The following is a 230,686-nucleotide window of genomic DNA, read 5'->3' as shown; positions in this document are numbered from 1 at the left end:
GGCGGTGTAATGAATGAGCTGCCATACATCATGTCAGTCGAAAAGCTGGCTGGAATCACTATTCCACCGCGCGCTGAAACCATCCGCGTGATGATGAGCGAGTTCTTCCGTATTACCAATAACTTACTATTCGTTGGTACGTTCATTCAGGATGCGGGCGGTATGACCCCTGTATTCTATATGTTTACCGATCGCCAAAAAGCCTATGACGTGATCGAAGCTGTGACTGGCTATCGTATGCATCCAGCTTGGTTCCGTATCGGCGGTACGGCTGCTGATCTACCACGTGGTTGGCAGCGCTTGGTGCGTGAGTTCTTAGATTGGATGCCAAAACGCTTGGACGAATATGTCAAAGCGGCATTACAAAATAGCGTACTCAAAGGCCGTACCCAAGGTGTTGCTCAGTATAATGCCAAGCAAGCACTTGCTTGGGGCGTCACGGGTGCAGGTCTGCGTGCGACAGGCGTTGACTTTGATTTGCGTAAAGCACGTCCATACATGGGCTATGAGAATTACGACTTTGAAGTGCCAGTCGGTTACAACGGTGATGCTTATGATCGCTGTATGGTAAAAGTCGAAGAGATGCGTCAGTCATTGCGTATTATTCGCCAGTGTATGGATAACATGCCACAAGGCCCTTATAAAGCCGATCATCCACTAGCGGTACCACCGCCGAAAGACCGTACATTAAATGATATTGAAACGCTGATTAACCACTTTATCTCAGTATCTTGGGGTCCTGTGATGCCAGCGGGCGAGTGTACGACGATTGTAGAAGCGACCAAAGGTTTGAACAGCTATTACATCACTTCAGATAAGGCGACGATGAGCTATCGTACCCGTATCCGTACGCCGACATTTGCGCATTTGCAACAGATGCCATCGGTGATTAATGGCTCGCTCGTCTCTGATGCCATTATGTATCTGGCATCGATTGATATTGTGATGGCGGATTGTGATCGTTAAAGCCGCTGCTTCAAAAGTATTTGTTCATCAATATATTATTGCCTGATGGCACACCAAAATGCTGTTACTCGTCAATATACCCACAGTTTTAATCAGACTAATATTGGCTTGTGATAGAGCAGGATGAGTGAGGAAAGACAGAAGATTATGAAAATTGTTTCCGACAAAATGCCAAAAGTAGATGTGGAAAGCATTCTCACCAGTGATGAAATCGCTGCCATTCATGAGTTTATGCACCATTACCCACAGGCGCGTGCCGCCTCGCTAGATGCACTAAAAATCGTGCAAAAGCGTAACGGCTGGGTTGATGATGCGCAAGCAAATGCCATTGCCAACATTCTAGATATCCCGATGTCAGATATGGATGGGGTTGCGACTTTCTTTAACCGTATTTATCGCCAACCTGTCGGTCGCCATGTGATTCTCATATGTGACTCTGTGGCGTGTTATTTGACAGGTTATGAAGCGCTGTCAGCTGAGATTAGATCGCAGCTGGGTATTGAGTACGGTCAAACTACTGCTGATGGTCGTTTTACCCTATTGCCAATTTGCTGCTTGGGCAACTGCGATAAGGGACCAGCGGTACTGATTGATGAAGACACTTACGGCCCTGTCCAGCCATCTGAGGTCGCGCAATTATTGGAGCTATACGCATGAGTTTAACGATTTCAGAGCAAATTGCTCGTCGCGGTCAAGGCCAAGCGCCAAGCCAGCTAAATGCACAGCGTGTTCCAATCTATGGTGATAAAGCGACAGCCACTAGCGAAACTAAGCCTTTGACTTGGCGTTTGGCGCATCACGATGCGGTGCTTGATTTAGCTACTTATGAATCTCTAAAAGGCTTTACGGGTCTAAAAGAAGCGCTATCCAAATCGCCTAAAGACGTCGGCAATATGATTAAAGCTGCCAATGTTCGAGGTCGCGGTGGTGCAGGTTTTAATGCTGGTCTTAAATGGTCATTTATGTCACCGCCGGATGGTTTGCCGCGTTATCTCATCTGTAATGCGGATGAAATGGAGCCAGGCACGTTTAAAGACCGTTTGCTCATGGAGCGTCTACCGTTTCAGCTGATCGAAGGTATGCTAATTACCGCTCATGCGATTGGTGCCACTGACGGTTATATCTTTATCCGTGGTGAGTATATCTTGGCCGCTGAGCGTTTGGTCGCTGCTATCGAAGAGTGCTTGGCTAACAATCTAATGGGCGACAATATTTTAGGCTCAGATTTTAGTTTTAATCTGCATGTGCATACGGGCGCTGGACGTTATATCTGCGGTGAAGAAACAGCGTTAATTAACTGTCTAGAAGGTCGCCGTGCTAACCCACGTACTAAGCCGCCGTTTCCACAAATCTCTGGTGCATGGGGTCGTCCAACGGTTGTCAACAACGTTGAAACTCTGTGTAACATGCCAGCGATTTTGAATCATGGCGTTGAGTGGTATCAGTCGTTATCTGAAATCAAAGGCAAAAGTAAAACGCCAGGCACCAAACTATTTGGTTGCTCAGGTTTAGTTAATGATCCAGGCCTTTGGGAATTACCGTTTGGTTATACAGCTCGCGAAATCATTGAAGATTTAGCGGGTGGTATGAAAGATGGTAAAACGCTGAAAGCTTGGCTGCCAGGCGGCGCCTCGACTGACTTTTTGACCGCGGAACATTTAGATGTAGTGGTAGATTTTGACACCATTCAAAATGCTGGTAGCCGTATGGGTACAGGTCTCATTATGGTCGTCGATGAATCACAAGACATGGTGCCATTACTGCGCAACCTTGAGATTTTCTTTCAGCGCGAGTCATGCGGTTGGTGTACACCATGCCGTGATGGTCTACCATGGGGTGTTAAATTGCTTACCGCCATCAATGATGGTGAAGGGCAAGTGGGCGATGTCGAAAAACTAGAAGGCCTGACACGTGACTTATGGATTGGTAAAACATTCTGTGCGCATGCCCCAGGGGCGATGGAACCACTAATGAGTGCGATTAAATATTTCCGTCCAGAGTTTGATCAAAAAATCGCGCAGGCGGTTGGTGTCGATGTTATTGATGCTGCAGCCAACCAACAGCCAGTAGTGAAATAAGGAGAGCGGCATGGCAGTCATACATATTGATGGAACCACTGTCGAAGTAGATAGCGCAGATAACTTGCTACAAGCCTGCTTATCACTCGGCATTGATGTGCCGTATTTTTGTTATCATCCAGCCCTTGGCTCAGTAGGCTCGTGCCGTCAGTGCGCAGTCAAGCAATTCCAAAATAAAGAAGATATGGAAGCGGGTCGCGGTCGCCTTGTGATGTCTTGTATGGTCGCTCCTGGCGATGATATGTACATCTCTGTGACTGACGATGAAGCCAAAGCATTCCGCAAGTCGATGGTTGAGCTACTCATGACCAACCATCCACATGACTGTCCAACTTGTGAAGAGGGTGGACATTGTCATTTGCAGGACATGACCTATATGTCAGGTCATAGCCGTCGTCGCTATCGCTTTACCAAACGCACGCATCATAACCAAGAGCTTGGGCCATTCATCGCGCATGAGATGAACCGTTGTATCGCTTGCTATCGTTGTGTACGTTTTTATAAAGACTACGCGGGCGGCGAAGATTTGGGTGTTTATGGCTCAAACAATCGCGTTTACTTTGGCCGTGATAAAGATGGTCAGTTTGAAAGCGAATTTTCAGGTAACTTGACTGAAGTTTGTCCAACAGGTGTGTTTACTGATAAAACCCATTCTGAGCGCTACAACCGTAAATGGGATATGCAGTATGCGCCAAGCATCTGTCATGGTTGCTCGGCTGGTTGTAATATTTCACCGGGCGAGCGTTATGGTGAATTGCGCCGTATCGAAAACCGTTATAACGGCGAAGTAAACCGCTATTTCTTATGTGACCGTGGCCGCTTTGGTTATGGCTATGTCAATCGTGATGATCGTCCAACCCAAGCGCTTGAACGTATCAATGATAAGCATGTCAAAATCAATATTGACTATGCATTAGATGAAACCATCAAACGTATCAAAGATAAAAAAGTCATCGGGATTGGCTCACCACGCGCCAGTTTAGAGACTAACTTTGCGCTAAAAAATCTGGTCGGCTTTGATAACTTTTCAACAGGTCTGAATCATCAGCAGCAAGCACTGGTCAATAAATGTATCGAAGTGCTCAGCACTGAAGGCATTTATAACCCTAGCATGACTGATATCGAAACGCATGATGCGGTATTGGTATTGGGTGAAGACATCACGCAAACTTCATCACGTGTCGCACTGTCAGTACGTCAAGCGGCAAAAAATGAAGGCCTAAAAATGGCGGCGGCGCTGCAAACACAACCTTGGCTTGCTGAACCAGTTAAGCGTATCGCTCAAGATGCGTTAAGCCCGGTCTATGTCATCGATGTAACGCAAACTAAGCTAGAAGATATCAGTAAAGTGAGCGTAGTGGCGACCCCTGAAGACATCACTAAACTTGGCTTCAAGGTTGCTGATGAAATCGCTAATTTCGCTGATGATTTAGCAGACATAACAGATCCGCAAGCAGCTGATGCAAGTACTGAAACTGACGGTATGCAAGCACTGGCACAGCAAATCGCTTATGACTTGATTCAAGCTGATAAGCCTTTAGTTGTCTCGGGTAGTAGCTTGTCTTCTACCGCATTGATAGAAGCAGCAGCACAGATTACTCAAGCGTTGACCCAAAAACGCGCGGCAATCAAAGCGACTGAGCAGCAGCAGGTTGAGGCACATAATGCCAAAGTACAGGCAGCGCAAGCAAAAGCGGCTAATGACCAGCCTGAAGAAGACCAAGATTTATCTGCCAAGCCAAACAAACCTGAAACAGGCGTCAATACAGAAGCTCAAGATGATGTCGAACGTGAGCCTGCTGAAAACCTTGAGTTAAAAGAAATTAATGATAAGTATCAGGCACAAGCAGGTATCTATCTAACGGTTCCTGATGCCAATAGCATGGGCGTTTGTATGCTTGGTGGTCAGTCAGTTGAAGAACTGCTAGCGACTGATTACGATGTGGTTGTGGTTGCAGAAAACCAGCTAACAGATGCGATTGATGCCAATAAATTGACGCAGCTATTGACTGATAAAACAGTCATCGCATTAGATCATCAGCTCCTTGATTGGCATAAAGACGTCGATATTGTATTGCCAGCGGCTAGCTTTGCAGAAGCAGATGGTACATTGATATCGGCTGAAGGCCGTGCGCAGCGTTTCTTCCAAGTTTACGATAATGAATACTACCATCCGATGAGCAGTATTAAAGAAGGTTGGCGTTGGATACATGCTGTACATAGCAGCATTGAAGGTCGTGATGTCGATTGGACGCAGCTAGATGATGTAATCAATGCATTGATTGCCACCCATCCTAAACTTGCGGGTATTAAAGGCGCTGCGCCTGATGCTGATTACCGTATAACGGGTCTGAAAATCGCGCGTCAACCGCGTCGTTATTCAGGTCGTACTGCTATGCGTGCGCCAATCTCAGTGCACGAGCCAATGCAGCCAAAAGATTTGGATACTGGTCTAACTTTCTCAATGGAAGGTTATAGCGGTAAAGAAACGCCAAGCTCGATGATTCCTTTTGCCAATGCAGCAGGTTGGAACTCACCGCAAGCGTGGAACAAATACCAAGACAAAGTCGGCGGTCATTTGAAAAATGGTGATCCAGGTGTGCGTTTGTTCGATCAGCTAGCACGTTTGGAAACACGCCAATATGTGGCGCCAGAAGCGATGTCTTCGAATACAACTGACTTGCAGCAAGGCCAAGCCAAACTGGTGCCGATTCATAATATCTATGCCAGCTCAATGATGGCATCACGCAGCCCAATCGTCGCAGAGCAACTACCTGTTGCAACATGGCGTATCGGTATAGATGATGCCAAAGACTGGAATATTGTGGCTGGTGATTACTTGGCGATTGAAATTGACAAGCAACAAATGACCTTACCAGTACAGCTGGTCGGTTATTTGGCAGAAGGCTGTATCGGTTACCCAGTTGGGCAGGTGAGTATCATTCATCCATCAATGCCAGCGTCGGTGCGTAAAGTAGATGCACCAGTGACGATGATGGGTAGCATGGCTAACGATATGATGAACAATAACGATACAGCGCAAATTAACGCAGCGCCGACCACCACACAGGAGGTGTAATATGCAAGTTACCCGTATTATCCCTGATGTGCCAAGCTTTTTGGCCAATAGCATGAGCTTTGATACTTGGTCTATTCTGTTTTTGGTGGCTCAATCACTAGTCATCTTTTTAGTCGTGGTATTGGTTGCCGCGATGATGATTATTTATGAGCGCCGTATGTTGGCCTTATGGCAAGATCGTTATGGTCCAAACCGTGTTGGGCCTTTTGGTTCGTTGCAGCTAGTCGCCGATATGCTAAAAATCTTCTTTAAAGAAGATTGGACACCAAACTTTACCGATAAGTTTATGTTCACCTTGGCACCTGCGGTCGCGATGTTTACTGCCTTGGCTTCATTTGCCATTATTCCTATCTCGCCAACGCTTGGCGTGGTTGATTGGGATATTGGTATTCTGTTTTTCTTTGCCATGGCTGGTATTGCTGTTTACGCAGTGATGTTTGGTGGTTGGGCATCTGCCAACAAATTCTCGCTACTCGGTGGTTTGCGCTCAGCTGCACAGACAATCAGTTACGAAGTGTTTTTGGGTTTGTCGTTGATGGGCGTTGTTGCGCTAACAGGCTCATTTAACTTACGTGCTATTGTCGAAGCGCAAGTAGACGGCTGGTATATCATTCCGCAGTTTTTCGGATTCTTAACCTTTGTGGTGGCTGGTGTTGCCGTCACACATAGACATCCATTTGACCAACCAGAAGCAGAGCAAGAACTGGCTGAAGGTTATCATGTCGAATATTCTGGCATGAAGTTTGGTATGTTCTTCATTGGTGAGTATGTCAACGTTGTCTTGATTTCTGCTTTGATGACTTGCTTGTTCTTTGGCGGTTGGCTTGCGCCGTTCAATTTAGATATTCCATTTATTCCACCAGCTTTTTGGTTCATGATTAAAACGCTGTTCTTTATGACCATGTTTGTTTTGGCTCGAGGCTCACTCATGCGTCCGCGTTATGATCAGGTGATGAACTTTGGCTGGAAAGTATGTCTGCCCGTAACCTTGATCAATCTGTTGATTACTGCTGCGGTCATTTTGATCTTTTCCCCAACGTTATAGTCATTACTAGCCATCACTGATGAACTAGGGTAAAGCTGATAAGGATAATAATCCCATGTTTACTACCATAAAAAAGACCGTCATTGGTATATTTACCATTGTCCGCAGCATGTGGATGGTCAATAGTCATGCGCTCAGACCGCGTGATACCATCCTTTATCCTGAAGAGCCGGTACCTGTACCGCCGCGTTTTCGTGGACGTATTGTCCTAACGCGTGATCCTGATGGAGACGAGCGCTGTGTCGCTTGTAACTTGTGTGCGGTGGCATGTCCGGTAGGGTGTATCTCATTACAAAAAGCCGAGCGTGAAGATGGACGCTGGTATCCAGAGTTTTTCCGTATTAACTTCTCACGCTGTATCTTTTGTGGATTGTGTGAGGAAGCCTGTCCAACGACAGCGATTCAAATGACCCCAGATTTTGAGCTGGGTGAATATAAGCGCCAAGATTTGGTCTATGAAAAAGAGCACTTGCTCATTTCAGGACCAGGTAAATACCCTGATTATAACTATTATCGTGTGACAGGTATGGCGGTAGCAGATAAACCAAAAGGCGCAGCACAAAATGAGTCTGCCCCGATTGATCTAAGGAGCTTGCTACCATGATGAATATTTTGAACCATCCTGAACTGGCTGGGTTTTATTCGCTTGCAGCAGTGGCGATATTTGCCAGTTTGCGCGTAGTGACTCAGGCCAATCCAGTGCATGCTATCTTATCGATGATTGTGTCGTTATTGGCAATTGCTGGGATATTTTTTGTATTAGGTGCGCCGTTTGCAGGAGCATTAGAGATTGTTGTCTATGCTGGTGCCATTATGGTGCTATTTGTCTTCGTCATTATGATGCTTAATTTGGGCATGAGCAATGATGAGCGCGAAGAGCGTTGGCTCGATGCAGGTACTTGGGCGATTCCAACAGGATTGACGATAATCATTGCCGTTGTGCTCTATGCGATGATTGGTCTTAATCACGATGAAGCTGTCATGATGGGTGGCACGACTATCTCTGCCAAAGCAGTCGGTACGGTGCTATTTACCAAATACATTATGCTGGTTGAAGTAGCAGCATTGCTATTATTAGCAGCCTTGGTCGCCGCTTATCATTTAGGTAAAGAGACAGTCGACGATGAGGTCATCGGTAATGATAGCCAAAACTTCAAGCCAAGCGTAGGTAGTATCAAACAATACGACAATGATAGTACGCTTACACAGCATGATGGCGTAGAAATGGCTAAGCCTTACGAATATAAAGATGTTGACCCGCATGACTATGTTGGTATGAAGGTAGGCATGAGGGCAGGTAGTCAAGTAGGTGCGAATAAAGTTACGCGCAAGGAGTCAGACTAATGGTACTAGCAGCAAGCGTGGCACAAGATGTGTCAAACGTGCCGTTTGCCCACGAGGTGGCAGGCTTAGTACAGCCAGTTGCTGAGGCGCAAAATGTGCTGGGCATGATACCCATGAGCCATGGACTGATTTTGGCAGGTATTTTATTTGCTATCGGTCTGTGCGGCGTCATGGTACGACGTAACTTCCTGTTTATGCTAATGAGTCTTGAGATCATGATGAATGCGGCAGCATTGGCATTTGTAGTAGCAGGTAGTCGCTGGGTCGATCCAGACGGACAGATTATGTTTATCTTTATTTTGACCTTGGCTGCGGCTGAAGCGTCAATTGGTCTGGCAATATTATTGCGTTTTTATCATCAGCGTGGGCATCTAGATGTCGATAGCGCCAATGAGATGAAAGGATGATGTCATGAGTTTATTACCATTAACCTTTATATTCCCGCTCATTGGCTTTTTGATTTTAGCCTTTATGCGCGACAAATTATCAGAGACGGTCGCAGCGATTGTTGGCGTGGGTAGCATGCTGTTATCAGCACTATGCACGCTAGTGGTTAGCTATACCTTTTTGACCACCAATCCAGCTGGAACGGTAGTAGAAGTTCCGCTATGGACATGGTTCCAAGTTGGCGATTTTGCCCCACATTTCGGTTTGAGCTTTGATGGTCTTGCATTGACCATGACAGGTGTTATCACTGGGATTGGCTTTTTGATTCATCTGTTTGCTTCTTGGTATATGAAAGGCGACACTGGCTTTGCTCGTTTCTTTAGCTATATGAACTTGTTTGTGGCTAGTATGTTATTACTGGTGCTAGCAGATGATTTGTTCTTGCTATATCTCGGTTGGGAAGGCGTGGGTATCTGTTCTTACCTATTGATTGGTTATTATTACCATGACAGAGCCAACGGACGCGCGGCGATGAAAGCCTTTACCGTTACTCGTGTCGGTGATGTGTTCTTAGCCTTTGGTTTGTTTTTATTATTCCGCGAATTCGGTACGCTTAATATTCAAGAAATTATTACGCGCGCGCCAGAAGTATTCGATGTTAATAACCCAACGATGATGCTAACGACTATGATGTTGGTCGGCGGCGCGATGGGTAAATCAGCCCAGTTGCCACTACATACATGGCTTGCTGATGCGATGGCAGGTCCAACACCAGTATCGGCATTGATTCACGCCGCAACAATGGTGACGGCAGGGGTTTATTTGATCGCCCGTCTACATCCATTGTTTGAGCTGACCCCAGGTATCTTATTGTATTGGGTGGGCGGCGTAGGGGCATTGACATTGGTCGTTGCTGGATTCTGTGCACTCGCGCAAACAGATATCAAACGTATTCTTGCTTATTCGACCATGAGTCAAATTGGCTATATGTTCTTAGCACTTGGCGTGGGCGCATGGCAAGGCGCAATCTTCCATCTAATGACCCATGCTTTCTTTAAAGCATTGCTGTTCTTATCATCAGGTGCGGTCATCCTTGCGGTACATCATGAGCAAGACATCTTTAAGATGGGCGGTCTGCGCAAAAAGATCCCATTGGTATTTTGGTGTTATATCATCGGTGGCGGCGCACTCGCTGCGATACCTTGGGTTACCGTTGGTTTTTATTCTAAAGAAGCAATTCTTTGGGAGACGTATGCCACAGGTCACTTAGTACTATTCTATATGGGTGTATTCGGTGCATTCTTAACCGCGATTTATACGTTCCGTATGATTTGGATCATATTTTTTGGCGAAGAAAAAACCCATGCCCATAAGCTATCAGGGGTGTCGTATTGGTTACCTTTAACCGTATTGCTAGTGTTATCTACCGCCGTTGGTGCATGGATTACGCCACCATTAGATGGTGTATTGCCAGAGAGCGTTGGTCATCTATTAGAAGTTGCTGGTCAAGCGCATGCTAAGCACACCGCAGAGTATATCGCGATGGGTGCCATGGCAGCAGGTTTGATATTGGCCGCACTGTTGTATGTCGTCAATAAAGGTCGCATGCTTACTAGCTTTAAGCGCTCACGTATTGGTGGGGCACTATATCACTGGTGCTACCATGGCCTAGGCTTCGACGCGCTATATGATGTAATTTTTGTAAAACCCTTTTTATTCATCGGCCGCTTATTAAAAGCCGACCCTATCGATAAAACGTGGTTGCTGTTACCTAAGCTGGCCTCAGCTGGTAATAAAGTATTGTCTGCGACACAAACAGGGTCTCTTCGAGGTTATGCCACAAGCTTTGGCTTGGGTATGGCTGTATTGCTAGTGCTGGTAATGATGACGGTGGTGTAAAGATGATTGAGTTACAACAAACGTGGATGCTACCAGCATTAATCGCAATTCCTTTTATTGCAGGATTGCTATGCTGGGTGGTAGAGCGATTTAATAAACGTCTGCCGCGCTGGATTGCCTTGATCGGTATGATGTTGACCTTTGCTTTGTCATTGGTGCTTTGGCAGCAAGGTAATTTTAGCGGTATGAGTCAGCAGGTCATTGCGCCAGATGCTACCGTGCCTTGGGTCGCGGAGTTCAGTGTGCCGTGGATACCGAGCTTTGGTATTAGCTTTCACTTAGCGCTAGATGGTTTGTCACTGATGATGGTGGCCCTAACAGGGTTGCTTGGTGTGGCAGCCGTTGCTTGTTCATGGAATGAGATTCAGCGCCGCGTTGGCTTTTTCCATCTGAACTTGCTATGGAGTTTGGGCGGCGTCATCGGTGTTTTCTTAGCGATTGACCTATTCTTATTCTTCTTCTTTTGGGAGATGATGCTGGTTCCTATCTACTTCTTGATCGCGATTTGGGGTCATGATGTGGTTGGCAAAACCAAAGAATACGCGGCCACCAAGTTCTTTATCTATACCCAAGCGTCTGGGCTTATCATGCTCATCGGTATTTTGGTATTGGTCATTATCAGCTACGCCCAAAAAGGGGTAGTGAGCTTTAACTATAATGACTTGCTCGGTACGTCACTTGGCGGCTGGGAATATCCAATCATGCTGTGCTTCTTCATTGGCTTTGCGGTGAAGTTGCCAATCATTCCTTTCCACGGCTGGTTGCCAGATGCGCATGCGCAGGCACCAACAGCAGGTTCGGTGGATTTGGCAGGGGTGCTCATTAAAACTGCTGCATATGGTTTGATTCGTTTTGTGTTGCCGCTATTTCCAGCAGCCTCACAAGAGTTTGCGCCGATAGCGATTACCCTAGGTACGATTGGTATCTTCTATGGTGCTTGGCTTGCGTTTATGCAGACCGATATGAAGCGTTTGCTGGCGTATACCAGTATCTCGCACATGGGTTTTGTGGTACTAGCAATCTATGCGGGAACATTACTCAGCTTACAAGGTCTGATGATTCAGATGCTTGCTCATGGTTTGAGTTCAGCCGCATTGTTCATTATGGCAGGACAGCTATATGAGCGTCTGCATACACGCGATTTGACCTTGATGGGTGGTATGTGGGGACAGTTCCGCTACTACGCACCGATACTGATGTTCTTCTGTGCCGCGCTGCTCGGTATTCCTGGTACGGGTAACTTCATTGGCGAGTTTATGATTTTATTTGGCTCATTTGCTCAGTATCCAGTATTCGTGGTTTTTGCGACATTCAGTTTGGTATTAGCAGGTCTTTACTCATTGATTTTGATTCACCGCGCACTATTTGGTGAAAACAACATCGCCGCATTGGCAGAGCGAGAGACTAAGTCACATGGCTTACCTGCACGTAAATTAAAAGATTTGGGCAAGCGCGAGCTGTCATTACTACTGATGTTAGCCGCTGGTTTGGTATGGCTCGGACTGTACCCACAGCCGTTCCTTGATACCTCAAGTCACGCTATGCAGTGGATCAATAACGCATATATATACAGTCAAGTGACACAGGTAGATGCGTCGCAGCTGCTTGATGTAATGGAGGCACGTTAAGTCATGAATGATATTACGATGAATGATTTGATAGGATTGTTGCCTTACGCGCCGATTATCGCCGTAGTGATTACGGTACTGACGGTTATGATCGCGATTACCTTTAAACGCTCGCATATGGTCACTGGTACGATTACGGTGGCAGGCTTAAACATTGGTCTATTTACCCTTATCGGGCAGATGATCGGTGTGATTGACAGCGGATCTATCGCGCCAAATGCTGAGCAGTTATTTGTCATAGATAACTTTGCTCAGTTTAATATGGTGGTGATTTTTATCTGTGCCTTGGCTTGTTGTACGCTATCTTATGCGTATCTGGCCAACCTCAAAGATAACAAAGAAGAGCTGTACTTGCTCATGCTGCTATCGACCATTGGTGCACTGCTTATGGTAAGCGCGCAGCATATGGCGTCATTCTTTATGAGCCTAGAGATGCTGTCAGTACCACTATATGGTTTGCTTGCTTATACTTACATGCGCAACCAGTCACTTGAGTCGGGATTGAAGTATTTAGTATTGTCAGCGACTGCATCAGCGACGTTGCTGATGGGTATGGCCTTTATCTATGCAGAAGTAGGCTCACTAGCATTTAAGCCAATCAGCATGGAGCTAGGCAATATCTTTGAGTCGCCATTACTGATATTAGGTGCGGCAATGATGATGTTTGGTATCGCCTTTAAACTCTCGGCTGCTCCTTTCCATATATGGACGCCAGATGTTTACGAAGGTGCACCAGCGCCTATCGCTACCTTTTTAGCATCAGTATCAAAAGTGGCGATGATGGCACTAGCCGTGCGTTTCTTAATCGATACTGCTTTGCTGGCATTGCCATCAGTGCAAATGCTATTGATGGTCATGGCAACGTTATCTATCTTGGTAGGTAACTTGTTGGCAGTACGTCAAACTAGCCTCAAGCGTCTACTCGGTTACTCATCTATTGCCCATATGGGTTATGTGATGATCGTGATTGTTAGCATTGGCTCGGCCGCTGATAGTATCTCTAGTATGTATATGGCAGTCTATGCCTTTACCTCTATCGGTGCCTTTGGGGTAGTGACGTTGATGTCGAGTCCGTATCGCTTATCTGGTGAAGCCGATGAACTGACGCATTATCAAGGACTATTCTGGCGTCGTCCAGTATTGACCGCTGTGATGACCATCATGATGTTGTCATTGGCTGGTATTCCGTTGACGGCAGGCTTTATCACTAAGCTATTTGCTATCTTAGCAGCTGTACAAGGCACCAACTGGTTCTTGGCAGCGATGATTATCTTAGGCAGTGCGATTGGTCTATTCTATTACTTACGTGTGTTACTCACGCTGTTCAAACGTCCTAAGCAGTTCATCGAGTTTGACGTGTCTGGGCAATGGGGTATTCGTACCGGTGGTATCATGGTCATTGCTGTGACGGCGATTATTCTATTCTTTGGTATCTTGCCAAATAGTATGATTGAGTGGGCAAGTTTGGCTCGCATTTGGTAATGTCGCTGAGTCAATACAACAGATAAGTCGCTGCGATCTATCTGTTGTTACGGTTAAAAAACCAAGATGCGCCAGCTTTATGATAAGCTTGGCGCATCTTTTTTTATGCTTATCTTTTTGGCATTTATCTTCTTTTGCCTATCAAAGATATCTTATAAAAATACAGTTTAATAAAGTATAAGTGACGAATAATTATGAGTGATAATATTCAAACCGTAACGGTGCTCAGCAAAACCACATGGACGCCAAACTTATTTAGCTTTACCGTCAGCCGTCCCGATAGTTTTAAGTTTACAGCGGGGCAGTTTGTACGTTTAGGAGTCAATCCTAGTCAATTAAAGTATTATCAACAGACTGATGCAAGTGATGAAACTGCTGATGCCGCATTGAGTGAAGATGTTTTTCGCGCGTATTCGATTGTCTCTTCACCCTTTGATGAGGTGATAGAATTCTTTTCTATCGTAATTCCTGACGGTGCATTTACCTCGCAATTGCAGCACCTACAAGTGGGCGATGAGCTACTGCTTAATACCATGCCATTTGGGTTTTTGACATTAGCACGTTACCAAAAACCATTGCCAAAAGACTTATGGCTGCTAGCAACAGGCACTGGCTTAGCACCGTTCTTATCGATGCTACAAGATTTAAAAACATGGGAAGATTACGAGCACATTGTATTGGCTTATAGCGCACGCTCGCTCGATGAACTTGCTTACGTCGAGAAAATAGAGAGTTTACAAGAAGATTTTGGCGCGCTGGTTGATAATCCAGCAAAGCTCATCTTTATCCCAATCGTCACTCGTGAGCCTGTTGAAGGTGCATTGTCAGAGCGTCTGCCGAAGCTATTACTAGAAGGCACATTAGAGAAGCAGGCGGGTATTGCGTTGGATATCGATACTACCCATGTCATGCTATGTGGTAACCCAGATATGGTAGAAGATACCAAAGAGGCATTAAAGACATTAGGACTGGTGATGAATCGCCGCGGTGAAGGTAATATTGCCGTAGAGAACTACTGGTAGTTGACGACTTCAATAAAAAACGCTGCATCTATAAGGCCAAGAACCTCTAAGATGCAGCGTTTTTTTATGGGATAAAACATTGTCTTATGGGATGAAACATTAGCGACTTACTCTTGGCTTGGCTCAGTCGCATCATCTACAGGGTTGATAGGACCTTGCATCAATTCAGGATCGTCATCATCACCGATGATATCTTCGTTACTGCTGGCCGCCAGTAAATCACGATAGTTGATTTGAGCCTTCAAGATCATTTGCTCTTCTTCTAGCTCGCCATAATTTATCTGCACCTTATGCAAAGTACTCATGATTTTTTTGTTGTTTTTTAACCAACGATGGATATCGAGATAAATCACTTCGTCTTTTGCGCGAGCAATATTGACGTATGACAGAATAAATCCTAAAGGGTCTTTTTTGAGGACGCTATGATAAAACCAAATCGCCAGTTTGACACCTTGGCGTTTCACGAAAGATTCGCAGCGCAGATTTAAGATATCGGTATAAGTTTGCTGACCAAATACAAAGCGTTGTACATTGCGATCGAGCTGAACGTGAACTAAGCTAAAGTTACTTGCTACCTCGGCATAGATGCCGCCTGCATTGACAGTGCAGTACAAACGAAACCAATCATCATGCATCTCGACGCGTAGCTCTAAAATGGCTTTTACATTGTCGGTGACGAATGTTTGTAATGCATCATTAACGTAAGTCTGTGCCACTGGCAATGACAACTCATCTTCGAACTTGTCCGTCGTCTTATTATAGATATCTTTAACCGATTGGGCGATACGCTCCCAACCACTGCCGAATGACTCGTCAAAACGATAGCCAATACTCTCGAAGAACTCATCAAAATTGTCTGAATTATTCACGTTATCAAAGTCACTCAAACTTATTATCCTTATAGGGCGCGTCATTCAATCGGTGACGTAAAAATGGCTAAACAAACTTTGCAGGCTATCGTTAATTTAAACGAATGCTAATTATCTATAATTTCTGAATATCTACGACTATTAGTAATTTTTATACTGATAGGTAGCAAAAGCGAAAAACTGACCTCTGATACTAGTGCACAGTAAATCTGCACTTATTGTGCTGCTTGATCATCTGCCGTGCCTAATCAAGACGATGCACAGTTCTGGTTGTTGCAAAGTATCGTGCTACTAATTCTATTGTGCTAAAGCAGTATATAACAAATATAGTGGCTTCAAAATGAACACATGCGTTTTATAGCAATTCATTTGGTATAGACAGTGTTTCGTCTGCCTTATATATTCTCAAGCGCGCGTTTTTCAATCAGCGGATAAGGTTACCAATACTGTATGGCAGATGTCAAAATGCCGTCTCAGTGCTTATACTGGCGACATAATTCTATGTCATGTTATGATAGCGCCAGTATAAATCATGCCGATCGTTACAACACTTATTAAATAGTGCTTTGTACTGATTTGCTCACAAGCTGAGATTCATTGTGGCCTATATAAAAGACTCACAGAGCTATCATTTTTCCGCGCAAGCGCCCAAGCGCGATATAAGTTTGCCTGTCGCTATTGTTATTGCGGTGGCTGTTCACGTGCTGATTATTTTCGGGATTAGCTTCTCTATGGGAAAAGACCCAGCTGCTATGATGCAAGATGTAGCAAAAGCGCTGACCGATAACATGCAGCCCAATGAAGATGCACACTTTATTGCCAATGCTTCGCAAGAGGGCGGCGGTACAATAGAAGAGCAGCTAAGACAAGAGAACAATCAGTTAAGTGCAATGTCTGCTGAGCAAATGAGTGAGACTCAAGACATCGTTAACTTACAGCGTAAAGTGCGTCAGCAGCGTTATCAAGAGAGTTATCTGCGTACGACGTTGAGTTGGCGTCAGGCCACTGTAGAGTCGGATAATGACAGCGAGCAAGCGCAAGATGACGCGATGGCGCAAGAAGAGCGGCTACGTAAGCAGATTGCTACCTTAGAAGCTCAGCTATCCCAGCGTCAGCAGGTCTACGCGACCAAATCCAAAGTCGTGACGATGGATAGCAACTCGACCACACGGGGTGCGGCAGCCGATTATATCAATACATTCCGCGAGCATGTCGAGCGAGTGGGCAACTTGCATTATCCTGTGCAAGCGCGTGCTCAAGGCATTACGGGTGAAGTACGGCTAATGGTTATCATCAGTAACGACGGCAATATCAAAGCCATTCGTTTGCTTGAAAGCTCGAACTCTACGATATTGGATGAAGCAGCCAAACAGTCGGTACGACAAGCAGCACCCTTTGGTAAGTTCACCGAAGACATGAGCGATATCGTCGAGCTGCGCTTGATACGTACTTACCGCTATAGTGATACAGTCGAAGTAACGTATTAAGGTTAACGTATTCATGCACTAAGAAACAAGCTACTGAAAAAAATGTCACTGAAAACACAACTGCTAAGAATAAAGTTTAACGCACTATTTTTTATAATCACAGATATCCAAGTTCATAACACACAGCTATAGAATAAAGAGTCAGTATGGAATTTTTAGGTTTTACCATCGATGTTGCTACCTTAACGAGCAACGCCCTAGAGCTGGTCATCAAAGTCGCTTTAGCAATACTTATATTTATCGTTGGACGTTGGCTTGCCAAAAAGGCAGTCGCTTTTTCCGATCGCCTAATGACGCGTAGCCATCTGGATGAGACAGTTGCTAGTTTTTTAAGTCGTCTATTGTATGGCGTGCTACTGGTCGTGGTGATTTTAGCTGCACTTAGCAAAGTCGGTGTACAGACTACGTCTGTCGTTGCGATCTTAGGTGGTGCTGCTGTTGCCGTTGGTTTGTCACTAAAAGACCAGCTATCAAATTTTGCCGCTGGTATTATGATTGTGACATTTCGCCCGTTTGTGCGCGGTGATTATGTACAGATTAGTAGTTACACAGGTACGGTGACTGAGATTACCTTGGTTAATACCCATCTGACGACCATTAACAATCACGATATCATCATTCCTAATAGCGATATCACGACTTCACCTGTGGTCAATTATACAGCGCTACCCAATCGCCGCGTCGATATCACCGTCGGTATTGGCTACGATGCTGATATCAAAACGGCTAAAGACGTGATGTTAAGTCTGGCAAGAAATAACCCATTGGCTTTTACTGATCCTGAGCCTATCGTGCGAGTGACCAATCTAGGCGACAACTCAGTAGATCTTACCCTAAATGTCTGGACAACCAATGCCGACTGGTGGTCAATGCAATGCGAGCTACTAGAGCAATTCAAGCAAGCTCTAGATGATGAGAAGATTGAGATTCCATTCCCGCAGCGCAGTGTCCATGTTAAAGGCTTAGATCATATGATCAACCAAATGGGTCAAGCGCAAAAGCTACCATTAACTAAAGATTAATGAGTAGCTGCCTAACAGTTAGAAGACTGTTTAATAAAGCAGTGCTAGTTTAGATATAGGGGTTTGGTAGGTTTAGGCCTGCCAAAATCTCAATTTCAAAGTACTCCATCTCATCTTGTTCAGCTTGTCCGAGCTCATGATCAAAACCCAGTAGGTGTAGCACGCCATGCACTAGCAAATGGCTAATGTGCTGCGCCACGGTTTTGTCCTGTTCAGACGCTTCACGTACCATCACTTCATGACAGATAATTAGCTCACCAAGAGGCAATGTTGGCATCAGCTCAATGACGGCCGCAGGTAATTCGCTTGGATAAGACAAAATATTGGTCGCATAGTCTTTACCACGTGCTTCTAGATTTAAAGCACGGCCTTCAACGTCATCAGTGATATATATATCTAGTGTTTTAGACTTTTCCTGCCAAAGCTCAGGATCAATATTTGCAAAATAGGGTAGAGTCAGACCATTATTAATACGACCATCTATATAATCTAAAGTCGCCATCATGACTGACAGTAAATGCTCACGATTATAAAAAGTATCTAATATTTTATCATCAATACTGTCGGTCGCACTGATATCAAGTGCTGCTAAGCTGGCATGGTTGCTAGCAATCTTGTCGTCAAAATTAGTATTGTCAGGTTGGCTCATATTGTTGTCCTTTTTATTATAAATAAATGCGTTTTTAAGGCTGCATCGTCTAGGTTGTTTATTTGTCAGTTTTTTACCATAAAAGTAGTTCAATCACTGTTTATCTTATCGCTAAATTTTTGGCCAATAAATAGAGGCCTGTTTATAAGATATATAGAGGCTACTATAGCTAAGTTGCTGGTAGGCGACTAGTAGTGAATATGCTAAATTCAATAAACTGTCGGTAAGAAAAAACCGGACTACTTTTAGTAATCCGGTTTTCTTATGCAAGATAAATGCTTATAGCAAATGACTGTAATTCAGTGATTAGCTTGATTACTAAAGCTTGGCTGCTGCATTAGCGACGGCTTGTCTACGCTCTTGTTCTTTAATACGTTCAAACTTACGTTTTTCTTCTAAAGCCATTTGCTCTTCATCAAATACGTCATAGGCTTCAACAATTTGCTGTACCAATTGATGTCGTACGACGTCTTTTGAATCAAACTTTGTGATATGAATCTCTTCGATATCCTTTAGAATATCCATTGCTTGTGCCAAGCCTGATTTGTGACCACGTGGCAAATCCACCTGAGTAATGTCACCAGTGATGACAGCACGTGAGCCAAAGCCCAAACGGGTCAAGAACATTTTCATCTGTTCAGGCGTGGTATTTTGCGCTTCATCTAGAATGACAAACGAGTTATTCAAAGTACGACCACGCATATAGGCAAGCGGTGCCACTTCGATAATCTGACGCTCAATCATTTTACCGACTTTCTCAAAGCCTATCATCTCATAGAGTGCGTCATATAATGGGCGTAAGTACGGATCGATCTTTTGGGTCAAATCACCTGGTAAGAAACCCAGTTTTTCGCCAGCTTCTACTGCTGGACGCACTAGCAAAATACGCTCAATCTCATTACGCTCAAGCATATCGACAGCACAAGCCACCGCTAGATATGTTTTACCCGTACCAGCTGGCCCAATACCAAATGACACATCAGAGCTCAGGACGTTTTTTACGTAGCGCTGTTGGTTGCCACCGCGCGGAACGATGCGGCCTTTACGTGTACGTAAACTGATGGGCGTAAACTCGCTAGCCTCATCCAAGTCTTCATCATATTCCATATCATCATGGTCTTGCTCGTCTTCTTCGATGTCTTCATCACGAGAGAGGCTAGATTGGATGATAAGGTGCAGCTCTTCTGCACTGATGTCTTTGGTGTTCTGTGCTTCATCTACCATTTTATAGATAATACGTTCACCGCGTTCGACATTGGTCACATCGCCACTCAGGCAAAAATCGCCTTGGCGCTGCATGATTTTAATATCGAGGCGTTCTTGGATATATTTCATGTGATTGTTGTATTCACCAAGCACGGTTTTTAGCTGTGCTGGGGTCAATGATTCAAACTTTATACGGCGGCTCATGGAATCAGTCAAGCGATTATCCTTTTATTGTGTACCCGACGCTATGATTTGGTTTTAATTGCGTGACGGGTTGCAGAGATAAAATAGTTAGTGGCGTTACAGTGTTTAGGTGATACAAAGATTGTAGATGATAAAAATGACGGCGATATTATTGTTGTTTTTGTGGAAGGTAGTAAATAAAAGTAATGAAAGTAATGAAAAGTCTTGCCTTCATTATGGTAGAGAATTTTTAAATTTCAAGCCATACATCAGATAGATAACGCTGTTTTTGTATGCTGATTGCAACTCTACAGCGATTTTCTATAGATTGATTCGATGTTGCTATCAGTTCTATATAATTCATCGCTACCCATCGTATGATAGTGCTTTAATAAGATTAAGATATTTGAGTTTTATAAATATAAACCTCGTTTATGATGAGAGTAAAGAAACGATTTGTCTACGGTTAAGACCACGGCATAATAGACAATTTGTGGTAATCTATGGGCGATACCATAGGTTATTGCAACCCATCTAATAACAGCAGCGACATGATAAAAATTATAAAATAAAATCAGTGACGAGCGGCTATCTATCATTAATAAATTGCTTGTCCAAAAATTATAATAGGAAAATAACGATGCAAGATATTGATTCACATTTATCCAATGCTGACAGCATACCTAAAAAGTTCGACAGCATCTCTAAAAACAAAGAAGCGATAACTGACCAGCAAGTGCTTATCGCAGGTGGTGGTCATGTTGGTTTGTCTTTTGCATTGCTATTGGCCCATCACGGTATTGCGAGTACCTTATTAGAAAAAAACAGTTATCCAACCATCAGTCCAACGGATGACAGTACTCGCAGCCATTATTTGGACAGTCGCAATACGGCGTTATCACGGCGCACGGTACAGATATATCAAGAGATTGGGCTGTGGGATGAATTACAGAGCCATGCCTGCCGTATCGACACCGTACAGATTAGTGAGCAAGGCAGTTTTGGGCGTGCGCAGCTGAATAAAGCAGAAGAACGCGTTGAGTCATTTGGGCAAGTTATCGAAAACGCTTGGCTGGGTCGTAAGCTTTTATTAGCCGCACAGCAAGCGCCATTGATTACCTTGATAGATAATGCCAATGTGACGACTGTCCAGCAGCAGGCCGATAGTGTGACACTTAGCTTTAATTACAATGATGAAGCCGAAAACGAGCAGCAGCTGCAAGCTAGCGTATTAGTCGCTTGTGATGGGCGCGATTCTACAGTACGCCAACTGCTAGATATCAGTACAACGACGTATAATTATCAGCAAACGGCGATCGTTGGCGTAGTAGAGACAGATACACCACACGAGCATGCAGCGATTGAGCGTTTTAGTCCAGCTGGCCCGCTTGCCGTGCTCCCACTGACTGACCCAGAGGGCGATGGCAATGATGAGTATCAACACGGCTACAGACGCTCTGTCGTATGGGTATGCCCAACAGGTGAAGAAACCAGATACTTAGAAGACGACGCACATTTCTTGCAGACCCTACAACAAGCTTTCGGTCAACGCGCTGGCAAGTTTACCACTGCTGGTCGTCGCGGCGCCTATCCATTGACCCGCGTACTAGCGGATAAGCAGGTAGAAGGGCGCTGCGTCATTATGGGCAATGCTGCTCACACCTTACATCCTGTCGCTGGCCAAGGCTTTAATCTCTGTATGCGAGATGCACATGTGCTGGCGCAAATGCTAAGTGCACAAGTGCTCAAAGGCGCAGATATCGGTGATGCACAGTTATTAAAACGTTATGAAAAAGCACGTCAAACCGACCAGAAGCGAGTTATTCGTTTTTGTGATGCGGTAGTACATGGCTTCACGCATCCTAACCCCGCGATTAAGCTAGCGCGAAATATGGCGCTATTGGCCTTTGATAAATTGCCAAATATCAAGCCACTAGTCGCCACTTATGCGATGGGTCTAAAATCATAGCGCTATAGTTAAATCCTCTTTAAAAGAATGACAGCGTTAACCTCGCTTGAAGTACTGCCTATACATCTGCACTCGGTTGCCTTATCTCTCTTTTAAACTGAATCAACTAACTGTAATCAAGATTGATAATAAGCATTCTAATATTGAGCAATATTGAGAGACACCTTATGAAAAATAATCATACGCTGATTATCGGTAGCGGTATCGTTGGGGCGACGCTTGCTCTAAAGTTGGCGCAAGACAAAATGCCAGTGACGTTGATTGATGCCCGCCCTGAGCGTGATGAATCAGCTTGGCAAAACGTACTTAGCAAACGTGATGCACGTGTCTATGCACTCAGTATGGCTAGTATTAATTTGCTTAAAGATATTGGCGCGTGGCAAAAGATTGCTAGCTCTGAGCGTAAGGCTGATTACTCGCAAATGCAGGTATGGCAGCTAAATGGGATGGGTGAGCTATTATTTGGCGAAAGTGAAGACAGCGGCGCCGAAGGTAATAGTAGTAAAAATCATGAGCCTACATTATTAGGTAGTATGGTTGAGCCTGCTGTTATCGAGTATGCGCTATGGCAACGCTTGCATGAAGAGGATGTCAGCGACTATCTGACCCTTATCGCTGGTCATAAAGTTGTCAATATGGATTGGCTAGGGGCGCAGCAAGGCTACCGTGTAACTCTGGACAATGGCGAAGCGATTGATACACGTCTATTAGTTGGCGCTGATGGGCGCGGTTCATTTGTCCGTCAGCAAGCAGGGATTGGCGTAGATACACTTGATTATAATCAAACCGCGATTTGCTGTGCGATTCAGACTGAGAAACCGCATCAGGCAACTGCACGCCAAGCTATGCTACCGACGGGTACACTGGCACTATTGCCGCTAGCTGATATAACCGATGTTGATAAGACAAGCCCGCAGCATTGGCAGTCGATAGTATGGACATTGCCGCGCAATCAAGCATTGGCATTGATAGAGGAAGAAGAACGATTTATTGCTGATAAGTTAGCAGCTGCCAGCAATTACGAGTTAGGTGCGATTAATCAAATTGAGTCTATCGCTAGTTTTCCATTAGCAGCGCAACAAGCGAAAAGCTACGTCGCTGATAACTTGGTACTTATTGGCGATGCAGCTCATGGCGTACATCCGCTGGCAGGTCAAGGACTGAACCTTGGTATGCTGGACGTGCAAGTATTATGTGAGCAGCTAAAGCATGACTTTACCCGTAGTGGCGGTACGCTTTGGGGAAGTAATCAAACGCTACGTCATTATGAGCGTTCGCGCCGTCCGCATAATATTCTAATGATGCATAGCTTTTCTGCGCTTAACTGGTTATTTGCAGGGTCGCTTGCCCAATTGCGTCCTGTGCAGCAAATCCGTAATGAAGGTATGTACCGAGTCAGCAAAATCAAGCCATTGATGCGCTTATTTGCTAAGCAGGCGAGTGGGGTTTAGTTTCTATACTTAAGGATGAGTAGACCATGATTATTAAATTATCGATAATGATGATGGGTATGCTAGGCGTATTGACACTGACAGGTTGTCAGATACCATTGAAAAGCACGGCGCTCAATCAAAGTATTGAAGAGCCGCCTATTACGTTAGTACCAGATACTCCGGATTCAGATGGGGATGGCGTACTTGATGATATAGATGAATGTCCTGCTACACCTTGGAAAGTGATAATAGATGAAGCAGGTTGTCCTTTTTCGGGCATTGGAGTAGGTCTAAAAATGGAGTATCGTGCTTTTTTTGCTAAGGGTAGTAGTGAGTTGTCAAAAGAGTACCAGTTTGATCTTGATAAAGTAGCAGAGCAGATGAGTAAGTACGATACTGCTACTATGAAAATTGAAGCTCATATTTCGGAAGATGAAATGGGGCAGGCGTTAAGTGCTTTACCCAAAAATAGAGCTATGATGGTCAAAAATTACCTTACTTTAAAACACGACATCGAGCCTAGTCGTTTGAGTACTTTTGACTGTGGTATCAGAGCGCCTATTGCATCAGCTGACACCGCAGAGGGAAAATCCATGAATCGTCGAGTCTATGGACTAGCGACAGAGCCTGAAGACGGAGTGGTTCATCATAATCAAAATGACTCGAAATCAGATATATGTACTGAGTTTTAAATCATAATCAGTCACCAAAAGCTATCCCTACCCAAGCGCCGAAAAGAAGACCATCAGCACTGGCGAGACAATGTTAATTAGGAAGCCAAAGCTAATCGCTAGTGGCACGACTTTTAGACCACCTGACTGCTGAATGATAGGCAAGGTAAAGTCTAAACTGGTCGCGCCGCCAAGCCCAACCGCGGCGGAAGGGTATTTGCGCATAAATACTGGAATAAAGATTAACGCAAAGAACTCACGTACTAAGTCATTAAACAACGCGACACTACCCCAAACCGCGCCATAAGCATCGGTCATGACAATCGCTGATAGCGAGTACCAACCAAATCCTGACGATAGTGCTAAGCCTTTCGTCCATGACACATCCGTAAATAGTAGCGCGAAAATAAGCCCGCCTGCCAATACCGCTAGCGTAAAGATGACACTCATTTCTACGCCGCGTTTATTCAGTAATACTTCTTTTAAGGTGATGCCCGATCCTTTTAAGCCTATACCGACCAGTAATATCAAAATCATCAGCATGACAGTCATAGAGTTTTCGGGCGGCATATAATCAGCAGGCAAGAAATAGCCAATCACCATTCCAATCACCACACAAACGACCTGTGCTAAGCTGCCTCGAATACTGACACGATGCTCTTTAGATTTTACACTTGGTTTTTTGGCATGCCACGGACGCAGATGGTCAAACAGCATAAGCGCAAACAATCCCATGCCAATTGTCAGTATTGATAATACAGTGACATACAGCGCAATTTCACCCAGCTGGTTACCCAGCCCTTCTACCTGAGACAGCTCAATACCGATCAACGCTAGGATGATAAATACCAAGTATGATAGACCTTTGTCGGCCAATTTTGTCATGGTAGGGTTAGACGGAATGGCAAAGCCAATAAACATTGGCATTAATACCAGAACAAGGGTGACTAGGCTTTGCATGATGTCGGGCTCGCAGCATTTTTAATAAGGCGTTTTTAAGAAGCTGAAGATTGTACCATATAAGGTTAGCAGTATTGATATGAGCCACTGAGATTCATTGCAAATCATTGGTCGTTGTAGACTAAAATGGAAAAATTAGACGATTATAATGATGTTAATAAATATCTTTTTAAAAATGTTTGAACGTTTTTGAGCGCTTTGTAATTCTTTACCTTACAAACTTTTGTTGCTACATTAAAGTACTGGAAATATTTGGCTAGACTCATGTCGCTATATCAGCTCAAAACTCAGTTTCAAAATCAGCTACGCCCGATAAGCAATACGCTGGTTGAGCAAAATATTACCGCTAACCAAGTGACAGTATCCGCTGTTTTATTAAGTATCGGTACTGCCTATATCATTGCCAAACCAGCAGCTGAACAGCAGCGGCTGTGGCTTTTATTACCATCATCATTGTTTGTACGTATGGCACTCAATGCCATCGATGGCATGATGGCGCGTGAGCATGGGCAGGCTTCAAGGCTAGGAGCCGTGTTAAACGAGGTAGGTGATATGGTTGCCGATACGGCGCTATTAGCGAGCCTGACCCCTCATATTCTGACCAATCATATCAATGATAAAGAACAGCAAACGTTAATAGCCAACTTGCCAACGAATATATCAACTTCTCAGCATCATATCACTGCTCTGATCGCGCTTAGTATTGGCACCGAGCTGTTGGGCGTTACTAGTAATACCATGTTAGGTGTTCGTGCTAACCAAGGGCCTTTGGGCAAAAGCGATCGTGCCTTCTTATTAGGTATGCTTGGTGCGTTTATGGGCATTAGAGCCAAAGCGCCAGTAAGTATTAAAGGGCAGGTGGCTTTACCTGCTATCAAAATGAGTCAATTATTTATATTAACAGAGGTGATGTTATTAAAGACCTGTCTCAATCGACTACGTTATATGACAGAGTTATACTTAATGCGTAACCCACCTGAGCTGCGATCCGTTCTGGGTGAGTCAACAAACACCTCACTATCTCTTACTGTTGTTTTGCCAAATACTTCTACTGATAACGCTCGCCCATTGGAGTTCAAAGAAATGCCAACCACAACCATTGATAGTCAAAAATTCGAAGAACAGGCCAGTGTTGGTTTTGATTTGCCTGCATCTAAAATCATCAATGGTGAGAGCTGTTATAACGCTTACGATGGCACCGCTATTTATTATCGCTATTGGCTAACGAAGCCTTTAGAAGATATTAAGCAAGCCAACCAACCGTTGCGCCAAGTTATCTTATTGCACCGAGGGCATGAGCATTCGGGACGATTGGCAGAGTTGGGAGAGCAGTTTGCAACAGCTGGCTATCAAGTATTTGCTTGGGATGCGCGCGGTAATGGGCGCTCAGGGGGTATCAAAGATCATGCTGAGAGCGTTACCGAGCTTGAGCGAGATTTAGAAGGTTTTGTACAACTGGTGATTGGGCAAACAGGCATTGCTATTGAAGATACATTGATTGTCGCTAGTAGTATCGGCGCGGTATTGGCAGCAGCATGGGTACATGATTATGCGCCCAATATTCGCGGCATGATACTTGGCACGCCTGCGCTCAGTATTCGTCTGTATCTGCCCTTTGCCATACCATCACTGAAGGTAGCACGTACGCTAGGTCTGATGTCACGTGTCAGCAGCTATGTTAAAGCACAAGTACTGACCCATGATAAAGACGCGCAGCAAGCCTACAATGCTGATCCGTTAATCTCCAACAGTATCTCGACCGACTTACTCATCGACACTCATGCAACGGGTCAGCGTTTACTTGATGATGCAGGTGCCATTACCGTACCGACGTTCGTCTTGTGTGCGGGCAAGGATTATGTGGTCGATAAGCAGGCTGAGCGCACGTTTTATGAAGCGATTAACGCATCGATCAAACGCTGGCAGTTGTATCCAGACAGCTACCATGCAATCTTTCATGAGACCAATAAAGCCGATGTATTCGTCGACTGTATTGAGTTTGCCGAGCAGGTATTTAGCACACCAATCCAAGCCCCTGATCTAAGTACCGCTCACTTAAACAGTGCCAGTAAGGATAAAGTAGATCGTTTGGCGATTAAACCATTCAATCCAAACTTTGCAATTACCCGTTTTGCGATGCAGAAGTTTGGTCATGTCAGCGATGCAATTGCGACAGGGCTTGAGCATGGATTTGATTCTGGTCATTCGCTAGATCATGTCTATTACAATAAGCCCAGCGGTCAGAATAAGTTTGGACAGGCAGTCGATAAGTTTTATTTAAATAATATCGGCTGGCAAGGTATTCGTATTCGTCGTGAGCATATATTGGAGTTGGCACGTTTAGCACTTGCAGATATCGAAGATAAAAATCAAAGTAGCAATAAATCATACCAATCAAAACTGTTAGATATCGCTAGTGGACATGGTTTTTATGCATTTGATCTGCTGACAGAGTTTACAGATTTGTATGCTGAGCTGCGTGATTATGAGATGCATAATATCCAAGCATTGCAAGCAAAGGCGGAGCGTTTGGCCATGAGCAGTCGAGTCGTGACCAGTCAAAGGGACGCCTTTGATTCTGCCAGTTATATCGATGCAGATACGAATGATACTAGTACCGATACTGAAAAAGCAGATCTTGCTATTGCCTCTGGGTTGTTTGAGTTGTTCTCTGATAATGCGCTACCAGCGACAGCTTTGGCAGGTATTTATGACAGTTTAAAATCGGGCGGTTATCTGGTTTATACCAACCAACCATGGCACCCTGAACAGGAATTTATCAGTAAAACATTAAACAATCACCGGGGCAGTAGTTGGGTGATGCGCTGCCGTTCGCAGGCAGAGATGGATCAACTGGTTGAGCGGGCAGGCTTTAGGAAAATCACGATGCGTATCGATCGCTTTGGGATATTTACTGTTTCGTTAGCGATTAAAACTGTACCAGCTGATAACGAGTAATAGATGAAAAATGAGCAGGTTAAACCTTATGAGCGTGTTCAGCTGTTTTCAGGCGGCGGTTCACGTTTTGGTTATTATTTGGGCAGTTATGCAGCACTAGCAGCGCATGATTTGACGCCAGATATTATCGTTGGTACTTGCGGTGGGAGTTTATCTGCTTATTTAGTACAACTTGCGCCTGATTCTAAAGATTTGCAAGCGTTGATGTGCAGCCGTGAGTTATATCGCGTCATCACTGCCATCAGACATGTCGCGCCAGATGAAGCCAATAAACGTCTAAAACTGCGTTATATGACCCATGCACTCAAACGTTGGCGGTTATCAAAGCAAAGGGATAATGGACAAGGACAACGGCAAGCAGACAGCTACGAGCGACTGTTAAATGAGCTACAGCAGTTGGCGATGTTTCGTATCGATAACGAGCAGTACTGGCTAGATGAATTGTCGCGGTTCGCTCCTAGTAATAATGATAGTGGCAATACTGATAAAGCAACGCCAGAGATAGCAATCATTGCTAGCCGCCTGTATCAAGCACCTGCTAATGGTTTGTATAATGAAAAACTCACACTACAAGAGTTGTTATTTGCGCCGCCGCGCTTAGCAAATTTGCCAAAATCAGTATCAAGTCTGGCTGACGAGCAAATAACATCACCAGCGCACACATTTGCAAACGGACGCATACACCAGTCTGTAAAGGTTCAAACACAATGGGATTTTGCCCCAGTGATCCGTGCTTCTATGGCTGATATGTACTATCTACCGCCCACACATATCACAGAGCTTGGCTGGTGTTTAGGAGGTGTGATTAATCTTACACCGATTGAGCTAGCCTGTCAGTCGGGTGATAGCGTATTTGCAGAGACTAAGGCAGGTTATGACCCATGGCTGGCTGCTCCCGCGATTCAGCGTGTTTTTGGTTTTGATCCCAACGAGCGCTTGGCACAGGTGCATGATTACCAACCAATCAGCGTGTCGCCTCGCACTGACACCACTAATAAAAACCATCAGCTACATTGGTTACCTTTTGCAGATAACGAGCAGCAGTTAGCAGGTCAAAATGTGCAAAAGCGTTTTAACCTAAAGCAAATGACCGTTGAGCTAATACATAGCGACTATGACAGTTTTGTGCAGCAAATGCAGGCGCAATGGCAATATGGCTATCAGCGTACGGTCGACTATATACAGCAGCATAAATTATGAAAAACCTCGCAAAAGACACCACTGGAAACTATACGCCGCATATTATTATCGTTGGTGGTACAAGTGGCATTGGCTTGGCATTGGCGTTGCATCATCAGATGTTTGGCTGGCAAGTAAGCGTTGTTGGAAGTAGCACAGAAAAAATAGCTGATATCAACCGCCAGCATCCTGCTATCGTGACTTATGTGTGTGATTTAACTGAACCAAATCAAACGCAAACATTATTAGACAGTTTGTCAGATATTAGTTTTCAAAGGCTGATCTATAGTGCGGGTAGCTATACTAATGAGCGTATCCATCACCTAAATAAAGCCGATAGCGACCAAATGCTAGCGATCAACTTACAAGCGTTTGAGCAAGTTTTTAGATGGGCAAGCAGTCAGTTAAAGCAGCAGTTAAAACAATCACATCAAGCGTTAGATGTGACTAAAGGTGATAGACCTAGCCTTATCTGTATTGCCTCTATCGCAGGCACGATAGATTATCCTTATGCCAGCCTTTATGCAAAAAGCAAACGCGCAATGATTGCTACGGCTAGTGCTTATCGGGCAGCACTTGTACCTTATGATATCCAAGTGAACTGTATTGCTTCAGGCTATATCAATACTCAAGCATTACGTGATTTAAACGATGGCGATGCTAGCCATAAGCCATTTATCATGAGCACGCAAGCAGCGGTTGATCATATTATGCAAGCGATTGACGATGATGTAGAACTGGCGATATTTCCACGCTCGATGCGCTATATCACTGCCTTAAATCATTTACCTAAGCCTGTGCTCAATTGGATATTGCGCAGTAAACTGGATAAAGCCAGATAGTATGGCTATCAATATTTTGACTAGGTTTAACCAAATAACCAGTACAGTAGGGTAAATGCTGGTACTCCAATCAGCAAACTGTCTATCCGATCTAATACCCCACCATGACCAGCGAGCATCGTTCCGGTGTCTTTTACCCCGTGCTGGCGCTTAAAGGCTGATTCTAATAAGTCTCCAAATATACCGCTCACAGCCAAGCCATAGGCAGCTAATAAACAGACCCCCCAATCAAAAGGGGTGAGCCAAAGACCCAATAATGCTGCCAATATCGCTGCAAAAAAACTCCCAAAGACAGCTCCTTCAATACTTTTATTGGGGCTAACCGTTGGAGCAAGACCTCGTTGAAACAGTTTACGTCCAAGCAGTCGCCCACATAGATATTGGGCAATATCATTAAACTGACTGGCGAATAACACGAAGAGTAAAACGCCATATTGTTCGCGTTGCCAAGTCAATTGCTGTAAGGCTATAAGGCTAATGATGAGTGAGAGGAAAGTAACACTCAGTAGCAGGTCTAAGGAGTTGAGCCGCGTATAGTGTTGAGTCAGATTGATAGAGGTTTTCGCTAGCATGGGAGTACTTGGCTGTAAGCCTTGCGCTTGGAGTTTATGAATGAGTACGGCTTTACTGCGTAAACACCATAGGCGTTTAATCTCGTAGCTACCGCGTAAACCAATTAATATAAAAAATAAAATGAGCAGCCATTGATAGGGATATACTTGCAAATGAGAACCTTGCGTATCGTTCGTTATTTTTGCAATCACATAGCAAGTGCAGAGGGCGGCTAACATCAACCACCACGAGCGGGCTATCAGGTAGATTTTTGGCAAGCGTTTGCGCAGACGATGTACGGCAAGTACACTCCAAGCCAAGCTGACGATTATCATCAGGGCAATCACAAACACAATATCAGAAGCCATACCATGGACACTCAAATAGAAGAGGATATTTAGAGCCTATCCATAATGATAGCTTAAATGCTTCTTTAACTATAGTGTTAGATATCGTCCTTGATGGGTTTGGCTATTATCTGTCGTAGGCTTAAATATGGTCAGTAATAGGTATCGGATAACGCTCGTCTTCTATAATGTGAGAAAAGGAGCTAAGCGTAGCGTCTCTCCGTGGCAGAATGATACTGGTTAAAGGCGTTTCAGCTAAGTTAGGATAATCCTCACGGTAATGCCCACCGCGACTCTCAAAACGCTGATAAGCCGATTGAACAATCATCGTTGCTAACGCTAATTGCCTCACCAATTGAAAAATGACAAGCTCACTGTTAGTAGTAGGAGTTCTACTGCTCGTATCAGATAGCATGATCTCAGTATGTTCGATTGACTCTTGCCACTGCTCAATTTGTCGCAATGCTTGCTCTAATTGTTTGGTACTACGTGTAATGCCCATATTGGCTGTCAAAAGAGCTTTCAACGCTATAGTTATCTCTGCACTATCTACGTCAGAATGAAGCGCTTTATCGGCATTATAAGTTGGATGCGATGACTGCTTAGAAGAGGGTAAGATGACAAATTGCGTGTTTTCTAGTGTCGGGGATTGCCAAATATCGGCAGCTAACTGATGCAGTTCATAATAGGCAGTCGTATGTGGCTGCGCCATTTTTTCTAAAGCTTCAGCCGTTTTCTCTAAAGCTTCTAAGTTCTTTAAGCGTTCCAATTTTGTTAAGTAAGAAGGCAGATTAGCGGCGATGTTGCGACCAACCACCACACACTCCAACAATGAATTGCTTGCTAAGCGGTTGGCTCCATGTAGCCCTGTATAAGCAACTTCACCTGCTGCATACAGCCCTGCAATATCGGTCAATCCATTGGCATCAGTCACCACTCCGCCACAACTATAGTGGGCAGTCGGAGCGACCGGAATAGGGTCTGTGGTCATATCGATGCCGAGTGCTAGCAGCGTCTGGTAAATCTGCGGGAAATGCGCTTGTATAAATGCAGCTGGCAAGTGACTGACATCAAGGTGCACATAGCCAAGTCCGTTACTACTAATCTGATTGGCTATTGCTCGAGCGACGATATCGCGTGGCGCCAACTCAGCGCGCTCATCAACGTCTAGCATAAAGCGCACACCAGTCTGCGGACAATACAGTCGTCCACCTTCACCGCGTAACGCTTCAGATATCAAGAAGCTGCTGTCATCTAATGCTAAGCCCGTTGGGTGAAATTGAATAAATTCTAAATTTGCCAAGCGGCAGCCTGCTTGCCATGCCATCATGACGCCATCACCGACACAAACATTGGGCGCGCTGGCACGCTTAAATAGTTGGCCCAAGCCACCACTAGCCAGTACAACAGCCGCACTATGAATGGTGAGTTGGCGCTCATTGACATGATCAAAGATTAGCGCCCCTCGGCAATGTTTAATCTCTCTATCGTTCATGCTAAAAGAGGAGCTGCTAATCATAGGTGAAGTTAGTAATTCCAATGCTTCATGATAAGGCAAGATAGTGATATGGGCCGCAGTCTGTACTTTGGTGGTTAAGGCATCCATCACGTGTCGACCCGTTGCATCATCCGCATGGGCCACACGTCTACAGCCATGACCGCCTTCTTTGGTCAAGTGTAAGTCACTGGTTTTTAAGACTGAAAAATCAGGTGTATTATCATTTTCTTTAGTTAAAGTAGTTTGAGTAAATGGCACACCTTGTTCGCATAGCCACTGCACCGCTTGCTGTCCAGCACCCAAGATACGAGCAGTATTGTCCGTCGCACACAATCCTGCACCAGCGATTAAGGTGTCAGCGACATGATCAGTCACAGAGTCCGCCGTGTCTAAGCTGGCTGCGATACCACCTTGAGCGTAGTGACTTGAGCAAACCTCAAGTGCCGCTTTGCTTAAAACAGTGATATTCAGCGATTTTGGCAGAGATAGCGCGGTGCTCAAGCCTGCCAGACCAGCCCCAATGATAAGAACATCAGTTTTTATAATATTACTCATATCACTGCTGCTCCTGTTATTTATATAGCTAGTGGTGCTGGAACGATCAACTGAATGCGACTGACTCATGCTAGGCTGCACCAACGTTAGCGAACAGCGTACGGTCTTTTACTATGTCGCCACTGGCGGCCACGCGTTGCTTTTGTGCTTCAGCAAAATCGAGCATCCGTTGTAATGGTTTCTTAGCTGCTATTGCTAGCTCAGGTGTCATTAGCACTTCACCGCTTTGATTGGTTAAGCACTGTTCAATCCCTTTTAAGCCGTTCATGGCCATCCAAGGACAAAACGCGCAGCTCTTACAGCTTGCACTCTCACCAGCAGTTGGTGCGGCCAAGAATCGCTTGTTTGGTGAGCGTTTTTGCATCTCGTGCAATATGCCCAAATCAGTAGCGACGATAAAGGTATCAGCATCCATCTCATACGTTGATTGCAAAAGCTTGCTAGTCGAGCCGACCACATCGGCTAGTTCAACCACGCTATCAGGTGACTCAGGATGTACCAAGACTTTGGCCTCTGGGTGTTCCTCTTTTAATTGCATTAGTTCGGTGGCTTTAAATTCGTTATGCACGAGGCAAGACCCTTGCCACAGCAGCATATCTGCGCCAGTCTCACGAGCGATGTATTTGCCTAAATGACGGTCAGGGCCCCAAATAATCGGCTCACCTTGTGCATGTAAGTGACGAACGATGTCGATACCGACAGATGAGGTGACTACCCAATCAGCTCTCGCTTTTACTGCAGCGCTGGTATTGGCGTAGACGACCACAGTACGTTCAGGATGGGCATCACAAAATGCTGAAAACTCATCAGCAGGGCAGCCCAAATCAAGCGAACATTCGGCTTCCAAATCTGGCATGAGGATGGTCTTTTCCATGCTTAATATTTTTGCTGATTCACCCATGAATCGCACACCAGCGACGACCAAAGTCTGAGCGCTATGAGCTTGTCCAAACCGAGCCATTTCAAGTGAGTCACCGACGCAGCCACCGGTTGCTAAGGCCAAGTCTTGGATAAAAGGGTCGACATAATAGTGTGCTACCAGTACGGCATTGTTCTCTTTCAGTAGCTTCTTAATATTTTCTTCGACCACGATGCGTTCAGCGCGAGGCAAGTCTGCTGGCATTTTAGCCTTGGCATATTCAATGTTCATCTGAGTGGCGATGCGATTGTCCGTACTCATGATAGGTGCGTCGTAAGGATATTTTTTCATAATGGCAGCCTTTGTTGGTGCAATAACGATAAATGTATGAGCTAAAAAATAGATAGTCGAACACAATAAATTTATAAGTTGTCTTAATTATGCTCATTTTGAGCATAATTACAAGTGGTTTTTTATACTCAATAAGTCAAAATATTAAGCTTTAGTGCTCAAAGTAATGTGCAATTAAGCCGTGCTGAGCTTAAAAATAATGCTAATCCATGCCCCTTATAACTATTTATCGTTATTGATTTTTCATACTTACAACCACAGACTATGATAGTTTTAAATTCGAGCTATACTAAGCCATACCATAGCTATTAACCCTGATAGCCTTCTACATTTCAGAGAAAAAGGATAATTCCCAAAGCCATGACGTTGTCTTATTCACATGCGCACCAGCAAGGTAGCGGCACGACAGAAGTGGTCGCCGTATTGGTCGCTATCACCGATCATATCGCGCGCGTTCTAACCGTTGACCAAGGCAAGCTGTTGCCAAATGGGCCACTTATGCCGCTACATCGCTCGCTACAAGCGGGAGTACGTCAGTGGGTAGAGGAGCAAACGCAGCAACCGCTTGGATATTTAGAGCAGTTATATACCTTTGTCGATACCAATAGACGTAACATCGACGGTCATGCGTTGGTGTATGTGAGTTATTTGGGTTTGGTGCAAGAAACGCAAACGCAGGCACTCCAAAGCAAAGCACTCTGGCGAGATTGGTATGATTATTTCCCGTGGGAAAATCATCTGGACGGTATGCCCAGTATTATTATGGACTTTATCGTGCCTGCGCTACTCGAATGGGCCAATACTGCCAACGACCCGATTGTCCAACAGCGCAGGCATCAGCGCATTGGCTTATGTTGGGGGCTGGACGAAGCGTTTTTGGCAAGTGGTAAACTCACTGACAGTCAACCCGTCAACGAACACGATAATGAAAGTAGAGAATGGATTGCAGAGCATGTATTACTACGTTATGAAATGCTTTATGAAGCAGGTCTGATACCCGAAGCCCCTAATTATCCGCCCAATTATCAAGCTGTTGCCTTGCCAGAAGACTGGTCACAACGCATAGGCGTCCCCATGTATTACGATCACCGTCGCGTGATTGCTACTGCTATCTCGAGACTGCGCGCGAAGATTGAATATAGACCGCTTATTTTTGGTCTGATGCCAGACGTCTTTACCTTATCGCAGTTGCAGCAGAGTGTTGAGGCATTATCAGGAGTGCGCTTGCACAAGCAAAACTTCCGTCGCTTGCTTGATTCGCAAAATCTAGTAATGGATACAGGAGAGAGTAGCACTGCTCAGCGCGGTCGTCCCGCCAAGCTATATCGCTTCCGTCATGATATTGAATTACAGAGTTTATTGATGGATAGTAAACTTCCCAAGCGCAAATAATCGTTTCAAGCCAGTCCGTTTTATCTCTAAATCGGTTTGTAAAACGAAAAATTTGTCACCTTTCCTTGCAGGGCCGCTAACTTTGCGCTATATTTATGCTCATTTTGAGTTTAAATAACAAGCAGTTTCTATCAATATCATGCCTAGATAAGGGTCAAAGATGACAATTGAACAAGAGCCAGCATTGGATGACGTATTGCTTAAACCATTGGTTGAGAATGCACTAACTGAAGATTTGGGTAGGCGTGGTGATGTAACCTCACAAGCTACTATCCCAGCCGATATGCAAGCGCAGCTACAGATAAAGGCACGCCAAGCAGGCGTGATATGCGGTATCGACTTGGCTCGTTTGTCTTTTGCCTTAGTCGATACACAAATTGAGTTTATTGCACAAGTACAGGATGGCGAAACAGTAGAGGCTGGTGCAGTGTTAGCGACCGTAAAAGGTAACGCGCGTCATTTATTGACTGCAGAACGCACGGCACTGAACTTTATGACCCATCTCAGTGGTATTGCGACAGCGACACGTCAAATTGTCGATAGCGTGGCGCAATATCCTGCACAAATTACTTGTACACGCAAGACCATTCCAGGCTTACGTATCGTACAAAAATACGCCGTACGCTGCGGCGGCGGACGCAATCATCGCTTGGGGTTGGATGATGCGATTTTAATTAAAGACAATCATATCGCCATTGCTGGTGATATAAAAACAGCCACTCAGCAAGCACAGAAATTTGCTGGGCATCTGATTCCTATTGAGGTCGAAGTCGATACGCTAGAGCAATTAGAGCAAGCGCTCGATGCAGGTGTGAGTTTAGTGCTATTAGACAACATGTCGCCTGAAACATTGTCGCAAGCGGTTACTATGTGTAAGGGTCGCGCAAAGACTGAAGCCTCAGGTGGTATTACGCCTGAAATGGTACAAGCGGCGGCAAGTACAGGGGTTGATTTTATCGCGATGGGTTATTTGACGCATAGTACGACAGCCTTAGATATTGGGCTAGATTTTAGTGCATAAGGGCAGACGTAATACAGGCTAATAGCACTACATGCGCTCGATTTTATGACAAGGGCTATCACTGAGTTAATTGATCGGTAATTTATACTGATAGCTTGTACTGATAATCTGTTAAATGCTTGTTTTTACACTGAAGCTTTACTAAGGTGACATGTAGGCGTAACGTCGCAAAGTTAATGATTTTATTAGCTTATCTGCCTATGCTACAATGCTATTTTTAGTTGCCTATTGGGTCATCGTTGCACTCGCACGATGACCTTATCTTTTTGCACAAGCGGTATCAATAGACAAGCGAGCGCTCAGTGAATACTGAAATTATCAAGATAATCCTAGCCTTTATGGTATTGATCAATCCATTTAGCGCATTGACGTTATTTTTAGATTTGACTCGCGGCTATTCGATGAACAATCGACGTAAGGTCGCGCGCGTTGCTTGTCTGACCATTTTTATCACCATCAGCTTTTTTACGATTGCAGGTGAGACGTTACTAAAAACCCTTGGTATTTCTATCGGCTCATTCCAATTAGCAGGCGGTATATTGGTGTTTTTAATTGCGCTAAATATGATGAATGGAGAGGGTAACCCGGTTAAACCTGATCAAGAGAACTTCGATGTTGATCATGTGAAAGATGCACCAGTCTCGATGGCGGCTGCCGTGGTTCCCCTCGCGATTCCGATGATGATTGGGCCTGGTGGTATCTCCACGGTTATCATTTATTCTTCACAAGTATCAGGTATTTTGCAGGTATCTGCCATTTTAATTGCTGGCTTATTTATCAGTCTGTTTTGCTATTTGGCATTGATGGCGGCAGGTCGAATCAGTCGCTTACTAGGCGATACTGGTTTGAACATCATGAGTCGAATCATGGGTATGCTATTGGCCGCCGTTTCTATCGAGATTATCGTTAATGGACTGCGTACGCTCTTTCCTAGCTTGATGTAAATGATCAGTACAATACTACCGCTAACCACATAATTTATACAGCGGTTAGCGGATATCGATGTGATTTAGTTTATCCAACACGTTGTTTACTTAATATTCATTTTATTCAACACTCAGCTTATCTATCATTTCCTAGTTATATTTCTATCAACTTTGATACAAATGCCAAGCCAGATACAGCATTAACAACCCTACCAAAGCATCCAGTATGTTCCATGCCTTAGGCTTCTCAAATAGAGGCCTGAGTAATCGCGCACCATACCCAAGCGCAAAGAAGAAAAAAAACGAGGCGCTAATTGCGCCTGCGGCAAACGTCAATTTACTGCTTGCACCTGTAGAAACCATACCGACGAGTACCAATGTGTCTAGATAGACGTGCGGGTTTAGCCAAGTAAAACCAAAGCATAGTAACAAGGCTTTTTTTAAGCTAGTCACGACCTGTCCTTCGACAGTCAAAGCATGTGACACGCGTACGCTGGCATACAAACTCTGTAAGCCATATCCTAATAAAAATATAACGCCTGCTATTTTTGCGATATCTATAACGTGAGGATAGCGGGCCGTAACTGCACCAAAACCACCAATACCTGCTGAGATTAAAAATGCATCGCTCACCGCACAAAACAAACAAACAAAAAATATGTGCTCACGTTTGAGACCTTGTTTGAGTACAAAGGCGTTTTGAGAGCCAATAGCAATGATGAGAGATAACCCAAGTAGGAAACCAGAGATATAATCGGGAGCATTCATAATACGGTGCTTAACGGTTGGCGTGTAGGAATGGTGACATTTTGCTTACTGGCAGGCCAGCAAAAACCTGCTAAGATACGCTATTGAATGAATGTATGCAATATACGCGCAATGTGAGTGTAATAGACGAGGGGCAGAGCAAGTCATGGTAGTCAGTTTGACAAGAATGCTACAGTCATTTGGGCAAGCTCAAGATGACCTACCGACATTGGCAGCAAAGAATGCTCAGGAGATGAGCGTCAATCATGAACAGGATGCTGCTGCCGATAATGATAGCAATCACGCAGTACAAGAGCGTTCTACATTGACTCCGCCTGAACGTGTAAACCGCATATGTGATGCGTTGGCACAAGTGAGTGATAGCCAATCGTCCACGCCTTTGACCGATCGCTATCTGAGCAATCGTGCTCAAATGCGCCCAACCAATAGACCGCCTTTTGACCCAGATACCTTGTGGTATCTCAAACATGGACGTTGTCCGATTATGACTGAGCTTGTTGATGTGGTCGATGAGGCCACCCTAAATGCCATGCCTATTGAAGCCGTTGCGATATTAGATCGTATCAACGGTAAGCTAAAGCGTTACCGTGAGTGGAGTAGTGAGCTGAACGAACAGCAACAGCAGCAACATAATGAGCGTCAGTTCGTCATCGATAAATTAGTATCCGAAAGTATTCCTGAAGCATTACATCATTATGAGCAGCTACAACGCTTTAGTCCGCATCGCACCAAAAATAATATGGTGCAGGGCAAGATGACAGCCGGTGATATGCTGACAGACTTGTTCTTAGAGATTGACTACGAGCTTGACGAATTATTGGATGAATTGCATCAGACAGTCTTAAACCGCCTTGCCTCAACCCACCGTTATGTGAAGAGCCGTACGCAAAGTTAAATTTTCGCTGATGACACTTTCTCTCGTACATTTGCAAAGGTTAAGTATTATCAAAAAACACAATCGACCTAGTGCATAACAATATAGGGCTTTAACAGAGCCTTATTTTTTTGTTTAATAATAACAACCATAAGAAATCAGCCACGACATTCTGATAAGTAATAAGGACAATATAATGACCCAAATGACTGCGATGTTCGTAATGTTTGTTTTGTATGGGCTGTTGCCAGCGGCTGGGTTATATCTAGGTTATCGTGGCATTAAAAAAGTCACAGCACCCAAAATGCTCGAATATAAGGCGATGCCGCAACTGGGTTATATACCTGAAAAAAGCCTACCCGTCGACGTTAAGACTGCTCTTGATCAAATTAATACAAAGGGTGAAAAGTTGCGTGTCATGTATGGCGATACCAATAACGATGGTAAGATTGATGATAAGGATACCGTCAACGAAACTTATATTATGATTCAAAACTTAATGGATAGGCATGTGCCACAAGCCGTCGCTGACTATCGCCGCTTACATGATTTAGATGTGACGGATAGTGCACTTGCTGATACTACCAAAATTAAGCATTCTAATGTCACGGGCAAAGAAGCCTTGTTAGACGTGCTTAAGACAATTAACACACAGTTCGATGACCTGCTCAACGCGTCATATCATCAAGACGGTCAAAAGCTACTCGCAACCAATCGCTATCTCCAAAAACGTTTTGACAATCCTGCTAATAACACAGAGTTTCAAAAGCCCGATAGCAATGTCAGTAGTAATGCTAGCAGTGATGTAAATATCCAAGCGATTGAAAGCCCGACTGGTGAAGATGTGAGTGCTAAAGACATTAAGCTATAAATACAAAGTTGAATGGTGAAAGGGTAAAGAGCAAGCGTATATGAGTATCTTAATAGGCATTGGTATTGTAACGACCGTCACTACCTTCTATCTAGGTAAAAAAGGCTGGCAGGCTTTTCATAAAGCCGTCGGTATCTCACCTGGCGTACTCACTTATCAGGATTACAATGCGCCCTTGTCATTAGCCACATTAAGCTTGCAGCAGCTAACGTTAGATAAACAGCACTTAAAAACATTGTCAGAGCAGCAACTACGCCAGTTAAAACGTATCGATGAAAAAGTAAGCAGCTATCACGTTTATCAAGCAGCCCTACAAACTCAACATAAGACACCAGCGATAACAGAAGCACAGTTTGTATTAAATAAAATGTTGCAAACACGGTTACCCGAAATGCTGGCTACTCACTATCAATTAACAAATATAAACGTCACTAATGAGAATAGCGAAAAGAGGTTAGAGGCTAGTGAATTATTGCAGAGTGTTTTAGATAATATTGAGCAGCGTTTGGGTAGATTACTGGCGCAAATGGACGAGGAGCAGCTACAAGAACTGCGAGTCATGAAGCACTATATTAATAGCCATGATAGCTGAGCCGCTATATCTATACTGAGCAACTGTGACGCCTGTAAACTTTGAAGCCTATAAAAAGACACAAAAAAAGCGGTCAATGACTATTTATCATTGACCGCTTTTTTACGTTTATCCCAAATCTATTTAAGACTTAGAATAATGTTAAACCAATTTAACTAGCGCTTATCATTGCGATCACGGGTGTTGCGTGTACCGCGGCTGGCAGGGCTAGCGCTACTTTTAGGTTTCGCGCTGCTATTGCGGTTATCGCTACGAGTGTCAGTGCGACGCGCTTTAAGCGGCTTGTTTCTGATACGTTCTTGCTTTTCTTTGGCTGCGCCATGTAGACCCGTGCCATAACGTGGACGCAAGCTGACCAAATCCGTCAACGTGTTGATTTCTTTTTTATCAAGCTCTAAGAAACGGCCAGTACGTAGCTCTTTTGGTAGAACAATCGTGCCATAGCGTGTACGTAGTAGACGACTAACTTTTAAACCTTGTGACTCAAACAAACGACGTACTTCACGGTTACGGCCTTCTTTTAGCTGGACGTGATACCACTTGTTGACGCCTTCGCCGCCGCCTTCTTTAATGTCTTCAAATTTGGCAAGGCCATCTTCTAGCATGACGCCAGCGGTCAATGCACGGGCGATATCAGGCGTTACTTCACCCAATACACGCACGGCATATTCACGAGTGACTTCACCAGATGGATGCATCAAGCGATGCGCCATTTCGCCATCGTTAGTAAATAACAATAGGCCAGTTGAGTTAATATCCAAACGTCCAACCATTACCCAGCGATCATGCGTCAGCTTTGGCAAACGTTCAAAAACAGTTGGGCGGCCTTCTGGATCTTTAGCCGAGCAAACTTCGCCTTCAGGCTTGTAGTAAGCGATAACACGGCGACGCTTCTCATTTTCAGAAGTGTATTTTATTTGACGGCCATCAACGCGAATCTCATCACCTTGCGAGACGCGATCACCGATGGTCGCAGGACCATTGTTAACCGTTACGCGGCCAGATTTGATGACTTCTTCCATTTGACGGCGTGAACCAAGTCCCATACGGGCGAGTGCTTTCTGTAATTTTTCATCTTTCATCATAATATCCTTGAGTCGGTGGGTTTACATTTCTCAATGTAAAAAATTGGATTGACTATTCTACGCTATTTTAACAAATTTAGCACGTAAACCAATACCTTACTGATTATTAATGCATAAACAAACATGGTGCTAATCAATAAAAGTTTATTAGTCGTATACGAATATAGACTCGAAGACTCTCAGTGACTAACTATATAAGTTAATACATAGATACAAACACTTACACTATTTCGGCATTAAAAGGATAGTTCCAATCATAAATGCAATCGAAACAAGCCCTTATTAAGCTGAATTTCTTCAGATTAAAAATAAAAAATTTATTTATTATGGAGCTGTTTTCACTTCCGTTTTTTTATCGCTCAACAATCTAAAAGTTAATAACAATTTTCATAATTAGCCGCAAATAAAGGGCTTGATGAGAAATTTCAAAATAGTCACTTAATTATTTTATGACAGATTATATGTATTGCACTGAATATAGTTTAGGTGTATATTTATTAAATATATTCTTTTTTACGAATATAAATATTGTGGTGAGGTTTACTGGTTTGATTCACAAATATAAATATGAGTAACTGTTATGGTTAATAAATATTTCATTTTTGTACACAAACGCTTCTTGGTAATGAGCATATTTTGCTTATTTCTGATGGGGTTGTTTAGTGGCTGTACGATTAACTCAGGACTTCAGTCAGGAAATCTTCCTGAATCTGGCACCTTTACCGCAGAAAACGGTCTTCAATTTCATATTCAGCCTTTAAGTCTGGCAACTTTACCGCGTACAGCGCCGCCTACTGTTACTCAAGATCTCTCTCATTTGATCAAAACCTCTGGACGAGTCAATTATGGCATTGCGAAAGGGGATGTGCTGAATATCATCCTTACCAATTATCCAGATATTAATGCGTCAACTGCTAGCTTAACGGTAGATCAACAAGGGTATATACAGTTTCCATTGATAGGCAGAGTTCAAGCCAGTGGGCTGAGCGTGCCGCAGTTCACCGCTACGTTGCAAAGCAAATTACAGCGATATCTCAAGTATTCAGATCCTCAAGTCAAAATCATCAATTACCGTGGTAGCAAGTTTTTTGTAGATGGTGCGGTGAAGCAGTCTGGCGAGTTTGCTATAGCTGATGTGCCAGTGTCGGTATATGGGGCTATCTCTATGGCAGGTGGTACCACTGAGACTGGCGATTCAAATAACATTGTGCTAAATCGTCAGGGCAATAGCTATCGCTTAGGAGTGCAGTCACTACAAAGAATGGGGCTGTCTGCCAATCAAATCTATCTGCGGGATGGTGACTCTATCCACGTCAATAGCCAAAGCCGCAATAAGGTCTACGTATTGGGTGAATTTGGCAAAATTGAGCCAGTTGCGATTCCAGAACAAGGGCTGAGCTTAGCGCATGTATTGGGCGAGTCAAATGGCCTAAATTCCAATACGGCTAATGCAGCCAAAGTATATATCGTACGCGATAACCCTCAGTACCAGTACACAAATATCTATTACGTCGACATGCAGAGCATCACAAGCTTGGCACTAGCCAGTCGCTTTGACATGCAAGCCAATGACATTCTTTATGTGGATCCAACAGGCTTGGCCCGCTGGAATCGTGTGATTAGCGCGATATTACCGTCAACCTCTGCCATAAACGTGATATCAGGGTTATAAATGATAGCTAGTGAAAATACTGGATGTGCTTTGAATTTCAATATTGAGATTAAGTGAGATAAGAATAGAAAGTAGAGTAATAGGTTTCATAAGGTGCGATAAGGCAGGGAGCAATCTAACTGCAGTCAAGGGCAGTTAGGGACTTGAAGCTAAGCGGAAGCTATTAAGCGATTAACATTGAATAATGGGTATATGGTTATGAATAATATAGATTCAAAAGACCTATCGACACCTAAGGGTGACAACGACAATGACAACATCGACTTAACGGCGCTGGTTTTGGTTTTGTTGCGTGGCTGGAAAGTCATAGCCCTTATGGCAGCAGTCGGACTCTTAATAGGATTTTTCTATACACGTTATATTAATCCGACCTTCAAGTCTGATGCGCTGATTCAAATTGAAGAAAACTCCCAAGGAGTCGATGCGCTTGGTGCAAACATCTCAGAGTTGGTCGGAGAAGAAGTGAGCAAGGCTGAGGCAGAAGCCGAGCTCATACGGTCTCGGATGATACTAGAGCCAGTCGTCGATATGCTACATCTAGACATCAAACTGACCGATCCTAATATTGGCTATCTCGATAAAATAACAAACGACCGCATTAACACTCAGTTGAACACAAATGATGGAGTGTCTTTGAGCACAAAAAACGGGATCGTACAAATCAATCAGTTCGATGTGTCACCAGCGTATTTAAACCAATCTTTTACGCTGTCACAGTCTGACACAGGATTTGTCCTGAGCAATGGACTAGATGATTTCAAAGGACAATTGGGTCAGCCGCACCAGTTCAATGGGGTAAACGGTGAGATTAATATTACGGTAACTGAGCTACCTACAGACGGTTATCCTATTGGCATCACTAAGCAGACCTTAAAGACCACGACAGATGCGATTAACAGCGCATTGTCTGTGGAAGAAAAAGGCGATAAAACCAATATTATTCAGCTGTCGATGACAGGCACAAACCAACAGCAAATCACGACCACACTTGATCAGATAGTCCAGTCTTATATTGATCAAAACCAATCTCGTGGTACGGAAGAAACGACCAAAACATTGGCTTTTATGGAAACGCAGATTCCAGCATTAAAAGAAAAATTAGACGCCTCTGAAGCTCAGTTCAATGAGTTTCGTAAAAAGCACGGCACCATCGATGTAGGTAAAGAGGCTGAGCTATTACTAAATGAAAAATCTCGAATCGATGAGCAGCTCAATGATCTCAAATTAAAGAGAGCAGATCTAACGACTTACTATACCAATGAGCACCCACTCGTTATCCAGATAAATGAGCAACTAAAAGTCCTCAACAGTCGAATAGGAGCAATAGGTAGCACCGTTGCAGGACTGCCTGAAATACAGCGAGAGTTCTTAAAGCTATCAGAAGATACAGCCATTAATAGAGAGATTTACCTCACACTGCTCAAAAACTATGAACAATTAAAAATCGTTAGAGCTGGTCAGGTTGGTTATGCCCGTATTCTAGATAGACCGACCAGTACCTTCGATGCCATTGCACCAAACAAATTCCAAATTATGCTGCTGGCGCTACTCGTAGGTACTGTACTTGGGGTAATGCTGGTTCTAATCAGAAACTTAATTAGAAATGTCGTAAAAGACCCAGAACATCTAGAGTCTAAAACGGGAATTCCTGTTATTGCAACGATTCCACGTTCGACCTCGATATCTAAGCTAGGTAGGAACAAGAAAAATACTGGTCGGATGCTTGCTCACGTTGATCACAATGGCTTGAGTTATGAAGCAATTAAAAATTTACGGACAAACCTTTTATTTGGTAAGACGACGAAGACAGCAGATGAGAAATCCGCTCAGACCATATTAATCACCGGAGAAAGTCCAGGTGTCGGTAAGTCTTTTATTACGGCCAATTTATCCGAGGTATTTGCACAGCTTGGTAAAAAGGTACTGATTATCGATGGAGATATGCGTTTAGGGGAGCTGCACAAAATGTTTGGTATGAATTCAGACAGTGGTCTCACAGATTACTTACTGCAAGATAAAGATAGCTCTCTATCAGATAATGAGCCTCGGTTAGATATTGACATGGCTAAGTTAAACCTTGAAAGCTTTATTCAGCCAACTGGTATGGAGCATATCGACCTTATATCGCGGGGACGACCGTCGCATAATCCGACTTCGTTATTGATAGGAGAGAGGTTCAATCATTTGATGGCAGCGCTCAAAACGAAGTACGACTATATCGTTATTGATGCGCCTCCTATATTAGCTGCATCAGACGCCATGGTGTTAGCACAGCACGCAGACAAAGTACTTATCGTCACCAAATTTGATCATTCAGTAGAGGGCCAGTTGGTCTATGCCATCAAACAGATGAGTAAAGCAAACATACAAGTCGATGGCATCATATTAAATGACATACAGCAAAGTATCTTGAACAGGTACAGCTATCACTACCATTATGCTTATGGACACAATTCGTAGTTAGTTACTGTTCATTGTCCATGGCAAACGAGCGACATAACTTAAGTAGGTGGATCTTATGTTTATAAAAACAGAGTCTAACAATGCTTATCACACGCCAAGCGATCTCAATCGATGGTCGAAGCGTATGACGCTGTTTTTATTAGCCTTACCACGCTTTGCGAAATGCTCTATCTTATTTGGCATCGACTTTTCGGTTGCTGTCCTTTGCTTGGTAGCGGCATTGGCATTGCGTCAAGGTTATGTCGATGATCAAATCGGCCTTACGGTATTAGCTTTTTATGCATTGATACCGGTCGTCAGCTTATATCTGATTGGCTTTTATAGAGGCGCCTCTAGAGGGTTTTTTGATGCGGCGATGGGTCGGGTATTACAGTTATTTTTATTACTTATTATCGTTTATCAGTTCATCATTTATGTGAACCCAGTATCAATGATGCCGCGCTCAGCGCCAATTATATTCCTATTCTTATTCTTTATTTGGTTGTGGAACAGTCGGCTAATGATTCGTGGGTTGCTGAATCGACTACAGAAACCAGACAATCAAGGTCGCCTAGATAGTTGCTGCGATAACGTGATTATTTATGGCGCAGGATCGGCTGGTAGAGAGCTATTAGAGAGCTTGAGACATTCTCATAAATACAATGTAGTGGCATATATCGATGATGATCCGCAGCTGATAGGGGCTTATCTACATGGTAAAAAAATATATGCTGCTCATGCGTTACCTTGGTTAATAGAAAAATTAAATGTTGCGCAAGTGATTTTGGCAATGCCTTCTATGAGCCGTGGTCGTAAAAAACAGATTATGGATAGCCTGTCAGGTGTTTCTGTCAAATTAAAAGATTTACCGAGCTTACGAGAGCTTGCTGATGAGATCGTAACAGTCAGCCATATACGTCCGGTTGATATACTAGATGTGCTTGAAAGAGAGACTGTAGAGCCAGTTGCTGAGCTCCTCCAAAAAAACATTACGGGTAAAAACGTACTCGTAACAGGGGCAGGGGGTTCTATTGGGAGTGAGCTGTGTAGACAAATCATGAAAAATAAACCTGCATGTTTGGTGTTATACGAGCAGTCTGAATACGCTTTGTACACAATCGATCAGGAACTTAGAAGCCTTGTCGCTAATAACGTCGCTAGTAATGTCATTAGTAATATTGAATATCAAGATACTGAGATTGTTAGCATCATTGGAAGCGTGGGTAACGAAAAAAAATTAATCAATATATTCGAAAAATACCATATAAAAACGATTTATCACGCTGCAGCGTATAAACATGTACCGATTGTCGAGTCCAATCCATTTGAAGGCACGATTAACAATACCAAAGGCACCTACCATTGTGCCTGTGCTGCGATAAAGGCTCACGTTGATACGTTTGTACTGATCTCTACTGACAAAGCAGTGCGGCCGACCAACGTGATGGGAGCTTCCAAACGCTTAGCTGAACTCGTCTGCCAAGGACTGAGCCAAAGCAACAGTCATACATGTTTTAGTATGGTGCGTTTCGGCAACGTTTTGGGTTCATCAGGCTCTGTGGTACCACTATTCACCAAACAAATTGAACAAGGTGGTCCGATTACCATCACTCATCCAGACATCACGCGCTACTTTATGACCATACCAGAAGCGGCCAGTTTGGTTATCCAAGCAGGGGCCATGGCGTTCGGTGGTGAAGTATTTGTACTTGATATGGGTGCACCCGTCAAAATCGTGGATCTCGCCAAACGTATGATTCGTCTAACAGGATGCGAGCTAAAAGATGCGAGCAATCCTAATGGTGATATCGAAATTGTGTTTACTGGATTGAGGCCAGGTGAAAAGCTCTATGAAGAGCTAATCATTGGTGCTGACAATATAGAGACCACGTTTCATCCACTCATTATGCAAGCAATGGAACATAGTTTTCCATTGGAAGATATCGAAGCTATCTTGTTTGAGTTTATCGAAAGATCAAAGCGGCACGATACTGAATGGTTGAAAGCACAGTTTAGGACCTTCGTTGAAGGCTACCGAGAAAGCGATGACGCTGATGTCACAAAGACAGATGTAGAGCAGTTAGAGGTGGTCGGTTAAGGAGTAGTAGTGATACTAAGTAAGGGTATTAAATAGCGGTGATAGGGTTGATATTGAAAAGATGATGAAATCACTTATTGGTAAGATTGTTTAGGATATGGTGATTTATATAAATGCTGTGACATACCAAATTGGATGATGAGTAATGGCCTCTGAAGTGTTTTTATCGATACAGAGCGTAATCAGTCGATTGAAAACCAGTCACTTTGTACGAGATGTGGCCATGGTTGGAGGCGGTATTGCTGCTGGTCAGGCAATCGCTATGGTCTTTATGCCGTTTCTCACCAGATTATATAGTCCTGAAGATTTTGGTATCGCTGCCGCATTTGCCGCAGTCATCAGTATTATTACTCCGATTGCGACCATGGGTTATGCCAATGCCATTGTGATGCCTGATAGTGACGAGGATGCCGCTGCCATTATTAGATTATCTGTATTACTCAGTTTGTTTATAGCGGCTATAGCGTTGATCGCTGTCTATTTCGGAGATGTTTATTTGGCACGATGGACGGGTATGGAAAGTGCACCATATATGTTGTATCTCATACCGTTGACGCTATTGGCTGGCGCGTTTCTATCTGTTGCTGATCAGTCTGCTATCAGAGTAGGTTTGTTCAAAGCCAAGGCTCGTGCTTATGTAGAGAGCAAGCTTGTGACAGATACCAGTAAGTTGATAGGTGGTGTATTGGCACCTTCTGGTATGTTGCTTATTTTATTAACGATAGCAGGACAGCTCACGAATTTTATGATGCAGATGCTTCGGGTACCTAGGATTGGTGTATTAAATGTCCGAAACTGGTTTGGCACGGTTGGTATTCGTAATGCTGCTATATCGCAGCGTGACTTTGCCATATATCGTATGCCGCAAAGTATGCTTAATGCTGCTTCAGTAGGGCTGCCAACTATCTTGTTAGCATCACTATTTAGTGCTTCTTCTGCTGGGCAGTATTCGTTGGCTGTTCTGGTACTTGGTGCACCAGCGATGTTGTTAGGGCAAGCTGTTGGAGAGGTTTTTTACCCTAAGATTACGCGTGCGATCACAGCAAAGTCACCAGAAGCTTATCAATTTTTATTAAAAGTGACGGTAATTCTATTGGTGGTTGGTATTGTTCCATTCGGTACAGTGTTCGTTTTTGGCGATTATCTTTTTTCTTTAGTGTTTGGCACAGAGTGGGCATTAGCAGGGAATTATTCGCAGTGGCTTTCTATTTGGCTTTTGATCAGCTTGGTATCAGGTGCGAGTACTGCGGCATTGCCAGCATTACGTTTGCAGCGCTTTCTTTTGATTAGAGAGATTTTTGCAGTGATATTTCGTGCTGCAGCGCTGTATATAGGTTTTTACGTTTTTGAGTCAGATATGGTAGCTATTGCCCTGTTCTCATTTGTTGGGGTATTGCTTAGTTTATCTATCGTTTATGTCGCTTTTCGGCGTCTTGTTCATATTCATGAAGTGCCGCAGTAGGTAAATGTTTTGACTGCGTTAGATGGCACAAAGGATATGCATTAGAAGTCTCAACTTAAGAGGCTCACTATGATTTCAGTTATTATCGCCGCATTTAATGCCGCCGCTACTATTGATCGTTGTATTGGTAGTATTGACGTTGCGAAAAAAAGCCATGAGATTGAATTGATAGTTATTGACGATGGTTCTGATGATGAAACTGCTAGGTTATTGCACAGGTGGGAAAGTGATAGGGCATGGGTTACAGTGAAATATCAAAAAAATGGAGGCGTGGCAGATGCTCGTAATACTGGACTTGATATCGCAACTGGCGACTATATCGTTTTTATAGATGCGGACGACACTATCGATGATTGGTATTTTGACTTTGTGATTGCACAAACGGTTAATCAGGATATCGAGATGTTGGCGTTTGGTCATAAGCGCATAATGTTAGATGGCGATGTGCTCGAGCGCCGTAACATTACAGCAGAATATTCACGGCAAGACATTAAAACGCTACAGCTGAGAGTGACAGAGAATAGAAATATATATTGGTATGTAACTACCAAGGTTTATAGCAAAAGCCTGATAGCGGATTTGCGGTTTAATTGTGACATAAAACTTGGTGAAGACGGTATTTTTAATATTGAGTGCTTGGGGAAAGCGAACCATTTGTCTGTCGTACCCGACTGTCCCTATAACTACTATGAAAATGTTACTTCGATGACGAGTTTGCAATATAAGCCAGGGCTACTAGAGTCTATTGAAGCAGACTATAACGCTAGAGTCAGGATACATGACTGGTCTATCAGTGCTACTGAGAGGCAAGTGCTGCTATCAGATTTCGCACGTAGTTATATCGAGCATATGCTGCCATATCTGCTCAATAACTTGGCTCATATTCAGATGAAAAAACGCCATGCAGAGTTGATAAAGATACGCCAGTCTGTCGTTTATCAAAACTGCTTGCCACATTATCATCAACGACATCCAGCACGCGGTATTCGTATCTTGATTTCATGTTTTTCACGACGTTGGTATGTGATGACATTGGCTTTTTTGCAGCTGTCTTGGTCCAAAGCAAAGGTAAAAAGACATGTTTAATATTAATTTGTTTCCTCAGGCTTTAAAAAGTGACGAACATGGACAGACTCGTTCTTGTTTGCTGCAACAAACAACCATGGGTGAAAGTGTCACTGAGCAAGAGTTGTGGTTTTTGTATCCTATCAATCTACCAATGCCGGAAGATGACGATTGCGACTCTTATTTGTTAGCCACATTGTTGCCTGCGATGCAACTGCGTGCGGCTATTCGAGTTCATGGCAGTGTGTCCCATGAGCTATTAGCCAATCTGACAGAACTACAGTATGTCTGGAATAAATGGTTACCAGAGCGTTATTTTGTGATTGATATACAAGTTGATTGTATTAGAACGCGCGACGTACAAGTAGATGGTGCGATTGCTGCATTTTCTGGTGGCGTGGATGCTCAATTTACCGCTTATCGTCATGCGACAGGCAGAGCAGGGTATGCCACACGAGATATTAAAGCAGGGATTTTTGTGCATGGCTTTGATATACCCTTAGACGATACAGAAGGTTTTGATAGTGCTGTGGAGGTAGCGACCGAAGTACTTTCTGATATTAATGTTGATCTACTACCCGTTAAGACGAATGTTCGGGCACTGTGGTCTATCGATTGGGAAGAATATCATGCGGCTGCCATTGCTTCCGTTCTATCTGGATTGAAACGATATGCAGGAATTGGACTCATCGGTAGTGGCGATTCTTATGATGTATTACTTACTCCATGGGGTTCACATCCCATAACAGATCCATTATTGAGCTGTAGCAATTTTAGAATTATTCATGATGGTGCAGGGTTTCGTCGATCTGAGAAGTTAATCATTCTTTCAAATTGGTCTATAGGCATACGAAATTTACGTGTTTGCTGGGCTGGTAATAAGCATGATAGAAACTGCGGTCACTGTGAAAAATGTGTACGAACTCGACTGAATCTCTTACTTGCAGGTGTTGATAATCCTGCTTGTTTTGACACCCCGATAGATTCGTCACTTTTCAGGTTCATGGTTCTGAAAAGTGACGCTGTACGCATAGACTGGTCTCTAATTCGTCAAGAAATGATTGAAACGAGCAGGGGTCTTGAGTGGCTTCCGTACATTGAAAAAGTGCTCAAACGTAAATCATCTCCAAAATTGAGTGGGTTATTTCCTTTTGGGTCAAAGCGTCGCATGTGGGTAAAAAAGATGTTAATGAGAAATAAATAAGGGAGTGTCAAAAATGAATACTACCGCCATAAAAAAGCTCATACCAATTAAACTAAAAAAACACTTAGTTACTTATATGGGCGCGCGAGATTTGCCTTTGCCTAGCAGTAATCGATGCTTTATTTTTCTGGCGGCTGACTACGGCAATATTGGTGATATCGCTATCTCTTATGCACAAAAGCAATACTTGCAACATGTGATGACTGATTATGAAGTTGTTAGTGTTCCTATTAGTCAAACCAGATTGGTGCTTAATTCGATTAAACAACAAATACAACAGAGGGATATTGTCACTATTATTGGGGGAGGCAATATGGGTAGCTCGTATCCTGATATTGAGGAGCTGCGCCAATTAGTTATCAATACGTTTCCTATGAATCGCGTTGTGTGTTTTCCCCAGACCTTGGATTGGAGTGATTCTGCTAAGTCTAAGCGAACCTTGCATCGTATCGTAAACGTCTACGCCAAGCACCCAGATATACACATTTTCGCTAGAGAGTCGATGACAGCGGCCAAACTTATCAAGCTTTTTGCCGAGTATAGTAATGTCCATATTGGTCTTGTGCCAGATATCGTTATGAGTGCAAACGCAGCAGTACTTGGAACGAAAAATGACGTAGAGTCGTCAACTATTCTGCGATGCTTACGAGATGACAAAGAAGCTGCGCTATCCACTGAACAATACGGTTTTATAGATAAAGCCTTAGCAGATACTGGCTATCATATTGAAAAGACAGATACTCATGCTGGCGGCTCTCAATTGGACGAAGCACATTGCAAAAAATTATTGACTGACAAGCTTAGCCAGTTTCGTGCTGCAAAATTGGTCGTGACAGACCGCCTACATGGCATGATTTTATGTTTGCTATCGGGTACACCTTGCTTGGTATTGCCGAACTCCAATCATAAGATAAGACAAACGCAGTTAGACTGGTTACGTAATCATCCAAGGCTTGTTTTTTTAGAACTAGATGAGGTTGCTGAGATTTCGAAACATATCGACAAACTGCTATTTTTGTCTCACGGCACCATGACTGAGTCACCCGTTCATATCAATGAATACCATGATTTAGAAAAGTCGGTGGTTATTATATGACTAGCGTAGCAGAGCCATTGGTGAGCATTATCATGCCAGTATATAACGTCGCGTTATATATCGACGCGTGCTTAGAATCTATCAAGCAGCAAACCTATAAGAATATTGAAATTATTGTCGTTGAAGATTGCTCTACTGATAATTCAAAACAAGCGCTTGCCTTACATCTCACAGATAAGCGTATCAGAGTCATTCAACATAATAAAAACAGTGGTCTTTCTGCTGCTCGCAATACTGGTATTAAATCTGCAGTAGGCGATTATATGATGTTCGTTGACTCTGATGACATTGTAGATACTCGCTTAGTAGCAGCTTGTGTAGATTGTGCTCTCACTACGAATGCAGAAGTAGTGACATATGGTTTTGCACCGTTCAAAGAGAGAGCGGCAGAGAATAAACTACCGTATCCAGCTGCTAGCTTGGCATACGAGACAACTAAGATAGACGATTCGTATTTTAGCTTACCGCATTTTGCATGGCTAAAATTTATTAAATCCAGTGTCGTGCAAACGGCTTTTCTAAGTTTTCCAGTGGGTTTGTATTACGAGGATTGGCCTTTCCATTGGCATCTTGGCTTATCTACTAAGGTTAGATATCAGTTGCCTATTAATTTTTACCTGTATAGACAGCGAGGTACGTCGATTACGGGTTCAACAGATAAAAAGCTATTAGACCTATTTATTATTCATTCAGAAGTCATGAACCTAGTAGAAGACTATCAAGCGGATGAAGTTAAAAAAATACTTGCCGATAAAATCAGACAGAGTCATTGGAGCATTCTCACCCGTATAGATAATGAGTATTTAGCAAGAGCATTAGCACAAGCTAAAAAAGCAGATAAAGCGCTACGATTAAAAGGTTATCAGAACAATTTGACGTTAAGAAATATAGTAATCAGCAATATAGTACGTATGCCAAGCCAAATCGCGCTGCCTATAATGCAGGTGCTTCGTCAAGCATTAAAGAAAGAAACAAGGTTAAAAGGAAGCAAATTGGAAATAGTTACGAGAAGCAAAGTTGGCTTTATGTTTCTTAAAAGGTAAATGATATGACTATCCGAAGAGTACTGCACATAGTGGGAAAAATGGATCGTGCTGGAGCAGAGACCATGCTTATGAATTTATATCGTCATATAGATCATAGCCAGATTCAGTTTGATTTTATCACTTTTACCGACGAGATCGGCGACTATGATGTTGAGATAACAGCGTTGGGCGGTAGGGTTATACCGATTTTAGCTGGTCATTCATTAACACGTATGCTCAAACTTAAAAAATTCCTTAAACAGCAGCCTGATTATCAAATCGTTCATGCTCATATGCTATTAAACAATGCTTTTCATCTGTTGGCTGCTAAAGGTGCTGGCGTGCCGCATCGCATTTCGCACTCTCATAGTACCAGTAATGGTAAAACTAACATCGTCAAAAAAATATATGAGCAATGGGCATTAATTACCAATCGTACATTAGCCACTAAGAGAATTAGCTGCGGTGACCATGCTGCAAATTACCTATTCGGTACTACAAAAGATGTGTGGCTACTTCCCAATGCCGTTGATATACAAAAGATGATGACAGTCGCTAACCAATCACGACATTATATCGATCAGGAGTTTGGTGCTAAAGGATTTGGAGATAAAGGGTTAAAAATTATTCAAGTCGGTCGTCTCAATGAGGTTAAAAACCATCAATTTTCTTTAGAAATCGCTGAGCAACTGAAAAAACGTCAGATTGATTTTACCTTATATATTGTCGGGCAAGGTCCATTGGCTGCGATGCTAAAGCAGCAAGTGCAAGACAAATCACTGTGCAGCAACGTCAAATTTTTGGGGTTGCGTACGGATATCACAGAACTGATGGCCAGCGCAAATTATATGATCATGCCTTCTTTGCATGAAGGGTTTCCGGTTGTATTGGTAGAGAGTCAAACCGTTGGGTTAATAGCGTTGGTCTCTGATCAAGTATCACCTGAAGTAGATTTAGGGCTCGGATTGGTGCAGTTTTTACCTATTCATTCGGCCAAGGAGTGGGTCGATTGTTTATTGAAACCTAAAGACATACGGCCTAATGAAAAAGAAATAACAGAAGCACTAACTCTATATGGATTCAGTGCTGCGATAAACGCGGAAAAGTTAACGCAAATGTATTTGAATATGAAATGACAGCTTTTACTGTTCATTTAAGTTTGATCCAACGTGATTTGAGTACAAGGAAAGAGAGTAAAAGTACTACACATAATAGGCTGAGCGAGCCTGATACCGTATCTGACTTATATAGAATTGACTATATCCACCTTATCGAGGGTTAAATGCTTCCATACCTGCTGGTTCTTAGCCTTGTTATCTTTTGGATCGTACTGGAGAACAAATCTCTCAACCGTACGTCTTCTTGGTTGCCGTTAATTATTCTGACTTTATTTGCAGGCGCTCGGAGTTATCGTGTCGGTACAGATACAGGGAACTATACAAGAAATTTTAATAATAAATTGAGCCCTGAGTCCTTTAGATTCAATGAAGATGTTGAGTACGGTTACCAGCTATTTGAGTATTCATTACTGCATGTGACAAATAACTATTTTTGGCTACTGATTATCACCAGCTTGGTTATCGTCTATTGCTATTTAAAAGTCATTAAAAGATACAGTGTGAACTACTGGCTCTCTGTATTTCTGTTTATTACGCTAGGCGTCTATACCTTTTCATTTAATGGATTGCGTCAAGGAATCGCAATGGCTTTGTTTACTTTGGCCATTCCTTATCTGCTAGAGAAACGGCTTTTTCCTTATCTATTAATATGTGCTATTGCATCATTTTTTCATATCACGGCTTTATTTATCATTCCATTTTATTTCATTGTTAATTTGAGAGTGAAGCCAGCTTATAAAATACTTGCGACGTTTTTTGGGTCGTTATTCGTCAGTAGGTTACTCGTATCTTATATTTCATCTACTAATGATCGATATGAAGATTATGCAAAAGTCTCTGAAGAGTCAGGCGGATTTTTGACACTTGGGTTTTACACAGTGCTCATGCTTCTCATCATTATTGCGAGCTATGTATATAAAATCAGAGACAAGAGCTTTCAACAGCTATTGATGTTTTATGCATCAGGCGTGGTTTTTGTCATACCACTAGCGCTGTTAGGTACTAGTGCTTCAGGCCCGCAAAGAATCATTTCGTATTTTACATGGACTTTGGTTTTGTTACTGCCTGTGGTTTTGAAAAAGATAAATAACATTTATGTCTATATCATCAGTGTATTTATCTTCCTTGCGTATTTCATCTTGACGACATCAAAGTTCAGCGACCTGAGTCCTTATATTATCAATCCTATGTTTGAGGTGTTCTGATGAAAAGTCATGCTTATATCTCAATTGGCATTCCTATCTATAACGCTGAAGCCTATTTGGCGACAGCTATAAAGTCGATATGGGCGCAGACACACGAGCTGTGGGAGCTTATTTTGATAGATGATGGTTCTACAGACAACTCGCTAGCAATAGCCAAACAATTTGAAAAGGTTGATAGCAGAATAAGAGTGATATCTGATGGTTACAACAAGAAACTGCCTGCTCGTCTGAACCAGCTTATTGATGAATCAAAATATGATTACATTGCTCGTATGGATGCTGACGATCTCATTCATCCAGATAGATTAGCTATACAAATAAACTTTCTAGAGAATAATCCCAGTTATGACTTGGTGTCGACTGGCGTAGTATCTATTGATGCTCAAAACAAGGTGTATGGCTGTCGTCATGTAGACGATTTATATGCAGGATTTGAGAGTGTGGAGACTGCATATCCTATTGTCCATGCTTCTATTTTGGCAAAAAAAAGTTGGTATGAGCGTAATAGATACAATGAGAATTATCCAAGGTCTGAAGATTATGACCTGTGGTGTAGAGCCATATCCAAACAGGATTTGCGCTTAGCCGTGCTCCCAGACTTGCTCTATTACTATAGAGAAGAGGGCAATCTGTCATTAGCAAAAATCGTTCGATCTTACAAAGATAGTCTTACGACATATAGTGAATATAAAAAAACCAATATCGTCGACAGTGCTAAGTTAGAAGCAAAAATCGGTGCGGTAAGGTTATTAGACTCGCTAGGGCTCTTGCAAAAGATAGCCAATAAGAGAAACAAAATAACGATGTCCGAGGAACTCAAAGACAGCCATCAAGCGGTTGTTGATGGTTTGGTTGCTGAATAAATTTATCAATGAAGTAATAATGAGGTGCTTAAATGAAACCAAAAATATGCTTTATTATGACGGACGCCGTTTCTTTTAATGTGTTGTATCGCAATCAGCTTGAATATATTAGAGACTCTTCAAACTTTGAGATTACGGTAATCTGTGGTGGCAGTAGGGAGCAGCTAGATCTTTTACGAGCTCGTAATCTAGGAGAGGTGGTTGATTTGAATTTTCAGCGCAAGCCTTCTGTACTACAAGATGCCAAATCATTAGTGCTATTGACTCGTTACCTGTTTACTAGACGATTTGATATTGTGATTTATTTAACACCAAAGGCTTTATTGTTAGGAAGCATAGCCAGCACACTCACTATGCAAAAGAGAAGGGTTGCCTTTAGTGTGGGACGAGCCTACGAGAACTTTTCAGGCCTAAAGAAGCGCGCTTTTCAGGGTCTTGATCAACTTAGCTTTGGTCTTTCTCATGAGGTTCTATTCGTTTCTGATTCTTTAGTAAATGTGTGCTTGTCAGAGAACCTACTTCAAGAACATAAGGCGCGTGTCGTCGATAATGGTTCATTTAACGGTATTGATATTGATGTGCTCAGACCGGTAGAGCAAATGGAAAAACAAAGACTAAGACGACAGTATGGAGTGCCTGTAGACGCTTTTGTAATTTGTGTTGTCGGTAGAATTTGTGAAGATAAAGGCCTAAAAGATATTGGTGAGATATCTGAAAGCCTTAAATCAGAGAATATTCACTTTATGTTCATCGGAGATTTCGAAGATGACATCGGCAAGGCGGTCGTGGATAGAATAGTGAAAGAGGGTAAGGGCGTATATATACCAGCCAATCCAAAAGTAGAAGAGGTGATTCAATGTGCTGATTTGCATCTATTTTTAAGCTACCGAGAGGGTTTTGGGAATGTTGCTATCGAAGCAGCTAGTTGCGGTGTGCCAACGTTTGCCTATGATGTGGTTGGTGTAAAAGATAGTGTAAAACAAAACATCAGCGGTCAAAAATTCCGGTTAAGAGACACTGTGACCGTGACAAAAGCCATCAAGCAAGCAATCACTGACACCAGTTTTAAAGATAAGTATCCTAAAGCAAGAGCTTGGGCGGTTAAGCACTTCGAACAAAAAGAACTATGGCAAAGTTATTTGGATTTTTATCTACACCAGACAAATAAGGCCTAACAGATGATAAAACGACTATTTGACATTGTAGGTGCAACGACAGCGTTAGTAGTGCTGTCTCCTGTCTATGCTGTAACTGCCTACAAGGTGAGTAAAAATCTTGGTGCGCCTGTTCTATTTCGTCAGATTCGTCCAGGTCTGTATGGCAAGCCATTTGAGATGATAAAGTTTCGTTCCATGAAGGATGATATAGACGCAGATGGCAATCCTCTAGAAGATGGCGCGCGATTGACATCGTTTGGTAAAGCGCTGCGTAACACCAGCCTTGATGAGTTGCCTGAGCTTTGGAATGTCATAAAAGGTGATATGAGTCTAGTGGGCCCGCGACCATTATTGATGGAGTATCTGCCCTTATATAATGATGAACAAGCGCGCCGACACGATGTCCGCCCAGGTATTACAGGGTATGCTCAAGTTAATGGTCGCAATGCTATTGGATGGAATGAGAGGTTTGCATTGGACACATGGTATGTTGACAATCAGTCGCTGTGGCTGGATATCAAGATTTTATTTAAAACGGTAAAAAAAGTTATTGTTAAAGATGGCATCAGTGCTGAGGGCGAAGCAACTATGAGTAAATTCATGGGCAATAGTATTAATGAAGAAATGTTTTAAAAGTACTCTTTGCTGATAACAATACAGCTAATTAAAAGACATTAGGTTTTAAAAAAGTCGTGAGAGATAAAAAGGTTAATAACATAGTGAGCAGTTTATTGTAGAGCTGACACAACATTATTAGACATAAGTACCATAGAGGAACATATGCTAAATACCCCTTTTTCACCTTGGCCAAAATTTACGCAACATGAGGCTGATGCTGTCAGTCGAGTGCTACTATCTAATAAAGTCAATTATTGGACAGGCGAAGAATGTCGTCAGTTTGAGCGAGAGTTTGCTGACTGGACAGGTAGTAAATACGCAATAGCGTTGGGTAATGGCACCTTGGCATTGGATGTCGCATTACAAGCACTCGATATAGGTGCAGGTGATGAGGTCATTGTCACACCGCGTACCTTTATTGCCAGTATTTCATCAATCGTCAATGCAGGTGCGACGCCCATATTTGCAGATGTCGATAAAGCAACTGGCAATATCACTGCTGAGACCATCACAGCTGTACTGAGTGATAAAACCAAAGGTATCGTATGCGTCCATCTGGCTGGCTGGCCATGTGATATGGACAGTATTATGACACTGGCAGATGAGTATGACTTATATGTTATTGAAGATTGTGCGCAAGCTCATGGTGCACGATATAAAGGGCGAAGCGTGGGCAGTATCGGTCATGTTGGGGCATGGAGTTTTTGCCAAGATAAGATTATGACTACAGGAGGTGAGGGTGGTATGGTCACTACTGATAGCGAGCTACTATGGCGAAAAATGTGGGCGTATAAGGATCATGGTAAGAGCTATGCGGCAGTCTATGAAACGGAGCAATCACCTGGCTACAATTGGCTGCATGAAAGCTTTGGTACCAATTGGCGTATGACTGAGATGCAAGGCGTTTTGGGGCGTATTCAATTAGAAAAAATGAGTGAGTGGACAGCCAAACGGACTACTAATGCGCAAGCCATACTAGAGGCATGTAGCAAATGGGAGTCCAAAGGTTATCTTCTCGTGCCGAGACTAGAGCATTTAGCGCAGTTCTCCAATACGAACCATGCTTACTATAAATTATATGTCTATGTGCAGTCCGATAATCTACCTACTGGTTGGACACGTGACCGTATTATTGAAGCAATTAACAATCAAGGTGTGCCTTGCTTCTCTGGATCTGCGTCAGAAGTCTATTTGGAGAAGGCCTTTGATAATACAGGGTTGCGTCCAAGTGTTAGATTGCCAATGGCAAAGCAGCTAGGTGAGAGTAGTCTGATGTTTCTAGTGCATCCTACGCTTACGGCGGCTGAAATTGAACTGACAATACAGGCGATCGATAGTGTGTTTGGTTCGATGATCAAATAAGACGATAATTAATTAATGATTATTTTTAGAAATCTACTTTGAATTTGACGCTATTTTTACTGAAAGCACAAGATACATTTGCCTACACATACGTAATACTGTTTAATTCACTTATTATAAAAAATTATCAGTGTGTAGGCTTTATCTTACGCTAGGATTTTGTAGCGTACACAGGTACAATATTACTCTTAGTCACAGATTGACGAAGCAAAGGACAGGCATGCAAAGTATTTGCGCGCGCTGTCTTTATTTTTTTATATCGTACCCTCTATTGGAGTTACTATGTCTACTGCCCAAGAATCCGCCACCGTTTTGGACGGCAAAGCACTTGCCAAACAAATAGAACAGGATCTGCGCACGCGCGTAGATACGATTAAGGAAAAGACTGGCCGCACCCCAAGCTTAGCGACGATATTGGTTGGTGACGATCCAGCCTCTGCCACTTATGTTCGTATGAAAGGCAACGCCTGTAAGCGTGTTGGCATGGACTCTATACGCGTTGAGATGCCAAGTGCTACGACCACTGAGCAGCTCATGGCAAAGATAGATGAGTTAAATAGCAATCCAGATGTACACGGCATTTTGCTACAGCATCCGGTTCCTGAGCATATTGATGAGCGTGCTTGTTTTGAGCAGATTGACTTAGCAAAAGACGTCGATGGTGTGACTTGTCTTGGTTTTGGTCGTATGGCGATGCAGCAGTCAGCTTATGGCTCATGCACACCGCAGGGCATCATGCATTTGTTAGAGCATCATAATATCGAGCTATCAGGTAAAGAAGCAGTAGTCGTAGGGCGTAGTGCTATCTTAGGTAAGCCAATGGCGATGATGTTATTGAATGCTAACTGTACAGTGACTATCTGCCATTCAAGAACTCAAGATTTGGCAGCGCATATTAAGCGTGCAGATATCGTAGTTGGTGCAGTAGGCGTACCTAAGCTGATTAAAGCGGAGTGGATTAAATCAGGAGCGGTTGTCGTTGATGCAGGTTTCCATCCGACAGATGATGGCGGTGTTGGTGATATTGAAATGAAAGGTATGGAAAACATTGCTAGCGCTTATACACCAGTACCAGGCGGCGTTGGCCCGATGACTATCAACACGCTTATTCGCCAAACGGTCGATGCTGCTGAAAAATCAGCGGGTTTGAATAAAGGCTAAAAAGATAGTCATACGAATACTGATTGCCGATATATAAGGGGCCTGAGGTAACATAAACTCAGGCTAAATCAACCACATTTCAGTTGATAGGACCTAAACATGGCTAAAAAAAACGTAGGTGTTCATGAGCGACTACAAAGTATTGGTAGAGAGTTTGTCGATGTCTGTCATTACGTTATTTTATTTCTAATCAGTGTGGTTGTCGTTTGGACCGCAGGAAAAGAGTTTATTTATATTGTCCAAAAGGGTTCAGCGGATCTAAAAGACATATTGATGTTATTTATTTACCTTGAGCTACTGGCCATGATAGGTATCTACTTTAAAACCCACCGACTGCCAGTACAGTTTTTGATATTTATTGCCATAACGGCCTTGTCACGACATTTGGTGGTTGATGTGCAGGCTGTTTCAGACTATTTCCATTTATGGCTACTAGCGACAATTTCCGTGGCCATCATGCTACTGAGCGGCTCTATTGTAATCCTGACTTGGACGGCCAAAACATTTGGTCGCCCAGAAGACAATCTTGATAAGCAGCATGCAAATCTAACAGTTAAGGCGCTATTGCCTGATAATGCTCAAGCGCCCGATAGCCATACCAAGCATCGCCGTGAATAATTAGATAGCAATATAAAAAGATAGCAACACAAAAAAAGAGCGACCAGTGGTTGCTCTTTTTTTATGCCTAGCGTTTGGTATTACAACCATTTCAATCTTTTAAAATTGTAGTACAGGTAGCTACATAAGGCGATAATAATGGCCATGATGACAAGGTAAGAATACTTCCAATGCAGCTCAGGCATAAAGTCAAAGTTCATGCCATAGATACCAGCGATAGCTGTCGGCACTGCTAGAATACCTGCCCATGCCGCGAGCTTACGCACGACTTCATTCTGACCCATATTGACCATCGCCATATAGGTATTCATCACCACACTCAGCATTTCATTGAGACCATTAATAGCATCTAGTGAGTGCAATAGGTGATCGTTGACATCGCGAAAATACGGCTTAGCGGCTTGAGAAAACCCAGAGACAATCTCACTTTTTTTATGATTGATAAAAAAGCTACAGATGTCTTGCACAGGTAAGATAATGGCACGCATATGTACCAGTTGTGACTTGAGCTCGTAGAGGTTTTTTAGGGTGCCTTTATCAAACTCAGAAGTAAATACATAGCGCTCCTGCTCGCGCAAGTAACGACCCAGTCGATCGGTAATCGGCATATAGTTATCAACGATAAAATCGAGGATAGCATGCAGTACAAAGATAGGGCCCATGCGTAGCTTTTCGGGGCGACGATGGCAATGCTCACGTACTGGCGCATAAGAGTTTGACGGACCATTGCGAATTGTAATCAGGTAGTTTTTACCCATAAATATCGCAGTAGTACCATAACGAATGACATTGTCTTCGAGTTTGGCCGTACGTAGCACCACAAAGACCATGTCATTATCGTAGTTTTCGACCTTGGCACGTTGATGATCAGCAAAGGCATCTTCAATCGCTAGCTCATGTAGGTCAAAGGCTTCTTTTACTTTGACCATGGTTTCTAAACTTGGATCATATAGCCCAAGCCAAATAAATTGACCGTTGTTCCCTAGCGTACGACTCACATCATTGAGCGCCACTCTATTCAGATTTTCACCTGTTTTACGTGAGTAAGCGTAGCAATTGACCACTTCGCCTGCGCTTGATGAATCAATGTCTTCATAGCGTTCAGAGTCAGGATCGTAGACCGTCATGGTCTCGATAGTGTCTTCAGTAGTGGCGTCCACATCACCATAGATATAACTATCATCATCGTCCAAATAGAGATGCTTGTCATTCATATTGGCATAGATATGATTCATATTGGAATCAGGCGCAATATGAGCCGTTTTTTTAATCAACTGATTATTATCATTTTCCATATACTTTCCTGTCATATAATAAAAAACTTCAATAATCCAAATATATTGTGAACGCTGCTACGGTTTTATCGTGTGCCAATACTATTTATAGGGCATAGATTTCTATAGGGCATAGCTTTTTAGCGTATCGATATCTACCAATGCCAATAGGCTCTCGTGACACGCTTCTAGTTTGATTTGCGGTGCGATATCGAAGTCCAATGCTTCAACCCAACGTAGCGCGCAGATACACCAGTAGTCACCAGGTTTGAGACCAGGAAAATTGTATTCAGGTAGTGGGGTAATCAGGTCGTTACCGCGACTGGCAGAGAAGTTTAAAAACTCGCTGGTCATCTTGGCGCAGACGGTATGTTGACCAACATCATGGTTGCCAGTATGACAAAAACCATTGCGATAATAGCCAGTGATGGGATCGAAACAACAGCTGGCAAGTGCGGTGCCTAAGACATTGGTTTGGTTGATGGCAGGGTTTGGGTGGTAATCAGATGACATAAGGCTTCCGAGATAAAAATATGTGTTAGTGTATCATGAGTCTGTGTTGATGACGCTGCCGTAATCGCGCTCATTATCTTATGGTTAACAAAAAATAAACCTCTCGGCTATTCGCCCAATATTGAGCCAAACACATCAATGATGACTGTTACATCTGCTGAGCTAATAAGTGGCAATTGAACTGTAATTAGATAGTGATTGTGGCTAATTGTCACTAGGCGAACCTTGAGTGCTATGCTAAACTAAAGCATAAAGTGCCTTGATTATTTGTCGCAATTTTTTAGCGCATAAAGATACTCGTCTTATCATTCTAAATTATACTTATTATTCACCCTTTTGCGGTTACCTGGTTTGTTTATAAATAATTGGGTCAATGATGTTGCGCGTTAAAAATAAACACACACAGCGGCAATACCCGGCAAATCACCCTTTAAGTACCGCATCAGTACCGCGTTTTTGGTAAGCGATACGCCAAACAAGGATTTATTGTGTCTGTTAGTTCTGATTCTGCAAAACCTGCCCAGCCAAATTCTACCAACGAAACAGTGTCTCAGCCTGCTGAAAATAATGCTGCACCCAATCGCATGCCATATTTGAGTAACTTTGGCAGTGATGTTGCCAATAGTTGGCTATTGCCTGATGGGGTGGTTGATGTACTGTTTGAAGATGCGCATAAGCAAGAAGTGCTTAGACATCAGTTAATCGAGCAGCTTATTACTCATGGTTATCAGCTGGTTTGTCCACCAATGATCGAGTTTACTGAGTCTTTGCTAAGTGATGCGTCAGAAGATCTGAAACGTCAAACCTTTAAAATTATCGATCAGTTGACCGGTCGCCTAATGGGCGTACGCGCTGACATTACCCCGCAGATTTTGCGTATAGATGCGCATCATGGCGGTACGGGTATTGCGCGTTATTGTTACGTTGGTGATGTGATTCATACCTTGCCATCAGGTCTGTTTGGCTCACGTACGCCGCTACAGTTGGGTGCTGAGATATTTGGCTGTGCGTCATTAGCGGCAGATATTGAGCTGATAGATGTGCTGTTTACGATGGTAAATAAACTCAATATGAGTGCAGCGCTTCATATCGATTTGGGTCATGTAGCGATATTCAAACGTTTGGCTGAATTGGCTGAATTGTCAGACAGTGATACTGAGCAATTGATGTACTTATATGCCAATAAAAACCTACCAGAGCTTAAGCGTGTTTGCCGCGCTTTGCCAATGGGTGATGATTTTTATGTATTGGCACGCTTTGGCCACGATATCGCAAACCTATTAGCCAAATTGTCAGATACGGCGCAGCAAGACAGCCAAATCGCAACGGCAATTGATGAGCTACAGCGTTTGAAAAACTATCTACAAGACCAATGGCAGTGCCCAGTCAGTATTGATGTGACTGAGCTATCAGGTTATCACTATCATACTGGCATCGTCTTCAATGGTTATATCAATAGCGAAACGCAGCCATTAGTACGTGGTGGCCGTTTTGATGGTATGCAAAGCCAGACCCAAGCGTTACGTGCGGCTACGGGGTTTAGTATGGATGTCAGCCGATTGCTGGCTCATACACAGTTAGATGCGCCAACCGTTGTCTTGGTTGATTTTGCCGCTTTGTCTAATGCAAATACAGATGAGATGCAGACGCTACTGCAACAAGTAGAGAGTCTACGTCAGCAAGGCTATCGCGTCACTATGCCGTTAGATGCACAGGACAGTCCAGATGATGTGACGCATCGTTTGAGCATGGCTGATGACAGCCAATGGCAGCTACAAACTGTTTAACTGTTTAACTGTTTAACTGTTTAACTGTTTAACTGTTTGACAGTAGGCTATTGAATGGCTTACGCAGCCAAAAGTGTTCAGTACAAATTATGAGAACGCAAAATTATTCGTTAGATATCTCAGTGTTTCTATTTCATAAATCACTGAGATAAAAAGATATAGCTAAGAAAATCATTTTAATTTTCAGCTTTTATTGCACACACCTCAATACATAAAGGTAAGGATTGATCATGGGTAAGAATGTTGTAGTTTTGGGTAGCCAATGGGGCGACGAAGGTAAGGGTAAGATCGTTGATTTACTTACCGAAAAAGCCTCAGCAGTAGCCCGCTTCCAAGGCGGTCATAATGCTGGTCACACGTTGGTTGTCGATGGCAAAACCACTGTCTTGCATTTGATTCCATCAGGTATCTTGCGTGAAGGCGTCACTTGCTTTATCGGTAATGGCGTGGTGTTAGCGCCTGACGCACTATTAAAAGAGATGAAAGAGCTAGAAGACAACAACGTACCAGTACGTGAGCGTCTACGTATCTCTCCTAATTGCCCACTTATCATGCCTTATCACGTGGCACTTGATCAAGCTCGTGAAGCCAAGCGTGGTTCTGGTAAAATCGGTACAACAGGTCGCGGCATTGGTCCTGCATACGAAGACAAAGTAGCACGCCGTGCGATTAAACTTGCTGATTTGTTCCGTGAAGATCTAGAAGAAAAACTACGTAACCTAATCGAATATCACAACTTCCAACTGACTGAGTATTATAAAGTTGAAGCGATTGATTTTGATGAGACACTTAAGCTTTGTAAAGAGTGGAAAGAAGAGATTAAAGGTATGGTTACTGATGTAACTGAAGACCTAAATCAATTACGTCTAGCTGGCAAAAACCTAATGTTTGAAGGTGCTCAAGGTACGCTACTTGATATCGACCATGGTACTTATCCGTTTGTAACCAGCTCAAGTGTAACTGCTGGCGGTGTATCAACGGGTACAGGTATCGGTCCATTGTATTTAGACTATGTACTTGGTATCACTAAAGCCTACACTACGCGCGTTGGTAGTGGTCCGTTCCCAACTGAATTGTTCGATGATGTTGGTGCTCATTTAGCCAAAGTCGGTCATGAATTTGGTGCGACCACTGGCCGTGCACGTCGTTGTGGTTGGTTCGATGCTGAAGCATTACGCCGTGCAGTAGTACTTAACTCTATGTCAGGTATCTGCTTGACCAAGCTTGACGTACTAGATGGTCTTGAAGAATTGCTAATCGGTGTGGGTTACAACCTACCTGAGACTGAGTGTGCAGGCGCGCATGATGCTGAATTCTACGAGTCAGTCACGCCTAAGTACGAAACGATGCAAGGCTGGAGCGAGTCTACCGTTGGTATTACTAACTATGATGAGCTTCCAGAAAACGCTAAAAAATACATCAAACGTATCGAAGCGCTGATTGGTTGCCCAGTTGATATTATCTCGACTGGTCCTGATCGCGAAGAAACGATCGTACTGCGTGATCCGTACGACGCTTAGTTTTTACTATAAACTTGATTAAATAGTTTTTAGTATTAATGAAAAACCCCAACGCTGAGCGTTGGGGTTTTTGCTTTTGTTAGAACTTATAGCATTATCAACGACTAATGCACAATAAATTTACTTTTATGCAAGGTATGGTCATAAATTAACCCTATCATTTATGGCCTTAATCATTATAATAGGCAGCAATCCGATGTTGGCGCTTATGGTTATACACTGATATACCATGAGTTGTGTAAAACAGTCCAAGTCAACATTGTGGCTAAAGCTAAAACAACGCATTAATTTTTCATATTTTATTGAATTTATCATTTATTAGGAGCTTCTCATGGCTAACGAACGTACTTTATCTATCATCAAACCTGACGCAGTTGCTGGCAACCACATCGGCGCTATCTATAGCCGTTTCGAACAAGCTGGTCTAAAAATTGTTGCAGCTAAAATGCTACAACTTGATGATGAAAAAGCAGGCGGTTTTTATGCTGAGCACGCTGAGCGTCCATTTTACAACGACCTAAAATCTTTCATGATGTCAGGTCCAGTATTGGTATCAGTACTAGAAGGCGAAAATGCTATCGCTCAGCATCGTGAAATCATGGGTGCAACTAACCCAAAAGAAGCTGCTGAAGGCACTATCCGTGCTGACTTCGCTAGCAGCATCGATGAAAACGCAGTACATGGTTCAGATTCAGCTGAGTCAGCAGCACGTGAAATCAGCTACTTCTTCAGCGATGATGAAGTTTGTGCACGTACACGCTAATATAGTAAATCAGCGATAAGCTTTTACGGCGTTCGATTTGTTTGAGGTAACTGCTATAATAAGACAGCTACGATTTAGACTGATCTTACCTGTATGAGTTTTATACTTGATTGACTATAGACGAATTATTTACAACATTGATTGTTTATAGTTGGTTTGCGAGACGGCTTATATCTTATGGGTATAGGCCGTTTTAGCTATTGTAATAATCCTATAATCAAAGAATTACTAAACTGCTAGGGCGTCACCCTCATCAGATGTACTACTTGTACAATCTGCAGTTGGCTGCCTTGTATCTGCTTTAGAGTTCTGTGGTTATATTATTCATTGAAATTCTTAGTGACTTGCCTCATTATTGATTTTACTTAGCGTTATCAATCCCTTATCAGCATGTTTTCATTAATTCGAAGAACTGCGCTCATAGCGGATTGCTCATGCACCCATGTATGTATGGCAAAGCCCATATAAATAATTGCACCGCTTATCTAAGCTCCTGCAAAAAGGTTACCTATTATGTCAACTGTTCAAGCACCTACTCAGCACGTACCTGCTAAGATTACTGATAGCATTAAGCTAGTAGATGAGGCACATGCCAAAACCAATCTATTGGGTATGACGCAAGCGCAACTGGCTGATTACTTCAAGAGTATTGGCGAAAAGCCATTCCGCTCAACTCAAGTGATTAAGTGGATTTATCAGCATGGCGTGACAGATTTTGAGCAAATGACCAATTTGAGTAAGTCGTTGCGAGACAAATTATCGCTCAATGCTTGTGTGGTACCGCCCAAAGTGATTCATCGTCAATACAGTGATGATGGTACACGTAAGTGGGTATTTGAAGTCACGGGCGGCTCGTTGGTTGAGACAGTGCTTATCCCTGCAGATGATAGCAAGTTAAATGGCCGTAAGACATTATGCGTGTCTTCGCAAGTAGGCTGTGCACTAGATTGTAGCTTCTGTAGTACGGGCAAACAAGGGTTTGAGCGTGACTTGAGTGCGGCTGAAATTATCGGTCAGTTATGGGTCGCTAATGCGTCATATATGACAGATGAAAATGAAAGCTTAGAAAACGTTGACCATAGCCTATGGGAAAATAATGTCACCAACGTGGTGATGATGGGCATGGGTGAGCCGCTATTGAACTACAAGCCAGTGGTTGGCTCAATGGAGTTGATGCTAAGCGATCATGCTTATGGATTATCAAAGCGCCGTGTCACGTTATCGACTTCCGGTGTCGTCCCGAAAATGTATCAGTTAGCGCAAGACATTGATGTGGCACTGGCCATTTCACTGCATGCACCAAATGATGAGCTGCGTAATGAGTTAGTACCAATTAACAAGAAATATCCGTTAAAAGAGCTGATTGCAGCGGCAAAAAACTATGTCTATGATGTCAATCCACGTCACAAGAAACACGTTACGATTGAATATGTGATGCTTGATGGGGTCAATGATAGTAATGAGCATGCCCATCAGTTGGTTGCGCTATTAGAAGGTTTACCAAGTAAGATTAACCTTATTCCGTTCAACCCATTCCCGCATGCACCATATGACAAATCAAGCAACAACCGTATTCATGCGTTTAGTAATATATTGAGCGAAGCGGGTTTTGTTTGTACGATTCGTCAAACACGTGGGGATGATATCGATGCCGCTTGTGGTCAGTTAGTTGGACAAGTTGCCGATCGTACCAGACGCTCAGCCGCGTGGCAGCAGAGCATTAAAGATCGTGAAAGCGTTTAGTAGTCTGTGAGAAGATAAACGTTATATTCGACTGGTATAGCGTTTTAGATGTCTTTTGTCTGTCGCAATGGTAAGAAAATGTAGCAATGACTGTCAAGATTGCAGAACGTGGCAATTAATAACAACTAAATTGTACTTATAGGGGTTAAATCTATTAAACTGAGGCCTCGAAGATCGAACGCATTGAATCCCAGTTTTATGATGGCGGCTATGATGACTTCTAAAAATTCTTGTCAGTTCAAATATCAAAAATCATTTTCTAAGTTTTATAAGCAGTCGAGTATCAGTGCTGCCCAAACCGCTTTGCCAAAGCGTGCAGTGCTGTCGGCAGTATTTGGCGTCCTTGTATTAAGTGGCTGTCAGACTACCCCGACTAATGATTTGCTAGGCAACTCTCCTTATCAAACATCTACGCGCGCTAGCAACGATCGAAATTTAGATCAGCAGGAAATCGCCCGTGTACGTACCTCACTTGCCGCGCAATACATCCGAAAAAATGAGCTAGATACCGCGCAGCAGCAGCTCGAAAAAGCCTTTGCTGCCGATAGCCGTTATGCGCCAGCCTATGATATGATGGGCGTTTTGTTGCAGCAAGAAGGCAGCCGTATCAATCTAGCCAAAGCTGATGAATACTTCAAAAAAGCAATCGCGCTAGATAAAGACTTTGTACAAGCGCACAATAATTATGGCGTGTATCTGTCACAGACAAAGCGCTACCGTGAAGCAGCAGAACAGTTTGAGATTGCAGGGGCGACGCTAGGCTATGAAGGCCGTATTGGCGCGCTAGAAAATCTAGGTCGTACTTATCTACAGTTAGGTGATGATAGTGCCGCTTCAAAAGCATTTTTACGGGCACTCGATGGCAATCGTAACAGCATCATCGCTCATATCGAATTGGTGGATTTGCTGCTGGCACAACAGCGTGTACCGCAGGCACAGAGACTGTATGATGAGACGCTGATATTGGTGCAGGGGCAGGGTATTAGCCCGCGCTTGCTCTTACAAGGTATCAAGCTTGCAGCAGCACAAAATAATATAACAACGCGCCAGCAATTGGCACAGCAGCTTTTATCCGCTTATCCGCTAAGTGATGAAGCAAAACAACTTAAGACTTGGCTTAACAATCCAGAGGCACCATGGAAATGATCACCCCATCATCTAACACTCAATCTAACGCTCAGGGATCATTTGGTGCCGTGTTGCAGCAAGCCCGTAAAAACAAGCAAGTAACTTTAGAAGCAGCGGCTGCTGAGCTGTTCATTCTAAAGCGTCATCTAGAAGCGCTAGAAAGCGAAAACTTCGCTGAGCTACCACAGGCTGCGTTTGCTCGTGGTTTTGCGATTAACTATGCCAAATATTTGGGCTTAGATTCAGCAAAAATCGCTAGTAGCTTCGATGCCGCTTATCCTAATGAGCTAAAGGCCAAATCAGCCAGCAATATCGATACGCCACTGCGCCCAATGGGGACTTTGCAGCGTGATACTCACAACCGAATCCGCTTTAACCCGCTATTGATCATAGGCGTTATCGGATTGATTATCTTGGCGGTATTCCTATTCCGCATGGTGAGTAACGCTAGCAAAGAAAACACGCAAGAGCCTGTATCAGCTGTTGAAGACATGTCAGCGATAGAGCAAGCCCAAGGTGCCGCCATCAATAGTGATGCAAGTGGCGTTGGTGCTTCTGGCTCTGCATTGAATCTAGGTGATGCTGCAACGACTGCTACCCTAAACCTTGTATTAACAAGTGACGCTGTGGTTAGTATCACGGATGCTTCTGGAAACAGCTTAATAAACGGTTCTCAGTCTGCAGGTAACTATGACTTGTCAGGTATGCCACCGTTTAATGTGCAAATTGATAATATCGATAATGTTAGCTTGATGCTCAATCAACAACCAGTTGCGTTAGATACGTATGCAACAGATAAGCAAGCCACTTTTGAATTGGCACCATAGTCAGTTGCATAAGCGCCAAATTTGAATAAAGCGCACATGTGTATCCTCATTTAGCTGGTTTATATTATATGTACAAAGGCCTAGGGCTTTTCTATTTTTGATTCAAGGATTTATGTATGTCAATGCCATCGCCTATTAATCGTCGTCTGACCAAAAAAATCTATGTCGGTGATGTCGCGGTTGGTGGTGATGCACCAATTAGCGTACAGAGCATGACCAACACTGATACCTGTGATGTAGCAGCGACTGTCGCTCAAATCGAGCGTTGTGTCGAAGCTGGTGCAGATTTAATGCGCGTATCAACGCCAACGATGGATACCGTCAAAGCCTTTGGTGAAATTCGCAAACTGGTAAGCGTGCCTTTGATCGCTGATGTGCATTTTGATCATAGAATCGCTTTGGCCGTTGCTGAAGCGGGCGCTGACTGCTTACGTATCAATCCGGGTAACATTGGTAGCGATGCCAAAGTACGTGAAGTGGTCGCTTGTGCCAAATATCATAATATCCCTATTCGTATTGGCGTCAACGCTGGCTCTTTAGAAAAAGACATACAGCGCAAGTATACTGAACCAACTGGCGAGGCGATGCTAGAGTCGGCAATGCGCCATATTGATATTTTAGAGCGTCTTAATTTTGACCAGTACAAAGTATCTGTCAAAGCCAGCAACGTGTTTTTGACATTGGATGCTTATCGTTTAATATCAGCGCAAATTGATAATCCATTACATTTGGGCGTGACGGAAGCGGGTGTCTACCGTACGGGCGCTGTCAAATCTGCCATTGCGCTAGGTGGATTATTGCTAGACGGTATTGGCGATACTATTCGTATCTCGTTAGCCGCTGAGCCTGAAGAAGAGATTAAGATTGGTTTTGATATCTTAAAATCGCTTAATATTCGTTCGAACGGCGTAAACTTTATTGCTTGTCCAAGCTGCTCGCGTCAAGAGTTTGATGTGATTAAAGTAATGACAGCGTTAGAGTCGCGCCTAGAAGATATTCGTGAACCGATGAATCTATCTGTGATCGGCTGCAAGGTAAACGGTCCAGGAGAGGCAAAAGAGGCCGATATTGGTATCGTTGGTGCTGCCCCTAGATCACTGGTCTATCGTATGGGTGAAAAAAGCCACCTTATCGATACAGGCAATTTGGTTGATGAAATAGAAGGTATGGTTCGCGCCCATGCAGAAGACTTGGCGAAAAAGCGTGAGAATGAAATCATTCGCGTAAAATAAGCCATAGAATAGATTGATACGTTAGGCTATATCGTCACAGTATTAATTAGATATAACGCTTATTTGAGTGCATAGAAAACAATAATAGAATACCTGTTAAACATTTAAGGATACGACCGTACCATGATCAAAGCTATCAAAGGTTTTAATGATATTTTGCCTGACCAATCAGCAAAGTGGCTGCATTTAGAAGCGATATTGGCTGATGTACTTGGTAGGTACGGTTACGAGCATATTCGCTTGCCTATCGTTGAACAAACGGATCTTTTTGCCCGTGCTATTGGCGGCGCGACTGACATCGTCGAAAAAGAGATGTACAGCTTTACTGATAAGTCTGAGCCACCAACGCCGTTAGCATTGCGTCCTGAAGGCACAGCTGGAGCAGTACGCGCAGTTATCGAGCACAACTTGCTACGCGGTGACACGCCCAAGCTTTGGTATATCGGCCCGATGTTCCGCTACGAGCGCCCGCAAAAAGGCCGCTATCGCCAGTTTCATCAGTTAGGTGTCGAGAGCTTCGGTAGTGCATTACCAGATGCTGATGCTGAACTGATTGCGATGACTCATCTGATGTGGCAAGAGCTAGGCCTCAACAATGAGATGCGTTTGCAACTAAACAGTTTGGGTGAGTTGGATGAGCGTTATGCTTATCGCGAAGCATTGGTTGCCTATTTAACTGATAAAAAAGACCAGCTAGACGAAGACAGTAAGCGCCGTCTAACGACTAACCCTTTACGTATCTTGGATAGTAAAGAAGCGAGCACGCAAGCAGTATTGGCAGATGCGCCAAAGCTTGCTGACTTCTTGGGTGAAGAGAGTGTGGCGCATTTTGAGCAGGTCAAAGCCTATCTGACTGCGCTTAATATCGATTTTGAAATCAATCCGCACTTAGTACGTGGCCTTGATTATTACAATAAAACGGTATTTGAGTGGGTAACAGATAAGCTTGGAAGCCAAGCTACCGTTTGTGCTGGTGGTCGTTATGATGGGCTAGTAGGGCAATTAAAATCAATCGGTACAGATGGTAGTAAACCAGTCAAATCTGAGCCTGGTGTTGGTTTTGCAATGGGGCTTGAGCGTTTATTGCTACTCATAGAAGCGGTTGCGCCGATTGCTGACGTACCTGCTTGTGATGTATTTGTTGTGGCCCATCCTGAGGTATATAGTGCTGGTATAAGCTATGCACAGAACTTACGTCACAGTCGTCCAGATGTACGAGTAAAGATGGCCAGTGCCACGAGTCTAAAAGCGCAAATGAAGAAGGCAGACAAGTCAGGCGCGGCATTGACGGTCATCATCGCACAGCAAGAGCTGGATGATAATACGATTAGTATTAAAGATATGCAGACAGGTGAGCAAAAGACGGTCGCCCAAGATTGGTTATCAAATAAAGATAACTTTTCTCGTCGCTAATTGACTTTGACTAATCAGATTTGTTTGTCGCACTAGCAATTTAATGTAAATTTTATCAGGTAAATATATATGGCTCTGACACCTAATTCGCCGAATGCAGATAACTCCATGCAAGCGCTAAAGCAATATGGTAGTTATATCGTCACTGCGATTTTGTTAGCACTGGCCGCTTACTTTGGTTGGACGTACTGGCAAAACAACCATGCGCGAGTAGATACCGTCGCCGCCGATCAATATGCTGATATTCAGCAGCTAAACGAAGAGGTCAAACTGGCCTCGCAAAACCCAGATTTAGAAGCAGAGGCTCAAGAAGCACTTACCCAAAGTCGTAGCCAACTAGACAAAGATATTGATACTTTGGTCAGTACGCATGGTAAGTCGGTTTATGCATGGCAAGCGCTAATGATAAAAGCACGTCAACAAGTAGACAGTGATGACTTTGCAGCAGCGACTGAGACATTCAAAAAAGCATTGGCCATCGATTTGGGTGATGCTGGTCTAGAAGCGATTACTCGTTTACGCTATGCAAAAACATTATTGGCCGCAGGTGATACAGATGCTGCACTGTCAGAAGCAAACAATGATATGCCAAGCTCGTTTGAAGCAAGTCAGCAGGAGCTACTAGGGGATATTTACTTAGCGCAAGACAATAAAGACTCAGCGATTAAATCTTATAGCAATGCGTGGGAGCTATTACGTAGCCGTCAAGAAACGCGTGCAGTCTTGGCATTAAAGATGGAAAGTTTAGGTATCACGGCTGAGCCGATTGCTGAGCAAACCAGTCTTATTCAAGAGCCATCTGGTCCTGAGCCGTCGCTAGTGATGGATACCTCGAACGAAGTCGCTGTCGAAGCAGGGCAGTAAGTCAGTAGGATAGTATTGAGAGTTAGTAATCAGCCAAAGCTCTTTTTTAATATAACCTAATGATTACTAATTTGCCGTTGGCCAATTTACCAATTAATAATAATTTATCTGTAGTGAGAACATACAATGACTCAATCTATTCGCTCTAGCAAAATGTTAAACACCAAGACTATCAAAAAGACAGTCATGCATGTGGCCGTACTGGCAGTAATGAGCACGGCAGTGATTGGATGTAATCGCGGTATTAAGCCGGTCGTTAATGATCCGGTAAAATTGGTACAAATCGCTCAGCCGATTAGCGTACTACAACCTGTATTTAGTACCGATGTTGGCAATAAAAAAGCCAGCAAAAAAGATCCGCTAGATTTGCAAGTTGGCTATGCCAATGGTCAAATCGTTACTGCATCACGCGGTGGTGAGCTGTCAGGGTTTAATAGTGCAGGCGAGCGCGTATGGTCAATCAATGTTGACGACCAAATCACCGGCGGTGTTGCAGTAGACGCATTGAGCCAGACAGCTATCGTTAGTACTCGTGGTGGCAAGGTCATGGCATTTGATAGCACGACTGGTGCAAAACGCTGGCAACAGCAGTTGTCGGGTTCGGTTTTGACGCCAGCACTGATTACCAATAACCGTGTGGTATTATCAGCGAATGATGGTTTCTTACATGGTCTGTCGCTGCAAACTGGACAGTCAGTATGGCAGTTCGCAACTCAAGTACCTGCTATTAGCGTTCGCGGTAGCGCTGCACCAACTTTATTAGACAATGAGACAGCACTTTTGGCGACAGCTGATGGTCGTCTACATGCAATTACTGTCGATAATGGTCTTCCGCTCTGGTCAAGACGTGTAGGCGTAGGTGCTGGTAGTAGTGAAGTTGAGCGCATGAGCGATGTCGATGGCAAACCTATCGTAGATAAAAATCAGTTGTTTGCGATCAGCTATAGTGGTCAGCTATTAGGTATTGATCTGGCCTCACGTCAGGTAATGTTCGTTAATGAAATTGCGAGCCTCAAATCACTGGCGGTAAATCCTCAGCAAGTCATCGCTACCAGTCTAGATGGCAAAGTAGTTGCTTATGATCGCAACAGTGGCGAGACACTCTGGGAAAGTGACGAATTGGCTTACCGAGATCTTACCAATCCTGTGATGATTGGCAACTATATCGCCATTGGTGATTTCGATGGCGTAGTGCATTTGTTTGATCCTGCTACGGGTAGCATCGTTAGTCGTGTAGAGACAAAAGGTGCGTTGACCAACTTGCAAGTACAAGGTAGTCGTTTAATGACTCAAAGTACGTCAGGACAAGTTGCTATCTGGCAACTAGTGCGCTAATAACTATATAGATAGGTGCCTATAGATAATTAGCGAAGTGTAATATTTCACTATAGCCCTTAAGCCTATTCTTGATTATCATTTATAAAACACAAACGCTGCTTAGTCAGCGTTTAGTGCCTTGTGTAAATTGCTTGTTTAAACACAGGCTTTCGCGTACTCTATGCGACCGATGTGCTATCCATATATACTACTTATTTATGTATAATAGGTATAATGAAGCCATCCTATATACTATTTTTAATCGTAAAATAGCCATCTATTATTTTTGCTATTGTTCTATCATTCATTTTAATTCACGGTCAATTGCAGCATATCTATTACTATTGTTATGTCACTGGTTATAAGAATAACTGTACTGCCCGTCATTGTGCCTTTCACTGAGAGTAACCCATGAGTATCAAGCCTGTGGTCGCCTTAATTGGTCGTCCAAACGTCGGTAAATCCACCTTATTTAATCAGTTCACAAAAAGTCGGCAGGCATTGGTCGCTGACCTTTCAGGGTTGACTCGTGACCGTCAGTACGGTGATGCAACTTATGAAGACAAATCTTTTATCGTTGTAGATACGGGTGGTATCGGTGAAGCTGATGACGGTAGCGGTAATATCGATGACTATATGTCTGAGCAGTCGCATACAGCAATCCATGAAGCAGACATCATCGTATTCGTCGTTGACGCTCGTGCCGGTATGATTGGCGCTGATGCTGAAATTGGTAAGTTCTTGCATACGTTAGGCAAGCCTGTCTATGTTGTCGCCAATAAAGTCGACGGTGTACATGATGCAGCACCTGCTGAGTTTTATGCACTAGGCTTGGGTGAGCCGTATCCGATGGCAGCCAGTCATGGTCGCGGTGTGGGTAACTTGCTTGAAGTACTAACAGCTGATATGCCTGAGCAAGAAAACATAGTAGAGCCAAGAGGCTTAAAGCTTGCCATTATCGGTCGTCCAAACGTGGGTAAATCGACGCTCGTAAACCGCCTGCTTGGTGAAGATCGAGTAGTGGTATTCGATATGCCAGGCACGACGCGTGATAGTATTTATATTCCTTATCAGCGTGAAGGTAGAGACTATGTTTTGATCGACACCGCTGGTGTACGTCGCCGTGGTAAAATCGATGAAAAAGTAGAAAAATTCTCTGTCATCAAGACCTTGCAAGCGATTGAAGATTCTAACGTAACCGTGATTGTCATTGATGCTCACGAAGGTATCGTGGATCAAGATTTGCATATGATTGGTTACGCACTTGACGCTGGACGAGCGTTAGTCGTTGCGATCAACAAGTGGGATGGTCTAACGCAAGATCAAAGAGACTATATCAAGCTTGAAATGGATCGCCGTTTCAGCTTTATTCCTTATGTAAAAATACATTTGATTTCAGCACTGCATGGCACAGGCGTCGGTAATTTATATCCGTCTATTTTACGTGCGTACAAATCTTCGATGTTCGAAGTATCGACCAACCGTTTGACTCAGATTTTGCAAGATGCGGTAACGGCCAATCCGCCACCGACCGTTGCTGGTCGTCGTATCAAATTACGTTATGCGCATATTGGCGGCCACAACCCACCCGTTATTGTTATTCATGGTAACCAAACCAGTGCGCTTCCTAAGAGCTATCAGCGTTATCTTGAGAATCAGTTCCGTCAAGTGTTTAAGCTAGAAGGCACACCACTTAACGTTATCTTGAAGCAAAACGACAATCCATATGCGAATAAGAGCGACACGCCGACTAAAGCTAAAGCTCAGCAATTGCGTCAACGTGAGCGTAATAGATCACAGAAATTTACTACCAAAGATAAAAAGCCTCGTTAATCCTCGTATCTTAGGCTTTATGATTAATGTCATCGCGTTCGATAGCGCGATGACATTTTTCTATTAATACGTTATAGTTTGGGCCTATAAATAGCTGTCTCAATGCTTCAAAAATACTCAAATGTTTTACTTATCACATCTTTAAAATACCTGTACTATAAATGAAAGCTGCACGCGACTCAGTAGAGTGATATGAACAACCGTTCGTTTCAAACCATTCCCGTACTTATCTGGCGTTCTGTCATACAAGCTGTCGTATTGGCAGTGCTGGCAGGTTTTTTATTGCCTTTTCTTTATGGTTTAGTGCATCACTATCAAGAAAAAGAACAGCATATTCAACAACTGGCATCTTTATTAACGACTAGCGCATCGACTGTAGATGGCGCAGATGTTGTGGCCGAACAAGTTAATATCTTGTTAGAAAATGAGCCGACTATTCAAAGTATTGTTTTTTATTCCACCTCTGAGCCAATTGAAGATATAGACCAGTCGATTGATGATTGGAAAAATGCTTTATTTGCGCATACGGTCAGTTTCAACTATCCAGTGATTAGTAAAGACCTTGATGCCAATAGTGCCGCGTCCAATAAGTCTGATTCCAATCAGCAGTTGGCACTGGCTTTATCAAATATTATGAGCGAATCGTCAGCGCCAGATGAGACGACTGATATAGCTACCGAAAATAGCACATTGATTGGCTATATTAATATTACGATGGACGTAGAATTGCTACGTTTACATTGGTTCCAAAATATCCTGTGGTTATGGCTAACAACAGTGGTACTGATTGTTATGGTTGCCTTATATATTTTTAGAAAGCTTAATTGGCCAGTCAGAGATATCGAAGCATTGACCGATGTTTGTGCCATTGTCATGAACAACGCAAATCTAGAGCAATTACCAGTCATTCCGCAGCAATTTAATTTTCAAGAACTGACCCAAATCAAAAAAGCATTAATTGTATTATTCAATCGTTTACAAGAAGCACGGCAAGGTTATGAAACCCTTGCGGCCTTTGAACAGCAATTGCACAATAAAGATGTGTCACTTGATGTGCAGTTGCATAACTTTCAAAGCATGATTTCTCATGAATTAAAAACGTCGTTGAATGCAATTGTAGGTGGTTTACAATTATTGGATCATGAGGCTCTAAACAGAGAGCAAAAAGACGCGGTAGAGATTATCAGTAGTGGTAGTGATAAATTGGTATTGTCGTTAGATCATATTATACAGTTGAACCAGATTCAAAAAGGCCAGATAAGAATTCATAAAAATGAGTTTAACCCATTACAGTTAATCGCTGACCTATTAGCCAAGTTTGAAAATACGGCCACGCAGAAAGGGCTAGAGCTGATTAGTAATATTCATCATATAGACTATAGCCTATATGGTGATTCAGAGAAAATACATCAGATACTATCGATACTGCTCAACAATGCGATTAAGTTTACACCTGTCGGAAAAATTACGATTACGTCGCAACTGACACATTTTAATAAGAGCAATCGCTGGCAGATTAGCGTGAAAGATACGGGTATTGGTATCGATAATGAGCACCTAGATGATATATTTAACCCGTTCTTTCAGGTAGATTCTTCGCAAACTCGCCAGTACGAAGGCTCAGGGGTTGGCTTACCGATTGTTAGACAAATGGCTCAGCTTATGGGTGCTACTATTGATGTTGATAGTGTGTTTGGCGTAGGTACGCAGTTTACGCTGACCATAGCGATGCCCAATCAACAGCAATCAAAGCAGCAGCGCTTATTGTCTGGCTTAACGATTATTTATTATTACTATCATGAGACAGGCTCCTTGTTAGAGGAACTGGAATATCTAGGGGCTACGATTATTTGTCGTCAAGGTAACCAACTCGTCATAGAGGAGATGCGTAAGCAGAAAGTTGACATGGTGATGTTTGGTGAAGATGTTTTCCCGGAAAAAGCTGCGATGCTAGCCAAACGTATCCGTAAGTATGAAAGCGATGAGGGTAGTAAGAGCGAGCATCGTGCGTTATTGGTATATTGGTATCCGCAGCATCGGGCGCGCTATGTAGGCAGTTTTGAGTATGGTTTAAAAGCAGCTGGCATTGACTATTGTCATATTGCTACTTATAAGGACAAAGCGTTAAGCGACCTATTAAAACAATGGTTGGTTTAGACGTAGTACTGTCTTACTAAATCCATGTTCCTAGTTAGGTTTATTTTATTAGGTAGCATTTTTCGACTTTTCAGTATCAAAGCATTTTATACCTACTTTAGACCTAAAGTAGGTATAAAAAAAAGACGCCCATTTTAAGGCGTCTTTTTTTTAAATAGTTTTTAGCTAGAATTGCTTTCTAAAATTTTCTCTTAGAGAAGATTTTTTACCCAGCGTACGATATGTTCCCACGTACGGCTCATAAAGCCTGACTGTTCGATATCATTAGTTGCGATGATAGGAACTGAGGCTACTGCTTTACCATCGATTACAGCCATCATTTTACCAACTTCCTGACCTTTTTTGATCGGTGCTTCTAAGCTCTCAGGAATATCGACCACTGTGGTGATTTTGTTTTTCTGTGTTTTGCTGGTTAGAATTTGCAAGTTGTCGCCAGTTGCCAGTTCTACCTCGTCAGCTTCTCCAAACCATACTGGAAGCTTACTAACGAACTGTCCAGCAGGCGCCTTAGTAACCGTTGTAAAGTGACCGAAACCCCAGTTAAGTAGTTCGCGTGACTGATCAGCGCGAGCCTGTTGGCTCTTGGTACCCATAATGACAGAGATTAGACGCATGCCTTCACGGTTGCTTGATGCTACTAAACAGTAGCCTGCTGCATCAGTGTGGCCCGTTTTTAGGCCATCAACAGTTGGGTCGGTAATCAGTAGAGCATTACGGTTACCTTGGGTAATACCGTTATAAGTAAACTCTTTTTCTGCGTAGATACTATAGTAGTCGCCACTGTTTTTGATAATAGCGCGCGCGAGTTTAGACAAATCCAAAGCAGATGCTAAATGACCTTCATCAGGCATACCGGTAGCATTGACAAAGTTAGAATTCTCCATGCCAATTTTTTGAGCTTGTTCGTTCATCAAGATCGCAAACGAGGCTTCGCTACCAGCAATATGTTCAGCCATGGCTTTTGATGCATCATTACCTGATTGAATAATAATACCGCGTAGCATATCGATGACGCTGGCGGTTTTGTTCACAGGCACATACATACAAGATTGGCTGCTGCTACCACGGCACCATGCGTTTGGACTCATCAATACCTGTTCATCTTCTTTCAGGTCGCCTGATGCTAAGCGTTGCTCAATGATATAACTGGTCATCATCTTAGTCAGAGATGCTGGTGGCAGCGCCTCATTGGCGTTCTTTTGAGCCAAAATTTCGCCAGTGTTATAGTCCATCAACACATAGGCAGTATTGTCCATTTCAGGTGGTTGAATGGCTGCGTTTGCCATTACTGCACTCATCGAGATACTTACACCAACTACCAGCTGTACCAGCTGATTTTTTACACGCTTTACTGTCATATATCATTACACCGCATCATGGAACCAAATGTATCTATCGCTTATGTTTTGTACCTATTTCCATACATTATTTTAAGCAGCATGTCTTAAATGCAGTGTTTAAAATAATGTATCGACGAAAATAGTAACGCCTACACAATAGACATAAAATTAACGCCTTATCTTAGCAAAATGACTACCGATGGGGAATCGATAAATGCAAAAATAAGGCAAGTTTGAAAAGAAAAATGAAGGCCTATCATATATTTGTTGTGTCTATCATCTGACCAGTCTCTATAATAAAAATTTAACGCTCACAAAAAAGCCTGCTGCACTGCTTGTGAATAACAAGTAAAGTGACAGCAAGCTTTGATGCTACAGATATCGAAACAACCAGTTGATAATATTTGCTTAACCGATGTTATAAAGAGTACATAGCTTGTATTTTATTATCGTTAATACCAATATTATTATTAACACATTAAGCAGATGACGCTAGTCGTTGAATCAAACTAACGAATCTTCTAGTAATCTGCGTTTGCCAAATCTTCACATAGTGCTTTGTTTTCTTGCTTTGAGAATCCCATCGTCCAGCTACGAATACCCTGCAATATCTGGCGATAGTCTTGCTGTGTAGACAGATATTGAATGGCTGCTTTTGGATCTTCTAGAGAAGGCATTAGCTCATGCAGCTGCACAGTGTACGACTTATAGAACCGCTGTTTTTGTTTACCATTTAGCATTGGTGGGCATATCTCCGATAGTACCTGCATCACCGCAATTTCGTGCTTAGTAATGTTGATGCCAGACATGTCTAGCGGAATGGTAGTGCCAGAGTTATTCGCAGCATTAGAAGCTTGAGACAGCATAGCAACAGACGTTATCAGTCCTGCAATCCCAACTTTTGAGGCAGTATTTGCTATCACAGAAGCTATAGATAATATCGATTGTTTATTCATTCAGTATTACACTCGCTCGTCTTTATTTAATGGTCATATGTTAATCGGTAAAAAAACAAAAGTCACATAAAATATTGATTTATGTGTAGATATCTTGTGAGCCAAAACTATTTTTTAGCAACATATCAGTAGCATACCCTAATGACGTTACTTCAGTATCAGTACATCGGTTTGTATTGTTGTGGGGTGTTGCGTATTGTAACGCGATGCTTAATATACTAGTTGTAATCCGCTCTATACAAATATTTGTCACGTTATTTTTCTCATATAATCATTAGCATAAGAAGAACATGATACTTTGCTAAAGACAGGGTTCGTGTCTTTATATTATTCAGTTATAATCGCTCATGCTATCAAAACGATACTTTTTCGTTAGACTGAGACGTCATGTCATTGGAGAATTAGAGTATCATGTTTTCATTTTAAATATGAGCATCGTATTTTTATGCCATATTTTGAACAGACATGGCGCGATAGCAGAATTATCAAATAGAGATGTAGAAAGACAGCTAATAAAATATTAACCACATACTGAGTAGAAATGAGATTTTTAATTAGTAACGATGATGGTGTGTATGCGCCAGGATTATTGGCACTATCTCAGGCATTATCGACTATTGGTGAAGTGGTGGTCGTCGGCCCGAACGATGAACAAAGCGGCTATGCCAGTGCGCTGAGTGTCTCAAGACCACTGCATACGCATCAGCTGCCTTCTGGATTTGTAGCGGTAAATGGTTCACCAGCTGACTGTGTTTATTTGGCTCTGCATGAGTTATATCGTGATAGTGACTTTGACTGCGTGATTACAGGCATTAACTCAGGGGCTAACTTAGGACAGGATGTGATGTTCTCTGGTACGTTCGGTGCTGCATTGACTGCGCAATTATCTGGTATCCCTGCTATAGCAACGTCTTTGGTAGGCGGGGGTGTCAAAAATGGCGGGCAAGAATCAGCCAGTGATTATCGAGTGGCCGCACATGAAATCGTCAAACTGATTACTGAGACTTCGATTTTAGAGATGCTCAAAAGTTTGCCCTATCATGTATTAAACGTTAATATTCCTGCTGTGCAGCATGCCGATGATATCAAGGGTCGAAAAATAACCTCGCTAGGCCATAAGCAAGCTGCTCAGCCAGTAAGCCATATGATAGACCCACGCGGCCGAGATGCATATTGGTTGTCTCTACGAAAAGGTGAAAATGAGCGACAATTAGAAACGTCAATCGATGCGGTACAAGCGAAGCAGGATGTGATGACAGATTATGAGGCTGTAGCGGCAGGGTATGTTAGTTTGTCACCAGTACGCCTACATTATACGCCAACGGCAGCGCTGGATAGATTATCAACACTCGCGCTATAAATTCTATAAGATATAATCCATACCGGCTTATTAAACGCTGACGTGTTATGAGAATATCAGAAGACTCTTGTATGATATCAAGCGCTTTTGAATGATTAAACAATGAATGAGCAACACAAAGAATAGGAACCTTGTATGAAAAAAATCATAGCTGGATCGCACCTTGTTAAAGCCGCGTTGATTGGTACTATGGCAGTCGCTACTCTATCTGTCGTCGGCTGTGCAACGAAGCCTACCTATCAATCAGCAAACCAAGCAGGTCCTAAGATTATTACTAACGCGCAAGGCGTCCCTAACTATCACCGTGTACAACGCGGCGATACGGTCAGCCAGATTGCAGCGCGCTATCGTCTGAACTATCGCCAAATCGGTGCGATGAACAATCTAGATAGTAAATACACCATCTATAGTGGCCAATGGCTCAAACTATGGCAAGGCAATGCGGCAACCACTGCAAGTAACAATAGCTACAGTGCCCCAGTTCAAACGCAGCCAATTTATACGCCACCTGTGACCCAATCTCAAATACCAGCCTATGAAGCCACTGCCAACTCGACCTCTGGTTATGATTACCCTACGCGCAACCCAGTAACTCGTAATATTGACCCTGCTTCGGGCAATATGGGAATGTGGTTTGCGGGCAAGGTTGGTGATCCAGTACTTGCCAGCCAATCAGGAACTGTGCTTTACTCAGGCAACGGTCTGCCAGAGTATGGCAATCTAATTATGATTCGTCATAGTGATAACTACATCACAGCTTACGCGCACAATAGCCAGTTGTTGGTGCAAGAGGGCGATACAGTACAGCGTGGTCAACGTATTGCTAGTATGGGCAGCAGTGGTCAGACCAATGAGGTAGGCTTAGAGTTTCAAGTTCGCTTAAATGGTAATCCTATTGACCCACGTAGCGTACTTGGGCGTTAGACTTAAATAATAGCTACGGATAGCTTGGCCACTGTGAGCCATTTTATTTATTCATGTTTGAGATTTTTTATGAGATTAAAAAAGCAATACCTCACCTTTGTGCCAGCATTAGTGATGGTCGGGTGTACAAGCCAGCAGGCAATGCAAAGTAAGCCTGTTCGTCAAGGCGGCGTTGAGATTACTCAAACCCAAACCGTTCAGGTCAAACCAACACCTGCGCCAGTCGTAAAACCGCAGCCTGCGCCCAAGCCTAGCTACAGTAGCTTTTCTGATTGGAAGTCAGACTTTTCTATGCGTGCCATATCGTCAGGCTATGATGCCCAAGTTATTGGTCGATTGCTCGATTCTGCTTATCTAAACCAGCAAGTCATCTCATTAGATTCAGGTCAGCCCGAGTTTTCCAAGATGCCGTGGGAATACGTAGATTCTGCGGTATCTAGTGGACGCGTCAGTGTAGGTAAACGCAAATTTGCTGAGCAGCGTGCTTATTTGTCTCAGCTAGAGTCTCAGTATGGGGTTAATGCAGAGATTATCGCTGCGATATGGGGCATGGAGTCATCGTATGGCGCTGTGACCGGTAATAGCGATTTGCCAAGTTCGCTTGCCAGCCTCGCCTATGATGGTCGTCGTCAAGAATTCGCTGAAACGCAGTTGCTATCGTTAGCGACACTGCTACAACGCGGTGACGTGTCATGGTCGCAGCTCGACGGTTCTTGGGCAGGCGGCATGGGACAAACCCAGTTTATCCCTGAGACTTGGCTCAAACAAGGGGTTGATGGTGATGGCAATGGACATCGCAATCCTTGGGCGACTGGTGATGCACTAGCCTCGACGGCCAACTATCTTAGTAACTCAGGTTGGGTTCGTGGCTTAGCGCCTTTTTATGAAGCAACGGTGCCAGCCTCGTTTGATTATTCCGTAGTTGGTAGCAAACACCCTGCTGCTAGATGGGCTGCGATGGGTGTCGATACGATAGCGGACGTTTACCTAGATGCCAATACTCAGATGGAGCTATGGTTACCTGCTGGTAAAGACGGTCCAGTATTATTGCTAAGCCCAAACTTTGATGTGATCAAAGTCTATAACAACTCATCAAGTTATGCGTTGGGTGTTAGTCTGCTAGGCAAAACGATTAATGGACAAAGCGGGTTGCAAAAATCTTGGCCTCGTTATGAGCGTCCATTATCGACCACGCAAGTGACGAACCTACAACGTCGTTTGACTAGCATGGGTTATGATACCAAAGGCGCTGATGGTATCGTGGGTACCAATACTCGTATGGCATTCCAGCGCTGGCAAGCAGATAATGGTCAAACGCCAGATGGATTTATTACTCAAAACAGTGCGTCCTCATTGGCTGGATGGTGAGGTAGGCTGACGGTGTTTATACACTGTATAAAAGTGGCTCTTTTTAATCGTGCTTAGCCATTATGCATCAGCCACTAGTCATCAAACGATAATTTAATTTGTTCTACAAAAAGCACCTTGCCAAGGTGCTTTTTTTGTCTCAATCTATGTCTGATTTTGCTGACATCTTTAACACAATGGACCATGCAATAAATATCAAATATTAAGACCAGTGTAATCTGGCTTTATTCAAAACTTAGCAGGACAAGGTTAATACAAGAAAGTTGATACTTTGAATGATAGACTCTAGATAATGTGTTTTTTAACGATGACTTTTACTCATAGTGTTTAGTAACAGTTTTTAACGACCATTTTAAATAACAGTTTCGATTATAAATAATTAGAACGACAGAAAGAGCGTGACCTTATGATTACCATGGAAGAATTACAAGCTGCGATACAGCAGCGAATAGATAATTATCATATTACTGACTTTCCACTACAAAAAAGAGCCGTTAACACTCTAGAGTTGCTGGGCAGCCTAAACCACATACTGGCTCAAGATATTGCTTCACCCTTTGATGTGCCGCGACAAAACCTGTCTGCAATGGATGGCTATGCGATTGCCAAAGGTAGTGAGTTATTAGAAAACAGTATTATCGAAATCGTTGGTGAGTCGCAAGCTGGTAGTGCTTATACTGGTAAGACAGCGGCAGGGCAAGGAGTGCGGATTTTTACTGGTGCAGTCGTACCAGATTGCTGTGATACGGTCATTATGCAAGAGAATACGAATTTTGCAGATATCAGAGCAACCGTTGATAAATCTCGACCTTACGACATCACACTCACGCAAACGGCCAAAGTTAACAATAATATCCGCTCACAAGGTGAAGAGATTGAGTCTGGCGAAGCTGTTTTAAAAATCGGTAAACGACTAAATCCTGCAGATATTAGCTTACTCGCCAACCTTGGTATTAGCCAAGTGAACGTGTTCCAGCCGCTCGTTGTAGGCGTGTTGGCCACAGGTGATGAACTCGTAGCTATTGGCCATGAGCTACAAAGTCTAGCCCAAATATATAATTCTAATACCCCAACGCTCAAAAGCTTGCTGTCAGATTTGCCTATCACTATTCATGATTATGGCATTATCCCTGATAACCTAGAGCAGACAACTATCGCAGTCAATGAGGCCATGCAGGACTGTGATGTACTGATATCTACTGCAGGTGTCTCTGTTGGTGACTATGATTTTTTGACTACTGTGATTGAAACACTAGGTCGGATTAACCATTATAAAGTGGCGATGAAGCCTGGTAAGCCTTTTGTATTTGGCGAGTTAAATAAAAATCTCGATAAGCCAGTATTGTATTTTGGCCTACCGGGCAATCCACTCTCTACGGTCGTGGGTACGCTACAGTTTGTGATTCCTGCATTGTGGCAAATGTCGGGTGCTAGCGTATCAGAGCAGCCGATGCCGCTAAATATCAAGGCCAAACTTATCAGTGATATCAGAAAATCTCCCGGCCGCAAAGACTTTCAGCGTGGCGTATTGTCACGAGACGATACAGGTCATTATCAAGTTGAGTGTTTCTCAAGACAGCAGTCACATAGAATAAAACAGCTGAGCCGCGCCAATTGCTTTATTGTATTGGACAAAGACAGTGGGAACGTAGTAGCTGGTAATGACGTCGTTGTACAACCGTTTCCTTGGCTACATCGCTAATTCATCGTTTGCCAATTTATTGTAAGGTTGTCATACAATGCTAGAGAGTAACCTTACACTGGTATGCTAAACACGAATAACAAAGTAGTGCTTATAGTAAGCAGTACTGATGGCAGTAACATATGATTGATGACAACATAGATGACAAACACAAAATAGACAGCCCGCAACTGTATTCACCGAGCTTGGCACCGGCATTATCTGATGGCTACATAGAGCCTTCCTTGGTCGTGCCTACTGAGCAGATGAGTGACTATCACCAGCCGCTAACCGATGGGTTTGCACGGCGTCTGACTTATTTGCGTCTGTCTATTACTGACTTTTGTAATTTTCGCTGTGAGTATTGCCTGCCAAATGGTTATCAAGGTAAGCGCCCTGATGATGAGCTGAGTATCTCTGAAATTGCAACCTTGGTGCGCGGCTTTGCTCAAGTAGGTACCAAAAAAGTTAGAATTACAGGTGGTGAGCCATCTATTCGTCGTGATGTCGTCGAAATTATCGAAACGATTAAGCAGACTGACGGTATCGAGACGGTCGCGATGACCAGTAACGGTTATAAATTGGGTAAACATATAGCCACCTGGCAAGCTGCTGGACTTGATCAGCTCAATATCAGTATGGACAGCTTCGATGCTGCTACTTTTCATAAAATGACAGGCTTTGATACCTTGCCGCAGATATTGGCTGACATGGATACATTGTTAGAAACGACTGATATCAAACTCAAAATAAATAGTGTCTTGATGGCAGAGACTGCTTTTGAGAATTTAATCACGGCGATTGACTATGTCAAAGACAGACAAGTGACCTATCGCTTTATCGAATTTATGCAGACCAGTGACAATAGCGATTTGTTTTTTGCTCAGCATGCTCAGTCTGATATTATCACTGATTACTTGTTAGAAAATGGGTGGCAGCCGCACGAGCGCGGTAGTGCTGATGGCCCAGCAGTAGAGTATAGCCACCCTGAATATGTCGGTCGTATCGGTATGATTGCCCCATATGCGGCGCACTTCTGTGATACCTGTAATCGCTTGCGTGTAAGCAGCCAAGGCAAGGTGCATTTGTGTCTGTTTGATCAAGGCAACTACGATATCCGTCCATACTTACAACAAGACGATATCCAAGGACTGGTAAACACTTTACATAGCTTTATGCCAATCAAACCTGAGCATCATCATCTGCATGACTCTAACAGTGGCATCATGCACAATCTATCGATAATCGGCGGATAAAACTCTTTGAGTCTGCAGTCGTGACACTTGTAGAGAATGTTTTCCAACGCAATCGTTTTTTAACATCGCTTTTTTTGATACAACCGCTTTTTAATACAATTATAAAATTAAATCTATAAAGGATTATTTATGAGTAAGCCTGCTGCACAATTTACACCGCTTAATATTGCTGTATTGACCGTTTCTGATAGCCGTACGCTGGCAGAAGATACGTCAGGCCAGTACTTAGTAGATAGCTTGACTGAAGCAGGGCATCATTTAGCAGATCGTCAACTAATTACCGACGATATTTACCAAATTCGCGCAGTCATTAGTGGCTGGATTGCTAGTCCAGACGTTCATGCGGTTATTACCACTGGCGGCACAGGGTTCTTTATTAGAGATAGCATGCCAGAAGCTGTGAGTGTACTGTTTGATAAATCAATCGATGGTTTTGGTGAAATGTTCCGTTTAATCTCAAAAGATGAAATCGGTATGTCTACCGTACAATCGCGAGCAGTTGCTGGCATGGCCAATGGTACGGGTATATTCTGTCTACCAGGTTCTTCTGGTGCTTGCCGTACGGGTTGGGAAAATATTTTAAAAGATCAGTTTGATAGTCGTACTCGTCCATGTAACTTCGTGCCGCATTTTTTGGCACAAAATCCTAGCCATGATTGAGTTATAAATAATTGAGCTATGAGTGTTATACAATCAAGCCTGACAGGTAATGGTAAATGACAAATTGCTCAAATAATCTGGATGGTTTGGCAGGTGTGGTTATCTTGGCAGGCGGCGCATCTAGACGTATGGGAACGGCCAAGGCGATGCTAACACTACCGTCAGGTGAGCAGCTGCTAGACTATCATGTTCGTCATGCGAGCAAGTTACAGGTTCCTATATTGATTGCAGATAATGGTCGCGGCTTTCAAGCTGGTTTAGATGTCCATTCAGAAAAACCTAATGCGCCTGTTATTCACATTGCTGATTATGGTACTGATGTTGACTCTAGTAAGCATGATGAGCAGATTAAAACTGGCGGCGCATTGGTCGCTATCGAATCAGCCTTACAAACATTGAATGATTTGATCAGCTTGAATGATTCAGGCGTATCAAAAAACGTACAAGCTTCGTGGTTACTGGTTATTAGCTGCGATAGCTTAATACCAGTAACTGACTTGTGGCAGAAATTACAATGTGAAATAAGCCTTGCTGCCGATAAAGAAGTAATTTGCTTAAAAGATGACAGTCACTTATATCCATTGTTAGGCCTGTATCAGCTAAGTATTGAGCCTGATTTGAAGGCCTATATAGATAACGGTCAGCGTAGAGTGATGCAGTTTATTCAGCCATTGGTGCAAGCCGTACCATTTAGCAAAGAGTGGCAAAATTTGACCAACTTTAATACGCCTGAAGATTTCAAGCAGGCATGTGCTGCTCTATCAAAATAATAAAAATATCACATAAGAAAGGTTATATAAATGAGTGACAGCGTTCAGATAAATCAGCAATCTACCTTATCTCACTTAGATAGTGATGGTGATATTACCATGGTCGATGTCAGTGGCAAGACAGCAACGACGCGAGAAGCCAATGCCACTGGACAAGTACGCTTTCCCAGTGAGATTTATGCGCAGATTAAAGCGGCTGATGGTATGACCAAAAAAGGCAGCATCACGCAAACGGCTCATATCGCTGGTATCATGGCGGCCAAACGCACTCATGACCTGATACCGCTTTGCCATCCGCTACCGCTAGATAAGATTGGTCTAAGCTTTGAGTATAATGATGCGCTCAGCAGTATTACGGTCAGGGCTGTGGTCAAGGTCACGCACAAGACAGGGGTTGAGATGGAGGCACTAACAGCGGTTAGCGTTGCCTGCTTAACTATCTATGATATGACCAAAGCGCTATCACATGACATCGTTATAGATGATATCCATCTGGTTAAAAAGACAGGTGGTAAGTCAGATTATAGTCATGCCTAAAGTGACAAAGTTGCAGAGTGCGTCATCAATCAATAAAGATATGCTGAATATCAAGCAAGGAAGCTTGCATAAGATGGAGAGGTTTATGAGTGCTACCGACGTGAAAGCCGATATCGAATCAACGATGAATATCAATGTCATGTATTTTGCCAGTTTGGCTGACGAGGCCAATTGTCAGCAAGAGACGGTAAGCGTACAGCAGGATACGTCACTGATTGAACTGTACGAACAGCTGAGTCAAAAGCATCGCTTTAGCCGTCCGCAGTCGGAGCTACGCGTTGCAGTGAATGACTACTTCGCTAAATGGACTGACCAGATAAACGATGGTGATAGCGTGGTTTTCATCACGCCAGTCGCTGGTGGTTAGACAAGCGTTTATTAGTGTCCATTTTGTCAGGGGCTATTCAGTGGCTATAAAGCAAAAATAATAAGTAGAGAGTAGAAATGACCAACAACGTCCATGACCATTCAATGACCATCAAACGTACTGCTGATGACGCTTACCTGATAGCTGAGCGCGATGGTTTTGCGCTACTAGATATTGCTATAGATGAAAATAGGCTTAAAAGTACGTTAGATAATGACAGCTGCGGTGCGTTTGTCTGCTTTGAAGGCCGAGTGCGCAATCATAATAATGCCACGAGCGTTGATCGTCTTACCTATTATGGTTATGAGGATTTGGCCATCAATCAAGGCCGCGCCATTATAGAAGAAGCCAAAAAGCGTTTTGAAATTACGTATGCTATTGCGATACATCGAATTGGTGCGCTAGAAATTGGCGACGTGGCTGTGTGGGTTGGAGTCGTGTCAGCGCACCGTTATCCAGCATTTGATGCTTGTCGCTGGATATTAGATACCATCAAAGCGGACATTCCTGTGTGGAAGCAAGAATACTACGAAGACGACTCGTCTAAATGGCTCAGTAATAATGGTTAAGTTATTAGCTACTGTCTGTGCATCTGCTTGTCTGCTATTGTCACTAAATGCTTGTACGCAGGATAAAGACGCCAATACGACGCTTGCTGCTGATACCACTGAACCAGCCCAGACTTTGCGTATTGCTGCGGCTGCTAACTTGTCTGATGTACTCCCTCATATCATTGATAGCTATCAGGCTGATAATAGCTCATCTGCCCAAAATATTTCAGGTATCTCAGATATTGAAGTTACTTATGCCTCTTCTGGCAAGTTATATGCGCAAATCAAAGCAGGGGCACCGTATGATATATTCTTGTCTGCCAATCAAGATTTCCCTGCTAAATTGGCTGATGAAAATTCAGCTAGTGTTATTAACGAAAATAATAAGCTAACCAAGCCTTTTACGTATACCAGAGGTCAATTAGCACTCTATAGTGTCACCAAACCTTTAAGCGATTTTACGCCAACATCGCTGGGTGATGTGTTTACCAGTGCTGACTTTACTCAGGACAGCAAGGTGGCTATCGCTAACCCTGATCTTGCGCCTTATGGTGCCTCTGCAAAAGCCTATCTGCAATCACAAGACATGTACGATAAGTTAAATGCTCAAAAAAGTTTGATACAGTCAGAGAATATCGGTCAGGCGTTCCAATACGCTCATACAGGTAGCGTAGACTATGGGTTTGTGGCACAGTCTCAGCTTGTTGCGATTAAAGCCAAGCCTGAGCAGTTTATTACCTTATTGCCAGCGTCTTATCCAGCTATCTTGCAAGATGGCATAATTATCAATAACACAGCCCTAGCAGCAGACTTCACCGACTACCTGCGCTCAAAAGTAGGGCAGCAGCACTTCTTACAAGCAGGCTATCTGGCCGTCCAGTAATACGTTAGACTAATCCCTCTCATCATAGAACGAGCAGTGACATTATATGATCGACCAGTCTCTTATGTCAGATATGCTCAGTCCATTTTGGGTGAGCATCAAGCTCGCTTGTGTGACTACCTTATGCTTATTGCTATTTGCAACGCCTATCGCTTATTGGTTGGCTAAGCCGAGCCGTATAAGAGCAATAGGACGTTTTAAGGTACTGCTCATGGGCATCATTGCGATGCCTCTGGTGCTACCACCTACCGTGATTGGTTTTTATCTACTGTTACTGCTCAGTCCTAGTGTGGGTATCGGTAAATGGTTGAGCGAACATAATATTAGCCCGCTGATTTTTACCTTTGAGGGTCTGGTTATTGGTTCTATTATTTACTCATTGCCTTTTTATATACAGCCTGTCTATGCACAGTTTTTGCGTATTCCGAAAAGTGTCACGGAAGTCGCTCATCTCTTAGAACCAAGTCGTATGCGGCGGTTTATGAAAGTGGCTTTACCGCAAGCGCGGGTAGGTATCATTTTGGGTAGTTTGGTGAGCTTTGCCCATACGATTGGGGAGTTTGGTGTTGTACTGATGATAGGCGGCAGCATCTCAGGCGAGACCAAAGTGGTATCGATTGCGATATATGAGCAAGTAGAGGCTCTCAATTATGAGGCGGCGCATATGATGTCTGGTATTCTGATTGTCATGGGTGTAGTGATGGTAGCGTTAATCGCTAGCGTAAGCCGAATCAGTCAACGTCCATAGCACTGAAATATTTGTATGCGAATTAAGAAGTGTTAGATAGCACAGTAGCTGTATAAACAATGTCTAAGTAGAATATGCAGACACAAAAAAACCTCAAACAATCTAATGCTTGAGGCGAAACTTGCTTAAACCCAAAGGTTTAAATTCGTTTTAAATATGGCGCAGCGGACGGGACTCGAACCCGCGACCCCCGGCGTGACAGGCCGGTATTCTAACCAACTGAACTACCGCTGCTTAGGTCTCTTAGCTTGTTTAGCCACTTGCTAAGAAGTGGTGGGTGATGACGGATTCGAACCGCCGACATTCTGCGTGTAAGGCAGACGCTCTACCAACTGAGCTAATCACCCTTCGAACAATTGCTATGCAATTTATTCAACATCAACTGAGCTCTTAAGTTTGTCACTAAGCTCCGTTGCTGTGGGTGTGTATTATATAGATTTACAGTTGGGTGTCAAATATTATTTTAATGTTTTTAGAAAATAATTATAAATCACACTTGCGATCTATCAAAAATAGCACTCAAAGCCATGTATTATATAGCATTTCTAAAAATACACTTATTATCATTATTTGTTGTTTAGAGGTGAAAAGCTACTATACTATGGATGCTTTGCTCGTTGAACACGGTTGATGGAGGCCAATATAAACACTTTTACTATTAAAGATACTTTTACGAGCTGGACCTGGGGAGACTTAGCGGGTCTGGGTTTGGTGCTGCATATTGTACTTATGATAGTAATGACGCTGCGAGTGGTTTCTGTGCAGCGCAATATTGGCGTGTCTATTGCTTGGGTTGCGGTGCTTTACACGTTGCCAGTATTTGGTTTTGTGGCTTACATCCTGCTCGGCGAGCCGATGATTGGACGGCGCTATCGTGAACGCGTGGATCAAGCCAGCATCTTGATGAATGATATGGCAAGGCGTGAGCATCTGATTTTTGACAAAGGGCAGGACTTATTACCAGCCAACTACCGCGGTGTTAGCCAAATAGGAACGCGCTGGACCGGGTTTGGTGTATTTCCCAATCATCAAATGCAGCTGTTGACTGATCCTGCTTCGATTTTTCAGCGTTTGATTGAAGATATCCACGCCGCCCAGCGTATTGTCCTCATGGAGTTTTATATTGTCTATCCAAAAGGACAGGTGTTAGAAGTCATAGAGGCGCTGTCTGTAGCGGCTCAGCGCGGCGTAGAGTGTCATATATTGGCTGATAGTGTAGGCAGCTTTAGCTTTATTAATAGTAGCGTGCACCGCAAATTAGAAAAAGCAGGGGTTTATGTCCATCAGTCATTGCCAGTAGGGTTGTTTAAGACATTATTTAAACGTTCTGATTTGCGCAATCATCGTAAAATGGTGGTTATCGATGAACATATTGGCTATATCGGCAGCTTTAATTTGGTTGATCCAAGGTTTTTTAAGCAAAATAAAAACGTCGGTCAATGGATTGATGTGGCGCTACGAACAACTAGCCAGCACTCGATTAGTATCAATACAGCGATGGCTAAGGTGATAGTTACCGATATTGGTGCTGAAAGTAATGACAATCTTGCTGAGCTGCATCAACGGGTAAATAACTACACTCGTAAGTTATATGTGATGCATCCGACCATCAATGATCTAAATAGCCGAGTGAAGGTATTGGCGGATACGATTGATGATCATGAGCAGCCAGATGTAGGTGCCACTTCGATTGTCGTACCAAAGATGCCTGTCGTGGACAAAGTCTTGGCGCAGCTAATACCTTCAGCACCGCAGCTAACGGCTCATGTGATTTACAATACGTTAGTTACCGTGATTCATCGTGCCAATAAGCGCATCCGTATTACCACGCCTTACTTTGTCCCTGATGAATCCCTATCGGGCGCGCTGACGATAGCGGCTAAGCGCGGCGTTGATGTGACGATTATTGTTCCTGAAAAAGTAGACTCGTTTCTGGTACAGCATGCCTCTCAAGCTTATTATCAAGAGTTGTTGGATGCTGGAGTAACGATTGCCTTGTTTAGAGGTGGTTTGCTACACGCAAAAACAGTGGTTATCGATGATGACTACTGTCTATTTGGCACCGTCAATATTGATATGCGCAGCTTTTATCTAAATATGGAAGTCAGTTTGGCGATTTATACGCCAGAAATGGTTGCCCAAGTAGCGGACTGTCAGGAAGTCTATTTAGAAAACTGCCGAATCTTGGATAGTGATGAGTGGCAACAGCGTCACGGATCAAAACGCTTGTTTGATAATGTCGTGCGCTTGTTCAGTCCTTTATTGTAGCACTCGGATTTTTAGGGTAAGGTAATCTACCAGTATCGCTCTATTATTTTAGTAGTATTAGCACTTTTATAGCCTATGCTTTTTTGGTTTATCTATCTGCAAAGAGGTCACATCCGTCTATGTCTGCATCACCTTTAACACCACTGGACTATATTGCAGAAGGCTACTGGCAAGACTTCTTAGCTGGGCGTCCTATTGCAGGTGGTATCGCCTACGAAACTGAGCTGCGCGCTTGTACACTAGACGAGTCGCTTGAGAGTTTACAGCGTATCGATACGCTATTGTCCCAAGTGCGCCGAGATATGATTAAGAGCGGTATATGGGATGAGATGACGCTGCTGGTCGATGAACGCTATCGTAATTTTATGGTATTTTTGGCGTTTTATGCCGGTCGCGTATTGGCAAGGCAATGGCAAAGCAAGTCACATTGGTATGGTCAGTTTGAGCTGCGTAAACGTTACCCTGAGCTAACGTTGGTCACCGATGATTTTTATCAGCATATGGCAGTCGGTTATGATAATGATAGCGTGGTTAAAGAGCGCTTATTTTTTGCACTAGAGCCAATAGGGCTGCGTCTGTTTGGTCATATTGACCGGCAGTTTGACGCAGTACAAGGCGGGCAAGTAGATAGTGGGCTCTATCAAGCGGTTAGCTTTAGACTGCCAACTATGTTAAGTAACGATGTTCATTCAGTGTCCGAATTAACAACGCACAAAGCAACCACTCATCAAGTCACTGATAGCATCGCTCCGAGCGCAGATTCAAATATGCATGTCAGTACTAGCCAATCGAGTGAGCTTCTGGAAAAGCAAGAAGAAGTATCGATAGGAGCTGAGCGTAACCAAGCCAATATAGTTGTAACTGATAGTGAAAGTCTCGCAGCTCCATCTGCTATGTCTGACACTGTACCTGAGTTGCAAGCAAGCGTAGTACCTCCTGAGTCTGAGAGCCCAATAAAGCCTGAGCTGACTAAAGTAATGAAGCCAACAGCCAAGCCTACGTCATCTGTAAAGAATACATCAACGCCAGAGATGTTTACGCAACTGCTTATAGAATTAGATGAGATAACGGTGCCACAACCAACTGGTGATGTCCAGTATCTGCAAGCACGCAAAGTACTGGATCAGTTCGAGCAGCATATTGCCAAGCAGAACAAGCCTCGTCGCCAAGTTATATTTTCAAATGATCACAACACGGCAAAAAACAAAGCGCTTTTAATACTACAATCGGCTGCTGAAGATGGTAATACAGCTGCTATGTTACGTTTGGCCATGTATGAATTGTTAGGTGAAGGTTTGACAGCGGACAGTGACAATCAAAAAAAATCTGGCGTAGAGTGGGTCAATCAAGCCGCTAGCAAAAACGACAGCCGTGCTCAGCGTCTACTCAGTAAAATGTATTACCAAGGAGTAGGGGTATCCCAAGATATAGATAGCGGTAAATACTGGTTAGAGCAAGCAGCGGATAATGGTCATGCAGAAGCGGCCAATCTGGTCAAGCAATGGCAGCAAGCAGAAATGCTGCTGACCACACAGAAGCAAGAGCAGCACAGCACCAAGCGTTATCAGCTGTTAATTGGCGCAATCATCGCAGTCGCTTTATTGATAATAGTCATTATCTAATAACTATTTACTCAGTAACTTTTTAAAAGCTTATTGTTACAGCTTAAATTCAGGTAGAATTGGCGCGCTTTACCTTTACCCTTTTATTGTTTGATTCATAACTAATCTGGGCTGTTCCATGCCATCATCTAATACCCCGTCTGACCACTCTGTAAATCCAATTGACCCTGTAGCATCACCTAGTCGTGCGGTACATGAGACACCTTTATATTATCAGTCTCTTATTAGGCTGCTAAAGCCACTATATCGTCTGCAAGTATGGCGTCGATCTCATAAAAATGACAACTATCAGCAGGAAATTGATCAGCGTTTTGGTAAGCAATATCCACTGCGTCCAGTGGTCGATGCTGATATCGATAAAGGGGTGATTTGGTGCCACGCAGTCTCATTAGGTGAAACCAATACGGTCGCGCCTTTACTGGATATGTTATTGGCTAATGGCTATCAGATATGGTTGACCAATACGACTCAGACAGGTTTTGCTCGTGGTGCTAGCCGTTTTGCAGAACAGATAGCTCAGGGTCAGATGAGTCATAGCTATGTGCCAGTCGACAGTCCTGCTGTTATCGAGACTTTCTTAACGCACGTACAGCCTATCGCTGCATTGTTTGTAGAAACAGAGCTATGGGCAAATATCTTGACCAAATTATCCCAGCACTGTATTCCAAGTATCCTAGTCAATGGCAGGTTATCTGCTTCTTCTTTTCAGAGTTATCAAAAGATTGGTGCAGTCAGCGCCAGTATGATGAAAAACCTCTCCTTAATTATTGCGCAAGACAGCGACTCTGCTAAACGCTTTCGGCAACTAGGGGCTAGTAGCGCCCAAATTCGTGTGGCAGGCTCATTAAAGTGGGTAATCAATGCGTCCAAAGCTGATGACCAAGCGAGAGAAGATAATAGTATTTATAATAAGAAAGCTGATCTGCGAGCAGAGTTTGGTATGGCAGATCGTCCTGTGTGGGTAGCTGCGAGTACTCACGATGGCGAAGAGGCAGCTGCGTTGTCATTGCAGCAGCAACTACTGTCTCAAGCCACATTAGCAGATACCTTGCTTGTTATCGTTCCTAGACATCCTGAGCGTTTTGACGCAGTAGCAGATCTCATTCAAAAAACTGGGTTAAACATGGCTCGGCGCAGTGATGGGGAAGCGATTGATGCAGACACTCAAGTCTATCTAGCAGACAGCATGGGTGAGATGATGACTTGGTATACATTGGCAAATGTAGCATTTGTGGGCGGCTCGCTGGTAGATATTGGTGGGCATAACCCAGTGGAGCCTACAAATGTGGCCACGCCTGTACTGATGGGTCGTTATACTCAGTCGTGCCAAAGTGTGATAGATAAACTGGCTGAAGTAGGCGCTTTATATCAGCCAAATAATGACTTCTATCGTCCAATCGAGTCAAATCGCGCAAGTAGTTCGGATGCACAGATAGTCAGTGATGATCAGTTAAAGACTAATAAAAAATCCTCTCGTAAGAAAACAGCTTATAACTATGAAGACGCTGTGAGCATTTATACGCAGCTGGAGACTTGGCTATGCAATTTGCCATTGGCCGTGCAGGCAGGGCAAGCTGGCGAGCAAATGACGATACAGCAGCAGGCGGTATTGACTCGCCAATTTACGATGATTGAAGACGCTATCGAGCTGTCTTCTAACCAAGACAATTTATGAACTGTATATTATTGCCTGCCGAAAACTTCTTAGCAGACGCAGCGAACATCGATGCCTTGTCTCAAGTCAGCCATGTGACTAAAGTGCTGAATGCAAAAATCGGTGATACGCTTAAAATTGGACAAATCGGTGGCAATCTTGGTACTGCTGTTATTGAAGATATTACCGCTGACAGCATTCAGCTAGGTAATGTCCAATTGAATACTGCGCCGCCAGCCAAATTAGATTTGACTGTTATTTTGGCGTTACCGCGTCCTAAGGTGCTACGGCGTTTAATCATGGATATGACGGCGCTTGGTGTACGCGATATCATTCTCATCAATAGTTACCGTACCCAAAAAAGCTATTGGCAAAGTCCAATGCTTGAGCGGATTGACGAGTTTGTATTAGAAGGTCTGCAGCAAAGCATTGATACGATCGCTCCTAGTATTACGCTACAAAAACGTTTTAAGCCATTTGTCGAAGACTCACTTGCAAGCCTAATAAGCAATCGAGCGATTGTCGCGCATCCTTATAGTCAGCAGTCATTTTCTGAGTTTTTACCACAGCAACCATCACGAGAGCTACCGAGTATAGTCTGCATAGGCGCTGAAGGTGGCTGGATCGACTATGAGATAGAACTGCTGACAGCGCAGGGTTGCACGCCTGTACATATAGGCTCTCGTATTTTGCGAACAGAAGCTGCGGTCAATGCAATCTTAGGGCAATGGTTGCTTTAGATGGACACTAAAACGCGTCGCTAGACCAAACTATTGAAAGAACTGGGCCGCTAAAAATAGTTCTTAAAAACAAATGCTAAAGACTCATCACAGGTATATTTGTCAGTTAAACAAATGTATTGATAATTAATCTCACTTCGATTAGTATGTTGCTTTAATATATTATGGCCTGATTACTGCTAGCGCTTAGCAAGTCATCGTTATAATCACTGTTATCTTGTCTCACTATACATTTTACTTTTTTATAGCATTACTATGGGGAAAACCATGTCATTGAACGCTATCAGCGCTAATCTAACCTCTACGAAGCTTATCTTACCTGCAGCCGTATTTGGCATGATGTTGGGTCTAGCAGGTTGTAGTAATTCTTCAACCACAGAAGAAAGCGTAGAAGTAGAGTCAACAGAAACAGGTGCTGAGCAGCAAGCAGCAACTGACGAAGCTACGACTGCTGATAGTCAGACGATTACTATCTACTCATCACGTAATGAGCAGCTGATTAAGCCATTGTTAGATCGCTATACTGAGCAAACAGGCGTAAAAGTTGAGTTGGTCACGGACAAAACAGGTCCACTCATGGCGCGTTTGCAAGCGGAAGGTCAGAATACTCCAGCTGATATGCTATTGACCGTTGATGCTGGTAACTTATGGCAAGCTGCAGAGCAAGGCCTATTGCAGCCAGTATCATCTACTGTGTTAGAAGCTAACGTCCCTGCAAAATACCGTGATCCAAAAGGTCAGTGGACTGGTTTGTCACTACGTGCACGTACTATCTTTTATGACCCAAGTAAAGTTACTGCCGACCAGTTATCTACTTATGCAGATTTGGCCGATCCAAAATGGAAAGGCAAACTATGCTTACGTACCTCTAAAAAGGTCTATAACCAATCGCTTGTTGCTAGCATGATGGAGCATTTGGGCGAAGAGAAGACCGAAGCGGTTATCAAAGGGTGGGTTGATAACCTAGCGACTGACGTGTTCAGTGATGACGTTGCGATGCTAGAAGCTATCGCTGCTGGTCAGTGTGAAGTGGGTATCGCCAATAGCTACTACTATGGTCGTCTATTGGACGAAAAACCAAACTTCCCTGTGAAGATATTCTGGGCAAACCAAGATACTACTGGTACGCATGTAAACATCTCAGGCGCTGGCGTGGTTGCAGGTTCGGACAATCCAGATGGTACGCTTAAGCTGATAGAGTGGTTGTCATCTGACGAGGCACAAGGTCTCTATGCCAGCTCTGACAAAGAATTCCCAGTAAAAGTAGGTATCGATGAGTCAGATATGCTTAGATCATGGGGTGAGTTCAAAAAAGACGATATCAATGTACAGAAATTCGGTGAACTACAAACTCAAGCTATCCAAATGATGGATAAAGCGGGTTATAAATAAGGGATCGCCAGTAATACTGATACCAATCTCAAAATCATAACTTTTAGACAATAGTTCTTAAAACAGTAGCTTTTAAACAACAGCTTTTAAAGAATGGGTTCAAAGGTTAGTTATTACAGATCAGTTATTCATGTAATGACGATTTTGAGGTTGGTATAAGCTTACAAGGTCTCTATACGTATGACACGGTAATGATAATATGATCACAACGCCAGATGCGTCTGTTAGTCAAAATGATACTGTCAATAACGGTGTTAACGACAAGCAGACTGTCAGCCAAGACCACGCCCTTCGTAAACGTATTATCTCGAAATCAGTCTTAGGGCTGATTTCGTTGTTTATGCTAGTACCGATTTTAATCGTGCTGCTGTCGTGGACTCAGCCAGTGGCAGAGATTTGGACACACATGGCAGATTATGTACTGCCGCAAGTGCTCAAAAACACGGCGATTTTATTACTTATGGTGACTGTCGTTTCAGGCACTATTGGTACTGCTCTGGCTTGGGTCACTAGTATGTACCGTTTCCCTGGTCAGCGTTTCTTTTCATGGGCACTGATGTTGCCACTTGCCATCCCTGCTTATGTATTGGCATTTGTCACTATCGGCATTGTTGATTTTAGTGGGCCGCTACAGACAGCTCTGCGCGATTCTGGTATCAGCACTGCCATACCGTCGATAAGGAATGTATGGGGCGCGGGCTTGGTATTATCGCTAGCGTTTTACCCTTATGTATATTTGCTCGCGCGTCAGGCATTTTTGTCGCAAGGCAGGCGAGCGATAGAAGCGGGACAGATGCTTGGTTTGAGTCGTAGCCGTGTGTTTTTTCGTCTGGCGCTACCGCAAGCACTACCGTGGATCATTGGTGGCTTATTGCTAGCCAGTATGGAAACCTTAGCGGATTTCGGTGCAGTATCCGTATTCAATGTCGATACTTTTACTACTGCCATTTACAAGGCCTGGTTTGGTTTTTTCAGTTTGACCACAGCGGCTCAGCTAGCAGCCTTGCTCATTGGTGTGATCTTTATCGTGGTATTGTTTGAGCAGTATTGGCAAGCGAAGCGTGGTAGTTCACTGACCCAAGGTAGCAGCCAACGCTTTGACGCTAGCAAACCTGCCAAACTGGCCATGACACTGCTGTGTACGCTGATCTTTTTAGTTGCCTTCTTAATTCCTTTCTTACAGCTCATCTATTGGACAGCACTGAATTTTCGCCAAGATTTTGATGCACGTTACATTGATTTTGTCACCAACAGCCTCATGATTGCTAGTATGACCACGCTGTTTATTGCCTTTTTGGCCATTATCATTGCGTGGATCAAACGCCAGTATCCTGATAAATCGACTAAACTAATGACCACTTTGGCCAATTTAGGCTATGTTGTACCGGGGACTGTGTTGGCGGTAGGGATATTTATACCTATTGCGTGGCTTGATAATCAAATGATTGCGTTTGGTATCACCTCACAGCAAGTGCTTTCTGGCAGTGTCATTGTTATGCTACTGGCGCTATCGACACGTTTTATGACGGTGAGTTTTCAACCGGTTGATAGACAATTGCAACGACTGACTGTCAATCAAGAAGCTGCTGCAAAGTTACTTAGCGACAGTCCTTATCAGCGTTGGCGTCATGTGATGCTGCCTGTACTTAGCCCCGGTGTATTGACTGCATTATTGATGGGCTTTGTCGAAGTGATGAAAGAGATGCCCATTACGCTCATGACACGGCGTCAAGGCTGGGATACGCTTGCAGTACGAGTGTTTGAAATGACGAGCGAAGGCATGTGGGGACGAGCCGCACTACCGAGCTTACTAATTGTGCTAGTTGGTTTGCTCCCTGTTTGGATACTATTGCGTCAAAGCGACAAACATAGCTAATAACAATAAAGCTAATAGCAATAATTTGACATAAGTTTAACAGCACATTCGTAGTGTCAACTATATTATAATTTGCTCTGTTTTATCGATGGCTTTACTTACTAATAGCGAGCTGGTACCGTTTATGTACACTGATTCAATGAACGACTCAACAAATTCTAAGTCAGAAAAGGCTCGGGCTAGCCATACGCCTGTAGCAAAATCACCACTGTCACAAAATAGAATCAATCCAGTTCAGCCGAATAAAACTGTAGAACAAAGTAATACCTCACAACAAAACACTGAGAAACATATCGCGACAGATCCTTACTTTAGTGTGCAAAACCTCATAGTAGGCTATGACGATACTATCGTCGTCAACGGTCTATCGTTGATGTTGGAGCAAGGCGAGATTGGTTGCTTCTTAGGTTATAGCGGCTGCGGGAAAACAACAGCGCTTCGAGCTATTGCAGGATTGGAGCAAAGTCGCGGCGGCACTATCTATCTAAATAATCAACGCCTAACAGAGAAAACTGCTCGTCAATCATTCGCAGTTGCGCCAGCCAAGCGTGGCATGGGCATGGTGTTTCAAGACTATGCTCTGTTTGGTCATTTAAGCGTGGCGAAAAACATCGCCTTTGGTCTCAATAAATGGTCAGCTGCTGACAAAAAAGCCCGTGTGGCTGAGATGCTAAGCTTAGTTGAATTGACCGAGCATGCGGACAAACGCCCAAATGAGCTTTCTGGTGGCCAGCAGCAGCGTGTGGCTCTTGCAAGAGCGCTAGCACCCAAACCAAAACTACTGCTACTTGACGAGCCGTTCTCTAATCTAGATGTGGTGCTGCGTGAGTCATTGGCAATGAATGTCCGTGATATTCTCAAACGTACCAACACCACAGCGATTTTGGTCACTCATGATCAAAATGAAGCGTTCGCGCTAGCGGATAAAGTAGGGGTAATGGATAAAGGACGATTGGTACAGTGGGCGCGACCAAGCGAGCTGTATCATGAGCCTGTCAGTCCTTTTGTCGCTGAATTCGTAGGCGAAGGCGCGATGATAGACGGCATCATCAAAGAAGGTCATGTTGAGACGGCGCTAGGTAATATCTATCGCCGCATGGAAGTCTATGATGAATCAGGACAACCACAGTACTGCGAATATGATTATCCAAATGGTACGCCAATCAAAGTACTCGTGCGCCCTGATGATATTATTCATGATGACGACAGTACACAGACAGCTTTAGTTATTGGACGTGTGTTTCGCGGTGCCAACTATTTGTATCGACTACAGTTAGATGATGGACAGACTGTCTTATCCTTGGTTGCGAGCCATCATAATCATGCAATCGGTTCTCATATTGGCATTCTGCCTTTGCTAGAGCATGTCGTAGTCTTCGATGAAAAAGACATTAATGCCACTACTTGGTCAGAATATGATAGATCATCGAGAATGGATGAAGAGGTTTAGTAGTCTTCATCATTCTTGGGCAATCTTATGAATTTACCGTTTAGCTAGAATATGTAAATAACGGCCAAGCCATTTGTACGGCTCTAATTGTGAGTAGCGTAACTCCATTCTGATTACTGCATCTGGGTCGTTGTGACCGCCACGTTTGAGCGGTGCATAATCATGAAACACTCGTAAACCACTGCTACGTACCGTCTGATAATCATGCGCTTTTAGCCAAGACTCGACCTCTTCTTTGGCAACGGGATGGTTGGGGGTGAGGCTTTTCTTATTGTCCGCTTTGTAATCGTTACCATCAAGTAAGCTATCGAGTAGATTAAAATTCCCCATGATAAGATTGCGATAATCAAAACTCGCGGGGTTGTAGAAGCAGACGGATAGCGCGCCACCATCTGTTAAATGCTGATCAAAAAAGTCCATGACTGCCGCTGGTTCTGCCAACCATTCAAGTAGCGCGTGCGACATAATCAAATCAAATTTTTCTGTCTCTGTCTGAGCCAGTTTTTCTTCAAGCGCTTGATAAGGGCAGACATACCAAGTGATGTCTAGTTTTTTATCGATTTTCTCTGCGCTCGCTTTTGCCTTCTCAAGCATATTTGCTGATATATCATTGATGACTACGCTATGACCTTGAGCAGCAAGTTCTATCGAAATTTGCGCAAGCCCTGCACCCACATCCAAGATACGTAAAGGTCGCCCAAGCGCCTCACTCATCTGTGCGCTATATTCAAAAATATCACGGCGTAGCACAGCCAATCGAATCTCGCCTTTTAAACCACCATAAACCTTCTTTTCGAAATGATCGGCAATGGCATCGAAACTACGATCTGCTCGATCGTTGTCTGCTGGTATAGAAAGGTTTGAGTCAGGCTGGCTATCTTGATGTTTAATTGTCATAAGGTATTTAGATCAATAAGTAAGAGGGTCAAATTAATAAAACTATTCAGTATTAACTAGCGTTTCAAACGTCTGTTAATTACCCATTTAAAAACGACTTTCGCTAATACAATAACGATAAATACCACGATAACAAACACCCACATACCATTGCCTTGTAAATTTTCTTGATAGGCTTTTGACAAGTATGCTGATAAAGCCATAGCGACTAAAAGTGCTCCCCAACGGACATAGGGTACAGCGCGATTGTTATGGTTAGGAAAGCTAGCAACATAATCGCTCGAAAAGCTGTATAGCACCATTGCTAAAATCCAAACAATTGCAAGAATGATATCCATAATAAAAGTAGCCTGTTAGGTCGTTATGTAAGTGCTATAAAAGATGAGGTAGTGTAGCGTTTAGAAATTTTTTGTCCAGTATCACTCAAAAAATAGCTGCATTAGAGTGGTTTAAATCATAATGTGCTCATTAAAATAATGTGATTTTGAAAGCTATTAGCTCATGGCAAAGCATTATGGTTATGAAAACAATATGACCATAAAAACAATCAGTTCACGTCAGAGACAGTTGTAGGTGTTGTTGTATTGGCTAAATATTCTAAACATCCTAGTTGTTTACCAATATAGCTTATATACAAACCACGTATGAACCCTATGCTCAAGATTTTAGCGTTAAATTAAATGTCGTGTTGAACTGTAGATAGAAATATAAGTATCTACTCAGTTAATCAAAATAAATCTTGTCGAGCTGTACTGAATGAGTATAGTATTTTTCTATTTAATATCCATCAGATACGGAGAATAAACAATGAAATCAATCAGCACAGCGCTACTCGCCCTAGTATTTGCCTTCACATCTACGAGCCAAGCCCAAGCTCGAAATACGCCTTGTTCAGGTAAAATGGGCGGGGTATCTCATTGCTCAGCAGATGGTAAGTTCGTCTGTAAAAATGGCAAAATCAGCCAATCAAAAAAAACCTGTCATTAGAATTATTTTAGAGTGTATGGATAATTCAAAATACCACTGCGAATGAACCGCCTAGCTTGATTTTAATGGTGGTCAGAACCCCCTAAATCAGCAAATTTGTGCTAAAATAGCTTCTTTTATTAAACATTAAAACTATCGCTATTTTCCTATTGTTTTGCACGTGTAGCAGTGTTTTTTTATAGTGTCTATTTTGGTCATGACTGCCCATTTATGTGGCAGTATTTTTATATGATCTATGGGTGCCATAAGCGATGTGTCAACGTTAGAAAAAAATGTGAGTGAAGGAGTGTATATGAGCGAATCGGTCAGTCCTATTGGCATCGTAGATGAACTAAAGCAGTCGTATTTGGATTATGCGATGAGCGTGATCGTCTCGCGTGCGCTGCCTGATGTGCGTGATGGGTTCAAACCTGTACACCGCCGCGTGATGTATGCCATGCACGTGCTATCAAACGATTATAATAAACCGTACAAAAAATCAGCACGTGTGGTCGGTGATGTTATCGGTAAGTACCATCCACATGGCGATAGTGCCGTCTATGATGCCATCGTCCGTATGGCGCAGGATTTTAGCTTGCGCTACCCAATGGTTGATGGTCAAGGTAACTTTGGCTCAATCGATGATGATCCTCCGGCAGCGATGCGTTATACCGAAGTACGTATGACCAAACTGACCCACCAGATGCTCGCTGATTTGGACAAAGACACGGTCGATTGGGAAGACAACTACGACGGCTCTGAGCGCATGCCAAGCGTGATGCCAGCGCGTATTCCTAACCTATTGGTCAATGGCGCGACGGGTATTGCCGTTGGTATGGCGACCAATATGGCCCCGCATAACCTGACTGAAGTGATCAATGCTTGTCTGGCCTATGCTGAAAACCCACAAGTTTCAGCCGAAGAGCTAATGTCGCATATCTCAGGTCCTGATTTTCCTACGGGCGGTATTATCTATGGTCGCGCGGGCATTTTAGATGCTTATCGTACCGGTAAAGGCCGTTTGCATATTCGTGGTCGTTATCATATCGAGCCGATGAGCAATGCTGGCGTCAACCGTGATCGTGAGCGCATCGTATTTACCGAAGTACCTTATCAGGCTAACAAAGCCAAGCTGATCGAGCGTATTGCAGAGCTGGTTCGTGATAAAAAAATCGAAGGTATTAGCGAAATTCGTGATGAGTCTGATAAAGACGGTATGCGTATCGCTATTGACTTGCGTCGTGGCGAGACCGCTGAAGTTATTGTCAATAACCTATTTCTACAAACGCCGCTAGAGTCTAGCTTTAGTATCAATATGGTGGCGCTCGATAATGGTCAGCCTAAACTATTGACTTTGCGTCAGCTTATCGCTGCATTTGTCCGTCATCGTCAAGAAGTGGTGACCCGCCGTACGATTTATGAATTGAACAAAGCCCGTGTTCGTGGTCATTTGCTAGAAGGTCTCACGGTCGCTCTAGCCAATATCGATGAGATTATTGCGACGATTAAAGCGTCAGCAAACCGTGGATTGGCTCGTGAAAGTTTATTAAATAACACGTGGGGCTCAGGTAGCGTCGTTGCGATGCTTACGGCTGCTGGTAGTCAATCGGTACGTCCTGAGTTTATCGATGGCGAAGATCCTAAAGCGCCGTTTGGTCTGATCGAAGGCGAAGAGCGCTATCGCTTGTCACTTGAACAGGTCAATGCGATTTTAGACATGCAATTGCATCGTCTGACTGGCCTTGAGCAAGATAAATTGACTGAAGAATACCAAGACTTACTGCGTGAAATTGCACACTTAGAGTCTATCCTTGGTGATTTTGATAAGCTGATGGCTATTATCTCTAATGAGATGATCGAGATTCGTGATAACTTTGGTGATGAGCGCCGTACCGATATCATCGATTCACGTATGGACTTTAGTCGCGAAGACCTTATCCCTGAGCAAACTGTTGTTATGACGGTATCGCGTACTGGCTACGCCAAAACTCAGCCGATTGATGATTATGTTGCACAAAAACGCGGCGGTAAAGGTAAGTCTGCCACAGCAATGAAAGAAGATGATGTAATTGATCACTTAGTCGTGACATCAACGCATTCTACGGTACTGTGTTTCACTGATAGTGGACGTGTCTTTAGCTTACGTGGTTTTGAGGTGCCGATTGCCAGTCGCGGTGCTCGTGGTCGTCCATTGGTCAATCTAATTGGCCTAAATAGCGACGAAACCGTTACGACGATATTGCCAATTCCAAAAATCGTAGAAGAGCTACCTGCGAAAGGCGACGCATCACTAGCAGACGACTTAGTAGACAATAATGAGCTAGAAGATAGCAATCAAGCAGAGCCACCTTTTGTGTTCTTTGCCACGGCCAACGGTACAGTGAAGCGGGTAGAGCTGAAGCAGTTTGCCAATATTCGCTCGAACGGTTTGATTGCAGTTGGATTAGAAGACGGTGATAAATTGGTCAGCGCTCGTATCACTAACGGTAGCCAAGAAGTGATGTTGTTTGCTTCAAGTGGTAAAGCCATTCGTTTTGATGAGAATGATGCGCGTGCGATGGGCCGTACGGCTAAAGGCGTCCGCGGTATGCGTCTGGCTACTGATGAATTTATCAAGTCATTAGTCGTTATCGAAGATGATGTACGCGAAATCCTAATCGCTTGTGAAAACGGCTTTGGTAAACGTACCTTCATTGATGAGTTCAATACACAAAATCGTGGCGGTGGCGGTGTGATCGCTATCAAGACCAGTGAGCGTAATGGCGCACTAGTACGAGCGACCAAGGTTGACTCTACCGATGATATTATCTTAATCTCTGATAAAGGCACATTGGTTCGTACCCCAGTTGAGCATGTTGCTAGCTCTGGTCGTAATACGCAAGGCGTAACATTGATTCGTCTGTCAAAAGACGAAAAACTTGTTGCCATGGCGCGTGTTGAGCACGAAGAGAGTGATGACGAGCTTATCGATGCCATGAGAGAAGACGGTACGTTTGAGGTAGAAGGTCAAGAGCAGATAGATATTGATGCGACAACTGACAATACTGCAACTACCGACGCCGATGATGTGATTGATATTGCAAACGATCATAAACCAAGTGACAATCTATAATAGACTAACTATGCATAAGACGATGACGAGTAATAGTCTTGGTAATTAGCTTTTGAGTCTAGTCTCTTAGCATTTTTCTAGAAAAAAGCCTCTGACGTTGTCGTCGGAGGCTTTTGTTTTTTAACTCTCATTTTTTCAATACTGTAAATAAGGTTCTATTTTTTAAGGCTGTTGTTATGCTTACGACCAATCAAACTTTTCAGGGAACAGTTGCTTCGGTAACATCGAGCTTTTTATTCTCGATGATGTTTTTGTTTGGACTGTTTATGCTGCCCTTAACAGGGACGCAGGTAGCGTCATGGCGTGTGCTCATGATGTTACTCAGTTTGGTGATATTGGTCAGTTTGACTAAGCAGTGGCAACGTGTTTTTGATTATATAAAGACGCTGAAGACACCAAAAGAATGGCTAATATTTATACTACCTGCACCAATCCTAGGTGGGCAGATTTGGTTGTTTATGTGGGCACCGGTCAATGGGTTTGGTCTCGATGTTACGTTGGGCTATTTTCTATTGCCGCTAGTGATGATTGTGCTTGGTCGATTCTTTTACCATGAGTATATGAGCCTCTTGCAATGGGCTGCCGCGATATTTGCAGCACTCGGTATCGGCTACGATATTGTTCAGTATGGTTCAGTATCTTGGGTGACACTGTTTGTATGCTTGGGTTATCCACCGTATTATCTGCTACGTCGCACCCTTTCTGTACCGCCCATTACAGGGTTGTTGTTTGATTTGACACTGTTGACACCAGTCGTGCTCATCGTGCTTTACATGACGGGCGGTTTTGATGTTGCGGCGAAAGACATGAAGTTCTGGTATCTGTTACCGCTGCTTGGTGCTTTTAGTGCGCTTGCGATGTCGCTGACGATGATTGCTAGTAGTAAGTTACCTGTTTCACTGTTTGGGGCGCTAAGTTATATAGAGCCGATGCTGTTATTTGTGTTGTCTATTACTATTTTGAGTCAAAGCCTTGAAGAAGGTGGTTCACTCTTTATGTACGGTATGATTACGCTTGCGCTACTGGTCATGATGGCTGATAGCATAAAAGGCTATCTCGTTCGTCAGCGTAATGACCGTTTGCATGGCTATAGAGAGCTTCAGATTGGCGGCTTTCCACCGCGTCGTCATTTTATCAATCAGCGTATCGACGGCGTGCTAAAAGCCCATCGTTTTCGTAAGATTCGTCGTTACCAAAAGAAGATGGATAAGATACAGCAAAAAATCGAACAACTTGATGCAAAATAAGCACTTACCTGTATTAAATTTACTCAATTTAAAAGTTTAGACACTAGATGAACAGTGGCATTGCTTATTCATTCTGACTTTGACATAATGCCGACCATGATGTAAGCCTAATACATCAAAAGCGTTCAACTTAGATTGCGCGACGACCTTATATGCAAAAGCCTCAGACGTTCTCGTCTGAGGCTTTTGTTTTTTTTAAAAATTGCCATGGATGTGCCCCAATCTTTAAAGGCTGTTGTGATGCTGACTACTAACCAAACCTCGCAGGGTACAATCACTGCTGTCGCTGCAAACTTCTTATACTCATTACTGTTCTTATTTGGTCTACTGCTGCAACCATTATCAGGTACGCAAGTCGCTTCGTGGCGCGTGCTGACAATGTTTTTTAGTCTAGTACTGCTGGTCAGCGTACTAAAGCAGTGGCAGCACATTTTTGATTATCTAAAAACACTAAAGAACGCAAAAGAGTGGTTTTTATTTATACTACCCACACCGATTTTGGGCGCGCAAATTTGGATATTTATGTGGGCGCCAGTTAATGGTTTGGGACTCGAGGTAACGTTGGGTTACTTCCTATATCCGATGATTATGATTGTTGTCGGCAGGTTCTTTTACAACGAAGACATGAGCTTACTTCAGTGGGCTGCTATCGTATGTGCAGGTCTCGGTATCGCTTACGATATTTTTGAGTATGGTGCTATTTCTTGGGCGACTTTATTTGTTTGCTTGGGTTATCCTCCTTATTATCTACTGCGTCGCAAGTTGGCAGTGCCGCCTATTACTGGTCTGATTTCAGACCTTGTATTGTTGTTGCCAGTGGTATTGGTCGCACTGTATATGAATGGTGGTTTTGAAGTAGCAATCACCAACCACAAGCTTTGGTATCTGCTGCCATTATTAGGCATTATCAGTACCGCTGCGATGTCACTAACGATGGTGGCCAGTCAGAAGCTGCCTGTCTCACTATTTGGCACTCTGTGCTACCTTGAGCCAATATTCTTGTTCATATTCTCAATCGCAATTTTAGATCGTAACTTACATGATGGTGGCTCCATGCTGATGTACAGCATGATTTTTATCGCACTGCTGATTATGATTGCTGATAGCGCGCTGGGCTATATGGCGCGTAAACGTGAAGACCGCTTACATGGCTACAATGAGCCACAAGTGGGCAGTTTTCCACCGCGTCGTCGTCTGAAAAATCGCCGTATTAAAGGCGTGCTAATCGCGCATCGATTCCGTCAGATCAAAAAATATCAGCAAAAGATAGATAAAATGACGCGCAAGATTGAAGCATTACATTTAGATTGATGTCAAAGAGTACACCGTCTTAGATAGTATCGATTCGGTAGGCATAGTTTTTCAGTATGTCTGCCAACTCACAGTATTAAAGGAGTAGAAATTACGCTATTATCGAGAGCAGTAGTGCCGCGATTGAGTAAACGTATGGTGCTATATCTGAGATACTATGGCTGATTTACTACAATATATAACTAGGACGGTTTATGTTACATCTTCATCATTTAGCAAACTCGCGCTCGTTTCGTATTATCTGGCTGTTAGAAGAGCTCGGCGCCGATTATAAACTGACTTGCTATGAGCGCAACAAGGCATACCGTGCTCCTGATAGCCTCAAGCAAGTGCATCCGATTGGTAATGCACCGATACTAGAAGCAGACGATCGTGTACTGATTGAATCAGGATTCATTATTGAATATCTGATTAAGCATTACGACAAAGAAAAGCAGTTCAAACCTGATGATAATAACGAAGCAGCGTGGGAAGCCTATACGTTTTGGTTACACTTTGCAGAGGCTTCATTGATGCCATTGTTGGTCATGCGCTTGGTATTCACAAAAGTGGTGTCTCAGTCGCCAATGCTAATCAAACCTATCAGCAAAAAAATCCAAGGTCAGATTGAAAAAAACATGATCAGTAGCGGTTTGGAGAAGATGCTAGATATGATGGAGCGTCATCTACATGAAAATCACTGGTTTGCAGGTAGTGAATTTAGCGCCGCTGATATTCAAATGCATCTTGCAGTCTTGGGTGCCAATGCTGGTGCAGGTTTAGATCAGAGTAAATATACCAATCTTTTGAACTGGCTCAAACGCTGCGAAGAACGAGATGCCTTTAAGCGAGCAGAAAAAAAGGGTGGTCGTCTGAATTTTTAGAGGATACTGGTATAATCCTCTCTCAACGCTTAAGTAGCCATGTAGACCAGAGGCTTTGTTTATGAATAAACAAAGCCTTTTTTAGGATAATGTTATGACAGATCTAAATACCTCGAATAAAGACCATCTGAAACAAGATAGCCTAGATAAAGACGATAATCAGTCAGCAACTCAAACGTCACTTAATAAGCAAGATACCAGTATGCAAGAAAATAATAGACAACAGATTAATAGCCAGCAAGTCTCTATCAAATCGTGGTCACAGAAAATTCTAGTGGTAATTCTGTGTGCAGCGAGCTTTTATGGTGGCTGGAAATCTTACGAATCAAATATGGTAAATGAGTGTACTGGCAATGGTGGACAAATGGTTGAAGGTCAAAAAACTATGATATGCCAATTGTCATAGCTAGGGCATAGTCTTCGTTTATCTTATTTCTGTTATCGTTTTAGAATGAAGAGACGCACTTGTGCTTTTCAGCCAATAATCCTGATAAATAAAAGGCATCACTATGCTAAAGCTAACCTTTTTGGGTACCTCCGCAGGTGTACCGACCAAACAGCGTAATGTGACTGCACTGGCAATAGAGTGTCTGAATCCGCATACCTCTGGCGTACAGCAAGAGAGTCGTCAACAGAATAATCAGAGTAAGAAATCGCGTCCATGGGTGCTGATTGATTGCGGTGAAGGCACACAGCAGCAGTTACTACATACCAAACTCTCCTTACATCAACTGGCTGCTATCTGCATCACCCATGTGCATGGTGACCATTGCTACGGTCTACCAGGGCTGCTAGCTAGTGCTGCTATGTCAGGACGCCGTGAGCCATTAACTTTGATTGCCCCAAAAGCGATTGCTACTTTGCTTGAAGCGATTACCGCCACTACAGAGCTATATCTACCTTTTGCTCTTAATTTTGTAGCGATTGAAGAGGTGTTAGCTGAGCAAGGTGATACGAACAAGGTTAACATTAGCTTAAGCGACCAACATCAGCTTGATATTGATATCACGCGGCTATCACATCGGGTTGCTTCTCATGCCTTTGGTATTACTCAGACTATTAGCCGCCGCATCCTTAATACACATAAGCTTGTGGCAGATGGTATTCCAGCAAGCGCATTGTGGGGTAAATTGCAGCAAGGCGAAGATGTCACGACTGAGGATAATAGACAATTGCACTCAGTAGACTATGTTGATGAGGAAATACAGCGGACGCGAATAGTGGTGGCAGGAGACAATGATGCGCCAAATTTGTTAAGCAAAGCCGTTATCAATGCGGATTTGTTGGTGCATGAGGCGACTTATACGCACGAGGTCATGATGGCTATTCAAGCCAGAAACCCTGACTTTAATCCCATGCATAGCAGTGCGCATGTGGTGGGCACATTCGCGCAAAAGATGAACCTGAAAAACATCATTTTGACCCACTTTAGCGCTCGTTATCAGAACTTTGACAACCCAGATAGCGAAACGCCAAATATGGCATATATTCGCTTAGATGCGCAAAGTGTCTATCAAGGCAATCTATGGCTGGCAGAAGATTTTGCTCAATATACAGTTGATGGTGCAGTTGAATCGGTAAGCAATCAAGAGGGCAGCCAAAAGGCCAGTCAAGAAGAGATGCGCGTGCAGTATATATGCTCTGCACGCAGTGATTAGACATCGTTAAGCTTAGATATGATTGAGCGTTAAATATGACCTAGCGCTTACTGTCTTCGATAGCCAATTGTGTTTTACCACTCCAAAAACGGCTAAATTGATAAGCAACTCGTCCTGAGCGACCACCACGTTCTGAGGCCCAACGTAGCGCATCCTTTCTAACCTTATCAGCCATAGACTGACTTGCTAAAATATCCTTAGCCTCACTATCCATATCAGCTGAGATTTTCTGCTGCTCTAAATTCAGATAATGCTGAACGATATGCAGATAAGTCTGCTGATCCATAGGATGGAAGGTGAGGGACAAACCGAACCGATCTGATAATGACACGGTCTCATCAATGGCCTCATAGGGATTGACTTCATCCGTCTGCCCATTATAGATATCGACATTGTCTTTCATCATCTGCGGTAGCAAGCGACGGCGATTGCTGGTGGCGTAGACCAGTAGTTTGTCTTGCTCAGAGTCTAGCGAGCCATCGAGCACGCTCTTTAGCGCACGATAGCTTTCGTCTTGACCATTAAAAGCGAGGTCATCACAGTATACGATATAGCGGCAATTACAATCTGCTGGTAGGGCATTAAGAGCAGCACGAATCTTATCCAATACTTGCAGATCATCGCGCGCAACCTCGATAATACGCAAGCCTTCACTATGGTGAGCTTGTAGCAAGGCACGAATCAATGATGACTTACCAGCACCGCGTGTGCCTGACATCAATACATGGTTGGCAGGGTAACCTTTAATAAACTGACGGGTGTTTTGTACCAGTTTTGATTTTTGCGTATCGATACCATGCAAGTCATCTAAGCTCAAAAACAGGTTGACCGACAAAGGCTGCAGATGACCAGTGCGTCCACCAACCCAGCGATAAGCAAGCTGGCTCGGATCGATTTCAATAGTTGGTGTGACTCGCTCTTGTAAGTACTGACTGAGTAAGTCTAACAAAGGTGCGGGTAGGGCGTAAGTAGTCTGATCAGATGGCGTGGTCGGGATAGTTGGTTGTGACATAGTGGCTCTAGCAGTTAAGGTTGTCTTTAATACCATACCCAAAAATACAATTAACGCTGCTGAAATTTCAGTGCCTACAATCTTAGTACCTATTAATCGTAGTACTTGTAATCATTATTCGCGCTATTATTATTTTTGGAAATGATACGAATGGGAAGGCAATAATCTCACTATATTATGAGAAACAATACCATGGAAAATAGTGCCAGTAATCCGTCTATTACGCAAGCTTTGCAAGCGCAGGCGATGCAGCTATTGCCCATTATTACCCAAGAACTGGACGCACAGCATTTTAGTGAGATAGTGCATCAACGTATTGCTCAACAAAGCACAGAACAAACGCAAGATGTCAAAACGCAACATATCGACAATACTTACTTCCAAGGTCTAACGCGCGCCCAGCATCCGCAATTTGGCAGTGTGATGATTAAATGGCAGTTGAGTGATGGCGCTTATCCTATTGCTGCCGATTTAACTCATGAAGTGAATGTTTTAGCTGCTGTAAATGCTTTATCAAAAATCAAAGATAACGTTATCGCACCGCCACTATTGGCTCATCATTGCGTGAACGTTCAAATACTAGAGCCGTTGCAACACCTAGTTATAGTGGTCATGCCTTATTACCCTAATGGTAGCTTGGCGAGTCAGCTGACCGCTTCAAAAAATCTGTTATTGATAGCATCACAAAAGCATCATTTCATCATGAAGTCTGCATACTTGATAGCCAATTTGCATCAGGCTGGCTGGCTACATAATGATATTAAGCTCAGTAATATTCTGCTTGAAGGTTTTGACGATAATTGGCCAGTAGATACTATGAGTAATAGTCTGACTCCTAGATTGTTACTCACTGATTTTGCTTTATCACAACGTATGACGGTGGCTAATAGCCAACCAAATCCTACTGGTACACCCGCGTATCTCGCACCTGAGCGTTGGCAAGGTCAGAGTGCAACGGTACAAAGTGATATCTACGCGTTTGGCATAATGATGGTTGAGATACTAACAGGCAAGCGCCCATTTCAAATAAATATCGATAGCCATGAAAAGTCAAAAGCGTGGGCGATTCAGCATTGCCAGCAACCTATTCCAACGTTGTCAGCAGAGTATAGTCACTATCAATATATTATCGATAAGGCATTAGCGAAGCGGGAAGAGAGACGATATCAGGACATAGACAAGATGTTGATAGATTTGAAGTTATTAGACAACAGCTGAATTTATTATTTTATTTTAAAAAATGATTGTTTGTAGTATTCACATATTACCCAGTCGTTGTTTTTTATGTTTGAATGGATATTCAGGCTCATTTTAAGCGAAGTCGCTATAAACTAATTTGGGTTCCCGTATTTCATTACAGTGTTTTATTACAATACAGTGAGAATATCATGGCTAAAGTACTTATCATAACCGGTGATTTTGTTGAAGATTATGAAAACATGGTTCCGTTCCAAGCGCTTCTAGCGATGGGACATGAGGTTGATGCTATATGCCCAGATAAAGTGGCAGGTGATAGCATTGCTACCTCAATACACGACTTTGAAGGTGATCAAACTTATACCGAAAAACGCGGTCATAACTTTGTTCTTAATGCGTCTTTTGCTGATATCAATGTAGAAGATTACGATGCTTTGTATTTACCAGGTGGACGTGCGCCAGAATACTTGCGCTTGAATGCTAAGGTCATTGCAATGATTCAGCATTTCGCAAATACTGATAAACCGATTGCATCGGTTTGTCATGGGCCACAAATGCTGACGGCTGCTGGCGTATTGAAGGGTAAAAAAGTATCTGCTTATCCTGCGTGTCAGCCAGAAATAGAAATGGCTGGCGCTGAGTATGTCACGTTACCTATGGATGGCGCTATTACAGATGGCCAGCTAGTAACGGCACCTGCATGGCCTGCCCACCCAGCGATGCTAAAGCAGTTTGTTGCCTTGCTATAAGCTTGAATTCGGGGCTGTTGAATATTCAATAGACTCTAGTATCGAGAGAGGATATATATGTGCCAACTTTTTATTAGTGCTGATGACAGCTTGTGGAGCTCTAAAACCAAATCACTTCGAATTCAGGGCGTTGTCACCTCAATTCGTTTAGAAGTGTTTTTTTGGGATATATTAGAAGAGTTGTCATTTCGCGATCAAATGACGGTTAATCAACTGATCACCAAGCTATACCTTGAATCTCTCGATGCTGATCATGATATTGGCAATTTCACCTCTTTTTTAAGAGTTTGTTGTTCTCGTTATTTATCTTTAATAGCCGATGGCGATCTTTCTCGCGAAACAAGATTGCCTCTAGAAAAAGTCGATGCGAAAAATATCATTCAACGTGAAGCTCTTCGTAAAAATCAACGTAGTGCATTATTCAATGATAGTGAGGAAACCCTTTCTATTAATTAGTTCTGTCTATGGCAAGTACATGGAAGCATTGGCAAAGTGGGTAGAGAGGTGCTATCAGAGTACGGATGAGGTGCTGCAGGACTTATAAAGGGTAGAAAAGTAGATTAATGCTCTTGATTAGATATTTTATAGTTTTAACACCAAATTCCAGACACAAAAAAACCTGCTAAAAAGCAGGTTTTGATATTTGGTCTAAGATGTACTATCCGAAAATGGTGGGGCTGGAGAGACTCGAACTCTCACACCTTGCGGCGCCAGAACCTAAATCTGGTGCGTCTACCAATTCCGCCACAGCCCCATTTTCGTTACTCTATCATCAAAAGCGATTAAACTCAAACGCTATCTAGACAGTTAACTGATTCGGTAGTGCGTCTCAGTGGTTGGCTATTATATAGAGTTTTAATTGTTTGGCAACCCCTATTTGCAATTATTTTTAATTATTTATCATTTATTTTTGATATTAATTTTAAGTAATTGATATCAATGATAATTTATTATCGTGTTTTATGCGTTTCTTTATTCTTTAGTTGGTACTCTCGGGGCAGAGATATCCAACTGCTGCAATTTGCGCGTCAGAGTATTGCGTCCCCAACCAAGTAAGCTCGCGGCTTCTATCTTTTTACCGCCACTATGATTGAGTGCTGCTGTTAATAAAACGCGCTCAAACTCAGGGGTTGCTGTTTGCAAAATATCAGTTTCACCCGTGCTTAACGACTGCTCAGCCCAATCAGCCAATGCTTGCTGCCAACTTTGGTTTTTAGGCAACGGGCTACTTCGCTCATTTTGATGACTGTTTAATGAACTGCCATTTAACACATCGCCACTTTGTGCCAAATGCTCTTGAGCATCTTCCTTCAATGAGCCATGCTCTTCATAAAGCACCGTATTAGGTGAGATGTTTTCAAGTAGCTCTGGTGGCAAGTCTGTCGCCATCACCGTATCACCAGTGGCCATCACCGTGAGCCACAAGCAGACGTTTTCTAATTGACGCACATTACCGCGCCAGTCAAACGTCTGCATAATTTGCAATGCGGCAGGATGTAGATGCTTCGGAGAAGTATTCATTTGCTCTGCGGCAGACTGCATAAAGTAGAGGGCTAATGCAGGAATGTCTTCAGGGCGTGTACGTAATGGTGGTAGGGGTAATCGAATGACATTGAGGCGATAAAATAAGTCTTCGCGGAATCGGCTTTGTTTTACCAGCTCTTCTAAGTTTTGGTGGGTGGCTGCGATGATACGTACATCGACCTTGATTGGCTGCTGACCACCAACACGATAAAACTCACCATTGGCTAGGACGCGTAACAGCCGTGTTTGAGTGCTAAAAGGCATGTCGCCGATTTCGTCTAAAAATAGAGTACCGCCATCTGCCTGCTCAAAACGGCCTTGACGCATTGTCGTTGCACCAGTGAACGCGCCTTTTTCGTGACCGAATAGCTCAGACTCGATCAAGTCATGCGGTATGGCTGCCATATTAAGCGCAATAAACGGTTGCTGTTTACGCGGGGAGTGTTGATGTAAAGCACTGGCAACCAATTCTTTACCTGTTCCAGACTCACCAGTAATTAAGACGGAAATGGGAGATTGTGCCAGCCTACCAATAGCGCGAAACACCGTTTGCATGGCTGGTGACTGTCCAATGATGCCGCTAGGGTTACCATTACTTTTGCCTTCGCCGGCACCTTTGTTCTTATTGTCTTTGGTTGGCTTACTGGCAAGTGCTGCTTTAGGTTTCATCAGGTCTTCGGTGGAAGTGTCAGACGTTGTATTGGTATTGGATTCATCTAAAAGGGAAACAGTCGTTGTTTCTAAATTAGGCTGATAATTGATGGCTTTATAAATCGTTGCAACCGCATCATCTAAGTCAAAAGGCTTGGGTAGATATTCAAAAGCACCAGTCTGATAGCTATTGATAGCAGAGGTCAGGTCTGAATGTGCCGTCATAATTACGATTGGCATTTTAGGGAAATGCTGATGGACCCAGTCGCTAAAAGACAACCCATCCATCATTGGCATACGAATATCGGTCAGTATGACGTCTGGTAATTGCTCGGCTGACTCCTGCTGTTTTAAAACATCATTAAGGCGAGTCCATGCTGCTTGGGCTTGGGTAAAACTGATAACGGTCAATCCAGCATCTTCAAACGTGTCTGCCAACACCATACGTAGGGCTGCATCGTCATCGATTAACCACAATGTTGCAGGGTGGTCGCTGGGTGCATTATTCACAGTTACTATTTGTGATTGTGTTGATTGATCATCGCTTTTAGGTTGGAGGTCGTCGCTATATTCAGTCATGTATTGGGCCTAATCAGCAATTATTGATGGTAAGTTGGGGATTGGGAGTTGAGCGTTATGAAATTTAGCAGCCTTTAATTCATAAATTCATAATTTGTTTTATGTCTCAGTGATGGGTTGAGTAAATGGTAGATATAGCGTAAATCGGGTTTGCTTGTCTTCTTGTTCTTTTGTCGAGCTCACATCAATCATACCATGATGATGACTGATAATATCTTGGACGATGGATAATCCAAGACCTGTACCGGCCGCACGGCTAGTAACCATCGGGAAAAATATCTGACCGATCAATGCTGGATCAATGCCTGAGCCATTATCAGTAATAGTAATTTGCATCACTTGCTTGTGCTGCTGTCCGACGATTGTATGCTGAAAAGCAACCCGCGTTTGGATATGCAATGTCGGTTGATAGTCAGAATTGCTCTCAGTTTGTATGGTAGCTTGTGGTGATTCTTGCGACTCTGAGATTTTATTCTGTTGTAGTGTTTGTTCGAACTCAGTCATCGACTCACAAGCATTATTAATGAGGTTTAAAAACACTTGAATCAGCTGATCTTTATCTGCACACAACTCTGGCAATGATAAATCATAATCACGCTGTAACACTACCTGTGGATACTGATTGGTCACTAAGGTTAAGACATGCTCTAGAGGCTCATGGATATTAAGCGTTTGCCAGTTTGGTAGTTGATTGGAACCCAGAAGCTGCCCAATAAGATGAGTCAATCGATCAGTTTCTGAAATAATAATGTCCGTATAGTTGCGCAGTTTTTGATTCATTTTTTGCAAATCATGTTGCGTATCAGTGCTGGTATTTGGCAAGCTGTTGCCAGCGATAGAGTGGCTATTAGTAGTAGATACGTCACTGAATTTAATAAATTGCCGTTGCAACAGTTGGGCGGCACCGCGAATACCAGCAAGAGGGTTTTTTATTTCGTGTGCCACTGAGCGTAGCATATGACGGGCCACTGTATACTGCTGTTGTTGGCGCTGCTCCTCAGATATACGACTTTGACGATCTTTGCCCCACATCTCGATAATAAAATAAGGCTGCTGTTCATAGATGACAGGCGTGACGCTATAGTCGACTGACAATGATAAATTACCATTTAGCGGTGTTTTTATGATGTGGTCATGATCGATAAAAGGCTGCTGATAGTTTTGCGCCTGCACAAAACGCTCGGTCAACGAGTATGCTGGCTCGCTCGAAGCCTCATTTTCATTTATATCATTATCTATAGATACAGTATCTTTAGTCTTTAACTCATCAGGTGCTAGCAGGGTTAAGATGGATTGATTGATTAATCTGCCGCTACTAATGGCAAGTAGCTGCTCGGCTTGAGCATTTAACCTTGTGATTGATAGCTCATCATTGACCCATAAAATAGCGGTGAATAAATGCTGAGATATAAATGCGAGGTCGGGGGTTGTTTTGGCGGTTATAAAATCAGCGTTCATCAGTAGGGCCCAAAAAAGTCAGATGCTTGAGATAATATTTAACCACAAATCAAGACTATAGAGCGGCAAAACTGGTGATTTTTGCAAAAAAAACGTACAATGCGCTCAGCCAATTTATCTCTAGCAAGGTCAGCCATGTCCAAAACTTCTACCGAGTCAGTGAATACGACAGCAACAGCTCCTCTATCTGCCGTAAAAGACACTGCCACTATCTTCAATCCTGCCGCGCCTACCATAGTACAAACGCAGAGTCAGGCAGATGCCAGTCAAACAGATACTAAACAACCTTACCATCATAAAGCCAACCACAACCAGAACCGTAGTGTAGCCCAAAGCAGTGATGTTACGACTGCCAATGCGACTGCTACGATGCCAGTTAGTGCAGCGCCAAAGATTGGTTTTGTATCACTAGGTTGTCCAAAAGCATTGGTGGATAGTGAGCGTATTATCACTGAGCTAAGCCGTGATGGCTATCAAGTAGCCAGTGATTATGACGGTGCCGACTTGGTCGTGGTAAACACTTGCGGCTTTATTGAATCAGCAGTACAAGAGTCACTTGATGCGATCGGCGAGGCCATTAGCAAGAATGGTAAAGTGATTGTTACTGGTTGCTTAGGTAAAGAAGCGGACAAAATCCGTGAGATGCATCCAGCTGTACTAGCAGTGACGGGCGCGCATGCCTATGACGAAGTGATTACGGCAGTAGCGCAGCATGTGCCTAAGCCAAATCGCAGTCAGGACGCCAACTATGATCCAAAAATAGATTTGATTAATGAAGCGGGTATCAAACTGACCCCAAGCCATTATGCTTATCTAAAAATATCAGAAGGCTGTAATCACCGTTGTACGTTCTGCATTATTCCAAGCTTGCGCGGTGATTTGGTATCGCGCCCAATTGATAATGTAATGAACGAAGCACTGGCGCTCAAAAAAGCTGGCGTGAAAGAATTGCTTATCATCTCGCAAGATACCTCGGCATATGGTCTTGACCTAAAGTACAAGACCAGCTTTTGGAATGGCATGCCGCTCAAGTCTAAGTTTTATGACTTATGCCAAGCATTGAACGATTTGGGCATTTGGGTACGCCTGCATTATGTCTATCCGTATCCACACGTAGACAAAGTCGTTGAGTTGATGGGTGAGAAGAAACTGCTCCCTTATCTGGACATTCCGTTCCAGCATGCCAGTCATCGTATCCTAAAAGCAATGAAACGTCCTGCACATAGCGAAAACACCTTGGCTCGTATCAAAGCATGGCGTGAGATTTGTCCTGATATCGTGATTCGTTCGACCTTCGTGGTTGGTTTCCCTGGTGAGACTGAAGAAGATTTTCAGTGCTTGCTTGATTGGCTGGTTGAAGCACGTCTTGATCGTGTGGGCGCATTCACTTATTCAGAAGTAGAAGGCGCAGTGGCCAACGACTTGCCTGACCATGTCCCTGAAGACGTCAAGCAGTCTCGTTATGAGCGTTTAATGGCGCTACAGCAAGATATTTCAGCGCAAAAGCTACAAGAAAAAGTCGGCAAGACTTTAACGGTATTGGTCGATGAAATTGATAGCGATGAAAATATTGCTATTTGCCGTAGCTATGCTGATGCACCTGAAATTGATGGTCATGTCTATGTTGATGATATCAACGAGCAAGTTAAAGTAGGGCAGTTCTTAACCGTGACTATTGATGATGCTAGTGAATACGATCTATTCGCCAGTTATCAAGGCTAGATATCCAATAAGATATGCGAGTGAAAATTGCCCAATGGCGGGCAGTTTTTGCTACAATTAGCGCAATTTAGCCTTTTTAATACGCTTAGCTGTAAGTGTGGCGTTGTGGGCAAACTCGATTTGTATTTTACCGATAATTTTCTTTATAATTTCATGATAACAAGGTGACCTCATGTCTGACAAAAACCCGCGTTACGCTCGTATCTTGCTGAAACTCTCCGGTGAAGCCTTAGCTGGTAGTAAAGACATGGGTATCGATACCGAAGTGCTTGATAAAATGAGCTTGTCTATCGCTCACTTGCGTGGACTTGGTGTCCAAGTTGGTATCGTGGTCGGCGGTGGTAACTTATATCGCGGTGCACAGTTACAAAAAGAAGGTCTCGTTGGCCGTGTTACTGGTGATCAGATGGGCATGCTAGCGACCGTTATGAATGGACTGGCGATGCGTGATGCGCTTGAGCGTCGCAACATCAAAACGCGCTTGATGTCTGCATTGCCGATTGGTGAAGTTACTGAAAGCTATAGCAGTCGTAATGCCATTCGTTACCTTAAAAATGGCGAAGTTTGTATCTTTGTCGCAGGTACGGGTAACCCATTCTTTACCACTGACACTGCTGCCTGTTTGCGCGGTATCGAAATCGAAGCTGGTTTAATCTTGAAAGCAACTAAGGTCGACGGCGTTTATGACAAAGACCCGAGCTTACATGATGATGCAGTCAAGTATGACGGTCTGACTTTTGATGAAGTACTAGAGCAAAAGCTAGGCGTCATGGATTTAACGGCTATCGCATTATGCCGTGAGCATAACGTACCGCTACAAGTGTTTGATATGACTAAGCCTAATGCATTGTTAAATGTCATCATGGGTGAAAATGAAGGCACACGAGTTTTTCATTAATTGATGCGATACTGGCAATTAACGTCAGTAAACAGCTAACGATTAGCAATAAATAATTAATATCCCAATAGCAAATAAAAAATTTGTCGGTAACGATAAATAAGGATACACAATGATTAAAGAGATTAAGCAAGACGGCGAAGCACGCATGCAAAAAACATTGGAAGCGCTTGAAAGCACTTTCAGTAAAGTTCGTACTGGCCGTGCGCATCCAGGTATGTTGTCAGGTGTGATGGTTAGCTACTACGGTTCTGATACACCATTGAACCAAGTGGCCAGCGTCAACGTCGAAGACTCACGTACCTTACTAGTTCAACCGTTTGACCGTACGATGGTGCAAGCAGTAGATAAGGCTATTCGTGAAGCAGATTTGGGTCTCAACCCAATGTCTGCCGATGTAATTCGTGTGCCAATGCCCGCATTAACAGAAGATACTCGTCGCGATATGCAAAAGCTTGCACGTGGTGAAGCTGAGAGCAGCCGAGTGTCTATCCGTAATATTCGCCGTGACATGATGAATGACATCAAAGATTTGGCAAAAGAAAAAGAAATCTCAGAAGATGATGAGCGCCGCGCTAGTGATGATATTCAAAAAATCACTGACAAATATATCGAAACAATCGATGCTCGCTTGAGTAAGAAAGAAAGCGATTTGATGGAAGTTTAATACTGATATATTTGGTATTGATAGCAAGAATCAGTTCGGAAGATTACCTGTAATTGAGCAGCCAATACTTTATAGCTATTGGCTGTTTATTATTGTGTAGACTGATATAGTCAATCTTCTATAAAAGAGCGACAGCGTTAACCCCGCTTGAAGTATCACAGTTGCATCTGTACTCGGTTGGCCTGTCTCTCTTTTAAACTGAATCAACTATATGAAGCCATATCTAAAGCAAGCCAAAGGTGTGGTTGATTGAACTAGATCCATCGCATTCTGAGCACTAAAAACTAACGACGCAATTATGATAAGTTAGTGAATTATATAAATGGCGCTTTTTAATCGCTGTTGCACACGTTATTATTATTTTACCTCAACAATAAGCAAGTTCGCCTATGTCCACTTCAGCCGTTTTGGCGCCCGCTATTCTTCCTCGTCATATCGCCATCATTATGGATGGTAACAATCGCTATGGTAAGGCCAATGATTTGGGCCACGGTCAAGGACATGTGGCTGGTAAAGATGCACTCGATCCTATCGTTGAGTATTGTGTCAATACAGGCATTGAAGTGCTGACCGTATTTGCGTTTTCGAGCGAAAATTGGCAGAGACCGCCTAGTGAGGTAGCATTGTTGATGCAGCTACTCACATCGACGATTCATGAGCAAATGCCGCGCATGAATGAGTATCGTATTCGCTTGCGTTTCATCGGTGATCGCAGTCAGCTTAGTGAGTCACTACAAACGCTAATGGCTGATGCGGAAGAAAAGACGGCAGAGTTTGATGCGATGACGCTGGTAATTGCGATTAGCTACGGTGGGCAGTGGGATATCGCAAATGCAGCAAAACAGCTGGCTCAGCAAGTGCAAGCTGGCGAATTAAAAGCTGAAGATGTCAATGAAGAGCTGTTAGGTAACTACGTGCAATTAGCTGATACCCCGGCAGTAGATATGCTGGTACGTACGGGCGGCGAGTATCGTATTTCTAATTTCTTATTGTGGCAATCTGCTTATGCTGAGCTGTTTTTCACTCCCACATTATGGCCAAATTTTACAGCAGAAGAGCTAGCTTCGATGATCGCAGAGTTTGCTAAACGCCAACGCCGTTTTGGCAAAACCAGCGAGCAGGTAGTGGTAGAGCAGCAAGGTCACTGAGCAATGAGTTGATAGATAAGTTTAGTCGGTTCAGTTCAGTTAGTATTGTATAACTGGTCAATAGGGTTGGTTTATGCAATGATAAACGGCTTGAATGAGTATTGAATGCTATCACTAGGCCATCGTTAGTTAGCTGCTATAATGCATTTTTTGACCATCTGTTCTTCATTATTATAAGGCTCGATAAGTATGTGGCAACGAATTAAGACGGCAATTGTTCTCGTTATTATCGTTGGTATTGCAATGTTTGCGAGCCAAACGCCTATTTTATTTGCACCACTGTTGGCCATTGGGGTCATTATCGCCGCTCATGAGTGGGCTAAATTGATGCCTAAATGGCGCCAGCCTGTGGTATTCGTTCTATTGATTTTAGCGCTTACTATATTCTCACTGATGTTCAAGGTAACTTGGTTGTTTTGGTGGGTGGCGTCACTCATTATATGGCTGATGGCGCTGTCTTGGGTTCGAGTCTTCCCAACACAGACGAGATGGTACGGCAACCAGCTGGCAATGATGGGCGCGGTTATTTTGACGGCATCTATCACGGCGATGTTCTATCTCTGGCAGTTATCTGCGTGGTGGCTGCTGTATGTGTTCTTATTAGTATGGTGTGCAGATAGTGGCGCATATTTCGTTGGACGCAAGCTTGGTCGCCGAAAAATGGCACCCAATGTCTCACCCAATAAGAGCATGGAAGGGTTGGCTGGTGGCCTCGTCACAGGGCTGTTAGTTGTGGTAGCCATTAGCGTCTTTAAATTACAGCTGACCGGTGTACCGTTAATCGCATTTGTAGCGTTATCGGCCATCACTATTCTTGCCTCTGTACTTGGGGACTTGTTCGAGTCGATGCTCAAGCGCCGTGCTGATGTAAAAGATTCAGGCACTATCTTGCCAGGTCACGGTGGTATCCTTGATCGCATTGACTCCCTGTTGTCTGCCACACCGATATTTGCCCTTGGTTTTTGGGCGATACAGCAGCTTGGTTTGATAGTAGTGTAAGGTTATATAGCAGCACTGTTCTATTTGAACCTTTTCTGTCGTTTGTTCTCAGTAATATTGATATAAGTGAGCCGAGAGCGAGCAATGCATTGGTATGGCAAGCGTGGCTACTAGCATGACAATTTTATAGTTAACAGACAATATTCTATTTTTATTATTTTTAAGTATCATGGGCATTGATGGTTATGACGCAACGCATCGCCGTACTAGGCGCGACAGGCTCGATTGGTGATAGCACCTTAGCAATATTAGCGGCGCAACCGCACACCTACGAAGTCTATGCTTTGTCAGGCTATCATCGCTTAGATAAGCTATTTGCGCTCTGTCAGCAGTTTTTGCCGAAACGCGTCAGTGTGCCGACGTCAGCCGTAGATGATTTTGCTAACAGGCTTAAAGCAGCGGGAATTGATAGTGATGTTGTAGGGGGCGAGGCAGGATTGGTAGATATTGCCACTGACTCACAGACTGATACGGTTGTAGCGGCGATTGTAGGGGCGGCAGGATTGCCGTCTACATTGGCAGCAGCACGTGCAGGCAAACGTATCTTATTGGCCAACAAAGAAGCTTTAGTTATGGCAGGTAAGGTCATGATCGATGCGGTCAAGACGCATAAAGCTACTTTGCTGCCGCTCGATTCTGAACACAATGCCATTTTTCAATGCTTGCCACTTGCTATTCAGCAAGACAATACGCAAATCCATCGGTCAAATCATGGTGTTCGTAAACTATGGTTAACAGCCTCTGGCGGACCATTTTTGCAGCAGTCGTTCGAGCAAATGCAGCAGGCAAGCGTCGCAGAAGCGGTCAAACACCCGAATTGGTCAATGGGTCAAAAGATATCTGTCGATTCGGCGACAATGATGAATAAGGGGCTTGAGCTGATAGAAGCCTGTCACTTATTTGATTTGCCTGAAGATAAGATAAATGTGGTCATTCATCCACAAAGTATCATTCACTCAATGGTAGAATATAGCGATGGCAGCTTTTTGGCGCAGCTGGGCAGTCCAGACATGAAAACGCCCATTGCGCACGCGCTGAGTTATCCTGATCGCATTGATAGTGGCTCACAGCCGTTAGACTTATTTGCACTTAGTGGTTTGGAGTTTATTGAGCCTGACTTGCAAAAATTTGCCTGCCTGCGTTTGGCTCGCCAAGCCATGCAAGCAGGGACGCAAGCCACAATTGTGCTCAATGCGGCAAACGAAATTGCAGTAGCAGCGTTCCTCGATGGGAAAATTCGTTTGACGGATATTGCTAATATTAACGAACAAGCCTTAAATGACATACAGCTGCCCCCATTGAACGAAACCGCTGACATAGAAGATATATTGGCAATCGATAAGATTGCACGCCATCTGACTGATAAGTTGGTAGCAAAGCTGACATAATCGTAGCAAGCGTCTCTTAGCTGATATATGACATTGATAAACGCTATTAGCGAAAATGTTAATAAAAATGCTGAGAGACAATACTGAGAAAAAATCATGACGTTTTTACTAACACTTCTTGCCGCCATATTTGTCTTGGGCCCGCTTATTGCCTTACACGAGTGGGGACATTATATTGTGGCGCGGCTTTGCGGTGTCAAAGTGCTAACGTACTCTATCGGTTTTGGCCCTAAAGTTTTTGGTTGGACCAGCAAAAAGAGCGGTATTGATTATCGTATCTCAGCATTGCCACTTGGTGGCTATGTAAAAATGCTGGATGAGCGTGAAGGTAATGTCGCAAAAGATGAGCAGCACCTTGCGTTTAATCGGCAGCATCCGCTCAAGAAAATTGCTATCGTTGCAGCTGGCCCTATCATGAATTTTGTTATCGCTATCGCGCTATTTTGGGTGCTATTTATGACCCCATCTGAGCAGTTAGCGACTAAGATTGGACAGGTACTACCAGATACGCCTGCTGCAATGGCACAGTTACCAGTCGGTGATAAGATTGTGGCGATTGATGGACACGACGTGCAGACATGGGAAGGTATTAACTATCGACTTGCAGGACGTATGGGCGAGACGGATAATGTCAGCATTACCTTGCAGTCAGATGCCCAAACCAATCAGTCGACTAAGACCTATCAAGCACCAGTTACGCAGTTTATGCAAGGTGAGGCTCAAGGCAAAGACGCATTGACCAGCTTTGGTATGTTGCCGTGGCAGCCGCAGATTGCGCCGATTGTAGGCGGTTTGGCTCCCGATGGTGCCGCTAGCCGACAAGGGCTGAAGGTTGGCGATCGCATTACCGCTATTAATGATACAGCGATTGAAGATTGGATTACTGCCACGCGTATCATTCGTGATAATCCTGAGACGCTATTGAACTTTACGGTGTTACGTGATGATAAGTCTGTACAGTTGCAGATTATGCCTCAAGGCAAAAAAGACAACTTGGGTAATGATTACGGACAGATTGGTGCAATGGTGGATCAGACTGAGATTGTGATTCCTGACGATTACAAGACTACCGTGGTCTACGGTCCTAGTGAGTCGTTAGTCAAGTCATTTGAAAAGACTGAGCAGCTAGCAGTAATGACCGTAAGCTCGATGGGAAAAATGCTGTCCGGTATGATTGGCTTAGACAACTTATCAGGGCCAATTACCATTGCCAAGGTTGCCAAACAAAGCTTTGATATCAGTTGGCAGATGGTATTATCGACAGCGGCGCTTATTAGCCTGAGTCTTGCCGTCTTAAACCTTTTGCCGATTCCAGTATTAGATGGTGGTCATATTGTCTATCATTTTATTGAGCTGATTCGCGGTAAGCCACTGTCTGAAGGTGTGCAAATGGTCGGTCTAAATATCGGTTTACTCTTACTGGCAGGTTTCATGGTGTTAGCAATTGGTAATGACATCAGCCGGCTATTTTGATCGGCGGATGAACAATATGGCTGATAAAGCACGATATACTAATGGTTTTACGCCTATTATAGGCTGATTATTGTTATGATAGGCATGCTACTCTGTGTCGCAGCCTCTGTACTAATCGTAATTTTTAGTTTATTTTGTGATGCAATTTATATAAAGTGTTCTGAGTTACCCTTGCATGGGTTTATAACCTTATGCGCACGGGTTAGACAATACGTGCCTTTTAACTTAACTTAAGCAATTTTTTTATTGACGGATAGTGTTTATGCGTACGCCTTTAATTATGAGCGCGGCTGGGTTGCCGTTAGTTGTAGCGATGATGAGTATGCCAGTACAGGCTGCAGAATTTGTAGTAACTGACATCGGTTTTAATGGCTTACAACGCCTAACCCCTGATAGCCTCTATCCGGTCTTACCTGTTACGGTAGGCGATACGGTGAATGATAGTAGCTTAGCTGCCAGTATTAAGGCGCTATATGCAACTGAGAACTTTGCTGATATTCAAAGCCGTGTCGAAGGTGGCAAGCTAAGGTTTGACGTCATTGAGCGTCCAACGATCGCTGAAGTAACCTTTGAAGGCAACAAGCTTATTCCAAAAGAAGGGCTTGAGCAGGGACTGAAGAATGCTGGACTGTCTGCTGGTGACGTGCTCAAGCAGTCTACTTTGCAAGGCGTGGCCAATGAGCTACAACAGCAATACATTAGCCAAGGTTACTACAATAGTAATATCGAAGTAGATCAAACGGTACTTGATGGTAACCGCGTAAAACTTGATGTGCGCTTTGTAGAAGGCAAGCCTGCTAAAGTTGTTGATATCAATATCATTGGTAACAAGCACTTTAGTGATGAAGAGATTAAAGACGTTTTCGCAGTAAAAGAGTCTTCATGGACGCGTCTATTATCTAAGTCTGATCGTTACGCTCAAGAAAAACTGGCAGCCAGTTTAGAGAGTTTAAAGGCGCTATATCAGAACGATGGTTATGTGCGTTTTTCAGTTGATAATGCCGTACTAAACATCAGTGAAGACAAGAGTAGTGTGTTTATCGAAGTTAGCCTAAGCGAAGGCGAACAATACCAGTTTGGCGAAGTGAACTTTTTAGGTAAACCTACATTTGAGAATAGTGAGCTAAAAGAGCTGGTGAGCTTTGCATCTAATGAAAAATACTCGCAAGCAAAACTAGACGAAACAACTGCTTCTCTTAAAAGACGCTATGGTAACGAAGGCTATTATCTAGCTCAAATCAGACCAGTACCACGTATCAATGACGATACTAAAATGGTCGATGTTGATTACTATATTGACCCTGCTCGTCCTATCTACGTTCGTCGTATCAACTTTACGGGTAATATCAAAACGCAAGACGAAGTATTACGTCGTGAAATGCGTCAGTTAGAAGGCACACTGTCATCTAATGATAAAATTCAGCTGTCACGCACGCGTTTGATGCGTACTGGTTTCTTTAAAAATGTCACTGTCGATGTTAAGCCAGTACCTAACCAGCCGGATCAAGTCGATGTGAACTATGTGGTTGAAGAGCAGCCTTCTGGTAGCTCAACGATTGCAGCGGGTTACTCACAAAGTGGTGGTGTGACTTTCCAATTGGATTTGACCCAAAACAACTTTATGGGTACCGGTAACCGTGTTAAAGCTGCGCTTTCTCGTTCAGAAACACGCGACTCTTATAGCCTAGGTTATACCGATCCGTACTTTACAGAAAACGGTGTCTCTCAAGGTATCAGTGGTTATTATCGCAAAACCAAATATGATGACGACAACGTTAGTAACTATGTGACAGATTCATATGGTGCGACGCTGAACTATAGTTATCCTATTGACGAAACCAAACGCCTGAGTGCTGGTCTAAATGTAGACAACACAAAGGTTCGTGGTGGTCGTTATTTAGGTATATCTAATGTCCAAGAAATTCTAGACGAGGGCGGTACGAAAACGCCGGAAGTCGAGACTGATGGTGTTGCTAGCTTCAAGAATGACTATCAGACTTATAACCTATTGTTTGGTTGGGACTATAGCACCCTAGATCGCCCAGTATTCCCTACCAAAGGGATGAGCCATGCGGTTGATGCAACCATCGGTCTTGGCGATGCCAACTACCAAAAGCTAACTTATAGCGGCAATATATATTACCCTATTTATAAAGACGTGATCGCGCGTGGTTATACTAAGCTTGGTTATGGTAATGATTTACCGTTCTATGAGAACTTCTATGCTGGTGGTTATGGCTCAGTACGTGGCTATGAATCATCTACTCTGGGACCTAAATCACAAGTTTATCTTGATGCGGTTAATAATTCAGCTGAACAAACCTTTACTGCGGAAGAAGTTGGTGGTAATGCACTAGCAACGTTTGGTGCTGAACTGATCTTGCCAATGCCGTTCAAAGGTGATTGGGCAGATCAGGTACGCCCAGTATTGTTTGCTGAAGGTGGTCAGGTCTTTGATACCTCTGATAAAGAAGATCGTACTTTTATCAATCCTAGCAATGGGGAAGATACAGAGATTCCATTACTGACCCAAGATAATGACTTCCGCTACAGTGCTGGTGCTGGTATCACTTGGTATACGCCAATTGGTCCGATCTCACTTAGCTACGCGGTACCATTTGGTGACAAAGAGGGCGATGAGACTGAAAAAGTCCAGTTCCAGATTGGTAATACATTCTAAATTAATGACATCATTCTCATCTATTTAAGCAGTTTTAAAGATTATCTCAAATAGACGGAAATATCATTAGAGCTTAGTAGGTCGTCAAAACGCATTGTTATTTTGGCGACCGTTTCATTTATAAACACATTTTATTAATAGTCATTATGATAACGATTGAGCAACTCATTACTCGAATTGAGCAGCGTCAGCCTATTATTAATAAGGCCGAGATTGATACTGAGCAATTGTGTCAACCATTCAGTAGCGTCGGTAGTTTGACGACAGCCAGTCAGCAGCAGTTAAGCTTTTTGGCAGATCCTCACTATATCTCTAGCTTGGCTAGCAGTGACGCAGGCGCGGTGTTGGTAACGGAAGCATATCGTGACCAAGTGCCTACCTCAGCGATAGCGCTAGTCGTCTCAAATCCATATTTGGCTTATGCCAGTGCCAGTCAGCTGTTTGCACGTCATTCTTTATCTAACGGGATTCATCCTAGTGCTGTGATTGCAGACAGTGCTGTTATTGGCGAGCAAGTCAATATCGGCCCTTTTTGCGTGATTGGTGACAATGTGCAAATAGGGGCACGTAGCTCACTCGATGCTCATGTCGTGGTTGAAGCCAATACCAGTATTGGCACCGATTGTGTGATTAAGTCGCAAGTCGTTGTCGGGCCTGAGTGTGTTATTGGCAATCACGTTAGATTGCATGCAGGGGTCAGTATCGGATCTGAAGGGTTCGGGTTTGCGCCTACTAAAGATCCTAGTACCACAGGTTGGGAGCGTATAGCCCAGTTAGGCCGTGTCATTATTGGTGATTATGTGCGAGTTGGTAGCCAGACGTGTATCGATCGTGGTGCTATCGATGATACCGTTATTGGCAATCACGTTATTATTGATAATTTGGTACAAGTTGCTCATAACGTTCGTATCGGTGACGGCACGGCTATTGCTGCTCAAACTGGCATTGCGGGTAGTACTACGATAGGTAAGCGCTGTATAATAGGCGGGGCTGTCGGTATCACAGGGCATATTGAGATTACAGACGATGTTGTTCTGTCTGGTATGACCATGGTAACCAAATCCATTAAAACCGCTGGCTCATATTCATCTGGTACTGCTGCAATGCCAACTGCTAATTGGCGACGTGCTGCTGTACGTTTTCGTCAGCTAGGCAATAACTAATGCAAACACAAACAAATAATAGATATTCAAAACACAGCAAGGAAGCGTCATTATGAGCAATAACAATATAGATATCCCAACTGATGAAGACGTTAAAAGCTTGGCTGAGCAAGGTCTTACGCTACCATTGACGTATCATACAATTAAGCATTACTTACCGCATCGTTATCCTTTTATGCTGGTAGATCGTATTGTAGCTTGTACGCCAGGCGAGTGTATTACTGGTATTAAAAACGTGACTATTAATGAAGAGTTTTTTAACGGTCACTTTCCTGATGAGCCGATTATGCCAGGGGTATTGATGGTGGAGTCGATGGCGCAGGTGTCAGGAGTACTTGGTTTTATTAGTGCAGGGCTAACGGCAGAAGACGGTTACCTCTATCTATTTGCAGGTGTGGATAAAGTCCGTTTTAAACGCCGTGTGATTCCCGGTGATCAGCTTATCATTCGCGCAAAAACCGTGATGCAGAGACATGGTATCTATAAGTTTGATTGTACTGTCCATGTCGAAGATGAACTGGCTGCTAGTGCGCAAATTATGATTGCACGCCAAGAGCAGCAAAAACCTGCTAACACGAAGGGTGCTTAAGTTTTTAATAAGCCATACTGTACGAAGAGCGATATTGAAATCGCTCACTATAACTACAATAAACAGCTATATGTAAGCTCAACAACGCAACTGGTATTAGCTTCGTTAGTAACACTGAAATAGCGATACTTTTTTATTATTTACTCGCATCAAATGATACAAGGGCCCATCTTATGAGTCAGATTCATCCTACAGCACTCATCTCACCGTCCGCGCAGATTGACGAGACTGCTATCATCGGGCCCTATTGTATCGTTGGTGATGAAGTATCAATTGGTGCGCATACGGTTTTGCATAGACATGTGGTTGTGACTAAGCTGACTCGTATTGGTCAACACAATGAGTTTTATCAGTTTGCGAGTATTGGTGAAGATCCTCAAGATTTGAAATATGCAGGCGAGCGTACTTGGCTTGAAATCGGCGATCATAATACGATTCGTGAAGCCTGTAGTTTACACCGTGGTACAGCGCAAGATGGCGAGCTGACTAAAATTGGTAGCCATAATCTACTGATGGTAAACACCCATGTCGCACACGATTGTGTCATTGGCGATCATAACGTACTGGCCAACAATGTTGGTGTGGCGGGGCATGTGACTATTGGCGACCATACAATCATCGGTGGCAACTCAGGCATACATCAGTTTTGTACAGTAGATGACTATAGCTTAATTGGCGGAGCAAGCCTTATTTTAAAAGATGTGGCTGCATTTACGATGGTATCTGGCAATCCAGCAAAGGCTCATGGACTCAATATCGAGGGTATGCGCCGTAAAGGTTGGTCAAAAGAAACCATCAATGTATTGCGTCAAGCGTATCGTACGATTTTTAGATCAGGCTTGACCACTGCACAAGCGTTGGAAGTCTTACATAGTGAGCTATTGGCTAAAGAGCCAAAAATTCAGCTACTTATTGATTCTTTGCAAAATAGCAGCCGCGGTGTTGTCCGCTAAAAAAACAACTCGATTAATGATGAGTTAAATACTTTTAATAAGCTAAATTCTTATAGAATGAAGACGAATCACGTAGAAGCCATAACTATTTGTTATGGCTTTTTATATTTATGAGCACTTGACTTTTTTGGTCGCTTAGCAGAAACTGAGCGTTTACGATATTGTAATCAATTCTTTCTTAATGTTGCTGGGCGTTTCACATTGAAGCGTTTACTAAATAGTTCAACGGTAAGGCCGACTATTTATGTTGATCAAGGAAGATTATCAGTAACGTTAATTGAAGCACGAGGACGGAAAAATGGCTATCAATAAACAAGAACATGCCCAATGGAGCTCAAGCTTTGGCTTCGTATTGGCAGCAGTAGGCTCAGCAGTTGGTTTAGGAAACATATGGAAATTTCCATACATGGTTGGCGAAAGCGGTGGTTCAGCTTTCGTTATTGCTTATTTGTTCTGTATCGCGCTGGTCGGTTTTCCGATATTAGTTGCTGAATGGTTAATTGGTCGACGTGGTCAAAAAAACCCAGTCAATACTTTTTCAGACGTAGCAGCGAATGAAGGTAAGTCACGTAGTTGGGGTATTATTGGTGCTACTGGTGTTTTGGGTGGCTTCTTAATTCTATCGTTCTATAGTGTGATCGGTGGTTGGGCGCTTAACTATATCACTAAAGTTGCAACAGGTAGCTTTGCTGGTCAAGACAGTGATTCTGTTGCTGCAACCTTTGATGCTATGCTTGCATCAGCTGGTACATTGACGATCTGGCATACGGTATTTATGATTTTAACCGCTGTCATCGTTGGTATTGGTGTGACAAGTGGTATCGAAAAAACAGCTAAGATTTTAATGCCGTTATTGGGTGTGATTCTGTTTGTTATCGTTGGTTATAACGTGATGAACGGTGGATTCGGTGAAGCAGTTGCTTACCTATTTACGCCAGATCTTAGCAAACTAACGGCTGATGTTATGCTTGCAGCATTAGGCCATGCATTCTTCACCCTATCAATTGGTATGGGTATCATGGTCGCTTATGGCTCTTACTTGGGCCGTGAAGTAAACTTGCTAAAAACAGCACGTACCGTTGTTATTTTGGATACGGTTATTGCGTTGGCTGCTGGTCTTGCCATTTTCCCAATCATCTTTAGCAATGGTCTAGATCCTGCATCTGGTCCTGGTCTTATCTTTGTAAGCTTGCCAATTGCTTTCGGTAGCATGGGTGCGGGTACTATCATTGGCGCACTGTTTTTCTTACTTATTACCTTTGCCGCTATTACCTCATCTATCTCATTACTTGAGCCAACCGTTGAGTTGTTAGAAGAGCGTACGTCGATGAGTCGTACTGTATCGACTATCGTGGCAAGTACAGTAATCTGGTTGTTAGGTATTGCAGCATTGCTATCGTTTAACCTATGGTCTGACTTTACTATCATGGGTAATGGTATCTTTGATGCATTAGATAAACTCACTAGTAAGTTCCTATTACCTCTAACAGGTCTGGCTGCAATTGTGTTTGTTGGTTGGAAAATGGATCAACGTAACATTCAGCAAGAGCTTGGTTTATCTAATGGTACATGGCAGCTGTGGCAAATCGTTGCAAAATTCATCGCGCCAATCGCTGTTATTGTAGTATTTGTGACGTCATTGATGGGATAGTAGTCAAAATAGACTCTATTTTAATCATTGAGTGATAAAAGCAGCACAGAAAAAGGGCTTAAGATTATTCTTAAGCCCTTTTTTATTTCAACAGATATCGTTATACGTTCGTGAATATTAAACAGGATTAACGCAAGTTTAACTCAGGAACTGTCTGACCGCGTTTAGCATAAAACTCACTGACAAACTCATCAAATTTATCTTGCTCGATAGCATCTCTAATACTCTGCATCAAACGTTGGTAATAGCGTAAATTATGAATAGTGGCTAACTGAGCACCTAACATCTCTTTGCACTTATTAAGATGGTACAGATAAGCACGGCTAAAGTTTTGGCAAGTATAGCAGTCGCACTCAGGATCTAGTGGGCCTTCATCATTACGATATTGGCTATTACGAATACGTACCACGCCAGCATTGTCTGCATCGCCCGTTACAAAGTAATGTCCATTACGCGCGTTACGCGTTGGCATCACACAGTCGAACATATCCACACCGCGGCGTACGCCTTCAACTAAATCCTCAGGCTTACCAACACCCATAAGATAGCGCGGCTTATCTGCTGGCATATCATCAGGCAGGTAGTCTAGGACGTCTATCATCTCTTCTTTAGGCTCGCCAACTGATAGACCGCCAATAGCATAACCATCGAAGCCAATCTCTAACAGACCTTCAAGTGATTGCTGACGCAAATCAGGGTACATACTGCCTTGCACGATACCGAACAATGCGTTGGTACTGCCCAGTCTGTTGTGCTCATCGATACAGCGCTGTCCCCAACGTAGCGATAGCTCTAACGACTTTTTCGCTTCATCATGAGTGGCTGGATACGGCGTACACTCATCAAACTGCATGACGATGTCTGAGTTCAAGCTGTACTGAATCTGCATAGATTTTTCTGGTGAGAGAAATACCTTTGCGCCATCGATAGGAGATTTAAAATTGACGCCTTCTTCGGTAATTTTACGCATTGCGCCGAGGCTGAATACTTGGAAACCGCCTGAATCGGTCAAGATAGGCTTGTCCCAATGCATAAACTTATGCAAGCCACCGAATTTATCAATGACTTCGGTACCTGGACGTAACCATAGATGGAAGGTATTGCCTAGAATAATATCAGCACCGATGGCTTCGATATCACGTGGCAGCATGCCTTTGACCGTACCATAAGTACCAACAGGCATAAAAGCAGGCGTTTGCACGTCGCCATGATTGAGATGAACCGTACCACGGCGTGCACGCGTTGCACCGCTGGCCGTTTTATGTAAGACAAATTGCATATGATAACCGCTATTTAAGCTATGAAAATGGCGCTAATTATAGCATTGTTAGCGGTTTTTTTGGATATATAGTCAGAGAATCACTGAACTGCTATGGCGTTACCTTTCCTAAATGTACTACTTGTACAATTTTCAGTCGACAGCCTTGTACCCGTTTTAGCGTTTTTTAACTATAGCTATTAGGTGTCATCGATATACGCGCAATATACACTTTGGTCAATACCGCTTTACTATAACTAAAAAACACAGATAGCACGCCAAAAGACACAGACAATGCTAAAGCTCTGTTGATACAGTAGAAGTTATACAGATGAGGTGATAATCATTACCACATCATGCTTTTAGATGCTGGAGACATGACATGAAAAAGACAGCTTACTTATTATTGAGTGGTTTATTATTGATATCAGGAGGGGCTATGGCTACCGAAGAGCCGAAATACACAGTATTGACCCAAGTAGATGACTTTGAGTTGCGTCGTTACGATGAGCAGCTAGTGGCGCAAACGTGGGTGAGTGGTGACCAAGACTCAGCAAGTCGTGAAGGGTTTAAGGTTTTAGCGGACTATATTTTTGGTAATAACACAGCACCAAGTGGAGACAGTAGTAAAATTAGTATGACGGCACCTGTCACGATGCAAGCTAATAACAAAGAAAGTGATAATGAGTCACAAAAAATTGCCATGACAGCACCAGTCAGTATGCAACAAGACGATAGTATGTGGCGCGTACAATTTACGATGCCTAGTAAATATACGATGCAAACACTGCCTAAGCCAAACAATCCAAACGTTGAGATTATAGAAGTGCCTGCACAGACGTACGGTGTGATTAAGTTCTCTTGGCTCGCAGGAGAGGACAAAGTAGCGGAAAAAACCGAAGCGCTGCAAACATGGATGCAAGACCAGAATTTGACGCCTATAGGCGAGCCTGAATTGGCACGTTATAACCCGCCTTGGACGCTACCATTCTTACGTCGCAATGAGGTGATGATTGCGTACCAACCTGAATAGTAATCAGCCCATAAAAAAAGACAGCAATCGCTGTCTTTTTTGTGCTTCATTTAAGGTATCTGAGTTAGACGTTTTGCTCACGGATGATATTAAGCATACGACGTAATGGTTCTGCTGCGCCCCATAACAACTGATCACCAACGGTAAAAGCACCTAGATACTCAGGGCCCATATTAAGCTTACGTAAGCGACCTAGAGCAACAGTTAAGGTGCCAGTCACTGCCACTGGAGTTAGGCGATCCATGGTAGCTTCTTTGTCATCTTCGACCAAGTCCAACCACTCGTTGCCACTGTTTTTGAGTGCGGCTTCGATTTCTTCTAGCGGAATGTCTTTTTTCAGCTTGATCGTTAGGCCTTGCGCATGACAACGCATGGCACCGACGCGTACACACATACCATCGATAGGAATCGTACTGGCTTCATCATTACCCAAGATCTTATTGGTCTCGACACCGCCTTTCCATTCCTCTTTTGATTGTTTGTTTTCTAGCTGCGCATCGATATAAGGAATCAAGCTACCTGCCAGTGGTACACCGAAGTATTGTGTAGGGAAGTCTGCTGAGCGCTGAGTCTGAGCGATTTTTTTATCAATCTCAAGAATAGCACTAGCAGGGTCAGCCAATTCGTCTTGGACGGCATCACGTAACACACCCATGCCATTGATGAGCTCGCGCATATTGTTTGCGCCAGAGCCACTAGCGGCTTGATATGTCATCGCGCTGACCCATTCGACCCAACCTTTATTAAACAGCTCACCGATAGCCATAAGCATCAATGATACGGTACAGTTACCACCGATAAAGTCTTTTTTGCCATTGGCTAGGGCACTATCAATAACCTTACGGTTGACTGGATCAAGAATGATGATGCTGTCATCTTTCATTCGCAGCGTACTTGCCGCATCAACCCAGTAGCCGTTCCAACCGCTATCACGCAATGGTTGATGGACTTTTGACGTATAGTCACCACCTTGGCAAGTAATAACGACATCACAAGCAGCAAGTGCTTCAATATCATGAGCGTCTTTTAGTTGGCCGGTTTCAATACCATCGAATTTTGGTGCATCGCCACCAGCATTACTGGTAGAAAAAAACACGGGTGTAATACCGTTGAAGTCATTTTCTTCCTGCATACGTTGTATCAATACTGACCCTACCATACCGCGCCAGCCTACCAAACCTACTGTTAAATCACTCATGAAGTTCAATCCTATTTACAATTATTTGTTGCATCGTCAACCGATAACAATGCCGTGAATGGCGCGAAAAAGCAAGGCGTTTTGGCTATTATTTGGTCGTTTTCCATACACTATTAACTATGTCGACCATAACTTTAAGTTATTACTATTGAAGAGATACTTGGCTATCTGACGATCTCAAAAATATAATGTTTAATAAAGCACTCATTATATTGAATGAGCCAATATTGTAACGTTTTATGATAGTTGTCGCATAATTGAGACTCACCAGTAGGCGAGAATCTTCTGAAATGCTAAAGTAAGTCTCAAACACAATCACTCGACGTTAGTTATTTAATGTCAGGCGGGTTACAAACACAATATTTTTTATCAAACAAAAGCTTAACCAATATACATCATCAGCTCTATCGACACTTTAATCAACGGTTAGTACCTACTTATGGATCTCTCACTATTATATTACGCCTTACAAGGTCTAGCAGGATTCATCGCCTTTGTCACAATCTGGGGCTGGTTGCCGCTAGATAACTGGTGGGTGCGCGGTGTTGAGTTTCCACGTATTCAAATCATGGTGCTTGGTATTATCGCTTGGGTCGGCATGTTAGTGTTTTCCTCAGAGTGGGAGTTAGGGCAGTGGATATTGTTTGTTGTGTTGAGTGGCACGTTAGCATTTCAGCTGAGAATGGTACTGCCATATACTAAGCTGTGGAAAAAAGAAGTTCAAAAGGCAAAAGACAAGCCAGAAGGGCAAGCGCATCAAATAAAAATCATGGTATCAAACGTATTGACGCCCAATGACGAAACGCAAAAGCTGGTCGATTTGGTTAAGCAAAAGCAGCCGGATATCTTAATTACATTAGAGAGTGACAAGAAATGGGAGCAAGCCTTACAGCAAGTCGAGTCTGACTATCCCTATACCGTGAAAGTGCCACTAGATAACCTATATGGTATGCACTTGTATTCTAAGCTTGAGCTTATCGATCCTGAAGTTAAGTACTTGATGATTAATGATATACCGTCTATTCATACTCAATTGCGTTTGCAAGGAGGCCGCGTCATTTGGTTATATTGCTTGCATCCCATGCCGCCTAGCCCAACTGAAGCTGATAAATCCACCACGCGTGATGCTGAGCTGCTCATGGTAGGTAAACACATAAAAGAAAACGACCAAACGGCGATACTGGCAGGTGATCTCAATGATGTCGCATGGTCAAAAACCACTCGTCGTTTCCAACGTATCTCTGGCCTGTTAGATCCTCGTATTGGTCGACATTTCATTAATACCTTCCATGTAAAATATCCATTTCTGCGTTGGGCTCTAGACCATATCTTTCATAGTGCCTGTTTTACAGTGGTTGATATTCAGCGTATGCCATCCGTAGGATCTGACCACTTTCCTGTGATGACTACCTTGCAATATGAGCCAGAAGAGGCAAGCAAGCAAGAAGGCAATGCGCCTACTGCACAAGCAGAAGATATCCAAGAAACTGACAACAAAATCGAAGAAGGCAAGAAAGAAGGCGAAAAAGTGTCAGAAGAGCACAGACAAGAGCAGCGCAGTTTTGGTTGATAAAAGAGGCCGTTTATTAGCTGTAATACATAGAGATAATGTAAGCATATGCTTACGCAAAATAGAGTCTTTAGCTTCTATCGGCACCAAATTCATTGGCCTATAATACATCCATCAACACAAGGATACGCATGGATGTAGTGTTGAGACAGTACCAATAAAAGCACAGGTCAGCCCGCTGTCTTATATAATACTGTTAAATGACTTAGGATGAGTCAGCACGGAAGAGAGATAATAACAATAACATGAAGTATTGAAACCCTGAACCAATCGCCCTAGGTTCGGGGTTTTTCTTTGCATATAGATTTTGGTTTATCAAGATTTAAACTATTTAACTTTGATATCTCTTTTAAAGCTTCCAGTTAAATGTTTAACTGCGCAAACAAAAGAAGGGTATATGCCATTGCATATACCCTTCTTTATTTAAATTGTTTCAATATTCTAGCTAACTTAATACTATTAGCTTATTACAACATATTAGCCAAGTATCTGAATATAAGCGCCAGCACGTAGCTCTTGTAACCAGTCTTCTTGAGCTTGTGGTGCTAGGCGTTGATACAGTGCTTGACGTGCCATATTGCGACGATATTGCTCGCTAATATCTTGATCGCGCTTACCATCAACTTTTAGGATATGCCAACCAAACTGTGTCTTAAATGGCGCAGAGTAGTCGCCAACTGCCGTATTTTTCATTGTGGCTTCAAATGGACCAACCATATCTTCTTCGCTAACCCAATCAAGGTCGCCGCCACGTCCCGCAGAACCTGGGTCATCTGAATACGTTGAGGCTAAGCTAGCAAAGTCAGCACCGCCACGAAGCTGCTCGTATAGATCATTGATTTTCTGTTCAGCAAGCGCGTCAGTCTGTAAATCATCGACTTTAACTAGGATATGGCGAGTATGCCACTGTGGTATCAGCATCGTATTGCTGGCTTTTTTATCAGCAAGCTTTATGATGTCAATCCCTTCAGGAGTCAATAATGGCTCGCTTACGGTACCAACGTCTAACTTGGTAATTTTGCTAGACAGCTCTGTCGGTAAAGAAGCTGCCTTGTGAAAGCCCATATCTCCACCTTGCAATGGAATCGGATAGCTTCCTTGGCTAGCGGCAACGGCTTCAGCGACGTTGACATTTGGCTCAAGCAAACGCGTCCGTAATGCTTGCGCGACTTTCAATGCTTCTTCACGTTGAGCAGCCGATAGGCGACTATAGTCATCTATATAAGGCACACGTACGTGAATGGTTTGATATTCGCTTTGGTTCAGACGTTTGGCTTCAGGGGAGGCTAAAAATGCATCAATGTCTTGCTCGCTAATACGTACTCGGCGAGTAATTTGACGCTGCTGTAGCGCTTGGATAGAAGCCTCTTCGATCAGTTTGGCACGTAGATTGGCATAACTACCAGGTTGCGCTGCATCTAAACGTTGCTGCAATGCTGCGATGCTATTAAGGCCTTCAGCTTGAGCGATTTGACCAAGACGTTGATTGATCTCTGCTTCATCGGCAGACAGTCCCGCGCGTTTGACCATAGACAGTTGTAGTTCACGCAAAATAAGCGCGTTTAGCACTTCAGACTGTAGTTGTGCTGAGTTTGCGATAGGCTCACCAGCAGCTTTTGCACGTGCTTGAGTTTGCTCGATAGCATCAACCAATTCGCTTTTTAAGATAGCATTTTCATTGACTAGGGCAATAATACCGTCTGTGCTATTGGCTGGCGTCAAGCGATCAACTGAGCTTTGCGCAGCAGAAGCTTGAGCTGCTGCAGGTTTGACAGTAGCAGCGTTGGCACTTAGCGTAAGCGTAAGGCCTGCCATAGATAGCAATACTGCTCTGCTAGTCTGACGTAAAGAAAAAAATCTCATGATGCTCCTCATCAATGTCATTGCATCGGATGGTAGTTGGTCAACTCTATCCGATACCCTTAATAATAAAATATTCGACAGCGTTTCCCATAATAGGGGTTCAAATAGTGTCTTATAAATATTTACGTAAATAATTCTAATCTAGCAAAAAACTGGTTAGTCTTTCCATGCCGTCTGTACAGGTTCAAAGCCCAAAATCTTATCAGCAAGCAATCGTGTCAAGCGGCTACTACCGCTGCCAAGACCATTTAATCTAACTTCTGCCATAATAGCTTGTGTTGGCTCGTCTTTTACGTTTAGGTCATTGTAATAGCGACGACCATAAACAGCAAAGCCGAAACAGCAATCTTCGTAATCAACACCGATGAGTGAATCAAGCATCTTGTTACGATTATAATCGTACTGACCCTGAGCCAATATACGCCAGCTGTTATTGATAGGGAAAACAGCGGAAGCGGTAAACGCCGATAACGGCAACTGATCGGTATTGTCATCACGTTGACGCTTGACATAGCCCACATTAAATAAGCTATTGTCTGACGGCTGATAGCGCAGTTCAGTCGTAATGTAGTTCAAATCATAGTTACTGGTTAAGGCACCGCTAACATCAACCCAAAAATTGTTGTAAGGCTGAGTGCTGGTATCCCATACCATACCTGAAGAAGACGAGGTAAAAACTGGCTGATCATCATCAAGTGTTACACGTCCATCATCTAGATAGAACTGTTCTGCAATGCTACCATCAAAACGTGTCACACCCGTTGCATCGATGTAACGATAATTGACGCCAGGCGTAATAGAGTGCAAATCCTGCAAACGATCATGACCTAAGAACCAACTGTCCGAAAACAGCTGCTCATAGTTAATAGAGGCAATACGCGTATTAAAGTTAGGAATGTCGTTTTGGTTTTTATACGGTGAATACGTATATTTTACGCGTGGGCTAAGTAAACGATAGCCACCCATGGTATCGTCAAACGCACCAAATGGTGAGCCCGCTTGATAGAAGTGTAGACCTGCATCGATACTGGCTTGCGGAACAAACACCGACTGACTGCCATCTTCTTCACTAAGCTGATTATCTTCTAAGCTATCTTCATCATATGACGTATATAGATGCTGCAAGCTCAGCTTAGGTTTGATATAACCCCAAGAGGTTTCCATCGGATAGGCGGCGCTCAGTTTATTATAAATACGTGCACCACTTTTTTCGTTTTCAGAACCATCATCGATAGACTTCTTGAAGTATGCAGAATCATGAATACCAGTGATATCGAAGCGCTCAGCCCAAGGCAGGCGATAATTTAATTTGAGCTGTGGCAAGCGTGAGTACGGCTTGTCTTTGTCTTCTAACGCTTCACCACTATCAGTAAAAGCATCTAGAGTCTGGAAAGTTTCTACTTTTAGTTCACCATCGACATAATCATTGTAATAATTGACGCGGGCACGACGTGGCAAGTTTATTGTGCTGTCCGATAGTCCCAACGTATCAAAATCATTAAGGTAATCGGCATCCGATACATAGTTATATTCGGCATCAGCACTTAAACGTGGAATGCTTTTCGACGACCAAGTGTGGTCATAAAACAAGCTGGTACGATCTTCATCGTCATACTCTTTGTCGTTAGGTAAGTATGAACCGTTTAAAATACCTTCCCCATAATTCTCAGTCAGATAACGGAACTCACCTGATAGCATAGGGTTACGGTCAGTATAAATATGCGTGTTAAGAGTAGCATCATAATTAGGCGCTAAGTTGAAATAATAAGGAATATCAACTTCAAGACCGCTTTCACTACTGACGCTAGCACTTGGTAATAAAAATCCACTACTACGGCGACTGTCTATCGGGAAGTTAAAGTAGGGGAGATAAAATACGGGTATGTCAGCCACACGGAAAGTGGTGTTATACGCTTCGCCGCGTCCTGTATCGGTATTTAGATCGATACTTTTCGCTTCAAACTGCCATTTGCGGTTGGTAGGTGGACAGGTACTAAACATAACCTGATCCAGCTCGTATTCACTCTCATTCGGTTTGTTTAAGCGTTTGGCATAGCCGTGCGCTTGTAGACCAACACTGGCAAATGCCACATCATTGGCCGTTGATTGACCAGTCTCAGTATTGTAATTCAAGCTATCTGCAACGCCAATTAGGCCGCCTTGTGCCGCTCTATCATTAAAGTTGGCTTGGCCGCTCTTTGTAGAGATGTTGTTTGTAGCGGCATTGTTTGTAGAGACGTTGCTTGTACGCTGTCCAGTCGCATTATCTGTAAACATGACTTTGCCTTGAGCCGCCGCAACGCCATTGCTCAAGTCAATCATGACTTTTTCTGCTTCGATATGCTGAGTGCCTTGGTCAATTTTTACATTGCCAGATAGCTCAGCGTAATTCACGTTATTGTAATAACCGTAATCAGACTCGGTAAATAAAGGGGCTTGATTGTTCGGAACGCTAGCCACATTTGGTGCTGGTTGTCCGTTTGCCGTACCAGCTTCGTTTACAGCGCGTTGATAATTGGGGTTACTCTGCGGATATACCCATTGACCTTCACAGCGCTGGGCACTGTCCACGGCATTTGGCAGTAGACGTAAATCTCTACCGACCTTTGGAATCGTCTGTGCAGCAGGCATCGCATTATTATGAGCATTGTCCGCTTCAGTGCTGATAGCCTCATTGTTTAATGTTGAAGCATCGGTATCTGGCGTTAGCTCATAAAACTCTGCTAAGCGCATTAGGCTGGCTTGAATACTCTCGTCATTAAGATCTAGCTTACCATTATTTGTTGTTATCGCTTTAGGGACAAAGGCACTGCTATCTGGTGTATTACTGCTTGGTTGGTTGCTGGTTTCTGTATTTAAATTACTAGCGTTAGAAACTTCGTTGCTAAAAGCTTCAGAGTCAGCAGCTTCATTAATCTCTGTGATATTTAGGTCATTGTTCTCAGAGAACCTGCTATCTAACGCAGTATCATTCGATAAAGTAGCGTTATTCGTATCAGCAGAATTAGTATTCTCTTGATAGCTATCATTTAGAGTATCGGCTTCTTGATAGCCATCATTACTTTGAGTGCGACTAATACTATTGGCGTCAGTCGCAACACTATTAGACGCATAGCTGCCTGTACTATCCGTAGTGAGTGGTTCAGTTTTTTGCGTATTGGCATCACCAATGGCAGCACTGACAGTTAGGCTAGATAAGCTTAAGGCACCAAATAAGATCAAGCGGATGCTTTGGTAAAGCGGAGAATATAACAAGGGCACACCTATGATTGCAGAGCTTATTGGATTGCATGACTGAGTTTAGTAGCGATATCACCGAACGATATAAAGCAGTGAACGAGCGACTAAAATATGACTAATGTATTCTCAAAAATTTGGATGTTTTACATATAATGACGACTAATCATAGTCAAAAAAAACCAAATCAGCTACACTATTTACCAAAATTTATAATATAGCCATGCTGATTTTTAAGTAGCGATAGCGATTCTATCCGACATTAAGTATCGAATGATATAGCAATACGTCTGCGGCAGCTTGTATAGCACCGTCGCATATCGCTATTTTAGCAAGTATTTGTCCGACTTATCACTACTTTAATTATTTATGACTTATATTTAACCAGCGATGCCCAATATGACTGACAAAACGACTTTAGAGACTGATATGATCGATGAAAATAACAACCGCCAACAGCAATTAGAACAATGGTTACAGCAAGTATTTTTAGATCAAACCTTTAGTCTAGATAGCTTACCTGGTGACGCTAGTGCCCGCCGATACCATCGTATCGAACTATCAGAAACAGACAATAGTGCCAATACGCATTATATCGTCATGGACTCCGCTGACGAGCAAGATGCGATGCTGCAATTCATCAATGTTGCGAAACTGATGGCACCTGCTGTTAACGTGCCGACTCTGACTGCACAAAACGTAGAAAAAGGATTTTTGGTATTACAAGATTTTGGCACAGTAGAATTTGCCCATTTGCTTGTCGATGCAACCGCAGACCAAATCAATGACTACTATCAGCTAGCAATGCAGACATTGGTCGCGCTACAAACGGTACCAGTAGAAACGGCAAAGTCGCAACACCAGCTACCAGATTATGACACAGCACTATTAGACCGTGAGATGGATTTATTTAGCGAATGGTTTATGCCTTACATTGGTATAGCCCTAAATGAGCAGGTTTGGGGAAACCTAAAAACAGCATTAATGAATGAGATTTTGCAACAGCCACAAGTGGTGGTCCATCGTGATTATCACAGCCGCAACCTTATGCAAGACCAAGCAGATCAATCAAAGCTGGGCGTGATTGATTTTCAAGATGCCGTCATTGGTTCGTATGCTTATGATCTAGTGTCGTTAGTACGCGATGCTTATGTTGAATGGCCAGAGAGCCAAATATCTGCATGGATTAATGACTTTTGGCAGCTACAAAAACAAAAATCACTAGCCACTGCTGATAGCGCGGTGCAGTTTGAAAACGATGTGAATGTCATAGGCGTACAACGTCACCTAAAGGTATTAGGGATTTTTATTCGTTTGTCTGAACGCGATGGCAAAGACCGCTATTTGGCGGATATTCCTAAAGTCATGCGTGATTTGATTATTGAATTAAACTGGCTTGCCGAACATGGCAACGATGAACTAAAGCAATCAGTTATACCGTTTAATCAATGGCTACAAGAAGCAGTGCTACCTGCTTATAAAGAGAAGTTTGCTTCAGCGTAGATGACGCTCAGCTAAATTAATTTAAATAATAAAGATAGGAGCGCAGATGTCTACCTCTACGATTACACAAGCCATGATTTTGGCTGCGGGCAAGGGCACACGCCTACGTCCATTAACGCTTGAGACACCTAAGCCTTTGGTTGAAGTCGCAGGTCAACCGCTTATTGTTTGGCACATTAAAGCACTACAAGCAGCAGGCATCACTGATATCACGGTCAATGCATCATGGTTAGCAGATAAGCTAATGGACACCTTAGGCGACGGTTCACAGTATGGCGTAAAGCTGCATTGGTCAGTAGAAGGCGATGAACCGCTCGAGACCGCAGGCGGCATTTTTCAGGCATTACAATCAGGTAAGCTAAAGGATGAGCCGTTTATTCTGGTCAATTCTGACGTCTGGACTACTTATGATTTTTCTCAATTAACAGACTATACATTGGGAGCGGATCAGCGCGCGCATTTGTTATTGATTGATAATCCAGAGCACAATAATGGTGGTGACTTCGCGATTAATAACGGTCTTGCTAGTGAGCAGCCGGTGGGCGATGCAGATAAGTATACCTTCGCTGGTATTAGCGTAATGTCACCAAAATTGGTAGAAGGTCTGGTATCAGGACAGCCTGCTGCATTGGCACCACTACTGAAGCAAGCAATGATAAAGTTTCAAATTACTGCTGAGGTGACGACAGATAATTGGATAGACGTTGGGACACCAGAGCGTCTAACACAGGTTAATGAGTTTATCGAACAGAATGATATCGAGCATGCAGGTAGGCCAAACTTATAAAGTTAAGCTAAATAAAAAGCAGCGTCGATTATTCAACGCTGCTTTTTTTATGCATATAGAAATATTTTTTATGACATGTCTAAAAGGTATATTGGCAAGACAGAAATGCAGATTTAGCATCTAGCAAGCTATTCATTAGCTAACTAACTGGCACTCAATCGTATGATTAGGCAATTATGCTAAACACCCATGGCCAGTTTAATTAGCTGAGCAATGGTAAACACCACTAAAAACCCTGCTAAATATAGACCTACAAACCATGCCCATTGCGTTTGTTTTTTACTGAACTTTTTCATAGAGATCTCCTGATTAGCGTATGAAGTGTGACTACCATCTATAAACGACGATAGCCATCCTTTTTAGCCGATCCGTTACCCGCCACGATTAGCGACTAGTACATCGGATTGTGATCAGATTTACCTTTGAAGGTATAGTAAGCAAATGCTGTGTAGCTCAAGATAATCGGTAACATGATACAGGCGCCAATTAGCATGAATGATAATGAGGTATCGGCAGCAGCAGCCTCATAAATCGTCATTTGATACGGTACGATATAAGGGAATAGGGCAAAACAAACCCCGATATAACCCATTAAAAATAGAGCAACCGTTAACAAAAATGGACGATACTCACGCTCTGTTTTTAAGTCTTTACGCATGATAAAGAATAAGAGCATGACAATGATAGGCATAGGAGCAAGGTATAACAAATCTGGGAAACTAAACCATCCCTCTAACGCATCGATGTCTGAGAAGTACATAAACGCTGTGACCACAACCATCGCTACTAGTAACGCAGTAAGCATCCATCTAGAAACTTGGCGCGCCCACACTTGCAACGTATGTTCTGTTTTTATAATAAGCCACGTAGAGCCAAGTAAGGCATAGCCGATAATCATGGCAAATCCACACACAATCGAGAAAGGTGTGAGCCAATCAAATGGGCCACCAGTATATAGACGGTTACTGGCTTCTAACCCTTGCACTAACGCCCCAAGCATAATGCCTTGAGAGAAAGTCGCAACGACTGAGCCGACAAAGAAGAAGGTATCCCATACATGCCGGCGCGAAGAGGATTTGAAGCGAAACTCAAACGCCACGCCGCGCATGATAAGACCGAATAACATGGCAGTTACTGGTAGGTAAAGACCTGTCATGATGATGCCATACGCAACAGGGAATGCTGCGAATAGACCACCACCACCTAGCACTAGCCACGTCTCATTACCGTCCCAAAATGGCGCGATAGAGTTCATCATGCGGCTACGGTTTTTATCTGATCCTGCAAAGGGGAACAAGATACCGCAGCCTAAATCAAAGCCATCAAGCAGTACATAGACAAAGACAGACAAAGCAATCAAACCGCCCCAAATAAGAGGTAAATCTAACACATCACCGAAGTTAAACATTAGCGTAATCCTCCATCATCGACATCATTTGCAGGCTCATCTAAGCCTTCTTCAGTACCTTTGGCAGGATTACTATCACCACTTAACGCGCGGCCTTGACTCTCGGTCACTGAGTGCTCGTAGAAGTTATCTTCTGCAGGATCTGTATAAGGTTTCGGCCCTTGAGCAATCAAGCGCAAGATATAAAAACTGCCTGCACCAAAGACAAATATGTACAGCACGATAAAGCCAATCAACGTAGTGGCTACTTGCTGTGCTGCAAGAGGAGACATACTTTCAGCAGTACGAATCACACCGTAAACCGTCCAAGGCTGACGTCCTGTCTCGGTTACGAACCAACCTGATAATAAGGCGATAAAACCAAGCGGAGTCATCATCATCCAAGCACGGTGGAACCACACGCTGTCAGTATTGAACTGCTGTTTTTTGAAGTATTTGTAGAGACTGAATAGGCCGACCAGTACCATAAGCATGCCAATACCGACCATGATACGAAATGCCCAAAACACGATAATGACGGGTGGTTGATCTTCAGGTGCCCAGTTTTTGAGCCCTTTAACTTCACCATCTAACGAGTGGGTTAAGATTAAACCAGTCACATAAGGAATTTTTACTTCGTACTTATTGGTCTGATTTTCTTGGTCAGGAATCGCAAAGAGACGTAGTGCGGCACCGCGTTCATCCTCCCAGAGTCCTTCCATCGCAGCCACTTTAGCAGGTTGGTGCTCAAGGGTATTTAGACCATGCTCATCACCAATCAATACCTGCGCCGGCGCAACAAAGATGGCCATAATCATCGCCATACCTAGCATTACACGACCATGTGCGCGGTGCTCGACATGCTTTTTAGATTGAATATAATATGCGCCGATACCACCGATGACAAAGGCAGTGGTCAGAAAGGCTGCAGTCATCATATGAGCATAACGGTAAGGGAACGAGGGGTTGAAAATAATTTCAAGCCAGTCGGTAGGATAGAGCAGGCCATCTGCACCCATCATAAAACCTTGAGGAGTCTGCATAAAGCTGTTGGCGGCTAATATCCAAAAACCCGAAATCAAGGTACCAATAGCAACGATGGCGGTTGAAGCAAAATGCATGCGTTTACTCACGCGACCCCAACCAAATAGCATAATACCCAAGAAAGATGCTTCTAAGAAGAACGCTGTCAATACTTCGTAAGCGAGTAATGGGCCTAAAACGTTACCGGCCTTATCAGAGAATACGGCCCAGTTGGTACCGAACTGGTAGGACATTACCACGCCTGATACCACACCTAAACCAAAGACGACAGCAAATATTTTGACCCAATGCTTGTAGACTTCAGCATAGATAGGTTCACCAGTTCTTAACCAGCGGAATTCAAGCACCGCAAGCCAGCTGGCAAGTCCGATAGAAAAGGCAGGAAAGACGATATGGAACGAGATAACAAAAGCGAATTGGATACGCGCAAGCAGCAGCGCATCGAGCTGGTCAATCATAAATGTAGCGAACATAAACGGTTACTCTCATCTGTTAGCTGAATAGCGCTGACTTCCATACAACGCTCAAGTAACTGTCCGTAACTATCCATTGATCAAAGTGGCAAGCATTACGGGCAATAGCTCAGTGACGTGGACTTAGCTCCATTAGACATAAATTGTGGCTAAGTTTGCGACTCACTGTTTAGCTGAATTGAATAATTTATGTCCTTATAAATTTACATATTACTGTCATGTGCTATAGATATATTATGCGCTCACCTAGATATACACGCAAGCAACCCAGTCTGGCTGTTGCAGACCTAAGAGTCACCAAAATAACATAATTCAAACATTGAAAAATAAAATTAATATTATTAAAAACAAAGCAGTATGCGTGAACATACTGCTTATTTAAAACCTATAACCGATATTTGAAGGTTACGATTTATACGTCAAAAACCTTGTGAAATAACAAAAATCTACATCATTCTTGTAGCTGCTTATGCAAAATTCTTCGCAACGTCAAAATGGTCTGCGGATTGGTCTGAATACTATGACCGCCATTGATAATTGTCTCAGACGCAGCACCATCGAGATGGGCACTGTTATAAGGAACGATACCATCTGATAAACGCTCGGTCAGTGCTTGACTGATATCATCATTGACTGTCACAGCGGCAACAAGCGGCTCGGGTGGTAGCTGTGATGTCTCAGTATTGTCGCTGACATCAACGCTCGCTGTTTCATTTCCAGAGTTATCTTCTACCGCTTGTGACAAGTCAATTTTGGCACCGTTTGGTTGCGTTTGTGCCAGTCCTTTAGTGATATCGGCATCGTTATTGGCAATGATTGAATGGTAAGTGATACGCTCATTCATAGTGATGTCTTTGGTTAACTCTATAAAAGAGGACTTGTCACTTAACTGGCTGGCACCGTTCTGCAAATATAACGCACCTAGTGGGTTTTGCGCCAAATCGCCTTGAGTGGCAATGGTCGCTAAGTTATCCGTGAATGTCTTGACCAGACCTACGGGTAAGTAAACGATGCGGCGTAGCGCACGGGTGAACCATCGATCTGCATAATCTGTACCACGGAAAGGTGCAGATAGAAAAACAGCGGTGTCTACTTGCGGCAACGCCTGTAGCTCAAATCGTTCCTTTAATTCATCTTCGCCAAAAGAAGTTTTGAGCGCATTACGGATTTGCTGTTTTTCATTGCTAGAGAGGATATCTTTGTCATTAAGCTTATCTAAATCATCGACTAAGTTTTCATCAGATAGCATCATACGAGCGATAATAGCACCCATACTATGGCTGATAATTACACTGTTTTGACTGGCACGATTTTGTCCATTGGGATCAGTCTGCTGGTAGGTACTGTTGATTAACTGCTGAATCTGATAACGATTTTCCAAAATAGGCAGATTGGTTGGATAGAATATTTGCCAAACTTGGTAATTATCACGCAGCTTGTCATCATTAAGAATATCGTTGGTCAGATTGACCCATGTGGCCGGACTAGAAGCTAGCCCGTGCAACATAATCAACACGCGCTTATCAGGATCATAAGGCTCGAGCATGAATAGTTTGGGCAGCTGAGCATCTGGCTGGCGCGTAATCAAGTTTAAATAACCCACACCATCTAACTGGTTTTCTGATAGCCATAAGCCATATCCCGCGGAAAAGTTGGCTGCCAGTGGGTAGTCATCATTGAGAATATTAACGGATTCGGTTTGGTACGGGTTATATAAATGAATATCAAGCTTACGACTGCTCAGCGCATCTAATACGCTATTGCCATCTGGCTTAATCAGACCAGTCAATAGCAGATGTCCCGTGGGATAAATACGAGAGCTTGGCTCGCTGTCGTCCGTGTTTGTATCTTCATTTGTTAGACGACCAGATAAGGAGGCGACTAGCAATTGACGGATTGTGGTGGTATAGCGATCATCCAATGACGCCACCAAACTGATGCCCAAACCAGGGCGTTTGCTCACGGAATTGAGACCGGAGAGCCGTAGCTCATAAGTGGATGATAAGTCTGCCAAAGCGGAAGTTTGTTTATGAGCGTTTTGCAGATAGTTGTTTTCGTTGGGCAAATAAATATCAAGATTGTAGTCATTTACGGTCACTTTCATGACTTTGACTTGGTCTGTTGCTTTGCCCTTTAGCGGTGGTCGATTGGCAATCGCTGCTTCATCCGTGTTGTCACGCTTGGTAGAGGTTATTGGCAAATACTCTACTGTCGTATCACCCATCAATTTATTGGCGTTTTCAGTCGATTGATAAATTTGAGTAATAACGTCATTGCTAGCAGCGTTATAAATATCTTGGGTTTGGATATCATTGTCATTTGGAATACGGTTTTGCGCACGATGGCTATTGCTATTTTGCTCTGCACCTTCAAAGTCATGGGTTAAACTGTCATAAAATAGATAGGTGTAGCTGTATTTGACGGCATCAAACAACCTTGCTTGATAATCGGTTAAACACAGGTCGGTTTCTTTTTGCTGCGTTTTGGCGTCATCATCACTTAAAGGCGCATTGGCGTAATACGGATCAAGTGGCGGGCGTGCAAGCGCATTGCGACAGTTTTTTGAGTCAGATAGTTGACGCGCTTTTGCATAGTGCAGTTCTGCAAAAATAGCCAAAGCAGGGCGATAGTGTCTGTTAAGCATACTGTCAGAGAGCTGAGTCAAGCATAAGTTAAATTGCTGCATACAGGCTTGCTCATTCAGTCCTGCTGATAATAAAGCAGATGCTGTGTCGCTGCTTAGCGCATTGTCAGTGACGATATTGCCGCGCTGCGCTGAGATGGTCTTGGCCGAGGCTTGTTTATCTACCGTCACCGTACTACACGCTGGTAGCAATACTGCTGCCGCCAAAAGCATAAGTGACGCAATGGGCAGGGTTTTTTTATTAGTATGTATTACTGTCTGTTTGCTAAAGCCAGCGAAAGTCATAAGTCAGTCCAATAAACGGTGGTTATGATAGTATGAATAATGAAAGTAGCAATTGATAATGAGTGTAGCGTAACTTTTGGCGTTAGACTATTCATTTGCAGTTCTACAAAAGCATGTTTTAAAACGAATGAGTTTCTACTAGTCGAAAAAAAGCGCTTTTGTCTTATAGAGATAAAACAAAAGCGCTTGGTATGTGAAGCTTAGATTGTTTATTAGATATTTGACCTAGTGAAGGTCTTATTAAACAAATATCTTATGAATCAAACCCTCAATAGCTAATCTCAACAAGTACAGCATTTCTAGGCACCTGGTTTTACGCTAATATCAGGGGCAGGGATATCCCAAATGTAGAATTTGCCTTCTTCAACGAGTTTGATTTGTTGGGGAATAACAGTATTGTTAGGGTATTGCCCTTCAAGACGACGTAAGCGTTCTAGCGCATTAGCGCGGCGGTCACTAAGTAGATCTGACTGTGCCAAGCTTTGTTCTGCTTCGGTGTACCCTAAAGCGACAGCGCGGTCTAGATACTTTTGACCTTCTTTGAAGCCGCCACCTTCTGATAGCATCATACCGTATAGGAAGTTAGCCTCACCACTATCAGGTTGCAGCTTGATAGCGCGATCGACATACTGACCACCACGTACCGTGTAGTCTGAACCCAAATCTAGGTTACGACCCATGCCGTTTAGCTTAGCGGCACGAAGCAATACATCAAAAGACGCATCTGGCGACTTGGCATATGGTTCGATCCAATCAGCCAATACTTTGATTTTTTCACGTGTGTAATGGCGCTGTGAGCGGTTAGGAAAGTTTGGTGGATAGTGACGCGCGTTAGGGGATACGTCAGCGATGAAATCATCTAATAAACTGACATCAAGTTTATCAGTACCTAGCCCTTTTTGTTGTGGAATTAGCACGGTTTTCACAAAACTCATGTCTGATAGTTGTACTTGCGGTGTAGGAATATTCGGAAGTTGTCCGCTACGCAGGTCGATACCGGTAGCTGTCATTGGACCAGGTTCATAAACGCGAGTGGTGCCTTTCATGACAGGTGCAGCAGCAGGCGTCATCATTTGCGGTGCTTGAGACTGAGCAGTACTGCCAGCTGTATTATTTTGCAGAGTACCGCTTAGTTGCATGTTAGTGGTTTGCGCATTGGTCGACTGATTGTTGCTCGCAGGTGTTGCTGGCAAGCTTGTTTGCGCGGCATTAGTTTGAGCAGGGCTGATAGCTGCATTAGGACGAGCAAGACGAATCACACGTTTGCTTGAGTCCATCGCACTAGGTACAGCTGTTGCAGCGGCATCAGTTTCTGCAGCGTTCACAGGTGCAGATAACAGCATGGCACAGGTTGCAGCCATAAGGGTCAATGTCGCAAACTTTGGTGACTTAATAGGGTGGCTACTAGAGAGGATCGCTTTCATAAAAATCGTTACCTTGTTTAATTTATTTGGTTGTTATTCATTGATTGGACGGTAATATAAATAGCGCATTGCTGCAAAATCGTACAAATTTTTAATACCGTAGCAAATTAAGCTTTACGCTATCTGTGGTAGGATTGTTAATCGCTAGAATTAAGCAAACCTACGTAAATCTGTGCAGACGTTGATGAGTAACAAAGTCAATAGCAGCAGCTAACCACAGTACCTGTAACCATAAGCTATAAGTGATAAGCGGTATCTTTCATACGATTTGCCATCCATCGCATGGTCCGACGTACTGCTGGAGACAGGGCAGCGCCGCCACTTGCAAGTGCAAGCTCACGATGGTGCAGCTCCTCTTTATCCATTTGTGCCAGTATTTCTTTTGAGCGCTGATCATGCTCAGGTAACTGCTTGATATGATCTTGTAGATGCTCGCTGACCTGCGCTTCTGTCTCCGCTACAAACCCTAGACTAAACTCATTTGAGATCGCGCCTGCGACTGCACCGAGTCCAAAAGACATACCGTACCAAAGCGGCGTAAATACGCTAGCATGGCTACCAAGTTCGCTTAGACGAGTCTCGCACCAGACCAAATGATCGACTTCTTCTTCGGCCGATTGTTGCATGGCTTGTTTGACCCCACTATCTTTCGCGGCAAACGCTTGGCCATGGTATAGACCCTGCGCACATACTTCACCTGTATGATTGATACGCATAAGACCTGAGACGTGCCGCGCCTCTGTGATGGTCAACTCAGGAATCTCATCGCTACTGACGGGCAACGGACGCGTGCTTGGATTGGAATGTGGCACGACAGCTCGTAATGCCTTATCGACCCCAAGTAACAACTGGTCAATTTTAGATAAAGGACGCAGGGTCATAACTCACTCCTGATGGTGTTAAAAACTGTCAATAAAATAAAATGTATTACCGTCTAAATGCAACGGCATAATGCGTATTACTATAACAAACAATCCAAATTATCGGCTCAAATATTACTGTCTAGATAGCTCATAAATAACCTATAAATAGTTCGTAGGTTGCTATAGCAATAAAAGCAACGAAGTCATCAGCACAACATTAGACTGTATCTATGGAACTGAACTTATTTACGGCGCTAACCATCGTTGGTTTGGATAACGGCATGCTTAATATGTTTATTGAATTTGATGTATAAAAATGCACCAAACACTATATTCAATAGCCCTGTCACCAAAAATAGCTGTGGTAGCGTAAACCCTAAAACATTTAAGATAACAATCGCAAAAATCGCTGAGGTAACCATAAATATCGCGTTAAAAATGTTATTTGCGCCGACGATGCGTGCTCGATGACTCTTAGGTGCGTAGGCTTGCATAGAAGCATATAGCGGTACGATATACAAACCACCGCTGAACCCTAAGAAGAATAAATCCGCGAAGACACGCCAGCTACCACTTATATTAAACAAATCACCAATGCCAAGTAATGTGTCATTATTCACATTTATATCTAAACCTGAAAGTGAAAAATACAAATCAATAGCAAAGATACTTAATCCAGCAATACCAAAAGGCAATAGACGCAAGCTGACTTTATTTTTGGTCAATGTTTTGCACAGCACTGAACCGATCGACACACCAACAGAAAACAATGTGAGTAAGAAAATAACGACTGACTCATCACCAAGCAAAATCACCTTGCTGAACTCTGGAACTTGGGTCAAAAACGTCGCCCCATAAAACCAAAACCAGCTGTTGCCAAGAATGATAAAGAACAAAAAAGGCAGAGAGTATAAGTAACGAACCGTGGCTAAGCTGGTCGTAATAATATTCCAGTTAATCTTCAGGTCAGGCTGCATCGCTGGCATATTAGGAATATAGCGTGCAGCTAAATATCCCAAAACAGCGATAACCAACACCGTGGCACTAATCCAATACAATGATTGTGATAGCTGAGTTAAAATACCAGCGACAATCATCCCGACCAAAATAGCCAGCGAAGTACCCATCTGAAAAAGACCGTTAGCGCCGACCAACTCATCTTCTTTCATCGCTTGTGGCAGATAAGCGTATTTGATCGGTCCAAAGAAAGTCGAATGCGTACCCATCAAAAACAATGCGACAAACAGCAGTGCATACCATTCAAAGACAAAGCCTACCGCGGCAACAGCCATGATGACCAGCTCAAGCAGTTTGATAAACTGCGTGAGCTTTGATTTTTCATACTTATCAGCAATCTGTCCTGCCAAAGCAGAAAACAAAAAGTAGGGTAGGATGAATAACATGGCGGCCAAGTTATTAAGGATGCTGACCTCTACACCCAATTTACTGGCGGCAGTATAAGTCAGCACCAGTATGAGCGCCTGCTTAAAAATATTGTCATTGAATGCGCCCAAAAACTGGGTGAAAAACATAGCGCTAAAACGACGGCGCTTGAATAACTGAAACTGGTTGGACATGGACATTCCTACAGATAAATCGCGACTGATAGAGAAAATAGCGGCGCTGAACGACAATTTTTTTATGAGAATAATCGTAAATTTTATTAAAAACTATATCAAGATATAGCATAGGTTTTATCAATATTAAGCCGTATAATAGCAAGGCTTCGGTGAAAATACATGCAGTCAATGCTATGATTCGATATTTAACTAAGTTATGATTTATAAATTTTATGTGATTGCATTTTAGGGTATAAATAGTAGTGAAAACAAAGGCTACTACCCATTAATGCTATCTATAAGCTAGTAGCCTTCTCTAAGCTAGTAGACCTATAAGGTAGTAGACACATAGTGCTAAAGCCGACACTATAGATAACCAGTCATAAGATTAAAGTAGTAAACCATTAATTCCAGATAACTGCTATAAGTTTATTCACCGGTCAGACTTGACGATCGTTATCGTTGATAAGATTGTGCCGCGTGAGCTGATAGGACGTAAAGATGATAAAGCAGCCTTCAACTCGAGCATGCAAGGGTCTCATGATGCAGCGTGACACAGCCATAATCCAAAACGATAGTAATAATCCAAGTACATATCCAGCAACGCCGCGTAAAAATTTCAGACGCTCGGCATTGTGCACTGCGCTTGCGACCAGTTTGTTCGGTATAGCACCTGCGGCAATAGCAGATACCATTAATAATGTAAACAATACCGCTATCACCAACTCATCTGCTGCTGAGCAAACTGACGGTAATCAAACGCTTAGTAACCAGACTAACAATAGTCAAAGTGCGAATGATCAAGCATCTATCAAGCAATCAGCTACATTGTTCGATGACGATACTCAGCTAGATATGGCTCTAGATGCGCTACGTCTAAAAAAAGCAGTAGAACAAGGCATCATTGATCAGTCAGTATTGGACGACTATAGCGAACAGAGCTTGGGCATTAAGAAACCTAACTCGACAAAGTCAGGATTTAAAAACGCAACTTCTCAAAACAACTCTCAAGATCTAGAGAGTTTTCCTGATAGTCCAAGTACTTCATATAATCCAAATAACGCTCAATCAATCGCTTCTAATGATGACCTGTTGCAACAAGCAACCGAGATACAGCAGCAAGGCTATCAAATGATGACGCCTGAGCAGATCGATCGTGAGCTAGCGGCAATGGATGCGCAGAACGCTCAAGACATCGATAGTATCAATATTAGCAATAATGACAGTGACTTTGATGCGCCAATCGCTACGTTAGATGACACAACATCGCCAATTGGTCTAGATACAGAGCTAGATGCAACAAACTTGCCAGCGCCTAGCAACCTTGAGACGTTGGGTAGAAGTGAAGCAACGCAAGAGCAGGCGAGCACAGCTGAAGGGATGTCACGTCCGATTGAGGTAAGTGGTGCTTTGAGCAATGAAGATGTCGCTAGGAATGAAGCTTTTGTTAAGAATGAAAGTGGCCTGACGACTGATGATAGTAGTGATGAGCTGATAGCTGGTACGAATGTGCCTGCCAATGTAGAAGGTACGACGACAGATATTATCAATCCTAATGACTATCTACCAGATTATCAGAATGATACTCAGGCCGTTGATCAAAGCATCGAACAAGCCAATAGACCACGGCCACGCGCGCGTAATAGAGGTAATATCGTGACGCGTCTGTACAATCGCTTTTTTAACGACGGTGGCGTGGTTGCTTTGCCAAATGTAGAAACCGCTATTTATCTAGAGCAAGTATCTGCTGAAGACTCTCCTAATGGTAAGGCTCAGCTAGTTGAAGCTGATAATGACATTCAGCCAATGAAAAACATCAAAGCGGCACTGGATGATACTTCAGTTCAGTCGGTTATTGACTTTACTGCGGCATTGCCACGTTTGCGCGAAACAGCACAGAATGCTGCTAAAGCCGTTGGTTACTATGAGGTTGAGATGCGTTTGACCCAACCTGATCGCGATACAGTTAATGTTGTGATTGAAGAGCTAGGCGAGCCGGTACTGGTAGATAGCCGTATTATTGAGATTCGCGGTGAGGGCAGTGAGCAAGAAGAGTTTGCATCGCTTGAGGCAGACTTGCCACCGCAAGAAGGTGATATTTTTAATCATCGTGTCTATAAGAGCAGTAAAGCGGCTTTAGAGGCCTTGAGCAATACCTACGGCTACTTTGACCAGTATTGGCTGAACAAATCCGTTGATATCATTTTGCCGGACAATAAAGCAGATGTCTCGTTGGTTTATAACACGGGTGATCGTTACGAGTTTGACGATGTGGTGTTTTTTACCTACGACAAAGAAACCAATACGCTGACCCAAGATCCTGACAAGCTACCAGTAGAGCTTTCATTATTACAACAGCTCTATGGCTTTACGCCGGGTGAGCCGTTTTATCGTCCAGCAGTTACGAAGTTTAGTAATGACTTATCGGCAACTCGTTACTTTAATACGGTCAACGTCGAGTTGATACTACCACCAACTGATAGTAGTGAAGCTGGTACCTTAGCGTTTGACAATGCTGCTACCGAGGGTAACGACACATTAGATGACGATATTAACAATGTAGACAATGATGGCATTGCAGATCTGAGTAGCAATGATGGCGCAGCTGCCGTAAATGTGACTGCTAGCAAAGAAGATACGGTCAATGATAATAGCGATATAGGTGCAGAGAGCGATGATGCTCTGAGTGCTAACAGCGGCGAGATGGTCAATGAAGCGGATATCGCTGCTATTGATTTTGAAGCTGATGAAGCAACCCTTGATAAGCTGCAAGCCATCAGACAAAAAGCAGAACGACTAAGCCGCTTGCCAAATGATCGCGTGCTCGATGAAAAAGATCAGGAAGCTGATAATTTATTGGGCAAAATTAGTGATTCAATTAGCAATGTTGCACAAAAGATATTCCCCGACGAAAAGAGTCTGATTGCTGATGAAAACTTTGTACCACCAACGCTAGCAGGACGTAAAACGCCGCAAGACGTTGCAGAAAGCAAAAAAGTACCTTTATATGTGTTTGTATACGCGGATAAACCACGTGATGCTCAAGTTGGTCTGGGTTATGGAACAGATACTGGCGTTCGCGCCACCGCAAAAATAGACTATAACTTGCTTAATCGCCAAGGCTATCAAGCGGGTGCAGAAACAGAAGTATCGAGAATCAGCAAAAACGTGGCTGTATACGCCAGTCGACCATGGAATCATCCGCTCAATGATAAGTTAGATGGGCGTCTTACTTATGAAGAGGAAGTGATTGACCAAGGGGAAGGTAACTTTGATCTGTCGACCACAACGCTAAAAGCGGCTTTGGCACGTAATATCCGTAGTGATACTGGGTGGAATCGCAGCTACTCTGTGCGTTACCGCTTGGATGAGCTTGAAACGGGGGTTGATGGAGCAGCGCTAGATGATCTGCCTATCCGCTTTACCTCTTCAAGTCCGAAACAGCGCGCGCTGCTATTTGGTTATGGTATGAATAAAACAGATACTGATAATGCGACCAACCCAACACAAGGCATGCGCCAGTACTACTCAATCGAGGCTGGCACTGATAGCGCATTCAGTGATACCGATATGGCGATTATTCGTGCAGGCGTTAGTGGTATCTATAGCTTCGGCGAAGACAAAAAGCATCAAGTATTAGGTAGTGCCAATGCAGGTTATATCTGGGCAGATGATTTTTACGATGTGCCTTATAAGTTGCGTTTCTTTGCAGGTGGCGATCAGAGTATCCGCGGTTATGACTATGAGAGCTTGTCACCATTAGACAAAGGCTATCTAACGGGCGGGCAGGTGCTAGCGGTCGGTAGTGCTGAGTATAACTATGAATTTAAACCAGGTTTCCGTGGCGCATTCTTCACAGATGTCGGTAATGCCTACGACAAAGATTTTGATACTGAGACAAAAGTCGGCGTTGGTGTCGGTATACGCTGGGCATCACCTGTAGGAATGGTGCGTGTCGATGTGGCTGCTGGCGTGACCGAGGAAAGTATTCCAGTACGACTGCACTTCTTTATTGGGTCACCGTTATAAACGCTTAATGCAGTAGCTCTAAATTTTTAGTAGTTCCAAATGTTCTAATTATCACTTATCGTACCGATTGCTGGTCTTCATTTTTTAACGTAGTTGAGTGTCATGCTGACAGAAAATACCCCGCCTAATAATGCTCCAGATGAAGATCCAGCACAGCGTGATGCCCGTGCCGTTAGGCGTTGGTATCCGTTGTCATTTCTGCTTAAACTGCTGGTATTGGTGCTTATCGTACTAGCCATCATGTTTGCCATATTCTTTTATGCGGCTGGTACGGACGCTGGTACGAAGTTTATATTAGAAAAAATCAGTGTTGAAACAGGTATTGATTTCAAATACGGACGCGGTAACTTGCGCGATGGTATTTGGGTCACCGATATCGATATTGAAGCGACTGAAGATCTTGAGATATTAGTAGATAAGGCCTATGTAAAAATAGGCTGGCGTGCAGTATTTGCCAAAGAAGTGCATTTAAGTGATGCAGATATCCAGACCATAGAGATTATCAATAAGAAACCGCCTACTGGTGAACCATTTGATTATAAAACTTTAAAGTTGCCAGTAAACTTGCGTTTTGATCAAGCAAAAATTAAGAAAATTACTTATAAGCAAGTAACCAAAGATCCTATCGTTATTCAAGATATTACGGCGCGTGACCTGACGTGGGTAGGTAGCACGGTGACTGTTGGCCGTGGTGATTTGCAGTATGCTGATATCGTGAAAGTCAGTGCCTTACAAGGAGAGATCGACCTACAGGGCGACTATCCACTAGATTTGAGTGCGATTGCGGAAGTCAGCGCCCTTGAAAAAGCCTATATCGACCCATTGAATATCTCTGCAACGGGAACGCTCAAACGTACTGTTGGTAAGGTGCGCAGTCGTTATAACGATAGCGATGTGAAAGGCGACTTTGTAGTACAGGGGTTGGATGCGGGTGCGCCGTTTGATGCAAAACTACAGTGGGATGATATTCTTATCCCTTACGCTGACAGCCAAAACATTCGCCTACAAAGCGGTACAGCCACAGCTTCTGGTGTCATTTCTGAGATACGGCTGCGTATCAATACTGAATTGACGGCCAAAGACATTCCATCAGGTCATTACCAAGGCCGCGCCGTTATCGCCAACAGTCAGCTACGTATAGATCGCCTAGATGCTGACGTGCCAGCGGGACGTTTGGCGTTACAAGGTATTTTAGATTGGAAAGACAGTTTTGAGGCCACAGTGCGTGCGACGGGTAGTAACTTTGATATTCGCCAAGCTATTCCGGCTGAGTATACTGACTTCAAAGCTTACGCCCCGCAAACCCTAAACGGTAGACTGTCATTGCGTTATCAGCAGCAGAATCCTACTGGTAATACGCAGATCGATGCAGATTTGCGTCAGCGCGATGGTGAGCACATCAATGCCAATATGGTCCGTGGTAAAACCTCTGCCAAGTCCAAGCAAGTCGCGCCTTGGTATATTGATGCTAACTGGAAAAACCTAACCCGCCGTAACGTACCCAATATTGGCAATATCGACAGTCCTAGTGGGCAGGCGGACGTCATCGTTCGTGGTTCGACCCTATCAGTCGATGCCAATGCCGTTATCAATGAACTAAATGCTGCCCCCAAGGGCAACTATGATCTACGTATACGTAAGGCTGGTGATGTCATTGATATCAATCGTCTTAATTATAACGGCATAGTAGGAGACTTATCCGGCACAGGACAGATTCAGTTAGCGAGCAAACAGCGTCCACTGACATGGCAGATTGACGCCAGTACCAAAGGTCTACTCCCTAAGAAATATCGTAGCGATTTACCGCTTGAGCGCCTAACAGGTAGTATAAGTGCGCGTGGTCGACTGCTAAATATCACCAAAAACGGCGTCAGCGGTCAACGTCACGTGATTACTTTAAACAATACCGATATGCAAGCGCAGCTCGATGCGACGCAAGCAGATCGTGCTATCGGTATCACAGGTGCTGGTGATGCCAGTGTCGATATCGTAGGTGGTGAGCTGTCAGTATTCGATGCGCGTTTTGATGGTCGGATTGATACGGCAGATGTACCGCAGGGACGTTTATCTATCGATGCTGCGGGTACGCCAAAGCTGATTAGTATTCGTAAGCTGAATTATAAGGGTGAGGCGGGCGCAGTTGATGCTAAAGGGGTCATCGACTTACGTAAAAATATCGGCTGGAATATAGATGGTCGTTTTGACCAGTTCAATTTGGGTTATTTCTTACCTAATAATCCAGCGATAATCACAGGCGATCTAAAAACCAGTGGCGAATGGCAAAATGCACCAAAGAACAGCAAAAATACTGCAGGGACATTGCAGCGCTTTGCCGTAAATTTCAACGGCATATTGGATGCTGAGCAATTGCCAGCAGGTAAGCTGAATATAGAAGCCAGTGGTGACAGTCAGCTGATACGTATCAACCGTTTCCGTCATGTGGGTGCGGCAGGTAGTATCGATGCCAGCGGAACCGTTGATGTGCGTCAAGGCGTTGCATGGGATATCAACGCGGTGATGGATCGTTTTAATATTGGTTATTTCCTAAAAAATACCCCAAGCCTTATCACTGGTACGATTGATACAGATGGCCGCTGGAGTGACACGCAGCAGATTGTCAATATTAAACAAGTTAATCTAAATGGCATGCTAAAAGGGCAGCAACTGAGTGCCAAAGGCAGCCTATCAGCGAAAATGCGTTTGCCTAAAGATTTAGCAAGTTACTTCAAACAACTTCAGACCCAAGATGCCCAAGCACAATATAAGCAAGTGAATGCTTTGATTGATAGCTTAAATGCTAATAATCTGGTGCTACGTTGGGGTGATAATTATGTCACGGCTAACGGCAATGCTAAGCAGCTACAAACCAAAATTAACATCACCAGTCTAGATCAGCTGTCTAGCCAACTGGCTGGTAAAGTCACGGGCGGTGCCACGCTGTCTCAACCGGCTGGTCAAGCACTGCCTACTATTTATATTGATTTGGTCGGTGAGAGACTCGCGCTACCTGGCTTTATATTGCGTCAAGGCCGTGTACGCGGCAAGCTGGTCAACTTAGCCAATAGCCCAAGCCAGTTAATCGTGACGGCTGAAGGCCTAGATGCTGCTGGTCAAAGTTTCGATAGTGTTAAAGCGTCTTTTAATGGGACAGAAAAATCTCATGTGGTCGATCTCAATGTGGCCAATAAGCAACTCGATGTCGGCGCTAGGCTAAAAGGTGGTTTTGATCGAGATAGGCTAAGCTGGTCAGGTGTCATTGGAAAAGGCCGCATCAAATCTAAATATGCGACTTTGAATCAGTTGCAACCTGCACAACTGATTGTGAATTTACCTTACAATCAAGGTGGTGAGAGTCGTGATCTAAAAGTACAGCTTGCCGCTCACTGCTGGCAGGCCACGGATCAAACCGGCAAGCTTTGTCTACGAGAAAAACTAGTGGCATCGCCGGACCAAGGTGAGGTCAATGTAGCGTTGCAGAATTTAGATACGTCGTTATTCTCAGTGTTTTTACCAGAAGATATTGACTGGAATGGCAAGATTAATGGTAAAGCAGTCGTCGGATGGCAACGTGGTCGTCCGCCAACCATTAATACCACGCTATACTCAGACAATGGCAAGATAGGCCTCGTTCAAGATGGCGAGAGCACATCAATGACTTTGCCATACAAGCGTGTCTCTCTCATTGCTTTGTCTGTGCCTGAGGGTATCAAACTGCGTACCGATATCAATACTGGACGCGGGGCACGTGGCTATGCTGAAGTGATCGTTGATCCTTATAAAGACCCTAAACCAATTTCTGGAGCATTGGTACTGAACGAGCTTGATCTTGCGATATTTAAGCCTTTCTTCCCTGGTATGCGCGTCCTAAGAGGTAACGTCACAATGGCCGGTGGCCTAGGTGGTACCTTAACCAAACCACAGTTCTATGGCGACGTAAAACTCTCTGACGGCCGTATAGCCATGCTTGATTTGCCCGTGAATCTATCCAAAGTAAATGCGGCAGCCAAAATCCGCGGCACACAAGCGACCATTGATGGCACATTCAATAGTGGTACAGGTGAAGGCGAATTGTCAGGGACAGTCAACTGGCAGCAAAAACTACAGGCCAAGTTGAGTATCGTCGGTGAAGGCCTAGTCATCACTCAACCGCCATTACTGGTTGCTGAAATTGATCCTGATATCGATATTATCGTGCGTCCAGGCGATCGTTATGTCGATATAAAAGGGGCGATCAGTGTGCCGTCTGCGACCATTCGCCCGCCTGAAGCCAGCGAAGATATCATCACTCAGACTGAGGACGCAGTCGTACTAGATCGCCGTTTGATTGGTAATATCGATGAAGTACTGGCTATCTCAAAACCTTGGTCAATCAATGCTGATATCGGTGTTGATTTGGGCGATGATATCAACTTCCGTGGTTTTGGCGCAGTCATTCCATTGGCAGGAGCGATTAATGTTACTCAGAATGGCACAGGTATCATGCGTGCCAGAGGTGTTGTACAGGTCTCACGCCGTACCAATATCAATGCCTTTGGACAAAGCCTAGAGCTAAATTATGGTCAGGTTCGTTTCAATGGCGATGTGATGAAGCCGAGCTTGAGTATTGAAGCGGCCAAAACGATTAATGGCAAAACAGTCGGTCTGCGTGTCAAAGGAACGACCGAAAGTCCCAATATTATCGTCTTTAACAATGCAGGTCTAACTCAGCAGCAGGCAATGAATGCGTTGGTGACAGGCCGCATCGATAATAAGAGCGCGACGCAAATCAGTGAGCAAGGGTTTAAATCGCAAGTGACCAATAATCTGGCTGCCGCTGGATTGAGTTTTGGTCTGAGTGGCACTCGTAGCCTGACCAATCAAATCGGGCAAGCTTTTGGTTTGCAAAGTTTGACAGTTGATGCCTCAGGTAGTAGCGAGGATACCAATGTCAACGTCACAGGTTATGTGACCCCTGATTTATACATTCGCTATGGTGTGGGTGTTTTCAACGCGCAAAATAGTCTTTCTGTTCGTTATCAATTGACACGCCGTATCTATGTAGAAGCAAGCTCAGCAGCTGAAAATGCAGTAGATGTGGTCTATAGTTGGCAGTTCTAAATTGTTTATTAGGGCATGTCCTCAATTCAATCGATAGTCATCTAAATGGGTTAAAAATAGCTAAATCTTGCCAAACAGTGTCAAATAGCTGACTAATATCTCGATATTATCTGCGCTATTTTCCTTGTTTGACTGCAATTTATCTCATTTTTATCACCATTTTTAAAATGAGGACACGCCCTAGTAAGACAACTGCTTTCTAATTGATGTCAACTGAGAGAGCTTTTGAAATTATTTTTAAGTTAGATAGCCTATAAAAAAACGCCTCATAATGAAGGCGTTTTTTTATAGAAGTATTGAAACAGATACTATTGAAATAGGCGTTACTTGGTTAGAATCAAGCGATTGTTGCGAGTTAGGCGTAGTCGATACTCTTCACCTTCATGCTCGATACGTACCTCTTTAGTCAGTGCAAATAGATGTTGTGATTGCAAAGTAGGTAGACGGTTTTCACGACAGTTTAAATAACGAGAGATGACCATGCTCATAGTAAATTCCTTTTGAGAAGAAGTGGCTTAAAAAATTGGCTAACCATAGCGTAATTGTTTTTAACGATAATAATTATCATTTAGATTTGATAAATTTGCAAGCCAATTGATAAAATAAAATGCAGTTATTATGCAAACTTATCTAAGTTCGCTATCATAAACCATCTCGAATGAATGTTTTATCTATATAAATTAATAGGTTAGGTGGTAAGTCTAAATAAATCATCTAGCCTATAAAAACTATTAAATAATTAGAAATAATCAGAGTAAACACCGAAATAAAGGATATAAGTATGTTGAACGGGTCAAATCAACAATCAGAGACGAAGCCAGAAAGTAAGACGAAAACTAACAAACCCAGCATCGTAAATATCGTAAATGTTGCAGTGGCTGTCATTCATTATAAAGATCAGTATTTGCTTGGGTTTCGAGATGCTACTCAGCATCAGGGAAATCGTTACGAGTTTGTCGGCGGAAAGATAGAAGCAAATGAGTCAGCAGCGCAGGCGTTGATAAGAGAGGTAGCTGAAGAGACGGGTATCCTGCTTGATAATAATACTGTCGTTAAGCTTGGGCGTTTGCATCATGATTATGGCGACAAGCAAGTCATCTTACAAGTTTATAAGATTGAGCTGACAGCAGAGCAGTACGAGCAGCATAAACACCGTGAGCAGGGTTTAGAAGGGCAGGCATTAACTTGGGTAAGCAAGTTACAGCTTTTGGCAGGAGTGTATCATCTGCCTGCTGCTAATAAGACAATCCTTGAATGGTTGAAGCTCCCATCGAAGATAGCGATTACTTATCCTCTGACACATTTTGCCACACACACTGATGTAGCAGAGGCATGGCTACAGTATCATCAAGAAAATCTAGCATCAGAGTCGTGGGTATATATCCGCTTGAAAGACGCAAATTCTAAGCATCTTGCTGAACAACTGATAACGGCACGTCCAGATATTTTAGTGATTTTACCTAATGATAATGAGCAGCCTTTAAATGGGCAAGGCTCACTAACCGCTAATGAGACAGAGATTGGTCAGCGGATAATTGCCGAGCATCTGACACAAACGACACTGATGCAGTGCTTTGATAAGGATGGCAATCCTACAGCTCTAACGCATTCGCTATCTAAAGACCATCCGCTTATCGTCAGCTGCCATGACCTCGCGAGCATAACAGCAGCCAATCAACTTGCTAGCATGCGCATACAAAATGCATTACCACCAGTGATTGGTACTTTCGTATCGCCTGTGCTCGCTACCCAAACGCATCCTGATAACGCACCGCTTGGCTGGGAAGCATGGTCAGCATTAGCAGAGTTAGCTGATATGCCTGTCGTTGGGTTAGGTGGTCTGGAGCCTGCTATGCTCAATCAAGCATTGCAGTATGGTGGTATCAGCGTGGCAGGTATTCGTCAGTTTATATAATCCGCATGACTCAAGAAAGCTATAGGCAATCTATGGTGTCGTATGCCTGAATGTGACCCGTATTAGACGTGCGTATTAAGCTTAGTAAGTTCAAATAACTGATTTTTAACTTAGTTATCCAGCAAGTAACTGTGTGGTTATGATGTGTTCAAACAACACTCAAACCCCATAGTTACTTACAAACCGTTGCGTTTTCCTACATTGCACTACTGTTTTAATAGTCCAGTTGTCCTTAATATATATTGCATATCTACGATACGTTGATCTTATTTCTATAGACGAGTGACTAACCAAAAGTAATGCTCAAAATACAATAATAAAAAAGCTTTTGTAGAGTCAAGTTTTGCACGAATAATTTATACCAAAGCAAATGGCTTTTAGAAAACGAGACCAAATAGATGCCGTACATAAAGCGTTTTTAACAATCACTATTTAAGAATGGTACTCCTATGAAAACCAATAAGTTACCTGAGTCAGCATGGACTGATTCACAGGCAGCTGGTTCTCAACTTCAGCAGCCTAAGCAATCGCTTAACGACAATGAATATGGCGATGATACGCAACAGACAAACCAAGCTAGTAACGATGCTAGCTATAATCACGACAGCTCGAATGGCGAATATTCGCACCATCTGGCAAAAGACACGTCTTCGCAAGACAGCTATTTTGGATACAAAAGCGCCGACAATAGCCTTAGGGCAAAAGAGTCAGCTATGAGTAACAATGAGATAAGCAAAGATTTAAAAAATAGCAATGAAGACAACTATGAAGTGGCCGGTGGCTACAAATCACCTGGCTATAAATCATCGCCAAAGAAACAACCACAAAAGCTGAACGAAGATGAGCCATTAATGTCAGGACTGTTAGAAGATCAAATAGATAATCTAAACAGTAGTTCTGACCACGCCATTGACGCTGAGCAAATGAGCGATGCATCAGCAAATAATTCATCCTACAAAGAAATACCGGAGCGCATATTTATGAATGGACTGATCAAACATACAGGCATTGCCTTAGCAATTATTATACCGTTAGCAGCGTTCTCAGCCTATGCGGCCACGCCGCCAGTGAACATGGCAACTAATAACACGGCAACCAATGGAATGTCTGATGATGCGATGAGTGAGAAGGCCACGACCGATATGCTATCGGTTAAGCCGAGCGATATTATTCATAAATCTGCAAGCACACCAACTACTGTAGATAGCGTAGATCTGAACACTTATGCAGGTACTTGGTATGAGATTGGTCGTTTGCCGATGTATTTCCAGCGCAAGTGTGCTGGTGATGTGACCGCCAATTATGCTCAAAAAGATGACGGCTCAGGAATCACGGTTACTAATAAATGTGTGAGCGAGGACGGTTCAGGTATCGTCGCAGAAGGTTTGGCTAAGCCAGTCGATGAAAGCGGCAGCAAACTAAAAGTGACATTCTTACCAAAGTGGATTCGTTGGATTCCAGTCGGCCGTGCTGACTATTGGGTGCTGGCACGTGATGCGAAGTATAAAACTGCGCTAGTAGGGACACCTGATAAAAAATACTTATGGCTACTAGCACGCTCGCCAAATATCAGTCAAGAAACGTATACTAAATATCGTCAAATTGCTCAGCAGCAAGGTTATGACTTAAAAGAGTTTACATTGACGTCACAGAGCAACCAAACAGTGAATCTAGCACCATAATAGATGTAACTGAAATTACTCCTTTAATTAATTCAGAATTATAGCAATTATCATTTAAATTACGTCTCGATAAGGCAGCATATATGACTGCCTTTATTTTTATTATTAGCTGTATATGAGAACTATATACGAGAATGAAACCTATTATGGACGCTAGCTAATCGGTTACTACTGGCAAAATGAGGCGTTTTAGGCTAAAATCTAGGCAATTCAAATACTCTAGCGTCAATAACCCATATTGATAGTGGTTGATTATCATATTAGAGTCGCCATTTAGAGCATACACGACCTATCTATTTTACACTTCTTCATATTTTATTGATCATACATTACTGACCATAAGGATGTTTCTCGTGAGCAACGCTGATACCTTACGCCAATTACATCAAGACCACTTGAACAACTACAACAATCAAGAGCAACAAGCGATTGAGCTTATGGGGCTACTAAACAAGCTCTATAACAAGCAAGACGTACAAGTGACTTTGTTTGGCGAAACGCTAGACTCTACCTCAGTTGGTCAAATACTTGCTTTACATCAAAAAGTAGCACTACGCGATCATGGCGCCAAGGCTATCGATATCGCTGATACTCTAGCGATGGTAAAAGTTATCTCAGAAAACACTGATATTCAAGCCGCTCGTATTGACGTTGGTCAATTGATTGCTAATGATACTGACTTACAAACCGCTCTACAGTCTATCAACAACGCTGGTGCTGTGAATGGCGCGACGGATGTTGTGCTGTATGGTTTTGGCCGTATCGGTCGTATCTTGACTCGTCTGCTATTGTCACAAGCGTCAAGCGCAAAAGGTCTACAGCTAAAAGCGATCGTTGTACGTCCAGCTGCTGCTGGCGACTTGGCTAAGCGCATCTCATTGCTTGAGCGTGACTCAATCCATGGTAGATTCTTAGGCGGCATCAGCATTGATGATGATAATAACGGCATGATCGTTAATGGTCGTTTTGTACAAGTTATCTATGCCAAAGACCCAAGCGAAATCGACTATACTGCTTATGGTATCGACAACGCTCTTGTTATCGATAACACAGGTATCTGGAAAGACGAAGCGGGCCTTGGTAAGCACTTACAGTCTACTGGCGTGAAAAAAGTGCTACTAACAGCACCTGCTGGCGGCGATATCAAAAACGTCGTTTATGGTGTGAACAATGACACCGTTGGTGACGACACGATCGTTAGTGCTGCTAGCTGTACGACCAATGCGATTACGCCAACGTTGAATGTATTGAATGATGAATACGGTATTGTAAATGGTCATGTAGAGACTATTCACTCATTTACCAATGATCAGAACTTGGTTGATAACTATCATAAAGCAGACCGCCGTGGTCGTAGTGCGGTAATGAACATGGTTATCACCAGTACAGGTGCTGCAAAAGCTGTTGGTAAAGCATTGCCAGAACTAAATGGTAAGCTAACGGGTAACGCTATTCGTGTACCAACACCAAACGTCAGCCTAGCAATTTTGAACGTGAATCTGAAAACTGCTCCAGCAAGCGCTGATGCGTTGAATGAGTTCTTGCGTAAAATGGCTAACAGCAGCACTTGGCAGTCGCAGATTGCATATACGGATTCTACAGAAGCGGTATCAACTGACTTTGTTGGTACGACCCATGTTGGTATTATCGATGCTCAAGCCACTATTTTGACTGACAACCAAGCCATCGTATATGTTTGGTATGACAACGAAGTAGGTTATAGTACTCAGGTATTGCGTTTGGCGACGCAAATGGCAGGAATCAGCTACGCTCAGATTCCAGCATAGATTACTAAATACAGTAGAGCAATAACGTCATACCAAGTATAGTAGCGCTATCGTGTCATAAGAATGGCGCTGTAGCAGATGCTACTTTAAATAGCTTGGTAGGACTTTAACTGTCATACTTAAACACCCGATAGTCCGATTGATTATCGGGTGTTATTGTCATAATGGGCACTAAGTAAAAGTAGTATTTATACAGTGTTTATTTTGACGCAACAACATAGCAAAACCCCAAAATACAACCGTTGGTTGTAACCAGTTTATAGACTGGATTGTGAATTAAGGAACGTAAGATGCGATTTATTGATGAAGCCGTCGTAACGGTAAAAGCAGGTGACGGTGGTAACGGAATCGCCAGTTTTCGCCGAGAGAAGTATGTCCCACGTGGTGGACCTGATGGTGGTGATGGCGGCAAGGGCGGAGATGTATATGTCATTGCAGAAGACAACACCAACACCCTAGTTGACTATCGTTATACGCGTCGTCATGACGCCATGCGTGCTGAGAACGGCCATAGTAGAAACTGTTCAGGTAAAGGGTCTGATGATCTTTATTTGCCAGTACCAGTTGGTACCACGGTAGTTGATACCGAGACAGACGAAGTATTGGGCGATTTGATTGAGATTGGCCAGACACTACTGATTGCCAAAGGTGGCGATGGTGGTCTGGGTAATACCCATTTCAAAAGCTCGACCAACCAAGCACCGCGTAAAGCGACGTCAGGTTTTGAAGGCGAGCTAAAAGTTCTTAAGTTTGAGCTAAAAGTAGTGGCTGATGTTGGTTTGATTGGTTTGCCTAATGCTGGTAAATCGACCTTTATCCGTCAAGTCTCTGCTGCTAGACCAAAAGTGGCTGATTATCCGTTTACCACGCTAGTACCAAACTTGGGTGTGGTCGATATTGGTCGTCATCGTTCATTTGTAATGGCAGATATTCCTGGTCTTATTGAAGGTGCATCAGAAGGTGCAGGACTTGGTATTCGCTTCTTAAAGCATGTTGCGCGTACGCGTCGTCTGCTACACTTAGTTGATGTCAAGCCTGTTGATGGGAGTGATCCAGTCGAGAATGCTCGCGTTATCTTAAACGAGCTTGAGCGTTTTTCTCCTGAATTGGCCAACTTGCCGCAGATTTTGGTATTAAACAAAATCGATCAGGTCAATGATGAAGATTTGAATGCGCTTTGTACTCATATTGTCGCAGAGCTTGGTTGGACTGGTATGGTCTTCCGTACGGCAACGCTAACTGGTGAAGGCGTTGATGCGGTCAAATATCATCTAATGAATGATATCGAACTTGAGCGTGAGCGTGAAATAGAAGATCCTATCTTCGCTGAAGCACAAAAAGAACGTTTTGAGCGTTTAGAAGCTGAAGTACGTCTGAACACTGAAGCACAGCGTGAAGCATATCGTGCGGCTCGTAAAGCAGCACGTGAAGGCTTGGATGCGTCTGATTTTGACGACGATGATGACGATGGCGTTGAGGTAATGTACGTTCCTTAAGCTAGTATGCTTGAGCAGTTATACTTGAATTGTGAATTTAATCCCTACAATCAATTGATATGAAAAAAGGAGTTTATATGGCAGATGACATAGCAAACACGATGGAAGAAGCAAGATTTGTTAAGCAAACTCGCAACTTTGATATTCAGCGCGTTATTGTCAAAATTGGTTCATCACTATTAACCAATAACGGTCGAGGGCTGGATCGTACTGCCATATATGAGTGGGCAAAGCAAATTGCTAAGTTACACAAAAAAGGCGTTGAGGTACTGCTAGTATCATCAGGTGCCGTTGCTGAAGGTGTGGTGCGTATGAACCTTGAGGAACGTCCCAAAAAACTAGCAGCACTACAGGCCTGTGCTTCTATTGGTCAAATGGGGTTGATTGAAACATGGTGGTCAGCTTTGATTCAGCATGGTATTCAAAGCTCGCAGCTTCTGCTAACTCATGATGACTTGTCTAATCGTAGTCGTTATCTCAATACCACTGGTGCGCTGACACAGTTATTAGAGTGGCGCGTACTACCTGTTATTAATGAAAACGATACTATCACGATTGATGAGATTAAATTTGGCGATAACGATACCTTGGGTGCGATGGCAGCCGCGATGGTTAATGCTGATTTGTACATTATTTTAACCGATCAAGAAGGTGTCTTCACTGATAACCCACGTGATAATCCTGATGCCAAGATGATTCGCCAAGAACGTGCAATGGCTGATTATTTATTTGATATTGCAGGAGACGGCGGTAAGCTTGGACGCGGTGGTATGTTGACCAAAATCCGTGCTGGACGCCTTGCGGCAATGGGTGGCTGTCCTACCGTTATCGTTAGCGGTGCTATCGATGACGTTATTACTCGTGTGGTATCAGGCGAAGCTGTAGGTACGTTACTGACGACTAATGACGAAGATAAAATCATCGCGCGTAAACAATGGCTAGCTGCGCATCTACGTATGTCAGGTAGCTTGGTCGTCGATGCAGGTGCTGCAAGAGCATTGACTGAGCACAATAGAAGTTTATTGCCAGTGGGTGTTGTAGAAGTGCAGGGCGGATTTGATGAAGGTGATGTGGTAGAAATCATTCATCAAGATACTGGCGAACGCATAGCCGTTGGGCAGGTAAACTTTTCATCGAATGATGCGCGCCGCGTCGCTCGTGAGCGTACCGAACAGTTCGATAAGATCTTTGGCAGTAGCGAAGAACGTGTCGTCATGGTACATCGCGACAACCTTGCATTAACTGTATAGCGCTTTCATATAACCTTTTTTATTCAACTTATTTTATCCAGCACAATATCCATTTATAAATATGGATATTATGCTGTTTTGGAGATTTGTACATGAGTGCTTCAGACGGTAGTAACTCGGTTCAGCAACAGTTTGCACCTTTAAAAAATGATAGATTGCTACGTGCATTACGTTTTGAGCCCATCGATACCACACCGGTATGGATGATGCGCCAAGCTGGTCGCTATTTGCCAGAATATAAGGCCACTCGTGCTGAAGCGGGTGACTTTATGAGCCTGTGCAAAGATACAGACCGTGCTACTGAAGTGACTCTACAGCCATTGCGTCGCTATGACTTAGATGCTGCTATTTTATTTAGTGATATTCTAACTATCCCTGATGCGATGGGATTGGGCTTGTATTTCGAAACAGGTGAAGGCCCTAAGTTCAAACATCCTATTCGTGAGCAGGCTGATCTTGATAGATTGCCAGTGCTTGAGCCAAACGACTCTCTAGACTATGTCATGCGTGCCGTAACCAGTATTCGTAAAGCATTGAATGGACAAGTTCCATTATTTGGTTTTTCTGGTAGTCCATGGACGTTGGCTACTTATATGATAGAAGGCGGTAGCTCGAAAGATTATCGTTATACCAAAGGCTTTTTGTATAGTAACCCTGATTTTTTACATCAGTTACTAGACAAGCTTGCAACGTCAGTTATTGACTATTTAGATGCCCAAATCGTCGCTGGCGCTCAAATTGTACAGATATTCGATAGTTGGGGCGGAGCGTTAGGTCATCGTCAATTTATCGAATTTTCACACATTTATAATAAACGTATTGTCGCCGAACTAAAGGAACGTCATCCACAAGTGCCTGTAGTGCTATTCACTAAAGGTGGTGGGTTATGGCTTGATATTCAGGCTGACAGCGAAGCAGATGTCTTAGGTCTAGACTGGACGATGCCGATTGATCGTGCACGTCAAGTATTGACTGAAAGTCAGCGTCAATTGACCAAAAAGCATAAAAAACTGCAGAGCAGCAAAGCTATCCAAGGTAACTTAGACCCAGCGACGTTATACGGCTCGCCTGCGACTATCCGCTCTGAAGTCAATGCGATGCTTGACCGTGCTTATGCTGATGGTGAAAAGACTGGTTACATAGCAAACTTAGGTCATGGTATCACCCAGTGGGTCAACCCTGACAATGCCAAAGTGTTTGTGGATGCAGTACACGATTATAAAATTTAAGAGTCAGAATATTTAGAGAGTGATTCTGTATTTGTTCGCACTTGTGGAACTGTATAATTTATATAATTGCATGAGTTATAAGCAAATATAGAATCTATCAGTGCATATTTAGTATTTACCAAGAAAAGGGTGTTTTATGATTTCAGCAGCGATCGTCGGTGGTACAGGCTATACGGGTATTGAGCTCATTCGCTTATTATCTGCTCATCCTGAGGTTTCTATTGATTTATTAACTTCTCGTAGCGAAGCTGGCACTCGTGCTGATGAAATCTTCCCGAGCTTACGTGGTGTGTCTGATATCGTTTTTAGCGACTTGGGTGATAATACGCTTGCTGCATTGCAAAAATGCGATGTTGTGTTTTTTGCGACGCCACATGGCGTAGCAATGAAGCAAGCTGAAGCGCTTACTCAAGCTGGTGTCAAGGTCATCGATTTGGCTGCTGATTTTCGTTTGCAGTCACTGACTGACTTTGAGCACTGGTACAAGCAGTCACATGCTTGCCCTGAATTGTTGAAAACAGCAGTCTACGGTCTACCAGAAATCAATCGTGACAAGCTTGCGAATGCGTTACTAGTAGGCAACCCAGGTTGTTATCCAACTACTGCAATCTTGGGTCTAAAACCAATTATTGAAGCCCAGAATAAGCAAGCAGAGCGTTTGATCGAGTCTCGTATTGTTATCGATGCAAAATCTGGTGTATCTGGCGCAGGTCGTCAAGCATCGCTTGCACTTAACTATGCTGAGACAACAGATAGCTTTAAGGCTTATAGCGTCGAAGGCCATCGTCATTTACCAGAGATTGAGCAGGGTGTTGCACAGTTACTAGATAGTCAGTTCGCGCATCGCATTCGCTTTTTGCCGCATTTGGTACCGATGATTCGTGGCATGCTAAGCTCTATTCATATGGGGCTGACTGACGCAGGTGCTGCTATCGATTGGCAGCAAGCATTTGAAAATAGCTATGCGTCAGAGTTGTTTGTTGATGTCATGCCAAAGGGGCTTTATCCCGATACGCGCAGTGTTCGCGCTAGTAACCGTCTACGCATTGCGGTACATCAGGATAATGAGCGCGCTGAGCTAACGGTCATCGTCGTTCAAGATAACTTAGTCAAAGGTGCTGCTGGGCAGGCTGTGCAAAACATGAACGTAATGTTCGGTTTTGATGAGTCAATGGGGCTGAACTTTGCACCGATTGTTCCTTAATATCAACGACTTCATATTCCAATCATTCACATTTACGGTGCTAGGTATTGATTATAAATTCGGCTATAATGACTTGCCCTTACCCTTAAGAGATACTGTCTAAATGCGTGTTCCGCTCGTACTACGCTTTTGCTCACAGCCAGCACGTCTATCGTGTAAAAACTCGGTTATACCTAGCTTGGAGCGCAAACAGCATTCCTTTAGAAATAATAATGTCCCTATAAGTGGTATCGATAGCTCACAACGCGGCGCTTCTACATTGGTATTGGCACTATTTGTTGTAGCCGTATTAGTGACAGCGGTGGTTGGACTGGTATTCGGTCATAAGCTTGGTTACCAACGTGGCCTTCATTCGATGGAAACAGAAGCCAAGCAAGCAATCATCGATAGCACTGAAGCGACACAAGCACTAGAAGATTTGCGCCTGAGCAATAAGATAGCCACCAACCAAGCGGCAACTGCCAAACAAGAACTGGCCATCAGTTTGGCTAATTTAAAAGAACTGCGTGAAAGCCAGCAAGAATTAACAGTAGAAAATAAGCAAGTATCACAGCTTAACGAGTTATATTCAGATGTCATCCGTAAGAAAGGTGGTATGCCTTTACAGGTATTAGGTGCCAAAATTTCGCCATTACCTGAAAATGCTTTTGAGTATGGTTTTGATATTGGGATGCTCAGCAGCGATGGTCAAGCCAAACGCTTGAGGCCTGTATTGATGCTACTTAATAATGATGACCTTGTAGAGGTGCCACTTGACCCTGCATACCATATGATCGAAGGTATCGTTCGGATACGTGGTCGCTTTGTAATGCCATCAGGCTTTAGACCATTACAAGCCAAACTGACTTTGCAAGCTGGTGGTCAGAAAGTAGAGCAGTTGTATGACTGGAAGCTCGGTGATAGTGTGGATAACATGCTACCATCGCTTTTAGATTTACCAGAAGTTGATGAAAGTCCTATCGTACCTTAATTACCTCATATTTTAATGAAATACTCAGTGACGATGCTGTGGTTGAAATCGAAGCACAATAGCCCTAATTAGTGGTTGTGCTTTATACCATGCCTCATCGCCTGCCTTAATAACCTCTTCTATCTTAAACTTACCTTATAATTATATTTTGATTATGATGAAAAAAATGATATCACAAGCCACGCCAACGGTTGCTGATTGGCACTTTCCCAATATGCCTGCTCATCGTGCACAAGACGGTGATACCGATGGTGAAACGTCACCGCAAGCAGATGTGTTGGTTGCAGAGCCTGAAGTAGCCAAACCGCCTATGTATGCGGTCGTTATGTACAATGACAATTACACGCCGATGGAGTTTGTTGTATACATATTGCAGTCAGAATTTCGTCATAGTATGGATTCTGCGGTCGAGATTATGCTGACTATTCATAATAGCAGCAAAGGTATTGCTGGCATTTATCCTAAAGATATCGCCGAGACTAAGGCCAAAAAAGTAAATAGTCTGGCACATCGTGAAGGTTATCCGCTATTGACCCAAATCGAACCGCATCAAGGCGAGTAGAGCAATTTATTAATTTCTTATACTGATATATGGCTCTACCAAAGCTTTACCTACTATTCTCTATTTCTAAGTAATCCATATCAAAGCTCACCTTTATAGTGAGCTTTTTTGACTTTTCAGTCACTCCTCTTATATATGAACTTTGCCTCTTAAAATAGTTTTATTATCCATATAGTATTGATTTCTATAGCAAATAACCCTATCTATTAAACAGTCCTATTCAATAGTATTAGACTAAGTATCTCAGTTAAACTTGCTAAAACCACGTCATTACTAGCTTCGAAAATATCAATCTCTCTTTCTATCTAATCAGTTTTTCAACATTTAATATTCGTTATTAAGGTTGTCGCTACTAGCTTGTAGCACGCTTTGATACATTTTAGTCTGTGTTAATAGATTGACTCCGTCGAAGTATCGTGTTGATATAAAGAAAAGCGGCCATGGATAGTTGTGATTACTGTTGGCTGATAGAGAGATTATAGTATTTAGTAAATAGTCTACCGCTCACCTCATTTATTCATGACTTCTAATAATACGAATATAGCCCTTGAACAATTCATCTACCGCCCTGATTTACTTACTAACTCATTCATAAAACTATCAATTATAAAGATAGATATAACCGTAGGAAGTTGTTATGTTAAGTCGTCATCTTGAAGTTTCTCTACGTTTAGCAATGACGCTTGCGCGCCAAAAATCGCATGAGTATCTCACTGTTGAACACTTGCTTTTGGCCTTATTAGAAAACACTCATGCTGCCAATACGTTGACTGCTTGTAATGCTAATGTCTCGGCGTTGCGTACTGAGCTTGAGATTTATATTAATAAACACACGCCAACTATCGATGCTGATACAGAACAGTCACCGCAGCCGACTCAAAGCTTTGATCGTATTTTGCAACGTGCTATTTTTCACGTGCAATCGATCGGTGGTGGTCGCTTGGTAGAAGGGTCTGATATTTTGGTCTCTATGTTTTCAGAACATGATACCTATGCTGTCTACTTGCTTAAAAAACAAGGCATCAGTCGCCTTGAGCTAACCCAGTATTTATCACACGGCCAAGATAAAGAAGAGCCATCTGAATCACGCGGTTCTGCAGGTACTGAGCGTCGTAGTGCTTCTGAAAAGACTAGCAAAGACCCATTGGTTGAATTTGCAACCAATCTAAACCAGCGAGCTGCCGAAGGTAAAACAGATCCTTTGATTGGCCGTGCCTCTGAGATTGAACGTGCTGCCCAAGTACTGTGTCGTCGTCGTAAAAATAACCCATTGCTAGTAGGTGAGCCTGGCGTAGGTAAAACCTCTATTGCTGAAGGTTTAGCATGGTTAATCATTAACGATAAAGCACCGAAACCGCTTAATGGTTGCGTGATTTATAGCCTTGATATTGGTTCACTAATTGCGGGAACTAAGTATCGCGGTGACTTTGAAAAACGCATGAAATCATTGCTTGATGCGCTAAAGAAAAAACCAAATGCTATTCTTTTTATCGATGAAATTCATATGATTATTGGTGCTGGTTCATCTATGAGCAGCAATATGGACGTATCGAACCTTATCAAGCCAGCGCTTGCTAACGGTGAGCTGCGTTGTATTGGTTCAACAACCTTTACTGAATATCGTCAAGTATTTGAAAAAGACCATGCATTGTCGCGTCGTTTCCAAAAAATTGATGTTAAAGAACCAAGCGTGGATGACACCATCGATATCCTGCGTGGTCTAAAACCTCGTTATGAAGAATTCCATAATGTTGAGTATACGGATGAAGCGTTGGTCACAGCTGTACAGTTATCAGCCAAACATATTCATGAGCGTTTTTTACCTGACAAAGCCATTGACGTAATTGACGAAGCAGGTGCGTATAAGCGCTTAGGCGTGGTGCCTGATGTCGATGATATCGAAGCGGAAGAAAGTTTCATTGCTGATTTAGAGCAGGATTTTGATGCGCAGATTGATGCTGATATCGAAGGTATCGATGGTGATACAGATAATGAAATGCAGGATGAAGCAGCGACTGCGAAAGCAAGCGATAGTGCTAAATCGGCAGATGGTGTGAAATTGTCAAAAGGTCAAAAGCCACCGATGAAAATCGATGTGGCTGATATCGAAGCTATTATTGCTAAACTGGCACGTATTCCACCCAAATCTGTATCGAGTGATGACAAGAGTATCCTTGAGCACCTAGATCGAGACCTTAAGCACTTGGTGTTTGGTCAAGATGAGGCGATTGCTACGTTGGCTGATGCTATCAAGCTATCACGTGCAGGATTAAAAGCACCTGATAAACCAATCGGTTCATTTATGTTTGCAGGTCCAACTGGTGTGGGTAAAACAGAAGTATCGCGTCAGTTAGCCAATCTGTTAGGTGTAGAATTGGTACGCTTTGATATGTCAGAGTATATGGAAGCGCACACGGCATCACGTTTGATTGGCGCGCCTCCAGGTTATGTTGGCTATGATCAAGGCGGCTTACTCACCGAAAAAATCAATCAGCATCCACATTGCGTGTTGTTGCTTGATGAGATTGAAAAGGCGCATCCAGATGTGTTCAACTTGTTACTACAAGTGATGGATCACGGGACGTTAACCGATAACAATGGTCGTGTGGCTATCTTTAAGCAAGTCATCGTTATTATGACAACGAACGTTGGTGCTGATAGTATCAGTCGCTCGTCAATGGGCTTTACTCAACAAGACCATAGCCGTGATAATACAGAGTCGCTGAAACGTGTCTTTACGCCAGAGTTTCGTAATCGTTTAGACGCCATTATTCAGTTCAACCCTCTAGATACATCAGTTGTTGTATCGGTTGTCGATAAGTTCTTAGTTGAATTACAAGTACAGCTTGATGATAAGCAAGTGACATTAGAGATTGATGATGATGTACGTGATTACCTAGCAGATAAAGGCTATGACCGTCTAATGGGTGCACGTCCGATGCAACGTCTGATTCAAGATGAAATCAAAAAACCATTGGCAAGTATGATTTTGTTTGGTGATTTGGTAAATGGCGGGGTAGTACACCTGACCTTAGAGCCTGAAGTCGATGACTCTCAAGAGAGTGACACGATGAAGCTCGATAAGGTATCAGACAAAGGCTCAGCTGATAGTCGTATTATTCTGACAGTCGTTGAAACTCATGAGCCACATCCTGATTCTGAGTCTCTTGCTAGCTAAGTTGTTTAATATTGATGTCATAAAAACGGCTACCGTATTACTGCGGTAGCCGTTTTTTTATTGCTATAATTCATCAACAAAGAGCACATCATTTTTTGTTAGTATGATTATTTACAGTAAGCTGGCTTTAACGAAGCTATGGAACTTATAACATGATAACAAGTATAAAAAGGACACACTATGGAACTGTTTGATGAACCGAAAACCAAGACTCCAGAACAAAAACAAGCGATTTTAGACAATGTCCGTTTACCAGAAGACTGGAAAACAGCATTAGCAGATGAATTAACGTCTGAGAATATGGACAATCTACGCGCTTTTTTAAAAGAGGCCTATCAGTCGGATGATAGTATCTATCCGCCTGCACCATTGATGTTCAATGCGCTTAACCTCACGCCGTTATCGCAAGTCAAAGTGGTAATCTTGGGCCAAGATCCTTACCATCGTCCAGGTCAGGCTATGGGGTTATCATTTTCTGTTCCTAAAGCCATTCCTAAGCCACCATCGTTAAATAATTTGCTCAAAGAAATGGCAGATGACATTGGCATTCGGCCTTCAGCGCATGGCGATTTGACATACTGGGCACAGCAAGGCGTTCTACTACTCAATAGCTCACTGACTGTACGAGAAGGCGAGCCAAACAGTCATCAAAATAAAGGCTGGGAGCAGTTTACTGATGCTGTCATCGATGCCGTTAATGAACAGACAAAGCATACCGTATTTATTTTGTGGGGTAGTAAAGCCCAAAAGAAAGGTAAGTATATCGACACGGATAAGCATTTGATTCTGACAGCGGTACATCCATCACCACTGGCGGCAAACCGTGGCGGTTTCTTTGGCACTAAACCTTTTTCTAAAACAAATGACTACTTGGTGCAGTATGGCCAAACTCCAATTGACTGGCAATTACCACAATAAATGCAAAATATACAGAATATAAGCTTAATGCCGTACCAACCTTTAAATATACAGGCCAGCACCTTTTGGTCAGTTGAAGATATTAAATGGATGCGAGAGGCAATTGAACTTGCTAAGCAAGGTGCTGAACGAGGAGAGGTGCCGGTAGGTGCGGTATTGGTACATGATCAGCAGATTATCGGTGAAGGGTTTAATCAACCTATTAGTAGCCATGATGCTACTGCTCATGCAGAGATAGTTGCATTGAGAGACGCCTGTACGCGTTTAGAAAACTATCGACTGCCGCTACAGACTACTCTATATGTCACTTTAGAGCCTTGTACAATGTGTATCGGTGCATTAATCCATGCGCGTGTAAACAAGTTGGTGTACGCAGCGAGTGAACCGCGTGCTGGGATGGTTGGTAGTCAAATGGACTTATCATTACAACCTTTCTATAATCACAGTATTCAAGCCTATAGTGGGTTATGCAGCGAGCATAGCAGTCAAATACTCAAGACGTTTTTTCGTGAGCGTAGGCAAGCGGCGAAAAAGAATAGAGCCACTATGTAAACTCAAAATACTAATAAACAAGATATCAGTCTTGGTGCTAGTGGTCACGATGATTTTTTGCTATAATATTGCCCTATTTGATAGCACCCATCTTAATAGGCTATTAAAGACTTAACATACAAATAAATATTGTTTTATTAATAACATACGATAAGCGATATAAGTAACGCATATTATTGAGTAAGTATTATGACTAGTTCTACACCTGATAATGTTTTACTCAATACAGAGAATAGCCACACCTCATTAGTGCGCTATCCTGTTATTTGTATCGATGGTCCTAGTGGCGCTGGTAAAGGCACTGTTACATGGCGTCTGGCACAAGTACTGGGTTATCAGTTGTTAGACTCTGGTGCGCTTTATAGAATTGTTGGGCTAAAAGCCTTTGAAGCGGGTATAATCAGCGCAGATGCTAGCCAACCAATTGACGAAGATGCTGTATTAGCATTGACTGAGAGCTTGGAGATAGCGTTTGTACCGAACAATGACTCAGGGCGTGTAGATATCATTGTTAATGGACAAGCAGTAGGTGAGCAAGTACGCAATGAAACGGTCGGAGGCTATGCATCACAAATAGCTGTCTTTCCACAGGTTCGCCAAGCATTGCTAAAGCTACAACAAGATATGGCCACTCGTTCAGGTTTGGTTGCTGATGGTCGCGATATGGGTACGGTTGTTTTCCCAGATGCTGATGTTAAGGTGTTTTTGACGGCCAGTGCTGAAGCACGTGCAGAGCGCCGTGTGACTCAGTTGTTGAACGCTGGTCAAACAGCAGATTTTGAGGCGATTTTAGCGACAATAAAAGAGCGTGATGACCGTGATGAAAATCGTAGTACAGCGCCATCGAAGCCTGCGGCAGATGCTTTATTGCTTGATAGTTCAGCGCTTGACGCTGATGCAGTATATGAGCAGGTCAAAAAGCATTGCCAAGATAAAGGTGTGTTTTTCACTAGTTAGTTATTTAATAGCTAGTAAAAACAACATATTAAGTACTAAAAAGTTTCCTATTAATCATTGTTTTAGTATAAAATAATACGGTTAAGTGAAATTTTATTGAAGCAGTAAGAAAAACCTATTTTGTTTAGGGTATTGCATTCGATATAAGACAGTTGTTGTTAGTCAGTTTTAATTACGATGAGCTCGCTATCAACAAACGTTTTTTTATATGATTGCATGGGATATAAAACCAGTATTTCGTTCTATACAATCATAAATTTGATCCGTACTGTGCTGGACAGGATACGGCTATACAAAGGTAGACATAATGGAATCATTTGCTGAACTATTTGAAGCGAGCATTGAAGAGCAGGGCCTAGATATCGAGCGTGGCTCGGTTATTACAGGTGCTGTTGTGGCCATCGATAGCGATTGGATCACAGTAGATACTGGTCTTAAATCTGAAGGTATCGTCGCTCGTGAAGAGTTTTTAAGCGAAGAAGGCGAACTTGAAGTTGAAGTTGGCGATAGCGTTGATGTCGTAGTTGAAGCGGTTGATAACGGCATGGGTCAAACCTTGCTGTCACGTGAGAAAGCTAAACGTGTTGAAACTTGGAACTTCCTTGAAAAAATCGCTGATAACGATGAAATCGTTAAAGGTATTATCTCAAGCAAAGTTAAAGGCGGTTTCACTGTAGATATCGGTTCAGTACGCGCGTTCTTACCAGGTTCATTGGTAGATGTACGTCCTATCCGTGATACAACGCATCTTGAAGGCAAAGAGCTAGAATTCAAAGTCATCAAACTTGACCAGAAGCGCAACAACGTTGTTGTTAGCCGTCGTGCAGTTATGGAAGCTGAAAACTCAGCTGAGCGCGAAGAGCTATTGAACAAGCTTGAAGAAGGCATCGAGATCGAAGGTATCGTTAAGAACCTTACTGATTACGGCGCGTTCGTTGATCTAGGTGGTATCGATGGTCTATTGCACATCACTGACATGGCATGGCGTCGTATCAAGCATCCATCTGAAGTTGTTGAAGTTGGCCAAGATCTAAAAGTTAAAGTATTGAAGTTTGACCGTGAACGCAACCGCGTTAGCCTAGGTCTAAAACAACTTGGTACTGATCCTTGGGATAACGTTGGCGGCACTTACCCAGTAGGTAGTGTTGTAAAAGCTCGCGTAACCAACTTGACTGACTATGGTTGTTTCGCTGAGATTTCTGAAGGTATTGAAGGTCTAGTACACGTATCAGAAATGGATCATACCAACAAAAACATCCACCCATCTAAAGTAGTTCAAGTGGGCGATGAAGTTGAAGTAATGATTCTTGATATCGATGAAGAACGTCGTCGTATTAGCCTAGGTATCAAGCAAACTCTAGCTAATCCATGGGATGAGTTTGATAAGAAACATGAGCGCGGTGATAAAATCACTGGTACTATCAAATCAATCACTGACTTCGGTATCTTTATCGGTCTAGACGGTGGTATTGATGGTCTTGTTCATCTATCTGATATCTCTTGGAACGAAACTGGCGAAGATGCTATCCGTAACTACAATAAAGGTGACACCGTTGAAGCAATGGTATTGTCTGTAGATGCAGAAGCTAACCGTATCAGCCTAGGTGTTAAGCAGTTAAGCTCTGATCCATTCAACGAATACCTAGTCAACAATGACCGTGGTGCTATCGTTAATGGTAAAGTAAAAGAAGTAGACGCTAAAGGTGCTACTATCGAACTTGCTGACGAAGTTGAAGCTTATCTACGTGCTTCTGAAATCCAACGTGACCGCGTTGAAGATGCAACTAAGCATCTGACTGTTGGTGATGACGTTGAAGCGAAAATCATCAGTGTTGATCGTAAAACACGCAACATCAACTTGTCTATCAAAGCGAAAGACGAAGCTGAAGAGCGTCAAGCGATTAAAGATCTTGGTAGCACGAACACTGCTGCTGCTCCAGGTTCTGATGCACAGCCAAAAACTATTGGTGATTTGATCAAAGAGCAAATGCAATAAGCTGCAAACTATTGATATAAAAGTAATATAAAAAAAGCGACTTCGGTCGCTTTTTTTTATGATTAGATTTTATTAACACAGTTAGTAATAGAGGTTTTTAGCCAAATGGGCAAACTCTTATTCCCATTTACGCTAATATCCGCTATCATTTGCACCATTGAGTAACGAGATGATAGTTATAAGCTTTTTATAGTCATAATACGATTCTGAATGTTAGTTTTCAAAGATTCAGTATATATAGTTTAATTATCCAAACGCATTTACGTACTATAGAGCGTTGACTTATCATCAGCTTATCCATCAATCAATAAGGCAAGCGTAATAATGCAGCAAGCGATTAACAAATCCGAATTTATCAGTAATTTGAGTGCAAACTGTGACAACATGGCAGATACCGTGGTTGATGACGCAGTGCGTGAAATCTTAAACTTGATGACCCATACTTTAGCCAATGATGGCCGAGTCGAAGTTCGCGGATTCGGTAGTTTTTGTCTACATCACCGCCGTGCCCGTATGGGGCGCAATCCTAAGACAGGTGAAAGCGTACCTGTACCGGCTAAAGCGATTCCGCATTTTAAGCCAGGTAAGGCTCTACGCGAAGCAGTAAACGATACGGTAGCAAACGGTTAATTAAACCAGCACCCACTATCGAACCGTCAAAATTTATCATTCCAAACTGAGGTAACTGTCTCATGCGCTTTCTACTATTTGTATTGCTATTCTTGAGCTTTGCCTATTCACTTGGTTTGGTATTGGCAAATAATACTGAGGTCGGAGTCAACCTACTGTTTTCACAAGCACCTACGATGAATCTAGGGTTGCTACTTATTTTGTGTTTGATGCTAGGTATTGTTATTGGTATTTTACTGGCATTGCTTATCTTTCGTGTGCTACAGAATAAGTGGGAAATCTCACGTCTGCAAAAAGCAAACGCAAACCTGCAAGAGCAATTGACTCAAGCTAATACCGTTATCGATCGTCAAGCAAGCGCGCCAACAGTAGATGAAGCTGTTTATGGTGCTTCTACTACCAATGTACAGAATACTGACGCAACTAGCCTAACTGAAGGCTCTACTCTGACTAAGCGTAGAAGAGATTAAGTCGTTAGGTGATCTTTTATGTGATCTGCTAGGTGATAGCTTCACGAACGCAGTATTGACCTCAAATACAATACTTTGATAACTCAAAATATATGGTAAAACCATGAATAATGTAATTAACTCTCCAGTTATCGTCGCTCTAGACAATATGACGGTAGAGGCGTCTCTAGCGCTAGCTGACCAGTTAGATCCATCTCAATGTCGATTGAAAGTCGGTAAAGAGCTATTTACGCGTTGTGGCCCTGATATCATCAAGGCACTGCATCAACGTGATTTTGAAGTGTTCTTAGACCTAAAATTCCATGATATTCCTAATACTACTGCTCAAGCAGTATTGGCTGCCGCTGAACTTGGTGTATGGATGGTGAATGTCCATGCTAGCGCAGGGTTAGAAGCCATGTCGTTGGCAAAACAGCGTTTGCTAGATAGAGATCTTGATACCTTACTTATTGCAGTTACCGTATTAACCTCTATGGATAGTGAAGCGTTGATGCAAACAGGCATCACTGATAGCTTAGATACCCAAGTGAGCCGACTAGCACAACTGACTAAGCAGGCTGCTCTAGACGGGGTAGTATGCTCGGCTCAAGAAGCAAAGGCACTCAAAGCATTATGTGGTCAAGACTTCAAACTGGTAACGCCTGGTATTCGCTTAGCTGAAGACAATGCAGATGATCAAAAACGTATCTGTACACCAAGTCAGGCACTAATAGACGGTTCTGATTATTTAGTCATTGGCCGTTCGATCACTCAAGCTTCAGATCCTGCTGCTAAACTACAGACAATACTTCAAAGTATTTAAGTTTTAATAGACATTAAGTAAAAAGACAGCCTAAATGGCTGTCTTTTTACTTTTTGATGGTATAGAAAAAGCTGCTACACTACTTAAATTTATTCTTACAACCTGTCTAAAATATAATAACTATATTAAAAACGCTCACGTAGCTAAATATCAGTAGTACTGCTATGAGTGTTTATCGCTAATTAGGTTTTTAATAATAACGCCACTAAATGATGTTGGATAATATGAAATTACAGATATTGAGTGACTTACATATTGATAGTTATGCACGTCAGTCGCACCCCGTTGGACATATTCCTAAAACTGATGCAGATTTAGTATTAGTAGCAGGGGATACTGCTAATAGTGACAAAGGTATGCCGTGGTTGCAAGAACAAGCGGCGCGCTTAGAAGTTCCCCTGATTACTATCGCTGGTAATCATGAATACTTTGATGAAGACGTGTTGAGCTTTGACCATAAACTGGCAACTTGGGATAACTATGATACTGCGTCTAAAAAGGGTGTTCGCGTATTACAATGCCAGCATATCGATATCGGTGATATACGCCTTTTAGGTTGTACGCTTTGGACCGACTATCAGTATCATGCTAACGAAGACACCATGGCCGCTGCTCGTCATTTTATGCGTGACTACAAGCAAATCTATGCAGGCAACGAATTTTTTTCACCTGAAGTATCTATGCAGATTCATGCGGAGCATCGTCAGTGGCTACAACAAGCTTTGATTGAATCTCATAAACTTGGTAAAAAAACAGTAGTCATGAGTCATCATAGTGTCAGTGCGTTATCGGTGTCTGAAAAGTATGCCAATCTACCGAGTAATGCGGCTTTCGTCAGTGACTTGTCAGGATGGATGCATAAGGATTGGGCACCGATGCTATGGGTACATGGACATACTCATGAAGCATTTGACTATAAAATTGGTAATACGCGAGTGATTGTCAATCCACGAGCCTATCCTAATGAGGTCAGTAGTACGGCATTAGAGTTTGCATGGGACAAAGTCATTGATATTGGCTAGGACCGTGTGTAAATATCTTGCAAACCTCCATTTATTCTAGACATAGACTTTTTTGAACAAAGTGTTTTTTTTGAAAGAGTGCAGAGTATTTATAAGATATATTGCAACTAGATTTGTCTGTGGTTCATTCCTGATAAGAAATCTGCTAGGCTTGCTATCATGAGTAAATATCTGAATAACACCCTGTCCAAAATATCTGCTGACAAGCTCGCGAGTCACACCCCAAGCGCGCCTGCACCTTCGCACCTACCAGATAGTATGATTTCCTCCGTCAGTCTATTGCCTGAAAATAAGCGGCTGATTCTATTTACCAGGCACTCTTTACGAGAGCGCTCTGATGGTAATGGCTTTGCCAGCTATCAGTTACCATTGACTCCTAAAGGCCGTATACTGGCAAAGTCTTGGGGTCGGTGGTTATCAGGTCATTTGCCATATTCGCTCGACGTCGATAGTATCTCCAGCCCCATTGGTCGTTGTATCGATACCGCGCAGCTGATGCAAGAGGGGGCAGGACTACGGCGTGACATTACGCATCAATCATTGTTAGTTGAGCCTGGTAGCCTCGTCACCGAACCTGAAATAGCCAACCCTGTGTTCAAAGAAATTGGCGTCCTGAACTTTATCAATCGCTTTTTGCAAGGCAATCTCGAAGGGACTAAAAATACCTATCAAGGCGGTTTGGATATTCTGTCGCTTTTTTACCAAAATCAGCCGCAGCATGGCCATCTGATGCTCGCTGTGAGTCATGACACATTGCTATCTGCGTTCTTAGCCGTCATGTTCGATGTGGTAGAGATTGATTGGAATGATTGGCCGAAGATGATGGAGGGCGTATTTTTATGGTTTGATGATAAGCCATTTGATCAAGCGAGCGCACATTTCATCTGGCGAGGTCAAGTATATACTCGACCGATTAGTTCATTATTAGACGGTTACCGTGCAGCTGGCTATCATCCTAGCAAGTTGCTATTGCCGCCAGAAGTGCAGTGGAATTGACGTTTTATTCAAACATTAAAATGAGTTGATATTCGTTGAATACATTTTAAACAGGCATAAAAAAACCTTGCTACGGTATTAGAACCAGTAACAAGGTTTTAGTCATTACGCTATAAAAGCGAAATGCGGTCTAATCAATACAAATCTTAAGCTTGTAGGCCTTTGATTGTTTTGTTTAGGCGGCTCTTACGACGAGCAGCTTTATTCTTATGAATAATACCTTTGTCAGCCATACGATCAAGAACTGGTACCGCTTTTTTGTAAGCTTCGGTAGCCGCGTCATAATCTTTAGCTGCGATAGCCGCATCAACACGTTTTAAGTAAGTACGAACCATAGAGCGTTGTGACGCAGAGTTCTGACGACGTTTGGTGTTTTGACGGGCGCGTTTACGAGCTTGTGCAGTATTAGCCACGCGTATCTCCTTGATAAAGATAGATAAAAATATGAATGTTGATTGCAATAATGGGTTTAACAATCATCGGTGACGAGCAGCCGTCTCGTCAAATATGATGTCGATGTCTGATATTAAAGTATCTAATATGAATAGATCATCGTAAGCGTCAGAGCTGTTTGGAATAATTAAACAGCGTTGACGTGTAAAGCCGATTATCTTAGCAAATTATTGAACTAAGGACAATATATTTGATGATTAATGCTCAAAGAAGTTACGTAATATCATCGAATTTGGGTCATTCTAGTAACTAAATCCTTAGTAAGCGCTGACAGACATAGAGGGTTGATAAAATCTCTTACAATATATCCTATATAATAGCGTCAGTTATGGAGGAATTTAGGTATGATATTCTAACGATAGACCTTGATATAGGTATTTTCTCATCAATATAGTTCATCTAATGTTATATAAGTGGATAGGATATGCAGCGAAAAGCAATTGTGATTGGCGCAACGGGGTTAGTAGGGCAGCATTTGGTAAAGCAACTGAGTGAGCTTTATGACACATTGATTGTGATTGCTCGTCGTCCGCCACGCTACATTAATGCCAGCATGCGTTTTTATCAAATCAATGATTTTGATAATCTCTCTGAAGTGTTTGCAAGCGTTGGTGCAGATCGAACCACGGATGCTTTTAGTTGTTTGGGTACGACAAAAAAGCAGGCTGGTAGTGATGAGGCTTTTCGCAAAGTAGATCGAGACTATAATGTAAATTTTGCCAAGTTATGTCGTGACAAAGGGGTAGAGAACTTCTTTTTACTCTCCTCAATGAATGCAGATATTGACAGTCGTTTTCTGTACAATCGAGTCAAGGCTGAAACAGAGCAGGCTGTTATGGCATTAGATTTTGGCCAATTGGTCGTCTTCCGCCCTTCATTATTGCTTGGTAAGCATAAAGGTCGTCCACTTGAAAGCATTGGTCAAAAAGCCTTTAAACTCATATCGCCGCTCGTGTCAGAGTCACTATCGTTACATCCTATTTCTGCTAAACGCGTTGCCAGTGCTATGGCCATGAGTGCTCATGATATCTACCATCGTAGTAAATATCGTACTGAACCTCAAATCAAGCATATCGACACTATCGAAAATAAGCAGATGCTAGCGATGACCCGTGTTAAAAAATAAAAGGACAGTTTTTCTAGTGACAGATTCAGTCTCAAAACTGGAAAGTTACAGATACCGATTGTTAATTGCATTAGGACAAGATTGCATTAGAACGAGAATACAAAAGTAAAAAACACAATAACTATTATCAAAGCATCAATAAATATTGAAACACCAGTCAGTTGAATCACTAAAACAAGGAGCAGGAGCAATGTCAGAATCGATACAAATGGATAGAGGAAATTTTGTCACTTGTGATCTATTGGATGCCAATCCTGAGTCTCAAGTATGCTTACCAAATATAGAAGGTAAGTCATTCCGTCAGTTTGGTGCAAAAGACAGATTCTGTGGTGAAATCGTGACAGTTAAGTGTTTTGAAGATAATAGCCGTGTTAAATCATTATTGAATAGCGATGGCAAAGACAAAGAAGGCAATGGTAAGGTATTGGTCGTTGATGGCGGCGGCTCTATGCGCTGTGCATTACTAGGCGATATGATTGCACAATCGGCTATCGATAATGGCTGGGCTGGGGTAATTGTATATGGCTGTGTCCGCGATGTTGATGACATGGCAGAGATGGAACTTGGTGTGATGGCGCTTGGTTGTATCCCGCGTAAATCAACTCGCCGTGATGAAGGTCAAACGGATGTCGAAATCAGCTTTGGTGATTTAACGTTGAACTCGGGTATGTTCGTTTATGCTGATAACAATGGCATCATCGCTAGTGATAAACCACTTATCAGCTGAAGTTTTAGGCTTGGCTTGATTAGCAAAAATGAAAACCTCAGCTGATAAGTTGGGGTTTTTTGTTATGTAATGACAGTTAAAGAGCAATAATCGTTGTTAACACTCAATCATTAATGAGTAAACTCTTAAGTGACAAACCGTTACGGCATAAGTTTTGGTAATTGCTCAAATATTCGTATAATAGCTTTCTGACTCCTTAACTTTGATCCTATTCTTTATGCCTATTACTGCTCTGACTGACGCGTTTGACCCTATTAACCAGCAGTTGTTTCCTATCCAAAATGCCGAGCGGCGTTGGCTAGCGCCTGTCCATGGTGCGGTCAGCAGTTTATGGTTGGCAAGCTTGGTGCAAACGCCTATGTGGAATGTTGCCGAGCGACTAAAAGTTGTGGTGGCACGTGACCAGAACCAACTCAATCAGATAGAGACTGAGCTGGCATTTTGCGGAGTCGATGCTTATGTGTTCCCTGACTGGGAGACGCTAACTTATGATGAGCTATCTCCGCATCAAGACATCGTCAGTGAGCGTATCAATCTGTTGACGGATATGCCAAAAACGGGCGTGCTACTTATTTCAATACAAGCCCTCATGCATCGTGTCGCACCGCCAAGCTGGTTAATTGGTCAGCATTTTGATTTGAGTGTCGGCGATCGTTTTGATATCAATACCCAACGCGGGCTATTGGCAAAAGCAGGTTATCGCGCGGTTGAAAATGTATTTGAGCCAGGTGAGTTTGCAGTACGTGGCAGTATTATTGATATTTTTGCCATGGGTCAGCCTTTTCCGCTACGTTTAGACTTGTTCGATGATGAAATCGAAACGATTCGCTTTTTTCATCCTCAAACACAGCGTACATTGACTGCCGATGATTTGAAGGCGATGTTAACGGGCAACGATACCAGTATGGCGAAAGAATCGCTGTCATTACTACACAAGATGCCAGATATCTCTAAACCTATCGACCAATTTCAAATCTTGCCTGCAAAAGAGTTTCCGCTTGATGAAGGGCGTGAGACCTTCCGCACGAACTTTGCTGCGATGTTCCCTAATACCAGTAGCCGTAAGTCTGAGTTGCACAAAGACGTGATGGCAGGGATTGCCAGTAGTGGATTAGAGTATTATCAGCCGCTATTTTTTAACTTAAAAGACTGGGAGGCGGAGAGTAGTTTATTTTCCTATTTACCAAGCGATGCGTTGTTTATCACCGATGAGTTAATCAATGAAAAACAAGCTGATTACTGGTCACAAATTCAGCGCCGCTACGAAGAGCGTCGCCATGATATTGATAAGCCTATCGTAGAGCCAGCAATGCTGTATCTATTATCTAACGCGCTTAACGAACAGCTCAATCAATATCCACGAGTTATGTTAAGTGCTCGTGATGAACTGGCTACGATGAATGATATGGCAGTGCCAGAAAGTACAGATGCCTCACAAATACCATTGCCATCGAGTGTCACTAAACAACAAGGACTGGTGACATTAAGTGCTCAAGAGCCGCCACAATTAGCAGTTAATCATCAAAAGTCTGAACCATTATCCGAATTGCTCGACTTCTTGGATACGCAATCAAAGACTTCAACACCCGTATTAATCGTTGCAGAGACTGCAGGCCGTCGCGAGATTCTCATCGAACTGTTCAAAGGCAAGATTGATATCAAGGCGTACGATAGCTTTGAAGCCTTTTTAGCCGCAGATAAAACCAGCGCTATTAATAACAGTCATCTACCGCATGTTGGTCTGACCGTAGCGCCAATTGAGCGCGGTGTCTATGTGCCTGAACGCTTGGTGTTGATTAGCGAAACACAGCTGTTTGGTCGTCAAGTCTTACAAACGCGCCGTCGTCGCCAAAGCGGTGTGTCAGAAGAGTTCTTAGTCAAGAGTGTTACTGAAATAACAGATGGTAGTCCAGTGGTACATATCGAGCATGGTATCGGTCGTTATAATGGCTTGATTACCTTAGATGTGGGCGATGGTGAGCAAGAGTTTATCCACTTAAAATATTCTGATGACGCTAGTATCTATGTGCCAGTGGCCAATTTGCAAATGATTAGCCGTTATAGTGGCGGCGATCCAGCCTTAGCACCGCTACATAAGATCGGTAATGGCAAATGGGACCGAGCCAAGCAAAAAGCATTAGAGCAAATTCATGACGTTGCTGCTGAATTGCTCAATATGCAGGCAAGACGTGAGGCCAAAGTTGGCATTCATTTTAAAATAGATCCTTCGCAATATGAGCTATTTGCCAGTCAGTTTGCCTTTGAAGAAACCGCCGACCAAGCCAATGCCATTCATGCCGTAATGGAAGACATGAGACAAAACCAGCCGATGGATCGTCTTATTTGCGGTGACGTTGGTTTTGGTAAAACAGAAGTCGCGATGCGAGCAGCGTTTATTGCCGTTAGTGCTGGTTATCAGGTTGCCGTACTGGTGCCTACCACGCTGCTTGCTGGTCAGCATGAAGACAATTTCCGCGATCGTTTTGCCGATTGGCCCGTTCGTATCGAGAGCTTGTCGCGCTTTGGTGGCAAAAAACATCAAGAAATGGTATTGGCTGATTTGGCTGCTGGCAAAGTAGATATCGTCATTGGTACTCATAAACTGCTACAACCAGATGTGAAATTTGCCAACCTTGGCCTGATGATTGTTGATGAAGAGCATCGCTTTGGAGTGCGTCATAAGGAGCGTATCAAGGCCATTCAGACAGATGTTGATAGTATGTCTATGACGGCAACTCCGATCCCTAGAACGCTTAATATGGCGCTCTCAGGTATGCGCGATATGTCGATTATCGCCACACCGCCTGCCCGTCGTCTTGCCATCAAAACTTTTGTGATGCAAAAGACAGAAGCCCTGATGAAAGAAGCCATATTGCGTGAGTTATTACGTGGTGGGCAGGTCTATCTGCTACACAATGATGTTGCCAGTATTGAGCGCATGGCAGAGACTATTCGTGACCTAGTGCCAGAAGCACGAGTAGGAGTAGCTCATGGGCAAATGCAAGAGCGCCAACTTGAGCAGATCATGCAGCAGTTTTATCATAAAAAATTCAACGTGTTGGTTTGCTCTACCATTATCGAGACAGGTATTGATGTGCCCAATGCCAATACGATTATCATTGAGCGCGCTGATAAGTTTGGTCTTGCGCAATTACATCAGCTGCGCGGCCGAGTAGGACGTAGTCATCATCAAGCGTATTGTTACTTACTAGTGCCTTCTCTGAAAGGCCTCAAAGGTGATGCCAAGCGCCGTTTGCATGCGATTGAGCGTGCCAATACTTTAGGTGCAGGCTTTATGCTGGCAAGTGAGGATTTAGAGATTCGCGGTGCAGGGGAGATATTGGGTAAGCAGCAGAGTGGCAATATGCAGGCGATTGGTTTTAGCTTGTACATGGATATGCTTGAGCGGGCGACTAAAGCCATTAAAGCTGGCAAGGAGCCTGATTTAAATACACCATTGTCGTTGACCAGTGAAATTAATCTACACAGCTCTGCTCTCATTCCAGAAGAGTATTTACACGACGTGCATCAGCGCTTATTGTTCTATAAGCGTATTAGTAATACCGATGATAAAGAAGCATTGACGGATATTCGTACGGAAATGATAGACCGCTTTGGGGCATTGCCAGATCAAACCAAGCAGCTATTCGCCATTCATGGATTACGTTTACAAGCAGAACCGCTTAAGATTAACAAAATTGATGCCAACAGTAGTAGTATGACGCTGGAATTTGCGCCAGATACTCCAGTTGATGCGTTAGCGATTATTAAATTGATCCAATCAAATGGTCAGCATTATCGTATGAATGGCGCATCTGGTATCCGTTACCAAAATAGCGATAAGTTAGCCACACCGCAACAGCGTGTGACGGTCATACAAGAGCTGCTGCGCTATTTTAGCGAGCACATGGTGACAGAGCCTGCTTAGTACATAGCTGGATATCAAGTAGGCTAGGTAGTCATACTAAGGCAATAAATTATGATGCTATTTTATCAACCCGATAACTGATAAAATAGCCAAACTAACTTTTTAACTTTCTGTATTTTATTTGCATTAAACAACAAGAGAACCGTCATTATGTTCCAACTTCATCATAAACTTGCTGCTGATAGTTTTTTAGTGGGGGATTTTCCATTATCCACTTGTCGTTTAATCAATGACTGCCAATTTCCTTGGCTGATATTAGTGCCGCGTGTCTCAGGTATCAAAGAGTTATATGAGCTGTCTGAGGCAGATCAAACACAGTTTTTACGAGAGTCTAGCTGGTTATCGAGCCAGTTAGCCAAAACCTTTCAAGCTGATAAAATGAATGTGGCCGCTCTTGGTAATCAAGTGCCACAACTTCACTTTCATCATATTGTCCGTTATCAAAATGACATGCAATGGCCAAACCCAGTATGGGGTGTGCCAGCTGTGCCATATACTAAAGAAGTGTTGGCGCAAATGCAGCAAACATTGATGATGGCGCTACGTGGTCATCACCAAATGCCGTTTGATTGGCAAATGTAATTATCAATCTATCCTGCATTCAATAAGGATAGATTGCACCTTAATTTTATAGGTAAAAAGAGAGGCCAAATACTTAAATGTATCTGGTCTCTCTCTTTTTATTTAAATTTGAATAAAAGTGTAAAGGAGGGAATAAACTAGACAAAAGGTCGCCTCGTAGTCATCAGTAACCTTGTTTAAACTTATTTCGAAAGTATAATATATTATTAGATATATCTTATGATAAATCGTCATAAGGACAAATAACGTACATATGTTAGTGTAGTATGCCTTTGTCTCTCAGATAGCTCACCTTATTCAAGTGAATCTCATATGACCTTCTCAGAGACATTCAAACCAATGACGCCGTTAAAGGACACCGGGACATGTCATTTTGACTATCCAGAAGTGTTCGTGTTAATACTGACGGTTGTGTTGCGTGCTATATACTACGACTTCCGCTCTATCTCAATGGCATTGTTGGTTATTATTACATTGCCAAGCCTCATGATCTTGATATACAACTACCGACGTCAGACTAGCTTTTGGACGTCTAATATCGTTATTATTCTATTATCGGTTGTCATCGGCTCACTACAATGCTGTACGGTCATATCAATCAGTTTGGCTGCTTTGATTGGTGTACGTATCATTCTTAGCCGACCTGAGAATCACCTCAGACTGTTATCTGTATCTGTCGTGACTATCATTGTGTTTTTCTACGTTAGCACAGTCTTAAATGCGAATAGTATAGACTTTGATGAAGGTCTATTACCATTGATAGTAATGGTGGCAAGCTTAGGCGTTATTTTGTACCAGTTCAGGCGTATCTATCAGCAACATATTACTTTTAAAGCACGTGCCCATCAGGCTGGTGGGCGCCTGAACACCATGGTATCAGTGATCAATAAATTGACTCGATTTGTACCACCACAGATTTGGGAACCTATTGTCAAATCGGATAGTCCCGTCAGTGTCTCTAATAAACGCGCAAAAATAACTATCATGTTTTCAGATATTGTCGGCTTTACTGAACTATCTGATAGTTTAAGCTCTGACAACTTGGCAGATATTCTCAATACTTATATGCATTGCATGACGTCAATTGCTGATAAACATGGTGCAGTGCTTGATAAATTCATCGGCGATGGTATGGTATGTTTCTTTGGTGAACCGAATAGCCGTGGATCGCGTCAAGATGCATTAGATTGCGTGGCAATGGCAATTGATATGCGCCGAGAAATGCGTACTTTGCGCCAAAAATGGCGGTTGATGGGGTTTGAAGGCTTGTATATACGTGTTGGTATTACCACTGGCTACTGTCACGTTGGTAATTTTGGTAGTAGTAGTCGATTAAGCTATACAATTATTGGTAAAGAAGCCAACCTAGCCTCTAGGCTTGAGTCCTGTGCGGGCAAAGATCAGATATTGGTTAGTGAAAGCACTTACGATTATATATGCCATAACTATGAATGCGAGCACGTTGCCGCATTTTGCTTAAAGGGAATTGATGAAAAGGTCGATGCATGGCAAGTACTTGATCCTAGTGCCAGTACAGGTCATCTGTCTAAATGGGTTGACCACACATTGCCTGGTTTCAATTTGCATTTGAATTTTAAAGATATGAAAGACAATGATTATCAAGATATTAGAGCTCGTTTAAATTTTGCGCTGGAACGCATCGAGCAAGAGGAAGAAAAAGTAATAAAGAGCATAGCCGCAGAAAGTAAACGTGAGAATGTCAATCGCAAGTAAGCGTTTTAAGCTTATTGTCTCAAAATCCTATATAGAAAAAGGCCAGCTATCACATAGCTGGCCTTTTTTAATCTTAACTAGAAAGTATCATCAGTGTTTAATGATTTTCCTTAGCATGATTGAGGGTATATTTAGGAACTTCGATGGTCAAGTCTTCATCATCAAGCATGACCTGACAAGATAAACGTGAATCAGGCTCTAGTCCCCAAGCACGATCAAGTAGATCAGCTTCAATATCATCCATCTCATCTAAACTGTTGAAACCCTTACGTACTACAACATGGCATGTAGTACAAGCTTTCGACATCTCACAGGCATGCTCGATTTTAATGCCTTTTTCTAGTAGTGCTTTGCATAAGTTTTCACCAGCTTGCAACTCAACTTCTGCGCCTTCAGGGCAGATTTCGTGATGGGGTAGTACGGTAACTTTTGGCATAAATTATCTGTCCGATGCTAATCAATTTAAAAAATATTAGAAATTAGCTTAACGTGTTAGCTAAGCTATATATGTCGATGTATTTATTACCAGTCTTTGGCACTAGTACCTGCCATACTGGTCTTGACGCTTTGATTCATAATACGTGCAGCAAAGGCATCACTATGTGGCTTGAGCTGTGCTTGTTGTGCTTCAATAAGCGCTAAGTCATCAGTGCTGAGAGAGTTACGTAGCGCTTGTATATGCTCTGCTAGTGATTGTTGTTCTTCAGTAGAAAGCAACGCCGCAAATTCGTTAAGTGCCGACTCTAGGGCAAGTACTTCACGTTCCGCTTCTACCTTTGTCTCAATTAAAGACCGCGCGTTTTTGTCTTCTTCTGCGTGTTTAAACCCTGCAATCAGCAACTGTTCTTTCTGCTCATCTGATAGACCATAAGAAGGCACGATTTCGATTTTGCTTTCTGTTTTGGTCGTAGTTTCTTGTGCACTGACAGTAAGCTGACCGTTAGCGTCGATGCTAAAGGTAACTTCGATACGAGCAAACCCAGCTTTCATTGGCGGGATGCCATACAGCTCAAAACGTCCAAGTGAGCGACAGTTTTCTACCGTCTCGCGCTCACCTTGCACCACATGAATCACCATGCCTGTTTGACCATCTTGATAAGTGGTAAACACTTGACGTTTCTTCACAGGAATAGGTGTATTGCGTGGGATGAGCACTTCGACCAAACCGCCCATGGTTTCAAGACCTAATGATAATGGCGTCACATCCAATAATAACAAATTATTATCACTATCCCCGTTAACCAATTGATGAGCAGTCTGGGCAGCGCCTAAGGCAACAACCTCATCTGGATTCAGACGGCAAAGTGGCTGCTTAGCAAAAAACTCAGTCACGACTTGCTGTACGGCAGGCATACGAGTCGAGCCGCCCACTAAGATAACTTCATCTAGATCTGTAGTCGACAGCTTGGCATCGCGTAGGACTTGTTCGCACACACTTAGCGTACGGCGACTAACAGGCTCTACGATAGTTAGTACATCTGTACGGCTTAATACGCCTTGATAAGATTGATCATTGACAGTGACCTTGATGTCCACTTGCTCAGCGTCAGTCAATGCTTGTTTATAAGCCTTGGCTTGTTGAGCTAGTATTGATTTGTCGTGCAAGCTTACGTCTTTTGGGTCGATATTTAATTGTTTAATCATCCAATTGGTAATAAGGCGATCGATATCATCACCACCTAGTGCGCTATTACCACCAGTTGCCAATACTTCAAAGACACCATCTGTAAGCTTTAAGATAGAGACATCAAAAGTACCACCGCCCAAATCATAGATTAAGTAATAGCTCTCTTTTTTACTGTCTTCTGATGATTGGTCAAGACCATAAGCAACCGCTGCCGCCGTTGGTTCATTGAGTAAACGTAGTACGTTGATACCCGCTGCTTGAGCGGCATCTTTGGTTGCTTGACGCTGTGCTTCATCAAAATAAGCGGGAACCGTAATCACGGCGCCTTCAATGCTATCTGCAGGTAAAGCGCTTGCTGCACGTTGCTCAAGAGCGGCTAGTATACGCGCCGATACTGCAACAGGAGAAACCTCACCTTGAGCCGTTACAAAGGCGGGCATATCGTCTTTGTTACCAGACAGCTCATAAGGATGAGAGAATTTGATATCAGCTTGACTACGACCCATAAAACGCTTAGCCGAGACGATCGTATTTTTTGGATCATCCGCTAAATGCGCTAGAGCGTCATAGCCAACCAATGGCGTACCAGTAGCTGGATAATAGACAACAGACGGTAATAATGTATCTGTCGCTGAACCTGCCTCTAAGACTTGTGCCTTACCTGAACGCACCACAGCAACCAACGAGCGTGTAGTACCGAGGTCGATGCCCAAGCCAAATTTATGTTGGTGAGGTTGAGCGCTTTGATTGGGTTCAGCAATTTGCATTAAAGACATAAGGATAACTCAGAGATAAAATGAATAAGTGAAATATAGCATATGTAGTACGATAGCTTAACGTCGGTAGTCTCATTCCATAAAGAAGATAGATTCTGACAGTTTAATGGGCTTAGATTCAAAGATTATACGGTATCATGGTCACTATTTTAACCAAATATATAGAATTTAGCTTATTAGTTAGAGCTATAACCACAGATGTTTAGACGTATAAGTCATCGTCATCTGAATGCGATGAATTTGCGACATCATCTAGCCCCGTCGTCACATCAGCATTTAGCTTAACCAAAAATTTTAGTTTCTGTGTCGCATCAATCGCTGTTTGCCAATCTTGATTTTGATAAGAATTATTAAAGCGTTCAGATTGATTTGCTAGGCGCTCTGTAATTTGAGGATGTAATTGCTGCAAGGCTGCAAGATCTTTGTCTTCGATAGCATCATCTAGATCCATGCGCATCTGCATCGCATCTTCCAAAAAGTCTAAATCCGCGATTGAATGCTCTATATTTTGTGCTTGATCCGCCATGTCTAGTAAATAGCCAGCACGACTATCAGGAGCGCTTAGTGTTTGATATGCTTGATTGATTAAGGCTGATGCTTTTTCAGACTGCAACTGTGCTTGAGCCATACCGGTCTGATTTTTGGCAACATTATCAGGATGATAGCGTTTCTGCAGCAATCGCAAACGTTGTTCTAGACTGCTTTGGTTGATTTCAAATTGTACAGGCTGCTCAAATAGGGCAAAGAAGTTATCAAACTGTGGTTCTAAAGTAATATCTGTCATAATCTGATGCCTTGCTTTTTTATTTGTTTTTGAAGTCATGACCTAGCTAAGAATACTGAATCGCTTGGCTACTTAACTAAATTAGCCATTTTTCATAGCGATAGCAGAGATACTGCACTATTCTTATGAAAGCTTGTTGAAGCATAAATCTATCAGTTTTCAGCCATTGAACAATTAAACTGTAAACGACTCACCGCAACCACATTCACCTTTTTGGTTAGGATTGGTGAATTTAAAGCCTTCATTTAAGCCTTCTTTTTCGTAATCCATCAACAAGCCGTCTAAATATACGAGGCTTTTAGGATCAATGAAAATGCTAACGCCGCGACTTTCATAGCGCGTGTCGTTTTCATCAGGGGTATCTACAAACTCTAAAACGTAAGCCAAGCCCGAGCAACCCGCCGTACGGATACCAACTCGAATGCCTTCGCCTTTGCCGCGATTGTCCAAAAAGTCTCGAACATGCTGAGCGGCGCGTTCTGTCATTTCAATCATGCCAACTCCCATTGACTATTAATCATAAATATCAATAAAAAAATCTAGATAAACTGACAACCAGAATTACAAGATTGCCAAAACTATAGGCTTACAACTATTAGAAAACAAAAGGTGACAATTACATAAGTGTCATTGTCACCTCTTTAGCGTTAGTAGCGATTACACATTGCTACTTTAGCGTTGCTACTTTAGCGCTGCTAGTACAACGTAGCGCATACGCTAGCAGGCTTAGCCTAGCTTAGATCGCAGCTTCTTCTGCTGGAGCGGCTACGCCATGCTTACCCTTATAGTCGCTAATAGCGGCTTTAATAGCGTCTTCTGCAAGTACAGAGCAATGCACTTTTACTGGTGGTAATGCTAGCTCTTGAGCGATATCGTTGTTTTTGATTTCGCCAGCTTGATCCAAGCTCTTGCCTTTTAGCCACTCAGTAACAAGCGAGCTTGAAGCAATCGCTGAACCGCAGCCATAAGTCTTGAAACGTGCATCTTCGATAATACCATTATCGTCGACTTGGATTTGTAGACGCATTACATCGCCACATGCTGGGGCACCGACCATACCGGTACCAACGTTTTTGGCGTTTTTATCAAGATTACCAACGTTGCGTGGGTTTTCGTAATGATCAATAACTTGGTCACTATAGGCCATGGGGTTTTCTCCTAGTTAGATGATGAGTAGTCGTTTATCAACTTTAAGTGTCTAACTACTCATCGATAATTGGGGTCAAACGCTTAATTTAATTGTCTGATCAATCGTTTAATGAATATATTGCTAGCTATACTAAAAAGCTATATTAGAAATTAATGCTCAGCCCACTCGACTGAGTTTAGATCAACACCTTCTTGGTACATATCCCAAAGTGGTGATAGAGCACGTAATTTGTCAACAGCTTCATGCATCTGTTTGATAACAGTATCGATGTCTTCATCAGTGGTATAACGGCCGAAGCTGAAACGGATTGAGCTATGTGCCAATTCATCTGGGCGACCGATTGCACGTAGTACATATGATGGCTCAAGCGTTGCTGACGTACAGGCTGAACCTGATGATACAGCTAAGTCTTTAAGTGACATCATGAGTGACTCGCCTTCAACGAAGTTAAAGCTGATGTTTACAATGTTTGGTACGCTATTCTCAAGATCACCGTTTAAGTAAATCTCTTCGATATCTTGTAGACCATCCCAAAGCTTCTGACGTAGTTTGGCTGCATGTGCATGGTCAGCTTCGTAGCTTTCATTAGCTAAAGCAAATGCTGCGCCTAGACCAACGATCTGATGCGTTGGTAGAGTACCTGAACGCATACCGCGCTCATGACCACCGCCATGTTGCTCAGCTTTCAAGCGAATACGTGGCTTACGACGAACAAACAATGCGCCGATACCTTTAGGGCCGTATGCTTTATGACCTGAGAAGCTCATCAAATCAATTTTCATTTCTTCAAGATTGATTTTTACTTTACCAACAGACTGTGCGCCATCAACATGGAAAACTACGCCAGCTTCGCGAGTGATTTCACCAATCGCTGCAACATCAGTAATAGTACCAAGCTCATTGTTTACCATCATAAGTGATACTAAAATCGTATCATCACGTAGTGCTTCTTTTACTTGCTCTGGCAGGATAAGGCCTGTGCTTGGCTGTGGTTCAAGATATGTAATCTCAAAACCTTCTTGCTCAAGCTCACGGCAGGTATCTAATACAGCTTTGTGTTCAATTTTACTGGTAATGATATGTTTGCCACGAGACTGATAAAAATGTGCTGCACCTTTAATGGCTAGGTTGTCAGACTCAGTCGCACCAGAAGTAAAGACGATTTCGCGTGGATCAGCGTTGATTACTTCAGCAACTTGACCGCGAGCAGTTTCTACTGCTTCTTCCGCTTGCCAGCCGTAACCATGTGAGCGTGAAGCTGGGTTACCAAAGACACCATCTACAGTCAAATACTCGCTCATTTTAGCAGCTACTGATTTAGCAACTGGGGTAGTGGCGGCATAATCTAAGTATATAAGGTTGTTATGTTGGCTCATGCTGGGTTTGCCTCGCTGTTCGATAGAGTAATAGTATTAATGTCTTTTATGGAAATATCTTTTGTAGAGGTGTGCTGACGCTCTGAGACGGACTGCACATTTTCCATATCTAATAATTGCGCTAATGTTATATTTTTCAAGTACTGTTCGATATGATTTGATAGTGCACACCACAGATCGTGAGTTAGGCACATTGTACCACCTTGACAGTCACCGCGTCCTTCACACTGCATCGCGTTTACTGACTCATCAACCGCAGATATGATGCTCATCACATCTATCTCATTCAATGGTTTAGCTAGGTGGTAACCACCTGCCGCACCGCGAATACTCGTGACAAGGCCGCGTTTGCGGAGTTTAGAAAATAACTGTTCAAGATACGAGATTGAAATCGATTGCCGTTTGGCGATATCGGATAATGATACAGCACTGTCTTGTTGGCTGGTCTGTAATGCCAAATCTAATAATGCGGTAACAGCGTATCTGCCCCGAGTAGTCAAACGCATGTGTTATCTCCAAACTTGATGTCATTTATGTTTAACAACGATCTTAGCCAGAAGTTTTAATAAGTACTCATAAGATAAAAGAGCAACCAATAATACGTCAGCTAAGTTTTGTCTTATCGTTATTGAACAACAGATGATTAACCCGATGTGTGCAACGATTAAGGTAATTATACTTAATCCCGAGTAATTTAGTCAAGATTAAAGTGTGGTTCAATGGTTAATCAAGCTTATTGCTGTAATTGATAAAAACAATGATGTTTAGAAGAGATATATGAGTGAGATATAAGCAGCTTAATTCGTCTGCTCAGATATATTTGACGAAGTAAAAAATAAGCGTTCAATATCTATAGCAGACATTGAACGCTTATTTATAGGTAATTCAGAGAACTAAGACTAATTCATCAATAGTGCGATGACTGAGCCGATCATAATGACAAGGGCGACAACAGTGACAATCATCAACGTCTTTTGCTTGCTCTGAAGCTCTCTCACGGTTGTTTCAAATTCACGGTTTTTAATGGTCAAGGTATTAATCTGTGTTTGCTGTTCTTTAATACGAAGTTTATAGTTATTCTTTTTTTCTTCCAAATCAGCTTCGGTAGGTTTGGTTTTGGCTTTACCACCCTTTATCTTTTTGATCAGCCCCTGAATCAAGCTGCCAAGCCCAAGTTGCATAATAAACTGTTTGACCAGTTGCACTTGAATCGACTCACCGCGCATCTGTAGCTTTTCAGTGGTTTCGCTATCATGAGTGGTGATGGCGTTGATAACTTGAATGCTATAAGCATTGATAACCACGTCAGGCGCACTACGACCAATCGGCAGCTGAGCATCTAGTAACACGCCTTTGGTACTAAAGGTGGCAAATACTTCTACATGCGGTAAATACAGGCGAAGTGCCACCACGGTGCCTTGCTTAGCAAGTGGATAAGCGGCCTTACGCAGTTCAGGATCCAAACGTAACAGTAATGTCAGCGCCGACTCGATAAATACTAAAATGATATTAAGAAAAGAGTGAGACAACGTAGAACGCTTCATGTAAGTAATCCGTTTTTTATTTAGCAAGTTTTAGATATTGAGCAAACAGAAGTCTGTATTTGCCCAAGTCTTGCAGTGATATTTTGCTTATAGTAACGTCTTTATAATAAAAAGTAACGCTAGTTTCTGTAGTGGCTAAACTATTACATTACAATTTAGCAGTCAATAAAGACACTCTTATTTATGACCAGTAATATACAAACTTAATGTATAGCAATGCACAGACGGCAATTGACAAATCTGTCAAAGCGTAGAAAATAGGAAAGCCAATCGTCTCAGTTATACAGAGCCACTTATATATAAATTCCTAACGCTTTGCGTAACATTAGGTGTCAAATACGTAGTGTAGAGCACAAAAATATGTAAAATCGCTTGCGCTCCTTATGCTGCCTTGATATAAAGACGATAACAAAGAAGAACCTGTTAATGCGCCAGTTAGGTAGTTTTTATTGCGTAAGCACCATGAGAGCGTTACAATACTTGGCGTGAGCATTTATTACCCCCTTAAACTTGAAGGAAATTTTATGAATAAGTCAGAATTAATTGATAGCATCGCAGACAAAAGTGGTCTAAATAAAACCCAAGCTGGTGATGCACTAAACGCTGTTATGGAAAGTGTTGGCGAAGCGCTAGAAGCTGGCGATAGCATCTCATTAGTTGGCTTTGGTACTTTCAGTGTAAAAGATCGCAAAGCACGCACTGGTCGTAACCCTAAGACTGGCGAAGAGCTAAGCATTCCAGCAAGCAAAGTACCAAGCTTCAAAGCTGGTAAAAACTTAAAAGAGCGCTTGAACTAAGCCGCCTTTTTAAGCGTAAAATGATAGTCGGTGGTCTATAGCTGAGGTAATGAGCTAGCCATCGAAGAGAGCACCTAATATTTAGGTGCTTTTTTTATCGCTATAGTTTGTATCATGCGTCGTGAATATTTTGAGTCTGCATGAAAAATCACGTATCATAGGGCGCGCGATAGGTGTGTCATTTAAGTCAGATTTCTTTAGTAAATTTTGTTTTTTACTATAAAATGCATACGCTCTTACTCTTACCATTGCGAGCTTAGATAGCACTGATGTTGGCAGGTTGCACTTAACAGCTCCTAACAGTATTACAATGGTTTTTCATCAATATAGGTTAATAAAGCAGAGATAACTATGGATAAATTGCGCGATTTCTTAAAAAGCTGGCCAGGTCGCATTTTATTGATTTTATGCCTATCGCCGCTCGCTCTCTTGGGTGTCGAAAGCTATTTTGGCGGCAACGTCGATCCCAACCAGATTGCGCAGGTAGGTGAGGCAAGCGTAGGACTGTCCGAGTATCAAACTGCTGTCAATAGCCGTCGTTCTGAAGTGCTAGAGCAAGTCGAAGATGCCAGCTTATTGAATGAAGATGTGCTTCATGAGCAAGTATTAAAGGGTTTAATCGATCGTACGTTGTTAGAGCAGCAAGCAGGTAAGCTTGGTATGACAGTCTCTGACGACACGATCAATCGCCTACTGCGTCAAGAAGAAATATTCCAAGATGCAGAAGGTAACTTTTCAAATGATCAGTTCTCAAACTTCTTGCGTCAGCGCGGCATGACCAAAAACCAGCTATTTGCAGAATTTCGCAATCAGTTAAGCTTGGATCAATTAAACGCCAGTATCGTTGGGACGGCTGTCTATCCTATGCAAGCGGTTAGTCAATTGATTGACTTGCAACTTGAGTCGCGTAACGTTTGGGTACATCGCTTTAATTGGCAAGACTATGCTGACAAAGTTAAGCTTAGTAAAGCAGACATTCAATCATATTATGATGCTAACAAAGACACATTGAAAAGTGCAGCGATGGTTGACTTGGCGTATATTCAGCTCAGCCCGCAAACTATTAAGGTTGATGAAGTAACCACAGAAGAGTTGCAGCAGCAGTATGACGCTTATAAGCAAAGCATTGCGGCTACTGATGAGCGTAAAGTCAGTCAGATTCTGTTTACTGGTAAAGATGCTAAAACAAGAGCAGATAAAGTCAAAGCTCGTCTGAATAAAGGTGAAACGTTTGCTGCGCTTGCTAAAGCAGAGTCAGATGATCCATCAGGTGAAACAGGTGGTGATATCGGACGCTTTAATCCGTCAGTGTTTGGCAGTGATGCAGATACGGTGCAAAAGGCACTAGAAGGGTTGAGCGTTGGTGATGTGACTGCACCTATCAAAACCAGCTTTGGCTATCAGATATTTACGGTTACTGAAGACAATGGCAAAAAAATTCCAAGCCTAGACAGTATGCGTGAAGAGCTGACTGCGAAAGCAAAAGAGTATAAACGTCAGGAAATCTATGCTGATAAAGTGACATCAATCAATGATTTGGCAGCAGATGGTTTCAGTATCGAAGATATTGCACAGCAAGAAAACGTCAGTCTAAAGCGTATCAAAGATTATCGTAAAGTGAATAACAAGTCTGCACTGCCGCAACCAGCTGTGATTAAACAGGCCTTTGATGAGTTTACTATTCAAGATCAAGCGGTAACGGCAGGCGTGGAAGTTGGTAACGGTACAGTATGGCTACAGCCAAGCAATTATCGCCCTACTAAGACGCTTGCTCTAGCAAATGCAACCCCAAGGATCACTCAAATACTCCGTCAGCAGAAAGCGACAGCATTAGCTTTAAAAGATGCTAAAGCATTGGCTGCTGGTATCAAGACGCCAGCTGATATTAGTAAGCAGTCGGTAAGCTTCCAAGCACTGGGTGAAATTAACCGTCAAACGACGCAGCTAACGGACAAAGAGCGTGGATTGGCATTTAGCCAGCAAGCCGCTGACAATGGCGTTGTCGCGATTGCTAGCGAGACTGAGATGGGTGCAACGCTACTGGTTGGAGACCGTATTAAGACTGAGCAGCAGTCACCGCTGTCTGATATGCAACGAGCGCAAACAGCTAGTATTATCCGTGACAATTTAGGCCAAGACCAGTTGCAAGACTATTTGGACTATCTACGTATGGTGTACACGGTTGAGATTAATGAAAGCAATATGGCAAATGCACAAGGACGCTAAGTATTTGCTAGTTCGTTATTCTTAGATATTAAAAAAGCCACTGTCTCAATTGATACAGTGGCTTTTTTTTGGATGATGCTTTAACGATAATTATCACGAATATTATAGAAGCTGAAAATTAGTCGCAGTAATAAATACAATTGCTGCGACTAATCCCAGTCTTAAACTAATAGGTGATTGTTTAATGACGGAAATGGCGCATGCCTGTGAATACCATCGCGATACCATGCTCGTTAGCAGCAGCAATGGTCTCGTCATCACGCATAGAGCCACCTGGCTGAATGATAGCAGAGATACCTACTTCAGCAGCATTGTCGATGCCATCACGGAAAGGGAAGAACGCATCTGATGCCATAACAGCACCTTCAGTTGCTAGTCCAGCATGTTCTGCTTTGATAGCAGCAATACGTGCTGAGTTAACGCGGCTCATTTGACCTGCGCCAACACCGATAGTACGTTGACCTTTTGCGTAGACAATGGCATTAGATTTGACGTATTTTGCCACGTTCCAGCTGAAGAGTAGATCTGCCACTTGCGCTTCAGTTGGTTGTACATCAGTGACGATTTTTAGGTCGTTAGCAGTGATTAAACCAAGGTCTTGCTCTTGTACTAGTAAGCCGCCGTTAACACGCTTATAGTCAAGTTGGATATCGCGCTGATCTGGTGCTGGTAGCTCGCCGCATACCAATACGCGTACGTTTTTCTTAGTAGCTGTCGCTTCAAGGACACCGTCTTCGATACTAGGTGCAATAATCACTTCTACAAACTGATTGTCGATAATGGCTTTTGCCGCAGCAAGCGTCAACGGACGGTTGAATGCGATAATACCACCAAAAGACGATTCAGGATCGGTGCTAAAAGCAGTACGATAAGCCGCTACTTGGTCATTATCAACCGCGACACCGCAAGGGTTGGCATGCTTAACGATAACGCAAGCAGGCGCGCTGAAAGCTTTAACGCACTCAAGCGCAGCATCGGTATCTGCGATATTGTTATAAGACAATGCTTTGCCTTGTAACTGCTTAGCTGTCGCGATTGAAGCTTGTTTACTTTTTAAAGGCTGGTTTTCAGTATAGAAAGCCGCGTTTTGATGCGGGTTTTCGCCATAGCGTAGGTCTTGTGCTTTTTCAAGCTGTACATTGAATGTACGTGGGAAGTTTTCTGGCTCTTGAGTTTCGTTGACACGGCTACCTAAGAAGTTGGCAATCATACCATCGTATTGTGCAGTATGCTCAAACGCCTTTACTGCCAAATCATAACGTAAAGCAGTCGTCAGTTCGGTGCGACCGTCTAAGGCGTTAAGTACACGGTCATAATCAGCTGGATCAGTTATGATACCTACATGAGCGTGGTTTTTTGCTGCTGAACGCACCATGGTAGGGCCGCCAATATCGATGTTTTCGATAGCGTCGTTCATAGTCACGTCAGCACGTGCAATCGTTTCAGCAAACGGATATAAGTTCACGACGACTAAGTCGATACGTTCAATCGCATGATCACTCATAACTGCATCATCTGTGCCACGGCGACCTAGGATGCCACCGTGAATCTTAGGATGCAGCGTTTTGACACGGCCATCCATCATTTCAGGAAAGCCTGTGTAATCTGATACTTCAGTCACGTCGACATTGTTTTCTGTGAGCAGACGATAAGTACCGCCAGTAGATAATAAACCAAAACCTGCTTTGAGAAGGCCTTGAGCAAACTCGACGATATTAGACTTATCGGAGACCGATAGTAGGGCAAGTGGGGTTGTACTCATAAGAAATTTTCCATAAAAAAAGCCTGACGTAAACGTCTGGCAAGGTGATGATGACAACGGTATGCCGTATCATGATAGATAAAGCGACGAACGTTTGATTGCCATACATAATGATAGTCAATGATGATGGGTAAGCTCATATAACAATGCTACATTAAATCATAGTTCTTCATTTTTTTGCGCAAAGTGCCTCGATTTAGGCCTAATATCTGAGCACATTTGGTTTGGTTGCCTCTTGTTTTTTCTAGGACGACAGATAAGAGAGGCTCTTCGACTTGCTTTAAAATCAATTCATATAAATCAGTGGGCATCTCATCTCCTAACATCGCAAAGTACTGACGTACCACACGCTCTACATGAACTCGTAGAGGTTGCTGCGCACTACTTGTATAGTTTTGACTAGCAAAATCAAAGCCGTGCGTAGGTGGTTGGTATTCGTCTTTATTATAATCGGCAGGGTGCTCAGAGCTTTTAGCAAAATGATTGGCATTATGCTGTGCATGAGGTGCCATAAAATAATATCCTTGAGATGAAGAAAAATTCTGATTATAAGGGGTCAGAACCATAGTATATCAAATTAATATCGCCTAGCGCTGATAGATTCATCGTTATCTTGGCTATCACGGTTTAATTGAAAGTGAATTTACGGTGTGTTTTCTACTCACGCTTATTTATATATGACACCCCAATCTAATAAAGAGCGGTCATAGTAATGTCGCGAATTTGCGCATTAGCCACAGGAATAGTAAACAATAGCTGTCTATCTGTATTGGCAGCTAACTGATTTTGCTTGCCTAATAAATAATCGTTTGGATCCGCAATGAACTCTCCAATAATCTCGTCTCTACCGTAAACGCTTATTTTAACATTTGGGTATAATTGTGCCTGCGGGCTGCCATTACTTAGAGTAGCGCCTATATCACTAAATGTACCAGCAGTTTTAATCTGACTGCTTCTATGAAAGGTATTGTTGATGGTAAGCGCTGATAAGTCTGCACTGGGCAAGCTGCAGGCAGCGACAGAGCAGATCGATTGGAGACGCTGAGCATAGGCTGGGTTTTTGACTAAATTTTCTAAGTTAAAAATAACATACTGAGCCGCGAGTAGCAGTGCTAAGACCAAACAACCTAATATCCATAATAATGATGCAATTGAACGTGTCGTTTGGGTTGGTGCAAACGGTAGCTGTGTTTTTCTTAAACGTTCGTCGGCAGTAGGCTCTTCATCTTTAACGGGTACTCCCATATCAGATAGAAGCTGTGATAAGTCTGTGTCATCTGGCGGTGTTTCTTCGTCTTGATTTTGTTCTTCTAATAGTTTTTGTAGCCATGAATTGTTATCAGTACTCTCAACATTGGCATGAATATCATTGGCCGCTGCCGAGCTGAGCATGTTCTGTGTTGATGCTGATATTGTACTAGTAAATGGTTTCTTTGTTGATGAATTAGAGCTTTTGATAGTTTCTTTAGAAAGGGGCGCTTCTGGTTTTTCTGTGGTAGCTACGCTAGGACTGGTATTACTGGCTTGAGTTAACCATGCATCCATGCTATCTAAAGAGTCATACTCTTGAACGTTTTCTTCTGGATCGTCTATATCCATATCATCATAGATTAAGTCGTCATGAATCAAAGTATCAGATGGCTTTTTCTTACTGATTGAAGATGTAGGGCGATTTGACACATTTTGAAGTTTATGCTGATTACTACTAGTAGACGTTTTTTGCTCGTTTGATATTGGTTGAGTTTGAGCTTTTTGTTGAGCAGGAATATTTTTTTGTGGTGTTGGTTTTTGAATAACCTCAGAATTTACCACAAGATGCTTATTGACCAAAAAACTTTGCTGGCACCGATCACAGCTGATGGTAGCATTGACTTGATTTAGTTGAGTTTGTTTAACGCTATAGCAAGCTTGGCAATGGGGGCATTGGGTTTTTATTGGCGTGGTCATAGAGGCGAATCCAAAAAAGTATGGTTATCAATACCGCTTAGCCACTCACCAATAGCTGCCCACAATACTCATTTTACTTATTTAATTTCGATGAATTATGGGCAAAGACAGAGTGGCGTCAAACACATAACATTTGACTGTCCTCTATCGTAACAGATGTAATTAAATGTTGCTAGCTGGTAAATGTACCTGATAAACGCTGCCAATGTTGGTCTTCTTGCGCAGTAAAAGCATGCTTAGGATCGAGTGCAAAATATGGCTGATAAGCTTCAGTGACTTGCTCGGTTTGTGACTCAATCAAACCTGCCAATACGATACGGCCCTTTGGCGCAATCAGTGTTGCAAAGTAAGGTGCTAAACCAATAAGCGGCTTCGCTAAAATATTGGCAACGATCACTTCTACAGGCAAAACGTCAAGTTGCGAGCAGTAATCTGTAAATTCTTCTGGCAAAAATGCCTGCAAACGGTCGCCTACATTGTTGCGTACCGCATTCTGATTGGTAGCAAGTACCGCCTGTGGGTCAATATCGACTGCATATACCTGGCGTGCACCCAATAGTAAAGCAGCGATCCCTAGAATACCTGAGCCACAACCATAATCGATAACCACTTTGTCTGTTAGGTCTTGCTCTGTTAGCCAGTCTAGGCACAGGCGAGTCGTAGCATGATAGCCAGTACCAAATGCCAAGCCTGGATCCATAATGATATTAGTGGCTTTAGGGTTAGGCGGCGTTAGCCAGTCAGGTACAATCCATAAGTCATTAGCGCATTCGATAGGATGATAGTTGCTCATCCACTCGCGTTCCCAGTCCTTATCATCAACAGCCGTTAGCCAAATACGAGTAGCCTGTACTTGTGCAGCAATTTCATGACTTAATTGCTCAACCGCTTGACGACTACCCGCATCAGTAGTCGCATCAAATAGCCCTGTTAGTATCACCTCATCCCAAAGCGGTGATTCACCTGGAAGTGGCTCAAACAGAGGTTGATCGCCAGCATCGTCTAAAGCTATTGATAATGCGCCTGCTTCTAACAAAAGCGCTTCAGCCAAGTCGACGTTTGATTTTTCGCATTGTAAATGCAGTTGTTGCCATGCCATAAAAATAACCTTAAGCGGAAATAAAAATAAGTGTAGGTGTTAGGGGCTGCCCTAGATAAATCTACATACAATGAAATGAATGATGTATATAGATGTTTTAACCAATAAATCTAAGAGGTACAAATACTCAGTTATTAGCGCAAGGCTTGTTTTGCTTCATTGACCACGCGTGAGTTACTCTGAGCTTGTCCTGATTGCAATATAACTTGCCATAGTGCTCGTCTACGACTGCTATCTTGAGAGACACTAAGACCACGACGTGCCATCGCTTCTGCCTTACGAGGCTGGTTCTTTTTTAACGCTACTTGTGCCAAATAGAAGTATACCGCCGATGACTTGGGCGCCAGACGCTGCGCGCGGGTAAAGCTGCTCTCGGCATTGGTTAGATTGCCCGCTTTCAACTGACTGATACCTACTTGCATCAAATTGCGAAATGCAGGTAGATTACCATTGTTGCTGGCAGATTGTTGAGTACGTTGCTGCGAGTTTCTTCTAGCGTGCTCAAGTAGCTCGTTATGCGACGGTACTGATGGTTCAGAGATTATATAGTCATTACGAGAAGGCGCAATGATAATAGGGTCAGGCTGCGTCACTTCTGGTGCAGGAGGCGTAAATACAGGGGTCTCTTGCGTTAACGGATTTGGTGTTTCGGACTGTTCAACTGCATCGTAAGGCTCGGTTGGATAGTTGCTTTGATCATTTGCTTCCGTGACAGGCGCTTGAGCAGTTGTCGTTGATGGCACGGTCGGTTGTGACGTTGGTAATGTTTGAACAGGCGTTGTTTGCACTGTGGTCGATGTGCTAGGTGCTGTTTGACAAGCACTTAGGCTTAATATACCAACGATCGTGCTGCCTGCAAGTAAGGTATTGCTTGACGTAATTTTATTACGCCATAGCACTATGGTTTGTTTTACTGAAGTAGTTGTCCGTAAAGATGACACCATCATGTTAAAACCTTTTTTAAATATTAAAAGCTAAATACCAAAAACACTATTAGAGTTATTTAACAGCTAGTGCCATTCAACAGCTAGAACCATTCAACAGCGCGGTCATACCAAGTATCAGCACGGTCTTCATCACCTTCACTTTGCTCGCTGCTACCTTCTGCACCATCAGACTCAACAGCTTCACCATTTGGAATTTCTAAACCTTCGCGGCGACGTTGTTGATTGATATCACCTTGCTGATTTTGGAACTGTGTCTGTTCACGAGCGCGATCTTGCTGATACAGGCTCAGCGCACAATTGCTAGCTTCTTCTGGTAGGTGAGCTGACATTACTGGCAGGTAGCGAGCGTTGGCACAGCGTTCATTAGACAGTTTGCCTGAGTTGTTTTCTAACCATAACCACTCGATACCTTCTGGCTCTGGTAGAGCAACTGGAGTCAGTTTTAGGCGTTTCATATAATCTACCCAAACTGGTAAGGCGCCAGTACCACCACTCAAACCAATCGGTTTATTATCATCACGGCCAACCCAAACAACACTTACATAGTTGCCACTATAGCCTGCAAACCAAGCATCGCGGTAGTCGTTTGTCGTACCTGTTTTTCCTGCTAGGTTTAAATTGCTGCCGAGCGATTGTGCACGTCTGGCTGTACCATTTGAGACGACTTGCTGTAATGCATAGTTGGTCAAAAAGTTGGTCTCAGGTGGAATACTGCGCTGAGTATTAAGCCCAGTACGCTGTAAGATACGGCCGCGATCATCAATAACGGTACGAATACTATGAATAGGAGTGCGGAAACCACCAGTGGCAAATACTTGGTAAATACCAAGCATATCCATCGGACTCAAATTAACTGAGCCTAATAGTGCTGATGGGTAAGGTGGGATTTTTTCTTTGATACCCATGCGCTGTAATTGCTTAGCAAAGGTATTAACGCCGAACTCCATACCTAAGCGTACTGCTGCTTGGTTGTAGGATTGAGACAATGCCGTGGTAAATGGTACATAGCCATGATCACGGTTGTCGTAGTTTTTAGGGTTCCAGTCAGTACCGTCGTTTAGATTGACCGTAATAGGGGAGTCATCTACTGAACTGGCCAAGTTATAACGACCGCTCTCAAGCGCAGTCATATAAATGATAGGCTTCAGCAATGAGCCAACTTGGCGTTTGGCATCGACCGCGCGGTTAAACCCTGTAAATTCACTACCACTACCCACGACAGACACTAGCTCGCCAGTCTCAGGATTGGCACTCACTAACGCGCCTTGTAAATCCTTAGTTTTGCTACTATTACGGCGTAGCTCACCAAGTTTTCTATCAACGGCTTTGTCTGCAGCCAATTGAGCGATAGGGTCTAGAGTACTGATAATAATCAGACCTTCGTTCTTGAGGTCGTCAGAATAATAGACGGTATTTAGCTCACGTTTGACAATATCTAAGAAGTCAGGGAACTGACTTTTGCCTTCAGCAGGCTTATCCACGATGCCAAGTGGTTGCTTTAAGGCTTTGTCATAGTCTTCTTGGCTCAATGTGCCCATGGTCAGCATGTTGTTAAGCACTACGTCACGGCGTGCTTTTGAGTCGTTTGGATTACGACGTGGGTTGTAGATACTTGGGCCTTTTGCCATACCAACTAGCATCGCTTGCTGATCTAAGCGCAGCTCATTAAGTGGTTTGTCAAAATAAAACTGTGATGCCAGACCAAAACCATTGATAGAGCGATTGCCATTTTGACCCAGATAAATCTCATTCAAATAGGTCTGTAAAATTTCATCTTTGCTGTAATGCAGCTCAAGTAGCACGGCCATCAATGCTTCGTTGGCTTTGCGTTTGATAGTGCGATCTGAATTGAGGTAGAAGTTTTTGATCAGCTGCTGAGTGATGGTCGAGCCACCTTGTCTAGCACCACCAGTAAAGTTATTGATTACGGCACGGGCGATACCACGTACCGATACCCCTTTGTGCTCATAAAACGCGCGATCTTCGGTAGCGATAAGGGCATCAATTAACGGCTGAGGCACTTCGTCCAAAGACACAACCATCCGATCTTCATTGCTGTCGGGATAGATACCACCGATATTGACAGGCTCTAGACGAATGATACCGCTTTTGGCAGGCAGAGTACTCTGGATAGATTCTACTTTATTGCCAGAAATCGTCATTTTGATGACTTGCTCAGCATCTTTATCATTAGCACTATACGTAAAGCCGCGTGTGTGAATAAAGTAAGTATTACCTGTTCGGTGATAGGTACCTGTGCGGTCATAAGCTTTGTTGCTTTGATAATTAAGCAACTCTAGCCATGTCTTCATTGTATCTCTATCGACATTGGCGCCTTGATACAGCTCAAGCGGCTGCGAATACACTTTGGCTGGAATGTCCCAGCGCTTACCCTCAAACTTATGAGTAATGGTGCGATCAAGTTTGATCAAATACAGCGCCAACAGCACCATGCCTGCGATGATGATAATTAATAGCAGACTACTAAAGACCAAGCCGCGCTGCTGTGAAGGTAGCGTGCGCATAGCAGACTTAGATGACGCTGATAACTTGGTATTTGGTAACTTGTAATTAGGTTTTTGCACGGATGTCGCACCATTTTTGGATAAAAAACTGCCTCATAATGACGCAAATTGACAAATTTTTCAATCTATCATCGTCAACGCAGGCATTTATTGGTCGTAGGCCATGAGCGATGGTACTGCTCATAGCGATAGCTTATAGTATAATCCCTATTAAAATACCGATACTTGTAATAAAGCGTCAGTCACTTTCAATCTGGTAGATAAACGCCATATAAGATAACAATTTACGATTGCCCTCACGATGTATTTTGTATGAATTCGCTGTTGCTAATTGTTTGCTATTAGCCGTTTGTTATGAATACTATGCTACTAGCGGTAGTGATATTTATGTGATTAAAAACGGCTCTATGGCATGACGTACAGTACAGTCAATACGAGCAAGTTTGCTTTAAATGAATGCATTTTAAGCAAGCCTGTCAAAGGAAGTAAGCGCGACTATGTCTAGTATCCCATCATCAGTATTATCTGCTACCAATCATTCTTATGAAGACACTTCTATCATCGAAGGCTTAGTGCTCCCGCTGGCTGATCACTGTTTCCACTGCGGCGACCCCGTACCTCAGCCACCCTTTTATGCTGAGATATTAGGTCAGTCACGAGAGATGTGTTGTATGGGCTGTCAGTTAGCTGCCCAAAGTATTGTAGAGTCTGGTCTTGAGCAATACTATCTTGACCGTTCAGAGATTAACCGTACGGCAAGTTTGCCAACTCAGCTGACGCGTCTCGAAGTCTATGATCATGACGAGATAAAATCGCAATTCGTTTACGCGCAAGATGGCATGTCAGTAGCAGAGCTGTCTGTTAATAACTTACGCTGTGCTGCCTGTACTTGGCTGATTGAGTCGCGTCTCGATGAGCTAGAGGGTATTGGTAAGTGTCAGGTAAATTTGACCAACCAACGTATGCGGGTCATTTGGGATGAGAACAAATTACCCATCAGTCGCATTTTAGCGGTCATCAACGAAATCGGCTATGAAGCCAAGCCTTATCGGCAAGATACTCACGAAGCCATGCTGGCACGTCATAACAACCAAATGCTGTTGCGTCTCGGCATCGCTGCACTAGGTTCGATGCAAGCGATGATGTATGCCGTTGCGCTTTATTTTGGTGAGTATAGCGACATGTTGATATTCCAACGTGACTTTTTGCGTTGGGTGTCTTTATTTGTGAGCACCCCTGTATTTTTCTATGCTGGCATTCCTTTTTTTACCTCTGCATGGTCAGCAATTCGTGCGCGCCAAGTCAATATGGATGTACCCGTCAGTCTTGCGTTGATTATTACTTTCTTCGCCAGTCTTTACGCTACCATCACTGGGCAAGGGGAGACATACTATGACTCGGTCAGTATGTTTATTTTCTTTTTGCTGGCAGGACGTTATATCGAGCATAACGCACGTCTAAAAGCCGCAACTATGGCTAATGATTTGGTCGTAGTTGAACCAGTATTGGTACAAAAAGTCGCTGAAGACAAAGCCGCTGCCGAGCGTATGTTACAACTGCTGAAAGAAAATGAATATCAACAAATTAAAGCTATCGAAGGTAATGCTCAAAAGGGTTCGAGTGTGGCGGCTGAAGTCATGCCTGATTTTATGCAGCGTATGGACGCCAATGTTCATAAGCTCACATCGCGTATCGCTCAAGACTGGCAGCAGTCACGCAACCAACCGAATACGCAATCACAGCCCGAAGGCGATATAGAGTCAAAGCAAATGGTCACCGCTCATAGTTTACAAGTGGGTGACATCATCTTGGTTGAGGTAGGTTCAGAGATTATCAGTGATGGTATCTTGCTAAGTTCTACTGCAACGGTGTCACAAAGTCTACTGACTGGCGAAGGTGATTTAATCATCAAATCCCAAGGCGATTATATTGTCGGCGGTGCACAAAACGATAGCCAGCCGTTTGAGATGCTAGTCACAGCATTGCCAAAAGACAGCCAGATAGGTTTAATTGATCGATTGATAAATCGCGCCATGAGCGAAAAACCTAAATTGGCGCAGCAAGCAGATAAGCTGGCACGTTGGTTTGTCGCGCGTATTTTGGTGCTGTCAGTCTTGGTATTTGTCGGTTGGTATCTCGTTGATCCAAGCCAAGCGATTTGGGCAACCGTGGCAGTCTTAGTAGCTACTTGTCCATGTGCTCTGTCGTTGGCGACGCCGATTGCCTTGACTGTCTCAACCAACCGTCTGGCAAGCTATGGTTTTTTGACGACGCGTGGACACACACTACAAACGCTGGCTGAAATCACGCATGTTGCTTTTGATAAGACGGGCACGCTGACTTATGGTAAGCCGAATTTATTAAATATTGAGTTAATCACACCAAAAAGCCAGACCGAAATTGACGATTTATCATTAACAGCGCAAAAAGATACGCTGTTGGCCATTGCAGCTACATTAGAAGTGGGGAGTCGTCATCCAATTGCCCATGCGTTACTGACGGCGGCCTATCAGTTACATCTACCATCGACGCAAGCCGTACAGCATTATCCAGCAGGCGGTGTAGAAGCAATGATTGATGGCACTGTATATCGAATCGGTCACAAGGACTTTGCGTTAGACAGAACAGATAATAGCGCCAATGATATAGATGCTAGTAATGATTTAACCATCGATCTAGTAGCGCAGCGAGCCAGCTCAGCAGTGGTATTGTCTTGTCAAAATACTGATAGCAAAACATGGCAGGCGCTGGCATGCTTTTATTTCAATGACAAGGTACGTGATAGTGCGCAGTCGATGCTCGATACGCTCAAAGGACTAGGTATCGAGTCTGTTATGTTGACAGGTGACCCAAGCCCGCAAGCGCTAGTGATGGCTGAGAGTTTAGGTATGCAAGCAGCGTACAACGGATTATCACCAACTGATAAGGTCAATCATATTCAGCAGCTGCAAGCTAACGGTGCTGTGGTACTGATGGTAGGTGATGGTATCAACGATGCACCAGTGCTAGCAGCGGCAGATGTGTCGACCTCGATTGCAGGTGCGGCAGACTTAGCACAAGTATCTAGTGATAGTATTATCTTAAACGGACAAATCGAGGCTATCACTGCAGCCAAACGTATCTCTGATAAGACGGAACGTGTTATTAAGCAAAACTTCCGCTGGGCGCTCGCTTATAATAGTATCGTCCTGATACCAGCGGCTTTAGGCTATGTGCCACCATGGCTTGCTGCAATTGGTATGTCGCTCAGTTCGCTATTTGTCGTATTAAATGCATTACGCCTAAAACGTGCTTAGCCTCTTTAAAAAGCATTTAATGTAAACAGGTCTGTAAAGTTTGCCCATAAAAAAACCGCCTTGCATCAAATGGAAGGCGGTTTTTTCTATACAGAGATACTGTTAGGTCGCTCTTAAAATTAGTCTTGTAGATAGCTTAGCAGACGCATAAATTCGATATACATCCAGACTAGGGTTGCAAGAATACCAATACTGAACAGCCATTCGTAATCTTCAGAAACACCCATCGCAACACCGCGATCAATATTATCGAAATCTAATAGTAGAGTGAAAGAAGCGATAACGATGACAAATAAGCTAAAGCCAATAGCGATAGCGCCACCTTCAAATAGGAACGGCAATGATGAGCCAAACGCTAGAGAAAGTACCCACTGTGCGACATAGACAAGCATAATGGCAATAACCGCTGAGGTCACGATAGAACGGAACTTTTCAGTAACCTTAACTAAACCTGAACGATATAGACCCAGCATAACCGCAGCTGTGACGAAAGTTGCACACATTGCAGTAACTGGTACCGTTGGATACATTCTCATGAAAAATAATGAGATACCGCCCAAAAATATACCTTCTAACAGTGCGTAAGGCACAGCCAAAGTCTTGGCTTTCTGCGGCTTGAAGGTAATAAAAAGCGCCAGAACAAACGCAGCAATCATGCTACCAAAGGCTGCCATCGTAATAAAACCTTGCGATAAACCTGCCATAAGCGCATAAAAGAAAAAGCCCACACCAGTAATGGCTGATAAACCAAGTAACAAGCTGGTCTTTTGAATTACGCCCTTGACCGTCATTGGATTACCGCCGATCGCAAGTTCTGCGCGACTGACAATAGGATTGGCCATACATAAGTCCTTAATAATAAAATATAAAAATAGTAATGTTAGTTACTTTAGCAAAACCGCCATTATTGTCAACTGTGTTTGCGTGACAACTGCTGCGGTGCAACCTCAGGCTGCTCATTGTCTAGCGCATCGGGCTACTGTATCGCTCAATACGCTAATTGGAAAACTGAACAGATAGATTCGGCTAAGTAAAACATTCGATAGCTTTTATATGGGGTCAGTTACGACAGTTAACAACGATAATTCATAAACATGCTAGTCTAAGCGCGCATTTATCGCTATCATTACCTTGTACTTCACCGTTATACCGAGTCGTTTTATGGAAAACTCAGCGCAGTCAGCAAGATTGCCACACTTACATGAATCAGAGCTATTCCACGCTATTAAAAACCCTGCCTTTAGGCGTATTGGTCTAATGGGCCGTGCTGGTAAACGTAGTGTCACTCAAAGCTTGGTACAGATTGCCCAAACCGTCAATGATATGAATTTGACGTTAATAATGGATGTACAAACGGCCAATTTACCAACGCTTGACCTCACAGACATAGAAAGAGTCAAAATCGTCAAACGGGGTTTGATTGGTGAAATTTGTGATTTGGTTATTGTGGTCGGCGGTGATGGTTCGATACTACATGCCGCTGAGGCGCTAGCACGCTACCGTGTACCTGTACTAGGGGTAAACCGTGGCCGTTTAGGATTCTTAGCAGATGTAAAACCTGATGAAGCTGCCTTTAAGTTACGTCAAGTATTGATGGGAGACTATCAACTGGACCATCGGTTTTTATTGACGATGGAGATACGAGAAGGGCGTAAAATTATCCATGAAGACATGGCACTGAATGATATCGTACTGCACGCTGGTAAATCGGTACATATGATTGATTTTCAGATGAAAATTGATGAACATGACGTTTATAGACAGCATAGTGATGGCTTGATAGCAGCAACGCCAACTGGCTCTACTGCTTATGCTTTATCAGGTGGCGGTCCAATTATTCATCCGAGTATGGACGCTATTTGTCTGGTGCCGATGCATCCCCATACGTTATCTAGCAGACCGATTGTGGTCAGTGGTAATAGTGAGGTTTGTATTCGTATCCACGAAGACAATCGTACTCAGCCGATGGTGAGTGCAGATGGTAAGCCGAGTGTGCCACTTGAGCAAGAGCAGCGCTTACATATTCGTAAGCATCCTGATAAGCTTACTTTGTTGCACCCGCCTGGGTTTGACTTTTATGAGGCCTGCCGTACAAAGCTGCACTGGAACGTACATGCCGAAGAATTCAGTCTTGATGTCGATGATGATATTATAGACGATGAATAAGCGTATCTATTAGACCCAAATATGATGCAAAAAATGGTAGTGGAGAGTAGGCAAGATGGATAAACAAACAATACTAGCAAGTCTAACGCCCGAAGTGGTTGATAAGTTTCGTATGGCGATTGAGCTAGGTAAATGGCCTGACGGTCGTAAGATTACCGCTGAGCAGCGTGAGACTTGTATGCAAGCTGTGATGGTATGGGAGCATGAGCACCTACCGCCAGCCGAGCGTACAGGTTATATTCATAAACCGGTAAAAGATGATGGCTCTGTCATCGGTGCTGAATGTGACGTCGAGCACGAGCATCACTACCCTAATATGCCAAATCCTAAAGGTGCGGTACAGCCTGTTAAGTTTCGTGATAAATAGATCTATAAATAAGTTGTAATAGTTGTTATAAAAACACTCATCATAAAAAAGCCACGCTATATAGCGTGGCTTTTTTTACTTTACCAATAATTAAATGATCAGAAATAGCTTAATCATCATAAATGATTAAATAGCAGTCGTATCAACACTAGGACGAACCGTTAGCGGGTTCTTTTGCATCAAAAATCCTTGCCAACCCCAATGTAAAAAATTACGGATATTGGCATGATCGGTACCGTTAGGCGTTGCTTGAACCTTGGCATAATGCTCGCCAAATAGTTTAAGCGTGTCCAATTGGTTCAGACCATGGTGCTTAGCAAAACCAAAGATCTTTGCGCTACCTTCGTTCTCACCGGCTGCATTATGTACCATTCCATTTACGAAAGGGGCAGGTGCATAGCGATAAAAATCATCGATAAAGCTGATGACATCATTGAATCCAATGGCTTTTTTGTTCAAACCATTAAGTAATGCCGATACATCTGATTGGCGGATACTCATAAATAAATGACCTCAGAGCAGATTAAAAAAACAATATAATATTTATGTGTGCTCAATGATGATAGTAGCCGTTGAGCGTTCAGCATTATAATTTAGCTAGCTTAGCGATTAAAGTAGTCTTCGTCATCAAACGAAGGCGAAAAGTTGCCTTGCTCAAGATGCTGCATTTGCGACTGTACAGAACGCTCATGCTGAATACGTTGATAAATCTCTTCGCGGTGTACTGCAATATCTTTGGGTGCGTTTACACCGATACGTACTTGATTGCCTTTGACGCCTAGAACCGTCACACTTACTTCGTCGCCAATCATTAGCGTTTCGCCCACGCGGCGTGTCAAAATTAACATGCGTCACACTCCTTATGTCGCATCAACAAATTATTACTCATCAGATTACTTCTCAATTGCAGAACATCACCGCAGCACCAAACACGCAATATAACCATTATCACGATGCCAGATATCGTGCCAATAGCGGTAATGATAGGTAGATTCATTTAGCCCAAATGAAAGCCCCATTATAGGCGGCATAACAGATACTGTCACGGTTTTTCACAAAACTATTAGGTAAATGCTCATTTCAACTATGCTAAAAAATAAAAATAGGACCTAAAAAGATCCTATTTTATTTAAGTACTGTTTTTATTTAGATACTATTAATTCAAACGCTATTAATTTAAATGCTGTTTATCTACATACTATATAAAGTCATTAATAGCGGTTAATAGATAACCATCAATGCTAATGCTATATTTTAACAGTTTTTATGTCTTATAGCCCAGCGATTTTACTTTCACCGTCTTCACGATCTAGGCCAAATGCCGTGTGCAATGATTTAACGGCTTTTTCTAAGTGTTGATCTTGAATCAGAACCGACACTTTGATTTCGCTGGTTGAAATCATTTGGATGTTGATGTTGTTTTCAGCGAGTGTTTGGAACATAAGGCTAGCGACACCTGCGTGTGAACGCATGCCAACACCAACCAATGAAACTTTAACAACTTCACTGTTGCCCAATATTTCTTTGGCACCAATTTCATCTTTCACTTCTTCGTTAAGCACTTTTAGCGTCTTATCTAAATCAGTGCGGTTAACCGTGAAAGTAAAATCAGTAGTACCGTTATCCGAAAGATTTTGTACAATCATATCGATTTCGATATTGGCACGACCAATTGGGCTTAAGATAGCCGAAGCGATACCAGGATGGTCAGGCACGCCGCGTACTAAGATTTTTGCTTCGTCTCTGTTGAACGCGATACCTGAGATGATTGCCTGTTCCATATTGTCTCCTTCGTCTATCGTAATTAGGGTACCAACGTTGTCTTGAAATTCTTGGTCAAAGCTACCGTCTGTGTTTTCGTCAAAGCTAGAGAGTACACGTAGCGGCACGCCATATTTACCAGCGAATTCTACTGAGCGAATCTGTAGAATCTTAGAGCCAAGACTTGCCATTTCAAGCATTTCTTCAAACGTAATTTTTTCAAGCTTTTTGGCTTTTGAGGTCACACGAGGGTCAGTGGTATAGACGCCATCGACATCGGTATAAATTTGACACTCGTCAGCGCCCAAGGCCGCGGCAATCGCCACACCTGTGGTATCAGAACCGCCGCGTCCTAATGTGGTCGCGTTACCTTCTTCGTCGATACCTTGGAAACCTGCCACAATAACGATATTGCCAGCATCTAATTGCTCACGTATGTTTTTGTCATCGATGCTTTCGATACGGGCTTTATTATGGGCGTTGTCGGTCTTAATCGCGACTTGGCGACCAGTCATTGAACGGGCACCAATACCAAGCTCTTTAATCGCCATGGCTAGGAGTGAGATAGAAACCTGCTCACCTGTTGAGACCATTTGATCGTATTCGCGAGGATCAGGCTGCGTGCTAATTTGGCGAGCTAGATCAATCAAACGGTTGGTTTCGCCGCTCATGGCTGAGACCACGACGACCACTTGATGACCATTGTCATGCCAGCGTTTGACTCGTTTGGCGACGTTTTTGATGCGGTCGATACTGCCCATCGAGGTGCCGCCGTATTTCTGTACTATTAACGCCATAAAAATCTACCTATTTATTCAATAATGACTTTTTATTGTCATTGAGGAGAGTCAATGTGATGCTCGTCAATGCTTGTATAGATAAAGCCAGATGATAAGAGTTATGCCTTTAGGTCTTTCATTCTTCTAATGGTATCTATCAACCTTATAGAATGAACAATATGCCCAAACGTTGACCTTTATACCATATCTACCGCATAACTTTAAGCCTCAGGAGCGCTTAGATGTATGGCGATTGGTTATAGTAGTTATAACCAATCACGTATTCTATGCGTAGTAGAGTAAAGCTATGCGATAAATATAAGATACATTGTGACGCGCTATACCAGTATATTCACGAGTTTAATATTCGCTAGCTTAGCTAAGCTGGGTTTCAATCCAAGCAGGTAGAGCGCTGATAACCGCTGCACTGTTGCCAGACTTCGGTGCGCCGCCTTGAGCGTAGTCAGGCTTACCGCCACCTTTACCACCAAGCTCACCTGCCAAATGACGAATAATATCACCAGCCTTCACTTTGGCAGTGACAGATTTTGCGACGCTCGCTGCGAGTGCTAATTGGTCATCTTTATCACCAATCAATACAATCACGCTATCAGGCAGTTTTGATTTGATATCGTCCATCAGCGTACGGATGGATTTACCATCGATACCGCTTAAGGTGCTGATAAGAACTGGCGTACCTGCGATCATTTGTACATCATCAAGCAAGTTGGCTGCTTGAGCACTGGCGATTTTTTGCTCTAAGCGCTCTAGCTGTTTTTCAAGCTCGCGTTGCTTATCAGCCATCGTACGGACACGCTGCGCTACTTCAGGACGTTTTACTTTCAGCTGACTTGCCAATTCGCTCAGTTGTTGCTCGCTTTGCTGAATGTTTTTGACCGCATTCATACCCGTGACGGCTTCAACTCGGCGGATACCAGCCGCAATACCAGATTCACTGGTGATTTTTAGCACACCGATATCGCCCGTACGTTGTACATGCAAGCCACCACATAGCTCGATAGAGAAAGGCTTGCGCTGACCATCAACGATACGGTCTGTACCCATGGTTAGGACTCGAACGTCACTACCGTACTTTTCACCAAACAGTGCCATAGCGCCTTGATTCATCGCTTCATCAATCGACATGTGCTCGATACGGGCAGGGGTATTGGCTTGAATTTGCTCATTAACGAGACGTTCGACACGCATAATTTCAGCGGCGCTGACAGGCTTATCATAAGCAAAGTCAAAACGTAGTACTTCGCTTGAGACTAGTGAGCCTTTTTGCGTGACCGCATCGCCTAGTACTTCTCTTAGCGCTGCGTGCAATAGGTGAGTGGCTGAGTGGTTTTTGGCGCTGGCTGCACGAATGCTAGACAGTACTTGCGCTTCAGCGGTTTGCTTAGTGCTGATATCGCCCATGGTCACGACACCATAATGGATAATCGCCTGACCAGATTTTTTGGTATCTTGCACTTCGAAGACGCCAGATGCTGTACGGATTTCACCAAGCTCACCGACTTGACCACCGCCTTCAGCATAAAATGGGGTGCGATCCAAGACTACAACGCCTTCCATGCCTTCTGTTAAGCTGTCTGCCGGGTTGCCGTCTTGATAAAGCGCGTCAATAGTCACGCCGTCTTCTTCGAGCTGCTCATAGCCGATAAATGTCGTTGGCGTTTCTACTTGGATGACACTGCTGTAATCGACATCAAACTTGCCAGCATCACGCGCACGTTCGCGTTGTGCCTGCATATGCTCGTCAAATTCCGCTTCATCAATAGCAATACCACGCTCACGAGTGATATCGGCGGTCAAATCAAGTGGGAAACCATAGGTATCATAGAGCTTAAATGCCGCTTCACCAGATAGCGTATCACCATCTTGTAAGCCTTCAAGTTCGCTGGCAAGTAAACGTAAGCCTTGGGCCAATGTTTTAGCAAACTGTGCTTCTTCTTTCTGAATAGCACTTTCGATGACGCTTTGTTTGTCTTTTAGCTCAGGATAGGCACTGCCCATTTCAGCGACGAGTGGCGCAACCATCTTATAGAAAAACTCGCTATCAGCGCCAAGTTTGTTGCCATGACGTACCGCACGACGAATGACACGGCGCAATACATAGCCGCGACCTTCATTACTTGGCGTGACACCATCAGCAATCAAAAATGCTACAGCACGAATATGGTCGGCGATGACTTTTAATGATGATTGTTGCTCATTATTAATTTCTAGTATTTCAGCTGCTGCATCCATCAAATGGACAAATAAATCGATCTCGTAGTTGCCATGAACGCCTTGCATAATGGCACTAATACGCTCAAGCCCCATGCCTGTATCGACGCTAGGTGCTGGCAGTGGTAACAGCGTGCCGTCTTTTTGACGATTGAACTGCATGAATACGCAGTTCCAAATCTCAATATAGCGATCACCGTCTTCTTCTGGGGTACCTGGCAGGCCGCCTTCGATATCGGCGCCATGGTCATAAAAGACTTCGGTACAAGGGCCACAAGGACCAGTGTCACCCATCGTCCAAAAGTTATCAGAAGCGTAAGGAGCACCTTTGTTATCACCAATACGAATGATGCGCTCACTCGGGATGCCGATGTTTTTATTCCAAATTTCAAAGGCCTCGTCATCAGTCTCATAGATAGTGACATAGAGACGATTTTTATCAATCGCTAACCACTGATCTGAGGTTAAAAACTCCCAGATATACTCAATACCTGCTTGCTTGAAATAATCACCAAATGAGAAGTTGCCAAGCATTTCAAAGAAAGTATGGTGACGGGCGGT

At 43.2% G+C, this 230,686-nt stretch carries 180 protein-coding genes, 3 tRNA genes and 1 pseudogene (2 of these 184 only partly in view); 131 read left to right on the top strand and 53 right to left on the bottom strand.

Features of this window, described 5'->3' with window-relative positions; genetic code table 11:
• The 12 genes from nuoC to ACTXGF_RS23935 form a co-directional block, all read left to right on the top strand.
• A protein-coding gene (nuoC, locus tag ACTXGF_RS23990) for an NADH-quinone oxidoreductase subunit C/D (RefSeq protein WP_057758925.1) crosses the window boundary here: on the top strand, positions 1-966 show its 3' portion. The gene continues 810 nt to the left of window position 1, outside the view; only the last 966 of its 1,776 coding nucleotides appear in the window; the start codon falls outside the window, past its left edge; the stop codon is at positions 964-966.
• A gap of 147 nt (positions 967-1,113) precedes the next feature.
• On the top strand, positions 1,114-1,623 hold the full coding sequence (gene nuoE, locus ACTXGF_RS23985) for an NADH-quinone oxidoreductase subunit NuoE (protein WP_057758927.1): 510 nt from the start codon (positions 1,114-1,116) through the stop codon (positions 1,621-1,623).
• On the top strand, positions 1,620-3,044 hold the full coding sequence (gene nuoF, locus ACTXGF_RS23980; RefSeq protein WP_114700720.1) for an NADH-quinone oxidoreductase subunit NuoF: 1,425 nt from the start codon (positions 1,620-1,622) through the stop codon (positions 3,042-3,044). The genes nuoE and nuoF overlap by 4 nt, the downstream gene beginning before the upstream one ends.
• A gap of 10 nt (positions 3,045-3,054) precedes the next feature.
• Positions 3,055-6,123 (top strand): NADH-quinone oxidoreductase subunit NuoG, encoded by a 3,069-nt coding sequence (gene nuoG / locus ACTXGF_RS23975; RefSeq protein WP_443532330.1) that lies wholly within the window; start codon positions 3,055-3,057, stop codon positions 6,121-6,123.
• A gap of 52 nt (positions 6,124-6,175) precedes the next feature.
• A complete protein-coding gene (nuoH, locus tag ACTXGF_RS23970; protein WP_443532933.1) occupies positions 6,176-7,168 on the top strand; it encodes an NADH-quinone oxidoreductase subunit NuoH in 993 nt (330 codons plus the stop codon).
• Between the two features lie 55 nt (positions 7,169-7,223).
• Positions 7,224-7,772, top strand: a complete 549-nt coding sequence (gene nuoI / locus ACTXGF_RS23965) for an NADH-quinone oxidoreductase subunit NuoI (protein ID WP_010198902.1) — start codon at positions 7,224-7,226, stop codon at positions 7,770-7,772.
• A complete protein-coding gene (gene nuoJ / locus ACTXGF_RS23960; RefSeq protein WP_443532331.1) occupies positions 7,769-8,512 on the top strand; it encodes an NADH-quinone oxidoreductase subunit J in 744 nt (247 codons plus the stop codon). The genes nuoI and nuoJ overlap by 4 nt, the downstream gene beginning before the upstream one ends.
• Before the next feature lie 98 nt (positions 8,513-8,610).
• The gene (gene nuoK, locus ACTXGF_RS23955) at positions 8,611-8,919 is read left to right on the top strand and encodes an NADH-quinone oxidoreductase subunit NuoK (protein WP_025653102.1); all 309 of its coding nucleotides are present in this window, start codon (positions 8,611-8,613) and stop codon (positions 8,917-8,919) included.
• Positions 8,920-8,923: 4 nt separating this feature from the next.
• Positions 8,924-10,798 carry an NADH-quinone oxidoreductase subunit L gene (nuoL, locus tag ACTXGF_RS23950; protein WP_201555952.1) on the top strand — a complete coding sequence of 625 codons (1,875 nt, stop codon included), beginning with the start codon at positions 8,924-8,926 and terminating at the stop codon, positions 10,796-10,798.
• A 2-nt stretch (positions 10,799-10,800) separates the two neighbouring features.
• A complete protein-coding gene (nuoM, locus tag ACTXGF_RS23945; RefSeq protein WP_201567164.1) occupies positions 10,801-12,426 on the top strand; it encodes an NADH-quinone oxidoreductase subunit M in 1,626 nt (541 codons plus the stop codon).
• Between the two features lie 3 nt (positions 12,427-12,429).
• Complete coding sequence (locus ACTXGF_RS23940; RefSeq protein ID WP_443532334.1) at positions 12,430-13,908, top strand: NADH-quinone oxidoreductase subunit N; 1,479 nt, start codon at positions 12,430-12,432, stop codon at positions 13,906-13,908.
• Positions 13,909-14,099: 191 nt separating this feature from the next.
• Positions 14,100-14,930, top strand: a complete 831-nt coding sequence (locus ACTXGF_RS23935) for a ferredoxin--NADP reductase (RefSeq protein WP_443532935.1) — start codon at positions 14,100-14,102, stop codon at positions 14,928-14,930.
• Between the two features lie 107 nt (positions 14,931-15,037).
• Here the strand turns inward: ACTXGF_RS23935 and ACTXGF_RS23930 are convergent, their stop codons facing one another.
• The gene (locus tag ACTXGF_RS23930) at positions 15,038-15,817 is read right to left on the bottom strand and encodes a hypothetical protein (protein WP_227676866.1); all 780 of its coding nucleotides are present in this window, start codon (positions 15,815-15,817) and stop codon (positions 15,038-15,040) included.
• Between the two features lie 581 nt (positions 15,818-16,398).
• Between ACTXGF_RS23930 and ACTXGF_RS23925 the strand changes: the two genes are divergently transcribed.
• Positions 16,399-17,286: a TonB family protein gene (locus ACTXGF_RS23925; protein WP_201567158.1), complete on the top strand. Its 888-nt coding sequence runs from the start codon at positions 16,399-16,401 to the stop codon at positions 17,284-17,286.
• A gap of 146 nt (positions 17,287-17,432) precedes the next feature.
• Positions 17,433-18,308, top strand: coding sequence for a mechanosensitive ion channel family protein (locus ACTXGF_RS23920; protein WP_443532336.1), 876 nt, complete (start codon positions 17,433-17,435; stop codon positions 18,306-18,308).
• Positions 18,309-18,357: 49 nt separating this feature from the next.
• On the opposite strand, the gene ybeY is transcribed toward ACTXGF_RS23920, so the two are convergent.
• Together ybeY and ACTXGF_RS23910 are read right to left on the bottom strand one after the other, a co-directional pair.
• Positions 18,358-18,957 carry an rRNA maturation RNase YbeY gene (gene ybeY, locus ACTXGF_RS23915; protein ID WP_443532338.1) on the bottom strand — a complete coding sequence of 200 codons (600 nt, stop codon included), beginning with the start codon at positions 18,955-18,957 and terminating at the stop codon, positions 18,358-18,360.
• Between the two features lie 318 nt (positions 18,958-19,275).
• A complete protein-coding gene (locus tag ACTXGF_RS23910; protein ID WP_443532340.1) occupies positions 19,276-20,379 on the bottom strand; it encodes a PhoH family protein in 1,104 nt (367 codons plus the stop codon).
• Between the two features lie 607 nt (positions 20,380-20,986).
• Between ACTXGF_RS23910 and ACTXGF_RS23905 the strand changes: the two genes are divergently transcribed.
• The 3 genes from ACTXGF_RS23905 to ACTXGF_RS23895 all read left to right on the top strand — a co-directional run bounded on the left by ACTXGF_RS23905 (position 20,987) and on the right by ACTXGF_RS23895 (position 24,440).
• The gene (locus ACTXGF_RS23905; protein ID WP_443532342.1) at positions 20,987-22,315 is read left to right on the top strand and encodes a UbiH/UbiF/VisC/COQ6 family ubiquinone biosynthesis hydroxylase; all 1,329 of its coding nucleotides are present in this window, start codon (positions 20,987-20,989) and stop codon (positions 22,313-22,315) included.
• Between the two features lie 167 nt (positions 22,316-22,482).
• A complete protein-coding gene (locus tag ACTXGF_RS23900; RefSeq protein WP_443532344.1) occupies positions 22,483-23,766 on the top strand; it encodes an FAD-dependent monooxygenase in 1,284 nt (427 codons plus the stop codon).
• A 26-nt stretch (positions 23,767-23,792) separates the two neighbouring features.
• The gene (locus ACTXGF_RS23895) at positions 23,793-24,440 is read left to right on the top strand and encodes an OmpA family protein (RefSeq protein ID WP_443532345.1); all 648 of its coding nucleotides are present in this window, start codon (positions 23,793-23,795) and stop codon (positions 24,438-24,440) included.
• A 27-nt stretch (positions 24,441-24,467) separates the two neighbouring features.
• Here the strand turns inward: ACTXGF_RS23895 and ACTXGF_RS23890 are convergent, their stop codons facing one another.
• Positions 24,468-25,379: a LysO family transporter gene (locus ACTXGF_RS23890; RefSeq protein ID WP_443532347.1), complete on the bottom strand. Its 912-nt coding sequence runs from the start codon at positions 25,377-25,379 to the stop codon at positions 24,468-24,470.
• 264 nt (positions 25,380-25,643) lie between these two features.
• Between ACTXGF_RS23890 and ACTXGF_RS23885 the strand changes: the two genes are divergently transcribed.
• Genes ACTXGF_RS23885 through ACTXGF_RS23875 form a run of 3 tightly spaced genes read left to right on the top strand, consistent with a single transcriptional unit; the run spans position 25,644 to position 30,358 of the window.
• On the top strand, positions 25,644-28,337 hold the full coding sequence (locus ACTXGF_RS23885; RefSeq protein ID WP_443532349.1) for an alpha/beta fold hydrolase: 2,694 nt from the start codon (positions 25,644-25,646) through the stop codon (positions 28,335-28,337).
• A gap of 3 nt (positions 28,338-28,340) precedes the next feature.
• Positions 28,341-29,537: a patatin-like phospholipase family protein gene (locus tag ACTXGF_RS23880; protein ID WP_443532350.1), complete on the top strand. Its 1,197-nt coding sequence runs from the start codon at positions 28,341-28,343 to the stop codon at positions 29,535-29,537.
• Complete coding sequence (locus ACTXGF_RS23875) at positions 29,534-30,358, top strand: SDR family NAD(P)-dependent oxidoreductase (protein WP_443532352.1); 825 nt, start codon at positions 29,534-29,536, stop codon at positions 30,356-30,358. The genes ACTXGF_RS23880 and ACTXGF_RS23875 overlap by 4 nt, the downstream gene beginning before the upstream one ends.
• Before the next feature lie 26 nt (positions 30,359-30,384).
• Here the strand turns inward: ACTXGF_RS23875 and ACTXGF_RS23870 are convergent, their stop codons facing one another.
• The 3 genes from ACTXGF_RS23870 to nadA form a co-directional block, all read right to left on the bottom strand.
• A complete protein-coding gene (locus ACTXGF_RS23870; protein WP_443532354.1) occupies positions 30,385-31,278 on the bottom strand; it encodes a phosphatidate cytidylyltransferase in 894 nt (297 codons plus the stop codon).
• 121 nt (positions 31,279-31,399) lie between these two features.
• Entirely contained in the window at positions 31,400-33,310 is a 1,911-nt protein-coding gene (gene nadB, locus ACTXGF_RS23865) for an L-aspartate oxidase (protein WP_443532355.1), read from the bottom strand.
• Between the two features lie 70 nt (positions 33,311-33,380).
• Complete coding sequence (gene nadA, locus ACTXGF_RS23860) at positions 33,381-34,520, bottom strand: quinolinate synthase NadA (protein WP_443532357.1); 1,140 nt, start codon at positions 34,518-34,520, stop codon at positions 33,381-33,383.
• Between the two features lie 360 nt (positions 34,521-34,880).
• Between nadA and ACTXGF_RS23855 the strand changes: the two genes are divergently transcribed.
• The 3 genes from ACTXGF_RS23855 (at position 34,881) to ACTXGF_RS23845 (ending at position 37,877) form a co-directional block, all read left to right on the top strand.
• A complete protein-coding gene (locus ACTXGF_RS23855) occupies positions 34,881-35,912 on the top strand; it encodes an NUDIX hydrolase (protein ID WP_443532359.1) in 1,032 nt (343 codons plus the stop codon).
• Between the two features lie 160 nt (positions 35,913-36,072).
• Entirely contained in the window at positions 36,073-36,933 is an 861-nt protein-coding gene (gene nadC / locus ACTXGF_RS23850) for a carboxylating nicotinate-nucleotide diphosphorylase (protein ID WP_443532361.1), read from the top strand.
• Between the two features lie 302 nt (positions 36,934-37,235).
• Positions 37,236-37,877 carry a MarC family protein gene (locus ACTXGF_RS23845; protein WP_082624565.1) on the top strand — a complete coding sequence of 214 codons (642 nt, stop codon included), beginning with the start codon at positions 37,236-37,238 and terminating at the stop codon, positions 37,875-37,877.
• Between the two features lie 147 nt (positions 37,878-38,024).
• Here the strand turns inward: ACTXGF_RS23845 and ACTXGF_RS23840 are convergent, their stop codons facing one another.
• Positions 38,025-38,627: a LysE/ArgO family amino acid transporter gene (locus ACTXGF_RS23840; RefSeq protein ID WP_201547640.1), complete on the bottom strand. Its 603-nt coding sequence runs from the start codon at positions 38,625-38,627 to the stop codon at positions 38,025-38,027.
• A 166-nt stretch (positions 38,628-38,793) separates the two neighbouring features.
• On the opposite strand from ACTXGF_RS23840, the gene ACTXGF_RS23835 reads away from it, so the two are divergent.
• From ACTXGF_RS23835 to ACTXGF_RS23825, 3 genes are all read left to right on the top strand, one after another.
• Positions 38,794-39,522: a hypothetical protein gene (locus ACTXGF_RS23835; protein WP_443571664.1), complete on the top strand. Its 729-nt coding sequence runs from the start codon at positions 38,794-38,796 to the stop codon at positions 39,520-39,522.
• A 175-nt stretch (positions 39,523-39,697) separates the two neighbouring features.
• Positions 39,698-40,372 (top strand): hypothetical protein, encoded by a 675-nt coding sequence (locus ACTXGF_RS23830; protein ID WP_443532366.1) that lies wholly within the window; start codon positions 39,698-39,700, stop codon positions 40,370-40,372.
• Positions 40,373-40,412: 40 nt separating this feature from the next.
• Positions 40,413-40,964, top strand: a complete 552-nt coding sequence (locus tag ACTXGF_RS23825) for a hypothetical protein (protein WP_443532368.1) — start codon at positions 40,413-40,415, stop codon at positions 40,962-40,964.
• Between the two features lie 155 nt (positions 40,965-41,119).
• Here the strand turns inward: ACTXGF_RS23825 and rluB are convergent, their stop codons facing one another.
• The gene (gene rluB, locus ACTXGF_RS23820) at positions 41,120-42,046 is read right to left on the bottom strand and encodes a 23S rRNA pseudouridine(2605) synthase RluB (RefSeq protein ID WP_101206234.1); all 927 of its coding nucleotides are present in this window, start codon (positions 42,044-42,046) and stop codon (positions 41,120-41,122) included.
• Positions 42,047-42,674: 628 nt separating this feature from the next.
• Here rluB and ACTXGF_RS23815 point away from each other — a divergent pair.
• From ACTXGF_RS23815 to ACTXGF_RS23740, 16 genes are all read left to right on the top strand, one after another.
• A complete protein-coding gene (locus tag ACTXGF_RS23815; protein WP_443532370.1) occupies positions 42,675-43,721 on the top strand; it encodes a polysaccharide biosynthesis/export family protein in 1,047 nt (348 codons plus the stop codon).
• Between the two features lie 198 nt (positions 43,722-43,919).
• Positions 43,920-46,181: a polysaccharide biosynthesis tyrosine autokinase gene (locus ACTXGF_RS23810; protein ID WP_443532371.1), complete on the top strand. Its 2,262-nt coding sequence runs from the start codon at positions 43,920-43,922 to the stop codon at positions 46,179-46,181.
• A 58-nt stretch (positions 46,182-46,239) separates the two neighbouring features.
• A complete protein-coding gene (locus ACTXGF_RS23805; RefSeq protein ID WP_443532373.1) occupies positions 46,240-48,261 on the top strand; it encodes a polysaccharide biosynthesis protein in 2,022 nt (673 codons plus the stop codon).
• A gap of 145 nt (positions 48,262-48,406) precedes the next feature.
• Positions 48,407-49,723 (top strand): lipopolysaccharide biosynthesis protein, encoded by a 1,317-nt coding sequence (locus tag ACTXGF_RS23800; RefSeq protein WP_443532374.1) that lies wholly within the window; start codon positions 48,407-48,409, stop codon positions 49,721-49,723.
• Positions 49,724-49,792: 69 nt separating this feature from the next.
• Positions 49,793-50,809 (top strand): glycosyltransferase family 2 protein, encoded by a 1,017-nt coding sequence (locus ACTXGF_RS23795; RefSeq protein ID WP_443532375.1) that lies wholly within the window; start codon positions 49,793-49,795, stop codon positions 50,807-50,809.
• Positions 50,802-51,992 carry a hypothetical protein gene (locus ACTXGF_RS23790; protein ID WP_443532377.1) on the top strand — a complete coding sequence of 397 codons (1,191 nt, stop codon included), beginning with the start codon at positions 50,802-50,804 and terminating at the stop codon, positions 51,990-51,992. Before ACTXGF_RS23795 ends, ACTXGF_RS23790 begins: the two co-directional genes overlap by 8 nt.
• A gap of 13 nt (positions 51,993-52,005) precedes the next feature.
• Positions 52,006-53,088: a polysaccharide pyruvyl transferase family protein gene (locus ACTXGF_RS23785; protein WP_443532378.1), complete on the top strand. Its 1,083-nt coding sequence runs from the start codon at positions 52,006-52,008 to the stop codon at positions 53,086-53,088.
• Positions 53,085-54,131, top strand: a complete 1,047-nt coding sequence (locus tag ACTXGF_RS23780) for a glycosyltransferase family 2 protein (RefSeq protein ID WP_443532380.1) — start codon at positions 53,085-53,087, stop codon at positions 54,129-54,131. The genes ACTXGF_RS23785 and ACTXGF_RS23780 overlap by 4 nt, the downstream gene beginning before the upstream one ends.
• A 5-nt stretch (positions 54,132-54,136) precedes the next feature.
• Positions 54,137-55,249, top strand: coding sequence for a glycosyltransferase (locus ACTXGF_RS23775; protein WP_443532381.1), 1,113 nt, complete (start codon positions 54,137-54,139; stop codon positions 55,247-55,249).
• A gap of 146 nt (positions 55,250-55,395) precedes the next feature.
• Complete coding sequence (locus tag ACTXGF_RS23770; protein WP_443532383.1) at positions 55,396-56,436, top strand: EpsG family protein; 1,041 nt, start codon at positions 55,396-55,398, stop codon at positions 56,434-56,436.
• Positions 56,436-57,299 carry a glycosyltransferase family 2 protein gene (locus tag ACTXGF_RS23765; RefSeq protein WP_443532384.1) on the top strand — a complete coding sequence of 288 codons (864 nt, stop codon included), beginning with the start codon at positions 56,436-56,438 and terminating at the stop codon, positions 57,297-57,299. The genes ACTXGF_RS23770 and ACTXGF_RS23765 overlap by 1 nt, the downstream gene beginning before the upstream one ends.
• Positions 57,300-57,331: 32 nt before the next feature.
• Positions 57,332-58,474, top strand: a complete 1,143-nt coding sequence (locus ACTXGF_RS23760) for a glycosyltransferase (RefSeq protein WP_443532385.1) — start codon at positions 57,332-57,334, stop codon at positions 58,472-58,474.
• A gap of 3 nt (positions 58,475-58,477) precedes the next feature.
• Positions 58,478-59,089 (top strand): sugar transferase, encoded by a 612-nt coding sequence (locus ACTXGF_RS23755; RefSeq protein WP_443532386.1) that lies wholly within the window; start codon positions 58,478-58,480, stop codon positions 59,087-59,089.
• Positions 59,090-59,236: 147 nt separating this feature from the next.
• Positions 59,237-60,436 carry a DegT/DnrJ/EryC1/StrS family aminotransferase gene (locus ACTXGF_RS23750; RefSeq protein ID WP_443532388.1) on the top strand — a complete coding sequence of 400 codons (1,200 nt, stop codon included), beginning with the start codon at positions 59,237-59,239 and terminating at the stop codon, positions 60,434-60,436.
• A gap of 282 nt (positions 60,437-60,718) precedes the next feature.
• The gene (gene folD, locus ACTXGF_RS23745) at positions 60,719-61,597 is read left to right on the top strand and encodes a bifunctional methylenetetrahydrofolate dehydrogenase/methenyltetrahydrofolate cyclohydrolase FolD (protein ID WP_443532390.1); all 879 of its coding nucleotides are present in this window, start codon (positions 60,719-60,721) and stop codon (positions 61,595-61,597) included.
• A gap of 99 nt (positions 61,598-61,696) precedes the next feature.
• Positions 61,697-62,215: a phosphate-starvation-inducible protein PsiE gene (locus ACTXGF_RS23740; protein ID WP_057759021.1), complete on the top strand. Its 519-nt coding sequence runs from the start codon at positions 61,697-61,699 to the stop codon at positions 62,213-62,215.
• An 80-nt stretch (positions 62,216-62,295) separates the two neighbouring features.
• Here the strand turns inward: ACTXGF_RS23740 and corA are convergent, their stop codons facing one another.
• Together corA and ACTXGF_RS23730 are read right to left on the bottom strand one after the other, a co-directional pair.
• Positions 62,296-63,450 (bottom strand): magnesium/cobalt transporter CorA, encoded by a 1,155-nt coding sequence (corA, locus tag ACTXGF_RS23735; RefSeq protein WP_371546973.1) that lies wholly within the window; start codon positions 63,448-63,450, stop codon positions 62,296-62,298.
• A gap of 162 nt (positions 63,451-63,612) precedes the next feature.
• Positions 63,613-64,002, bottom strand: coding sequence for a DUF2237 family protein (locus tag ACTXGF_RS23730; protein ID WP_057759025.1), 390 nt, complete (start codon positions 64,000-64,002; stop codon positions 63,613-63,615).
• A 488-nt stretch (positions 64,003-64,490) separates the two neighbouring features.
• Here ACTXGF_RS23730 and ACTXGF_RS23725 point away from each other — a divergent pair, with 488 nt between their 5' ends.
• The 12 genes from ACTXGF_RS23725 (at position 64,491) to ACTXGF_RS23670 (ending at position 80,586) form a co-directional block, all read left to right on the top strand.
• Positions 64,491-65,789 carry an ATP phosphoribosyltransferase regulatory subunit gene (locus ACTXGF_RS23725; protein WP_443532392.1) on the top strand — a complete coding sequence of 433 codons (1,299 nt, stop codon included), beginning with the start codon at positions 64,491-64,493 and terminating at the stop codon, positions 65,787-65,789.
• Between the two features lie 230 nt (positions 65,790-66,019).
• Positions 66,020-67,309 (top strand): adenylosuccinate synthase, encoded by a 1,290-nt coding sequence (locus tag ACTXGF_RS23720; protein WP_057759029.1) that lies wholly within the window; start codon positions 66,020-66,022, stop codon positions 67,307-67,309.
• Positions 67,310-67,640: 331 nt separating this feature from the next.
• Positions 67,641-68,072, top strand: a complete 432-nt coding sequence (ndk, locus tag ACTXGF_RS23715) for a nucleoside-diphosphate kinase (RefSeq protein ID WP_057759031.1) — start codon at positions 67,641-67,643, stop codon at positions 68,070-68,072.
• A gap of 513 nt (positions 68,073-68,585) precedes the next feature.
• Positions 68,586-69,815 (top strand): dual-specificity RNA methyltransferase RlmN, encoded by a 1,230-nt coding sequence (rlmN, locus tag ACTXGF_RS23710; protein ID WP_443532394.1) that lies wholly within the window; start codon positions 68,586-68,588, stop codon positions 69,813-69,815.
• 210 nt (positions 69,816-70,025) lie between these two features.
• Positions 70,026-70,961, top strand: a complete 936-nt coding sequence (gene pilW / locus ACTXGF_RS23705) for a type IV pilus biogenesis/stability protein PilW (RefSeq protein ID WP_443532395.1) — start codon at positions 70,026-70,028, stop codon at positions 70,959-70,961.
• Complete coding sequence (locus ACTXGF_RS23700; protein WP_191115367.1) at positions 70,958-71,770, top strand: helix-turn-helix domain-containing protein; 813 nt, start codon at positions 70,958-70,960, stop codon at positions 71,768-71,770. The genes pilW and ACTXGF_RS23700 overlap by 4 nt, the downstream gene beginning before the upstream one ends.
• 116 nt (positions 71,771-71,886) lie before the next feature.
• Entirely contained in the window at positions 71,887-73,002 is a 1,116-nt protein-coding gene (gene ispG, locus ACTXGF_RS23695; RefSeq protein WP_290178386.1) for a flavodoxin-dependent (E)-4-hydroxy-3-methylbut-2-enyl-diphosphate synthase, read from the top strand.
• 123 nt (positions 73,003-73,125) lie between these two features.
• Positions 73,126-74,415 carry a histidine--tRNA ligase gene (hisS, locus tag ACTXGF_RS23690; protein WP_238068148.1) on the top strand — a complete coding sequence of 430 codons (1,290 nt, stop codon included), beginning with the start codon at positions 73,126-73,128 and terminating at the stop codon, positions 74,413-74,415.
• Positions 74,416-74,484: 69 nt separating this feature from the next.
• Positions 74,485-75,279, top strand: coding sequence for a YfgM family protein (locus ACTXGF_RS23685; RefSeq protein ID WP_443532398.1), 795 nt, complete (start codon positions 74,485-74,487; stop codon positions 75,277-75,279).
• A 126-nt stretch (positions 75,280-75,405) separates the two neighbouring features.
• Positions 75,406-76,614, top strand: a complete 1,209-nt coding sequence (gene bamB, locus ACTXGF_RS23680; RefSeq protein WP_443532400.1) for an outer membrane protein assembly factor BamB — start codon at positions 75,406-75,408, stop codon at positions 76,612-76,614.
• Between the two features lie 393 nt (positions 76,615-77,007).
• Positions 77,008-78,429, top strand: coding sequence for a ribosome biogenesis GTPase Der (gene der / locus ACTXGF_RS23675; RefSeq protein WP_057759046.1), 1,422 nt, complete (start codon positions 77,008-77,010; stop codon positions 78,427-78,429).
• Positions 78,430-78,621: 192 nt separating this feature from the next.
• Positions 78,622-80,586, top strand: a complete 1,965-nt coding sequence (locus ACTXGF_RS23670) for a sensor histidine kinase (protein ID WP_443532403.1) — start codon at positions 78,622-78,624, stop codon at positions 80,584-80,586.
• A gap of 191 nt (positions 80,587-80,777) precedes the next feature.
• Here ACTXGF_RS23670 and ACTXGF_RS23665 read toward each other — a convergent pair whose 3' ends face one another.
• Together ACTXGF_RS23665 and ACTXGF_RS23660 are read right to left on the bottom strand one after the other, a co-directional pair.
• On the bottom strand, positions 80,778-81,944 hold the full coding sequence (locus ACTXGF_RS23665; protein ID WP_443532405.1) for a D-alanyl-D-alanine carboxypeptidase family protein: 1,167 nt from the start codon (positions 81,942-81,944) through the stop codon (positions 80,778-80,780).
• A 503-nt stretch (positions 81,945-82,447) separates the two neighbouring features.
• A complete protein-coding gene (locus ACTXGF_RS23660; protein WP_057759051.1) occupies positions 82,448-82,882 on the bottom strand; it encodes an MCR_0457 family protein in 435 nt (144 codons plus the stop codon).
• Between the two features lie 541 nt (positions 82,883-83,423).
• Between ACTXGF_RS23660 and surE the strand changes: the two genes are divergently transcribed.
• The 12 genes from surE to modB all read left to right on the top strand — a co-directional run bounded on the left by surE (position 83,424) and on the right by modB (position 93,987).
• Positions 83,424-84,242: a 5'/3'-nucleotidase SurE gene (gene surE / locus ACTXGF_RS23655; protein ID WP_443532407.1), complete on the top strand. Its 819-nt coding sequence runs from the start codon at positions 83,424-83,426 to the stop codon at positions 84,240-84,242.
• 135 nt (positions 84,243-84,377) lie between these two features.
• A complete protein-coding gene (locus ACTXGF_RS23650; protein ID WP_443532409.1) occupies positions 84,378-85,166 on the top strand; it encodes a peptidoglycan DD-metalloendopeptidase family protein in 789 nt (262 codons plus the stop codon).
• Between the two features lie 69 nt (positions 85,167-85,235).
• Positions 85,236-86,534 (top strand): lytic murein transglycosylase, encoded by a 1,299-nt coding sequence (locus ACTXGF_RS23645; protein WP_443532411.1) that lies wholly within the window; start codon positions 85,236-85,238, stop codon positions 86,532-86,534.
• A gap of 406 nt (positions 86,535-86,940) precedes the next feature.
• Complete coding sequence (locus tag ACTXGF_RS23640) at positions 86,941-88,236, top strand: molybdopterin molybdotransferase MoeA (protein WP_443532413.1); 1,296 nt, start codon at positions 86,941-86,943, stop codon at positions 88,234-88,236.
• Positions 88,237-88,358: 122 nt separating this feature from the next.
• The gene (gene moaA / locus ACTXGF_RS23635; protein ID WP_443532415.1) at positions 88,359-89,471 is read left to right on the top strand and encodes a GTP 3',8-cyclase MoaA; all 1,113 of its coding nucleotides are present in this window, start codon (positions 88,359-88,361) and stop codon (positions 89,469-89,471) included.
• 129 nt (positions 89,472-89,600) lie between these two features.
• Complete coding sequence (moaB, locus tag ACTXGF_RS23630; protein ID WP_102078147.1) at positions 89,601-90,131, top strand: molybdenum cofactor biosynthesis protein B; 531 nt, start codon at positions 89,601-89,603, stop codon at positions 90,129-90,131.
• A gap of 56 nt (positions 90,132-90,187) precedes the next feature.
• Positions 90,188-90,901 carry a molybdenum cofactor guanylyltransferase gene (mobA, locus tag ACTXGF_RS23625; RefSeq protein ID WP_443532417.1) on the top strand — a complete coding sequence of 238 codons (714 nt, stop codon included), beginning with the start codon at positions 90,188-90,190 and terminating at the stop codon, positions 90,899-90,901.
• Positions 90,902-90,931: 30 nt separating this feature from the next.
• Complete coding sequence (gene moaC / locus ACTXGF_RS23620) at positions 90,932-91,438, top strand: cyclic pyranopterin monophosphate synthase MoaC (RefSeq protein WP_347161763.1); 507 nt, start codon at positions 90,932-90,934, stop codon at positions 91,436-91,438.
• Positions 91,439-91,523: 85 nt separating this feature from the next.
• A complete protein-coding gene (locus tag ACTXGF_RS23615) occupies positions 91,524-91,805 on the top strand; it encodes a MoaD/ThiS family protein (protein ID WP_379543942.1) in 282 nt (93 codons plus the stop codon).
• 77 nt (positions 91,806-91,882) lie between these two features.
• A complete protein-coding gene (locus ACTXGF_RS23610; protein WP_443532419.1) occupies positions 91,883-92,374 on the top strand; it encodes a molybdenum cofactor biosynthesis protein MoaE in 492 nt (163 codons plus the stop codon).
• Positions 92,367-93,239 (top strand): molybdate ABC transporter substrate-binding protein, encoded by an 873-nt coding sequence (gene modA, locus ACTXGF_RS23605; RefSeq protein ID WP_443532421.1) that lies wholly within the window; start codon positions 92,367-92,369, stop codon positions 93,237-93,239. Before ACTXGF_RS23610 ends, modA begins: the two co-directional genes overlap by 8 nt.
• Before the next feature lie 46 nt (positions 93,240-93,285).
• The gene (gene modB / locus ACTXGF_RS23600) at positions 93,286-93,987 is read left to right on the top strand and encodes a molybdate ABC transporter permease subunit (protein WP_443532422.1); all 702 of its coding nucleotides are present in this window, start codon (positions 93,286-93,288) and stop codon (positions 93,985-93,987) included.
• A gap of 157 nt (positions 93,988-94,144) precedes the next feature.
• Here modB and ACTXGF_RS23595 read toward each other — a convergent pair.
• Positions 94,145-94,221 (bottom strand) — tRNA-Asp (locus ACTXGF_RS23595).
• 37 nt (positions 94,222-94,258) lie between these two features.
• A tRNA-Val gene (locus tag ACTXGF_RS23590) sits at positions 94,259-94,334 on the bottom strand.
• A gap of 283 nt (positions 94,335-94,617) precedes the next feature.
• On the opposite strand from ACTXGF_RS23590, the gene ACTXGF_RS23585 reads away from it, so the two are divergent.
• From ACTXGF_RS23585 to ACTXGF_RS23555, 7 genes are all read left to right on the top strand, one after another.
• Entirely contained in the window at positions 94,618-96,255 is a 1,638-nt protein-coding gene (locus ACTXGF_RS23585) for a cardiolipin synthase (protein ID WP_341608862.1), read from the top strand.
• 119 nt (positions 96,256-96,374) lie between these two features.
• Positions 96,375-97,877 carry a tetratricopeptide repeat protein gene (locus tag ACTXGF_RS23580; protein WP_443532425.1) on the top strand — a complete coding sequence of 501 codons (1,503 nt, stop codon included), beginning with the start codon at positions 96,375-96,377 and terminating at the stop codon, positions 97,875-97,877.
• A gap of 118 nt (positions 97,878-97,995) precedes the next feature.
• A complete protein-coding gene (locus ACTXGF_RS23575) occupies positions 97,996-99,552 on the top strand; it encodes a 3-deoxy-D-manno-octulosonic acid transferase (protein ID WP_443532427.1) in 1,557 nt (518 codons plus the stop codon).
• Positions 99,549-100,271 (top strand): 16S rRNA (uracil(1498)-N(3))-methyltransferase, encoded by a 723-nt coding sequence (locus ACTXGF_RS23570; RefSeq protein WP_443532428.1) that lies wholly within the window; start codon positions 99,549-99,551, stop codon positions 100,269-100,271. Before ACTXGF_RS23575 ends, ACTXGF_RS23570 begins: the two co-directional genes overlap by 4 nt.
• Positions 100,272-100,538: 267 nt before the next feature.
• Positions 100,539-101,663 (top strand): extracellular solute-binding protein, encoded by a 1,125-nt coding sequence (locus ACTXGF_RS23565; protein WP_298808164.1) that lies wholly within the window; start codon positions 100,539-100,541, stop codon positions 101,661-101,663.
• Positions 101,664-101,862: 199 nt separating this feature from the next.
• On the top strand, positions 101,863-103,539 hold the full coding sequence (locus ACTXGF_RS23560; RefSeq protein ID WP_443532430.1) for an ABC transporter permease: 1,677 nt from the start codon (positions 101,863-101,865) through the stop codon (positions 103,537-103,539).
• Positions 103,540-103,663: 124 nt separating this feature from the next.
• Complete coding sequence (locus ACTXGF_RS23555; RefSeq protein WP_443532432.1) at positions 103,664-104,989, top strand: ABC transporter ATP-binding protein; 1,326 nt, start codon at positions 103,664-103,666, stop codon at positions 104,987-104,989.
• 33 nt (positions 104,990-105,022) lie between these two features.
• Here the strand turns inward: ACTXGF_RS23555 and ACTXGF_RS23550 are convergent, their stop codons facing one another.
• Together ACTXGF_RS23550 and ACTXGF_RS23545 are read right to left on the bottom strand one after the other, a co-directional pair.
• Positions 105,023-105,886: a methyltransferase domain-containing protein gene (locus ACTXGF_RS23550; RefSeq protein WP_443532434.1), complete on the bottom strand. Its 864-nt coding sequence runs from the start codon at positions 105,884-105,886 to the stop codon at positions 105,023-105,025.
• Between the two features lie 56 nt (positions 105,887-105,942).
• Positions 105,943-106,224, bottom strand: a complete 282-nt coding sequence (locus ACTXGF_RS23545; protein ID WP_102092006.1) for a hypothetical protein — start codon at positions 106,222-106,224, stop codon at positions 105,943-105,945.
• Between the two features lie 469 nt (positions 106,225-106,693).
• On the opposite strand from ACTXGF_RS23545, the gene ACTXGF_RS23540 reads away from it, so the two are divergent.
• From ACTXGF_RS23540 to ACTXGF_RS23510, 7 genes are all read left to right on the top strand, one after another.
• Positions 106,694-106,873, top strand: coding sequence for a YdcA family protein (locus ACTXGF_RS23540; RefSeq protein ID WP_296207479.1), 180 nt, complete (start codon positions 106,694-106,696; stop codon positions 106,871-106,873).
• 292 nt (positions 106,874-107,165) lie between these two features.
• Positions 107,166-109,964 carry a DNA gyrase subunit A gene (gene gyrA, locus ACTXGF_RS23535; RefSeq protein WP_443532437.1) on the top strand — a complete coding sequence of 933 codons (2,799 nt, stop codon included), beginning with the start codon at positions 107,166-107,168 and terminating at the stop codon, positions 109,962-109,964.
• Between the two features lie 176 nt (positions 109,965-110,140).
• The gene (gene rarD, locus ACTXGF_RS23530; protein ID WP_443532439.1) at positions 110,141-111,211 is read left to right on the top strand and encodes an EamA family transporter RarD; all 1,071 of its coding nucleotides are present in this window, start codon (positions 110,141-110,143) and stop codon (positions 111,209-111,211) included.
• A gap of 240 nt (positions 111,212-111,451) precedes the next feature.
• Positions 111,452-112,522: an EamA family transporter RarD gene (gene rarD, locus ACTXGF_RS23525; RefSeq protein ID WP_057759099.1), complete on the top strand. Its 1,071-nt coding sequence runs from the start codon at positions 111,452-111,454 to the stop codon at positions 112,520-112,522.
• A 194-nt stretch (positions 112,523-112,716) separates the two neighbouring features.
• Positions 112,717-113,385: a glutathione S-transferase gene (locus tag ACTXGF_RS23520; protein WP_057759100.1), complete on the top strand. Its 669-nt coding sequence runs from the start codon at positions 112,717-112,719 to the stop codon at positions 113,383-113,385.
• Positions 113,386-113,479: 94 nt separating this feature from the next.
• Positions 113,480-113,791: a hypothetical protein gene (locus ACTXGF_RS23515; RefSeq protein WP_443532442.1), complete on the top strand. Its 312-nt coding sequence runs from the start codon at positions 113,480-113,482 to the stop codon at positions 113,789-113,791.
• Positions 113,792-113,894: 103 nt separating this feature from the next.
• The gene (locus ACTXGF_RS23510) at positions 113,895-115,043 is read left to right on the top strand and encodes a ribonuclease Z (RefSeq protein WP_443532444.1); all 1,149 of its coding nucleotides are present in this window, start codon (positions 113,895-113,897) and stop codon (positions 115,041-115,043) included.
• Positions 115,044-115,083: 40 nt separating this feature from the next.
• Here ACTXGF_RS23510 and ACTXGF_RS23505 read toward each other — a convergent pair whose 3' ends face one another.
• Positions 115,084-116,055: an ATP-binding protein gene (locus ACTXGF_RS23505; RefSeq protein WP_443532445.1), complete on the bottom strand. Its 972-nt coding sequence runs from the start codon at positions 116,053-116,055 to the stop codon at positions 115,084-115,086.
• Between the two features lie 192 nt (positions 116,056-116,247).
• Here ACTXGF_RS23505 and ACTXGF_RS23500 point away from each other — a divergent pair, with 192 nt between their 5' ends.
• The 3 genes from ACTXGF_RS23500 to ACTXGF_RS23490 all read left to right on the top strand — a co-directional run bounded on the left by ACTXGF_RS23500 (position 116,248) and on the right by ACTXGF_RS23490 (position 118,457).
• The gene (locus ACTXGF_RS23500) at positions 116,248-117,273 is read left to right on the top strand and encodes a serine/threonine protein kinase (RefSeq protein ID WP_443532447.1); all 1,026 of its coding nucleotides are present in this window, start codon (positions 116,248-116,250) and stop codon (positions 117,271-117,273) included.
• Between the two features lie 167 nt (positions 117,274-117,440).
• On the top strand, positions 117,441-118,001 hold the full coding sequence (locus ACTXGF_RS23495; protein ID WP_443532938.1) for a DJ-1/PfpI family protein: 561 nt from the start codon (positions 117,441-117,443) through the stop codon (positions 117,999-118,001).
• Between the two features lie 57 nt (positions 118,002-118,058).
• Positions 118,059-118,457 (top strand): ribbon-helix-helix domain-containing protein, encoded by a 399-nt coding sequence (locus ACTXGF_RS23490; RefSeq protein WP_443532448.1) that lies wholly within the window; start codon positions 118,059-118,061, stop codon positions 118,455-118,457.
• Positions 118,458-118,670: 213 nt separating this feature from the next.
• On the opposite strand, the gene ACTXGF_RS23485 is transcribed toward ACTXGF_RS23490, so the two are convergent.
• From ACTXGF_RS23485 to ACTXGF_RS23475, 3 genes are all read right to left on the bottom strand, one after another.
• Positions 118,671-118,755, bottom strand: a tRNA-Leu gene (locus ACTXGF_RS23485).
• A gap of 218 nt (positions 118,756-118,973) precedes the next feature.
• Positions 118,974-120,755 (bottom strand): sigma 54-interacting transcriptional regulator, encoded by a 1,782-nt coding sequence (locus tag ACTXGF_RS23480; RefSeq protein WP_443532450.1) that lies wholly within the window; start codon positions 120,753-120,755, stop codon positions 118,974-118,976.
• Positions 120,756-120,854: 99 nt separating this feature from the next.
• Positions 120,855-122,213, bottom strand: coding sequence for a two-component system sensor histidine kinase NtrB (locus tag ACTXGF_RS23475; RefSeq protein ID WP_443532452.1), 1,359 nt, complete (start codon positions 122,211-122,213; stop codon positions 120,855-120,857).
• Between the two features lie 135 nt (positions 122,214-122,348).
• Here ACTXGF_RS23475 and rimO point away from each other — a divergent pair, with 135 nt between their 5' ends.
• The 12 genes from rimO to ACTXGF_RS23415 all read left to right on the top strand — a co-directional run bounded on the left by rimO (position 122,349) and on the right by ACTXGF_RS23415 (position 137,544).
• Complete coding sequence (gene rimO / locus ACTXGF_RS23470) at positions 122,349-123,935, top strand: 30S ribosomal protein S12 methylthiotransferase RimO (protein WP_443532454.1); 1,587 nt, start codon at positions 122,349-122,351, stop codon at positions 123,933-123,935.
• Between the two features lie 172 nt (positions 123,936-124,107).
• Positions 124,108-124,833, top strand: coding sequence for a UMP kinase (pyrH, locus tag ACTXGF_RS23465; RefSeq protein WP_057759121.1), 726 nt, complete (start codon positions 124,108-124,110; stop codon positions 124,831-124,833).
• Between the two features lie 112 nt (positions 124,834-124,945).
• Positions 124,946-125,500 carry a ribosome recycling factor gene (gene frr / locus ACTXGF_RS23460; protein ID WP_057759123.1) on the top strand — a complete coding sequence of 185 codons (555 nt, stop codon included), beginning with the start codon at positions 124,946-124,948 and terminating at the stop codon, positions 125,498-125,500.
• Between the two features lie 389 nt (positions 125,501-125,889).
• Complete coding sequence (gene uppS / locus ACTXGF_RS23455; protein ID WP_443532457.1) at positions 125,890-126,648, top strand: polyprenyl diphosphate synthase; 759 nt, start codon at positions 125,890-125,892, stop codon at positions 126,646-126,648.
• 189 nt (positions 126,649-126,837) lie between these two features.
• Positions 126,838-127,647 (top strand): phosphatidate cytidylyltransferase, encoded by an 810-nt coding sequence (locus tag ACTXGF_RS23450; protein ID WP_420230311.1) that lies wholly within the window; start codon positions 126,838-126,840, stop codon positions 127,645-127,647.
• A 179-nt stretch (positions 127,648-127,826) separates the two neighbouring features.
• Positions 127,827-129,035: a 1-deoxy-D-xylulose-5-phosphate reductoisomerase gene (gene ispC, locus ACTXGF_RS23445; protein ID WP_443532459.1), complete on the top strand. Its 1,209-nt coding sequence runs from the start codon at positions 127,827-127,829 to the stop codon at positions 129,033-129,035.
• Between the two features lie 96 nt (positions 129,036-129,131).
• The gene (gene rseP, locus ACTXGF_RS23440) at positions 129,132-130,508 is read left to right on the top strand and encodes an RIP metalloprotease RseP (RefSeq protein ID WP_443532461.1); all 1,377 of its coding nucleotides are present in this window, start codon (positions 129,132-129,134) and stop codon (positions 130,506-130,508) included.
• A 262-nt stretch (positions 130,509-130,770) separates the two neighbouring features.
• Positions 130,771-133,188, top strand: a complete 2,418-nt coding sequence (gene bamA / locus ACTXGF_RS23435) for an outer membrane protein assembly factor BamA (protein ID WP_443532463.1) — start codon at positions 130,771-130,773, stop codon at positions 133,186-133,188.
• Between the two features lie 146 nt (positions 133,189-133,334).
• Positions 133,335-134,351 carry a UDP-3-O-(3-hydroxymyristoyl)glucosamine N-acyltransferase gene (lpxD, locus tag ACTXGF_RS23430; protein WP_443532465.1) on the top strand — a complete coding sequence of 339 codons (1,017 nt, stop codon included), beginning with the start codon at positions 133,335-133,337 and terminating at the stop codon, positions 134,349-134,351.
• A gap of 52 nt (positions 134,352-134,403) precedes the next feature.
• Entirely contained in the window at positions 134,404-134,940 is a 537-nt protein-coding gene (gene fabZ, locus ACTXGF_RS23425) for a 3-hydroxyacyl-ACP dehydratase FabZ (RefSeq protein WP_057759133.1), read from the top strand.
• 173 nt (positions 134,941-135,113) lie between these two features.
• Positions 135,114-135,893 (top strand): acyl-ACP--UDP-N-acetylglucosamine O-acyltransferase, encoded by a 780-nt coding sequence (gene lpxA / locus ACTXGF_RS23420; RefSeq protein WP_057759135.1) that lies wholly within the window; start codon positions 135,114-135,116, stop codon positions 135,891-135,893.
• 298 nt (positions 135,894-136,191) lie between these two features.
• Positions 136,192-137,544: a sodium-dependent transporter gene (locus ACTXGF_RS23415; protein ID WP_191114912.1), complete on the top strand. Its 1,353-nt coding sequence runs from the start codon at positions 136,192-136,194 to the stop codon at positions 137,542-137,544.
• 127 nt (positions 137,545-137,671) lie between these two features.
• Here the strand turns inward: ACTXGF_RS23415 and tgt are convergent, their stop codons facing one another.
• Positions 137,672-138,823 (bottom strand): tRNA guanosine(34) transglycosylase Tgt, encoded by a 1,152-nt coding sequence (tgt, locus tag ACTXGF_RS23410; RefSeq protein WP_443532467.1) that lies wholly within the window; start codon positions 138,821-138,823, stop codon positions 137,672-137,674.
• Between the two features lie 418 nt (positions 138,824-139,241).
• On the opposite strand from tgt, the gene ACTXGF_RS23405 reads away from it, so the two are divergent.
• On the top strand, positions 139,242-139,835 hold the full coding sequence (locus tag ACTXGF_RS23405; protein WP_443532469.1) for an SOUL family heme-binding protein: 594 nt from the start codon (positions 139,242-139,244) through the stop codon (positions 139,833-139,835).
• Between the two features lie 64 nt (positions 139,836-139,899).
• On the opposite strand, the gene asd is transcribed toward ACTXGF_RS23405, so the two are convergent.
• Entirely contained in the window at positions 139,900-141,033 is a 1,134-nt protein-coding gene (gene asd, locus ACTXGF_RS23400; RefSeq protein ID WP_443532471.1) for an aspartate-semialdehyde dehydrogenase, read from the bottom strand.
• A gap of 439 nt (positions 141,034-141,472) precedes the next feature.
• On the opposite strand from asd, the gene ACTXGF_RS23395 reads away from it, so the two are divergent.
• A complete protein-coding gene (locus ACTXGF_RS23395) occupies positions 141,473-142,603 on the top strand; it encodes an endonuclease/exonuclease/phosphatase family protein (RefSeq protein WP_443532473.1) in 1,131 nt (376 codons plus the stop codon).
• A gap of 477 nt (positions 142,604-143,080) precedes the next feature.
• Here ACTXGF_RS23395 and ACTXGF_RS23390 read toward each other — a convergent pair whose 3' ends face one another.
• Positions 143,081-144,466 carry a peptidylprolyl isomerase gene (locus ACTXGF_RS23390; protein ID WP_102091960.1) on the bottom strand — a complete coding sequence of 462 codons (1,386 nt, stop codon included), beginning with the start codon at positions 144,464-144,466 and terminating at the stop codon, positions 143,081-143,083.
• Positions 144,467-144,622: 156 nt separating this feature from the next.
• Entirely contained in the window at positions 144,623-147,721 is a 3,099-nt protein-coding gene (gene lptD, locus ACTXGF_RS23385) for an LPS-assembly protein LptD (protein WP_443532475.1), read from the bottom strand.
• Positions 147,722-148,102: 381 nt separating this feature from the next.
• Here lptD and ACTXGF_RS23380 point away from each other — a divergent pair, with 381 nt between their 5' ends.
• Entirely contained in the window at positions 148,103-149,206 is a 1,104-nt protein-coding gene (locus ACTXGF_RS23380) for an aminoglycoside phosphotransferase family protein (protein WP_443532477.1), read from the top strand.
• Between the two features lie 46 nt (positions 149,207-149,252).
• Positions 149,253-149,993 carry an N-acetylmuramate alpha-1-phosphate uridylyltransferase MurU gene (murU, locus tag ACTXGF_RS23375; protein WP_443532479.1) on the top strand — a complete coding sequence of 247 codons (741 nt, stop codon included), beginning with the start codon at positions 149,253-149,255 and terminating at the stop codon, positions 149,991-149,993.
• Between the two features lie 179 nt (positions 149,994-150,172).
• Here the strand turns inward: murU and ACTXGF_RS23370 are convergent, their stop codons facing one another.
• The 7 genes from ACTXGF_RS23370 to ACTXGF_RS23340 form a co-directional block, all read right to left on the bottom strand.
• Positions 150,173-150,289 (bottom strand): DUF2474 domain-containing protein, encoded by a 117-nt coding sequence (locus tag ACTXGF_RS23370; RefSeq protein WP_414558917.1) that lies wholly within the window; start codon positions 150,287-150,289, stop codon positions 150,173-150,175.
• Positions 150,290-150,384: 95 nt separating this feature from the next.
• Positions 150,385-151,401: a cytochrome d ubiquinol oxidase subunit II gene (gene cydB, locus ACTXGF_RS23365; protein ID WP_057759155.1), complete on the bottom strand. Its 1,017-nt coding sequence runs from the start codon at positions 151,399-151,401 to the stop codon at positions 150,385-150,387.
• A complete protein-coding gene (locus tag ACTXGF_RS23360) occupies positions 151,401-152,897 on the bottom strand; it encodes a cytochrome ubiquinol oxidase subunit I (protein WP_191114920.1) in 1,497 nt (498 codons plus the stop codon). Before ACTXGF_RS23360 ends, cydB begins: the two co-directional genes overlap by 1 nt.
• A 451-nt stretch (positions 152,898-153,348) precedes the next feature.
• A complete protein-coding gene (locus ACTXGF_RS23355; protein WP_443532481.1) occupies positions 153,349-155,826 on the bottom strand; it encodes an esterase/lipase family protein in 2,478 nt (825 codons plus the stop codon).
• A 299-nt stretch (positions 155,827-156,125) separates the two neighbouring features.
• Positions 156,126-157,250 (bottom strand): tetratricopeptide repeat protein, encoded by a 1,125-nt coding sequence (locus ACTXGF_RS23350; RefSeq protein WP_443532482.1) that lies wholly within the window; start codon positions 157,248-157,250, stop codon positions 156,126-156,128.
• 236 nt (positions 157,251-157,486) lie between these two features.
• The gene (coq7, locus tag ACTXGF_RS23345) at positions 157,487-158,131 is read right to left on the bottom strand and encodes a 2-polyprenyl-3-methyl-6-methoxy-1,4-benzoquinone monooxygenase (protein ID WP_057759163.1); all 645 of its coding nucleotides are present in this window, start codon (positions 158,129-158,131) and stop codon (positions 157,487-157,489) included.
• 236 nt (positions 158,132-158,367) lie between these two features.
• Complete coding sequence (locus ACTXGF_RS23340) at positions 158,368-159,690, bottom strand: MFS transporter (RefSeq protein ID WP_443532484.1); 1,323 nt, start codon at positions 159,688-159,690, stop codon at positions 158,368-158,370.
• A 483-nt stretch (positions 159,691-160,173) separates the two neighbouring features.
• On the opposite strand from ACTXGF_RS23340, the gene ACTXGF_RS23335 reads away from it, so the two are divergent.
• Both ACTXGF_RS23335 and ACTXGF_RS23330 read left to right on the top strand, forming a co-directional pair.
• Entirely contained in the window at positions 160,174-163,701 is a 3,528-nt protein-coding gene (locus tag ACTXGF_RS23335; RefSeq protein ID WP_443532486.1) for an autotransporter assembly complex protein TamA, read from the top strand.
• A 102-nt stretch (positions 163,702-163,803) separates the two neighbouring features.
• A complete protein-coding gene (locus ACTXGF_RS23330; protein ID WP_443532487.1) occupies positions 163,804-168,798 on the top strand; it encodes a translocation/assembly module TamB domain-containing protein in 4,995 nt (1,664 codons plus the stop codon).
• A gap of 323 nt (positions 168,799-169,121) precedes the next feature.
• On the opposite strand, the gene hemP is transcribed toward ACTXGF_RS23330, so the two are convergent.
• Entirely contained in the window at positions 169,122-169,280 is a 159-nt protein-coding gene (gene hemP, locus ACTXGF_RS23325) for a hemin uptake protein HemP (protein ID WP_227672156.1), read from the bottom strand.
• A gap of 299 nt (positions 169,281-169,579) precedes the next feature.
• On the opposite strand from hemP, the gene ACTXGF_RS23320 reads away from it, so the two are divergent.
• The 19 genes from ACTXGF_RS23320 to ACTXGF_RS23230 all read left to right on the top strand — a co-directional run bounded on the left by ACTXGF_RS23320 (position 169,580) and on the right by ACTXGF_RS23230 (position 192,414).
• Entirely contained in the window at positions 169,580-170,713 is a 1,134-nt protein-coding gene (locus tag ACTXGF_RS23320; protein WP_443532489.1) for an NUDIX domain-containing protein, read from the top strand.
• A gap of 449 nt (positions 170,714-171,162) precedes the next feature.
• The gene (locus ACTXGF_RS23315) at positions 171,163-172,395 is read left to right on the top strand and encodes a lipocalin family protein (RefSeq protein WP_443532491.1); all 1,233 of its coding nucleotides are present in this window, start codon (positions 171,163-171,165) and stop codon (positions 172,393-172,395) included.
• Positions 172,396-172,739: 344 nt separating this feature from the next.
• A complete protein-coding gene (locus ACTXGF_RS23310) occupies positions 172,740-174,182 on the top strand; it encodes a glyceraldehyde-3-phosphate dehydrogenase (protein WP_443532493.1) in 1,443 nt (480 codons plus the stop codon).
• Between the two features lie 290 nt (positions 174,183-174,472).
• The gene (gene cgtA / locus ACTXGF_RS23305) at positions 174,473-175,678 is read left to right on the top strand and encodes an Obg family GTPase CgtA (RefSeq protein ID WP_057759175.1); all 1,206 of its coding nucleotides are present in this window, start codon (positions 174,473-174,475) and stop codon (positions 175,676-175,678) included.
• A gap of 77 nt (positions 175,679-175,755) precedes the next feature.
• Positions 175,756-176,928 (top strand): glutamate 5-kinase, encoded by a 1,173-nt coding sequence (gene proB / locus ACTXGF_RS23300; RefSeq protein ID WP_057759177.1) that lies wholly within the window; start codon positions 175,756-175,758, stop codon positions 176,926-176,928.
• A gap of 92 nt (positions 176,929-177,020) precedes the next feature.
• Complete coding sequence (gene hemE, locus ACTXGF_RS23295) at positions 177,021-178,157, top strand: uroporphyrinogen decarboxylase (protein WP_191114928.1); 1,137 nt, start codon at positions 177,021-177,023, stop codon at positions 178,155-178,157.
• Between the two features lie 136 nt (positions 178,158-178,293).
• Entirely contained in the window at positions 178,294-179,361 is a 1,068-nt protein-coding gene (gene argC, locus ACTXGF_RS23290) for an N-acetyl-gamma-glutamyl-phosphate reductase (protein ID WP_443532495.1), read from the top strand.
• A gap of 103 nt (positions 179,362-179,464) precedes the next feature.
• Positions 179,465-180,331 carry a hypothetical protein gene (locus tag ACTXGF_RS23285; protein ID WP_443532497.1) on the top strand — a complete coding sequence of 289 codons (867 nt, stop codon included), beginning with the start codon at positions 179,465-179,467 and terminating at the stop codon, positions 180,329-180,331.
• Between the two features lie 166 nt (positions 180,332-180,497).
• Positions 180,498-180,893, top strand: a complete 396-nt coding sequence (locus tag ACTXGF_RS23280; RefSeq protein WP_101206289.1) for an ATP-dependent Clp protease adaptor ClpS — start codon at positions 180,498-180,500, stop codon at positions 180,891-180,893.
• 637 nt (positions 180,894-181,530) lie between these two features.
• The gene (locus tag ACTXGF_RS23275) at positions 181,531-184,071 is read left to right on the top strand and encodes an AAA family ATPase (RefSeq protein WP_443532499.1); all 2,541 of its coding nucleotides are present in this window, start codon (positions 181,531-181,533) and stop codon (positions 184,069-184,071) included.
• A gap of 180 nt (positions 184,072-184,251) precedes the next feature.
• Positions 184,252-184,989 carry a uracil-DNA glycosylase gene (locus tag ACTXGF_RS23270; RefSeq protein WP_102094432.1) on the top strand — a complete coding sequence of 246 codons (738 nt, stop codon included), beginning with the start codon at positions 184,252-184,254 and terminating at the stop codon, positions 184,987-184,989.
• A gap of 27 nt (positions 184,990-185,016) precedes the next feature.
• A complete protein-coding gene (gene tadA, locus ACTXGF_RS23265; RefSeq protein ID WP_443532501.1) occupies positions 185,017-185,541 on the top strand; it encodes a tRNA adenosine(34) deaminase TadA in 525 nt (174 codons plus the stop codon).
• Positions 185,542-185,730: 189 nt separating this feature from the next.
• Positions 185,731-186,498, top strand: a complete 768-nt coding sequence (gene cmk, locus ACTXGF_RS23260; RefSeq protein ID WP_443532503.1) for a (d)CMP kinase — start codon at positions 185,731-185,733, stop codon at positions 186,496-186,498.
• 307 nt (positions 186,499-186,805) lie between these two features.
• Positions 186,806-188,494: a 30S ribosomal protein S1 gene (rpsA, locus tag ACTXGF_RS23255; protein WP_443532505.1), complete on the top strand. Its 1,689-nt coding sequence runs from the start codon at positions 186,806-186,808 to the stop codon at positions 188,492-188,494.
• Positions 188,495-188,818: 324 nt separating this feature from the next.
• Entirely contained in the window at positions 188,819-189,124 is a 306-nt protein-coding gene (locus tag ACTXGF_RS23250; protein ID WP_057759195.1) for an integration host factor subunit beta, read from the top strand.
• 62 nt (positions 189,125-189,186) lie between these two features.
• Positions 189,187-189,594 (top strand): lipopolysaccharide assembly protein LapA domain-containing protein, encoded by a 408-nt coding sequence (locus tag ACTXGF_RS23245; protein WP_443532507.1) that lies wholly within the window; start codon positions 189,187-189,189, stop codon positions 189,592-189,594.
• Positions 189,595-189,697: 103 nt separating this feature from the next.
• Positions 189,698-190,396 carry an orotidine-5'-phosphate decarboxylase gene (pyrF, locus tag ACTXGF_RS23240; RefSeq protein ID WP_443532509.1) on the top strand — a complete coding sequence of 233 codons (699 nt, stop codon included), beginning with the start codon at positions 189,698-189,700 and terminating at the stop codon, positions 190,394-190,396.
• 209 nt (positions 190,397-190,605) lie between these two features.
• Positions 190,606-191,418: a metallophosphoesterase gene (locus ACTXGF_RS23235; protein ID WP_443532510.1), complete on the top strand. Its 813-nt coding sequence runs from the start codon at positions 190,606-190,608 to the stop codon at positions 191,416-191,418.
• A gap of 159 nt (positions 191,419-191,577) precedes the next feature.
• Positions 191,578-192,414 (top strand): histidine phosphatase family protein, encoded by an 837-nt coding sequence (locus ACTXGF_RS23230; protein WP_057759202.1) that lies wholly within the window; start codon positions 191,578-191,580, stop codon positions 192,412-192,414.
• 146 nt (positions 192,415-192,560) lie between these two features.
• Here the strand turns inward: ACTXGF_RS23230 and rpsT are convergent, their stop codons facing one another.
• A complete protein-coding gene (gene rpsT, locus ACTXGF_RS23225; RefSeq protein WP_010200097.1) occupies positions 192,561-192,827 on the bottom strand; it encodes a 30S ribosomal protein S20 in 267 nt (88 codons plus the stop codon).
• A 464-nt stretch (positions 192,828-193,291) separates the two neighbouring features.
• On the opposite strand from rpsT, the gene ACTXGF_RS23220 reads away from it, so the two are divergent.
• From ACTXGF_RS23220 to ACTXGF_RS23200, 5 genes are all read left to right on the top strand, one after another.
• The gene (locus tag ACTXGF_RS23220) at positions 193,292-193,993 is read left to right on the top strand and encodes an NAD-dependent epimerase/dehydratase family protein (RefSeq protein WP_443532511.1); all 702 of its coding nucleotides are present in this window, start codon (positions 193,292-193,294) and stop codon (positions 193,991-193,993) included.
• A 190-nt stretch (positions 193,994-194,183) separates the two neighbouring features.
• Positions 194,184-194,720 carry a ribonuclease E activity regulator RraA gene (gene rraA, locus ACTXGF_RS23215; RefSeq protein WP_443532513.1) on the top strand — a complete coding sequence of 179 codons (537 nt, stop codon included), beginning with the start codon at positions 194,184-194,186 and terminating at the stop codon, positions 194,718-194,720.
• A gap of 217 nt (positions 194,721-194,937) precedes the next feature.
• Positions 194,938-198,648 (top strand): transcription-repair coupling factor, encoded by a 3,711-nt coding sequence (mfd, locus tag ACTXGF_RS23210; protein WP_443532515.1) that lies wholly within the window; start codon positions 194,938-194,940, stop codon positions 198,646-198,648.
• A gap of 150 nt (positions 198,649-198,798) precedes the next feature.
• A complete protein-coding gene (locus tag ACTXGF_RS23205) occupies positions 198,799-199,230 on the top strand; it encodes an HIT domain-containing protein (protein WP_057759208.1) in 432 nt (143 codons plus the stop codon).
• A gap of 312 nt (positions 199,231-199,542) precedes the next feature.
• Positions 199,543-200,964, top strand: a complete 1,422-nt coding sequence (locus ACTXGF_RS23200) for an adenylate/guanylate cyclase domain-containing protein (protein WP_443532517.1) — start codon at positions 199,543-199,545, stop codon at positions 200,962-200,964.
• A 97-nt stretch (positions 200,965-201,061) separates the two neighbouring features.
• On the opposite strand, the gene fdx is transcribed toward ACTXGF_RS23200, so the two are convergent.
• The 8 genes from fdx to ACTXGF_RS23160 form a co-directional block, all read right to left on the bottom strand.
• A complete protein-coding gene (gene fdx, locus ACTXGF_RS23195) occupies positions 201,062-201,400 on the bottom strand; it encodes an ISC system 2Fe-2S type ferredoxin (protein ID WP_101206134.1) in 339 nt (112 codons plus the stop codon).
• Positions 201,401-201,486: 86 nt separating this feature from the next.
• Positions 201,487-203,367 carry a Fe-S protein assembly chaperone HscA gene (gene hscA / locus ACTXGF_RS23190; protein ID WP_443532518.1) on the bottom strand — a complete coding sequence of 627 codons (1,881 nt, stop codon included), beginning with the start codon at positions 203,365-203,367 and terminating at the stop codon, positions 201,487-201,489.
• Positions 203,368-203,569: 202 nt separating this feature from the next.
• Complete coding sequence (hscB, locus tag ACTXGF_RS23185) at positions 203,570-204,151, bottom strand: Fe-S protein assembly co-chaperone HscB (RefSeq protein WP_443532520.1); 582 nt, start codon at positions 204,149-204,151, stop codon at positions 203,570-203,572.
• A gap of 174 nt (positions 204,152-204,325) precedes the next feature.
• Positions 204,326-204,646 carry an iron-sulfur cluster assembly protein IscA gene (gene iscA / locus ACTXGF_RS23180; protein WP_021814983.1) on the bottom strand — a complete coding sequence of 107 codons (321 nt, stop codon included), beginning with the start codon at positions 204,644-204,646 and terminating at the stop codon, positions 204,326-204,328.
• Between the two features lie 241 nt (positions 204,647-204,887).
• The gene (gene iscU / locus ACTXGF_RS23175) at positions 204,888-205,298 is read right to left on the bottom strand and encodes a Fe-S cluster assembly scaffold IscU (protein WP_057759218.1); all 411 of its coding nucleotides are present in this window, start codon (positions 205,296-205,298) and stop codon (positions 204,888-204,890) included.
• 152 nt (positions 205,299-205,450) lie between these two features.
• Positions 205,451-206,677: an IscS subfamily cysteine desulfurase gene (locus ACTXGF_RS23170; RefSeq protein ID WP_057759220.1), complete on the bottom strand. Its 1,227-nt coding sequence runs from the start codon at positions 206,675-206,677 to the stop codon at positions 205,451-205,453.
• Complete coding sequence (locus ACTXGF_RS23165; protein ID WP_057759222.1) at positions 206,674-207,183, bottom strand: Rrf2 family transcriptional regulator; 510 nt, start codon at positions 207,181-207,183, stop codon at positions 206,674-206,676. Before ACTXGF_RS23165 ends, ACTXGF_RS23170 begins: the two co-directional genes overlap by 4 nt.
• 393 nt (positions 207,184-207,576) lie before the next feature.
• Positions 207,577-208,221: a hypothetical protein gene (locus ACTXGF_RS23160; protein ID WP_443532523.1), complete on the bottom strand. Its 645-nt coding sequence runs from the start codon at positions 208,219-208,221 to the stop codon at positions 207,577-207,579.
• A gap of 524 nt (positions 208,222-208,745) precedes the next feature.
• On the opposite strand from ACTXGF_RS23160, the gene ACTXGF_RS23155 reads away from it, so the two are divergent.
• Both ACTXGF_RS23155 and ACTXGF_RS23150 read left to right on the top strand, forming a co-directional pair.
• Positions 208,746-209,018 carry an HU family DNA-binding protein gene (locus ACTXGF_RS23155; RefSeq protein ID WP_045445077.1) on the top strand — a complete coding sequence of 91 codons (273 nt, stop codon included), beginning with the start codon at positions 208,746-208,748 and terminating at the stop codon, positions 209,016-209,018.
• Positions 209,019-209,369: 351 nt separating this feature from the next.
• Positions 209,370-211,244, top strand: coding sequence for a SurA N-terminal domain-containing protein (locus tag ACTXGF_RS23150; protein WP_443532524.1), 1,875 nt, complete (start codon positions 209,370-209,372; stop codon positions 211,242-211,244).
• Between the two features lie 181 nt (positions 211,245-211,425).
• Here the strand turns inward: ACTXGF_RS23150 and purH are convergent, their stop codons facing one another.
• The 6 genes from purH to mrcB all read right to left on the bottom strand — a co-directional run bounded on the left by purH (position 211,426) and on the right by mrcB (position 219,584).
• On the bottom strand, positions 211,426-213,006 hold the full coding sequence (purH, locus tag ACTXGF_RS23145; protein WP_443532526.1) for a bifunctional phosphoribosylaminoimidazolecarboxamide formyltransferase/IMP cyclohydrolase: 1,581 nt from the start codon (positions 213,004-213,006) through the stop codon (positions 211,426-211,428).
• A gap of 149 nt (positions 213,007-213,155) precedes the next feature.
• Positions 213,156-213,518, bottom strand: coding sequence for a DNA-binding transcriptional regulator Fis (gene fis, locus ACTXGF_RS23140; RefSeq protein WP_443532528.1), 363 nt, complete (start codon positions 213,516-213,518; stop codon positions 213,156-213,158).
• Positions 213,519-213,696: 178 nt separating this feature from the next.
• Positions 213,697-214,953: an MJ0042-type zinc finger domain-containing protein gene (locus ACTXGF_RS23135; RefSeq protein ID WP_443532530.1), complete on the bottom strand. Its 1,257-nt coding sequence runs from the start codon at positions 214,951-214,953 to the stop codon at positions 213,697-213,699.
• 172 nt (positions 214,954-215,125) lie between these two features.
• Positions 215,126-216,052, bottom strand: coding sequence for a 50S ribosomal protein L11 methyltransferase (prmA, locus tag ACTXGF_RS23130; protein WP_443532532.1), 927 nt, complete (start codon positions 216,050-216,052; stop codon positions 215,126-215,128).
• Positions 216,053-216,186: 134 nt separating this feature from the next.
• The gene (locus ACTXGF_RS23125) at positions 216,187-216,999 is read right to left on the bottom strand and encodes a tetratricopeptide repeat protein (RefSeq protein WP_443532533.1); all 813 of its coding nucleotides are present in this window, start codon (positions 216,997-216,999) and stop codon (positions 216,187-216,189) included.
• 80 nt (positions 217,000-217,079) lie between these two features.
• On the bottom strand, positions 217,080-219,584 hold the full coding sequence (gene mrcB / locus ACTXGF_RS23120) for a penicillin-binding protein 1B (RefSeq protein ID WP_443532535.1): 2,505 nt from the start codon (positions 219,582-219,584) through the stop codon (positions 217,080-217,082).
• A gap of 437 nt (positions 219,585-220,021) precedes the next feature.
• On the opposite strand from mrcB, the gene ACTXGF_RS23115 reads away from it, so the two are divergent.
• Positions 220,022-222,820 carry a heavy metal translocating P-type ATPase gene (locus ACTXGF_RS23115; RefSeq protein WP_443532537.1) on the top strand — a complete coding sequence of 933 codons (2,799 nt, stop codon included), beginning with the start codon at positions 220,022-220,024 and terminating at the stop codon, positions 222,818-222,820.
• A 119-nt stretch (positions 222,821-222,939) separates the two neighbouring features.
• Here the strand turns inward: ACTXGF_RS23115 and ACTXGF_RS23110 are convergent, their stop codons facing one another.
• Positions 222,940-223,662, bottom strand: a complete 723-nt coding sequence (locus tag ACTXGF_RS23110) for a Bax inhibitor-1/YccA family protein (protein ID WP_057759239.1) — start codon at positions 223,660-223,662, stop codon at positions 222,940-222,942.
• A gap of 319 nt (positions 223,663-223,981) precedes the next feature.
• On the opposite strand from ACTXGF_RS23110, the gene ACTXGF_RS23105 reads away from it, so the two are divergent.
• On the top strand, positions 223,982-224,986 hold the full coding sequence (locus ACTXGF_RS23105; RefSeq protein ID WP_193834210.1) for an NAD(+) kinase: 1,005 nt from the start codon (positions 223,982-223,984) through the stop codon (positions 224,984-224,986).
• Positions 224,987-225,041: 55 nt separating this feature from the next.
• Entirely contained in the window at positions 225,042-225,353 is a 312-nt protein-coding gene (locus ACTXGF_RS23100) for a YeaC family protein (protein WP_201566963.1), read from the top strand.
• Between the two features lie 126 nt (positions 225,354-225,479).
• Here ACTXGF_RS23100 and ACTXGF_RS23095 read toward each other — a convergent pair whose 3' ends face one another.
• Together ACTXGF_RS23095 and csrA are read right to left on the bottom strand one after the other, a co-directional pair.
• Positions 225,480-225,854, bottom strand: coding sequence for a HopJ type III effector protein (locus tag ACTXGF_RS23095; protein WP_057759243.1), 375 nt, complete (start codon positions 225,852-225,854; stop codon positions 225,480-225,482).
• A 179-nt stretch (positions 225,855-226,033) separates the two neighbouring features.
• Positions 226,034-226,201, bottom strand: a pseudogene (gene csrA / locus ACTXGF_RS23090) (carbon storage regulator CsrA); the annotation flags it as partial.
• A gap of 14 nt (positions 226,202-226,215) precedes the next feature.
• Between csrA and ACTXGF_RS23085 the strand changes: the two are divergent.
• Positions 226,216-226,344, top strand: a complete 129-nt coding sequence (locus tag ACTXGF_RS23085; protein WP_261868768.1) for a hypothetical protein — start codon at positions 226,216-226,218, stop codon at positions 226,342-226,344.
• A 280-nt stretch (positions 226,345-226,624) separates the two neighbouring features.
• Here ACTXGF_RS23085 and ACTXGF_RS23080 read toward each other — a convergent pair whose 3' ends face one another.
• Complete coding sequence (locus ACTXGF_RS23080) at positions 226,625-227,911, bottom strand: aspartate kinase (protein WP_057759246.1); 1,287 nt, start codon at positions 227,909-227,911, stop codon at positions 226,625-226,627.
• Between the two features lie 357 nt (positions 227,912-228,268).
• Positions 228,269-230,686, bottom strand: partial view of an alanine--tRNA ligase gene (gene alaS, locus ACTXGF_RS23075; protein ID WP_443532540.1) — the 3' portion only. The gene runs 255 nt beyond the window's last position; 2,418 of the gene's 2,673 nt are visible here — the last part of the coding sequence; its start codon lies beyond the right edge, outside the window — the gene reads right to left on this strand; the stop codon is at positions 228,269-228,271.

The organism is Psychrobacter sp. 1Y6, assembly GCF_052258385.2.
Taxonomy (GTDB): Bacteria; Pseudomonadota; Gammaproteobacteria; order Pseudomonadales; family Moraxellaceae; genus Psychrobacter.
Note: the sequence above shows the minus strand (reverse complement) of the source record. Positions and strands in the feature narration are given on the sequence as shown.

Coding starts and splice junctions, on each gene's coding strand:
- ACTXGF_RS23200 (WP_443532517.1), top strand. CDS start 199,543: ATGACCTTCTCAGAGACATTCAAACCAATGACGCCGTTAAAGGACACC.
- ACTXGF_RS23880 (WP_443532350.1), top strand. CDS start 28,341: ATGAAAAATGAGCAGGTTAAACCTTATGAGCGTGTTCAGCTGTTTTCA.
- ACTXGF_RS23640 (WP_443532413.1), top strand. CDS start 86,941: ATGATTACCATGGAAGAATTACAAGCTGCGATACAGCAGCGAATAGAT.
- coq7 (WP_057759163.1), bottom strand. CDS start 158,131: ATGACCCTGCGTCCTTTATCTAAAATTGACCAGTTGTTACTTGGGGTC.
- lpxA (WP_057759135.1), top strand. CDS start 135,114: ATGAGTCAGATTCATCCTACAGCACTCATCTCACCGTCCGCGCAGATT.
- ACTXGF_RS23390 (WP_102091960.1), bottom strand. CDS start 144,466: ATGAGATTTTTTTCTTTACGTCAGACTAGCAGAGCAGTATTGCTATCT.
- ACTXGF_RS23205 (WP_057759208.1), top strand. CDS start 198,799: ATGTTCCAACTTCATCATAAACTTGCTGCTGATAGTTTTTTAGTGGGG.
- ACTXGF_RS23565 (WP_298808164.1), top strand. CDS start 100,539: ATGTCATTGAACGCTATCAGCGCTAATCTAACCTCTACGAAGCTTATC.
- ACTXGF_RS23700 (WP_191115367.1), top strand. CDS start 70,958: ATGATCACCCCATCATCTAACACTCAATCTAACGCTCAGGGATCATTT.
- fabZ (WP_057759133.1), top strand. CDS start 134,404: ATGAGCAATAACAATATAGATATCCCAACTGATGAAGACGTTAAAAGC.
- ACTXGF_RS23475 (WP_443532452.1), bottom strand. CDS start 122,213: ATGAACGCTGATTTTATAACCGCCAAAACAACCCCCGACCTCGCATTT.
- ACTXGF_RS23155 (WP_045445077.1), top strand. CDS start 208,746: ATGAATAAGTCAGAATTAATTGATAGCATCGCAGACAAAAGTGGTCTA.
- hemE (WP_191114928.1), top strand. CDS start 177,021: ATGAGTGCTTCAGACGGTAGTAACTCGGTTCAGCAACAGTTTGCACCT.
- rpsA (WP_443532505.1), top strand. CDS start 186,806: ATGGAATCATTTGCTGAACTATTTGAAGCGAGCATTGAAGAGCAGGGC.
- ACTXGF_RS23360 (WP_191114920.1), bottom strand. CDS start 152,897: ATGTTCGCTACATTTATGATTGACCAGCTCGATGCGCTGCTGCTTGCG.
- ACTXGF_RS23875 (WP_443532352.1), top strand. CDS start 29,534: ATGAAAAACCTCGCAAAAGACACCACTGGAAACTATACGCCGCATATT.
- ACTXGF_RS23890 (WP_443532347.1), bottom strand. CDS start 25,379: ATGCAAAGCCTAGTCACCCTTGTTCTGGTATTAATGCCAATGTTTATT.
- murU (WP_443532479.1), top strand. CDS start 149,253: ATGTCTACCTCTACGATTACACAAGCCATGATTTTGGCTGCGGGCAAG.
- ACTXGF_RS23270 (WP_102094432.1), top strand. CDS start 184,252: ATGGAACTGTTTGATGAACCGAAAACCAAGACTCCAGAACAAAAACAA.
- ACTXGF_RS23755 (WP_443532386.1), top strand. CDS start 58,478: ATGATAAAACGACTATTTGACATTGTAGGTGCAACGACAGCGTTAGTA.
- purH (WP_443532526.1), bottom strand. CDS start 213,006: ATGAGTACAACCCCACTTGCCCTACTATCGGTCTCCGATAAGTCTAAT.
- corA (WP_371546973.1), bottom strand. CDS start 63,450: ATGAATCATATCTATGCCAATATGAATGACAAGCATCTCTATTTGGAC.
- nuoG (WP_443532330.1), top strand. CDS start 3,055: ATGGCAGTCATACATATTGATGGAACCACTGTCGAAGTAGATAGCGCA.
- ACTXGF_RS23250 (WP_057759195.1), top strand. CDS start 188,819: ATGCAGCAAGCGATTAACAAATCCGAATTTATCAGTAATTTGAGTGCA.
- ACTXGF_RS23905 (WP_443532342.1), top strand. CDS start 20,987: ATGCAAGATATTGATTCACATTTATCCAATGCTGACAGCATACCTAAA.
- ACTXGF_RS23770 (WP_443532383.1), top strand. CDS start 55,396: ATGCTTCCATACCTGCTGGTTCTTAGCCTTGTTATCTTTTGGATCGTA.
- ACTXGF_RS23785 (WP_443532378.1), top strand. CDS start 52,006: ATGAATACTACCGCCATAAAAAAGCTCATACCAATTAAACTAAAAAAA.
- rarD (WP_443532439.1), top strand. CDS start 110,141: ATGCTTACGACCAATCAAACTTTTCAGGGAACAGTTGCTTCGGTAACA.
- ACTXGF_RS23285 (WP_443532497.1), top strand. CDS start 179,465: ATGCGTGTTCCGCTCGTACTACGCTTTTGCTCACAGCCAGCACGTCTA.
- rlmN (WP_443532394.1), top strand. CDS start 68,586: ATGTCAACTGTTCAAGCACCTACTCAGCACGTACCTGCTAAGATTACT.
- ACTXGF_RS23795 (WP_443532375.1), top strand. CDS start 49,793: ATGATTTCAGTTATTATCGCCGCATTTAATGCCGCCGCTACTATTGAT.
- prmA (WP_443532532.1), bottom strand. CDS start 216,052: ATGGCATGGCAACAACTGCATTTACAATGCGAAAAATCAAACGTCGAC.
- hscB (WP_443532520.1), bottom strand. CDS start 204,151: ATGACAGATATTACTTTAGAACCACAGTTTGATAACTTCTTTGCCCTA.
- modB (WP_443532422.1), top strand. CDS start 93,286: ATGATCGACCAGTCTCTTATGTCAGATATGCTCAGTCCATTTTGGGTG.
- ACTXGF_RS23550 (WP_443532434.1), bottom strand. CDS start 105,886: ATGACAATTAAACATCAAGATAGCCAGCCTGACTCAAACCTTTCTATA.
- ACTXGF_RS23825 (WP_443532368.1), top strand. CDS start 40,413: ATGAGTATCTTAATAGGCATTGGTATTGTAACGACCGTCACTACCTTC.
- tgt (WP_443532467.1), bottom strand. CDS start 138,823: ATGCAATTTGTCTTACATAAAACGGCCAGCGGTGCAACGCGTGCACGC.
- asd (WP_443532471.1), bottom strand. CDS start 141,033: ATGAGTGATTTAACAGTAGGTTTGGTAGGCTGGCGCGGTATGGTAGGG.
- ACTXGF_RS23125 (WP_443532533.1), bottom strand. CDS start 216,999: ATGATGGTGTCATCTTTACGGACAACTACTTCAGTAAAACAAACCATA.
- ACTXGF_RS23560 (WP_443532430.1), top strand. CDS start 101,863: ATGATCACAACGCCAGATGCGTCTGTTAGTCAAAATGATACTGTCAAT.
- nadA (WP_443532357.1), bottom strand. CDS start 34,520: ATGAAAAAATATCCTTACGACGCACCTATCATGAGTACGGACAATCGC.
- mfd (WP_443532515.1), top strand. CDS start 194,938: ATGCCTATTACTGCTCTGACTGACGCGTTTGACCCTATTAACCAGCAG.
- tadA (WP_443532501.1), top strand. CDS start 185,017: ATGCCGTACCAACCTTTAAATATACAGGCCAGCACCTTTTGGTCAGTT.
- ACTXGF_RS23320 (WP_443532489.1), top strand. CDS start 169,580: ATGTTGAACGGGTCAAATCAACAATCAGAGACGAAGCCAGAAAGTAAG.
- cmk (WP_443532503.1), top strand. CDS start 185,731: ATGACTAGTTCTACACCTGATAATGTTTTACTCAATACAGAGAATAGC.
- ACTXGF_RS23570 (WP_443532428.1), top strand. CDS start 99,549: ATGAACTGTATATTATTGCCTGCCGAAAACTTCTTAGCAGACGCAGCG.
- ACTXGF_RS23340 (WP_443532484.1), bottom strand. CDS start 159,690: ATGTCCAACCAGTTTCAGTTATTCAAGCGCCGTCGTTTTAGCGCTATG.
- ACTXGF_RS23355 (WP_443532481.1), bottom strand. CDS start 155,826: ATGACTTTCGCTGGCTTTAGCAAACAGACAGTAATACATACTAATAAA.
- folD (WP_443532390.1), top strand. CDS start 60,719: ATGTCTACTGCCCAAGAATCCGCCACCGTTTTGGACGGCAAAGCACTT.
- ACTXGF_RS23885 (WP_443532349.1), top strand. CDS start 25,644: ATGTCGCTATATCAGCTCAAAACTCAGTTTCAAAATCAGCTACGCCCG.
- rraA (WP_443532513.1), top strand. CDS start 194,184: ATGTCAGAATCGATACAAATGGATAGAGGAAATTTTGTCACTTGTGAT.
- iscU (WP_057759218.1), bottom strand. CDS start 205,298: ATGGCCTATAGTGACCAAGTTATTGATCATTACGAAAACCCACGCAAC.
- ndk (WP_057759031.1), top strand. CDS start 67,641: ATGGCTAACGAACGTACTTTATCTATCATCAAACCTGACGCAGTTGCT.
- ACTXGF_RS23775 (WP_443532381.1), top strand. CDS start 54,137: ATGACTATCCGAAGAGTACTGCACATAGTGGGAAAAATGGATCGTGCT.
- bamB (WP_443532400.1), top strand. CDS start 75,406: ATGACTCAATCTATTCGCTCTAGCAAAATGTTAAACACCAAGACTATC.
- ACTXGF_RS23415 (WP_191114912.1), top strand. CDS start 136,192: ATGGCTATCAATAAACAAGAACATGCCCAATGGAGCTCAAGCTTTGGC.
- moaC (WP_347161763.1), top strand. CDS start 90,932: ATGAGTGACAGCGTTCAGATAAATCAGCAATCTACCTTATCTCACTTA.
- ACTXGF_RS23750 (WP_443532388.1), top strand. CDS start 59,237: ATGCTAAATACCCCTTTTTCACCTTGGCCAAAATTTACGCAACATGAG.
- ACTXGF_RS23895 (WP_443532345.1), top strand. CDS start 23,793: ATGATTATTAAATTATCGATAATGATGATGGGTATGCTAGGCGTATTG.
- ispG (WP_290178386.1), top strand. CDS start 71,887: ATGTCAATGCCATCGCCTATTAATCGTCGTCTGACCAAAAAAATCTAT.
- ACTXGF_RS23780 (WP_443532380.1), top strand. CDS start 53,085: ATGACTAGCGTAGCAGAGCCATTGGTGAGCATTATCATGCCAGTATAT.
- ACTXGF_RS23275 (WP_443532499.1), top strand. CDS start 181,531: ATGTTAAGTCGTCATCTTGAAGTTTCTCTACGTTTAGCAATGACGCTT.
- nuoL (WP_201555952.1), top strand. CDS start 8,924: ATGAGTTTATTACCATTAACCTTTATATTCCCGCTCATTGGCTTTTTG.
- bamA (WP_443532463.1), top strand. CDS start 130,771: ATGCGTACGCCTTTAATTATGAGCGCGGCTGGGTTGCCGTTAGTTGTA.
- ACTXGF_RS23335 (WP_443532486.1), top strand. CDS start 160,174: ATGATAAAGCAGCCTTCAACTCGAGCATGCAAGGGTCTCATGATGCAG.
- hisS (WP_238068148.1), top strand. CDS start 73,126: ATGATCAAAGCTATCAAAGGTTTTAATGATATTTTGCCTGACCAATCA.
- ACTXGF_RS23790 (WP_443532377.1), top strand. CDS start 50,802: ATGTTTAATATTAATTTGTTTCCTCAGGCTTTAAAAAGTGACGAACAT.
- ACTXGF_RS23520 (WP_057759100.1), top strand. CDS start 112,717: ATGTTACATCTTCATCATTTAGCAAACTCGCGCTCGTTTCGTATTATC.
- der (WP_057759046.1), top strand. CDS start 77,008: ATGAGTATCAAGCCTGTGGTCGCCTTAATTGGTCGTCCAAACGTCGGT.
- pyrF (WP_443532509.1), top strand. CDS start 189,698: ATGAATAATGTAATTAACTCTCCAGTTATCGTCGCTCTAGACAATATG.
- ACTXGF_RS23870 (WP_443532354.1), bottom strand. CDS start 31,278: ATGGCTTCTGATATTGTGTTTGTGATTGCCCTGATGATAATCGTCAGC.
- ACTXGF_RS23315 (WP_443532491.1), top strand. CDS start 171,163: ATGAAAACCAATAAGTTACCTGAGTCAGCATGGACTGATTCACAGGCA.
- ACTXGF_RS23740 (WP_057759021.1), top strand. CDS start 61,697: ATGGCTAAAAAAAACGTAGGTGTTCATGAGCGACTACAAAGTATTGGT.
- ACTXGF_RS23555 (WP_443532432.1), top strand. CDS start 103,664: ATGTACACTGATTCAATGAACGACTCAACAAATTCTAAGTCAGAAAAG.
- ACTXGF_RS23800 (WP_443532374.1), top strand. CDS start 48,407: ATGGCCTCTGAAGTGTTTTTATCGATACAGAGCGTAATCAGTCGATTG.
- ACTXGF_RS23280 (WP_101206289.1), top strand. CDS start 180,498: ATGATATCACAAGCCACGCCAACGGTTGCTGATTGGCACTTTCCCAAT.
- ACTXGF_RS23580 (WP_443532425.1), top strand. CDS start 96,375: ATGTCTGCATCACCTTTAACACCACTGGACTATATTGCAGAAGGCTAC.
- argC (WP_443532495.1), top strand. CDS start 178,294: ATGATTTCAGCAGCGATCGTCGGTGGTACAGGCTATACGGGTATTGAG.
- mobA (WP_443532417.1), top strand. CDS start 90,188: ATGACAAATTGCTCAAATAATCTGGATGGTTTGGCAGGTGTGGTTATC.
- ACTXGF_RS23815 (WP_443532370.1), top strand. CDS start 42,675: ATGAGCATATTTTGCTTATTTCTGATGGGGTTGTTTAGTGGCTGTACG.
- hemP (WP_227672156.1), bottom strand. CDS start 169,280: ATGGTCATCTCTCGTTATTTAAACTGTCGTGAAAACCGTCTACCTACT.
- ACTXGF_RS23645 (WP_443532411.1), top strand. CDS start 85,236: ATGAGATTAAAAAAGCAATACCTCACCTTTGTGCCAGCATTAGTGATG.
- ACTXGF_RS23380 (WP_443532477.1), top strand. CDS start 148,103: ATGACTGACAAAACGACTTTAGAGACTGATATGATCGATGAAAATAAC.
- ACTXGF_RS23100 (WP_201566963.1), top strand. CDS start 225,042: ATGGATAAACAAACAATACTAGCAAGTCTAACGCCCGAAGTGGTTGAT.
- ACTXGF_RS23765 (WP_443532384.1), top strand. CDS start 56,436: ATGAAAAGTCATGCTTATATCTCAATTGGCATTCCTATCTATAACGCT.
- lpxD (WP_443532465.1), top strand. CDS start 133,335: ATGATAACGATTGAGCAACTCATTACTCGAATTGAGCAGCGTCAGCCT.
- modA (WP_443532421.1), top strand. CDS start 92,367: ATGGTTAAGTTATTAGCTACTGTCTGTGCATCTGCTTGTCTGCTATTG.
- nuoE (WP_057758927.1), top strand. CDS start 1,114: ATGAAAATTGTTTCCGACAAAATGCCAAAAGTAGATGTGGAAAGCATT.
- ACTXGF_RS23085 (WP_261868768.1), top strand. CDS start 226,216: ATGTCGCATCAACAAATTATTACTCATCAGATTACTTCTCAATTGCAG.
- ACTXGF_RS23610 (WP_443532419.1), top strand. CDS start 91,883: ATGACCAACAACGTCCATGACCATTCAATGACCATCAAACGTACTGCT.
- pilW (WP_443532395.1), top strand. CDS start 70,026: ATGATGACTTCTAAAAATTCTTGTCAGTTCAAATATCAAAAATCATTT.
- ACTXGF_RS23810 (WP_443532371.1), top strand. CDS start 43,920: ATGAATAATATAGATTCAAAAGACCTATCGACACCTAAGGGTGACAAC.
- ACTXGF_RS23575 (WP_443532427.1), top strand. CDS start 97,996: ATGCCATCATCTAATACCCCGTCTGACCACTCTGTAAATCCAATTGAC.
- ACTXGF_RS23670 (WP_443532403.1), top strand. CDS start 78,622: ATGAACAACCGTTCGTTTCAAACCATTCCCGTACTTATCTGGCGTTCT.
- fdx (WP_101206134.1), bottom strand. CDS start 201,400: ATGCCAAAAGTTACCGTACTACCCCATCACGAAATCTGCCCTGAAGGC.
- proB (WP_057759177.1), top strand. CDS start 175,756: ATGGCAGATGACATAGCAAACACGATGGAAGAAGCAAGATTTGTTAAG.
- rimO (WP_443532454.1), top strand. CDS start 122,349: ATGTCCAAAACTTCTACCGAGTCAGTGAATACGACAGCAACAGCTCCT.
- ACTXGF_RS23080 (WP_057759246.1), bottom strand. CDS start 227,911: ATGGCGTTAATAGTACAGAAATACGGCGGCACCTCGATGGGCAGTATC.
- nuoM (WP_201567164.1), top strand. CDS start 10,801: ATGATTGAGTTACAACAAACGTGGATGCTACCAGCATTAATCGCAATT.
- ACTXGF_RS23350 (WP_443532482.1), bottom strand. CDS start 157,250: ATGAAAGCGATCCTCTCTAGTAGCCACCCTATTAAGTCACCAAAGTTT.
- ACTXGF_RS23665 (WP_443532405.1), bottom strand. CDS start 81,944: ATGACAGTAAAGCGTGTAAAAAATCAGCTGGTACAGCTGGTAGTTGGT.
- ACTXGF_RS23505 (WP_443532445.1), bottom strand. CDS start 116,055: ATGTCACAACCAACTATCCCGACCACGCCATCTGATCAGACTACTTAC.
- ACTXGF_RS23105 (WP_193834210.1), top strand. CDS start 223,982: ATGGAAAACTCAGCGCAGTCAGCAAGATTGCCACACTTACATGAATCA.
- moaB (WP_102078147.1), top strand. CDS start 89,601: ATGAGTAAGCCTGCTGCACAATTTACACCGCTTAATATTGCTGTATTG.
- ACTXGF_RS23650 (WP_443532409.1), top strand. CDS start 84,378: ATGAAAAAAATCATAGCTGGATCGCACCTTGTTAAAGCCGCGTTGATT.
- ACTXGF_RS23805 (WP_443532373.1), top strand. CDS start 46,240: ATGTTTATAAAAACAGAGTCTAACAATGCTTATCACACGCCAAGCGAT.
- cgtA (WP_057759175.1), top strand. CDS start 174,473: ATGCGATTTATTGATGAAGCCGTCGTAACGGTAAAAGCAGGTGACGGT.
- nuoF (WP_114700720.1), top strand. CDS start 1,620: ATGAGTTTAACGATTTCAGAGCAAATTGCTCGTCGCGGTCAAGGCCAA.
- ACTXGF_RS23685 (WP_443532398.1), top strand. CDS start 74,485: ATGGCTCTGACACCTAATTCGCCGAATGCAGATAACTCCATGCAAGCG.
- cydB (WP_057759155.1), bottom strand. CDS start 151,401: ATGTTTAACTTCGGTGATGTGTTAGATTTACCTCTTATTTGGGGCGGT.
- nuoJ (WP_443532331.1), top strand. CDS start 7,769: ATGATGAATATTTTGAACCATCCTGAACTGGCTGGGTTTTATTCGCTT.
- gyrA (WP_443532437.1), top strand. CDS start 107,166: ATGAGCGAATCGGTCAGTCCTATTGGCATCGTAGATGAACTAAAGCAG.
- moaA (WP_443532415.1), top strand. CDS start 88,359: ATGATTGATGACAACATAGATGACAAACACAAAATAGACAGCCCGCAA.
- ACTXGF_RS23480 (WP_443532450.1), bottom strand. CDS start 120,755: ATGACTGAATATAGCGACGACCTCCAACCTAAAAGCGATGATCAATCA.
- ACTXGF_RS23170 (WP_057759220.1), bottom strand. CDS start 206,677: ATGAGCCAACATAACAACCTTATATACTTAGATTATGCCGCCACTACC.
- nuoH (WP_443532933.1), top strand. CDS start 6,176: ATGAGCTTTGATACTTGGTCTATTCTGTTTTTGGTGGCTCAATCACTA.
- ACTXGF_RS23490 (WP_443532448.1), top strand. CDS start 118,059: ATGTGCCAACTTTTTATTAGTGCTGATGACAGCTTGTGGAGCTCTAAA.
- ACTXGF_RS23545 (WP_102092006.1), bottom strand. CDS start 106,224: ATGGATATCATTCTTGCAATTGTTTGGATTTTAGCAATGGTGCTATAC.
- ACTXGF_RS23230 (WP_057759202.1), top strand. CDS start 191,578: ATGAGTAAATATCTGAATAACACCCTGTCCAAAATATCTGCTGACAAG.
- ACTXGF_RS23585 (WP_341608862.1), top strand. CDS start 94,618: ATGGAGGCCAATATAAACACTTTTACTATTAAAGATACTTTTACGAGC.
- ACTXGF_RS23835 (WP_443571664.1), top strand. CDS start 38,794: ATGCTACAGTCATTTGGGCAAGCTCAAGATGACCTACCGACATTGGCA.
- ybeY (WP_443532338.1), bottom strand. CDS start 18,957: ATGAGCCAACCTGACAATACTAATTTTGACGACAAGATTGCTAGCAAC.
- ACTXGF_RS23450 (WP_420230311.1), top strand. CDS start 126,838: ATGTGGCAACGAATTAAGACGGCAATTGTTCTCGTTATTATCGTTGGT.
- ACTXGF_RS23940 (WP_443532334.1), top strand. CDS start 12,430: ATGAATGATATTACGATGAATGATTTGATAGGATTGTTGCCTTACGCG.
- ACTXGF_RS23110 (WP_057759239.1), bottom strand. CDS start 223,662: ATGGCCAATCCTATTGTCAGTCGCGCAGAACTTGCGATCGGCGGTAAT.
- ACTXGF_RS23510 (WP_443532444.1), top strand. CDS start 113,895: ATGCTAAAGCTAACCTTTTTGGGTACCTCCGCAGGTGTACCGACCAAA.
- frr (WP_057759123.1), top strand. CDS start 124,946: ATGATTAAAGAGATTAAGCAAGACGGCGAAGCACGCATGCAAAAAACA.
- ACTXGF_RS23160 (WP_443532523.1), bottom strand. CDS start 208,221: ATGAAGCGTTCTACGTTGTCTCACTCTTTTCTTAATATCATTTTAGTA.
- ACTXGF_RS23330 (WP_443532487.1), top strand. CDS start 163,804: ATGCTGACAGAAAATACCCCGCCTAATAATGCTCCAGATGAAGATCCA.
- nuoI (WP_010198902.1), top strand. CDS start 7,224: ATGTTTACTACCATAAAAAAGACCGTCATTGGTATATTTACCATTGTC.
- ACTXGF_RS23220 (WP_443532511.1), top strand. CDS start 193,292: ATGCAGCGAAAAGCAATTGTGATTGGCGCAACGGGGTTAGTAGGGCAG.
- iscA (WP_021814983.1), bottom strand. CDS start 204,646: ATGATTGAAATGACAGAACGCGCCGCTCAGCATGTTCGAGACTTTTTG.
- ispC (WP_443532459.1), top strand. CDS start 127,827: ATGGTTATGACGCAACGCATCGCCGTACTAGGCGCGACAGGCTCGATT.
- rseP (WP_443532461.1), top strand. CDS start 129,132: ATGACGTTTTTACTAACACTTCTTGCCGCCATATTTGTCTTGGGCCCG.
- ACTXGF_RS23115 (WP_443532537.1), top strand. CDS start 220,022: ATGTCTAGTATCCCATCATCAGTATTATCTGCTACCAATCATTCTTAT.
- fis (WP_443532528.1), bottom strand. CDS start 213,518: ATGGCACCTCATGCACAGCATAATGCCAATCATTTTGCTAAAAGCTCT.
- ACTXGF_RS23370 (WP_414558917.1), bottom strand. CDS start 150,289: ATGAAAAAGTTCAGTAAAAAACAAACGCAATGGGCATGGTTTGTAGGT.
- ACTXGF_RS23135 (WP_443532530.1), bottom strand. CDS start 214,953: ATGACCACGCCAATAAAAACCCAATGCCCCCATTGCCAAGCTTGCTAT.
- nadC (WP_443532361.1), top strand. CDS start 36,073: ATGACAATTGAACAAGAGCCAGCATTGGATGACGTATTGCTTAAACCA.
- ACTXGF_RS23855 (WP_443532359.1), top strand. CDS start 34,881: ATGACGTTGTCTTATTCACATGCGCACCAGCAAGGTAGCGGCACGACA.
- ACTXGF_RS23150 (WP_443532524.1), top strand. CDS start 209,370: ATGGATAAATTGCGCGATTTCTTAAAAAGCTGGCCAGGTCGCATTTTA.
- ACTXGF_RS23615 (WP_379543942.1), top strand. CDS start 91,524: ATGAGTGCTACCGACGTGAAAGCCGATATCGAATCAACGATGAATATC.
- ACTXGF_RS23660 (WP_057759051.1), bottom strand. CDS start 82,882: ATGAATAAACAATCGATATTATCTATAGCTTCTGTGATAGCAAATACT.
- hscA (WP_443532518.1), bottom strand. CDS start 203,367: ATGTCTTTAATGCAAATTGCTGAACCCAATCAAAGCGCTCAACCTCAC.
- ACTXGF_RS23245 (WP_443532507.1), top strand. CDS start 189,187: ATGCGCTTTCTACTATTTGTATTGCTATTCTTGAGCTTTGCCTATTCA.
- ACTXGF_RS23405 (WP_443532469.1), top strand. CDS start 139,242: ATGGCTACCGAAGAGCCGAAATACACAGTATTGACCCAAGTAGATGAC.
- ACTXGF_RS23830 (WP_443532366.1), top strand. CDS start 39,698: ATGACCCAAATGACTGCGATGTTCGTAATGTTTGTTTTGTATGGGCTG.
- pyrH (WP_057759121.1), top strand. CDS start 124,108: ATGTCTGACAAAAACCCGCGTTACGCTCGTATCTTGCTGAAACTCTCC.
- rarD (WP_057759099.1), top strand. CDS start 111,452: ATGCTGACTACTAACCAAACCTCGCAGGGTACAATCACTGCTGTCGCT.
- ACTXGF_RS23165 (WP_057759222.1), bottom strand. CDS start 207,183: ATGCGTTTGACTACTCGGGGCAGATACGCTGTTACCGCATTATTAGAT.
- ACTXGF_RS23920 (WP_443532336.1), top strand. CDS start 17,433: ATGGAATTTTTAGGTTTTACCATCGATGTTGCTACCTTAACGAGCAAC.
- ACTXGF_RS23095 (WP_057759243.1), bottom strand. CDS start 225,854: ATGAGTATCCGCCAATCAGATGTATCGGCATTACTTAATGGTTTGAAC.
- ACTXGF_RS23720 (WP_057759029.1), top strand. CDS start 66,020: ATGGGTAAGAATGTTGTAGTTTTGGGTAGCCAATGGGGCGACGAAGGT.
- ACTXGF_RS23760 (WP_443532385.1), top strand. CDS start 57,332: ATGAAACCAAAAATATGCTTTATTATGACGGACGCCGTTTCTTTTAAT.
- nadB (WP_443532355.1), bottom strand. CDS start 33,310: ATGAGTAATATTATAAAAACTGATGTTCTTATCATTGGGGCTGGTCTG.
- ACTXGF_RS23730 (WP_057759025.1), bottom strand. CDS start 64,002: ATGTCATCTGATTACCACCCAAACCCTGCCATCAACCAAACCAATGTC.
- surE (WP_443532407.1), top strand. CDS start 83,424: ATGAGATTTTTAATTAGTAACGATGATGGTGTGTATGCGCCAGGATTA.
- ACTXGF_RS23310 (WP_443532493.1), top strand. CDS start 172,740: ATGTTTCTCGTGAGCAACGCTGATACCTTACGCCAATTACATCAAGAC.
- ACTXGF_RS23515 (WP_443532442.1), top strand. CDS start 113,480: ATGACAGATCTAAATACCTCGAATAAAGACCATCTGAAACAAGATAGC.
- ACTXGF_RS23840 (WP_201547640.1), bottom strand. CDS start 38,627: ATGAATGCTCCCGATTATATCTCTGGTTTCCTACTTGGGTTATCTCTC.
- ACTXGF_RS23395 (WP_443532473.1), top strand. CDS start 141,473: ATGGATCTCTCACTATTATATTACGCCTTACAAGGTCTAGCAGGATTC.
- rluB (WP_101206234.1), bottom strand. CDS start 42,046: ATGAAAGATGAAAAATTACAGAAAGCACTCGCCCGTATGGGACTTGGT.
- ACTXGF_RS23540 (WP_296207479.1), top strand. CDS start 106,694: ATGAAATCAATCAGCACAGCGCTACTCGCCCTAGTATTTGCCTTCACA.
- ACTXGF_RS23500 (WP_443532447.1), top strand. CDS start 116,248: ATGGAAAATAGTGCCAGTAATCCGTCTATTACGCAAGCTTTGCAAGCG.
- uppS (WP_443532457.1), top strand. CDS start 125,890: ATGTCCACTTCAGCCGTTTTGGCGCCCGCTATTCTTCCTCGTCATATC.
- ACTXGF_RS23900 (WP_443532344.1), top strand. CDS start 22,483: ATGAAAAATAATCATACGCTGATTATCGGTAGCGGTATCGTTGGGGCG.
- ACTXGF_RS23235 (WP_443532510.1), top strand. CDS start 190,606: ATGATGTTGGATAATATGAAATTACAGATATTGAGTGACTTACATATT.